The organism is Runella sp. CRIBMP (genome assembly GCF_009905605.1).
In the GTDB taxonomy this organism is placed as follows: Bacteria; Bacteroidota; Bacteroidia; order Cytophagales; family Spirosomataceae; genus Runella.
This window is the reverse complement of sequence record NZ_JAAAKZ010000002.1, coordinates 518,297-748,982: the sequence shown is the minus strand read 5'-3', so window position 1 is coordinate 748,982 and position 230,686 is coordinate 518,297. Positions and strand designations below refer to the sequence as shown.

Here is a 230,686-nt window from a genome sequence, read left to right as displayed (position 1 = left end):
GTTGACCGACACCGCCATCACCCACGACCAACCCACCAAGGAAGAAATAGAAAAAGAAAGCGAGCAGACGGGTGAGCACCTGAGCCTCAAGCTGTTTGGGCAGGGGCTTTGCCAAAAAGATACGCTCATTGATTACTTTGAAAATTTTGTGCTGTATCACAAAAACAAGGTAAAAATCATTGCCAAAAATCACCAATATCTCGGCGTAAACAATGCCATTGCGGGACTGCAAGCCAAAGACACCAACAAAGGAAAGCTGGGTGTTTTCTGGCACACACAGGGGTCGGGTAAATCGTATTCGATGATTTTTTTCTCCAAAAAGATTCATCGTAAAATCACGGGTAACTGGTCCTTTCTGATCATTACTGACCGTCGGGATCTGGACAGTCAGATTTACCGAAATTTCAACGAAACCGAAACCATTGTTGAAACCAAAGACCAAAAGGAAAACTATTTCCGTCCCGCTGATAAAGAAAAACTTCGGGAATATCTGCAATCAAATCGAGCCTACGTCTTTACACTGATTTTCAAATTCGGTATTGAAGGCGGTAAAACCTTCAAGCAGCTTACCGACCGCAACGACTGGATTGTGATGGTGGACGAAGCCCACCGCACCCAATACAAGGGACTGGCCGAAAACATGCGCATCGGCCTGCCCAACGCCCAATACATCGCCTTTACGGGTACGCCCTTGCTCCGCAGTGAGCTTACCAAGGATTGGTTTGGGCCCTACGTGTCGGAATATAATTTCGCTCAAAGCATTGAAGATGGTGCCACGGTGCCCATTTATTACAAAAAGAGTGTGCCGCGCGTAGAGCAAATCAACCCCGAATTGGTAGGGGAGGCCGCAGCGATTTTGGAAGACGAAAACCTGAGCGAAGAACAAAAGAAAAAACTGGATCGGGAATATTCGACGCTGTTGAACGTAGTCCGCCGCGACGACCGTCTGGAAGAAATCGCCAAGCACATCGTTCAGCATTTTCCTTACCGATTGGACGTAGACGATGACGAAGGAAACCGTAAGCCCATGAAGGCCATGGTCATCAGCATCGACAAGTTTACGGCCGTCAGGATGTACGACAAAGTACAATACCACCTGAAAGAAGAAATCAAACTACTGCGTAAAAAAATAGCCGTTGAAAGGGACAAAGAGCTTAAAAGCCGCTATTCTCGAGCGTTGGCCTTTATGCAGGAAACCCGAATGGCGGTGGTCATCAGTCAGGAAGGAGGCGACAAAGAAGAAGAAAAAGCATTTGCAGATGTGGGCCTAAACATTAAACCACACCGCGCATTGATAGACCATCCCGATGACGACGGCCGCAACATTGAAGATTATTTCAAAGACGAAAACAACACCTACCGAATCGTATTCGTCACTGCCATGTGGATGACGGGCTTTGATGCCCCTTCCGTTTCCACCCTTTATCTGGACAAACCCCTCCAAAATCACACCCTGATGCAGACCATAGCCCGGGCCAATCGGGTGATTGAAGGCAAGAAAAATGGCTTGGTGATTGATTACTTCGGCGTATTCAGAAACCTCAAAATAGCGTTGGCCGCCTATGCCGAAGGAACCAAAGGGAAGCTGCCGAAAACGGAGGACGATGATGAATACCCCGCCAAAGAGTTTGAGGAACTTTTGCAACTGCTGGAACAATCCATCGACGAAGCCAAAGCTTACTGCAAGAACCTGGGAGCCGATATAGACCGCATCCTGACCCTTGGAGAAAAAGGATTTAAAGAAATTGAGCTGTTTCAGGAATATGCCAACCTGATTTTAACCAAAGACGAACATCGCAAACAGTTAGGACTATATGTAAACACCATCGCGTCGTTGTACGATTCGGCTAAACCGGAAGTGTATGAATATCCTCTCATCAAAAAAGGCCGCGATGTTTTTCAATACCTCAGAGACGTTGTTGACCGCAATGTAGACCGTGACGAAGCCGTAGAACGGGCCAAAAAGAAAATTGATGAGTTGCTGGATTCCAGCGTAGTCGGCAAAGGTGATTTGGTGGCCGAAAGCAAAGCCGAATACACTATCGACGATTCCAAGCAAATTGATTTGAGCCGACTGAACTTTGAACAATTACGCCTTGAATTTCCCGAAAAGAAACACAAGAATATCCAGTTTGCCGACCTTCGGGAACTGCTGGAAATCAAGCTCAAACAGATGCTGGCTCAAAATAAAACACGCGGATCGTTTCTGGCCAATTTCCAAAAGGTCATTGACGATTACAATTCGGGCAGTCTCTCCATTGAAGAAGCCTACGAGGCCCTCATCAAACAGGCAGAAACCTTAAATGAAGAACAACAACGCGCCGCCAAAAATGAAATGACGGAAGCGGAGCAGGAGTTGTTTGATTTGTTGAAGAAAGAAAAGCTCACCAAAGAAGAGGAAAAAAGCGTCAAACTCGCCGCCAAGACCCTGCTGGAAAAACTGTTTGATGCCAAAAACAAAATCCTGATTCAGGAATGGCACAAAGAAAAAGCCACGCAGGAAAAAGTGAGATGGGAAATCCAACAAATCTTGGGGCAACACCTTCCCGAACCCGGCTACGACCGTTTGGTATTTTCGCAAAAAGTAGACGTCACCTTTCAGCACTTCTATGGACTGGCGCAGATGGGATTGGGATTTGTGGCTTAGAAAAAACTGGTAAAAATTTCCTGTAGCTGATATGAGTTTTACAAAGCGCCTTTTTTGTGCTTTTGGCATTTTTTTTGACTGAAACCTTTACGACATAATTTTTGAGTGTAGAACATGTCTGTACGTACTATGTATATACAATGCGTTGATTCATTCCTTTAGGTAACATTTACCTCCAGAATTAAGATGTAAGGAGCACGAATGACACACCATACACCGTTTGATAACTATTTCATTCATTTCCGGTGATCTGAGTAAGTTCGCACGAATGTTATTTTGTATCTTGCCCCATAAGCACCTTATGAAAAAACGCTATTATACTGGTTCCTCCTCAACTTTATGGCTAGGATTTTTAAAAACAATATATCCCTATTCTTTTTTTGTACGATTGGCTTCATAAGCTGTGTCGAAAAGTATCCTCTTTACCGAGGCGATGCGGTAGTTATCAGCCAATCTACTTCGATACGTCCAGCTATAAGTGGCTGCCAGGTAAGTTATAGCATCAATACGACAGGGGTGCAAAATGCTTCTGCCATCAATGGCTGGATACGAAGCGGCTTTAGCAGCTTTGCACAAGCGGGAACCTATTTGCAATTTATTGAGCGAACCAGCGGAAGTGTTTTGTTAAATGTGGTATTCAGAGAACAGGATGCGTTACCCTATTCAACTACTCCAGGCGTATTTGCATTCAGAAACTATACATTGGGTGTCCTAGACGGCAACACGCTTACTCTCAACCGAGATTTTGCATGGACCGAAGCTACCATCCGCAAGGCAGTTATGTATCACCTTGGTTTGTTTTTGGGAATGGCTCCCAACGATCAAGATGGCTCAAGTATTATGTCACCGATTTCAACTTCAAGTATTTCTCTCACCAATGGAGACATAACGAACCTTAAATCATTATATCCTACAACGATTCCAATTACCTTATCGGGCAGAAATGCCGTTGTTAGTCCCAGAGGGACGTTATTTTCAGCTAGTTTCCAAAATCCGAGGAGGTTTCTGGTAAAAAATTTTGGTATCACTTGGACGGATGAATTTGGAAGTGTTGGCTCAGAATATCGTTTGCTCAATAGTACTGCTGAATCTATTTCTCAAACCTATCAAGTTCTTTCATTACAGCCGAATCGTACCTATACTTGTCGCACTTATGCTCAAACAGAATGCCAAACAATTTATGGCCCCCAATTTACAATTCGAACTCCAATTGCAGGATCTTGGAATAATTTAGGAAGTCTTCCCTTTACCGAACGAAAAGAAAGTACAGTCATTACTACTTCTGAGTTATGGGGAAGTGCTTTCATCATTGGTGGAGAGTTGGCTGGTGGACAAAAAACCAATGAAATGTGGCAGTTTTCAGCACAGACAAACAGTTGGCAAATTCGCAAATCATTTCCCGGAACGATTAGAAGTGGAGCAGTAGGGTTTGCTATTGGTAATAAGCTCTATTATGGATTAGGGAATGCTTCTAATTTACTGTCATTTCAATTGCGTGATTGGTGGGAATACGATATTTCAACTGACCAATGGACGCAGAAAAATGACTATCCTGGGACTTTACGCTCTGCCTCAAGCGCATTTTCGTATCAAAACAGCGGAATCGTTTCTTTAGGGATTACTTGGACCTCAGGCGGAGGAAATAGTTTGTTTGGTTCTTATAATAAAACTACTTACAGATACACCCCAGCTAGTGATACATGGAGCTATGTGGGAGATTCCCCAATTAATTCGGCTCTTCCAATCGGCAGCTTTAGGCTGCAAGGAGGTGGGTTTTTGTTGCTGACCAACCGTGAACTTTGGCGAATAGATTTACAATCAGTCTCATGGAGCAATGTAGCAAGTTTACCAACTAACATAATTATTAACCAAAACCAGCCAATTGCAATTACAGCAGGTACTTCTGATGCCGTAGGAGCCAATAATGTTGGTTTTTTTGGATTATCGGCATTTGTAAATAATTCAAATAATCCCACCTACTCAAAGCAGTGGTGGCAATATTCTCAAATAAATAATGCTTGGACTCAATTGCCAAGTTCAACCATTGATAACCGCCATAATTGTATTTCATTCTCCTTAGGTGAAAAAATTTACATACTAGGTGGCCAACGCACCACCCAAGGCGGTGCTGTAACTAATTTGAGGGATTGGTGGGAGTATAATTTGTAGGTTAGTTATCCTATTAAACCAATTGCTTTTAATAGGACGAAAAACATTATTACAGTGATAATAGCTCCTGTGGCAATTACAGTAGTTTGAATACTTTTTATTCCAGTTTCAATGTTTTTTTCGGTTTCTTGTAAATTTCTTTGATTCTTTTGTCTCTCTTCTTCAAGTAAGCGCCTTAAATCATTTCGTGTTTCATCTATTTTTGATTTTACAATATATTCAATATCCTTTGAAAATCGCTTCATTTCATCATTTGTACTTTCAAGCAACTTACGAACATCTCTTGCTTGTTCTGTCTGATCAGAGCGTAGATTACGCAAGGTAGCTTCAATAGTATCAACCAAGGAAGATAATTGTTTCTTTATGACTTCAGGTCCGTCACCAATTTTGCTCAAGAGTATTTTATTAAAGTCTTCCTGACTCTTTTTTGTATCTTCTATTAGGCTGCGACTTGCTTCAAGTTTATCTATCGTATCTTGATACTTTTCTAAAAGCTCACCTACTTTTGATATATGTTCACCTAAGCCGGAAAGATTCTGGGCTTCTTGCTCCAGAATCATCAACGTTTCGTCAAATTTTTGTAAAGGATTCATAAATTATTTTGTTAATTGACTGTATACGTTCAATACGAATTTTTACTTCATCTTCTAGTAGGTACACTAAGTTAAAGCGATCTACTAACTCTGACTTTCTTTCTGGGAATATCTTTAGGATTGTAAAGCTGATTTGGTAAATTTGATTCGAGTTAAATAATTTCATTAAATTAAAAACCTCTGAAAAAACGTCATTAATGTAAATGCTTTCATTAGATTTAAGTTGGATAAAAGAGTCTTCTAAACGTAGTCTACCATCAGTATTTTCATAGTCGTTAAGTAATAATCTAACGATACCACTAATAAAATTAAGGCCCATGTTCTGCCGATAACTCTCTAAAAAACGACTTAATCCGTTTTTTAATTCTTCTAATTTGTGATTAGGTAAGATTTTTATTTCTGGTAAAAGGACTTCAAACCACTTTTTGTACAGTCTTGGATTCTCTCCAATATGTTGTAATGTATATGTAATCTCAGTTACTTTAAAATAATTATCAAGAACATTCTTAAAACTTCTACTATCTTTGAAATTTAAACATAATTCATATAAGTTTTTTAACGACTGGCGTCTAGCATAAGTTATATTTTCATATGTCCAAATTAATATAAACCATATGATTTTATCTTGAAAAGTATTAACAATAGCGTTGTGTTCTAGGTTTGTGATTTCTTTTTCCACATTTATGCTTGAACCATATTTTGATATGTACTTAGAAATAGCGGATAAAGCTGTTGTATCATCCCAATTTGAAAAGTTTACATTGTATTTATTTATGAAGTCTTTTGTCCAATCATTAACAAAACCTAATATAAAGAGACGATATAAAGCTTTTTCAATTTCAAAATCCCCAATATGGCTATTAATGTTGTACTTAATTTTAAAAAAATCATAACTTTTAACTGCTTCGTTTTTGTTAATTGTTACCCATTGGTTTCTTTTTCCGTATGTTTCAATAACAAATTTGGTTATAATATAATCTTCTTTAAGCTCTTTTACACCCGATGAAAAAAGAAATAATATCCTAAATAAGTCTTTGCCAGTTTTAGATACATCTGCCCTGATTTGATTAATACGTTCAATGGGTGTTTTTAAGCCAAATATTTCTGTTAATAAACTTGTTGGAATATTCTCAGGTGAAAATAATACTTTGCAATAAGCTTTTTTTTCTTGATTTTCCTTTTTTTGTTTATTCCATCGCCCAGCCCTTCCAGCTTCTTGATAAAGTGCTTCAATAGATGAAGGAATTCCATAATGAAAAGTATAACTAATGTTTTGTTTATCAATACCCATCCCAAAAGCTTTTGTAGCTACCATTATGGGGAATTTATCATCCTTGAAATTTTTCTGTACAGTAATTTTGTAGTTATCAAACTCCTTTTCACTCATTATAGGCTTCTTTCCTTTTACTTTCCCTCCTTCATAAATCTTAGTTGTGGGACACTCTCCTGAATACCATTCAACTTTACTTGAAAATAAATTTTGGATATCCCTGGAAACTTGGTAGCACCCAAAATCTCCGTTGACGTAAGGAGTAAATATCAATGCTGCTTCATTGTTATCGAAGTTTTTAATTTGAGGATTTAAATATTTATTTATAGTGTTTTTTAAAATCTCTCTCTTTTGTATGCCCTTTTTGGGGTCATCATTGTTTATCTTTATTACTTCAAAATCTAATTCATTTCTACTGTAGTCTTGAATAGTAGTTACATGTTCATCTTTAATGCCAAATGACAAACGGATATCTTTAGCAACGTTTGCAGAAGCAGTTGCAGTTAAACCAATAAATTTTGCATCAATGCAAATTTTTTTTATCGTAGATGGTAGTATCAAATATGACGTACGAAAGTCATGACCCCACTCGGATAAACAGTGAACTTCATCAATAACAGCATAAGAAATAGATTTATTGGCTTGAACTTCTTGTAATGATGCTCTAAATTTTTGTATTTGGAATCTTTCTGGAGATATAAGTATAAAGAAGTATTTCCCTATACCAAAATCATTCATTACTTGGTTTTTCTCTTCTGCATCCAAATCACTACTTATGAAGTTAATATTTGTAATGCCAACACTGTCTAAATTTTCTTTTTGGTCATACATCAATGATTTTATTGGAGAAACAACAAAACTAATTGAGGGTTGGAGTAATACTGCCAATTGGTAACAGAGTGACTTTCCTCCACCAGTTGGTAATAAGCCAACGGCGTCAACTCTTCGTAGTGCATTTGCAATAATTGGAATTTGGCCATCTCTAAAGTCTTCTTTGTTAAATATGTTTTGTATAAAATACCTCAATGAATTTAGCTGTGTTGGGTTGTCATTGTGGATTGGGTACGAGATTGGTTTAGTAGTGCTTACCCGGAAATAGTTGCATTCAGTTGCGTCAAAATAATCAGTACGTACGTAAATAGTGTCTAATTTGTATAAATGTTCATCAGTATATCGCTTTAACAAGCTAAAATCAATGGCGATTGCATTTTCTTTTTTTTGAGTATCCCAGCTATTTATATAAAATACTTCATATTTAGGTCTTATAAATGGTGTATTATTAAGTCTTAAAATATTCTCTAGCCAATCTAAAAAATCATCTATAGCTAGTTCTGCGAAGCCTTCTAGATACGGTTCATGAATTAATATATTAAATGACCATTGTTTGCCTGTAATTTGTATGTTTTTATAAATTAATAATTCAATTAGTAGTATTTGAAACCTGCAAATGGCACTTGCGTCAAGCTGAAACTTAGTTGTTGGTTCTTTATATTTGTTTTTTTTGTTTAAATAAAATTCCTTATATCCATTTAATATACTACTGCTTTTTTGTAGCACTTCCTTAATTTTGTAAATTTTATCATGGTAATTATTGTCCCTCAATTCTTTTGTGGTAATTCTTATAATATTTATGTTGTTTTTAATGAGGGCCTCATCTCTTCGGCGGTCATTATATAGTTCGCTTTCGTTAGTTTCATGAGATTGGCCGTCAATTTCGATAACTAACTTTGCTTGAGGAAGATAAAAGTCAACATTCTGATTTACAAACTGATTGTCTTCATCTTTAATTATTTTGTTAAAGGGTGTTTCTGGTAAAAATAATTGTTGAATGAATCCCCATTCTTCAAATAAATCGGGGATTTTTTCATAGAACTCTCGTGCAGGATAGTAATTATTGATAGAATCCCCCTTTATAGTGTTTCTCCATTCACTTGGCTGTGCACTGATAAAATAACATCTTTTCAGTTCCTCCTTGGGATGGACTAGCTGATTTTTTAGCCTTCTTGACATCTCTGTAGGAGCACCTCTCATAAATAAATTCTTCAAAACGTAGAAAACTGAAAGCCATTCTTCCGATACTTGGCTTTGTTGTGGTAAATTTTGAATGACAAAGTTGTGCTCAGTATTAGAGTAGTTTGCTGTATAAAATCTTGTACTTTCTACAGTGTTTCGCATTAGAAAAAGGCAATAAAAAGGGTGAAATGTATTAATTTTACCCAATATTTATTTACTTGCTCACAAATTTAAACTATAGCATGAGTAAAGTTAAAATGTCTTGGGCATCTCCTTCAAAAATAGTAATTATTGGTGGATTAGTAGTATTACTAATGGGGTTAATAATCTTTTTAATTCCTTCTAAAAAGTCTGCGCGGTCTATACATTGTCCTACTGAGCTCTATATTAGCTTATTACAGTCTGGGGATGACCTATTGAAGAAGGGTGACTACGATAGTGCTGAAATAAAATTTTGGGAAGTTCAAAAATTACTAAAAAACCACTCTTGCCTCGAAAAATTATATGTTGAAAAGCTAGTGAAAAAATATGAGAATAATGCTGTATATCTGTGTAACTTATATGTAAATCAGCCTACATTAAAGTACATACCTAATAATTACTATAAAATGGCCGCAATTCTGCAATCGCACATTCCTGATAAATGCAAATGAAAAATTACCTTTACATCCTATTTATTTTTTTTTCATATGTTGGCTATTCACAACGACTTTTTGACAACCCTGATTTGTATCAAATCTTACGAACCGGTGACCAAAAGCTACAGGAGGGCAAATTTGATGAAGCACGCGGTATTTATGCATCCTACAAAGTGCTGATGAGTGGTGCCACGAATGATTACTTTGAAAACCAGATCAAAAAATGTAATCAGCTTAAGAACCTCTATCAGCAAGCCGAAAAAAACTTTAAAGCCAAGGGCTTCCTGCAAGCCCTTTCCCAATACCGAGAATACCGAAAACTGATGCCAAACAGCGACAGAATAGCTGCTTTTGAAGACAGGATACAACTATGTCTGATTCAGATAGATAAGGGGCTTGTTGGTCAAGTTCGTGACCTTGAGCGCATCGTCACAGGTTTCGAGTGGTCTGATAAAGGGCAAAGGCAAATTATTCAGATGGATACTTCAGGTGCTCAGTTTAGTTTTCAAAAGGCGAAGAAATGGGGCAGTACATTGAATACAACGCTTCAAAAACAGTACGAAGAGGGTATTACAGCCGTGCGAGACCTAAAAGCTTGGGGAAAAAAGGTGAGAGAGGCCAAAGCCAAGGGAATAACAGAAGAAGAGGAAATCAGTTTGCTAAAGGAAGGTGAGAAAATTTCAATTTTTAAAATACAACCATTAAGGGAAAAGATTGAGTCAATGGAAGTATCAACGACTTTTCCAATAAATCAGTCTCCGTTGGTTATCATACAATCGCTGGCGAAAGCTTGTAAAATTGACCAACTTGCAAGCTATATTAAGTTAAACAAAGACAAAATTGAAAATTCTGATAAACTATTGGAAAGTATTAAGGAGTTTCAAAATACTCAGAATGAAATTAGTAAGCTCAATCCCAAATTGGACCGTAGTAAAGAAACCTTATTGATAAGTGCTTATGAAAATTTATTAAAAAATGCGGCTAATACTCCACTGGTAGGAAATACCCTTTTAGATTGCGCTAAACAGGAATATGTGTCAGCATTGGTTGAGTTGGCAGGTTTTGCCGAGAAATCATTTGACGACAGTGGAGAGAAGGGGCAGGTAGAACGTGCACTGACCTACTTAGCGAAAGCCCAAAATTTGGTAGCGCCTCAAAAGTTGAATGAAGTTGAAGAAGCTAAAAGTAGGGTAGTGGGAAAACTGGGATGTGATTCAGTCATAAGGGATTTTAGAAAATCAGTGACAGATGTCCGTAGGGCCCTCAATAATTGTCGTTTACAGGAAGCAAAAGCTAAATGGGATGAAGCTTCCATAAAACTGAATGTTTGTTCTGATGCCGCTTCAGGTATACTAAACAACTACGCATCGCTTACTGACAGTATTCTAAGTCTTACGAAAAATGACAGTTTATATTCAGAGCTACAAAGCCAAATTCGTGATTTAGTGCAGCGTGAACGCTGTGATGAAGCTCAAAATAGCTATGACCGTCTAAAGGATTTAAAAATATGTGATGATGCTAAACGCAGTAGAGATAATAAAACTCTATTGGAAAGTATACAGGCTTGTAAAAGCCGTATTTGCTATAAAGAGACGTTAGTAAGGGCTGAAAAAGCTGAAAGTACTAAGGAATGGAAAAAAGCATATCGTCTTTACGAAGAAAGCCTAAAATGTGCAGCTCCTGGTCAAATCGAAGTTGTCAATGCCAAGTTGAGTGAGCTCGAATGCGAAGCATTCCCTGAACGCTGCAAGAGTGAGACCACTTATTTTCGTCCAGAAGTAATCGGTGCCTATTCTTTAATAAAGCCTAATTATAGGGTTGGAAACAAAACGCAAGAAATGTCGATTTGGCATCTTATAAGTGGTGGGCTTCAATTAAGCCTAATCAGCCATTCTTCTCCCGTTGACTTTTCCGTTGGTGCCGAATATTTTGAAACCCAATTTCAATCTTTAGGAACAATCAAAGAGACAAAATACGTACTGGAAGATTTTGCATTAAAAGGCGTCAATGGATTTGCAACTATGAAACTTCATAAGGCAATAACCGACCCTAACAGATGGAGACCTTATGTAAAACTGGGCATAGAAGGAATGATCCCGCTTTCCTATCGTTATGTGCATTATACATCGGGGAAAATCATTGATGATAAAGAGCAATTAAACGCTCAATCTTTTTCTGGAATCGGAGGAATCGGCATCGAGCTTCAACGCAAACGCTTTGGCTGCTTTTTGGAATTGTTTGGCAGTTATAATTTTACTGGTATTTACAACGCCAATGCCACCAATCCTTCGGCTACCCTAAATAGTTCAATAAGCGCCAATATACATCGTGCAGGTGTACGGCTTGGTGTTAGAGTTTGGTGATAGAAATCCGTAGCGGAGGTAAGTATAAAATGAGTTGAATTGGGCCCTGTCTATTATGGATGGGGTTCTTTGTAATTAAGTTGATTTGTTATGAAAAACGTTCTTTCGCTGATTTTTGTATCAGTTTATTTCTTTTGTGATGCTTTTCAGCAAGTTTCTCCTAGACAACCCTCTACTCCGTATAAAAGAGTAGAGAAAACCCGAACCTGAGTTCAAGAAGCGAGAGTATACGTATGTTATAGCAAAAACGCGTATGCTTATCATGCCTATATATGTGCTGGTTTTAAAAGATGTAAGGCGAGTAGAGGAGAAGTTAGTGTCTCAGAAGCCAGAGGAATGGGATATATACCTTGCAAAATATGTTATTGAATTGAAGTGAAGCTGGTGAAAAACACAACAGAAATCAATGGAACTATAAATACACGGCCACAAAAATCAAATTTTTACCTTTCCTAAGCCACTAAAACAAATCAAAAATGTTTTAGTAATGTTTTAGTAAAAACAAAAACGACTTACAGAAGTGTCTGTAAGTCGTTGATAATCAGGGTGGAGAATATCGGATTCGAACCGATGACCTCTTGCATGCCATGCAAGCGCTCTAGCCAACTGAGCTAATCCCCCATATGTCAATATTTTGTTTTTTTGATTGTATAAAGCATTGTTGTGTGCCTTACCTCTCAAACGGGACTGCAAAGATGCAGGTCTGATATGACATTTGCAAGTTGGATTTAAAAAAAATCTTCAATAAGAAACTTGGATAGCATTGCCTTCCAATACTTGTACGATAGGCTTGGAGCGTTCGCGAAGCTGTAGGTCCTGAGCTACAGGATTTTCACGCAAATAAACTTTTTTGAGCTGACGCAGGTGGGGAATGGGGGCAGGTACCTCACTCAAATTATTATAACTCATATCAATCTCTTCAACACGTTGCAAATACGCAATTTGGTTGGGCAGGGTACTGAATTGATTGTAACCAATGTCCAAAATTTGCAGTGATTTAAGTTTTCCAATGCTCTTGGGAAGTTGGGCGAGTCGGTTATGGTGCAGATAGAGGGTTTGGAGTTTTTTTAGCTTCCCCAGATTGTTGGGAAGTTGGGTGAGTTGGTTGTGGGAAAGGGCCAGTTGCTGTAATTTCCTCATCCGACTCAGGGAAGAGGGGAGGGTAGAGAGTTGGTTGTAATAAAGATCTATTACTTCCAACCGCCGCAGTTTTACAATTCCTTTGGGGATAAATTTTAGTCCACAAGAATAGAGATTAATGTCTTGTAATCGACGCATTTTTGTAAAACTCCTTTGGTTGAGCGTTGTGAGATTGTTGTAACCCATCCACAAGCTTTTGAGTCGTCGGCAGTTTTTTACGGCGGCGGGGATGTTGGTGAATTGATTCCCCTGTATATTTAAAATCCGCAGCGTTTTGTTTTTAGTGAGTTGCAAATTGCTGTCGGTCAATTGATTGTTGTTAAGCCATATCTGTTGTAATTTTGGAAGGCGGCTTATATCAATAGAAACGTTTTTCAGTTCATTAAAACTCAGATTTAGCTCCTTCATATTGGTGAATCGATAAATAACATCAGGCACCGTCATGAGTTCCAATTGATTCAGGGCCAGAATTTTGACGGTATCGGGGCGAGTAGTTGAATGAGCGGCTTCCAAGCTACTGATGACACTGTCGCTTTTCGGAATCGTTCGAATAAGCCCCAGGTTCATGAAATGGGAAGATACGTGCGAAGAAACGATTTTTACACCAAACCGGTAATTGTCAAGTAATATCCTGAGAGAGTCAATGAGCTGTTTTTCTGATTCAGCAGAAATTCTACCACGTATTTCGTACAAAAGATATTCAAACTTACCCGTTTTGCCAGTGTAAAGGTGATATGCAATAGCGGCAGGGTCGGTCCGAATACCAAAAATTTTACGGGCAATTTGGCTTTTTCGACGCAGAAGCGCGTTTTCTTCTTTTACATATTCTTCTTGTGTGCCTTCATAAAATGTGCGTTGTCCCCGGTATAAACTATCCAACTTCCGATACGTAAAACCTTTCTTTGCCGCTTCGGCAAAGGGCATGATGTTGATTTGGGCTGAAGCTGAAATGACGCTTAAAAAAAACAGTGCTCCGTAAATGAGTTTCATGGCTAATTAGGGTTATTTACTAATTAACTACGAAATTAGTTTTAATATTATATACATCAAACCTTTTTATGGAAAAAACTTATATATAGTCAAGTTGCAGCTTTCATTTACCTCGACAACTTCCCTGACGTATCTCCCGTGGCCAATCGTTGTATCTCTTCTATGCTTACCAAATTGAAGTCGCCTTCTACGGTGTGCTTGAGTGCGGCGGAGGCGGTGGCAAAATCAAGAGTGCGTTGCACGTCTCGTTTGAAATAATCGTAACCAAACAAAAAACCAGCAATGAAGGCATCCCCGCTTCCGATTCGGTCTACAATGTGGTGCAGGTCGTGGGTGATGGTTTTGAAATAGGTGTGGCCGTCAAAAGCTTTTCCTTTCAGTTCATTGTGCGAGGCGCTGATGGATTGTCGTTTGGTATCCAATGCCAATTTTAGGTTTGGAAAACGCTCCATGACTTGTTTCATCGTTGAGACCCAGCTGTTTTTTTCGCCCGCTTTAGGATAAATATCAAACAATTCGTCTGCGTTAGAATTTCCACATACAATAAGGTCGCAATGCTCGACCAATTCGGGCATTACTTCTTTGGGCGTTTTGCCCCATTGCCAGAGCCCTTTGCGGTAGTTTACATCTGCCGACACTTTTACCCCCAACTTACGCGCGGTTTGAACGGCTTGTTGGCATGCGTGAGCCGCGCTTTTAGACAAAGCGGGCGTAATGCCCGTAAAATGAAACCAATCAGCTCCTTTAAGAATACGCTCCCAGTCAAACTCTCGCTCATCAAGCGTACAAAAAGAGTCGTTCATGCGGTCGTAGATTACCTGACTTGCCCGGGCATTGGCCCCGTTTTCGACGAAATAGACAGGCAGCCGGTCGCCTCCCAAATGAATTTCGGAAGTATTGAGTCCATATTTTCGAAGGTACATAATGGCCGCGCGCCCCATATCGTTGTCAGGAAAACGCGTTACATGCACCGCTTCCACGCCCCACTGGGCGGTTGCAATCCCTACATTGGCTTCGCCACCGGCATACGTTATATCAAACTGATGAGCTTGTACAAAGCGTGTGAATCCTGGTGGCGACAACCGCATCATGATTTGACCGAACGTAACAATTTTTTTCATAATTATTTTGATTATTCTTTGGCTTTGTCTTTTTGGGCTTTACGTTTTTTTAACGATTGATTTGCCAAATGAAAGGTGTCTTTAAAGAGGGCACTTTCCAGCGTAAATCCAAAACTATAATAGGCACCGTTATAGTTGGTGGGTAAATTCTGTTGATAAATCGCGTAGCGATACCCTCCTTGTACACTTAACCCAACCCAGCGGGTGGCTTTCCATTTGGCATAAAGGCCGATTTGGGCAGGCATAAAGAAGTCTTTTCTACGCCAGATAAACAGGTCGCTGAATAGTTTGTTGGCGGTGCTTTGGGTGGCTCCAATGCCCAGCTCTACGGGAATACTAAAACGCCATCGGTTGTTTTCAATGATATTGGGCCAATACATCAGATTAAAATAGTATAAATCTGTTTTAGTATAATATCCCAAGTTGATGAGTTGGGAGGCATTTTTTCGTAAATCAATCAATCTTAAAAAAGAATTAAATGTGAGCCAGTAATACCCAAATGTAAGCTCATTTCGATTTCTTCCAAAAGAAATCCCCGTATTTACCCCCCAAATATTGACCAGTTTTTTGTCAACAAACGAACTTCTTGCGTCCCAATTTAGCGTATATGTAAGTTTTGGCCTGTGCTTTATTGAGTCTTTTTGCACGTCAAAGATTCTAGAAAATATGCTTGAGTGCTGTTTTAATGTATCTTCTGGCACGATAAAATGATGCTCTGAACCAAACGATAAGTAGGTTTGAATGAGTGTTAAAAGGCATAAAAAAGAGCAATGTAGCCTGGTGTAATGCATTTTTCTAAAAAATATCCGTAAAACTTGTCATAAAAACGCTTTATATCTAAAGTTTAGTTTAAAAAGCTAAAACGTGGAACAAATTCGATTTACTCGTTGTATTCCTTTTGTACGGAATAAAATATGTAGATGCCTTAAAGGCTAGCCAATAGTGTGAATTAACATATTAAATCCATAGATATTAAGTAAAAATAATTGTTTAACCAAAAATCATTCAAGAATATGTCACTAAGATTAGGCGATGTAGCTCCAGATTTTGAAGCAGACACAACACAAGGTCACGTTAGTTTTCACCAATGGCTTGGTGATTCTTGGGGGCTTCTTTTTTCGCACCCAGCAGATTTTACGCCCGTTTGTACCACAGAATTAGGTAGAACGGCTCTTCTGAAAGGAGAATTCGAAAAGCGCAATGTTAAAGTTATAGCGGTAAGTGTGGATGATTTAGAATCTCACAATCGTTGGGTACCCGATATCAACGAAGTAAACTCCACCGTTGTAAACTTTCCAATCATAGCCGACAGCGACCGCAATGTGGCAACGTTGTATGATATGATTCACCCCAATGCCAGTGAAAAGGCTACTGTACGCTCAGTCTTTGTGATTGGGCCTGATAAAAAAATCAAATTGACGCTCACGTACCCTGCCTCAACGGGACGTAATTTTAATGAAATACTTCGGGTAATTGATTCGCTCCAATTAACCGCCAATTATCAGGTAGCTACGCCCGCTGACTGGAAAGATGGCGAAGATGTAATCGTTGTGCCTGCGGTTTCGACCGAAGATGCGCAAAAGAAATTTACCAAAGGGCTGAATATTGTGAAGCCCTATCTGCGTTATACGCCTCAGCCCAATAAATAAAGGTTGGTAGTATATTAGTTTATTGCCCTTTTATTGAAAGCCCCTGTCTTCTGTATGATAGGGGCTTTTTCTTATCCTTTACGTTATAATCAAATGTAGCAACATATAATTAATCCAAAGAATGACTTATCTTTACGCCTGATACAGAGTAATCAAAAGCGACCACTTTACCCTTTACCCGAAAAATGAGGAGCTTGAATGCTAGAATCCTTTTAGCAAAGGAGATGCTGAAAGATATTGATACCATTGAGGGAATGGTCAAGGAATTAGGATTCGAGGTTTTATTTACTTCTGATGTTGATTCAAAGGGTTTAGCTCAGAAACTTAATGAAGGACCTAATTTAATTGTATGCCATTACTCCCAAAAAGATTTTTTTACAGAGACAAAAGGTACACACTTACCCATTATTTTAATTGCTGATGCAAATGAAAGAATGATTCTTTCGTCCCCATCCTCATACAAAATTGCCTACTTGCATCGGCCTTTTTCGAAGGCTATTTTAAATGCTGTTATTGATTTGCTTCTCACCACTGAAGATTAAGGTGCCCTAAAAGAATCTTCTATTTGTATTTTAAATGGTTTGTGGCCATTTTTGGCTTTTATCAACTTCTACTTTTTATATTCATGTCACGTATAGCTCTTATTACGGGTGCCACCTCGGGCATCGGAAAAGCCACCGCCGTCGCTTTTGCGAATGCGGGTATTAACTTGATTTTGTGTGGTCGCCGTCAGGAACGATTAACAGAACTAGCAGATGTATTAGGTAAGCAGGTGAAAACTACCACACTCCTGTTTGATGTCCGTGATAGTGCTGAAGTAGCGAAGGCCATTGCCTCCCTTCCTACTGATTTTAAGTCTATTGATATTTTGGTCAATAATGCTGGGAATGCCCATGGGATGTCGCCGATACAAGACGGTGATCTACGTGATTGGGATGCGATGATGGATGGGAATGTAAAAGGGCTTTTGTACGTATCAAAGGCGGTGATTGCAGGAATGATTGAACGTGGCAAGGGTCACATTGTAAATATCAGCTCGGTAGCGGGTAAGCAAACCTACGCCAACGGAGCTGTCTACTGTGCTTCCAAAAAAGCAGTAGAAGCCATTAGCGAAGGTATGCGCCTTGATTTGACCCAACACGGAATTAAAATAACCAACATCGCACCTGGGGCGGTTGAAACAGAGTTTTCGCTTGTTCGTTTCAAGGGAGATGAAAGTCGGGCGGCTAAAGTCTATGAAGGATTTGAGCCTTTGCGTGCGGAAGATATTGCCGATACTATTTTGTACGCCGTCATGGCACCAGCACACGTTACCATTGCTGACATAACTATTTATGCCGCAGCCCAAGCTGCGCCCACAACCGTTTACCGAAAATAATCATTTGCCAGAATGAATCCGTAGTTAATTGAAGGTGGGCTTACTTTTTATGTTTCATAACTGCACTGAGTCTCAGTGAGATTGAAAATAAGCTTAAAAAAACTGAAAAAAATAGTTGGAATTGTGTTTTGAAGCCACCATATTTGCACTCCCAAACGCGGACAACGAGTCAAAAAGCGTTTAAAAGGGGAGTTTAGCTCAGCTGGTTCAGAGCATCTGCCTTACAAGCAGAGGGTCGGGGGTTCGAATCCCTCAACTCCCACACAAAAAATAATATTAGTAATCCTTCAATTACACGAAGGGAGTTTAGCTCAGCTGGTTCAGAGCATCTGCCTTACAAGCAGAGGGTCGGGGGTTCGAATCCCTCAACTCCCACACAGAAAAGTCAAGCCCGAAGCTTGGCTTTTTTATTTTCTGCCTTACGAGGAGAGGGTCGGGGACGGTCGGCCGCTGCCGTTCGAATCCCTCAACTCCCACACAGAAAAGTCAAGCCCGAAGCTTGGCTTTTTTTATTTTCTGCCTTACGAGGAGAGGGTCGGTGCGGCGACGCATTCCATACCACCACACTTTACCACACTTTACCACACTTTGGATATTTCAATAATAAAAAAAGGCCAAGCAATTTGCTTGGCCTTTTTTTATTATTGAAATACCTTAATAGACAATGACTTTAACAGAAAAACAGTTCTCCGCTTTCTATCAGCCCATACAAAATCATTAAGCTAAACAAAGGTCTTAATGTTTTGTGTGCCCTTCACTTACATGCGACTCAAATCTTGGTGTGTTATATTCTAAAACTGGCGTTAGGATTTTAACTCATTACACTCAATTGCAGAAGTATACCAAAGATTGCTTCAATTAATAACGATTATTGCTCCAGACCTTGCGGCACAATTAACCGATCCCCATACTTTTCCCGTTTTAGAGATAGTGACTTAGGGTCAAATGTGATGGTAAAACTTTTAACGGGGTCTTTGACCAGACAAGTGATAAACCAAGACGGATCTTGTTTGATTTCATTCACGTCCCGCTTATTGCCTTTCATCGAAGAGGAGCCGTTTCTGTTGTTTGAAGCCATAGGTGCATTTATATAATTAGTACTATATTATACCTAACACTCGTATGACAATAAACGTGCTATCTTATTGATTATCTTTAGCAAATACTTTTGAAGTAAGGTTGCAAGGTTGTACTTCAAACTGAAAAAAGTGATAAAAAGAGCCTTTATTCTCTTAAAACGGCATTTAAAAAGGTTTTTGTTTTTTTTGCATTCAATTTCTTTTTAGTAACTTTTTAACGAAACTGTTCATATTCTGCTTCGATTTATTGTTGGCCTAGGATAATAGGGGTGCGTCCATCCGTGATGATTACTTTGTTTTGGGTATTCCGAATGGCCTCAATCCATTGTTCTTGCAATACCCTTGGTTCCAGACCGCTTGCTTTTACGCGATTGGCTTCGGCCTCAATTTTGGCTTTTTCCAAGTTCATGCGCGCTACTTCCAACTCGTTTTTTACCTGCTCGGCCTGTTGTTTGGCGTTGTTTCGGCGTTCTATGGCTTCGGCCATCGAGGTTGGGGGCTTAAGACCACTGGTCAGGGAGGTCAGGGTGAAAAATTTCCCCTCAAAATCTTTTTTTAAACGTATCTCAACCGACTGTTCAAAGTGATTCAAGTTGTTCATTAAACTATCGGTGCTGAAATTGCGAGCTTCTTCGCGATAGGCATTTACCACCAGTGCATTTAGAACGGCCCCTTCGATGTTGTCCATGATGGTATTTTCATCATCAATTCCTACGTGTTTGTAGTTGAAGATAATATCGGCGCCTTTGGTACGAATCGCCTGATAGGTAAGAGAAGGGTCGACGGTGAAAACGCCCGCATCTTTGGCGGTAATGACCACTTCTGCAGGGTCTGCTTTTTGTTCAAACATAGGAACTTGATAAAGCTCTGTTCCAGGGCCCAGCAGCCCTTGGGAGCCAGTCACGACGGAGAAATCGCCCCGGCCTTCACGTCCGTAATTTTTCATAAGTACCCCTTCATAATTGGGCTGTACGCGGGTACAACCCGTCAGAACCACGATAGACAAGAATGGATAGATTAGTTGGTTTTTCATTTTTTAAAATAGTTAGCGTAAGGGAAAAGGATTAAAAAGATGATATGAAGTAGGCCTGTGGCCCAGCCTGCAAAAGGGTAAGGCCCTCTGAATATCCAAAAATGTAACCAGAAAAGCACTATATTGACCACCAGAAAAATGAATGTGCGTAATAGGATATTTTTCATAGAAAAAAGGGTTGGTAGGGGAATAGAAAAACTAAAATAGGCAAAACAAGTATCCGTTTGTAAGGGCGATTCAATTTGTTATTATTCGGTTAAATTCTTTAGACAATAGTCACTACAAGAGAAATTAGAATCTATGAGTCAATGTGTTTTTGGATACAAAAGATAATTTTTGGTGAAGGCTTCTTGGACTTAGATTTTAAAATTTGTATCAGTTGTTTTGTAAAGTATTGAAAATGAGAACTTTGTTTTTGTTTTATTTTAATTGATATGATATATCCCGTTTATTTTTGTCTATTCTTCGTTGTGTGGGCTATCTTTGCACCTCTAAAAAGTTATCCTACCTATGTGGAATAAAATTGCGGCAGGCATTATTCGTTTTCGGTTTGCGTGGATTGTATTGATCTTTGTAACAGTAGCATATATGGGTTATGAAGGAAGTAAAATCGAACTTTCTTATCAAATGGCCCGTATTTTACCCCCCAATGACCCCATCGAAAAAGAATATCAGGAGTTTAGGAAGGTGTTTGGGGAAGATGGCGCTATCATGGTGATAGGCTGGCAGGACCCCAACTTGTTTGAACTCACTAAGTTTCGGAACTGGTACGGGCTTGCAGAGCGTATCAAGGCCATGAAAGGCATCAAAAATGTGCTTTCGCTTGGTCATTTATACAAAGTAGAACGAAATGACAGCCTGAGTAAATTTGAATTTAAACCGCTTTTTACGCAACTGCCGTCTACTCAAACAGAGATGGACAGCCTGAAAAATCAGGTCCAAAAACTTCCTTTTTACGAAGGATTGGCCATCAATTCCAAAACCAATTCGACGCTTATTGTTATTACTTTTAATGACAAAGACCTAAACTCTTCGCGACGGATTACGATTGTGGAAGAAATCAAGGTCATGGCCGATGAGTTTTCGATAAAAAACAAAACCGACCTTCATTATTCAGGAATGCCGTTTATTCGGACGGTCATCATGAAAAAAATATCGGGCGAGCTTAAGCTTTTTATGGCCTTAGCGGTATTGGTGACGGCATTTATCCTTTGGCTGTTTTTTAGGTCGCTTCGGCTTACGCTCTTGTCGATTGGCGTGGTATTGATGGGAGTAATTTTCTCCGTTGGTTTGCTTCAGTTGTTTGGGTATAAAATTACGGCATTGACGGGCCTTATCCCGCCGCTCTTGATTGTGATTGGAGTACCAAACTGTGTTTTTCTGTTGAATAAATACCAGCTGGAACTCAAAACGCACGGCAACAAAGACGAAGCGATTAAGGAGATGATTTGTCAGATTGGACTTTCTATTTTTCTGGCCAATATTACGACCGCTATAGGTTTTGGGGTATTTTATTTTACCAACAGTGCCTTGCTGGTTGAGTTTGGCATTGTGGCTTCCATTTGTGTGATGGTTACGTACGTACTTTGTTTGGTGCTTTTGCCCATCACGTTGCATTATATGAATCTACCCAAAGCGCGGCATTTAAAGCATTTAGAAGGAAAATGGGCCAAAGGCTTCCTGACCAAAGTTGATTATCTAGTACACAATCACCGTCGGGCTATTTATGGCGCAATGGTGGTGGTGATTCTGGTCTCGGCGTATGGGATGACCAAAATTAAGGCCGTGGGGTACATCGTGGATGACCTTCCGCAAAATGACCCCGTTTACGTTGACCTCCGCTTTTTTGAGTCTAACTTCAACGGAGTTTTGCCTTTTGAAGTAATGATTGATACCAAACAACCCAATGGAGTGTTTGGCAATCAGGCACAGGTGTTGTACAAAATCAAGGCATTACAAAACGAAATGGCTGATTTTAAAGAGTTTTCTAAGCCTGTTTCGGTGGTTGAGGCTTCACGGTTTTTGTATCAGGCGTATCGGGGAGGCGAAGCCAAATATTACGTGTTGCCGGGGGCATTAGAGTTATCAAAATTGACTGATTATGTACAGGGAGACAACCGCGGCGTAAAACAATTAAACTCATTTATGAACGAAGACCGCAGTATTACGCGGGTGAGTTTTCAAATGGCGGATGTGGGCTCGGAGCGAATCAAAGACCTAATCAATCAAATACGCCCCAAAGTTGATTCTATCTTTAACCCGTCTCAGTATAAAGTCAGCCTGACGGGGCACAGTCTTGTGTTTTTGAAAAGCAACGATTATTTGTTGGGCAATTTGTACGAAAGTCTGTTGATTGCCATCGTTTTGATTGCCATTGTTGGGATGGTACTTTTCCGTTCGATCCCCATTATTTTGTTGTCCAAACTTCCGTGTCTTATTCCTTTGGCCTTAACGGCGGGGATTATGGGGTACTTTAATATCCATTTTAAGCCGACTACGATTCTGGTTTTCAGTATTACTTTTGGTATTGCTTCTGATGGTACGGTTTATTTCTTAACACGTTATCGTCAGGAACTCTACCAACGCGGACGCACAGCCTCGGAAGCAGTATCGCAGGCTATTTTCGGAACTGGATTGAGCATGATTTATACGGCAATCATTTTATTCTGTGGCTTTTCTATTTTTGCTGCTTCTAGTTTTGGGGGTACGGCGGCCATGGGAGTGATGGTGTCAATCACTTTACTGGTGGCCATGTGTACCAACCTGATTCTGCTGCCAGCCTTGTTGTTGTCAATTGCAAAAAGGCAGAAAGAGCGCCCGTCGTAGCATCAGAAGTACTTTTAAGCATTTATCTTCTCCGAAAGGCGTATGAAAACCCCGACAATTCAGGACAATACGGTCTGCAGAATTGTCGGGGTTTTTATTACTTCACATTCGTCAGTTTTCTTGGGATGGTAAACACTTCGGTCTGGCGTCCGTCTAGGTACCGGAAACCATCGGCGGTGTAGTAGCCGTCTTCTTCGAGCATGATTCGGATGATTTTTTTCCATTCGGCAATTTCCACCGCGGCGTTGAGTTCAATGGAATAACCCGTATTGGGAAACAAAGGATAATCGCCAGGGCCGGGAACGCCTTTCTGCTGGTCCCACATGCCAATCGTAGGCCCAGCCGCGTGGCCGTGCACGCCGATGGGGTGGGAATAGATACTGGCCGTAATTCCTTCTTTTTTTGCTTGTTCGAGCGCCCCCAAGAGCATTTGATTGCCCGTTACGCCTGCCTTAAAGCGTTCGGTCAAAAGGTCTTGCAGGCGATTTCCCTGCGCAAATGCCTTTTTGATAAATTCTGGTACTTCCGATTCACCCGGCCGCAGAATGTATGCGTGTTGTTGTTGATCGGTATTGAGTCGCAAATAGGTAATGCCAAAATCACAGTGAATCAAATCGCCGGGCATAATCACCTGCTTATCAGGGCGCTTGGAAAACGTGCGTAAATGGTCAAAATTGGCGGGATCGTGACGCTGAATGTCGACCGTAGGATGAAACCACGTTTCAAGCCCCAAATCAGTTACTTTCTGGCGCATCCACCACACCACATCGTCGGTGGTGGTAATGCCCGGATGAATGACTTTTTCGGAAAAAGCTTCCTGAATAATTTCGTGTGAAATACGGCAAATCAAGGGGTAAAGGGCGGCTTCTTTTTCGGAGCGAGTTTCGAGCCAAGCCACCGCCAAACGGTCGGCAGACACGATTTTAGCTTTTTGTTTTTCCGATAAATTCGCCATCAATTCCTTCTGTTCGGTATAAGTTAAACCGTCGGCGTGTCCGTAATCTTTGGAATAATTGAGGGCGATTTTTTTGGGATTGCGCTCTTCAATCACTTTGCCTAATGCCAACCATTGATTGGGCTGCACGTTGATGTCCCATTCGCCTTTTAGCAAGTTGCCTACGTCGTAGCGAGCAATGGCCAGTTTTTCCAGTGGTTTATCTCCCCCCGCATCAAAAAATACCATGATGGTACGGCGGCGAGCCGACAGCCACGTGCTCGGCAGCATGGTTTTCATGACGGGGTCTTCGTTGTATTCGCGTGAGATGATAACCCACATATCTATCCCTTCGCGCCGCATGAGTTTGGGTAGGAGGTTGGTAAGTCGGTCTTCCAAAATCTCATCAATCACGCGGGCGCGTTCGCGCTCAGGTAGGATTGGATATTGGGCATAAAGTGTTGTGGAAGTGAAAAGGGTTAAGAAGAGATAGTATAATGATTTTCTCATTTGTTGATTTGTTTGTTTGAATCGTGCCAAGCAAAGATAAAAGCTTTATTTGGCTTGTTGAAAGCCAATTATTACTTTTGTGAGCGAACTACAGCCCCTTTCGGGGTTATAAATTACAGGATGCCCATCACTTATACGACTGCACAATCGGACGAAGAGCTCCGCCAAATCATGGCCCTTCAGCGCCAAAATTTATATAAAAACACCCCCGCTACTTACCAGCAGGACCAAGGGTTTACGACCGTTGAGCACTCGTTGGAGGTGCTGAAGCAAATGAATGATGCGCTACCTCAAATCATTGCCAAAGACGGTGACACTTTAGTGGGTTATGCCTTGGTCATGCCGCGCACGTTGGGGCAGTTGGTGCCAGAATTGGTGCCAATGTTTGACATTGTGGCCGAGCTGCAATGGCAGGGCAAGCGCATTGGCGACTATCGTTTTTACGTTATGGGTCAGATTTGCGTTGCCGAGTCGCACCGTGGGCAGGGGATTTTTGATGGGTTATATGCTGCACATAAAGAACAGTTCTCCCCCGATTTCGAGCTCTGCGTTACGGAAGTAGCCGTACGGAACACGCGTTCACAGCGGGCGCATGAACGCGTAGGATTCCGCACGATTTATACCTACGAAGACTACACCGACGTATGGAACGTAGTGGTGTGGGATTGGAGTTAAGCTTTCATGGCCTCTCGCAACATCGCCACGCTTTTACGAACGCCCGTTTCTGGGGCTTCTTTTCCTTCAAATTCCAGCGCAATGTACCCTTTGTAGTTGGCTTGGCGTAGGATGTTGATGATGCGTTTATAATTCAAATCCAGCGAATACCACTCGCCACCGCCGTAGTAGGTCTTGGCTTGTACAAAGTTGGCCAGGGGAGCTACTTTTTCGAGTTTGGTGTAAGGGTCTTCCAGAAAATTTCCAGTATCCAATAGCACGCCCAACCATGGCGAATCAATGGCTTTGCGGATGCGCAGGAGGCCTTCGGGCGTGGAAGTAAGGCCCCAGTGATTTTCCAAGGCAAGCATTACGCCACATTCAGCGGCTTTAGCAAGGCATTTTTCGATGCTGTCGATGCACCATTTGAAGCCGTCATCTTCAGTATAGCCGGGCAGGATAGGCTCAACGCCGCGTTTGGCCATGAGTTCGTCAAATGATTTGATGGTATTCCAGCGTCCCGAGTTGAGCCGAATGCTCGGAATCCCCATTTTGTAGGCCAGCTCGATGCAGTGCAGGGTGTGGTCGATGTTTTTCTGGCGCTCGGCCGGATCAGGCGACACAAAACTTTGATGGATGGAAAGACAAATCAAATCTACCCCGTTGACAAACGCGTGTCGTTTGAGTTTTTGAAGATAGGCGTTGTCTTCATTGTCCATTTGGCGGTGCAAGATATCCACGCCTTCAATCTCCATGCGGGCGGCTTCGTCAATGACCGTTTCGATGGCAACTTTGGGTGTTTTGAAATGCCAATACGAATAGGTCGAAAGGCCGAGCTTGAACGGATTAAGGTCTTTTGGGGATGTTAAAAGCGAGCTTTCAGGAGAAGCTAAAGCCGCACTTCCGAGGGTGGCTTGTTGAAAAAAATGGCGACGGTTCATGGATAAAAAGGGGTTAAATAGTGCCTCAATATAAGGAATTATCCATAAAGTATTGGGACGTACTGTTGAATATAAAATTGAACTTTATCGGTAAATACGGCCCAAATCGTCGGTATTCTTTGTCTTTTCATCGCTTTTGCCAAAAGCATCGCTAAACTTTATGCTATTTTATCTGTCTAACGGGCAAACCCAACACAGCACACCATGCAATACATTCGCTTTACTCTCGTTTCGTTGTTTTTTTTAGTCACCGGCCAACTGCTTGCTCAGCAAGTAGAAGTGAAGGGCCGTGTGGCTGACCAAGGAGACAAATCCCCCTTGATCGGGGCCAATATTCTGCTCATAAATGCCGCTGATTCTACCCTTCGGTTTGGCGTCGTGGCCGATACGGCTGGGGCATTTACCATAAAATCGGTGCCGCTGGCAACCTACCGCTTATTCATCAGTTTTGTGGGTTATACTGCCTACGACCAACGCTTGAATCTGCGGCGTACTGCTCCCGATTTGGGAATTATTTCGTTGAAACCTGATGCCCAGCTTCTGAAAGATGTGGTGGTCAAAGGAGTAGCCGAACGGGTGGCCCAAAAAGGAGATACGACGGTCTATAACGCCAGTGCTTTCAAAACAAACCGCGACGCCACTGCGCAGGACTTGATTGAAAAAATGCCCAACATTACCATCGAAAACGGACAGGTAAAAGCACAGGGAGAAAATGTTCAGAAGGTGACGGTCGACGGGCGCGAGTTTTTTGGCGATGATGCCACGCTGGCCCTGAAAAATTTGCCAGCCGAAGTGGTTGATAAGATTCAAGTGTTTGACCGCCTCAGCGACCAGTCGCAATTCACGGGTTTTGATGATGGTCAAACCGTAAAAACAATAAATGTCGTCACTCGTTCAGATCGTAACAATGGGCAGTTTGGGAAAATATACGCTGGCTACGGCACCGACGACCGCTACATGGTGGGAGGAAGTACCAATTATTTTAAAAAAGATACCCGTATTTCTGTCATTGGAATGTCTAATAACGTCAATCAGCAGAATTTTGCCAGTGAAGATTTATTAGGTGTTTTGGGAGGTTCAGGTGGTGGCGGTGCACCAGGTGGAGGCAATCGAGGCGGCGGTGGAAATCGAGGTGGTGGCGGAAACAATGGCGGCGGTGGTAACTTTGGCGGTGGAAATTCGGCGGGCAATTTTCTGTCGGGGCAGCAGGGAGGTATCAATAAAACAAATGCCATTGGACTGAACTACTCCGACAATTGGGGTAAAAAGTGGAAAGTGTCGGGTAGTTATTTTTTCAACGATGCGAGCAATAATAACCTGAGCCAATTGGCAAGAACTTTCTTCTCGACCGAAGGGCCCGGGCAGTTGTACAACGAAGATTATTTTTCGTCTAACAATAACAAAAACCATCGTTTAAACGCCCGCTTGGAATACACCATCAATTCCAAAAACTCGCTCATCATCACGCCCCGAATCAGTTTTCAGGGCAATACCGCTTACAGCAGTCTGTTAGGAGCCAACAGCATCAACGCGCTGCGTATCAGTCAAACCCAAACCGAGAAAGAATCAAAAAACAATGGATATAATTTCGGAAATAGTATTTTGTGGCGGCACCGCTTTGGTAAAATAGGGCGTACGCTGACGGTAGGACTAACGACATCGGCCAATGACCGGAGTGGCGAATCGCTTTTGAATTCGGTAGTAAATTATTATACCCGCAAAACCTCCGATTCATTGCAGATAACCGACCAGCGCACCGATACCAAATCAGATGGCTACACGATTTCGAGCAACATTTCATTGACAGAAAACGTTGGTCGGGGCGGACAGTTGCAGCTTAATTATACACCTTCCTTCACCAAAAACTATTCAGACCGCAAAACCTATAATTATAACCAAAGCACGAGCGAATACAGTACGCCCGATTTGCGGTTGTCGAACGAATTTGACAATACCTACATCACCAATCGAATTGGAGGAAGTTACCGGTTGCGCATCAAAAAAACGATGGTTACGGCAGAAGTAAACTACCAAAATGCGCAATTGAGCGGCAAACAGAATTATCCGCTGGAATTTTCAATCAACCGATCGTTTAATAACATCTTGCCTTCGGCAATGATCAACTACCGAGGCGCAGATGGAAAGAGCTTTCGGTTCAATTACCGTACGGGCACCAATGCGCCATCCATCAGTCAATTACAAAACGTAGTGGATAACTCAAATCCGCTGTTTTTAAGAACGGGTAATCCCAACTTAAAGCAGGAATACAACCACAATACGTCGCTCCGTTATGGGGTCACCAATCCCAAAACGGCCCGCAGCTTCTTTATTAATTTGAATGGCTCATTTACGCAGAACAACATCAGTACGGCAACGTACATTGCGGCGCGTGATACGGTGGTGGGAGGATTCCCGCTCAACCGTGGCTCACAGTTTACGCAGCCGGTCAACGTAAATGGGAACTGGAACGTTCGTTCGTTTATCACGTACGGATTGCCAGTGACTTCGCTCAAAAGCAACCTGAACTTTAACATCGGAACGGGCTATACCCGCACCATTGGATTGATTAACAACATCCAAAATACATCCAATACACACTCCATCAATGGAGGTCTGGTGCTTAGTAGCAACATCAGCGAGCAGCTTGATTTTACGGTGTCGGTCAATGGAAATTACAACACCGTTAGCAATTCGCTACAGCCTTCTTTGGATGGTACGTATTATTATCAAAACAGCAATTTTAAGTTAAACTGGCTGACAAAAGCAGGATTCTTTGTCAATACCAACCTCAACCATACGTTTTATACGGGATTGGGGCAGGATTTCAACCTCAATTTTACCCTTTGGAACGCGGCCGTCGGCTATAAATTCCTGAAAAAGCAGGCGGGAGAATTGAAATTGAGCACCTTTGATGTCTTGGGTCAAAACAACAGCATCAGCCGAACCGTTACCGAAACCTACATTGAAGACCTGCAAACCCGGGTATTGCAGCGATACTACATGCTGACCTTCACGTATACACTCCGTAATTTTAGATAATTTATTGTTAACGTAACCGCCTAGGTACGCAGACCGCATAGTAATTTTTTACTAACTATGTGCGCTTGTATTCGTGCGGTTACTACTTTTACGTTTATGAAAAAAATTCTTATTACAGGTTCTAACGGACTGCTGGGCCAAAAACTGGTCGAACTTCTTTTAAAACAGCCTCACATTCAATGTATTGCCACCGCTCGGGGCGCCAACCGTTTGCCATTCACGGAAGGTTATGAGTATTATTCCATGGATATCACCAAGCGGGACGAAGTGGAAGACATCATCGGAAAGACCAAGCCTGATGTCGTAATTCACGGAGCGGCCATGACCAACGTGGATCAGTGCGAATCGGAAAAAGACAATTGTTGGGCGCAAAACGTACACGCGGTTCAGTACATTGTGGATGCCTGCCGTACCCACGACATTTTTCTCTGCCACGTTTCTACCGACTTTATTTTTGACGGTGCTGCGGGCCCCTACACGGAAGAAGGGGAGGCCAATCCGCTGAGTTTTTACGGTTGGAGTAAGTATGCTGCCGAAAAGATTGTGCAACATTCGGGTATTCGTTGGGCTATTGCCAGAACCGTTTTGGTATACGGAATTGCCTACGATATGTCGCGTTCCAACATTATTTTGTGGGTAAAAAAATCATTGGAAGAGAAGAAAAACATCAAAGTGGTCACCGACCAATGGCGCACGCCAACGTTGGCGGAAGATTTGGCCGTGGGTTGTTTTTTGATTGCCGACCAAGAAGCAGAAGGTATTTTCAATATTTCAGGAAAAGATTTCCTTACTCCCTACGAAATGGCTATCCTGACGGCCGATTATTTTGGCTTAGACAAATCATTGATTGCTCAAGCCGACTCTTCTACGTTTTCGCAACCCGCCAAACGCCCCGCCCGTACGGGTTTTGTGCTAGATAAAGCGCGTCGCGTTTTGGGATATGAGCCCCGTAGCTTTTCGGAAGGCATTGCGATACTAGCCACACAACTGTAACCTGACTGTTTTTTTTGAATCACGCAAAGACGCTAAGGAGCAGAGAATAATACGCCTCAGTGTCTTTGCCCTTCATAAATGATAGTGCTTCAATCATTAAAACTGAAAATAGATAAACTGATTGGATTCAAAAACGCCGAAGAAATAACAAAGGATGGACAACGTGATGAATATACTCCAAAATGTGACATCTCGGCGGGTTGGAATATGCAATACAAAGTGCTCTTTAATCAGTAAAATACCAATCAGTAAAACACAAAAAATCATTTCGACGGAGTTGAGTGCGGATTGGATAGGGGAGTGAATCGACAGCGTGGCAATCTTCTTCAGAATCAAGAAAGAACTCCTTACTTCTTCACCAATGGTCATTTTGGGGTTGTCGCCTACCGCAAAAAATACCCACGTAAGCATCACCAAGACAAATGTGATGAGCGTTTGTAGATAACCATACCAAGCACCAGTGGGCAATGTGATGTTCCAACGTTTCAGGTATTTGTCCCTAAGGGAGGCAAACACGAGATAAAAGCCGTGCAATCCGCCCCAAATGATGAAGTTCCAACTAGCTCCGTGCCATAGCCCGCTGACGAGAAAAACCGTGAATCGGTTGAAATAAGCGCGCCCTTCGCTGACCCGATTCCCGCCCAACGGAATGTAGAGGTAATCCCGAAACCAAGTAGAAAGGGAAATGTGCCAGCGTCCCCAAAACTCTGAGATGGATTTGGAGATATAAGGCGTTTTGAAGTTTTCCATAAGCTTAAACCCCATCACTTGCGAAGCCCCCAAAGCGATGTCAGAATATCCCGAGAAGTCGCAATAAATTCGGAACGTATAGAAAAACGTTGCAACCAAAAGCGTTAGCCCGTTGTAATGGGCAGGGTCGAGGTAAACGGGGCCTTGCATCAGGGCGAGTCGGTCGGCAATGACGACTTTTTTAAAGAAACCAAACGCCATTCGAGTCAGTCCTGCTTTTACATTTTCCCAATCGTAGGGATGGTTTTCGTGGAATTGATGCAGCACATTTTGCGGTCGCTCAATGGGCCCTGCCACCAATTGGGGATAAAACATGACATACAAGGCATAGATTCCGAAGTGTTTTTCCGCTTTTTGATTGCCGCGATACACTTCAATCGTATAACTCATGGCCTGAAACGTATGAAACGACAAACCAATGGGCAGGATTAAATCGGGATTTAGGTGTTTTAAAATGGGCATACTCCACGCAATTCCCATTTTCCAACTGAAAGAATTGAACGTTTCGGCAAAAAAATCAAAGTATTTAAAAACGGCTAGAATCCCCACGTTGGTCACAATACTCATTACCAAAAGCCATTTTCGACGTGGGCCCGCCGCCGAGGCAATCCAAATCCCCGCAAAGTAGTCGATGACAATGGTGGCAAACAGAATAAGGATATAAATCGGTTTGAACACCAGATAAAAATAACAACTCGCCAACAACAGTAAAAACCATCGCAGATTCCAGCGCAGACTGAAATAAGCAAGGGTAATAACAATGAAAAATAGCAGAAACTGGACAGAATTAAACAGCATGATTTTTTAAAACCGAAAAATGTAAAATATTAAACTGAAAAAAGTAAAAGGATAATTATACACCTTCTTAAATGTAAAATTGGCACAAACACCCCTTTTTCAGTTTTGCGGTTTTGCGGTTGTTTGGTTTTGCGGTTGTTCCACTTTTCCTTCCACAATCTTTTCTTTGATGATATACAGCGGGCGGCCTTTGGATTGGAAAAAAATGCGCAACACATACTCGCCGATGATACCCAATGAAATGAGTTGAACGCCACTGAACAGAATAATGACGAACAATAATGCCGTAAAACCCTGAATAACTCCCCCAAAAAGCAATTTTTTGATGATAACAATGATGAAATATACCAAGGCAATTCCAATGGCTGTGCCGCCCGCCCGCGTCATAAATTTGATGGGGAATTCACTGAAATTAAAAATGCCGTTGTAAGCCAAGTTGAAAAGTTGCTTAAACGAATATTTTGATTCGCCCGCGATTCGCTCGCTGCGCTCGTATTCAAATCCCGTTTGTTTGAAGCCTACCCAAGTGCGCATTCCCCGTAAAAAACGGCTCTCTTCGGGCATTTGATTCATCACGTCCACCACGCGCCTGCTAATGAGCGAAAAATCTCCGCTGTCGAGCGGGATTTCTACGTATGAAATGGATTTCAACAGGCGATAAAACAAATAATATCCCGTTCGTTTGATAAAATTCTCTTTCCGTTTGCGCCGAATGGCATACACCACATCGTAACCTTCTTGGTACAGTTTGTAAAAATCGGGTAGTAATTCGGGTGGGTCTTGAAGGTCGCCATCAATGACAAACACCGCTTCGGTCCCTCTCGCGGCGGCCAATCCCGCCGTAAGGGCCAATTGGTGTCCGTGATTGCGCGACAAAAAAACGCAGTGGTAGCGTTTATCAAGCAGCGCAAGTTGTCGCATGAGCGTCGCGGTGTTGTCGCGGCTACCGTCATCCACCAATACAACCTCGATAGAAAGCGAAAGACTATCCATCAATTTGTTGAGGCGAGCTACCAAATGTGGAAAGGATTCAGTTTCGTTGTATAACGGGGCAATTATTGAAATTTGAGGTTTTTCCAAAACGAAATGTTTTTAACAATGTGTGTTCAACAGTAATCAAAGCGGTTGTTTAGGGCCATTCAATGGGCTGATAAATCATGGCTTTGGCTTGGCCGTGCTTTACATATACAAAACCTAACGAATATTTGCCTGCTGCAATGGCCTCTTTGGGTATCAATACCAAACTACCTCCATCGCACCGACGAAACCAATTTCTCCCTTTGTAAAGATTGGGTTCTAATTTAAATAAATAGTTGTGGCTGTCGGAACGCAAAAAGGCGTACAAAGCAACGTCAAAACCAGAATCGTAAGAAAAATCGTCGGTAAATATAGACAATCCCTCCTCTTGCTTTGTAATGACTGGCTTGATTTTCAGGCTTGTATCGGCTTGGATTGCCTTTAAAGCGGGAGCCAAATCGGTTGGATAATGGTACGTCATATTGTTGACGTGGTACTTCATCAACGTGTCGACGTAAAGGGCGGCGGATGAATTGGGGGTAAGGCCCAGTCCAAATCCGTTGTATTGTTGATTATAGGCAAAAGCAAGCAAAGTCTTTCGGCGCTCAATGATGGTAGGCCAATAATGTAAAAAACTTAGCCCCCAGACCAAAATACTGAACCCAAGCGCGGCCTTTAGCCATTTTCTTTTGAGCGGAAAAAGTCCCAGATAAAACCCATAGCTGACCATCATAAACAGCGCAGGATAAATTTTGTAGTTACTGACCAGCATCACAAAATACCCAAAACGAGGCCGTAAAAAGGCAATAATGGTGGCATTGGCGAGCAAATAAGTGGATACTCCAATCAAAAAAAGCAGCAGTGTATTGGGGGCTAGAGCGTGTTTTTTATATAACCGCCACAACCTTACCAACACGATACCGAGCCAACTGGTCATTATCATACCAAAAATAGTGGGCAGAACGGAGCGCTCGAACGTGCTGCGGTCGGGAAAGAAGTCAAAAAGCCCGCCAACAAATGTAAAAAAACCAAAGAAAGTTTCGTGTGGATGTTGAAGAAAATACCCAAAACTAGACTCGTTGTTAAGGGTTTGCATTCCGTAGAAGTACAAAAAGACCGCCACAATTCCTGCCAACAACCAACTACCCAACCACCGATAATTTCCCTGTAAGAACAAAATAACAAATCCCGCTGGCCAGACAAAGATGCCGTTGCTCATCGCAAAATTGGCACAAAGTCCCGTGAGTAGGGCCCACGCAAAGCGTTTTTGAGCCAAGAGATAGGACGTTAAACAAACAAAAAAGATAACAGGTTGGTGCTGTAGACCCGTAATGGCCCACAGCGAAGTCATGTGGTATTGCAACTGAAATAACAAGAATGGGAAGGGCAATAAATAAGCCCAAGGAATATTGTCTTGCCGAATAGCTCTGATAAAAATGGCGAAGGTACCGAGCGTAAAAAATGTGCCTGCCCAATGCAAAAACGTAAAATTTAGCGTTCCAAACAACCAAAAATACCCCAAAGCCGCCAGTTTTCCGAATACCATTCGGTGCTCGTTGTTGGGCTTGAAAAGTAATTTAATATAGGAAGCAAAATCAGTGGTTTGTTGCCATTCGCGTAAAAAATCTGGGAATGGGTCAAAGTCATCAAACCATGGCACATTGAGTGAATACCGGGCTATAATCAAAAGAAATAGACCAATCGGGAAAGAAGCAATAAGCCAAAAAATAATCCGACGCATCAAGGATTTGTTTTAAGTACAACTTCTTTTTTACCAAAATAGCCACCCATGCATCTAGCCCACCAGTGTTTGGGGTCGGGGTTGGCATCGTCCAAAAACAACGACTGGGGCCGGGCTTTGAGAGGCTCCACATACACACGGTCGCCGGGTGTATTTTCGATGTATGCGTAACGTTGTTTCAATTCTGAATCATAAGCGGCTGCCCTTCCGCGTAGCCAATCACCATACACCATGCGGAAGTTTTGGCTAAAGAGCGCACTTACCACAATAAGTATGGCAAGCACCAATTTGATGGAAGGGGGTAAATACCAATTTTTTGCCCCCAAAAAGTCCTGTTGATAAAAATATCGAACCAACACGGCAAGGCAATAAAACCAGCCAATCAGGAAATAAAGATAAATAGAATTGATAACGCGGGGGGCTGGTTCAATACCAATACCATAGTAAGACGGGAAAATCTGGACGAATAAAATGCCAAAATAAGCCAACACCGCCACCCACAGCGGTACCGAAAAATAGCGCATCGTTTGCTGATTGACAAATATTTTTGGCAGTACTGCAATCCATAAAATTGTAAATACCAATAAAGGTGTTCGGGTCATCCACTCTAGGCTTAGTCGGGCCAATAATTTGATGGATTGCATGGCAGAAAAGGGGATATTTCTACCCTCTGGATTGCCGCTCATGCGGAGGAGGTTGCCGGGTGAGGTAAAGAAAATATAGCAAGAAAAAGCAGCTACTGCCACCAAAAAGACTGCAAACCAATCCCAAGTACGGTTGATAACCAATTGATAGCCCCACCATCCTGCCACCAATAGCACCATGATGGTCAGATTGGTTTCGCTGCATCCGATAACCGCAAACACCAAAAAGCCTGCTAAAACGGAGGTGAAATTTTTGAGACCACCTTTGGGCAATTGATACCAGCGCAGCATTACCACGAGCCAATAAATGGTGAGGGCATTGGGAACGGTATACGTTACGAAGGCGGCCATCCAATAAAAGGCTTCGGCAATGCTGGCAATTTTAAGAATAAATAAGAACAACAATCCACCCACCAAACCAAACGACCCAAGTCGGCTCCACTTAGGAAATACCTCTTTCGCTAAGGCGAAAAGGCTGCTCGTTAGTCCCAAAATTAAAAGGAAAGAGAGGAGTTTGAATCCACCCGGCCATTTGAAAATGAGCGGGTTGGAGTGATTCATCAGAATCCCAAAATAGCGCCCTGTCCAGCCAGTATAGTAAAAATTCATGGCTTCAAAATAACCGTATTTGAAAACGGTATCAATATAACAATAATCATCAACGGGCGAGGGATGATTGTAGCAAGCCAATGCCAACAACGGAATTAACACCAAAATCAGTAATCCGATGTTAAAAAGATTCTGAAATAAAGGCTTTTGTAATGTTTTCAGCATTGGTTAATTTGATAATATCATTTGTAAATAAACCCAAAGGGCCACAAAAAACCTCCAAAGCAATTTGTTCTTCTCACTTCTCACTTCTTACTTCTGACACTTCCACAACCTTTTCAATAATGTACCGGGGCCTTCCTTTGACTTCCTCATAAATCTTGCCAACGTATTCGCCAATCAATCCAATGGCAATCATGTTGGCACCGCTAAAAAAGGTCATGGGTAATACTATTGAGGTCCAGCCCGCCACAGTACTCCCGTACAAGTACGAAATACCGATGTATACACTGACTGCCATAGCGATAAAAAAGTTGAAAAGACCGAAATAAAGCACAAGCCGCATAGGAAACGTACTAAAAGAAGTGACCCCGTTCCAGGCAAAAAGTAACATCTTTTTGAGTGGATATTTGGTTTCTCCCGCTTCTCGTTCCAATCGTTTGTAAAAAACTTTTTCCGACCTAAAGCCAATCAGCGGAATAATGCCCCTTAAAAAAAGGTTTACTTCTTTGAAATGCGCAAATTCTTCCAGTATACGGCGGTCCATCAACCGAAAATCGGCGTGATTAAACACGACGGGCACGCCCATCCAGCGCATCATGGTATAAAATGACTCGGCAGTGGTGCGTTTAAACCAACTGTCATTGCTGCGGTCATCGCGGACTCCGTAGACCACCATCGCCCCGTCGCGATGTTGTTCGAGCATCTTGCCAATGGCGGCGATGTCGTCCTGCAAATCTGCGTCGATGGTAATAAAACAATCGTAATCGTTGGTATAGTGTGTCAAACCTGCCAAAATAGCGCTTTGGTGACCAAAATTACGGGAAAGTTTTATGCCGATACTTTTTGGATCATTCTGGCAAATAGTTTCGATGAGTTGCCATGTGCGGTCGCGACTGCCGTCGTTTACAAAACATATCTTACTTTCTGGCGCAATGAGCCGTTCTGCTTCCAGATGCGTATAATATTCTTGAAGAGTACGGTGGGTTTTCAGTAAAATTTCTTCTTCGTTGTAACAGGGAACAACAAGTAATAACTTGGTTGGAAGCATTGACCTCGGTTTTCAGTATCGGGCAAAAATACGGTACATTCCGGAACGAAGCGTCATTCTGTGAATAGATTTTATTTATTGGTAGAAAATAAGGCTATTTTTTGAGGGTAGTTGGGAAAAAGGTATGGAGTAAAATGGTAAATTATGATGACTTTGTTGTAAGATTTCAATATAGTGTGATATGATTTCTAGGAAATGTTTAACTTTCGGCTTTAAAAGTTTCGGTTTAAACCAACCACAGTATGTTTCTTCACCAAGTTGGTCACTACCTGCCCGAGCAAGTTGTTGACAACGAACATTTTACCAAGCTGAACGGCCTCTCGGACGAATGGATTGTACAGCGTACCGGAATTCAACTCCGTCGTAAAGCTGCCTCTGCCGAAAACTCTCACACCATGGGAGTAGAAGCGGTGAAGGCATTACTTGATAAAATTGAAATTCCTGCGAGTGAAATAGATTTAATTGTAGGCGCTACTTATACTTCATACGATACAATTGTAACATTAGCACACGCGGCCCAGCATTTTCTGGAAATTCCTGATATCCCCGTCGTCACGATTTCGTCGGCTTGTTCGTCGTTGCTCAATGCGATTGAAGTAGTGGAAGGGTACTTTGCCATGAACAAAGCCACCAAAGCGCTGGTCATCACGTCGGAACACAACACGGGTTATTACAACGAAACCGACACCGTTTCGGGGCATTTGTGGGGTGATGGCGCGGCGGCGTTATTAATCACCAAAGAGCGCAGCAGCGAAGAAGATTTGGAAATACGCGCCTTGCTCACCGGTGGCGCGGCTACCAGCGGAAAAGCCACCGAAGCCGTGGTGCTTCGTCCCAACGAGCGTGGGGTGATTATGCCTTTTGGGCGGGATGTGTTCATCAATGCCTGTACGTACATGCCTAAGGCAAGTTTACAGGTGTTGGAGCGGTGCGGACTTACGGTGCAGGACGTCGATTATGTATTGCCTCACCAAGCCAATTTACGTATCAGTATGAACGTCATGAATACGTTGGGCCTTTCTGAAGACAAACTTATCTCTAATATTCAGTATTTAGGAAACACGGGTTGCGCGGGTTGCGCCATCGGTCTTTCCGAAAATTGGGAACGCTTTAAAAAAGGAGAACGAATCGTCATTACCGTTTTTGGTGGAGGGTATTCTTTTGGGGCAATGCTATTGGAGAAATAAAATAAATTACGCTGATTGCAGCGTAATTTATTTTAGCCATGATTAAACACACTATTTTCAGCCTCCTTTTATTAGGTTGTTGGTTTACTTCGCAGTCTCAACAACAACTTTCAGCCATTCAGCACCGAACAGGATCCTCTTCCAACCCCCGCGCTTTTCATAGATTGGGGGATAAATTGTTGTTTATTGCCGATACAAAAGAATATGGTGCCGAGTGGTGGGTGACTGACGGAACAGATACGGGTACAAAATTACTGAAGGATATTGCTCCGGGCGTGGCAACCACGTTGGTTAGAAATCTTACTACTTCTTTGCTTGAAGTGGAGCGGAGTATAGTGGTTGCCAATGGAATTTTATATTTTCTGACAAAGAATGCCCTTAACCAGTCAGAGCTTTGGCAAACGGACGGTACTACCGACGGTACTCTAAAGATATATACTTACGAGGGCATCATAGAGCAATTCAGGCCCACACCGCAAAAGGATAAGTTTTACGTAATTGAAAACTTCGCGCTGTATTACCTTGATATTACGACTAAAACCAAAAGGAGAGTAAGCAATCCTGGTGGGTCAATCACTTTTGTACTGCCTGATTATTACTTAGATACCAATGTCCCCCCCGTATTAGACTATCAATTATACTTCACCTACAACGAGCTTGGAGAATATGAGCTATGGCGTGCTGATGGAACTACTACTGGCAATCAGCGCCTTTTTGCACAACGTATTCGCCTTGGGCAGCCACTCTATAACGTGTATAAAGGGGATGTCTACGTATACAATAGCCAAAATGATAAAGTGCTAATCAAGACCCGTGGAACCACCGCAACTACTGAAGTCTTGATTCCACCCGTGAACCTTTTTCCTGTGTCGTTACAAGAACGTTTTCGCGGAATGACTTCTCGAATCATTGACAATGAGTTTCAACTTATCGAGTTTCCCAATCCCAGTAGCTCCGTTTTAAATCAGTTTATCGTTCAGAATACCACTGACGGTCGTACGTTTCGCAGAGTATTGACAAAAACGGCTCCTTTAGGCTCTATTTCGGGTGTAGAGGTATCGGGAAATACCCTTTACTACGCGTCGCAAACATTCCTCACCGCGATGGATTTGACCTCGGGAGACACCACAAAGACCTACATTAACTGGACTTTATCGGGACTAGATGTTGCCCGTGCCAAAAAGTTGAGCAATAATTCAGTGGCTTATTTTGTCAAGTCAGCTGATTTTCGTGGTCAACTTTACCTGTTTGATGGGGCCACCCGAAAAATTACTCCGCGTAACGTTTTCGTGTCTCAAATCCTCGAATTTAACAATTCGTTGGTTCTTTCAGGAGGGACTACGGCCAAAGGGAATGTTAACTTATATGGGGCAGATTTGAACGGACTGAATTTTAAAGTGAGGGGGAATCTACAACAGGTAGAAGATAATGAAATCCCGCAGTTTATGTTGGGTACGCAATTATACTATATTGGCGATGATGCTGGGCCAGGAATTACGCTCAACAAAACCGATGGCCTGACTGCTGGTCAGACCATAAAAGTTCTAAATAACTCACCGACCCTTCTTCTCAACGCCGCCGCTTCAGGATTGATCTATTCGGATGGGCAGCGGGCGTTGTTTTCGTACGTCGACCAAAGCAATAATCGTTATATATGGGTGACCGATGGAACCGCCGCTGGTACAAATTTGCTGGGAAGTATTACCAATGCGCAAGATCGACCTTACGTTTATTCGGTTGATAATCAACTATTACTTTGGTTTGGTTCTCTGTCGTATTATAAAGTGGACTTTAGTGGATTGAGACTTATACGTTCTTCTACCATCAATACTGTATCGGGAAATAGAAAGACGTTGGCGCTCGACAATAAAGTGTTGTTGTTTGATGAAAAGTCAGTGACCGTGGTAGATGCAAATCTGTCGCTTACCACGCTTGAAAATCGTACCCTTTTCACGGTTGACTCAATGGTGGCACCCTTGGGGATGGGGGCGCGTTTTTTCTACTTACGGCTGAAAACGTCGGGAAAGCTGGGCGTCATGACTGGAGCCTCTGCGTCTGAAGCCCCGCGTGAGTTAATGGAAATTCCTTCGGCAACGGCTATGTTTAAAGTCTCCGATGGAATTTTTATCCACCGTACAGAAGTAACTTCTGGTGGAAAAATCAACAGCTTTCTGACTTTTGTGGATGCTAACGGCCAACGTGCGCAAGAAATGGGGCCGTTTGATTTTACAACGGTACGGGGCGTGCAAAAAACGGGGAATACCTACACCCTAGCTGTTGTGACGGCCCCCAATCGCCTCAATGTGGCGCTCTTGGATGTTACTGCCAAAACCATTCGTTTCCTGAAAGGCGACGCTGCCGACTCGCAAAACCCTAAGTTTGTTACCAGTGGGTCAGCGTTGTACGTTGTGGGAAGCAATGTCTGGAAAGTTCTTCCAGCCAAAGATTCACTCAGTAGGTTATTGCCAGCAAAATTTTATCAGAATGGGCGCACGTTTTTGCAGGCCCCAAAAATGTACGTTTCATTTGCCGACCCAACCCCTGAAACTTGGGAAATAGACAGTCTTAAAGCCCAACAATTAGGAAGTTTCTTTGTTACAACCCGATTCACGGACTTGATTGAAAAGAGAGGATTTCAGGGTTATACACAAAACAGCAGCGGCCGACAAAATGGAATATTTCTGGTAGAATCTCCTACGCAGACGACATTGCTGAAATCATTACCCACCAATCAGGTGGTTCCCGAACAGGCTTTTGCTGGAATGTTAATTTTTGCCGCCGAAAATGAAGCTGGAGGCAATGAACTTTGGCTCACCGAAGGAACCCCCGAAAGAACCAGACAATGGGCGGATTTAAGAACGGGGGCACTTAGTTCAAACCCTAAAGACTTGAGGGTGATGGGAAATATAGTAGTGTGTTCGGCATTCAGTGGTGACCAAGGTCGGCAACTTTGGAATGTAACCCCTCCAGTGCTGGCGATAAAAACGCCCGAACCGATATTTTCATTAAATGTATTTCCGAATCCGGTTAGTAAAATTGTATCAATTCGTATCACAGACGCTAAAAGAGCATCTATGTACCTTAAAATCTTTGATATAAATGGACGGTTGATTATGGAAAAGTCATTGCCTTCAACTGAGCAAGTGGATGGAATTGATGTTTCGCACCTGCCCACAGGAATGTACATTGTTTGGGTGACGGATGGGAAGCGGTGGGCTTCTAAAAAAATAAATAAGTATTGAGCCATGAAATACCGCTTTTTTTTGCTCTCTTTTTTATGGTTGGTTGGGGGGGCGTTATACGCTCAAAATCAATTAACTGCGGTAAAACATCTGGCCAATGCATCTTCCAATCCGCGCAAATTCGTGCGGCTCGAAAATAAGATATTTTTTATTGCCAATACAAATCAGCAGGGAGATGAATGGTGGGTGACCGACGGAACCGAAACGGGCACTCAGCTCTTAAAAGACGTGGTGCCTGGCGCTGGTTCGGGTCTTTACTATGCCAACGACCTCACCATCAATCCAACGGTGGTGGCGGATGGGAAATTTTATTTTACGTCTTTACAAGCCGATGGCCAATGTGCTGTGTGGCAAAGTGACGGAACGCCAAACGGCACCGCGCGTCTGGCGCAGTGGGGTGTTGCCATCACAGAATTGATGCCGCTTAATGGTCAACTTTACATTGCCGATCAGGCCCAAAAGATATGGGTTCTTAATCCTTCCACCTCAGGCAGTACCCAACTCGCCGACCTAGGATTGGGAAAAAGTGGGGCTGGCTTTTTTCCTCATAATGGCAAAATGTACTTCAATAACAGAGGACGCTCGGCGGTGTTCCAAACGGACGGTACGACCACAGGGACGATACGGGTGGGGTATTTTGGCAGTTTTTCCTCAGAACCGAAAATGTTTGTTTGGCGTGATTATTTGTATTATTACTGCAATGCATTCAATGATGGGCATATAGTTCGGATTAAAAATAATAACCCTGCTACTGCCGAAGTGGTCTACGCCAGGGGATTTGCCAATCCTAATACTTCTCTTAGCCTTAGCGGCGTGATAGAAATGCGGGTAAAGGAGGATAAGATTCAGATTGTAGAACACATCAACTTCGATAGCCCTTCGGTGCGGTTGTTAGAAAGTACCGATGGGTATAACTTTCGAACAATTGATAAAACCGCTCTGCCAGCTTTAGTAAGCAACTTTTTGTGGATTGATGCCAAATTCTACGGTATTTCAAAGAAGGGAGCGCTGGTCATCCGCGACTTTGAAAAAGCAGGAACTACTGAGGTGGCCGATGCTTGGAAAGTGATTCCTGATGTTATTACAACGCTCAAAAAGGTGGGGAATTCTCTTTTAGTGGGCGGAAGCACCGCCGTTGATGTTCCGAAATGGTATAATTTAAAGGATGAGAAATTGGCAGAGGTATCCGTCGCGCTGTCCTATTACGAACTACTGCCAGATGCGATCGTTCATTCAGGACGTTTGGATGTGAGTGGCGATACAGAGTTGTACAAAACCGATATTGCGACGCTCAAGTCTTACATTGTCAAAAACATCAAAACCGTCGGGAATGATAATTTTGAAATAATACGGGTAGGTAAAAAAGTTTTTTTCCTGACGCGTGATGAAGCCACCGCCACTGCATCAACGTCCCTGTGGATAACCGATGGAACCATCGGCGGAACCACCAAAGTAAAAGATATACCGAGTCTTTCAGTATCAAAAGTGCTTTCAACGTATCAAGATGGCACGTTTTTATACCTACAAACTCAGGTTGGTTCAAATGAAAGTGCCATTTGGGTAAGTGACGGAACGCCCGTGGGAACGAGGGAATTAAAACGTTTTATGGGGCCGCGAATGGAACCTATGAAAGTGATTATTCGCGAAAAACGTCGAATGTTTCTTCATCCTCACGTTTCGTTTATTTATGATAGCAACAGCAATAATGTCATTGATTTTAAGGTTGGAAGCAATGACAATTGGGGGATTGATTTCAGGCAATTATCTAACAAAGTGCTGATTAAGGTGAGCTCAACGTTGTATTGTGTTGATTTTGAGGGAAAATTAACGGTGCTGGAAGGGGGAGGGGTAATACCTCAGCAAACGTGGGCGGCCACCTCAAACAAAGTATTTTACAATCGCTTTATTCGTTTTGATTTCAGTATCGGAGAACCTACCATTGCCCTAATGGCTACCGATGGGACTTTAGATGGGACCAAAGAGGTAAGCCGCTCGTTGTTCGGTGGGTTTAGTGTACAGGCGCTCAAAACGGATGTTCTCGTTACCTATACATCCGCGGCCACTCCAACGCGGATATTAGATGCCGCCATTGTAAATGAAAATTCACTCACTTTGAGGAAGGTGATGGCGGGTGGTGCCCGGCAGATAGTGGAGATATTTATGGTAGATGAGATGGCCGCCTTTCAGTTGGACAATGGCCGTTTTTTTGCGCTTAACCCACGTGCGGCCTCGGTTACTGAATTACCGACATTGGCATATTCTGATAAGGTGATTGTACACGAAGGAGAGCTTTACATTGTAGGGCAAAATTGTAAAAGAATAAACCTTAAAACCTTAGAAACGAGTCTCTTGCTGCCGCAAGATGATCGATACACTCGGGTGTTTTCATTTTTTCAGGATGGTCGAGACCTTTATTTGTCATGGGATGGCAGAATCCCTCAGACATGGTTGATTCGTCAGACAGAAGTACGTAAACTGGGCGATTTTGTTTTAAACCAGCGCCCGTTAACCTTTAACGGGCGTAAGGCATTGATGGCTTCCAAAACTGGATATCCTCCCATCATGCTTTATACCGCCGATTCATTAGCAACCCAATTGGCCTACGTGCGAGATGTTGAAAATAACGGCGAAGAAGGTTGGGGCGTTTTTAATAACAATTTAATTGTCAGTAGCTTTGATATGCAGGGAGGCGTAGAGCCCTGGACCACCGACGGGACTCCCGAAAACAGCCGCGTACTCGACGACTTACAACCCTCAGTCGAGAGCTCTTTTCCTTCTCGTTATTTTGTCATTGACGGTAAGCGTCTTTTATGTATTGCGGAGGCAGGGAGCATGGGAAAACAACTGTGGGCGTTGCGTTCGCCCCTTTTGGCGATAGCGCCTTCGTTTGTTAACAATCAATCCTACCTCTATCCCAATCCTGCTTCAACCCATTTTACGGTCATTTCGAAAGTTCCGTTCGAACCAGCTTCTCGGTTGTTAATATACAATTCAATAGGCCAAATAATCGGACAGTATCTCTTGTCGAATAACGCATCCCAAGTGGAAATAGGCCTAGAAAACATAGTTACGGGAATGTATTTAGTGATAATAGACGCAGGTTTAGGCAAAAGGATTACCCATAAACTGGTGGTAATACGATGAAATGGAAAAAGATTTGGAGATAAAATGTGGGGGAGAATATCTCCTCACCCCAACACCTCCTCGCACAATTTTAAGTATTTTTCTAAATCAGGTTTGGGCAATCCCGTTACTTTGGCGGCCTCATCCCAGCGGCGCATTTGGATAATAAGCTCAAAATAAGGGTTTTGTTCAAAGGCTTTGGCTTCTTCGGCTTGCATGGGGCCACCCTGAAATTCGAGCGTCTTGCGGCTCGCGTCGGACAACCCCGCGAAGTATTTGGGGTTTTTGTAGGTCAAATAACGCTTGGCATTGACGTGATTGGCGACAAGAATGCATACTTTTTCGGGAAAGCCCTGGTCGCGCAGCCAATCGGCGGCCACTTCTTCATGGTCTTTGCGGCCATACATTTCCATGAGTTCTTCTTCTTTTTCGGCAGGCATCAAATGGCCAATGTCGTGCAAAAAAGCCGCTGCCTGTACTTCTTTGTCAAAGCCGCCTTTGCGGGCCAAATCAGCCCCCTGTGCGGCGTGTTCGAGTTGACTTACGTCTTCGCCATAGTATTGTTCATCGCCTTGTGACTCAAATAATTGACGAATTTCGGTGATGGATGAAGGCATATTGGTGTTTATTTAGAGAAGTAAAAGTAGTTATTTATGTCAAAATTGAGAGGCAGTGGGTGTTATTTCACCCACTGCGGCCTTAGTTATTCTGCTGCCGATAATGCTCCTTGCGCTGCTCATTGGGGTCATCCATTTTAGGGCCAGGCTTGGCGGTTTTCCAGTCGTACGTTTTTTTGTAAATCTCCATCGCTTTGTCTACATCATAAATGCGTTTGTCAGGAATCAGCATTTGATACGGCGTAAAATCGGGTTTGTCCGTAAAAAAATCCTGAAGTAAGGAGGCCGTGGCGTCGTATTGGTTGACGTAGGGCACGCCCAGTGTATTATAAACTACTTTCAAAATGGACCCAAAATTGGCGTGGGTATGCGATACGTGCCCACGCTTTACGTAGGGGCCCGCCAGCATCAATACCGAGCGGTGCGCGTCGATGTGATCAACACCTCCCTGCGGGTCGTCTTCGGTGATAACAACGAGCATATTTTTCCAATACGGCGTATGCGAAAGGAATTGTAAAATTCGGCCCAATGAAATGTCATTATCGGCCATAAAAGAATGGGGGTACGGGAAGCCTGCTTCTGGACGGACGCCCGCGCCGTGGTCATTGGGAAGTTGGAGGACAATCAGTCGGGGCAAATCTACTTTTTTGCCCTTTTGCGGACTCAGCCATTTTTCGGTAAACTCTTTCTCAAACTGGTCCATTCGGAGCCAATCTGGAATGTTCATGTCAAAACCCGCGTAGTTGCGCGAGGTATGTTCAAAAACAGCTTTTTGCAGAGGAAACACTACGGGCTGTCGTGCGCCGTATTCAAAATGGTTCCATTCTTCCGCAACGGCGGCAAACTCATTTCCTTCCCCAAAATTATAAAATGGGATTTTTTTGCGTTCTAAGGCTTCCCATAGTCCGCCAGTTTCGTTGTAGTCTTCGGGGTCAATTCCGCCCGTTGCTTTTGGAAAGCGCCGTCCGGGTGCTTTAGAGAATGCATTGAAGCTCGAAGAGTGATTGGAATTGGCTTCGACCCATTCGTTGGGGATGACGCCCATCATCCAATGGTGGCCGTGAATGGATGCATCCGAATCGCAGTAAAAATTATCAGAATACGCAAATTGTTGGGCAATACGCAGGTGATTGGGCATCACATCTACCTGACGCAAAGTGTCCGTCTTTGTCGTTACTGTCACATTTTTTCCGTAGCGAGCGAGCGTTGGGTCACCTTTGGAAAGCTGCCCCAAGACTTCATCGTACGTGCGGTTCTCTTTGGTGATGTACACAATGTATTTGATGGGACTTGTCCGTGAGCCGGGCAGAGGAGGGAGGGGGTTTTTGCCGTCGTCGGTGACTGATACGGTCTCAAAGGTATTGTCGATGGCTTGTTGTGTCCATTTTTTCAATTCGGTGGGTGCTGGGAGCGTAACTTTTTGGAATGTCCCGAGTTGAATGTCGCCGATGTAGGTTCCCCGGTCTGGTTTTACAAAGTCGCTACCACCGTTTTGACCTGCGCCCAAACCCCGGGCAGAGACCACATAAAGGTTTTTCTCATCGGGCGATAGTTTTACTTTGGTTGGTCCCCAACCCGTAGGAATCAATCCCTTTACGCGACGGGTGGTCAAATCAACCACCGCTACGGCATTGAAGCCCAAAAGGGCCACGTATAGCGTTTTTTCATCTTGGGTAAGGGCTATCCCAAAGGGCATCAATCCTCGGTACTTGTCAATGCTTGGGTGTACTTTCAGCGCGATATGTCCCGCGATTTTGCGCGTTTGGCAGTCAATAATTGAAATATTATCATTGGTGGCGTTGGAAACGTAGGCAAAGCGTTTTCCGACGGCAACGGAATTGGGGCTTGCTCCGCCCACTATTTCGGCTTCCTCAATCATTTCTCCGATCTGATGTCCAGTTTTAAATTTTCCCGTGACTTTGTTGGTGGCTAAGTTTACCATCCAAACGCTCATGGCTTCGGGTACGAGTGGGCTGCCTAAGCCTGGGATTTTCCGCCCTTCCACTTCTAGGCCCTCGATAGATTCTTTGGTGAAGGTGCCGTAAGGCGGAAACTTCAGCATCATGGTGTCTTTGTTTTTGGGCGTTACGCCCGGCACAAGTGGATATTCATATAAGCCGACGTTGGCCACAAATGCGTATTTTTTGTCGGGACTTAACGAAAGTCCAAACGGCTGCCGCCCTACGGGAATGGAAGCCGTGATTTTTTTGGTGGCCAAATCAATCCGCACCATTCTGAAATGCGCCCGGTCAAGTACCAATAGCTCATTTTTAGCGGAATTTATTACTAAGTCAGATGTAAAACTTTCTTCAAATTGCTGACCGTTAACGGGTTGGTTGAGTGAAATATCGTCAATTTTCTCCTTTTTTTCGGTGTCAAAAATGACGACATTCCCCTTGTCTCCGCCGCTCAAATACACAATTCTGGAATCGGGCGCAAAGGCAGCGCCCAAAAACGTGGCACCTTTAAAAGGGTCGGCCAACGTTTTGGCATAATCGGGAATGCGAAGGGCGTGGCGTGGGTGTTCGGCATCAATGAGTGAAACCGCGCCGCTGTGTAGTGCCACGACCCGCCGCCCATCAGGACTGACAGCCAGTCCAAAAGGGTCGTTGGTGATGCGGAGGGTAATGCCTACGGGCGTAACCCGCCGCCCACTGGGCAGTACTGAGTAGCCCCCTGTGGTGTCAATTTTGCAATACTCAGCTCGGCTCGGTACTTGAAGGGTTTTGATTGTACGGAGTTGAGCCGTTAGCAAAAGGGGGGAAAGTATAAGGGAAAAGGAAAAAAAGAAACGCATATATGGTCAGGAGTTTATTAACAAAAAAAATAAAGCAGGAGATAAACAATCTCCCACTTTATTGTGCATTCTTAACCTATTAAAAAAATTATTTCAAAAGCCAAAGCTCATCATTGATGCTCTCAGTAGCTTTGCCGAATTGAGCTTGTACCGCAGTTTTATAGTTGGCTTCGTTGTAGATACGCTCTGAGTTTGGATATAACCAACGGCGCGGAATGACGCCAGAATTGCCGGTTCCTGGCCCGCCCTTGGCAAAATTGGCTGGGAAACCAGTACGACGCCAGTTGTAGAAGGCCTCCATCCCTGAGTTCATAAAAAAGCCAAGGTATTTTTGATTGTTGATTTGTTCCAATCCTTTTGCGTTGTTGCCAGCGTATTTTACCGAAGGTTGGGCGTAAAAGTCGGCGAAATTAAATTTGATGGTATAAGATGCCAACGAAGCATTGGCTCCGTTGCGGGTTTCCAATACGACACTATTTTCCCCGTTCTTGATCTCAAAAAATCCTTGAGAAGCCTGAATTCCCTTTGTGTACCAATCTTCGGCGTTTGCCGTAACCCAGCCCCGGTTGGCGGCTTCGGCAATGTTGAAACACATTTCGATGTAGCCGATTTGGATGGTTGCTTCGGGAGAATAGTTTTTGTAATAACGGTTACGGTTGATGTACGAATACTGTCCAGCCAGTGCTTTTGTTGACATATCATCCAAGCTTTCGGCGGGATTCGCACCCACAAATGCGGCGAAGTCAGTTTGGGCGAGGCCTTTTTTCAACTGGGCTTCTGCGGGCTCAGCAATGTAGAAAAGACGCGGGTCTTGGGTCGCTTTAAGGAGGTCTATGTTGGTCGTTGACATTTGCTGGCGCGTGGCATCAAACCCGAAATTGTCGGGGTTGATGGGGTATTTGTTGTACGTAGCATTGTACTTGTAGGCCATATTGTCGGCCATTCCCGTCATGATTGGGTATTTAGCAGGATTGTTGATTACTTCGGCAAATTTACCTTTGATGTTTAGCTCTGCGTCGCTTTCTTTCTTGCTCAACGAAACCAGCACGCGTAGTTTGAAGGTATTTACCACTTTTTGCCAAGCCCGAAGATTGTTGCTCAAGTAAATATCGCCTTGCAATGAAATATCTCCTGCGGCAATCAATTTGGTCAAGTCATCGTTTGATTCATCGAGCCATTTGAGCGCTTGCGCGTAGATTTCCTTTTGCGTATTGTATTTAGGGCTGGTATTTTCGGTGCCTTTCAGTGCTTCATTCATGGGGAGGTCGCCGAGGCGTTGCGTCATCCACACGAAGAAGTAAGCCTTAAAAAATTTACCCAGTGCCGCGTACGGATTTAAGTCTTTTCCCGTCGATTTTTTGGCTTCTTCCTCCATTTTTACCACGTTTTTAAGCGCGTCAAAATAAGTGCCCGACGTAGTCCAGTCGTATTCGTTGTTGCCGTAATAGTTATAATTGATGGTATAAAACTGATTCCAACGGGTGTCTTTGCCCCAAGGACGTTCGGTCATGCTATTAAGGATACCATTGAATACCAAGTTTGCAGGTGAGCTTGCAGGAACGTTGGGGTTGGTTTCCAACTCTTGGAAGGTTTGGCAGCTACTCATGGACAGAGCGGCAATGGCAAAAATGAAATATATTTTATTGATTTTCATCGTCTTAAAGTTTTGTACGAAGGATTGGTTTTCATTTACAGTTTGCCAACAACAATCTCTTAGAAAGTGAAATTGATATTGATACCGTAACGACGCATGGTAGGTGTCTGTAACGACGACCCACGGTCTGTGTAGTTAACAAATTGCTCTACATCCAAATCTTTGGAATGGGCAAAATACAATAAGTTACGTCCAACCAGTGAAATAGTAGCCTGCTTAATATTCTTACCTAGCAGACCCGCTGGGAGTGAATAACCTACCTGTAATTCACGTAATTTTACAAACGTACGGTTTATCATGTTGCCCTCATTTGAGTTGTAGTAGCGGCTAATCCAATCTTGCAAAAACGTAGCATTCGCAGAAGACATCGGGGTAAAATTCAATTCACCATAGTTTGTTACTAAACCATCGGGATCGTATTTAATCGTACCACCCGTCAAAACTACTCCTTCTCCTACCCAAGTTTTCTGTCCTTGCGTGTCGGCCAAACGAGCAATGCCCATGGCACCCTCGACCGTAGCTTGGTGGCGACCACCGCGGAATGTTTGTTTTTGGATGTAATTCTCGATAACCCCACCTACACGTCCGTCAAATTGGAAGCTAAAGTTAAAGTTCTTGTAGCTAAATTTGTTTTGGAAACCAAACGTCCAGTCAGGGTTAGTGTAGCCTAAGAATTGATTGACGGGATTGTAAATTGGACGCCCGCTGGCATCATTGACGATTTGGCCATCTTGGGTACGAACAAAGGCGCGTCCATAATAAGCATCCATACGATCGCCGATTTTATAAAACTGATTTAGGCGGGTTTGTGAACCGTAAATCTCCTTGAGGGTTTCTTGCCAAGTGGACCAGTTGGCCAAGATGTCCCAGTTAAGGCCAGTGCTGCTTTTGAGAACATTACCACTAACCGCAATCTCTAATCCTTTACGTTGGGTTTTGATACCGTTGGTGGTGAGTGCCCCATAACCCGTTGATTCTGGTAGAGTTAATCCAAAAATTTGGGGGCCATCTAAGTAGTTGAAGTAAGTAACATCTAACCCCAAACGGTTGTTCATAAACTTCATTTCCAATCCTCCCTCATAGTTGGTACGTGTTGAAGGCTGGATGTTGGGGTCAACAAGGCGTGTTGAATAATAAGCCGCGGCTTCGTTGTTGTAAGGACGCGATATGCTGTAAGCAACGGTTGTACCATAACTTGGACCGTCGTAAGATGAAGTATAGTTGGCACCGTAAGGGACTGGCGTATTTGGCGGAACCCCAATCGTAGCTTGCGTAAAGGCCTCTTTCACCCGGGCAAACGAAGCCCGAAGTTTGAGGAATGTAATCGCATCTGGCAACTTTACGTAGTCCGAAATGACCGTTGTTAGACCCACAGAAGGATAAAAACCTACGTTACGACCCGACGGTAACGTAGAGGTTTTGTCCCAACGTCCCGTTACTGAAAGGTTAGCATATTTGCTCAAAGAAACGTCGGCGGAATAATAGCCACTCAATACTTTCATGTAAGCCGCAAAGTTGTAAGCTTGTACGGGGTTGCGTGAATTGGAGAAACTATATACGCCTGGTACGTTGAGATAGTCGGTAGAAGCAAAGTTGGAGTTGTAGCGGAACAAACGCATACTTGCACCGACTGAGGCTCTCACGGTGATGTTTTTAGCGACTTCTTTGTCAAAATTAACCAAGGCGTCAGTATTGTTTTCCCAAAGGCTACGACGGTCTTCGCGGTAGTCACCCCGGGCTTCTTCACGTCCATAAGAAGTTGCTGAGTAAGGCATTTTCTCGGTACGAAGAATGTCATAAGTGGTTACTTGCGTACGAATTTGGGCATTTAGGTAATCCGTAATTTGGTATTTACCAAGTGCATAAGCGTAGATGTCATTTTTGTAATGCCCACGCAGCCATTCTTTAACTACAAACCAAGGATTGTTGTAGCGTTGGTACTCAGCATATATTTGCTGGACACCTTCTTTGCCAGGCTGCCACAATTGTTTCATATCATCAACGTTCCAGTCAGCCCCACCCCAAATGATTGAGTTGTAAATGAGTGAGTTAGGGCCATAGTCTACGTCAGGGATATTAGGCGTATATTGACGGCTGTAGTTGATGGTACTTTCAAAACGCAATTTTTTGGAAAAACTATATCCAAACGAGGTATTGAGGTTAGTAATGTTCAGTTGCGTATTAGGAATGATACCCCGTTGGTATTGGTGCGACAACGACACCCGAAGGTCGGCTTTGTCGTTACTAGCAGAAACCGATACGTTGTTATTAGACAAAATCCCCGTACGAACAAAACGCTGTAAATTGTTGGCCCCACGCGGCAACCAAGGAGTAGGAATTCGCTTACCCGTGGCAGGGTCAATAGGGCTATCGTACTGAGTAAGCAAACGGCCATCCAATGGCGGTCCCCAAATGTCGTAGTCTCCATCGTTCACACCACCCCCACGACCGTCCACAAACGCATATTTGCCGTGGTCACCTGGACCGTATTGGTCTTGTACTCTAGGCATGGAAATAAATCCATTGTCAAACATCGTAGATGAGTTAACATCAACCGCAAAGCCTCTTTTATCTTTCGACCCTTTCTTAGTTGTAATCATAATCACCCCATTCTGAGCCCGAAAACCGTACAGAGCCGTTCCCGAAGGTCCTTTTAATACGTCCATTGACTCTATATCGTCGGGGCTGATGTTCCAAGTATCGGAGTTGATTGGAATACCATCTACTACATACAGTGGGCGACCACCACGCAACGACACCTGTGGCGCACGCAAAAGTTCGGCGCTTGCTCCCACGTTTAAGCCTGCTACTTTACCTATCAATGAGTTAATAGGGTTGGGCTCGCGGGCTTTGATAAGGTCTGAGCCTTTTACGCTTTGCGTTGCAAAAGCCAATGTCTTCTTATCTTTTTGAATCCCTAATGCCGTCACTACTACTTCTTGTAGTTGTTTAAGGTCTTGTGCCATTTTGAGGTCAAGCGTGCTACGATTGCCCACCGATATTTCTTGGGCATTGTAGCCTACAAAGGAGAATACTAACGTAGAATTGGGGGCTACACTAAGGCGATATCTACCTTCGCCGTCAGTGTTTGTTCCGCGATTTGTGCCTTTTACAACCACACTCACCCCGGGGAGAGGTGCGTTGTTTTCGGCGTCTGTGATTCTACCCTGCACCGTTATTTCTTGTGCAAGTAGACTGGAGGCTACACTGAGTGTCAGTATAAATAATGACACCCAAAAGGATTTCCCTAGATTTTGGGGTAAAAAGTACCGCATAATGTTAATTTGTTAAGTGGAAAATGAAGGAGTGTAGGACTTACTAAACCCGTTGCAAAGTAAGTTTAGTGAAATTAATAAATAGTTAACTAATAGTAAAGTAATTATTAATATATTTTTTTAATCATAACATTCGGTTGAAGTTCCATATTCCAGTATTATTTATACATATTGAGTGAAATTTGCGGTTCAATTCGTATATGTTATCTAATTATTACCAAATTATTATGGAATTAATATTAAATAAATTGTATACTTAAACTAAACTTTAATTCGAAATTTATTAACTTTGTTTACGAAGTATTACTTTTGTATTTTTCTAATGCATATAAATAAATGGAGCAACAACAGATAAAATTGGTCGTTTTGGACATGGCTGGAACCACCGTAGCCGACCAGCATGAGGTGGAGGCGTGCTTTGCAAAAGCAGCGCGTATGTCGGGACTCGAAGCTTCTGACGAAGCCATTTTGGCAGCACAGGGATTATCGAAGCGGTATGTATTTCAGTTGTTTTGGAGAGCCCAGCTCGGGGAGTCTCATCCAGATGTAGAAATCCAGGTGGATAAGTCGTACGCAATATTTAAAGATGTACTGGAAGCACACTACCAGACTCAGCCCGTTTTTCCAACCGACGGCTGTCTGAAGCTGTTTAGCTACCTTAAACAAAATAACATTAAAATTGCCTTAACGACGGGCTTTTATCGGGTCGTGACCGATATTATCTTGGGTCGTTTGGGCTGGCTCGAAGGCTTGGATGAAAATCGCCTCGGCAATGAATCCACCATAATTCAAGCTTCCATTGCCAGTGATGAAGTGGAGCATGGCCGCCCAGCGCCGTTGATGATTCAAAAAGCCATGCGCCTTTTAGGAGTCTCCGACCCTAAACAGGTGATTAATGCCGGTGATACGCCTTCTGATTTGCAATCGGGTCATGCCGCAGGCGTTTTGTTGAACTTAGGTGTAACGAACGGTACGCACACCGTCGAACAGCTCATAGGCCATCCACACGATGCCTTGATTGGCTCGATTGACGAAATTATTAATCTAATAGAAGGAATTAAAGAGGGCCGCCCAAGCGGCAAAAAAGCGGATGCGTACTCATTTTGATCTAATTGTGGTTGGGGGCGGAATCATGGGAACTTTCCATGCATATCATGCCGCCCGTCAAAATAAATCAGTATTACTCTTAGAAAAGGATAATTTTCCGGTGGGTGCAACCGTCCGAAATTTTGGACAAGCGGTTCCCTCCGGGTTGGCTGGAAGATGGTTTCATTACGGCCGACGCAGCTTGGAATTGTACCAAGAACTTCAAACTAAAACCGATTTAACCGTTCGCAAAAACGGCTCGGTCTACATCGCTTCTGATGCCGATGAGTGGCAATTGGCCAATGAATTGTACGATTATTATCAGAAAATCAACTACCCTTGCGAGCTGTTGAGCCGGGAGAGTTGCCTAGAGAAGTATCCTTACTTACAAAAGGAATATCCCGTAGGCGCTGTGTTTTTCCCAGGTGAATTAACGGTTGACTCTCCAAGACTGATGAAGCAGTTTTTGGCATATTGTTCAGAACAAGAGGGAGTTACGTACATTAACAATGCCACCGTAGTGGAGTGCCAATCCTCAAACGGAAAAGCCACCGTGCGGCTTACGAATCAAAAGACGTTTGAAGCCAGCAAAGTGCTCATCTGTAACGGACACGAGTTTCGTATGCTTTATCCCGAACTGTTTGCCCATAGTGGATTGATAGTCAGCAAATTGCAGATGCTTCAGACCATTGCTTTTCCAGAGTTGGACATGAAGGGGAATATTCTGACGGGATTGACCATTCGGCGTTATGAGTCTTTTCAGCAACTTCCTTCGTACACCAACCTCACAACGCCCGCCCATTATGAGGAACTTAAAAAGTGGGGGATTCACGTGTTGTTCAAGCAGGCGTTGGATGGCTCGGTGGTGGTGGGCGACTCACACGAATACGCAGGTGCGCAAAACGTGGATGATTTGGGCTATCATATCAACGATTACATCAATCAGTTGATTATTGATGAAGCCAAGCGCATTGTAAGTTTCCCCGTTGAAAAAATGCAAATGAGTTGGGCAGGGTTTTATAGCCAAACCTCCGACGAAATTTACGAACACGACATTGATGATCATATTCGCATCATTACGGGCATTGGCGGAAAAGGAATGACTTCCAGCGGTGGATACGCCGAGGAAAGCATTACCCGCCTGTTTTCTTAATCCTAAAATACAGAACGCTGATTGGAGGGAATTGCCCTGAAAATCAGCGTTCTAGTGTATCAAAGCTTTAGGTTTTTCAATACTTCTGGGTCAATAGTATGTTTTCCTTCAAAAGTAACCACCTCCAAATGAGGGATGCTCGCCTTTATGTCGGCTTCGTACTTGGCTAAATCAACCTGAACCAAATATTCATCTTGCGTGCCGTAGACCAACGTCGTCGGAACATTGGACAATTTAGCGGGGTCGATTACATCGGCTACGCCGTTGCCAAAGAAACCCGCCCAAATCACCACCCTGTCGTACCTAACGTGATCATTGTTGAGCCATCGAAGTAGGGTGGCATTCCCTTGCGAAAATCCTAACATATTGATTTGAATGTCATCAAGATTTCGTTCTTCGAGCAAGGTGTCGTACAATTGATTGAGATAAAAAATGTAATCGTCGATTTCGTAAGCGCGCTCTTCTTTCGTCATCCAAGTAGCGCCAACGCGCCCACTGACACCTTGTAAATAAAAACGAGAGAGTGCTTCTGGTGCAACGATGACGGTTTGGCTATCGTTTAGAACATCAAATTTTTTGATAAAGAATTGGGCTAATTGGCCATAGCCATGAAGGACAAACCAAATTTGTTTTGTGTGCGTATTGAGCGTCCCCAACGAGAAATACCGGGCAGTTCGTTTGACTTGCAGGTGGTGTTCTTGCATAATTTGAAGTATATTTGCCGCACCTAAATGGGTGCCTGCGCAAGTTATTCGTTATTTACAAATTGTTGTTTTTTATGAACCGGAATCTTTCTTTTTACCTTATTTTAATTGTTTTAGTGGTCGTTGACGCGTGGCTTTTGGCACATCCCAACCTACTGGGGAAATTGGGGGTTTTGGTTTTTAAATACGATATGATCAGAACGTTCCCCCGGGCCTTGGCAACGGTTGGAATCTCCGCTTTGATTAGCATACTCATTGTTGCGTTTATGCCTAAGGCGGGTAAACAAACGGCCCTGATTGTTTTAGGAATCCTTACGGTTGGCTCGATTGGGTTGTTAATCAATACGATAATGAAATTTTCTTCGGGCTCTTATGCCATGACGGGAGCGGGCTTTAAAACAGGAGCCATCCTGATGCCGATTATCTTACTATTGATTTTTGGAAATGGCTTATTAGAGACTCTAAAGCTTAAAAAAGCATAAGAGGGCTTGGTATCCCAAACGGTTTAGGGCTTTTCTGCTTCCATTCAGCCTGTTTTTTCTACGCCTGAGCTACGATAAATTGAGTTCCTTTTATTTTTTTCTGACTTTTGATGTGTCAAAAAGGCGGTCGGTATCGTTGTATTACCGATAACTAAGATTATAAGTCTCTATGCCTCAGAGAAGTATATCTTTACCCTTGATTACAATTTAACAGCTATGAAAAAGATAAAGTACACCTTAATTTCGTTGGCGATTGCCATTGGATTGAAAGCCTGTTGGGTTAAAAACGACAGTCAAATTGCGTTGAAAGGTACATTTTTGAACGAATCGTACCTCACCCAAGCTTCCGCTACGCTCTTGAGCGCGATTCCCTTTTATTGTACCGAATTGGTCTTCGACCGTCCTGATAGTGTTTTGGTTCGAAATGGCGTGGAAGAGTATCCGTTAAAATACGAAATCAAACAGGATACTTGCTTTGTGAAAAATGCGTATCAACACCAGGGTAAACTGCGGGATTTAGTGTTGATTTTGTCGTCAGATACTTCGTTTGTAGCTTTAGAACAGGAGTTTACGGGCCAAAGTCAACCTGCGTCTTTTCGAAAAACCTCCGTTTTTAAGGGATTTGAATATGGCTTGAATAAGGCAACCGTGGCTGGAAAGTATGCCATCGTTGATGCCGCTACCCAAAAAGAAATAGTGGTCACGTTTACCGCAGATGGTCGAATTGAAGGATTACCAGCATACCAAAAATTTTCGGTATGTTATACAGGAGATTGTGTTTCGGAGCCTTTGGAAGCATCCAACGTAATCATGCTAGAAAACGCCCAAAAGGAGGTCGAATTTGCTGTTTGGCGGTTTGATAAGTCGACGAAACGCCTGACTATTTCAAAACTGGCGGAGCCGCAGCCTGACATCAAAGGCGAAAGAGCGATTCAATCAACGCTGCTGGAAGCTGGAAAAATCAGTTAGAACTGAGGTGTTTAACCTTCTTATTTTATTATCCCATTTAGTACAGCCATGAATTTAAAAACGACCTACCTTTATTTGCCGTTGATTTTTCTGCTTTTTATTGCATTGGGGTGTAAAACCGAGGCTGAACAAACCAATAAAAAAAATGCTACGACCCCGATGATAACACAAACTTCGGCCGTAGAAAAGAGGGCGGAGGTACAACCGAGGATGAAGCCTTTCGCTTTGACTTTCAATGATTTGATTGAAAAAGGTCGGTTGAATAAATTACCAACATTGACCCAAAAAGAAACCGCTACTTATTTCGTGGAAGCCATTGATGAAAACTTTACCGAAGAGTACAAGTATCATCTTGTGGATGAAATCGTTAGGGCGACCAACGGAAAAATGTTGCTTATAGCTCGGGAATACGACAATGAAAACACCGTTTGGCTGTGTTTGTATGACAAAAATCATAAAATTCTGAATGCCAAAGAGGTGTATTACGACAACGCCGAGGGAAACTATCAGGTAGAAGCCAACCTAAAAAATGATACGCTGACGCTTTTTATGGAGGATGTCAGCGAAGGAAAATATACCGAGAAGTATACTTTCGAAAAAGATTTTAAAATCAAGCAGTTAAAAAATTAAGCAAATTTATTCACGCAAAGTCGCAGTGGTGCAAAGAGTATAAAAAGTTGATAATCAAAAACTTATCGCCTTAGCACCACAACGTGAAGTATAAATTAATTTTGCGTAACTACTTAATTAAAAATAGTAAATAGATTAGTTTTTTTTGGCCCAGTACGTCAGGGTAAAATATTAATTATGAATAGATTAGGTGGTAAGTAGGGTTGAGTGTTTGCAAAAAAAACAGGCCTCAACTAAAAGTCGAGGCCTGTCCAACCCATACAGCCATTTTAAAAATATTTTACTTAACGTAAGTTTCGGTTTCGAAATTGTGTTATAACTTCATTTGTCATAACAATTAAATAACAAAGCTTACCCTCTAAAAAGTTCCAACTTGTAATACTTTACAGAGAGAACAGGATTTTACCTATTTTGTTTAAAACTTTTGCAAGGTAGCAAAATAGTTGAATTCAACAAATGTACATTAATCGTAATTTTTTTAGCCTCTGATGCGACAAACTCGCCCAAAAAAGCGTCGAAAATTGGAATCTTAATTTCGAAAGTTAGACAGTTTATTGTCGTAAAAGTTTAACGATTTTGTTACGATTTTTTTTGGATATTTACTTTTGCCCCCCCAAACCAGAAGCGCCCCTGCGCGGGTTCGAAATAGCGTCCGTTGGCGGCATTAATTTGAACGTTTTGAAAATAAATGGTATTCAGTAAGTTGTTTACCCCTACAAAAGGCTCAATTCCTAAACGCCCAGCGCGAAAAGTACCCCCAATTCTTAGGTTCAAGTTGGTATATCCATTGGCAGTTACGGCGTTGGCGTCGTCGGCGTAGAGGTCAGAAGCATGGCGTACTTGCGCAATGGCAAACAAACCTGAGGGCCGGAAGTACCTTAATTCGGCTTGGGCGGCGTGTTTTGGAATGCCAGGTAGGATATTGCCGTCAAACTCACCCGCCGTGGTTTTATAAGTTTTGTACTTGAAATCAGAGTAGGTATAGTTTGAAAACAAAGACAATCCTTTGGTCAAAACCGTATTAAAACTAAGCTCAATTCCCTGACGGCGTGAGCTTCCCGCATTGCGATAAAAAACGCGTCCCGGCTGCCCAGTGATTTGATACGGCACCAATTCGTCTTTTACATTTATGTTAAAAAAGGCCACATCCACTCGTACGCGAGGGCTCAGAAAGGTTTTGGCGCCGATTTCATAATTGGTGGCGCGTTGGGGCGTTAATTCAGGGTTTAGACCGCCCGTTCCCGATGGATTGTTGGAGAGTTCGCTGAGCGTGGGTGTTTCAAAGCTGGTGCCCAAATTGGTGTATATATTCACCTTCGAAGACAGTTCGTACGAAACCCCTAGGGTAGGATTGAGGCGGCTGTATTGGCGTTTACCCGATTGGTCGCCATCGCTCAAGAAGGCATCTTCGGCTTTCATCCGAATGGCATCCGAGCGTAAGCCAGTGAGTAGGGTAGCTTTGCGAAAAGAAAGTTCTTGGGTTATATAGGCGGCAATGTTTTTGAAAGATTCGACCTGGTCAAACGTAAGTTTTCCGCGTGTGCCCGTTAGGTTATCAAAACGGCGGCGGGTATCGGCCTGCGTTTCAAAATCCGTTCCTAGTCGGAAACGATAGTTCAGCTCCCCAAATTGTTGGGTGTATTGGTATTGCCAGCTTGCTCCCGCAAACGTGCGATTGATGGTTCCTGCGCCTGCGGCCTGAAACGCAAGGTAGTTGGCAAAGTCACGTTTTGTGCCAAAAACACGCGCAAAAATCAAACTCTTGCCCATCCGCTTTTCGAAAATAATGCCGATACGTCCCTGGTTTACGGATTCTGACGCCAGAAAACGAAGGTTATTGGGGTGCGCTTGACGGCGATTTTCGTTTACCTGCGCTAAGGTAAGCCCGCCCGGATCGTCTGCTTCGGGGCTGGTGCCGTAGTTGGCCAATATGGAAAGGCGCGTCAGCGAATCAAAATCATAACGGAGTTTTAAGTTAAAAATACTACTCTCCATGCGACTATTACCCCGATAACCATCTGATTGGTTGTGTGTTCCGATAAAAACGTATTGGAACTTGCCTTTTTGCCCACCCGTTTTTATCCGAAAACTCCTAAAGCCGTAGGAACCCACGGTGGCTTGTCCTTCCACCAATGGCATATCGGCGGCGTTATCGGTTTGTAGGCTGATGATTCCCCCGGCCGCGTTTCCAAACAATCCCGATGAAGGTCCCCGCATTACTTCCAACCGACGCATAGCACCCATGTCCAAGTTGTCGACGTCGGCTTGCCCGTCGGGGGTGGATTCAGGAATTCCATCTACCACCAACCGAATGCCACGAATCCCAAAAGCCGCCCGGGCACCGAATCCACGAATAGAAATCCGTAAATCTTGGTTGAAATTGTCGGGATTTTGGGCAAAAAGTCCAGCCACACCGCCCAATGATTCAAATAATGAAAGTTGGGGTTGTCCAATCTGAATTCGGCTACCATCCAAAACCGTGAGGGCAGCGGGCAGGCGTTTTTCGTTGGTCTCCAAGCGCGTCGTGGTGACGGTGACGGGCGCGAGCGACAAAGTTTTTAGCGAATCTTTTTGTTGGGCAATACTGGTAAACGAAAATAAAATACAGGCTCCTGCGCTCAGCTTTGAAAAGTAAGCAGGAAATGAATACTGGCGTAAAGTATAAACCGATAGATTTAAGGACATACGAATTTGTTGTAAAAAGGTTGGTGTTGTTTATTTGTGGAAATAATTATAAAATTGTAAGGATTTGTACTATTAATCAGGCGGCGCAGTCGAAAAGCGTTTTAAATAGGATGTTTTCTTTATGAACTCTTTTAATTTATCCCATCATCTTCAGTCGCGCAAGTTAGAGCTTGTTGTTGAAAATCGCACCGCCTATACCCTCGAAAATGCCGAGTTGAACATTTATGAAACGCACCAAATTGCCAAAAATGTGGAGCTGACTTTCAGTAATCCCGTATTGGCAAGTATGATTCGGGGCAAAAAAGTGATGCACCTCGATAATTCACCCTCGTTTGATTTTTTGCCCGGCGAATCCGTCATTGTGCCCGCCGACCAAACCATGCGCATTGATTTTCCCGAAGCCCATTTTGATAATCCAACCCAGTGTTTAGCCCTGGCTATTTCTCCTTCTAAGATAAAACAAATAGTTGAGACCCTTAACGAAAAGGCTCCCTTGGTGGATAATCAACAAGGATGGCAATTTACGAACGAGAATTTTTACTTCACCAATGAGAATTCCATTCATTTGCTCATTCATCGTTTGATTTACATCTTTACAGAAAACAACGAAGCAAAGGATTTTTTTGCTAATCTGGTGCTGCAAGAGCTTATCGTGCGTTTGATGCAGACCAAAGCCCGTAATGTATTGACCAACCACTTACCGCAATTGGCCAATACAAATCGTTTGGCTTTTGCCGTCAAATATGTTCAAGACAATATTCATAAAAATCTAACCGTCCGGGAATTGGCCGACAAGGCCTGCATGAGCGAGCCTAATTTTTTCCGTTGTTTCAAACAGCAATATGGCATTACGCCCGTAGAATACATCAATCAACAGCGTATACAGCTGTCAATCAAGCTGTTAAGGAATACTCAGTACAGCATTGCCGATATTTGTTTTGCGTGTGGATACAACAACCTTAACTATTTTCTGAAAGTATTCAAAAAAGCGGTTGGAACAACTCCCGCTAACTACCGCCGCCAGTTTATTGTCTTCTGATTCTTGCTCAACGCTTCGTTAAACCCATCTCACCCTGTCTTTAGTCTTTAGTTGATAGAATAGTTCTATTTTTTAAGATGATTGTTTAAGGTCATACAAGGGGTGTTTTTTACATTTGAATATTATTTTATCAATAAATTTTATAAATTTATTGAGCAGGTTAAACAACATTACCCTAAATTTAAATCTTATATTAAATGGAATTAAACGGTAGTTATATTCTTCCTGCTTCAACGCAGAAAATCTGGGAGATGCTCATGAATCCCGATACGCTGGCAAAAGTGACGCCTGGTATATCGCGGTTAGAATTGGAAAGTGAAAATGTGTACAAGGCCATTGCCGAAGTTAAAATTGGCCCTGTTTCTGGAAAATTTGAAGGAAAGGCAGAAGTGCTTCACCCCGTGGCCGCCGAAAGCTTTACCCTAAATGTCCATCAAAACAGTAAAATTGGAAACGTATCAGCCCACATTAAAATGCACCTGAAAGCGGTTTCAGAACATGAGACCGAGCTTTCTTTTGCGGGAAAAGCACACATGTCGGGACTGTTGGCCCGCACTGGCAACCGCGTGATGAGCGGCGTGGCCAACACCCTTACAAAGCAATTCTTTCAGAATTTTGAAGATGAATTGGCGGCAAAAGCAGAAGTATAAACTGGCTTTTTCTCCTGTGTTTTTGACTTTGTTTTGTTCATAATTTTAAATCCTTATTTGATAATACCCTAAAAAACAATTGAATCTGTGCGTAAGCACCTAACTTTTACCTTACCTACATTATGCCAAAAATCACATTAACCGTAAACGGAAAAACGCACACCCACGAGGTTGAGGGGCGTTTGTTGCTGGTGCATTACCTGCGTGATACCCTCGGCTTGACGGGGACCCACGTAGGCTGTGATACAAGTAGCTGCGGCGCTTGCACCATTCATTTTGATGGCAAAGCCATCAAATCATGCTCGCTTTTGGCAGCCCAAGCCGATGGCAGTAGCATCACCACGATTGAAGGACTCGCGCCTGAGGGTGAACTTCATCCGTTGCAAGAAGGATTCAAGGAAGAGCATGGATTGCAGTGCGGCTTCTGCACCCCTGGAATGATTATGTGCGCGGCCGACTTACTCAGCCACAATCCAGACCCCTCAGAGCAAGAAATCCGCGAAGGACTAGAAGGAAATATCTGTCGTTGCACGGGTTATCACAACATCGTACGGGCCATACAGTACGCGGCGCAAAAATCGGCGGTTGCGGTTTAAAGTAACTAACTAAATCCGATTTAAAACATTTCCATCACTCTCCAGAAAAAAGAAAATGAGCAATAAATTCATTGGTAAATCCGTAAAACGCGTTGAAGACAAGCGTTTTATTACGGGAAAAGGTCGTTATACCGACGACATCGTTTTGCCAGGTATGACTTACGCGTACATTCTGCGAAGTCCTTACGCCCACGCCCGCATCAGAAGCATTGATTATTCAGCCGCCGAGGCCATGCAAGGCGTGGTGACCATCATGACGGGCGAGGAAGTAGGCCACTATGGTGTGCCTTGTGGGTGGCAGGTAAATTTCAAAAACGGCGACATTATGAAGGAGCCGCCGCATCCGTTGTTGGTAAAAGATAAAGTGCGCCACGTGGGCGATGCTGTAGCGATGGTGGTAGCCGAAACCCGCGAATTGGCGCAGGATGCGGCCGAAGCCATCATCATTGATTACGAAGTTTTGCCAGCCGTTACCGATGCTTCCAAAGCAGTACTGCCCGGGGCACCGTTGGTGCATGACGATGTTCCGAATAATATTTGTTTTGACTGGGAAATCGGAAATCCAAAAGCGGAAGTAGATGAAGCAATGGCGAGCGCGCACCACATTACATCGTTGGACTTTGTCAACCAGCGCCTTTCGCCCAATGCCATGGAGCCGCGCAGCTATATAGGTCAATACGACAACGTTTACGACAAATACACCCTTTATACCTCTACCCAAAACCCCCATTTGATTCGTCTGCTGATGTGCGCGTTTGTGCTGGGCTTGCCTGAGCATAAGGTGCGCGTGGTGGGCCCTGACGTGGGCGGTGGTTTTGGCAGTAAAATATACCATTATACCGAAGAAGCCTTGGTGACGTTGGCTTCAAAAAAAATTGGTCGCCCCGTAAAATGGACCGAAACACGCTCGGAAGCATTTCAGACCGACGCCCATGGACGCGACCACGTAACACACGCCGAAATGGGGTTTGATGCCCAAGGAAATATCGTGGGACTACGCATTAAGACGTTTGCCAACCTCGGAGCTTATCTTTCGACCTTTGGTACGGCGGTTCCTACGTATTTGCACGGAACGCTGCTGCAAGGCTTGTACACCACGCCCAAGATTCACTTGGACATGACCTGCGTTTTTACCCATACCACGGCCGTGGATGCATATAGGGGAGCGGGGCGTCCAGAAGCTACTTTCTTACTGGAGCGTTTGGTCGATTTAGCGGCGTTGGAAATGGGAGTAGACCCCGCCGAACTGCGCCTCAAAAACTTTATTCCCGCCTTTGACGGGGTAACTCAACCGGGATATCAGACTAATGTTGCGTTGCAATACGACAGTGGCAATTACCATAGTGTATTGGAAAGAGGCTTAGAAATGCTTGGTTATGAGAATTTTAGAAAGGAACAGGCCGAGGCGGCCAAGACCAATAAAATTCTGGGGGTAGGCTTCTCTACCTACATCGAGGCCTGCGGTATTGCGCCGTCGGCAGTGGTTGGGTCATTGGGAGCTCGCGCTGGTTTGTACGAAGTGGGGCAAGTAAGGGTTCAACCTACGGGAAAAATCAGCGTGTTTACGGGGGCGCATTCCCATGGACAGGGGCACGAAACTACTTTCGCGCAAGTGGTGGCCGACCGCCTGGGGATTCCGATGGAAGATGTTGATATTATCCACGGAGATTCCGATACGGTGGCTTTCGGAATGGGAACCTACGGCTCGCGCTCATTGGCCGTAGGAGGAAGCGCCATTGTAAAAAGCTTGGATAAAATCATTGAGAAAGGTGCCAAAATCGCCGCCCATAAATTGGAATGTTCGGCCGATGATATTGAGTTTAAAGATGGGAAGTTTACCGTAAAAGGAACCGATAAGTCGTTGAGTTTCGGCGATATTGCCCTGACGGCGTACGTTCCACACGTATATCCTGCCAATTTAGAACCGGGCTTGGATTTTAGCAGTTTCTACGACCCTACCAACTTTACGTATCCGTTTGGATGCCACATTGCGGTGGTTGAAATCGACAAAGAAACGGGCTTTACCAGAGTGAAACGCTTTATTGCCGTCGATGACGTAGGTAACGTAATTAACCCTATGATTGTAGACGGGCAAATTCACGGTGGATTGGCGCAGGGAATTGGTCAGGCTTTGTTTGAAGGTGTAGAGTTTGACGAAAATGGGCAAATTACCAACGGTAGCTACATGGATTATACCATGCCACGTGCCGACGACCTTCCGATGTTTGAGTTGGACCGTCAGGTGACGCCTTGCCCGCATAACCCGTTGGGAGTGAAAGGGGCGGGCGAAGCGGGCTGCATCGGGTCTACACCCGCCGTAGTGAATGCCGTGATTGACGCGTTGTGGTCTGCTGGCCATAAAGTCAAAGATGTGCGGATGCCCATGACCCCCGAGCGTGTTTGGAAAGCAATGCAACCGGCCTAATTTTTTGTTTCACTAATTCACTCTTTTAAAAATGATTCCATCATCTGTTGACTATACACGCGCCAGTTCAGTAGGGGAGGCTATTCGCCTCCTTGCTGAAAACCCTGACGCTAAGTTATTGGCAGGCGGCCACAGCCTGATTCCTGCCATGAAATTGCGCCTCAATAGCCCCGCTTTGCTCATTGACATTGCCCGCATTGCCGAGCTACGATTTATTGAAGATACAGGAAATGCCATCGTCATCGGGGCCGCAAGTACCCACGCCGACATTATCACCAACCCGCTCCTCAGGGCCTTGACGGCCATGATTGAAGCAGGAGAATTGATTGGAGATACGCAAGTTCGCAACATGGGTACGCTCGGTGGCAGCATTGCTCATGCCGACCCTTCGGCAGATTGGCCCGCTGTTTTGCTGGCTTTAGAGGCCCAAATCAAAGTGCAGGGCCCTGACGGTGAGCGTATTATTCCCGCCGTTGAGTTTTTTACTGGATTTTTTAGCACTGCACTCGATACGGGCGAGATTGTGACGGAGATTCATCTGCCGAAGCCTACGGCGGAAAGCGCTTCGGCCTATCGTAAATTTATGCAACCAGCCTCGCGGTTTGCCATTGTGGGTTGTGCTGCGTCGGTAACGGTAAAAGGGGGTGTCATTTCTGCTGCCAACGTTGCCTTTACGGGGGTTTCTGATGCGGCCTTTTTGGACGAAGGTGTTGCCTCGGCGTTGGTTGGAAAACCAGCGACGCTCGAAAACATCGAAGTGGCGGCGTCAGCCGCTGCCGAAGGAGATATGCACATCAATGAAGACCATTTTGCTTCGCAGGCCTATCGTAAACATTTGGCGAAGGTATACGCCAAACGTGCATTGGCGGGGGCGTGCGGTTTATAGTCATTCCCTGTTTGTTTTTTTATTACCTGTACAATGGGCGGCCGAAAGGCTGCCCGTTTTTTTGTAACTTTCGCAAAAAAAACAGCCTTTTCAATGCTTCCTGAATCTTACCTCGCATCAAAAGATGCCACATTGGCCACCATTATTGAATCTACACCTACGTTCAAAAAAACGGATTGGAACAACGATGTTTACCTAGCGTTGCTGGAAAGCATTGTCTCGCAACAAATTTCGGTCAAGGCCGCAGACTCTATCTTTGCCCGTTTTAGGGCGCTGTTTGAGGATTTGTATCCGCATCCCGAATTGCTACTGCAAAAATCAAACGAAGAGCTGCGCAGCGCGGGCCTTTCGTTTCAAAAAATCAACTATCTGCAAAATGTCGCAGTTTTTGCTACTGAAAAAGGTGTTGATTACCAGCATCTTAACCTCCTAAACGACGATGAAATCGTGGCTTATCTCACGCCGATTAAGGGTGTTGGGCGTTGGACAGTGGAAATGTTGTTGATGTTTGTAATGGACCGCCCCGATGTATTCCCCGTCGATGATTTGGTGATTCGGCAGAAGATGGTGCGGGCGTATAATTTGACCGAAACGGGCCGTGTATTGCATAAGCAACTTCATGCAATTGCTGAAAACTGGCGCCCATATCGAACCATGGCTTGCCGTTATTTATGGCGTTGGAAGCCCGAGGGCTAGCCCCATTTAAAAAATTGAAAACCTGTTTTTGCGTAAAAATCATTATTTTGCGGCCCAAAATTGTTTTTTTATGGATCAAAAAATCCTGACGAGTAAGCAATACTTTAAACTTTTATTGCTTGTGTATGGTGTTATGTTGGTGGCGCAGGTAGGGACAGGAACCGTTTTTTTCTTTTTACGCAGTACCCAATCGAAGTCAATGCCCAATGAAGTGACACTCGGGCAATTATTTGGTTATTTGGTGCCTTGTGCGGCGGTTATACTTCCACTGGTGGGAATATTATTGGCAAAAAAAACGATTAAAGCGTTAAGAATTAATGATTTATTGTCGGATAAGCTTCGCAAATATCAGAGTGCCCTGATTTTTAAATATGCCTTTTTTGAAGGGGCAACTTTTTTTTCATTGGTCGCTTATTTTATTACGGGAGAGCTGCTGCATTTTGGAGTTGCGGGCGCACTTGTGATGGTCTTCCTGACCCAACTTCCCACCCGAAATCGGGTTTTTAATGAAGTTCCTTTGTCAACCTTGGACGAGTCAAAACTCAATAATCCAGATGCAGAGGTAGCGGCTATTCCAGTTAAAGACTGATATTTTCTTCTAAAATTTGCCTGTGTATGGCGCGTCGAGTATCCACCCCATCTTCGCCTAAAAAACGTGCATTGCCTCCGATCGGTTGGGTGGCTATTGTGGCACTTGTGTTACTTGTAGGAGGAGGTATTTGGTACGTTAATCGTCTGAATACCAACGAATGGCGGCACGTTTCAAAAATAGGGATTCGGTTGCCGTTTAAATATTCCATCCACGGAATTGACGTTTCTAAACACAACGGACGCATCAATTGGCCAGAACTACGACAGATGCGTTTTGAAGAATTACGTCTGCAGTTTGTTTTTATAAAAGCCACGGAAGGTGCTTCGTTGACCGACAAAGACTTTAAAAATAACTGGAAGCAGGCAGACGGCGTAGGACTGTATCGTGGAGCTTACCATTTTTATATCCCTTGGCGAACGCCCGAATCGCAGTTTGAGAATTTCAAACGCTCGGTCAAACTCAAAAAAGGAGACTTGCCTCCAGTGCTGGATTTTGAGTTGGGAACTAATGCGTTATCTCGCGAACAGGTCATTGCGAATCTAAAAACTTGGCTTACTTTGGCCGAAAATTACTACGGTGTGCGGCCAATCATCTACACCAACGCCGATTTTTATCGCCGCTATATCAAAGAAAACTTTGTGGGCTATCCACTCTGGATTGCTGATTATTCGGGCTGGACCCTCAATCGTTACGACGATGCTGTCATTCACTTTTGGCAACATTCCAAAAGTGGCTACACCGACGGTATTCGTGGCCCAGTCGATTACAACGTTTTTTTGGGTGATGTTGAAGATTTGAAAGCGCTTTGTTTGAAGTAAATCAAGCCCCAAGAAAAATTTATGGCTTAGACCATTTTGTTAATTACAGGTCAATTTTTTGGCCGAAACAGTAACATAACCCGTCGGGTGCAACGACAAAAAAAACTTTGTAGCTGACCCCGTATTTCTGAACTTGAAAATCAGCCTCTTCTTTTTCATAACCGTTGGCCTTCAGCTCTTCAAAAATAGCTTCGACGTCGTCTACTTCAAAGAAACAACCGTCCTGCGTGGGGTCACCTCCATTTTCGGCAAGGCCGATTTGGATGGTATCTCTTACCAGCGTAGCACTCTTAAAGGGTTGATTTTGACGTGACACAACCTTAAATCCCATGAGGGTTTCGTAATAGGGAATCGCGGTTTCCAGATTTTCCACTGGCAGTTTCATGGCATCGTTTTGGTAAGGCCATACATTCTTGAGTACTGCTTTTGAAGTTTTCATCGGTATAAAAAGTGTATGTTTTGCTACCCGTCAGACGGTTTTGCTACTGTTTTATCCAACCTTCTGACGGGTAATTATGCCTAGTCAACCCAATCGGCAATGTACAAATTTGTATCGCGAGAGCCGGGTGTGTTATTGCGGTTAGAACTGAAAATGAGCTTTTTACCGTCGTGTGAAAACATCGGGAAAGCGTTGAAAATGCTGTTGTTGGTCACTCGTTCCAACCCTGTTCCGTCAAGATTAATGATATATAATTGAAAATCATACCCGCGCTGTGAGTGATGATTTGACGAAAATATAATTTTGTCGCCCTTAGGTGTAAAATACGGTGCCCAGTTGGCCTTGCCCAACGTAGTGATTTGGCGTAAATCGGTGCCGTCAACGTTGCAGGTATAAATTTCCATATCAGTGGGGGCAACCAAGCCCAACGAAAGCAATTTTTTATATTCGGCTACTTCTTCTTCGGTTTTTGGACGTGAGGCGCGAAATACCAATTTTTTGCCGTCGGGTGAGAAAAAAGCACCGCCATCGTAGCCCAATTGATGGGTGATGCGTTTTACATTTTTGCCATCAATGTCCATGATGTAGAGGTCAAGGTCGCCGTCGCGGGTGGATGTAAACACGATTTTGTCGCCCTTGGGTGAAATCGTGGCTTCTGCATCGTAGCCTTTTTCGGTGGTCAATTGCTTTACAATCTTGCCATTAAGGTCGGATACGAAAATGTCATAAGTGTCATAAATGGCCCACAAATACTTGTTGAGGTAGGCTTTGGCGGGAGGCGGGCAAGAATCGTTGCCGACGTGCGTACTGGCAAAAAGAATGTGTTTGTCGCCCGGCATGAAATACGAGCAAGTGGTGCGTCCCTTGCCTGTACTGATGAATGTCGGGCGCTCGTCGGGATTAGTTAAGCCTTTGTTGACGTCCAAATAAAAAATCTGGTCGCACTGTAAGCCCCACTTGGGGTTGTTGGATTGAAAGCTGACGAATTGGTCGTTGAAGCTAAAATAAGCTTCGGCGTTGTCGCCGCCAAATGTGAGTTGTTTTACGTTTTTGAGGTGTTTCTCTTCCCCCGACTGCGCGAAAGTTTGTACAGATATAAGCAAAAAAGCGATGAATAAATAGTTGATTCTCATGAGTTTTATAGGTGATTTTGCGTTTTACAAAGAACGGTAGAGATGCGCATAAAAAACAGCTTTAAGCCCATTTTTTGATGATTTTTGTCATTTTAAAAGGCATCTTTCTCGCTAATTTTGAACCAAAACTGATGTATGTGAGAAAAAAATGATAATTTTCTTGTTTGTATTTAATCTAAATAAACTACTTTTGCGTTAGTATTAGAAACATCAAAACCACAATGAACCTCTCAGAAGTATCTGCTTGCTCACTTGTTGAAACCGAAGAAAAGTTTTTTACGAAGAACTCATTCATAGGCTGTGCGTTTGCCTGCGACCTGAAAAAATGCTGCAAAGCCTACAAAAAGAAGGGTAAGCACTGCAAAAAATGCCCTAAAGTGGACTAGTAGGTATAAGTCAAATAGTTACAGTTTTTGGGCTGACTTTACTACAATGGCTGAGCCTTCGGCTAACAGCGCAGAATGGGGAGATTGATGGGACAAAAACCCAAAGTTGGGTCCGTATACTGCCTCAAAGTTCACATCTACAATATGGGTCTTGACGGGATAGACTTCCCAACGCGGATGCTCAACGCCGTACTCGTATGTGGTGAAGTTGTTATATTTTGTGTATCCCCAATAATGCTCGGTGATAAATTCTTCCAAACTTCCTGCCGCAAGCGGAATGGACGTAGCGTCGGCGAGAAGTTCCAGACGGTTCCATTGTTTTTGTTTCCATTCGTAACTTACCCTTAGTTGTTCATTGGTGGTTTGCCATTCGTGACGCATGGGCAGAGTGACATAAGGCTCGTGATAAACGGCGTTGGCTACCCAACTGACAGCGTATTTTGGAACAATTTCCTTCACAAACGTAACGCCCCGTTTCCATTGCCCCTCTTTTGTGCGGTGTTTGACGTAAAACCGCAAATTAACTTCTTCAAAGGTGGTATGAAAGGGTATAGGAACGCCCAAAAGGCTCACTTTATCGAATAAGAAGCCAATCAAACTCACAAAACATTGGCCTTCAAACAAATCAAGTTCGGTATTTTTGGGGACGAAAGGTTGCAGCAAATCGGGGGAGACGGTATAATTGACCATTGCCAATTTGCGCCATTCGGCAGTGAGGAACGAAGTGAGCATGGTTCTGACAAAATTTAGTAAAGTGAACAAGGGCGAACCCTTACCGACTTTAATTACATGTAAATGTAACTGCAAAAAGGCAGCTTTGTTACTTAGACAATGCTGATTCTAGGACTTTTATTAAGTCTTTGCCGTTGTTTTCGCTGGGTTTAGGGGGGTGAATGGCCTGAAAATTCCCGTTGCGGTCAATAATGAAAGTTGAAGGAATGCCACTGACTCCAAAGTTATTCGATACATTCTGATTATCTCTGACGTGTAGGCCCGTTATTTGATACTTTGCAATGGCTTTTTTCCAGTCGGCTTCGTTCTTATCCGTTGAAATATACAGGAATACGATTTCGTTGTGACCTTTAAAATGTTTCTTGATTTTTAAAGAAGGTTTCATCTCAGCGAGGCAAGGCCCACACCAACTGGCCCAAAAATCAAGATATACGATTTTCCCCTTAAAATCAGCCAATTGCACATTTTTCGCTGCGGTATCGGGGAGTGTAAATGCAAACGCAGGTTTTCCTGGAAGAAATGCTTCTTTTTCAATAAGACGATTTTTGATTCGGGCTAAAAAACGACTGTTGGGGTACTCCTTTTCAAATTCAATAACCTGTTTTAAGACCTCTTCTTTGCTGCCTTTGAATGCAATCTCTTCCTCTAAGAGTTCGCTGCTCAATGTTTCGGCAAAAGCGGCATGAAACTTCGATTTTGTGGCTTTAAAATAAGCGTTATGGTCTCCAAATTCAACGCCTTGGATAGGGTGATTAAGCATAAAAAGATACATTACTGTAAATGGATATCCCATCGACTTAGCTGTTATACTATCTTGTGGCGATGCCATGCTGGTCAAAGCGGCCCGAAACGCGGCTGGTATAAGTTGAGGGGTAACGTCAACTTTCCGTTTTTGGGCTTCCTGATATACCGCTCGCACTGTTTTTTTGGAAATATCTGATTTTATATCGGCTTTACAAATGGTATAAAATTGAGTTGTTACTTTTGATTTGTACTTTTCTAAGAGTTTGAGTTTTAATCTTTCTATTTCAACCAGGTATTGGTAAAAGCCAGTTTTTGATTTTGCAAGTTTTGTTTTGGCGGTAGTTTCCCAGTCTTTTTGCAGGTTTGTGGTTATCACATCTTCTTTGTAGTACTCAAACTTGGGAGCGGCATTGCCCGTATAACGCATAGTTCTCCAAAAATATTTGGCATCAAACGCCATTGAAATGGTGTCATTGGGCTCCAAAATATACCATTGTAATCGACCTCCTTGGCTAATGGGGCGGTTTTTATCAAACGTCAGCGTTACATAAGCAATGTCTGTTAATGTTGCTTTGAATTCAAATTCATTTTTTTCATTAAGAAGAAGCGTCTCCGAAATGCTTTTTTGTGCATAGGGGAAAATCATAATTTCAACGGTCTGCGAAACTGGATTCGTTATTTTGCCCCTAATGAACACGTTTTGGGCTTGAATCTTAATAGCGAATAGAATAAAGAGGAATATCAAAAATGGCTTCATAGTAGTCTGTTTTTTCAAATATATAAAAGAAAAATTTATATTTAAAATCGTTTTTTACTATAAAAAAAGCGGTTTTGCGAAACCGCCTGCACAGAAGAACTATTTTAAAAAACTGCCCTCATGGGAGAACTATTTTAACCGCCCCCACAGGCAACCTATCCTGAGAAATTGCTCTCGACAACTTGGGAAATCAACGGATTTTATTCCAAAACACACTTTATATGACCAAAATGTGCGGGAAGCCGTCGAAAATCCTACTTTTGCATATTCATAAAAAATCACCAATCAGATGTTACAAGCCATTCCTTTTGACCAAACGGCTGCTTATCGTAAGCTCAAAACTCACCACAAGAGCATCAGCAAGAAGCATTTAAAAGAACTTTTTGCCGAAGACCCCAACCGCTTTAAAAAGTTCTCTATTCGTTTGGGCGACATCGTAATTGACTATTCTAAGAACCGAATCAATGGACGGACGTTGGCCTATTTGTGCGATTTGGCGCGGGAATGCCAATTGAGCGAGGCTATTGAGAAGATGTTTACGGGCGACAAAATCAACGCGACCGAAAAGCGCTCTGTGCTGCACGTGGCCCTCCGAAATCGTTCTAATACTCCCGTATTCGTGGATGGTAAAGATGTAATGCCCGATGTGAACGAAGTGTTGGAGAAAATGAAAGGGTTTTCGGAAAAAGTACGCGGTGGCGAATGGAAAGGTTTTTCGGGTAAAAAAATCACTGATTTAGTCAATATCGGCATCGGTGGCTCTGATTTAGGCCCCGTCATGGTGACCGAAGCACTGAAATCATACGGCAAAAAAGGATTGAATGTGCATTATGTTTCTAACGTTGACGGTACGCACATTGCCGAAACACTGTCCGATTTGAATCCCGAAACAACGCTGTTTATGATTGCTTCCAAGACCTTCACCACGCAGGAAACCATGGCCAATGCGCATACAGCACGCCGCTGGTTTTTGGAAACGGCCAAGGAAAGTGCTCACATAGCTAAACACTTCGTGGCTATTTCGACCAACCGTGCAGAAGTAGAGAAATTCGGCATTGATCCCGAAAACATGTTTGGTTTTTGGGACTGGGTTGGCGGACGTTATTCGTTGTGGTCGGCCATTGGGTTGTCGATTGCTTGTTATATCGGTTTCCAAAATTTCGAACAGCTTCTGGCGGGGGCTCACGATATGGACAACCATTTTCGGTCGGCCCGTTTTGAAAAAAATATCCCAGTTGTATTGGCTTTATTAGGGATTTGGTATAATAATTTCTTTGATGCCGATACCCAAGCCATTTTGCCTTACGACCAATATCTACATCGTTTTGCGGCCTATTTCCAACAGGGAGATATGGAATCAAATGGAAAAAATGTGACGCGGGGCGGGGAGAAAGTAAATTATCAGACGGGACCCATCATTTGGGGAGAACCAGGTACCAACGGTCAACATGCTTTCTACCAGTTGATTCACCAAGGAACAAAGCTGATTCCTGCTGATTTTATTGCACCAGCGTTGAGCCACAATCCCATCGGTGAGCACCACAAAATGTTGCTTTCCAACTTCTTTGCTCAAACAGAAGCCCTGATGAACGGCAAGACCTACGAAGAAGCCGCCGAAGAACTCCGTAATGCAGGAAAATCAGAAGACGAAATTGCGTTTCTGGCTCCCTTCAAAGTCTTTGAAGGAAACCGTCCGACCAATTCAATTTTGGCCAAGAAAATCACACCGCGCGTATTGGGAAGCCTAATTGCAATATATGAGCACAAGATATTTGTGCAGGGTGTCATCTGGAATATCTTTAGTTTTGACCAATGGGGAGTAGAATTGGGCAAACAGCTTGCCAACCAAATTTATCCAGAACTCCAAAATGACTGGCCCATCGACGCCCACGATAGCAGCACCAATGGCTTAATAAACCAGTATAAACGCTGGAGATAGCGTTGATAAACCGAAAAGGTCTTTAACCGAAAAACCGAAAAATGTTGAACAGAAAAATCGCCCATGCGGTTTTTCTGTTTCTATCCCTAATACCTCTGCACTCATGCCTGTGCCTATTCGCATTGATTTTTTTGCCATTGTGATTTTATTAGGCGTTGTGCAGGGCGTCTTGCTGGGAGGACTTTTTCTGACTGGAACCCGCGCCAAGACCGTCTCAAATCGAATGATGGGCTGGACAATGTTGGCTTTTTCGGCGGCGATTCTTGAAGTGTTTTTGTGCTATTCTAATTATCAATTTCAATTTCTCTGGGCGGATAATTTTGCCGAGCCAACCAACTTCCTGCTGGCGCTTTTGCCTTACTTTTTCGGATATACCCGCCTGCACGGGCACTTGCCCAAAGGTTGGCGCTGGCACTTGATTCCCTTTGTGTTTTGGTGCGTTTATTCGGTGTTTTGGCAGTTTCAGTCGTTTGATTATAAATATAATTCTTACATCAGCGCGTGGCACCCCGAGTTGCCTTATCGCACGTTTACATTTTGGCTTCCCGAAGATCCGCTATATTTGCGCGACCACGTCAATGATTTGACATTGGTGAGTATGGCTGTTTATATGATGCTGTCGTTAAAAGAAATTTACGGGGCTTTTAAAAAAAACGACATTCCTTTTTTTACCCTTCACCGAGTCGTGCCTTTGACCCAACTACGGAACTTTAACCTGCTTATTTTCTTGTTCCCGATTGTTTTTGTGGTGGTAAAACTCAACTTTAAACAAGATTTAGGGGATTATATTCTGGGGAGTTTAACCACTTTTTACATTTACCTCACGAGTTATTTATTGATCAATCATTCGGTGCTGTTCAAGGTAGAATCTGCGGGCGCTGAAATCAAAAAAAAGTACGAAAAGTCCTCTCTTTCTGATGATTATGGGGGGGCAATTTTGCAAAAACTGCAAGCCTACCTAAAGGAAGAAAAACCCTACCTCGAAAATGACATCACCCTTCCTAAACTTGCCCAACGCCTCTCGGTTTCGCAGCATCATCTATCTCAGGTGCTCAACGACCGGCTTAATCAATCCTTTTTTGATTTGATGGCTACTTATCGTGTTGAGGAGGCCAAAATGCTATTGGCCGACAAAGCACTTTCTCACCTCAAAATCGACGAGATTGCCGAGCGCGTCGGGTACAATTCTACGTCGGCCTTTCATACGGCGTTTAAGCGCATTACGGGCAAAACACCCGCTCAGTTTCGGGCAAATAATTAATTTTTGACGGTTCCTAAAAGCATAAATCCTGCTACTTTAAAACCCGCTTTAAGCAGCGCCGCTTTTGACGCCTTGTTGGTAAGGGCGCAACGAGCCGCTGGCACTCTTCCCTGTTGATAACACTCTCTTTTCAATTCTTGAATCAGATAACTTCCTAGCCCTTTTTCTCGCTGATTTTCTGAGACTTCCATAAATACATCGGCAAAAGGAACATTATAGTGCAGCATGATTCCGCCCGTAGCTACCACTTTTTGTTCAAATTCCAACACGTATGTTCCCGAACATTCCACGTGCGGGTCGTCATCCCTGCGAAGGCGAAACTGCACTTCTGGAGGTTGGATGTCGGTCACAAAATGATCTTCAAAAAGGATGGCTTGTGCATTAATATCCCGTGCAAACTCGTATGCCATTGAGCTAAGTAGGGCATCATTGCTCTGATATTCAAGGTAGACAGCCTTGGAAATTTTTATTAATTCTTCCAAAAATGCGGCAGCGTATTTACGATAAGCGGGGATGAGGTAAAACTCAAAAATGGTGTCTCTATCTGGAATCTCTTGGCCTTTGAGCGAGCCGTAGCCAACGGTGTGCTGCCCGAGCGTAAACCGGTACGAATCCGTCCACCCCCGTTCGTGACAGGCGTTGTATCTGATTTGAAAATTGTTTTCTTGAAGAAATAAAGAACGAAAAGGCTTAATGGTAGCAAGGGTGGTTTTTTGTACTTTTAATTTCATAAAGGCGTTGAGAAATAAACCCAAATATAGGTGTTTTGTGCTTGCCGATAAGCACGAACTTCGAGTTTGTCGGCAAATAGGGCTTAATTCCCAGCAAGGTTGTTGTTTTGCATCAAATAAAACAACAACCATGATAAACACAGATACAGCCTCCTCTCCAGCGTCAACTATCTCCGCCACTCGTCGCTATGACCTCGACTGGTTGCGGGTGATTTGCATCGTTATTTTGCTCTATTATCACGTCGGAATGATTTATGTGCCTTGGGATTGGCACATCAAAAGTGCCGAAAAAAGTGAAGCCATGCGGTGGATTATGATTTGGCTGCATTATTGGCGGATGCCGCTTCTGTTTTTCATTTCTGGCGCAGGAACGTACTTTGCCCTCAAAAAACGAAGTTATAGCGGCTATGCCAGAGAGCGTATTAAGCGGTTATTTGTGCCGCTGGTTTTTGGAATGTTTGTCATCGTCCCCCCCCAGATTTATTACGAACGCCTCTTTAATGGTGTTCAATTCAACGGCTACGGTGATTTTTATCGAACGGTTTTTGATTTTATTCCTTACCCAAAAGGCAGTTTTAGCTGGCATCACCTGTGGTTTGTGGCGTATCTATTTTTGTTTTCACTGGTTAGCATTCCCATGTTTCGTTGGCTGAAAGCAGGCCGAGGTTTAAGGTTCATGGACTGGACAGAACGCTTGGTAGCCCGCAAAGGTGGAGCACTTTGGTATGCTTTGGTGATTTGTATCAGTCAAGTGATTTTGCAACATTTTTATCCCGATGAGACCCACGCGCTCATCGACGATTGGGCCTATTTTGCCTTCAACCTCCTGTTGTTTTGGGGAGGGTATATACTGGTAAGCCGTCCCGTATTTTGGCAAATGATGCTTAATCAACGCCGTATTTACGCTTGGGCTACGATGATTACTACCTTGATTATGTACGGATTATACATCGCGATTCGGTTTTATCATCCAGCGTGGGACGATGTTTGGTGGTGTGATTTGCTTTGGGATATAAATTCGTTTTGCCTGACGTGGTTTTCGGTCTTGGCTTCCATTGCATACGGGCACCACTACCTCAACCGCCCGCACCCTATTTTGCCAAAACTCAATGAAGGGGTTTATCCATTTTATATTTTGCACCAGACCGTTATCGTCGCCGTTGGCTATTACTTACTCAAACTTAACCTGGGCGTTTGGGGCGGTTTTTGGGTGATTAGCACGGTATCATTGGTGTTAAGTGTTGCCTTATATTGGTTGATTATTAAACGAGTAAAAATCCTTCGTTTGGTCTTTGGGTTAAAATAACCCTACAATAAATGGCATATAAAAAGTACGAAAATTCTGAAATATTTGATGATAAAAACACTATTGATGTGATATTTGAAGGTGAAGAAGTGCTTCTTATCAAACAAAAAAAGTGGACAACAAAAGAGCTTGAGGACCAAGTGGCCAATTTGCACTATTCTGGTGAAAACCTACCTAAAGACCCCGCGGTAGAAAAAGCCCGACTACCGCCCTTTGCTTTGTCTTTTTATAAATTCGTTTTCTTCAAATCACGTCTGCCTGATGAAACGGAGTTGTGGAATTACTACCTAAAACAACATTTTCCCCCTGTCGATGGTGACAGTGTTCGGGTGTACATCAGGGGCGTTGAAAAGACGTTTGCGGCGAGTTCAGTAAAAGCCCGAATGTTGCGGAGTTATCCATCATTGGTGCGGGATTTTCACTTTTATGTGCTTTGTCTGACTTCAGACCGATTTGAACACGTACGTTATTCGTTGCACAAAGATTATTTTGACGGCATTGATTTGTGCGTGGTGTATGCAGGTGTGGAGTTTCAGGTGTCTATTCTTCTCAACTCTCCAAGGGCGCAAATGTACAAAACTCAAAAATATAAACGCCACGGAGAACGTTCTCAAAATGAAGTGATTATGTTGTTTGATTTGACCCGTTTTTCTCACGAGAAAGGAAAAATAAAATTGTTTTCTAGTAAGCATGTGCAAGAATTGCTTGAAGAATTGAAGTTGCGAATTGCAACCTGATTATCTATGGTTGGTTCAAAATGATTCGTTCAGGTTTTAGAACCCGAACGCACATGAACGCACAAATTTTTATTCAAAAATGAGTAGAAAGCGAGGGTTTTCATCTAATTATAAAAAAAGCAGACAACCAATTTTCTGATGAATTATCACGTTTTTCCTACGTACGAAGCACTTTCTACCCACGCGTCTCAATTTATCTTGGACTATGTCCGTCAAAACCCTACTGCCACTATCTGTGTTGCTTCGGGCGAGACTCCCTTATTGACATTTCAAAAAATTGTCGACAACGCGCAGCCTGGTGATTTTGACCAAGTGACGTTTGTGGCCTTGGATGAGTGGGTAGGTATTGCCCCCGATAATGCCGGAAGCTGCCGCTCTTACATTGATGCACCGCTGATTAAACCCTTGGGAATCAGCCCCGACCGAGTTTCGTTTTTTGATGGCTTAGCGCCTGATTTAGAAGCAGAATGCCAACGAGTCAATGACTTTATTGCGAGCAAAGGAGGACTGGACATCATCATGGTCGGCATTGGTTTGAACGGACATTTGGGTTTGAACGAGCCGGGAAGCTCTTTCGAATCTTACGCGCACGTGTCGGAGTTGGAAGAGGTGACGGCTTCGGTGGGGCAAAAATACTTCCAGTCAGAAACGCCCCTTACCCAAGGCATAACGGTAGGTTTAAAGCATTTTTTGGAAGCCAAAACCGCCATTGTTTTGGCAAATGGTCCTCGCAAAAAAGATATTATTAAACGGGTGCTGGAAGAGCCCATCAGCGAAGGCCTGCCTGCAACGGCCCTGAAACTGCATTCCAACGGGCATTTGTGGGTTGATACCGCCGCCGATGCCTCTTAAATCCGTTTGCGTAAAGCGTCTGCAATGCCCTTTGTAAACGCCCAAAGCGGTACGGTTGACATAATTTTGAGGTCTTCCAGCAGGGTCGTGTCTTCGTCTAAAAAGGCAAAAAGGCGCGGCGTAGGGTTGTTTTTGTAAAGAGCTGTAAATACATCTTTTCCAGAAGTTCTGTTTTTTAGCAAAACATTCAGTAACGTACTGTCTAACAACTCTTTGAATTTTTTTATAAGAGTCTTCTTGGGGAGGGTTGGTTTGCCGACCGTTACCAAATTTTTGACCAATTCCTGCGTGTATCGTTGCGTACGCTGAAAAGCATAACCCGAAGAGGATTTTACGTAGCCTCCCGACGTGCCGATTCGCACGATGTGTTCACCAGAATGATTACTAATGGGCTCGTCGGTCATGGGTATCACGCCAAATTCTTCGTACTCAATGGTAAAATTTTCAATTTTTAAAAACTCTCTGATGTATTTATGAAGTTCAGCGTCATATTCGGCAGGGGAGAGAAGACTGTCCGAAAAAACGGTGTACTCAATCATGGCTTTCGTTGAACTTTCGGGCAATACGTACATAAATCGTACGCCAATGCCGCGTTGCTCCACCCTGTAATCCATCATCGTGGGGCATTGGGGATCAAAGACGGGTTTATCGGCTACGATTTCCCAACCTTTAAAATGCTGCAACATGTTGTGGCAATCGTCCAAGTCTAGTTTAAGCGGCTTGGTGCTGTCAAAAACGTATTCTCCCAGGTATTGATTTTGGTCGGTGATGATGAAGCCGCCGTCGGGTGTGTCTTTGAGGCGTTCGATGCGCTCGTTAACGAACTTAATGTTTGGATTGCCAGCCAAGTCTACTTTGACAAAATCATAGAAGTCAATTCCACGTAGCCATTTGTAGGAGTAATCGCCTAAGTTGAGCGATGAAGAGAAGTTAGTACCGTGAAAAAACACCTTTTGCCATTTGCGATGCACTATTTTATCAAATGGACTTTGATTGTCTTTTTCCCAAAAACACCAAGTCCGGTCATTTTTGGTCTTGGTGTCTTGGTCAATAATAAGAATGGATTTTTCGCGCAATACGGTTTGGTTCATGTAATAAGCCAAACTTAGTCCTGCCAATCCGCCGCCTGCAATGATGTAGTCGTATTTCTGCATGGAAAACTTATTCGTAATGACCTTCTAAGGCCAGTATACGGATGGGCGTTATCAGAAACCTTATGAGCAGTTTAAATGATATTAAATCGGCACATTTACGTGCCGCTCTGAGTGGTAGCTTGACCGGACCAATGGGCCTGATTCGACGTACTTGAGGCCGCGCTTCAGCCCCTCTTCGCGGTACATGGCAAAGGTTTCGGGATGAATCCACTCAATCACCTCGTGGTGCATTTTTGTGGGTTGTAGGTATTGGCCCAAGGTCAAAATATCAAGTCCGTGTGCCACCAAATCGTCCATGGCCTGAAACATTTCGTCCTGGGTTTCGCCCAAGCCGAGCATAATGCCAGATTTAGTACGTTTGCCAAAGTCTTTGGTCCGACGGATTTGCTCCAAACTGCGTTCGTATTTGGCTTGCGGTCGAACGGCGCGGTAAAGTCTAGCCACGGTTTCTACGTTGTGAGAAACCACTTCTTGACCCGCAGAAATCATTCGTTCGAGGGCTGCCCAATTGCTTTTTGTGTCAGGAATCAAGGTTTCAATCGTGGTGGAAGGGCTCAATTCTTTGGTCAAAACCACCGTTTGGTGCCAAATTTCGGCCCCTCGATCTTTGAGTTCGTCACGGTTTACGGATGTAATGACGGCGTGTTTAACCCCCATGGTTTTGATGGCTTCGGCCACGCGGCGCGGCTCATCGACGTCGTATTCGTTGGGGCGGCCAGTAGCTACGGCGCAAAAACTGCAACTGCGGGTGCAGACATTGCCCAATATCATAAATGTTGCGGTTCCTTCTCCCCAGCATTCGCCCATGTTTGGGCAGTTGCCGCTTTCACAAATCGTGTGGAGTTTGTTGGTATCTACGATGGTCCTAACTTTTTTGTATTCAGGCCCAACGGGCAATTTTACTCTTAGCCAATCTGGGCGTTTTTTGCGCTCTGAAGTTATAACGGGAAGTTCTATCATTTCTGAAGTTAATTGTTGCCAGCTAACAGTTATTTGAAAAAAATCTTTCTGCGATTACAAATAACAAACCGTTAGCGACAGTTATTTCTTATTACCGAAAAACAAAGTTACGTAACCAGAAGTGAACAAACTACGATTTTCGGCAAAAGGTATAATGACGGGAGCTTTGCTGAAGAGTTCGGTCAGGAAGCCAATCTCCAAACCAGTGAGGTTGCTCCGAAAGGCACTCAACTCAAAACTGAACGCGATTTTGGCATTGACGCCGGGCACGATTTTCGATTGTCCAATGCCTTGCATAATGTTTCCTGCGCCCAAAATATTGCCCAAATCGGTGTGTTTAACTGGGTCATAGGCTTCGGTACGAACCACGCCAGGGCGTACTTGGTACTGTATAAAATACGGTTTCAATATCCCCAAAGAAGCGCCGACGGCCAATATCCCGTTGATTGAAATCCCTTCCTCATTGTTGCGGTTGGAAAGGATAATTTCACGGCCATATTGCGGACGCAACGCAAAGAGATAATTTTGTTTGCCAGGCGTAAATCGTGCGCCCGTGTTGCTTGATTGGGCGAGTTCTTTCGGGTGACGTACGTTGACCAATTCAAGGGCTAAATAACGGTACTGGGCTCTTCCAAACAGGTCTTTGTCCATTCGGGTTGAATGTCGAACCACCAATCCACCCAAAAGACCAGAGTTGGTGTTGGTCGTAACTCCGTAGGTTGTTATGGTAGAATATTCTTCCTCCTCGTCTTCAAGGTTTGTTTTAGCACGACGCTGCTGACCCCATGCCACTTCGGAAAGGAGCAAAAAAGCCAGGATTACGGTTGAGATTGATTTCATCAGACTTAACAAAAATTTTACTTAAACATAACAAAAATACCTAATAAAGTCAAGTCACTATACGTTAAAAATCGCTTAAAGGTTGCCGATTCTTTCATCATTTTAAACTATTTTCAAGGGTGTAAGGTTCAGGATATTTTTTCAAATCTTAAATTGCTGATTGTTAGAACGAAAGAATTTTGTACTTTTTTAATTTTAGTCAGGCATACCCTATTGGCCATTCAAACTGTTTGAGATGCCGCTTAATTTTCAGTTATCTGCTTGACAGACCCCGATGATGACAAAGACCCCTGCATTTATTTTTTTACTTATTGGCTTTTTTGCAAAGTCGCTTTATGCCCAAACTGAAGCGGTGTTTGCCGAAAAAATGCGCATTCCTCCAAAAGCGACTCAGGCCAAAACCGCTTTGCACATCGCAGAAAGTTTCTTGGGAAAACCCTACGTGGCGCATACCCTTGAAAAAACACCTGAAGCCCTCGTGTGTGATTTGCAAAACTTTGATTGTTACACTTTTGTGGAGTCAGTGCTGGCTCTGACGCTGACCCAAAAAGCCTCGGGCAGGTATGATGAGTACCAAAGTTTCCTCCAAAAATTACGCTATCGAAAGGGAAAAATTACGGGATACGGCTCACGGCTGCATTATTTTCTGGAATGGAAACATCAGGCCGTAGCCCAGGGATGGCTTGTGGATGTTACGGAGTCATTGGGTGGGCTGAAAATACAGCCCACAATTCAGTTTATGACCACTCATCGAGGGTTTTATCCCGCCTTGAACGATGAAAAAACGCTGGCTGAAATTCAAAATGCCGAGAGGCAATTGTCCCAAATCCCGTGGTTTTATATTCCTAAAAACAAGGTCGCGGCGATAGAGTCAAAATTACAGGATGGAGATATTATTGGTATAACCTCAGGCATTGCTGGATTGGATTTTAACCATGAAGGTTTTGTGGTACGAAAAGGAGCGCGGGCTTACCTGCTGCACGCCTCTTCTGACCTAAAAAAAGTAACACTGTCGGCCGAGCCGCTAGCTGATTACCTCGCTAAAATCAAAAAACACAGCGGCGTGGTGGTGCTACGAATCAATGATTAGAGGATTAGTTGCGGGCCGAGAACCATCCTTTGGTGGTATTGGCACTTTCCAATTTCTTCTCCAGCGTGTCGGGTAGGCGTGGAAAAAAGTCAATACCTGTCAAGCGTTCAATTTCATCTACACTGACTACAAACGTTTTGAGGTTTTCGCTCGAAAACTCATTTTTGAGTACAAAACCAATCATCCGAGGTTGGTCGTCGGTGAGGCACAGGGCAATTTTATAGTACATTTCGGGCACGGCAATCTCATTTCTATTTCCAATGGTGGGCAGGCCTGGTTTAAGTACGGGACCCGTTACGATGTATAATTCGCCGTCGCGCTGGGCCCATTGACGAAATTTTTGTTCCAAATCGTTCCATATACCTCGGTTAAAGTCAGGAACTTGTGGGCTAATATTGCTCATGTAAAAGGTTTCCTGCTTGTCAGAGGGGTTGATGTTGAAATCACCAGCGGGGGCCAAGTGGCCGCGATCATAACCCGTACGGGTATAATCTGACGTGATGGCCGAACCCGTAGAAACAAGCGGGTCAGGAACGAATTTGTTGCCATCGCGGGAGAGGTAGGCGCTTGCTTCGTCGCCGGTCAATTTATAAGCGACCCAGTCGGCCTGTTCGTACTGCTCGCGATAACGCAGCGTAATCTTATGATGGCGAATGATTTGGTCATTGGAGCCGATGGCAGGTAAGTTGAAATCCTTCACCTTCGCGTAGTCGGCTGTGGTATTTGAAGAGGTACTTTCCTCTTCGGTTTCTTCCTCGTTGGTAGTGTTTGAAGATTTGTCAATCCCCTCTTTTTCCAACAACGTACGGTCGTCGGAAGCAACATCGTCGGCGGTGCGGTCATCGACGGCCACATCGCTCGATTCGGGGACCTTATACGGATTCTTGCCGCGTTCTGGTGGATTTTTGTCGTAAACAAATACGCTCTTTACATCATTCCAAAAGGCCACGAGCGGCTTGGTCCGACCGCGATAGTGCAGTACAAGACCGATAACAATAAAAAAGAATAGTAAGAAAAGGGTATTCCCCAAGCGTAATCCTTTGCGGTGCATTCCGATGTCAGCGTTTTTGATAATTATTGCAAAGAACGGGATAAAACCTCGCGTTTAGCATCTGGATGCACAAAGATTTTTGGACATTTGCAGCTAAATACCAAATTTTTGAACGTGCAACAACTTCAACTCATTGTCATTGGCGGCGGAGCGGCGGGTTTTATGGGCGCCATTACGGCGGCAGAAACTTTCAAAGACGCCAACGTTATTCTTCTGGAAAAAAACAGAACATTACTCAATAAGGTACGCATCTCGGGGGGCGGCCGCTGCAACGTGACCAATGCCGTAGCGACCTTGCCTGAGTTATTAAAAGGCTACCCGCGCGGGGCTAAATTTCTGCGTTCTTTGTTTGAAACTTTCAACAACCAACACACTATCAAGTGGTTTGAAGAGCGCGGCGTGCTGCTCAAAACCGAGCCAGACGGACGGATGTTTCCCGCCACGAATACCTCAGATACGATTGTGGACTGTTTGATGAAAGCGGCCCATCAGGCAGGGGTAAAAATTCGGACGGGGGCGGGGGTGATTCAGCTGAAGCCCGTTCCGACGGGCATTGAGGTGGTGCTACAATCGGGCGAGGTACTCCACGCCGACCGGGTGCTGGTTACGTCGGGTGGGCACCCGCAGTTGAGTGGCTATGATTGGCTAAGTGAGTTGGGGGTTGAAATTGTAAATCCCGTGCCTTCGTTGTTTACCTTTAATGTTCCTTCTATTCCTTTCAAAGATCTTATGGGTGTTTCGGTCGGAGGCGTGGGCGTGAAATTGGCGGGTAGCAAATTGGCAGAAACGGGGCCGTTGCTTTTTACGCACTGGGGCGTGAGCGGCCCCGCCGTGCTACGGCTGTCGGCGTGGGGGGCGCGTGAGTTGTCGGACAAAAACTATCAATTTGTGTCGTTGGTCAATTTTACCAATACAAAGCCGAACGAAATTTTGCGGCAGCTCACTGATTTTCAGCGCGATTCGGGTTGGCGGGCCAAGTTTGTGACAACCCAAGCGCCTTTTGGATTGCCCCAACGGCTTTGGAAGCAGCTGGTTGAACTGGCCAACATCCCCGATACCATGCGGTGGGCGGATTTGCCCGCCAAGAATATGAACCGATTGGTGGAACATTTAACCAATTTTCAACTGGATGTGCGCGGCAAAACTACTTTCAAAGAAGAATTTGTCACCTGCGGCGGAGTGGCGTTGTCGGACGTAAACCCCAAAACGCTCGAAAGTCGCAAGGTAAGGGGGCTGTTTTTTGCGGGAGAAATATTGGACATTGACGGTATTACGGGTGGGTATAATTTTCAGGCGGCTTGGACGACTGGGTATATTGCTGGTAAACAATTGGGGGAGTAGCCATGTAAGGCACGTAGGTGTTTACCGTTAAGTAAATCATCGTTGTGGGTGAGGAGAATAAGCGTTAAATTGGCGTAACAATGAGCGGCAGTAATTCCTTTCGTTGTGGAAAAATCTCATTTAGCTCCTCCGAATGCCCATGAAATCACTCCTTCTGTTTCTGACGCTTTTACTGCTTTCAGGAGCGTCTTTTGCTCAAAAAGTCACTTTTGATGACTATAAAAAGCGAGGAGATGCCTGTTTTGTAAAGCAGGATTATCAATGCGCAAAGGATAATTACGAGCGCGCCCTCCGGATTCGGGACAATGATGCCTACTGCAAAAGCCAACTCAAAAAGGTAAATGATGCGCTAAAAAAAGCAAGCCTGCAAACGGCCCCCAAAAAAACACCACCGAAGGTAGAAAAAGAGTCAGAAAACCTTCGAATCGCTGAATTGAATAGAAAAGAGGGCGATGATTTGTTTAAAAGAGGTGACTACGAAGCGGCCCAGAAGAAATACGAGGCCTGTCTCAACGTACCTGCTTTTGGGAGTGATGCGTACGTAAAAGAGCAAATCAAATTTAGCCGTTTGGCGGCGGCATTTTTGACCGATGCCAAAAATGCGTTGGCTCGCGGCAACGACTTGGAAGGGCTGGCGTATCTAAAAAAAATTCTGGAAATAAACAGCGGTGACCCCATTACGCGGCGACTAATCACCGAGCATCTTCAGCAACGAGGCAATCAACAATTTGCTAAAAATCAATTCATTGAGGCAAAGAAAAGCTACGAAGAGGCTCTGCCTTACGCCGATATCCAAACCAAAGCGGTGTTGGCAAATCTTATCAACACAACCGAAAAAGAACTGAAAGCCGACACTGAAAAAAAAGCAGAGGCCGCAAAAGTAGCGCAGCAGGAGCCCAAAACCGCACCTAAAGAACCAGTAGCTGAAACGAAGAAAACCACAGAAAATAAGCCAACTGAGCCAATTGCTAAGCAGGAGGTAGTTAAAAAAGAAGAAGCTAAATTGCCAAAAAGCCCGTCGAAGCCTTCGGTGGTGCCCAAGATTATTACGGCGGGGGTGGGAGTAGGAGCCCTTGCTTACGCGTTTGTTCTGAACAATCAATACCAAGCCAAGTTGGATAATTTTACAGCGCTCAGTCGCTCGGCTGAGTACCGTCAATGGCGAGTGGCGTACGATGACGTCAAGGCTGCCCGGAGCAAAAACGGATTGATGAATGTCTGCCTTGGCGTGGCGGTGGGAGCGGTGATTGTTGAAAGTGTATTATTGTTTAAAAAGCCAAAAGAAAAACGAGCTGCTTTGAAGTTAAATTCGGCCTCTCAACAGTGGGGCTTGGCTCTACAGTATCAATTCTAAGCATCATAATTGCACTTATACGCCATGAAAAAAATCAGTTTTTACCTTCTTTTGTTCTCGCTGACCAGTTGTAAGTGGGAGGAGCCTTCATTCAATACCCTTTTTGATATGGTTTTAATCGACGGAGGGAGTTTTGATATGGGACGCCGGGCCAATGATAATATTTTGGATACTCAAAAGAGAGACGATGAAGTCCCCGTTCATGCCGTAACGCTGGGCAGTTTCTACCTCAGCAAATACGAAGTGACCGTGAAGCAATACCGTGATTTTTGTGCCGTAACGGGCCGAACCGCCCCTGCCAACCAAAAAGATGAAAATCCTGTGGTAGGTGTCACATGGAATGATGCCGTGGCGTATTGTAATTGGTTAAGTCAGGAAACGGGCCAAGCGTATCGTTTGCCCACAGAAGCAGAATGGGAATTTGCCGCCCGGGGAGGAAACAAAAGTCAAGGGTTTATTTTTGCGGGAAGCAATTCCCTGGCGGAGGTGGGCTGGTACGATGCTAATAGTGGTCGCTCAACTCGTCCTGGAGGGCAAAAACAAGCAAATGAACTGGGGCTTTATGATATGAGCGGAAACGTGTGGGAATGGTGTAGTGACTGGTATGGGCCGTATTCAAAAGAGCCTGCGACCAATCCCAAAGGGCCGAGCGCACCCAGTCAGGGAGCGGTACATGTGCATCGCGGGGGCTCGTACATGTATGGCAGTAGCTATTGTAGAATAACGTACAGGGGAGGTCCCATTTTTGGCACTACGCCCAACGTCGAGACTTTTACCAACAACACGATTGGTTTTCGATTGGCCGCAGATGCAAAATAAATCGTTTAAAAAGGCCGTATTGCCTTTACAAAGCGGTTTTTGAAGTATTTTGAATAGAGATTATCTTCCCGAACGCCCTTGGATGATGAGGCGTGAATGAACAGGATTTCGTTTTTGCCCCTTACTTCCGTCACGATGCCTACGTGCGATACGTAGCCCGCTTTACCCGCATCTGGGACGTAAAAAATCCAGTCGCCTGCTTTGATGTCGTGTACTTCTTCGACTTCGGTGCCAAATTCGGCCTGCTGCCATGAGATACGCGGTACTTTAAGTCCTACTTCGCTATAAACACTAGCAACCAACCCTGAGCAGTCTATGCCACGACGGTCGTTGCCGCCGCTGCGGTAGGGCGTTCCGGTGAAGGTACGGGCCGTGTTTACTACATCGCGAACGTAATTGGCATAAGCGCCTTTGGGCTTGACCGCCAACGGACGTTTGGACGCGGGGGCTTTTGCGACGGGCCGTTTGTTGTTACTTCTCGAAGGGGCTTCCGACGTTCTGAAAACCGCACATGAAGTCATCATTAAAGCAATAAAAAGACCACCAGCATGAAGAATTAAATGTTGTTTGGGTAAAGACTGGAAAAATAGACGAAAGCGCATAGCGTTTGGGATAACCGGTCAAGGAAAACTATTTACTGCGTACCTCAAGGGCGGATTCTGCAAAAATAACGAACGAATAAGTAAATTAGCGTGGATATTTTTCAATTTTCGCGTTGTTTGCAAGGTAGAAAAGTCTCTCATCTTTTTGGGGAACTTTGAAAACCAAAAACTGTTTTAGAAAAAAGCCCAACCACCAAGAATGATTAAACTGATTACCGCTTCCCAAGCACATTTGCCCGAAATCAAGCGCATAGCTTACGAAACTTGGCCTGCTACTTTTGGGGCTATTCTTTCTGAAAAACAAATCGCTTATATGCTCGACTGGATGTACAGCATTCCGTCGCTGACGAGCCAGATTGAGAAGAAGGGGCACGTATTTATTTTGGCACAAGAAGGCAACGAATACCTAGGATATGTTTCTTATGAGCTGAATTATAATGGGTTACCTAAAACAAAGATTCATAAGATTTACTTATTGCCCGCTAGTCAGGGAAAAGGAGTGGGGGCATTGCTCATTAATCAAGTCGGAGAAATTGCCACCCAAAACGAAAATAAAGCCCTGTTGCTCAACGTAAACCGTTACAACAAAGCCGTTGGTTTTTACGAAAAAATGGGTTTTAATATCGTGGGAAATGAAAACATTGACATCGGCGACGGCTTTCTGATGGAAGATTTTATCATGGAAAAACTGTTGTAACCAACCTTTATATTTTCTGCACATTCCAAATGTATCATTTTTACTAATCCACACAATCAGCCATGCCAAATCGTCTCATAAACGAAACCTCACCGTATTTGCTTCAACACGCCCACAATCCTGTAGACTGGTATCCGTGGGGCGAAGAAGCACTGACCAAGGCCCGTACCGAAAATAAGCCCATTATTGTGAGCATTGGCTATTCGGCTTGCCATTGGTGCCATGTGATGGAGCGCGAAAGCTTTGAAAAAGAGCAGGTTGCGGGTGTGATGAACGCCGATTTTGTATGTATAAAAGTAGACCGCGAAGAACGCCCCGATGTTGATGCCATTTACATGGACGCCATTCATGCCATGGGTGCGCGGGGCGGTTGGCCACTTAATGTTTTTTTGCTGCCCGACGCCAAGCCTTTTTACGGGGTTACGTATTTGCCCGCTCAAAATTGGGTGCAATTGCTAGGAAGTGTTAAAAATGCTTTTGTGAATCATCACAAAGATTTGGTAAAATCGGCTGCTGGGTTCACAGACAATATGCTGGTCAAAGAATCTGAAAAATATAACCTCCACGTAGACAATCAGATAGGAGAAGGGCTCGCTTCGGAGCAACCTTTTTCCTCCGTCCAAATGCGGAACGACTTGGACGAGATGTTTGAGAAAATAAAGGGCCATTTTGATACCGAAAAAGGTGGCATGGACCGGGGCCCCAAATTTCCCATGCCTTCTATTTATAAATTTTTGTTGCGATACTATGCCGTTTCTCACAATCCAGAGGCGCTAAGGCATATTGAATTGTCGCTCAACCGTATTGCGTTGGGGGGGATTTATGACCACGTAGGTGGTGGATGGGCGCGTTATTCGGTGGATGATGAGTGGTTTATTCCGCACTTTGAAAAAATGCTTTACGATAATGGCCAGTTGGTGAGCATTTTTTCTGAAGCATATACCCTGACCAAGAGTGATTTGTACAAAAGTCGCGTGTACGAGACCATTGATTGGCTGGCGCGCGAAATGACTAGTATGGAGGGCGGGTTTTATTCGGCACTTGATGCTGATAGTGAAGGAATTGAGGGAAAATTTTACATCTGGACGCAGACGGAATTGAAGTCAGTATTAGGAGATGATTTTGAATGGTTTTCTAAATTATACAACATCAGAGCCTCTGGAAATTGGGAGCATGGGTATAACCATTTGCATTTAGATTTGATGAGTTTCGCGCCGGGAAAGGGATTGCCCCATTTACCTACGGAAACCAACGAAAAATCGGGATGGTGGGTAGGCCCACCTTTAAGTCATTTGATGAAGGGCCTGTTTGAAAAAGACTCAGAATACCAAAATGCCCTTCAAAAACTCTTCAAAGCGCGGGAAAGCAGAATCCGCCCTGGGTTGGATGATAAGATATTGGCTTCGTGGAATGGCTTGATGCTGAAAGGATTGACCGATGCTTATCGGGCGTTTGGCGAAGAAAAGTTTAAAGAGTTAGCCTTAAAAAATGCGCAATTTTTGAAAGGAAAAATGACCGCGCCAAACCACCAACTGTGGCATAGCTACAAAAACGGCAAAGCGAGTATCGTCGGTTTTTTGGAGGATTATGCGGCGGTCATTGATGGCTATTTGGGTCTTTATCAAGCCACTTTTGAAGAAGAATGGCTCGACGAAGCGTTGCATTTAATGGCCTACGCGGTCGAAAATCTGTACGATCCCGAAGATGAACTTTTTTATTTTACGGATGGCAATGCCGAAGAATTGATTGCGCGAAAAAAAGAGGTTTTTGACAACGTGATGCCCGCCTCCAATTCGCTCATGGCCCATAATCTGTTTGCTTTAGGAACATTGTTTGACTACGCCGACTACGTAAAGTTAGCGGATTGGATGTTGGCAAAAATGCGGAATGCACTCCTGACCGACGTGCAATGGGGCACCAATTGGGCGGCATTGTACGCATTAAGGGCGCAACCTACGGCCGAAATCGCCATCGTCGGGGAAGAAATGGAACATTTTCGTCAACAATTAGAAGAGCGTTTTGTGCCAAACAAAATACTGGTTGGTACAAAAACGGTTTCGAATTTACCTCTTTTGCAGGACCGTATTGCCAAACAGGAGCAGACAACGGTGTACGTTTGCTTTAACAAAACCTGCCAATTGCCGGTTAATACGATGGAAGACGTTTGGAAACAACTGAATTATATCAACGAATAAAACCCATATCGCATCCCGCCTACCCATGCCCACTTCTACCCCTTTTGAACAGAAAAAGCAGTTTCTGTTCCTCGCTTTGTGTGGTCTTTTTTTGACCAATGCGCTGATTGCGGAGATTATCGGCGTCAAAATATTTTCCGTTGAAGCCCTACTCGGCACCTCGCCCGCTCAGTTGCCTTTGTTTGGTACAAAGCTAGATTTTAACATGTCGGCTGGGGTGGTCAACTGGCCGATTGTGTTTATTACTTCTGACATTATCAACGAGTATTTTGGAAAAAAAGGCGTTCGTCGTATTTCGTACCTGACGGCTATTTTCATTGCTTACATGTACATCGTCATTTACGCTACCACATCACTGCCACCCGCTCAATTTTGGTTGGAGGTCAACAGTAAAGACAGCCACGGCAACGCCATGAACATCGACGGGGCCTTCAACGCGATTTTTCGGCAAGGTCTCGGTATTATGCTTGGGTCGATTGTTGCTTTTTTGATCGGGCAAGTGTTGGATGTAACCGTTTTTTCGTGGTTGCGCCGGCGTACGGGCAGCAAATACATTTGGTTGAGAGCTACGGGCTCAACGCTGTTTTCACAATTGGTAGACAGCTTCGTCGTGATTTTTATTGCCTTTTACCTTTTCGGCAACTGGTCGGTAACGCAGATTTTACAGGTGGGCAGCATCAATTACATTTACAAAGGTTGTATTGCGTTGTTGACAACGCCTGTTTTGTACGTAGCACATTATTTAATTGACAAATATTTGGGCAAAGAAAATGCCCGTAAATTGGCCGATGAAGCCGCGGGTATGAGTTTTACGGCCGTGTAGTTCTAATTACCGTTTAATAACTTCTTCTTTTTTTTCTTTGAATATCAGGGACTTTGGGTTTATTTTAATAAAATAGACCCTGCCTTGTTATGCTTCAAATTTTACCGCCACATCCAGCCCTGCGACCTTTTATAAAAGCCTATTGGTATTTGCAAGTTCGGCATAATAATCCCCGAATGAGTCTGCCAATTGCCCCAATTCCCGAAACAGCACTTTATTTTTATCCAAAAGATAAACTATACGTAAACTATCTGGATAATTCGACCCAAAAAATTCCTGACAATATTATTATAGGGCAGACTACTTCTCGTCATAACTTGTTGATTCCCAGTAACTATCTAATGTTTAAAATTCTGCTGCAACCGTCGGGCTTTTTTCGATTGTTTGGTATTCCGATGACATTATTTACGGGTAGCTATGAAGAAATCAGTCTGGTATTGGGAAACGAAATCAAGGAAATACGAGAAAGGATTGAAAACGCTGCTACGTTTGGAGAAATGGTGAGCATCACAGAAGGGTTTTTACTTCGAAAAATCGTGGAGTACAAGGTAGAAAAACATGCCATTGATGCGGTGTTGGAGCAATCCAATTTTCACCATTTTTCTTTGGATCAATTGGCGCAAGATGCTTGTTTGAGCAGTCGTCAATTTGAACGAAAATTTCTGGAGCGAACGGGCGTCTCGCCCAAATTTTATAGCCGTATTTCGCGCTTCAATCAGGCAATGAAACTGAAGCAAAAGGCTCCTCAGTTGAGTTGGATGCACATTGCGTACGACTGTGAATACTTTGATCACAATCACTTACTGCGTGATTTTAAGCAATTTACGGGTGCAGTTCCGAGTGGGTTTGATTTTGAGAAGGCCGTGATTTATTGATAGAATGTCGTTTTTTTACTAAGTCTCATCTCAAGTGTTTAGATAGATTTGCAGGAAACCATAAACTCTAGTTTTTTTATGATTACTGAAACACACATTACCCATCTTCGCCGAGCTGCTATTTGTTTTATTATCACTTGATAACCTACTTGGCTTTTAGCTTTCCTTTCTGGTTTTTAGGAGCTGTTGATGAAGGTGGAAAAGGTAAGCTCATCTTGCCTTTTCTATTTTTATTGGATGACCTGATTCCGCAAAACTTACAATCTTGGGTTGGCGTTATAGGTACTGCTTCTATGCTTATAGGGATAGTTTCTCTTTGGCAAACAGGCGAGCCGACGGGTGTAGGCAAACGGCGCAATTTCTTTTATGTGTCAATTGCTGGTGCTGTTTCCTATATTTTGGGGCAATGGATGCCGTTACCATTTGCTCCATTGGGTGCGTTCTTAACTGGGTTGGGAATGATATTGGTAGGCGTGGCGAGCATTAAAGAAAAAGTGTGGACTGATTGGAAACGTTATGTTCCTTTGGTGGTTGGCTGTTTTCCGTTCTTATGTATGTTTCCTCTACTAATCATCACTGGCCAAAGGCCTGCTGCCATCATTGGCTTTTGGGGCATTCCTTGGATTGTGTTGGGAATAGTGGCATGGCAACGGTGTTCAGAAGTGAAACATAGCTTTAGTTAAAAGTGCCATTTTCAAATACGAAGAAAAGCAACTTTCCCATGCCTGTCAACTACAATACCACTGCCACAAAATGGGCTTTGCTCATGTATAGCATTCTTACGTTGCGTCACTTCGGCATCACGATGATGTTGCAATTCATTGTAAATCCTCAATTTGGCAATGTGCATGAAAACTTTCTGCTTTATGCAAAGACGTACAACGACTTAATGATTTGGGTTGGGAACGTTCCAGCCGTTTTGATGCTGTTGTCGGCGATTTCAATGATTTGGCTAGCACCCAATTTCTTTCCCAAAAGGGCTATTTATGTCAGCGTTGTGTTAGGCATGATTTCCCTAGTAACTACTCTATGGGTGATGATGCCTATCTATAACCAATGGGCGATCACGGGCTATAATGCGGCGCAAAACCAATACCTGCTGTCCCAAACGCTTTATTTCCAAATTATCCCTTCCGCCTTACAAGTGGTTATCCTTATTTCATTCCTGCATACGTATCTCCAAGACGTTAAACCCGCAGCCAAATGGATATTCCTGCTTGTCGTCGTGTTGAACTTCTATAATATGGGTACAACGAGCATCGAAGGTAGCTTGGCTTATCCTCTATGGGAAACCGTGGGGGCAAAGGACTGGCTGACCTATCGACAAACGCCTCCCAACCTATTGTTTGGCATTATGTTCGTTTTTGCTGCTTTCTCTCCTATTTTTCTGTTGATTGCTATGTACTGGCGCAGACCGAAAGAAATTCCAAAATACTTGGTGACAGGCTATTTGTTACTTGTACTTTACCTTTTTGTGATTACGTTGCTCTACTTTGTGCCTGATTTTCAAGTCCCACTAAACAGCGCTTATTTGTTGTCATTAATTAAGAAATTGGGGACAGACGATTTGATCTACAGAGCGCCCGCGGGTCTGGCCTTACAGGTCATTGTAGCTTGGATGTTTCTGAAAATAAAGCCGTCGATTTTGAATGGTGATTAGTTTGTGTTGTTTTTTAAGCACTGTTAAATTCAAGGATTGTTTACCACCAAAACGATTACCAGCATTTGGTCAAAGATTTCAAACGTTTTGCAGGAGTCACGCCCAATAGGCTGATTCAGGAAAGCAATCTTAACCCCGAACGCCGCCTTCAACTCAATCCAGAATTTGTGGGGTTATAAAAATGGCTTCTTTTGTTTTACTGCCATCTTTCCTGCCGCCACACTTTCTGTTGATGGGTCCCGAGGAAAGTCCACGCTACCATGCGACTGACTTTTTGTCCTTGAGCCATTTCAATCGTCTGTATTTCAAAGGCTTTTGCCTTTTTTAGGGCTTTGTATAAAAAGGGCAATGTCGTTTTTTTAGAAACCAATGAAGTAAACCAAAAACATTGGTTGGCGATTTGGGTACTTTGCTCAATCATCTTGGTAACAAATGCTTTTTCGCCTCCTTCACACCATAATTCGGCGTTTTGTCCGCCAAAATTCAGGGTTTCTTTTTGGGTGGCACTTGTCCGTCCCAAGTTTTGCCATTTGCGCTGTGTCCCCGCGGTGGCTTCGGCCAATGAAGCATGAAAAGGAGGGTTACACATCGTAAAATCAAATTTTTCGTTGGCTTGCACAATGCCCTTAAAAATGGCGGTGGGAGTTGTTTGCAGACGACATTCAACGAAGGGGGTAAGCACAGGATTGGCCGTCACAATTCGTTTGGCATTCTGAATCGCTTTGGGGTCAATATCCGACCCCACAAAATGCCAACCGTAACTTTGGTGCCCAATAATGGGATAGACACAATTGGCACCCACTCCGATGTCAAGCCCCGTAATTTCCTTGCCGATTGGAATTACGTTATCATTGACCGAACCCAATAAATCGGCCAAATAATGAATATAATCGGCCCGACCGGGAATGGGAGGCCGAAGATAATTGGCGGGGATGTCCCAGTATTGAATGCCGTAAAAATGAATAAGTATGGCTTTGTTGAGCATTTTGACCGCCTCGGGATTTGCAAAATCAACCGACTCGTCTTGGTATTTGTTGCGCATAACAAAAGGAGCCAATGCGGGGCAACTTTTAATAAGTGCGGAAAAATCGTATCGGAAACGGTGGGGATTTCGGGGATGAAGGCTTTGTTTTTCGGTAGAATTCAAATCAGCTATTGACGTCATTGGGAGTTGTACATTTTTGGGAAAACGTAAGTTACCGAAAAATCATCCAATGAATCGTCGAATTAAAGAATGATTTTTTGGGTTATGTACCGCACGCTAACCGAAAAACTAGGTTGCCAATTTTAACTTCTTGAATTTTAATCCAAATTTAATTCCATTCTGAAACAAAAATTTTGGCATTGTACTAATTTTATTTTGTCGTAAGATTAGCGTGATATTCTTAATCTAAACATACATATATTCACCTGGTCAATGTTTCTGAGAAAATGGTGCAGCCATTTATTGCACAATAAACAGTTGTGGGAAAGGGCATGAAGCAAGCCACTTAAAAATGGGATAACATTTTCACAGATAACACCAAACGGAAGATATTTTCCGTGAGTGACCCAAATAGATTTAGTTTGTATTGATCGAAACTGCCATCCTCGTTTGTCGATGGCAGTTTTTATTTTAGAAGCAATACCAACTTCATAGGTTGCTGATTTCTAATAATTTCGATGTTTATTTTGCCGTGCCAATTGACTTCTTGGTAAATATCCAAAAACGCGCGGATGTTCTTGACGGCTTTACCATCAGCGGTTCGTATTACGTCTTTTTCTAATAAACCAGACTGGGTCAAAAGACTTTTTTGCCCAGTCGAGGTTACGAGAATGCCCGTTTCGTCGGGCAATCCGTAGGCCGAGCGGTCGCCTAATCCTTCAATATTTTTGAGTGTACCTCCTAAAAATGAGATGGTTGAGGTCTTGTTGTCAAGCAATTGTGCATTGATAAGCGCTGGAATGACTGGTTGTAAAGAAATTTTCTTTAACTCAGGTTTTTGTACCCCGAAATCAGCCATAGAAAAATTTTTAAAGCCGATGAGCAGGGCAGGAGAGGAGGCGCTTACCCGATAATCTCCCGCCGAAGCATTGATAAATGCGGGGTTGCCTACGGTACTTTTGGCATCCGTGTTGTTTTTACGGGCCAATGCCAGCGATGCCGAATCTGGGAATAAATTTTGGTCAATGTTTACGCCCCAGTCTTTGATTTGAATGGGGAAATATTTTTTCATGACAATGTTGTGCCTGAACTCGTCGCCGCTGTTTTTGAACCACACGTGCGGATGAAAAGAGTTATTGACCATGATATTGTTTTCTACTTTGCGGTAAAAACCCTCCCGAAGTTTGAGCCCGCCGTTAAGACAAACGTTATTGTAAATATGATAATTCGAGGAACCGTCGTCCAAATCAATGTCCCAGCCGTGGTCGCACCGAAAACGATTGTGGCGGATAATGGTCTGTTTTTGAGCATCTAACAAAATCAGTTCTGGGTGCGCCGCCACGAGGCTGTCCATGTAGCTGCGATTGGCGTACCAGAATCGGTCACGCCCCCAAGAATTAAAAGCGCCGTGGTCGCCCGTTTCCAATACAGTGTTGAATACATCGTTGTATTCCAAAATATGCCCACCCCAAGCTCCGTCGCCGATGTTGATACCCGCGCGTGGGGTGTTGTAGATGCTGTTGTGACTGACGGTAATTGTGGATGAAAGTTCAATTTGGACCCCCGTGGCCTGTTTTTCCAGTTGACCCATGTCATGAATCAGGTTATCCGTGACCGTACATTCCTGCGGAAAATTGTTGGTTTGTGGGCCGGGCGTTTTGTCTAATTTTTCGTACGGAATCGAAAGCTCGTACCTAAACGACGGCGAACGTGCCGCTTTTGGGTCGCCCACAAACGCCACCGCGCTCGCGCCGATGTGGTGAATGTGGCAGCCGCTGATGACGGCGTGTTTGTTGTAATTGCTTACCACAATGGCATTTCCGCCCAGCTCAGTGAATGTACAATCACTGATTTTACAGTTTTCGGTGCCGTCAAAAAGTACAGCGCCGCCCCGATAAAAAGTCCAATCGCTGCGCACCAGCGGCTCCTTGGTTTCCATAAAACTGCGTTCGGTATGTACAAATTGAAGGTTTTTTAGCTGCACATTACGGACCGGCTTATTGGCAGTGCCTCTCAGTTCGAGGAGATTTTTGAGCCTTGATACTACCACCAAAGCGGTGCCAAGATTGACGTTTTTGGGAGGGTAGAAATAAAGGATACGGCTTGTTTTGTCAAAAAACCATTCTCCGGGCGCATCCAGTTCTTCCCTGATATTTTCGACGAAACGGTACTGTTTGTGCATTGGAGCGGGGCGGTTGTTTTGCCAACCTCCCTCCAGTTTCAATTCTCCTTTTTCGTCTTTTCCCGTAATAATATAGTGAAACCCGCCCCATTCGCCCGAGTGCAGGGCGTGAACGTACCCACCAGTCGGATTTTTCCAAGTTTTGATGCGTTCGGGTGAAATCGCGTCGGTGGCGGTCCCGTGAAAAACCCGAGCATTGGCATCGTAGTTAGGATATCGGGCCAACGGCTGCTGCTGACCGTCGATAAAAAGTTGTTCAAATGCAATATTGGGCGCTACAACCGCCTGATAAATGCCGTTTTGGGAAGGTTTCCAAGCAAGTTGTAAGGGTTGCCCACCATCAATAAAAACGGGCTCATTTTTATAACTTGTTATCTCCAGTGATTCAAATAAGGCATGGGCGGCGTTAATTACCAGTGTTTTATCTAAATAGTAAGAGCCTTTTCTCAATTGAATAATAGCTTTCTGTCCTTTTGCTCGTTGGGCCGACAAGAGTGCTTTGGTGAGCGTTTTGAACGGTTTTTTTAACATACCGTTGTTGGCATCGCTGCCGTTGGGAGCCACATAAAAAGTGACTTGGGCGGTTGCTGATTGCGTCAAAAAGACCAAAAAAAAGAGATAAACGAAGCGTACAAACGTTGGGGTGAATACCGACATAATCAAAAACTGGGTTCTCAGAATGTGTAGTACTTAAAATAGGTGAAATACAACTTTTCTACTGTAATCAATCTTTTTTGGCGAATACTATCATGCTTTTCATTTAATATCCTTTTCTTTGAAGACAAGATTTACTCCACGCCTTAAAATTCTCTTCTGTATAAGCTAAACCTAACAACTAATCTCACAGGAACTTCATGGAAAAAATTATTACCGCTGTCAATGACATTATTTGGAGCAATGCCCTGATTTTACTTTGCCTCGGGGCGGGCATTTACTTCTCGATTGCCACCCGTTTTTTACAGGTACGTTACGTAAAAGAAATGGTGACTTTGTTGTTTGGAGGCAAAGCATCAGCCAAAGGTGTTTCGTCGTTTCAGGCGTTTGCCATTGCGATTTCGGGTAGAATCGGCACTGGAAACATCGCTGGGGTGGCTACGGCCATCGCCATGGGAGGGCCGGGGGCTGTTTTTTGGATGTGGGCCATTGCATTCTTAGGCGCATCCTCGGCTTTTATCGAAGCCACGCTCGGACAAATTTACAAGCAGGTCAAAGATGGCCAATACCGTGGAGGGCCGGCATTTTACATCGAAAAAGGATTGGGGATTCAGTGGTATGCTACCCTTTTTGCGGTGGCCACGATTCTGAGTACCGCCTTGTTTTTGCCGGGTGTACAGAGCAACAGCATTGCGTTGAGTGCCAAAATCGCTTTTGATGTTCCAGTGGAAATAACGGGTGGTATCATAACCATTTTGCTGGGACTCATCATTTTTGGCGGTGTGAAGCGCATCGGACAAGTGGCCGAAATCGTAGTGCCGTTTATGGCGGGAGGTTATATTTTGATGGCATTAATCATCATTGGGCTCAATATCACTAAAGTGCCCGCGATGTTCAGCCTGATTTTTCGCTCCGCTTTGGACATGGAGCCCGCCTTGGCGGGTATTTTTGGCATGGCTGTAGCGTGGGGGGTAAAAAGAGGGATTTATTCCAACGAGGCAGGGCAAGGTACGGCGCCTCACGCGGCGGCAGCGGCTGAAATTAGCCATCCTGCCAAGCAGGGGTTGGTGCAGGCGTTTTCGGTTTATGTGGATACGCTTTTTGTGTGTACCGCCACGGCGCTCATGATTTTGTTCACTGGCAAATACAACGTTGTAAATCCTGCGGGTGGTTTTTTGGTGGAAAATGTACCGGGCTTAGCCATTGGATCAGAATATACACAGGCAGCGGTCAATACCCATTTCCCAGCGTTGGGTGGGGGATTTGTGGCGATTTCGTTGTTGTTTTTTGCTTTTACGACCATCATGGCGTATTACTATATTGCCGAAACCAATTTGAGCTATTTGTCTTCCAAAGGGGATAATAAATGGTTGGTAAACGGGCTCCGAGTTATGATTATGGCCGCCACTTTTTATGGTTCTATCAAAACCGCCGCACTGGCCTGGACTTTGGGTGATATTGGTGTGGGAATGATGGCGTGGCTCAATATTATTGCCATTTTGTTACTCAGAAAACCTGCTTTCAAAGCCTTTAAAGATTATGAACAACAGCGAAAAGCAGGCTTAGATCCCGTATTCAGTCCCAAGAAGTTGGGGATTAAAAATACGGATGAATGGGATAAAGATTAATGAGCGTTGGTGGGAAAATGTCCGTTTTTTCCCACCAATTTCTGCGTTTGAATGGGGAGTTTTGCATCATAAACAACCTAAAATCAAACAAATATGAAACGCAGAAACTTCTTGGCCGTTGCCGTGGCTGGCGTAACAACTCCTTCTCTTTTAGCCCAGAAATCGGTCACAACAAACACACCTCCGTTTGTGGTCAAAGCAGGTGACGCCCGCTTTGGTGTTCATACACCTTACAAAGGAATTAACCCAAACGATCTTAAAATTTCGGGTAAAGATACAAATGGACAATTGGCTGTTTTTGAGTATATTGGCAACGATAAAGTGGGCCCTTCTTTGCACGTACATCACGAACAAGACGAGATTTTTTCTATTATCGAAGGAGATTTTTTGTTTCAGGTAGGCGATAAGCAGTTCACGGCGAAAGCTGGAGATACCGTTTTTGCCCCGCGCAAGGTTCCTCATACGTGGATACAACTCTCTGAAAAAAGCAAAATCATTTATTACGTTCAACCTGCTGGTCAAATGGAGGAGTTTTTTCTCACAATGAATGAGTTGAAAGCCCCACCGACGAAAGAGCAGGCGGAAGAGATTCATAAAGCACACGGAATGACTATTTTAGGCCCGGGATTAACGATAAAATAAACCCAAATTGCTCAGACGATGGTGGCCATCTACGATTACCGACTTCCAAGCCCTGCCTTGCGTGAATACGTGAGGCAGTTTCAGATTGTAGGCTGTGAATTTCCGCGCTCGATGGCGGTTTTACCCGTAAAATCGTATTGGCCTCGTGCCGAAAATTGCTTGTCTTTTTTTCCGAAAGACCCCGAAAAAGTGGAATATGGCTTTGATGGCAAATTAGTGGAAAGTACCCGGTCGCGCTTGTATGGGCAACATTCTATCGTTACAAATCGCCACGTAGGGCGGGATTTTATGGTATTTCAAGTGCAATTTCAGCCTGGAGCCTTGTTTCGTCTTACGGGCATTCCTGCCAATGAATTGACCAACACGTTTTTGGATGCAGAGCAGGTGTTTTCTACCGAAATACGCTTAGTCAATGAGCGGTTGAGTTACGCGGGTCATTACACCGAAATGATTGAAATAGTAGAATGTTTCTTATTGAATTTAATCAAAAAAGTAAAAAAGAATGAACGGCCGATTGATAAAGTGAGCCGTTATATTCTACAAAACCCTTCGACTGCTTCTTTGGATTGGCTTGCCGACCAAGCTTGCTTGTGTCAGCGGCAGTTCTATCGTCAATTTGTTCAACGTGAGGGAGTTAGTCCGAAATTGTATACCCGAATTGCCCGTTTTGAAAATGCCATGAAACTTAAAAACGCCCAACCTTCCAAAGATTGGTTGAGTGTTGCCATCGACTTAGGGTATTACGACTACCAGCATTTGGTGCGAGATTTTAAAGAATTTACCAATTTAACACCCAACGCCTTTTTTCTACAGGATGGACAATCGCCCGAACGAACCTTTGGCGTGGTGGAGACGTAATGGATTAGCTTTAAATTTTACAACAAAATCCCAAATTCAGTTGTATTTTTTCGGGCAAACTATCTTCGCCCAGCACGCTAAGGGTAGCTCCAAACGCCCGACTGGAATTGGTAATTGCCCCCAGATGATACGCGCTTCCCAGTTGCGGCCGTAGGCTTGATTGTTTTTGAAACCTACATAAAAAGCAGTGGCGGTACCGATCAATGACATGGCAAAATTGAGATGGCGCTATACGTACATGTGTGTCGGGTTTTTTAATCAAAAATAAGAAGTGATTTCAGTTTTGCAATAGCCCGTTCCGGGTTTCACCCATTGATATTTAGCGATTCAGGGGCATTTTTGAATGAAGGTCAAAAATTCCAATTCCAAACAAAATAGAGGATTTAATGTCATTATTTAAAATAATTTACTATTTATTTACTATTTATTAAAAAAAATGTAGCATTTTTGAATCAGCGTACAAACCTAGAAATAATACGTAAGGCGGATATCGTCGGTAAATCTTTGTTTTGTATATTTACTATTTTCTAAACCATTTAAACACACACTTATATGAACACCTCACGTCGCGATGTGTTAAAATTTGCAGGAGCGGCCCTTGCAAGTACCGCATTTCCATCCATTATTGTTCCAAATCGTGCTTTTGCGGGCATCAACAGTGACACCCTCAAAGTGGGTCTTATCGGTTGCGGCGGCCGTGGCTCTGGCGCCGCGATGCAAGCCCTCAAAGCAGATTCCAACGTAGTTTTACACGCCCTCGGCGATATTTTCCCTGAACGATTCGATACGTGTTTGGAAGGATTGCGCAAAGTACACGGTGATAAAGTAAAGGTGGACAACGAACGTAAATTTGTGGGGTTTGATGCTTACCAAAAAGTGATTGATTCGGGCGTTGACGTGGTTTTATTAGCCACTCCTCCGTTCTTCCGTCCGTTGCACCTTGAAGCGGCCATCAACGCGGGTAAACATATTTTTTGCGAAAAACCAGTAGCCGTTGACGCGCCCGGTATTCGTAAAGTTATTGAGTTAGCAAAGGTCGCCAAAGAGAAAAACCTCTCGCTTGTGTCGGGCTTCTGCTGGCGCTTCCACGAACCAAAACGTGCCGTATTCGGCAAAATTAATGATGGTTCGATTGGTGAAGTAATGAGCATTTACAATACCTATTATACGGGTGGTGCGTGGAATTTTCCACGTCAGACGGGTTGGTCAGACATGGAGTTTCAGTTGCGTAACTGGATGTATTATACATGGTTAGCAGGTGACCACATCGTAGAGCAGGCCGTGCACAGCATTGATATGATGTCGTGGGCCATGGGTGATGTTTTGCCCGTGAGCGCCGTCGGAACGGGTGGTCGTCAGGTGCGGGTTGACCCACTGTTCGGTCATATTTTTGACCACTTTGCCATCACTTACGATTATCCCAACGGGGCCAAAGGGTTCCACTTCTCACGTCAACAAGAAAATACGGAGCGTAGCTATTTAGTTGAGACCTTCGGAACCAAAGGCCGGGCGATGGCCAATTGCTCGCGCCCAATGCACAAAATTGAAGGACAAAATCCGTGGGAATATTCGGGCGTGCAAAATGATATGTACCAAACCGAGCACAACGAATTGTTTGCGTCTATCCGTAATAGCAAGCCCATTAACAACGGTGAGTGGATGGCCAACAGTACCATGATCGCTATCATGGGCCGCATGGCCGCCTATACAGGCAAGAAAATTACGTGGGAAGATGCTATGAAATCGACCGAAAAACTCGGTCCCGATTCGGTTAGCTTCGACACAGCCGTTCCAAAAATTGAAGTGGCTCGTCCTGGCTTTACGCCTTTCATATAAATTTAAAATGACTGTCCGTTAGTTGTTATCTGTAAAAAGTTATCCGTATTGGATGAAAGATTACTGTTAACAATTAACGGATTTTTTATTTTCGGATAAACCAAAACCTCTCTCATGCAAAGAAGAACATTTATCAAAAATACTGCTGTGGCGGCCTCGGCGGCGGTAATAGGCGTAGATACGTTTGTGCAGGCTTCTCCCGTGGCACCACCGCTGATTAAGAAGAGCTTGAAATACGGAATGGTGACCGAAAAACTTTCCGTGCTCGACAAATTTAAACTCCTGAAAGACCTTGGCTTTGACGGTGTTGAGCTGGATTCCCCGAACGATATTGACCCCAAAGAAATATTGGAAGCCCGCGACAAAACTGGTCTGGAACTGCCAGGAGTAGTCAATTCCGCGCACTGGAAATCGCCGTTGTCGAGTGCCGACCCTAAAGTGCGGGAGGTGTGCTCAAAGGCAATGGAAAAATCCCTTTATGATTGCAAAATGTACGGCGGTACTACGGTACTGTTGGTGCCTGGCGTAGTCAATGAAGGTACGAGCTACAAAGATGCCTACGAGCGTTCGCAAGCTGAGATTCGTAAATTGATTCCGATTGCCGAAAAAACGGGTATCAAAATCGCACTTGAAAACGTATGGAATAACTTCCTGATTAGTCCTGTAGAAGCTGCTCGTTACGTCGATGAAATCAATCACCCGCTGGTAGGCTGGTACTTTGACGTGGGTAATATCCTACGTTATGGCTGGCCTGAGCATTGGATTGAAGCACTCGGCAAACGCATCATGAAGATTGACATCAAGGAGTTTAGCCGTAAAAAACAACAGGACGAAGGCCTCTGGAAAGGCTTTAACGTGGAGTTGTTGGAAGGAGATTGCAATTGGCCCGTAGTCAACCAAGCCCTCGCCAAAATTGGGTACTCGGGTTGGGCATCGGCAGAAGTGCCTGGCGGCGACCGAAAGCGACTGGAAGTCATCAGTCAAAAAATGGACGGCATCTTTAAAGCAGTATAAATCAAAAAATGGCAAGTCGGAAGGCTTGCTTTTTTTTGTTCATTGGCCAGATGATGTGAGGGGATATGGGTAAAAGATGTCGTTTTTTTACTTGTCGCTTTTTGAGTCGGGAGGGTACTTTTGCCTAAAACATCCCCCTTCGAAACGATGAAAAAGCTTTTGTTTTTATTGGTACTTGCCTGTCTAAACCCTTTTTGTTTCGCGCAAAAACAGCCTTCTCAAACGTATTTGTTGGTACATGGCGCATGGCATGGCGCTTGGTGCTGGAACAAAGTAGTTCCGTTATTGATCGCCCAAGGGCACAAAGTGGTCGCGATTGACCTTCCGGGTCATGGCACCGATACCACGCCTCCCGACGATATTACGCTCGACCGCTACGTGTCTAAAGTGGTAGATGTAGCCAATCAAGGGGGAGGAAAGGTGATTTTGGTGGGTCATTCGATGGGAGGAGTGGTGATTGCGCAAGCTGCCGAACAATTGGGATTACAAAAAGTAAGTAAACTGGTATTTTTGGATGCTTTTTTACCCAAAAACGGTGATTCAGTAAGCTCATTGGCCCAGCTGATTGAAGCCAATTTGCCGAAAGATACGAGCCGAATAACCGTCGGAAAAGCGTTAATTGTGGCTCCAAATCGTAAAACAAGTACTTTCAAACCTGAGCTTGCTGATATTCTTTTTTACCATGATTGCACCAATGAAGACCGACAGTTTGCACATCAAAACCTATCTAGGCAATCTTTTGCCCCGTTGGGTACGCCCGTTAGGCTAACAGATGCGGTTTATGGAGACCTACCAAAATATTACATTCTGTGTACTGAAAGTAAAGATTTGGATAAAACACTGCTACCTACCCGGGTCAAGTGTGAGCGCGTGTATAGATTGAAGTCGAGTCATTCGCCCTTTTTCTCCATGCCCTTCGAGTTGGCGGCCCTACTGCTCCAAATCTAAGGGCGAATGGGGTATTCGCTGGAATGTAATTAATTTTGTCTTATATCGACTAAGTTTATGATATTCAGGGAGATACTGCCGAGTATCGCACTGCGGCCTTTTGTCCAAAATTATCTATTGGTCAATCTCAACTCGACCATAGGTTATCATATTAAACCTTATCCAACAAGGATTGAGCAAGCCTTGGCGTTTTTTGGGCGCGGTGGTATTTATTCACATGATTTAACGGCGGGCAACAGTTATAAAGTAGCTAGAAGTGCTGTTTTTGGGCAACAGGTAAGCCGGCTTAATTTTCAAAATTACTATGGTCCTGATTTTTTGATGCTGATGGTTATCTTTCAGCCAGGGGCCATATATCGTTTGTTGGGCATTCCCAATCACGAATTGACCGCGACTTACCATGATGCTTCGGCCCTGATTCACCCGGAATTGCTGAAGGTCAGCGATCAAATTGCTGAGGCCGATAGCTACGACGAAATGATCGAGCGAGCGGAAGAGTTTCTGATTGGTAAAATTAGAAAAGTCAAAAAGGAAAGTTCTCCGATTGACAAAATTGGGCTGCTGTTGCAGAAAAAACCCACACAGTTTTCGCTGGATTGGTTGGCAAGTCAAGCCTGCTTGAGCCCGCGACAGTTTGAACGTAAATTCAGTGAGCGTATGGGGATTGGTCCTAAGTTGTATAGCCGCATTAGCCGTTTTTATCAGGCTTTTCAGTACAAAGAAATGCATCCTCATTTGGATTGGCTAAGCGTAGCGGTTCATTTTGGGTATAGCGACTACGACCATTTAGCCAAAGACTTCAAGCAATTTGCCAACGTTACACCTAATCTCCTCCTAAAGGAAAATGCCCAACGACCCGAAATCATCGTGGATTTGTAAGTTGAATGAGAAGGGAATCCTCGACAAGCCCGATTGATATTCTCAAATCCCGTCAGAAGGCCGTACCTTTGCGGTATGAACAACAATCAATCCATTTCAACGATACTTTCCAACGTAGGTGTTGAAGCATTAAATCCGATGCAACAGGCGGCTCAAAAGGCCATTTTGAACAACAATAACACGTTATTGATATCTCCAACTGGCTCTGGCAAAACGCTGGCTTTTCTACTGCCACTGGTACAGTTACTTCAACCCGAAAAACAGACGGTACAGTGTTTGATTCTTACTCCTTCGCGTGAGTTGGCGATGCAAATTGAGCAGGTCTGGAAAAAAATGGCCACGGGTTTTAAAGTAAATGTGTGTTATGGAGGGCACGCGATGGCGACCGAAATACAGAATTTCAGTGAGCCTCCAGCGGTTTTGATTGGCACGCCAGGCCGCATTTCCGACCACCTGACACGCAACTCGTTTTCACTGGACGATATTCAGACGCTGATTTTGGATGAGTTTGATAAGTCTCTGGAAATGGGATTTCAGGAGCAAATGGCTTTTATCATGGATGGATTACGCAATCTTACCAAACGGGTGCTGGTATCGGCCACGGCGGGTATCAAAATCCCTGGGTTTGTGGGATTGGTTACGCCCAACATTGTCAATTTTACGCCCGAAGAAGAAGGCCCGCAGGCTTTGGTGATGAAGGCCGTGATTTCGGAAGATAAAGACAAGGCCGATACGTTGTTTCGGCTGATTTGTTCGCTACATTCAGAGTCGGCGTTGATTTTCTGCAATCACCGCGATGCCGTCGAACGAACCTGCGAATTGTTGAAGGAACGGGGCGTTCAGGCGGCTTTTTATCACGGTGGCATGGACCAAGATGCGCGCGAACGCGCATTGATTCAGTTCAGAAACGGTAGTGTCAATTATTTGGTTACCACCGATTTGGCGGCGCGTGGGCTGGATATTCCCGAAATGAAACACGTTATCCATTATCATTTGCCCATCCATGAGCACGAGTTTATTCACCGCAATGGCCGAACGGCCCGAATGCACGCCACGGGCAATTCTTATTTGATTTTCCAAAAGGATGAAGTGCGCCCGCAATACGTGGAAAACAATATGATTGAAATCCAGCTTTTGGACACTTACCCGTTGCCCAATCCCCCCGAATTTGTGACGATTTATGTCAGTGGAGGTAAGAAAAATAAGCTAAACAAAGTGGATATGGTGGGCTTTTTCTCCCAAAAAGGCGAACTCGAAAAAGGAGATTTGGGGCTGATTGAAGTGAAAGATTATATCTCCTTCGCCGCCGTGAAACGTACGAAATACAAAGCGCTGTTGGAGAAAATCAAGGAAGAGAAAATGAAAGGCAAAAAGTATAAGATTGAAGTAGCGCGGTAGTTTTTTGTGTCGTGGTGTGTGTCTTTTATCCGTAACTAACTGCTCGTTGGTGTGAAATTATTCCTGCAATTTTGGAATTAAATTCCAAAATTGCAGGAATAATTTTTCTTGATAGTTATGCGCAAATTCTCTCTTAACTGCATCGTATTATTATTCATTTTTTTGTCAATTTCAGTTGCTCATTCGCAGCCCAAAACCCACGTTTTGATGGCGCAATTGATGACCGAAAACCCACATGCCGTTTTTCAGGAAGTGGTCGGGCATCCCGAAAAATACCGCCTTCAGATTATCTATACGCAGATTGACCGCGACAAAAACAACAAACCATCTTTTAAAAATTTCTATTTTAACCTCGACAGTACGTTTTACTTCAATCCTGCTTCCATCGTTAAATTACCCCTTGCGTTGTTGTCTTTAGAGAAGATTAATAATTTAAAAATCAATGGATTGAGTAAGTTTACGTCGATGCAGTTTGATTCGGCGTTTAGCGGGCAAGCCAAGGAGTGGAAAGACGAAACATCGCCTAACGGGTTTTCGTCGATTGGCCATTTTATCAAAAAAGCCTTTTTAGTCAGCGATAACGACGCCTACAATCGGATGTATGAGTTTGTGGGACAGCAGGCCATCAATCAAGCATTACACGCCAAAGGCTACCCCGATACGCGCATCACGCACCGCTTTTTGCGCATGACTCCCGAAGAAAATCGCCATACCAATCCCGTAAGGTTTATCCGTGAAGATGGCTCGCTTTTGTTCTTCCAACCTGCGGCGTATAACCATGAACCGTTTGATTTTAGTCGAGTTGCAAAAGTAGGGAAGGGGTACATGAACGCAAAAGACAGTCTGATCAACGAACCGATGGATTTCACAATGAGAAATAAATTACCGCTTGAGGCTTTTCAACAAATGCTACAATCGGTGATGTTTCCGCTTTCGGTGCCTGCCAAACAGCGTTTTGATTTGACCCAAGAGGATTACAAGTTTCTGCATCAATACCTTTCTCAGTTTCCGGGCGAGACCAATTATCCCAAATATGACGGAACTCAATACTACGATAGTTACGTCAAATTCTTCTTTCAGGATAGCACCCATCACCAATTGCCGGAGGGTGTGCGGGTGTTTAACAAAGTGGGCTGGGCGTATGGCTTTCTGACGGACGCCTCGTACGTGGCAGATTTTAAAAACAAGGTGGAATACATGCTTTCGGCCACGGTGTACGTGAATAGTGATGGAATTTTGAACGACAATAAATATGAATACGAAAGCGTGGGACATCCTTTTTTGTACCAGTTGGGGCAAACGATTTACCAGTATGAGTTGGCGCGCAAAAGAGCTTATCGGCCAAATCTGAGTAAGTTCAACATCAGGTACGAGAAACGCATGAACGACAATCGGCCCGTCGTCAAAGACGTGGACAATTAAAATCTCCGTAAGCGCATACCGTTTACTAAATTGATTGCTTAAAGTGCGGTTTTTCGTTTTTTTTGGGATAAACCTCTACTTCCCTGCCCAAGTATTTACTTTTCCTCTTGGTAGGTAATATGGGTGTTTTTGGACAAGCCCCCCTCCAATTGATGGTAGTATCACTTTTTTTCCGCTCGAAATTGAATCAACGGAAGAGAAGATATGGTAAAAACGCACTTCCTGCGGGCAATCGGGTCTAATTCAAATTTAAAATGAGATTGTATTTGGTTCTGCCCCAAACAAAACTCATTTCTTTGAGGCAGAACTAAATATGCTTATTCCAATGCTTCTTTAATGCTGATGAGTTTGATGTTACGCTCCGCAATTACATTTTTGACAGCGGCGCTTGTGAACGCCCGCGTAACGCCCTCGCGGTCGTAAGCCACGTTTTCGTAGCCCGTATGGCCCACGCCTTTCATGTCGCCGTTGTCGTAGCCTGGATGCTCAACCAGAAAATGAGTACCTGGTGTAAGTGATTTCAAAATGGCAACTAAATCTTGCTCTTTTTGCTCAGGCGATTTGGACGCTCCGCCGAATCCTTTGATGGGCAGCGTACCCTGTGGCATCTGAATCGGTAATTTATACTCAGACGAAAGCCGCTCTGTGAGCGCTTTCACCTCGGCGGTGGCGTTTGTGCAACCCATGTGCGCGGAGAGGTGGCTGGCCCAGGGGAGGTATTTTTTGACCAGCTCAATTTGCGCCCGAAATTCACGCTCTACTTCATTGATGTTGATAGTTTTTTGGAGTAGGTAAGCGCTGTTTTTCAGGGTTTTGTTTTCCCAAATAAACTGGGGGAAATAACCGTCGGCATCGGTGAGGCTTGGGGCGTGGGTGAGGGGCCGCCATTTGAGGTTTTCCCATTCACTGGTGAGGCAGAGATGAACGCCCACGTCGTAGTTGGGTTGGGTTTTGAGCATTTTGACGGCTTCCATAAACCACGGTGCTGTGGCCAGAATTTCTACGGAACGGCTGATACCGTCGGTGTATACTTTCATGCAGGCTTCGTTGGCCGTGTGGCAAAAGCCAATATCGTCCGAACGGATAATGAGCCGGATTTCATTGGAGGTTTGAGCCATCGAAATCTGAATAAAAAGGCTGAAAAAAAGGAGGTATTTCATGCGGTTGACAGGGTCGATGTTTGTTCTGTACATTCAAGGAGTCCAACATTGAAATATACTGATTTCCCACATCGGGACGCTTAGTTATGGAGGATAGGTTCGCAATATTCATGGTTTTCCAGTAAATAAGTCATGGTTTACCATGAGGTGTTTTGGTTTGAAATTGTCCGTATTTTGTAGGAATGGCAAACAAAAGACTTGTATTAATAGATAGCCTATCCAAGAAAAGATAGACAGTTGGAAACGCAGTATTGACAATGCGGAATATCGAACGTGGAAGGTACTAACCGTTTGATAATTATTGCCTTTCAAAACGATATATCTAATGATTAAACGTTACATTTAGTTGCAGTTTAACCCTATTTGAAGGTAAAAAAAATGGCGGTACAACCCATTAAACTCTTACTGGTCGACGACCACCAGATTATTTTGGATGGTCTGCGTTTTTTGTTTTCTTCTCTCGAAAATGTCGAAGTCATTGCTACTTTGACGGACAGCCGACAGGTCGTGCTTTTTTTGGAAGCCCATGAGGTTGATATTCTGGTAGCCGACCTGCACATGCCACATCTGACGGGCATTGATTTAACCCTAAAAGCGCGGGAGTTGTTTCCTGATTTGAAAGTATTGCTGCTGACCATGGCCGAAGACGCGGCACACATTCGGGAAGCTATTAGGGCGGGAGTTCATGGATACGTATTGAAAAAAACCAACAAAGTTGACCTTGAAAAAGCAATCAATCACCTCATGACGGGCAAACGATACTACAGTCAAGATGTCATTGATGAATTGGCCCACGCCCGTACCGACGACCATAACAATGCCTCTCCCGCCACGATTCAGCACCTGACGGGGCGTGAGGTGGAGATTTTGAAGTTGATTTCTAACGAGAACTCCACCGCCGAAATCGCCGACCGCCTGTGTATTAGTGTGCCCACCGTCGAAACCCACCGTCGGAGTCTAATGACCAAACTCAAAGCCAAAAACGTGGCAGGATTGGTCAAATACGCAGTTAAGCATGGGTTGGTTTAGTTGACTTTTCCAACGGTAGGATAATGACGTTTTTTGTGCCGGGCAGGTCGTCGGATATTTTCTCCCATTTGCCTTTTAAAGATTCCACCCGTTCGGCAATGTTACGGAGGCCTTTGCCCGCTGTGGTTTTTTCCGAGATGCCTTTTCCATTGTCAGTGACGGTCAATTGTAACTTTTTACTTTTCACTTCCACCTTTACGCTTGCTTCAGTCGCTTGGGCGTGTTTGAGAATATTATTGATGAGTTCAAGACAGATACTGTACAACTCAAATTCCGTTTTAGCGTTTAATCGGGGTTGATTTTCAGGGATTTGAAGGGTAAACGTGACAGGCGTATTTCGGTTGAGTTTGCGTGCGAGTCCTTCAAGCGTTTTCCAAAGCCCCTCCTTTCCCAATTCTTCGGGCAGCAGGTTATGGGAAAGCAGCCGCACTTGGTCATAAGCCTGTTCCAGGCTGTTTTGGACGTGTTGATAGACCTCCTGTTCCTGCATGTTGAGTTTGTTTTTGTCAATGGCACCCATACTCCAGCGAAGCGACGAAAGCGTGCTGCCGAGGGCATCGTGGAGGTCGGCGGCTACGCGTTTTCGTTCGGTAGTTTGACCTTCGAGCAGGGCGGTCTGAAGCGCGGCATTTTGTTGGGTCAGCATTCGGTTGCGGAAAAAAATGAACAATAAAATCACAAACAGCGCAAGGACGGCCGAAATACTTATCAGTTTTCTTTGTTGCTGCGCCTTCTCTTCAGCTTCTTCTTTGGCTCTTTCCTGCCGACGCTGTTCCACTTCCAGGATTTCGATGCGTTGCGCTTTGTCTTGTTTGAACAGACTATCCTTGGTGGCAATCATAATTTCCTGGTATTTCAACGCACTGTCCAACTGGTGGTGCGTTTTATAGACTTTAGCCAGCGTTCCCCCAGCTTCCCCAAGTCCTTTCAGGTAACCGGACTCGCGGGCGTAATAAATAGCCTGCCGGGCACAGTATCCGGCAGAATCAACGTTGCCCAATTGATGGTAGAGCTTGGCAATTTCAGAATAGGCAAAGCTCAACGTTTTTCTGTTGTTTTGTTTCAGACAGGTAGCAATTCCGTATCGATACCAGTTTAAAGCCTGAGGGTAATTGTCCAATCGCTCCAACGCTTTAGCGTAGGTAACAAAGATATACCCCAATTCATGGGTTATTTGATAATGAAGGGCTTCGTGTATGGCGGCTTTGGCATAATACAGTGCCGAATCCAGTTGACTGAGCCCTTCGTAGGCATTGCTCAAATGGGCCAGTTCATAATAGGTGCCTCGATGAATGGCTTCTTTGATTTTTTTTGCTTGAAAAAGGTAGGGTTTTGCTTTTTGAAAGTCTCCCAGTGTAACGTACAAATAGCCAATGGCCCGGTGGCAGTCTTCGTCAAGGAGGTCTTTGAGTTGGTATTTGTTTTTAAGTTCCAATGATTTGAAATAGTAATCCAGCGCTTTGGCATAGTCGCCCGCATTGAGGTAACTGTTTCCGATATCCAGCGTGATTTTTGCTTCAAGACGATGCGTTTTAAACCAGGAGGTTAATGGCAATAATTTCATTCGATAATAAAGACTACTGTCAACTTGAAATCCGTCGTATAGGCCGGCCAGCCCTTGGAGAATTTTTAGCTGTAAGTTGGATTCAGTGTAAGGTTCTTTTCCGAAATACCCAAGCTGTTCACAAATCTTTAGCGCCTTTTGGTAATTGGCGACGGAGAGGTAATGATTGTTCTGAATTTTATACCCTTGCCCCAATACATACAGGGCCTCTGCTTCTCCCGTCTTTAATCGATATTTCTTAGCCAATTTCAACGCTTGTTCCGCAAATAAAAAACAGGAGTCTGCCTGCTTCTTTTGAGCAAATTTATCTGCTAAAAGACTCATTAAAAGTATTTTTTGGTCTTCTCGGTTGGTGAAAGTCAACATTTTTTTGAGACTGTCAATGTAGAATTGTTGACTCACACACACGATAACGGAAACAAAAAAAAGCAGGGTAGAGAGAAAGCAGGTTCGGGGCATGGTTCAGACCGACTTAGAGTTGTTTAAATTTCTTTTGTTTTTGTCGGATTTCAAAGGCGTACCCGAAAAATCATGGTTTACCATGAGGCGAAACCATGGTTTACCCTGAATTTTTTTCCATCCCTACCTTTGACCTTTGCATTAGTCATTCACTAAACTTTTCTGCCTCCGATGAAACCACTTTTGATTACTGCCGTTCTCCTGTTGATTAACCTTGCCGTTTTTGCTCAAAGTTTGGAGCAATCTTTTGCCAAACTGATGGACGAATACAAGAAAAGCCCCAACGAGTATTCGCAAAATTATTACTCCAATGATTACCGTTTTTTGGGTTATCGCGGTGGAAAAATTGTGGGTAAAAAAGAGATGAATTTGGCCTTAGCCAGCTTGAAAGTAACAGAGCTAAACTATTCGGATCTTAAATTTTATGAGTCAGGGAATTTTGGTATAGTAAACGGTATTATCACCATCAAATACGGCGTCAATACCTACAAAGATGCTTTTACCTACACGTTTCAGAAGCAGAAAGACCAATGGAAAAATGTAGCGGGGCATCATACGCAGGTGGAATATGACCAACCCAACAAAAACGCGGACAATCTTGCCAAATTCAAAACATATTTTGAAGAATCCAGACTGCGTTTTATCGAGAATCCCGTTAAATTTTTTAATGATGAATGTACTGCCGATTTTCAATACGTTACTTCCAAAGGCGGGGTAACCAGCTTAAAGCCTTTAAGGGAAATATTTGTCCCTAAAAAAGTACTGCAACGCGAGATGACTGATCTGGTTTTTCGTTCGTATGGCGATGAAGTAATAGTGGTAACGGGCAAAATGACGCACAAATACCAAAATATAGATACCCAGGCGCTGACGGATTATGGTACGGAGACCATCACCTATACATACGCCAAAGATAAAACTGGCTGGAAACTGGCATCGGCGCATCACAGCAAGGCAAACTAAAAAAAATGTAATTTCTAAACCAATTTCTAAGAATGGAAACTTCTTCAATTACGCCTGTTCGTGCTCTTTCTACCGAATTTTTGATGGAAATGCGATGCGAACTTACAATTCAAATTATCGGTGATACCCCTAATGGTCATCGTCGTATTTACCACATCACGGGAGGAACCGTGAAAGGACCTAAAATTCGGGGAGATGTGTTGCCAGGTGGTAGCGATTCTTTTCTTCTCCGTCTCGATGGAACGGGGTTATTGGATGTACGTGTAACGGTAAAAACCGACGATGACGCATTGATTTATGTGAACTATTGGGGTATTTTACATCATACACCGATTTTGGAAGGGCGCTTAATGGCGGGAGAGACAGTGCGTTGGGATGAATACTATTTTCGCACTGCTCCTTTTTTTGAAACCGCCTCCGAAAAATACGATTATCTCAATCACACCATGGCAATCGGTGTAGGCGAAGCTGATTTTGCCGGTGTTTCATATAGTGTTTATCGTGTATTATGATTGAGCGGATTTTATCAACTCAAAATAATTTGATTTACTGTTCCTTTTCCATTGGTTGATGTTACTTTCCAACTCTCTTTCAGGGATTTGACGCGCTCGTCAATATTGCGCATTCCCTGTCCTGAAACGGAAGGGTCTGAAATCCCTTTTCCATTATCGATCACTGTCAATTTTAGCTTTTGGTTTTCCACGTTAAACTTTATACTCGCCTCGGTCAGGCTTCGTTGGCCGTGTGGCAAAAGCCAATATCGTCAGAACGGATAATGAGCCGGATTTCATTGGAGGTTTGAGCCATCGAAATCTGAATAAAAAGGCTGAAAAAAAGGAGGTATTTCATGCGGTTGATAGAGTCGATGTTTATTCATTATGTTGAAGGATTTCAACGTAGAAATATACTGACTCTTCAAGGCGATGCGCTCAATAGGGGAGCTTATTTTCCCCTTTCTTAAATCATTGAAAGTGCTTTTGAAATGAAAAATATCGGTGAACGGGTGGAATGAATCTACAACTTACGTGTTTCGAGATTTTCCTTTTTTTGTTGCTGCGAAAGCTTATAGGTAAGGTATGTCTTTTTGGCGAAGTGGTATCCTTTGATTAGAAAATAAGGAATAAATAGGGGGGATACCACCAGCAAACAAAGACCCAAAATGATCCCGAGAATAACCCTGACTATTTTTTCAATAAGCTTCATTGTAGGGTAGAAAAGTAACAAAACGTAATTATTATGCAATATACGCTAAGATTACACTTACTGAAAAATAACTTTTGGGTATATTTAATTTTAAGTGTTAAAAATTTGAGAACGAAGGAATACGACTCTAATGATAAGGTTAAGTTTAAGCGAAATTGTTATCAAAAGGTATATTTTTTTGCTGCTCTAAAATGGTAAATTTTGAGCCAAGGATGTAGCTTTTGCCCCTAAACAATGGCTTAAACTCTTCGTAAATTATCCAGCACTACCGCTGCGGCAATGCCGACATTCAACGATTCTGCGCCGCCAAAGCGCGGAATCGTAATTTTGTGGGTAACAAACCTTTCGACCGTCGGCCCGATACCGTTAGACTCATTGCCCATCACGATGTAGCCTGTATTGCCGAACGAGGTTTGGTGGATGTTTTTCCCCTCCAAAAATGTACCGTAAATCCCTATTCCGTGTTCCATATTGCTTACCTTCTCCAAATACGCAGTTAACTCCACATAATACCCTCGCACGCGCGTAAATGAACCTTTGCTTGCGGCAATGACTTTGGGATTGTACCAGTCGGTGGTGGTTTGTGAACAGATAATTTTGGTGATGCCGTACCAATCGGCAATGCGGATGATGGTGCCCAGGTTGCCGGGGTCCCGGATGTCGTCGAGGACCAATACGTATTCTCCTTTTTCGGCATACAAAAAATCATTGTCTTTCGTTTTTACAACGGCCAAGGCCGCATCGTTGGTTTGCAGCGTACCCGCCCGGGCGAGTTCGTCGGCGGTGGCGATTTCGAGGCGAAAAGGTTGTTTCTCTAATTTTTGCGTATTTTCTTTGTAAAATTGCTCCGTAACCACAACCAATTCGGTCTGAAAATCAGCGCTTAAGAGTTCCAATACACTTTTGGCACCCTCTACCAAAAAAGCGTTGTGTTCCAGTCGGAATTTCTTTAATTGCAGTGAGTGAAGGTATTTTGTGAGATTTTTGGATAACATTTGCGTGATATATCAATTTTCAAAAGGGATTCTGAATGCGTCATAAAGCCATTTTTACAGTTCTGAAAAGATTTTACCCTTCTGCGGGACGTATGGCCGAATTTTCAAGCAGCAAAGATACGATTCAGTATCACAAACCGAGGCGAGTAGGTGGTTCGTTTCCTGTTTTTAACGGTGTTTTTTTTGTCGGTTTTTGTTTCCTTCTGGCGGCTTGCTCCAACAAAAATACCCCTAAAAAAGACGAATATTTACTAGGTAATCAACTTTTTAAAGGCAACTCGGTGGTGAAAACCGAAGCCTTGGAGCCACTTTTGCCGCAACGTCCCAACAAAAGATTTCTCGGAATCCCGGGTGCGACGGTCTCCCTTTGGATTTATCAGGCGTTGGACAAACGATACGACCGCGATACCCAACGCATTAAATTTGATACTCTGAGTCGCTACTATGAACGTCAGTTTACCCGCTACGCCGACGACTCCCGCAAACTGTCATCGCTGCGTCGAAAATACAATCGAGTGGTGAATAAATACCGCCTTCGGATTGAAGAGGGGAACTGGGGAATGCGCACCTTTGGGGAGGCTCCTGTTTATTTTTCCGAAAAAAATGCCCGCAATAATGCCGTTAAAATTAAAGGATATTTGGTCAATGAAGGCTACCGTGATGCCAACGTTGAGTTCATGACCGACACCCTTTTCGGTCGGATTCGTACTACTTACAACATTTTTGAAGGAGTGCCTCATGTGTTGAGAGATGTAGATATTTTGACGCACAAAGATTCGGAGATTGACAGTTTATTGTCGGCTACCAAAACCGCTTCTTACCTCAAATCTGGCAATAATTTTAGGTATAGCGACGTGGTAAGTGAAATCACTCGGGTGGAGCAATTGATGCGGAACAATGGTTATTTTGGATTTGACCGCAACTACCTGCGGCCCGTACAAAGTGCCACTGGCAAACGCAATGGCGGATTTTTGGTGGATACGACGGGCCATAATGCCGCCACCGACTCGCTTTTTCACATCGTAGACGTGAAGGGATTGCAGATAAATTATCCTCGTAATCACGACAAACATACGCGATACACTTTCAACCCCGTGGGATTTAGGGTGGAGAGCCTACCCGGAGAGCCGCCTTTTGTGAAGCGCGATACGGCGGTTTATCGGGGTATTCAGTATTCGTTTACGCCCAAACATTACTATTCTCCTCGGGTACTCAATGAAAAGATACTGATTCGGCCAGGCAATATTTACCGACAAAAAGATTGGGATGAAACCTCCCGTCAATTAAGTGTTTTGGATCAGTTTCTGTTTATAAATATTGATACCGATACCACCAACGGAAATATAAAAACGCTGATTCGGGTGATTCCGCATGATAAATACCAAGTAACTGGGGAAGGCGGAGTGAACGTAGTGCAGAATTTGCCGGGGCCGTTTTTGAACGGAACGTTTCGCGTACGTAACATTTTTGGACGGCTCGAAAACTTTGAAGTGTCGTTGCGGGGGGCGTTGGATGCCAATTTTGGCTTAAAAAATGCCAATTTGGTACGTACACTAGAAATGGGGGTCAATACGGCGTTGATTTTTCCCAGATTTTTATTCCCCGGCAAAATAGCCACAGGCTTTAACCGCAAAACTCCGCGTACCATCGTCAGTCTGGGATATAATTATACAAATCGCGATTTTCTCGGGTCTGATCCTGATTTTATCCGGAGCGGTTTTCAGGCGAGTTTACGGTATAACTGGAAAAAAAGCGAATTTGAATACCTGAGCCTGACGGCAGTGGATTTGAGTATTTTGCAGAGTAAGCAAAGTCAAAAATTTGGAGAATTACTTGATTCACTGTACCAATACGGCGGCAACCCGCTCAAATTTAGTTTTCAGTCGGCGGTGATTTCGAGTATCAATTTATCGTATGTTTTTAACAATAACATCATTGGGCAAAACCGCCGGGCGCATTATTTGCGTTTGTTTGCCGAGTCGGGAGGTACTGCTTTAAGTCTCTTGGAGCCGCAAAAAGTATCGTTGGGATTGGATGGATTTGAATTGTACAAGTTCTTGAAAACCAACGTAGAATACCGAAGGTATAAACCCCTAGGCCCCAAAAGTACTTTGGTGTACCGCGTCAATACAGGGCTGATTTTCAACTACAATGACCGACGGGTGGCTCCTTACGAAAAATCGTTGACGGGCGGTGGGAGCAACAGCCTGCGCGCGTGGCCTCCCCGGCGCTTGGGGCTGGGTTCGGCTTATCCAAATGTTGACTTACAAACGGGTAGCCCAATTTTTCGGAATGGAGAAACGACCACCCTTCAGTCTGGTGTGACACAGTACAGTGGCTATGAATACCGCTTTGAACAACTCGGGGACGTACTCATGGAGGCAAATGTAGAGCTGCGGGGCCACTTATTTCGGTTTGTAGGGGATGTAAACTATGCGTTGTTTTTGGATGCGGGAAATGTATGGCGTATGCGGCTCGATAAGGGCACAAGCCCCAACCAAAATACCTTGAACGGGGTGTTCCAATTCAATCGTTTTTACAAAGAGTTTGCCGTCGGAACGGGCGTTGGACTGCGGTACGACCTTTCGTATTTTATCTTTCGTCTCGACATGGGAATAAAAGTTTATGACCCCAGTCGGCGGTTTGTGGTGACCAATGCCCTTGGGCAAACTACCACTATCGACGAGCGCTACCTGCTTCCCAAATTTTCATTTCGTCGTTCTAGCCCCAACTATCCCGTATTTAACATCGGGATTGGGTATCCTTTTTAAGGGACGGATAACGGAAAAATGGATAGAAGTCCAATATTAAAAATAAAACCCCTTTTACCCTTACACTTCTCCCTTATTTATTATTCATTTCCCTTATCTCTTATTCAAATGTTCCTGCGGCAAACAACAGCGTGGCTTTGGCTTTTTCGTACTTTGCTTTCATGGATTCAAGTTTGACTTTTAGTTCGTTAAGCTTGGATTCGCGTTGGTTTACCAAAAACAACTGGCTCTCTCCAATGCTGAAGCGTTGTTCTTCGGCTCGCAGCACTTGCGCTTGTCGTTGCACCGCGATTTGTTGCTGGATAATTTGCCCTTCCAAATTCTTTACGTCATTGTAAGCGGCCTGAACTTCGTTGTTGATTTCTCGACGCAACTGCTGGATTTCCAGCGTGTTTTGGAACTGTTTTACGCGGATAGTCTCAAGTTTTCCTCGCTCTTTCCGAAATAGCAAAGGCAATGAAAAATCGACATTTATTTTATAGAAAGAAGGAAAAGCCCCCGCATCGGGAATTTTGGAACCTGTAATAAAACGGTGGGCGTAATTGAGAGAAGATAAGCCAATGTCAAAGCGGGGTTTGAGCATTTCGCGGCCGAGGCGTTCGTCAACGTTGAGTTGCTGTGCCTTTAAATCTAGTTTTTGAATTTCTGGGTGGCGAAGGCGGGCGGTTTCGAGTAGATTGGCGAGGTTTGTGGCATCAATCACTTGGCCTGCGCTTAACTGCGGTACGGCTATTTCGGGCAATTCTAGGGGGGAGCCGTTTGTGTCCCAAAGGTGGTTTGAAAGCTTGAGGCGGGCATTTTGAAGTTCAACCGTGGCTTGTTCAAACATCACACGTCGGTCGAGTAGGGTTACTTGGGCATCGGCGGTATCAATGGCTGGCAGGTCGCCTTGCATTACACGTTTGCTTACGAGCTGGTAGCGTTGTGCTGCCAGCTCATAAAACTCTTTGATTAGTAACTGGTTACGATAAGTAAAATACCATTCCCAATATTCCTTTGCCGCGGTAAGGATTAATTTGTTAATCATTTTGACGCGCTCAGCTTCGGCGATATTCTGAAAAATACGCGCATTTTGGAGCGTTGCACGACGTTCGTCAATGACAAACCGTTGCAAGATGGGTACGTTTATCCCCAAGTAACTGACCCCGTCGAGCGGGGTACGGATATCGGTTCCGAGCACATCTCCCACGTTTCGTTCAAAACCCGCCTTGACATCCATGCCGCCCCAGTAGAGGGGCACTTTTAGCTGGTTGTCCCAAAAGTTGAAATAGGCTTTATTTTCAAAATATTTACGGTCAAAATTAATGTCCAATTTAGGATCAAACCCTCCTTTTGCCATCAACAACTCGGCCTTTGCCTGCCCCGAGAGGGAGTTAGCTTGGCGCAACACAGGGTGGTTTTTTAGGACTAAATCGTAAAAATCGCGGTAGGAAAAAACCTTGGCCGTGTCGGTTTGCGCCCACACAGCGGTATTCATTACGATTAGCAGAATGATTGTTTTTTTCATAAACCTCTGTTTGTTTGTTCACTTAAGAACTAACTATTTTTTCGCTTCTTTTTCGCCTTCTTCGGGTAATATATCAGCCAGATAATCAGGCGGGAAGCCATTAAGCTGACGCCATATTTCCCACCAAATAGGCACATCTTGAAGCATGACAAAACCGTTTACGCCCGAACCGATGCGGAGTTGTTCGGGCCATTTTTCGTTTTCGTTTCCTCGCTGATTGGTTTTGATTAATAAACGGTATTGGCCGTTTTTGCTGTTTACCCGGTCAACAACCGCCACAGACCCACCAAAAGTACCGACTGAAGTGCCAGGCCAACCCGAAAATTGCAATGCCGGCCAACCGTCAAACTCTAAGCGTACGTGGCGGCCGGGGGCAATCAATGATAAATCCATAGCTTTGACGTACAGTTCTACCGCCAATTCAGGTTGCCGAGGTTGGAGAGTCACAATCGACTCGCCTTCTTTGATGGTTTCGCCGATTCCCGCTTTGAGGGTCTTGATGACGTAGCCGTCTTGGGGTGAACGAACCACGTATTGGTCGCGCCGGATGCGGATATTTTCATATTTATTTTGAAGTTTTGAAAGCTCCGACTCTCCCTCAGCCACACTCGAAAGAGCTGTACTGCGGTCAGAAAATGCCTTAGCAATGTCTTTGCGGTAATCGGCTTCTACCGAGCTCAACTCAATGCGGGCGTTGATCAACTCATTGCGGGAAATACTAAGTTTTTGGGTTTGCGCCACCACTTTGGCTTGGTCTTCCTGTAGCTTGAGGCGACGGGTTTCGAGGTCAACCAACGAAATTGTACCTTCCTTGTACATTACCTCTGCCCGGTCGAGGCGCTCTTTGGCAATTTGAAAATTGCGATTAATGGCCACCATGTCGGCGCTGTCGCTGCGAACCTTCATTTGAGATTGGATAACTTTGTTGCGGGCCTTTTCTAAACTAAACTGTAATCCTTGGCGCAGGGCAGCAATTTGATTGTCAGTGGCTTCTATTTTGGCTTTATATGCGGCTATGCCGTCGGTTTTTGCCTGAATTTGTTCTTGGGTACGTACCAGAACCTGCGGGTCAAAATAGTCATCTTTTACTTCTGTGATGACCAAAATAGTATCTCCTTTCTTGACGTAATCGCCCTCCCGAACATTCCAGCGGGCTATTTGTCCAGCTACAGCATTTTGTACATTTTGAGGTCGGTCCTGAGGGGTGAGGGCCGTTACGTAGCCTTTTCCGTTGATGTTTTGTTGCCACGGCAAAAACATTACCAACAGCAAGGCAATGACAATGCCCAAAATCCATCGGTAAACGATTCGGGCCGTTTTGGGCGAATGGAGGGTATTGAGTGAATTTACTTCTTTTTCTATGGCGGGTATATTGACCCGTTGCTTTGATAAGTTCAGCATCGTGTTCTGTTTATAAATCAAACCACTTATTTTTCCGGTAAAGAGAGGTGTTTGAGTACACTTTTGTAAGGGCCTTCGGCAATAATTTCTCCTTCGTTCATGACGATGACCCGGTCGCAAGCACCCATAAACTCAGGCTCGTTTGACAATACCAACAATGTCCAATTATTGGAGGAATCGGTCAGTAAATCAATGATACGGAGGCGTTCATTGCGCTCAATTTCCCGGAGAGCGTCGGTATAAAGCATTAGTTTTGGTTGAGTTAGCAAACAACGAGCCAAGGCAATTTTGGTGACAAAACTAAGGGAAAAGCGCCGCCCCCCCGAAATAATGGGAGTACTGAGTCCTTCTGGAAGGGATGAAATTTCATCGGTCAAATTCAATTTGTCGAGTACTTCCTGCAATTGTTCAAGCGTAATTCCTCCTCGGCCCATGGTAAGGTTTTCGAGGATGGTTCCGTCAAAAATTTCCTGATTAGGAAAGTTCATACTTACGTGGGTTCGGAGCAGATTCATGTCCAAATCACGCAAGGATATGCCATTGTACATCACACTACCTTCGTAGCTGCTTAGGATTCCAGAAAGTACTTTGAGCAGAGTATGCTTGCCAGAACCATTTTGTCCAGTGATGCAAATTCGCTCCCCGGCTTTGACATCCAGATTGATATTTTTTAGCGCTGCTTTGGCCGCACCAGCGTAGGTGTAACTCAAATTGTGGGCTTTCAGTGCCATTTCTTCCTTGGGCGTTTTGAAGGTAAGGCCGCCGTCTTTTTCGAGAGGGAGGTCGCTTACGTAGCCGAGTTTATCCACCGCTGTCAACAAATCAAAGACCACGTCAATGCTTAAAAAGAGCTTTTCGACCGCTCCCGTCAATAACACTATCACGATTTCGGAGGCAACAAACTGTCCAAGTGAAATTTGACGGTTAACCAACAGGTAGGTTCCTAACACCAACAAACCTCCGATGACCAAGACCTTGAAAATCAGCGCGTAATAATAAAAACCTTGGAGGATTTTGAAGTGTTTGGTCCGGTAAGTGAGGTAGTTGGTTACCAACCCGTCCATTCGTTGAATGGGTAGATTGGTGGCGCCTGCTGTCTTGAACGAAAACAGTGTCCCAGCCATTCCTTCCAGCCAAGCCACTACGCGGTATTTATATTTGGATTCTTTGATGCTGGTTTCCATTCCTTTACGGCCATTGAGGCGAACGATGGTAAAGAAGACGAAAATAACAAAGAAGCTGAAAGCGATAAAGAAAGGGTGATAAAATGACAGTAACAATAGTCCGAATACAATTTGAAGAACTGCACCCGTGAGGTCAATCAAAAATTTGGGCAGGGCCTTCTGAACCGTCAGTACGTCGAAAAAACGGTTCATTAATTCCGTCGGGTTATCCTGTGAGAGCCCTTCAGAATTAAGGCGAGGAACACGGTAGGTAAATTCAAAAGCCGCTTTGGCAAAGATGCGCATTTGGAGGGTTTCTACCAGCGTTACCTGAATGATTTGCATGATACCGCTGCCTATCAACCCTAACACCACCAAACCCATCAGTACATATACCGAACTAAAAATGGAGCCACTGGAAACCAGACTGAAAATGGCCTGTACGCCCAACGGCAAGATGAGGCTGATAAGCCCGACTACAACTGCGTAAAAATAAATATAGCCAATGTCTTTGCGTTCGTTTCGAAGCAGGCGCGTGAGGCGCTGGAGTGGTGATAAATCTTCCTTTTCTGCTTGTCGCAGTGAGCTGTCGTCGCTGACCAACGGCTGCATGGGAAAGGTTGTAATGTAAACTACTTGTCCATTTTTGCTAGGGTCGGGGTGATTCTTGAACAGGAGCGGGTCTTTACAGCTTATTTGTTCAGAAGGCTCGTAGGTAATCACTGGCGACCAGGCTATTTTTTGGCCTTGGAAATCGCTCCCGCCAATGATTGGGGTGAGTCCAATGTTTAGTTGTTCAAAATAGAGAACTGGATACGCCGAGCTGTTGATTAATTCGTCAAATTGGTCAACTGGGCAACTGTTGACGATGATGGTTAAATCATTTAAACGCGCCGAGTTGCTTAGTGCTTCAATAAAACGGTCAATGTCTTTGGCGGTATAGGTATTGGACTGTTCCACTAAGTCTACTTTGGCTTTTTGAGCCACCACGGGTTGGCCAGTGGCTAAAACCAATTGCTCAACTATTTGCTTAATGTATTGTGAATTCATGGTACGAGTGGGTAGTGAAAAAAATAGGCATTCGCTATAATTGATTTTAACATTTATCGATTATCCAGTATGCTGTTGAACTAAAAAGCATAAAGAGGTTATATTTGTTCCGATTTTTTTCAATTCTAATTTAATTCTAATTTTAGGCTTTTAGTTAGGCAATAATAACCCATTTTATGTATTTTTTGTCATGTTTTACATTTTATAAGTCCAATATTGTGCTACTGAAATACGCAGGTCGCTATTTTATGTTATTTGTGTTACTAGGAGGATGTATGCGGCAGAAATGTGATGACTGCCTGAATCAACCTGCGGGTTCGGCGTTTTTTCCAACTGAAGTGGGCCGTTTTGTAGAATACAACGTCAGAGAAGAAGCATATACACTCGACGGCAGCGTGGCCGTTCGGCAGTACCAATTGAAAGAAGTCGTGGCCGAACGTTATACCGACCCAACAGGGAAAGCCACTTATCGAATCGCCCGTTTTCGTCGCAGTGCCGAGGGGCAACGCTGGCAAGCTGATTCTACGATTACGTTGCGGTTGTTGACCGACCATGCCGTGCGCAACGAAAACGGCAAAGACTACGTAAAAATGTTGTTTCCCCCCGCAGAAATGAACGTATGGAACGGCAATCTTTATAACAATGCGGGGGAAGATAATTACGAACTGAAAAACGTTAATAAACCTTACACATCAGGAACAACAACGTTTGACCAGACGGCTACGGTTATCCAACAAAATGATTCGACGCTGGTAAATCAGGACAAACGCGTTGAAGTATACGCGGCCGAGGTTGGATTGGTATATCGTGAACGAATTCAACTACAATTTTGCTCATCCTCGCCAGCCTGTGTGGGAAAAGCAAAAATCGACTTTGGCACCCGGCAATATTTTCGGTTTAAAACCGCAGGCAAAGAATAAAACAAAAGAACGGTTTTGTACGTAATGATATAAAGATTTTTCATCCAAATGGTAATCAGGAACAGCTATGAATTTCAGTTTACAACGCAGCAAGGGTGGATTGGGTGAGTATGCGCCACCAAGGGCCCTTTTTTATGGGTTATTAATGGCTGCTTACCTGCTGATGTCGGGGGCGCAGGCGCAGCAGGCCAAGTACCTCGTATTATTGAAAGACAAAATAGGGACAACGTTTACGGTCACCAAACCCGAAGCGTTTTTGAGTCAACGCTCCATCGAACGGCGTCAACGGCAGAATATCCCCGTTAGCACCCGCGATTTACCCGTAAGTGCTTCTTACGTAGCTCAAATTCGGCAAACAGGTGCCAAAATATGGTATACCTCGCGTTGGTTGAATGCAGTACTGGTCGAGGCCACTGCCGCGCAGATTACAGCTATTCGTGCCTTGCCTTTTGTGAGTGGCTTGGAGTTTGGGAGGGCGCTGAAAAATGCCCGTCTGTCGGCGGAAAATCAAACCACAACCACCCATCAAAAATTTGGACAAGAAAGCCTGGATTATGGTTCTTCCCAAAATCAAATAGAAATGTTGGGCGCCCACAACATGCACGACCAAGGGTACAGTGGTGCTGGAATGTTGGTGGCAATTCTGGATGGTGGCTTTAGAAATTCAAATACCAATCCTGCTCTGAAGCCAATTTTTGACGATAAAAGGGTAGTGGCTACTTACGACTTTGTTGCCAAAGAAACGAGTGTTTACGAGGATGATTCGCACGGTAACAATGTATTTAGTATCATGGCGAGCTATTTGCCTGGGTCATTGATTGGGCCTGCTTACAGTGCGTCGTATGTGTTGCTACGCTCAGAAGATGCGGGCTCAGAATCTCATCTTGAAGAAGCTAATTGGCTTTTTGCGGCCGAATACGCCGATAGCTTAGGGGTAGATGTGATTAATACGTCGTTGGGCTATACCGAATTTGATAACCCCGCCGATAATTATACCTATGCCGATATGAATGGTCGTAATGCGCTCGTAACGAGAGCCGCCGATTGGGCCGCTGGCGCTGGCATGGTGGTAGTGGCATCGGCGGGCAATGAGGGCAGCAGCCCTTGGAAATACATAGGCGCTCCCTCCGACGGTGATTCTGTGTTGGCAATTGGGGCCGTTAACAGTTTAAAAGGCTTGGCGGCTTTTAGTTCATTGGGGCCATCGGCCGATGGACGCGTTAAGCCTGATGTCAGTGCCCGTGGACAAGCCACGACGCTCTCAAACCAGAACGGAACCGTCACAACGGGCAACGGTACTTCGTATTCTGCGCCGCTGATTGCGGGGTTAGTCACGGCTTTTTGGCAATCGCAACCGTATCTAACGGCCATGCAAGTGGTAGATTGTATTCGCCGGGCGGGAGATCGTTTCGGTGCTCCGACACCCCAATTTGGATACGGCATACCTACTTTTGAAAGCGCAGTTCGGGTAGCCAAAGAAAGATACCCTGTCACTGCTATTGCGGATTGGATAAAGCCCGTTGATGCTCATATTTATCCCAATCCGTTGGGAGCTTCGTCTGAAGTAAACATTTATTGGGGGGGGCTGTATGCGGGGAAAAACGTATCGGTTCAACTGCTAGATGCAGCGGGCCGGGTGGTGTATCAACAGTCGGTTTTGGCAAATGAGGCCACGTCCAAAATGACTTTTCCGCCGTTGGCCAATGGCGTCTATTTCCTAAAAATGAACGATAATCAACGTGAGAGGGTTTTGAAGGTAATTAAATAAACACAAAAATTGCCGAATGAAACCGCATCTTAAAATAGACATTGTATCTGATGTAGTATGTCCTTGGTGCTATATTGGAAAGCGTCGCCTCGAAAAAGCCATTGAGCAACTGAAAGACGACTATACTTTTGAACTTCGTTATTTACCCTTTCAACTTTCGCCCGATACCCCTGCCGAAGGCGAAAATACCAAAGAGCGTTTGGTTGCTAAGTTTGGTAGCGAAGACCGTTACAATCAAATTATTCAACAGGTTTCGGGCGTGGCAGCGGCTGAAGGCTTGCGTTTTGACTTGGAAAATCAAACGGTATCGCCCAACACCCAAACGTTGCACCGTTTGATTGGCTACGCCCAACAACAAGGCAAACAATTGGAAATGGTCGAGACACTTTTTAAGGCTTATTTTGAAGATAGGGTAGATTTGACCCAGACCGAAACCGTCGTACAACTTGCTACAGGGATTGGCTTGGATGCCGAAAAAGTGCGTGAGGTATTGGTAGGCAACGTTGGGGCCGAAGAACTTGATAAGCAATTGTATCAAAATCGATTGATGGGGGTAAGTGGAGTGCCGTATTACATCATCAACGATAAATATGCCGTTTCGGGGGCGCAGCCTACCGAACTGTTTTTGGAAGCCTTGCCCGAAATCGCCCTAAAAGCGCCGATTCAAGCCCCAGTTGCTGCTGGCGAAGCCTGTGATATTGAGACAGGTGTGTGCTGATTTTTCTGATTTTATGGGAAGTGCCTATTTTATTTTTTATAAAAAAACCGTACTTTTGCGCCACGTTTCATCCGAAGGACGTGATCCTTCATAAGTAAACCAATGCAAATACCATGGTAAGAATTCGTTTAGCGCGTCGTGGACGCAAAAAAGCAGCTATGTATGATATCGTTGTAGCTGATGCTAAAGCACCACGTGATGGTCGCTTTATTGAGAAATTGGGTACATACAATCCAATCTCGAATCCAACTAAGATTGTTTTGAACGTGGACAAAGCGGTAAAATGGCTCCTTAACGGTGCTCAGCCTACTGACACAACCCGTTCTATTCTGAGCCACGAAGGTGTATTGATGCGTAAACACTTGCAAGTAGGTGTAATCAAAGGCGCCATTACCCAGGAAGTAGCTGACGAACGTTTCGAAGCTTGGAAACAAGAGAAGCTTGGAAGAGTTGAAGCCAAAAAAGACGGCTTAGACAAAAAACAAGCGGTTACAAAATCAGCTCAATTGGAAGCTGAACGTAAAGTAAATGAAGCTCGCGCTGCTGCTATTGCTAAGAAAAACGTAGTGGAAGAAGCTCCTGCTGCAGAACCTGCCGCTGAAGAAGCTGCTGCCCCTGCCGAAGAAGCTGCTGAATAATTGTGAAAGCTTTCATAAATGGTATGAGCCTCTTTTGATAGGTTCATACCATTTTTTTTAATACGAAATTATGCAGTACAACGATTGTTTTCAATTAGGACACATCACCCGTACCCACGGCACGCGCGGTGAGGTCGTCATTTTTCTGGATGTTGATTTTCCAGAAGATTATGAGGAACTAGATTCGGTGTTTGTAGAAATAAAAGGGCAGCTTGTTCCTTATTTTATCAAAAATATCAACGTTCAGAAGGGCAGTAAGGCCATTGTCAAATTTGAGGATATTAACTCCATCGAAGCCGCTACGCCGTTGATTAACTGTGCGTTGTTTCTTCCCGAAGAAAACTTGGATGAGTTGGACGGAAGCCAATTCTATTACCACGAAATCATTGGATTTAAAGTAGTGGATGAAAAATTGGGCGCGCTTGGCACCGTTACGACGGTATATACGATGTCAACGCAAGATTTGATTGCGATGAGTTACAACGGAAACGAAGTACTGATTCCCGTCAATGATGACATTGTTTTGAGAGTGGATCGTGAACAAAAAATCCTGCATGTGGTGTTGCCCGAAGGATTGTTGGAAGTATACACCGAAGAAACCACCACGCCCGAAGACGGACAGGAAGACGAACAAGAATAATTATGCGCATTGATATCATCACTTGTTTGCCGCGTTTGTTGGATAGCTTTTTTGCTCATTCTATCTTAAAACGCGCCCAAGACGCCAACCACGCACAGGTACACGTACACGATCTGCGCGATTATTCCACCAACAAACAGCGTCAGGTGGATGATTATGCCTTTGGTGGGGGGGCAGGCATGGTGTTGATGATTGAACCCATTGCCAAATGTATTCGTCAATTACAGGCAGAGCGCACGTACGATGAAGTGATTTATATGACTCCCGACGGGGAACGTTATGAGCAAAAAATGGCCAATCGGCTGTCGATGACCGAGAATCTTATCATTTTATGTGGGCACTACAAAGGCGTTGATGAGCGCCTTCGTGAACACTTTATTACCAAAGAAATCAGCATTGGTGATTATGTATTGTCGGGCGGAGAGCTTGCCGCTTGCGTGGTTGCTGATTCCATCATTCGGCTTATTCCGGGGGTATTAAATGACGAAACATCGGCCTTAACGGATTCATTTCAGGATAACTTACTAGCCCCACCCGTATACACCCGCCCTGCCGAATTTGAGGGTTGGAAAGTCCCTGACATTCTTCTTTCGGGTCATGAGGCCAAAATTTCAGATTGGCGTTTTCAGCAATCTCTGGAACGCACCCGTACCCGTCGGCCTGATTTATTAGATTGAACTTTTAGCAGGGGTTGAATCTCATTTTCTTCGTTACCATCCCATCTCATTAATAATATCAGACGCAATAAGCGCTGGTTGCGTACATTTTTGGGCGGCGCGGTCGCCAGCATTACCGTGCTGAAATACGCCGAAAATAGCCGCATCGGCGGGAGGCATTCCTTGAGCGAGTAAGCCCGTAATAATTCCCGTCAAAACATCCCCGCTGCCACCCGTTGCCATGCCTGGGTTGCCCGTCGAATTAAAATGAACGCTTCCATCGGGCAATGCTATTGCAGTGTGAGCGCCTTTCAGACAGACGATGAGTTGATATTTTTGGGCAAATGCACGCAACAAGACTAGTTTTTCAAAATCATCTTTCCATTGATTATTCAATAACCTTTGAAACTCCTTGGGATGTGGGGTTAAAATGGAGTTTTTGGGTACCAATTGCAGTAAATCTGGATGTTTACTGAGCAAATTAAGGGCATCGGCATCCAAAACAATGGGTGAAGCAAGCGAGCTTAAAAGTCCCTGTAACATCAAGAGGGTTTGTGGGTCCTGACCCAACCCTGGGCCAATTCCGATGGCGGAATAGGGTTCAATGTCAGGAACGGTTGTATTGACCATCCAATGCCAGTCAGGAAGCACCATGGCTTCGGGGAAGCTTGTTTGAAGAATGTCGTAGCCACAACGCGGCGCCTGTACCGTAAGGAGTCCAGCCCCCGAGCGGAGACAGGCCTTGGCTGACAAAACAATCGAGCCCATTTTGCCGTAACTGCCGCCAATCAACAAAGCGTGTCCAAAAGAACCTTTGTGCGAATACTTTTTACGGCCTTTAATAAGGGGCGAGAGGGTGGCTGCCGTGGTGTAAAAATAAGGGGTTGGCGTTTGGGCCTCGTAACTTTCCGAAAGGCCAATCGAAACAAGATGCCATTCTCCAACGTACTCGGCGCATTGAGGCTGAAAAAAAGCCAATTTTGGGCACTGAAAAGCAATTGTGTAGGCAGGCTTGATGATGACGTCTGAGGAGTCATTGGGAGTATCGGCAAAAAGGCCACTGGCGATGTCGACCGAAATAGTCATTGCCTCCGAACCATTTACTTGCTGAATAACTTTGGCGATGAGCCCCGTGGCGGGCCGGGAGAGGCCCGAACCCAGCAGCGCATCAATGACAAAAGAGTTGGGGGAAAATGTTGGAATTTCTGCCTCTTGTTCAATCCATTGAATGGAGGTTTGTGGATGCAGTCGTTGCAGATTTTGGGCAAAATCGGGTGTGCCCTTTTCGGTATGTTTTACAATGTAGACCTTAACAGGGTAACATTTTTGAATCAATATTCGGGCGATGGCCAAACCGTCTCCTCCATTATTGCCCATTCCACAGATGATATTTACCAGGCATTGATCATCAAAGTGGGCACAAAACCACTTCACAAACGCAACGGAGGCGCGCTCCATTAAATCAATGGAATGAATGGGCTCATGGGTAATGGTAAATGCATCCCATGCACGTATTTGATTTACGGAAAAGACTTTCATTGGTTGCTGATTAACTGAGTTCTAATCCATCCAATTCTTCGTACATCGAGTTGTTGCTGATGAATTCTGGCACAATCGTTTTTAAGTGCGTAACCATCAGGGCTTTGTCGCCTTCTCTGAGCGCTTTTCGTAGGTCTTGAAGTGTGGCAGTAATTTCGGTAAAAGGGGAAGAATATACCTTTGCAATCTGAATTTTTGGGTGGTATGTGGCAACGGTGCGCTCTTTGTCGCTCAGTAGCTCTTCGTAAAGTTTCTCTCCAGGCCGTAGGCCAGTATACGTAATTTGGATGTCTTTCTCCAGACGTAAACCAGAGAGTTTAATCATTTTTTGGGCTAAATCGGCAATTCTAACGGGTTCGCCCATGTCAAATACGAAAATTTCGCCGCCCTTCCCCATGCTTCCTGCTTCCAACACCAACTGACAGGCTTCGGGGATGGTCATAAAATAGCGAATAACGTCGGGATGGGTGACGGTAATCGGCCCGCCAGCCTGAATTTGTTTCTGAAACAGCGGAACCACCGAACCGTTGGAGCCGAGTACATTTCCAAAGCGAGTGGTGATAAAACGGGTACTGGTGGGGAAACGATTGTTGAGACTTTGAACGTACAATTCGGCCAAACGTTTGGTTGCGCCCATCACATTGGTGGGGTTGACCGCTTTGTCGGTCGAAATCATAACAAATTTATTGACGCCCGTTTCGACGGCCAAATCTGCCAAAATTTTTGTTCCGAAAACGTTTACTTTAATCGCCTCGTAGGGGTGGTCTTCCATCAGCGGAACGTGCTTGTAAGCGGCCGCGTGAAAAACAAAATTAGGATGGTACTGACTGAAAATATGCCGCATCCGGATTTCATCCGTTGCATCTGCTACTTGTAAAATAACCCTTGTTCCGTCGCCTAAATATTTTTTGAATTGTTGCTTTAATTCATTATCCAAATCATAAAGCCCCGATTCGGATTGGTCGAGTAAAATGAGAGTTTTGGGCTGAAAACGAATCAGTTGACGAATGATTTCACTCCCGATAGAACCCGCCGCGCCCGTCACCAACGCCACTCTTCCGGCCAGTTGGCGGCTTATGTTTTGATTATCAATCTGAATGGGGTCACGTTCGAGCAAATCCTCGATACGGATATTACGGATTTCTTCCGTTTTTAGTTGATAGTCACCCAGTTTATCGTAAATAGAGGGGGCTACTTTGACGATGATGTCCTGCTTTAAAAAACGCTCAATGATTTGGTTTTTACGCTGTGGTTTAATGTCGTTGATGGCCAAAATTACTTCAATATCTTCTGGATTATGGCCCTCGATGAACTGATGGACAGCGTCTGATTCGGAATAAACTACTACTCCTTCAAGTGATTTAAAACTTAATGACGGATTATCATCAATAAAACCAAGGATATTATATTTTTTGTGGCGGTTGCGAAGCAGGGTGTTTTTGATTAAAATTCCTAGTTCTCCCGCACCATAAATTAGAACGTTAACTTTTTCTCCAGGAGCGTTGACAATCAGTGTTTTATAAATATTTTTTACCAATAAACGACTCGCAATCATCAAAAACAATGAGATGAAATACTCAATGCTAAGGATGGAAATTGGAATGTAAAAAAGGTTGTTGTCGGTAGTACGAGACAAGGCCACCGAGATAATCATGGTCAGCAGACTGCTTGTCGTAATGGCCTTAAAAATCAGGGAGGTATCGGCAATGCTGGTGTGGCGAACAATGCCAGTATACGACCGAAAATAGAAGAAAAAAATGATTCTGGTGGCCAGCAGAACCAACAGGTAATATTTATAGAGCGACCAGTTTACGGCCGAGATTTCGAGGTTGAATCGGAGGGTACAGGCAATAAAAAAAGCGACAATAACGACTGCTATATCAATGGCTAATATCAAATGTCGTGATACGAAGCGGGTAGAATATTTAGTCAGTAAATGCTCAATCATTGGATGTAAAACTGCAATTTTACTTGAAATAGGGTAAAATTTAATTGTCAAAGTTAAAAAAACATTTCAAAACTGTACTATGGTCCTTTGCCTTTTTAGGATTTAAGCAAGTCTTGCAGGGCCGCTGATACGGATTCAAATGAGTAGGTAAAATCGGTTGTTTTTGCAATTCTATCGTTAACTACATAATTGCTACCGAGTACTACATCTGCCATTTGGCCAAACAAAATTTTTAAAGCGAAAGAGGGAACATTTGGAAGCCATAGGGGGCGTTTCAACACTTTAGCTATTTGACTTGTAAAGTCTTGATTCGTCACAGGTGCTGGGGCGACCGCATTGTAAATACCGCTCCATTTCTCATTCTCTAGGGCTTCAATGTACATTTTACATAAATCCTCAATGTGAATCCATGAAATCCATTGTTTGCCGCTACCAAGCGGGGAGCCGACTCCCCAGCGAATGGGGGCGGCGATTTTTGGCAATGCACCTCCTTGCATACTCAATACCACACCCACCCGCAATTTAGTGGTTCTGACCCCTACATTATGGATGAGCTCAGATGCGTTTTCCCACGACCGAGTTACATGTGATAAAAAATCTGTGCCAGAGCGGGTTTCTTCCGTTAAACGAATATCGCCAGTATTTGCCCCGTAAAAACCCGTTGCCGAAGAAGATACAAAGGCTTTTAACTTATAGGGACGTCCTTGCAAGTGACGGGCTATGAGCTCAATGCTTTGGGTACGACTCGTGATGATTTCTTGTTGCCGCGCGCGCGTCCAACGTTGGTCGGCAATTCCTGCTCCCGCCAAATGAATCAAATAGTCAGCCTTGGCCAAGGCCTCTTCTTCGATGATTCCTTTGGCAACGTCCCATTTATACACCTTCACATTGGGGACTGGTTCTTTTTTTCGACTAAGGTAAGAGACTTCATAGCCTTTTTCCAATAAAAGTGTGGTAAGGCGGCTTCCAATCATTCCGGTGCCTCCCGTAATTAAAACAGTTTTGGACATCTTGTGCCTTTTTTACATGAGTTGAAAAGAGTACTAACCTATAAACTAAATATACGCCCAAAAAGTGGTACAGACCCGAAAAAAATACCGTGAAATAAGCGCGGGACTTGTATTGGAGGTTTTTATTCTCCCGCAATTGATGAAGTAAAAAGCATGCTTATTTTTGAGGTTTATGGTATTGATAGTGTATTTTTTTTGTTGTAATTGATTAATAAAGAGCGGTTTGTGGGTGAATATATTGCTTTTGTATTCTTGTAAAGCAAATTGTAGGGTATATTTTTTTTGTTTTTTATATAGTTTGGCATTATCCTTGTTTAGTTTTTTGTATAATATAATAGAGTAGGGTAATTTGGCATTAGCCTCACTTCTTTGAAGTGAGGCCATGTTTTTTTATGGGGAGGAAGTAATTGGAGCGAACTTTTAAAATAAGTTAGTTTGTTGCTAATTATGGACTTAACAGCCTTCTTATGTCATTTAGACTCATTTCTGATTATCAACCCACGGGAGACCAACCGCAGGCCATTGCCAAATTAGTTGAAGGAATACGCGAGGGAGAGCGGGCCCAAACCCTTTTGGGGGTGACGGGTTCGGGAAAAACCTTTACCGTAGCCAATGTGGTAGCGCAACTGGACCGACCGACCTTGGTTTTGAGCCACAATAAGACCCTTGCTGCTCAGCTGTACGGAGAATTCAAACAGTTTTTTCCAGATAATGCCGTCGAATACTTTATTAGTTATTACGACTACTACCAGCCAGAAGCGTACATTTCAACCACCAATACATACATTGAGAAAGACATGGCCATCAATCAAGAGATTGATAAGTTACGTCTTTCTACTGTATCGTCTCTGATGTCGGGGCGGCGCGATGTGCTCGTGGTGGCGTCGGTGTCGTGTATTTATGGCGCGGGCAATCCCGAAGAATACCGAAAAAGTATATTGCGCGTTGGGGTGGGCGAAATCATGAGTCGAAACCAGTTTTTGTTTCGATTGGTTGAAATTCTTTACAGTCGCACCGAGGCAGAGTTTGCCCGGGGAAATTTTAGGGTCAAGGGAGATACCGTCGATATTTATCCCAGCTACGCTGATTTTGCGTATCGTGTTATATTCTTTGGCGATGAAATTGAGGAAATTCAACGTATAAATCCCACCAACGGCAAGAAAATATCGTCCGAAAAAATGGTGGCTATTTTCCCCGCCAATTTATTTGTGACAGGGCGAGAGGTGCTGTTGAATGCCATTCACGAAATTCAGGATGATTTGGTGGCTCAAGTGCGCTATTTTGAGCTGGAAGGCCGACACATGGAGGCCCAGCGCATCAGGGAGCGTACGGAGTTTGATATGGAGATGATGCGCGAACTTGGGTATTGCTCGGGCATCGAAAACTATTCGCGTTACTTTGACCGTCGTAAGCCTGGCGAACGCCCTTTTTGTCTGATTGATTATTTCCCGGAGGATTTTCTGCTCGTGGTAGACGAAAGCCACGTGACCATGCCCCAAATCAGGGCCATGTGGGGAGGCGACCGCTCGCGGAAAGAGTCTTTGGTCGACTTTGGATTTCGACTGCCAAGCGCGTTGGACAACCGTCCGCTTACTTTTCAGGAATTTGAAGAATTGGCTGGACAATCGGTGTTTGTGAGTGCTACCCCCGCTGATTACGAATTGCGCCGAACGGACGGCGTAGTGGTAGAACAGATAATTCGACCAACAGGCCTGCTTGACCCTGAGATTGAAGTGCGGCCGAGTATCAACCAAATTGATGATTTATTGGAAGAAATTGATAAGCGAGTCAAACGAAACGAACGTGTATTGGTGACGACACTCACCAAACGGATGGCGGAAGAATTGAGCAAATATTTGGAACGCGTGGGAGTGAAGGGGCGCTATATTCACTCCGAGGTAAAAACCCTCGAACGGGTCGAAATCCTGCGCGATTTGCGCTTGGGGGCGTTTGATGTGTTGGTCGGCGTTAACCTTCTGCGTGAGGGGCTAGACCTGCCTGAAGTATCTTTGGTGGCTATTATGGATGCCGATAAAGAAGGTTTTCTTCGTGATATTCGTTCGTTGATTCAGACCATTGGCCGCGCGGCGCGGAACGAAAACGGAAAAGTGCTGATGTACGCCGACCGAATGACGGGCTCAATGCAAAAAGCGATTGACGAAACCAACCGCCGTCGCGCCATTCAGTTGGCTTATAATGAAGAAAACGGCATCACGCCCAAGACCATCTTCAAGAGTCGAGAAGCCATCATGGAGCAGACTTCGGTGGCGGATTCCAGAGGGTCTGGAAAACGGTTTTATGTGGAGCCAGACGAGATTCGGATTGCAGCCGACCCCGTTATTCAATATTTGGGCAAGCCCGAAATTGAAAAACTTATTGCCGAGACCCAGCGTAAGATGGAAATTGCGGCTAAAGAACTCAACTTTTTGGAGGCGGCCCGTTATCGTGATGAGATGTTGCAGCTAAAAGAAAAATTGAAGAACTAAACTTTCGAACTTACCATTCCCTGATGTCGCCTAACGCTGCTTTCGCACTAACGATGGTTGTTTCAGCCGCAGATATTGACGAACTTAATCACGTCAATAACGCCGTTTATCTGCAATACGTGCAAGAAGCAGCCATGAGCCATTGGCAGAGTGTAGCCTCGAAATCCCTTCAGGATGAGGTAGTTTGGATGGTAAGACGTCATGAAATAGATTATTTGCGACAGGCCATGCTGGGAGATACACTCCTCATCAAAACGTGGGTAGGCCAATACACCGCCGCCACTTGGGACCGGCATTATGAGATTTATCGGGTCAGTGATAATCGGTTATTGGTCAAGGCCATGAGCGTTTGGGTGCCGCTCGACCGTCAAACCCATCGCATTAAACGCCTCGAAGGGGCGCTGTTGGATTGCTTTTTGGGGTGAGTCAATAATGAAATCTGCATTGAAGAATATGGATTCGGTCATTGAGCACTTGGTAAACTAAAAGATGTTCTTCGGTTATTCGTCGAGACCAATATCCACTTAGGCTTGCCTTCAACGATTCAGGCTTTCCTTTTCCTTCAAATGGGGTCCGAAGACACTCTTTTATAAGTTCATTGATACGTTTGAGAACATTTTTATCAGTGCGTTGCCAATAGAGGTAATCCTCCCAGGCATCGCTGTCCCATGATAGATTCATTACTTAATCTCCAATTAAATCGTGGGATTCATACAGATTTTTTTTGCTTCTCTCAACTGCTTTCAGTAGTCTGTCGCGGTTATTTTCGGTACTGAGTAAATGCAGTGTCTCCAGAATGGAATTATATTCGTTAAGAGAGAGTAAAACGACATTTTTGTTCTCACTCCGGTTAATAATCACCAATTCACCGTCTTCTGTTACTTGGTCAAGGGCGGATTTGAGGTTTTTGCGGAAAGAAGAATACGTAACAACTTGCATATTTGTACATGATTTTGTACAAAATTACGTACTTTTGACGAAAACCCCCAAAAAATAACGATTATAAATGAAGCTCCTCATTGAAAGGGTGTAAGGCTTCAAAGTATGTAATAAAATTCGAATCAAATGAATCCTGAAATTCTTCATCCCGAACTCCTGTTTCAAACCGCGCGCAGCGGTGGAAAAGGCGGGCAGAATGTAAATAAAGTCGAGACAAAAGTTGAGTTGCGCTTCGACGTCGCCAATTCATTGCTTTTGTCGGAAGAGGAAAAAGCCGTACTATTGGAAAAACTCGCCAACAAATTGACCAATGAAGGTGTATTGGTGCTGTATCACCAAACCGAACGTTCGCAGTTTGGCAATAAAGAAAAAGTAGTCAAAAAGTTTGACGCCCTGATTCGCAAGAGTTTTGAAAAGCCCAAGCCGCGCAAAGCCTCAAAACCCACCGCAGCCTCCAAAGAAAAAAGATTACAGACCAAACAGCGCGACGCGGAAGTAAAAGCCTTGCGTCGGAAAATATCGGAATAAGTAATGAGTGATTTTAATTTTGAAGTACAGCCGTTAACGGATATTTTACGAATAAAACACCTTGGTTATCAGACGTATTTGCCGCATTATGCGCATTTGTGGTACAACACTGAGGGCATAGATTGGTACTTGCATAAATGTTTTAATGAAACACAACTCGCCCTTGACTTAGCCAATCCTGACGTATCTTATTTTTGTATTCGGGTCAACGGTGAAGATGCTGGTCTGCTCAAACTCGTCAAGAATAAAGCGCCGCTTGACCAAAATCCGCTGCAGTGTCTTTATCTCGAAAAAATCTATTTCCTAAAATCGTATACGGGTTTGGGGTTGGGTCAGAAAACCATGCATTGGGTATTTGAAAAAGCCCGTCAATCCGAATTTATACAAGTTTGGTTAATGGCGATGGACTCTTCGCAAAAAGCCATTGAAAGTTACAAAAAAGCGGGCTTTTCGCTGCTTGCGCCTTCCCGTCTCGACGACATTGAGTTCAGTCGTTTGAAGTCAGAACTTCGCGGAATGGTGATTCTTGCCAAAAAAATATAGCCCCCTTTTTTTTAGTAAATTTTTGTAGAATTTATTTCTCAACGCATAGGGGAATATTTTCCCCCTTTTTACTCGAAGGGAGACCGATAGCGGCTTTGACATTCATCAGATGACCGCATGGGTTTGGGGTATACTAAACAAAAACTTATCTTGCGGCATGGATATTCGTGATTACATTCGTTTAGCAATTTCAGAGGATGTGGGCGACGGCGACCACACTTCCCTTTCTACCATCCCCCGCGACGCTGAGCGCCGCGCCCGACTGTTGGTCAAAGAAGACGGCATTGTGGCGGGAGTCGAGGTGGCCAAAATCATTTTTGAAGAAGTTGACCCGTTGTTGCAGGTGGAGCTTTTGATGCACGATGGGCAGGCCATTCAAAAAGGCGATATTGTTTTGACCGTTAGCGGCGATGCACAGGCTATTTTAAAGGCGGAGCGCTTGGTACTCAATACGATGCAACGCATGAGCGGTATTGCTACTTATACGCGTTCGTTGGTAAATATGTTGGATGGATTGCCAACTAAGCTCCTTGATACCCGTAAAACCACCCCTAATTTTCGGATTTTTGAGAAAATGGCCGTGAAAATCGGCGGAGCGGTCAATCACCGGTACGCGCTTTATGACATGATCTTAATCAAAGATAATCATGTGGATTATGCGGGGGGGATTGAGGCAGCCATTACGCAAGCCAATGATTATCTGGCTCGTACGGGACGAAAATTGCACATCGAAATTGAAGTACGAAGCCTCACCGAACTGGAAGAAGCCCTGCGAGTAGGACGAATTCAGCGCATTATGCTCGATAATTTTAGCCTCGAAAACCTCCGCACTGCCGTGGAGCGAGTAGGAGGGAAGTACCCTACCGAAGCCTCGGGCGGTATCCGGGAAGATTCAATTCGAGCAGTTGCCGAAACGGGCGTAGATTACATTTCATGCGGCGCACTTACCCATCAAATCAAAAGCCTTGACTTGAGCCTGAAAGCGTATTGATTTGCATTTGTATAATCTAAAAAGGGAGGATTTTATCAAAACTTATTGATAAAAATCCTCCCTTTTTGACTTTATGTTGGAGGAAATATATTCCCCTTGAACCGAAGTGAAAAGAATGTAGTGTGCTGAAAATCAGGAAAATAGCTTGTGTTTTTGTGGCTACTGGTTGATTGGAAAGCTAAGCCCGACGTAGAGCATTTGGGAGCGTAATCGAAAACGTCTATTGTCGTCTACCAGAATATTGTTTGTTTTATATTCACTCACTGCCAGTAGGTAGCTTACCTTGACCGCAACTCGTTCTGTAATACGCAAACGTGCAAATAACTCACTGTTTAGCGTGCCTTTTACATGGTCTTGGGGGAGTTGGAGCGCGAAGCCAGAGGGGCTTGCTTCTTGGTAGGTTCGGTGCAGGTTTAAAGAATCTACTTTGTTGAAACCAGAGGAGCCCAAATAAAAGCCAGAACGGCGTGTTCCTAAGGCAAAACCTAAAATATCGGCGTTGGCTCCAAGCTCCAATCGGTTGAATAACGATAGCTGAAAACCTAGATTGAAATTAAAGGAAGTGATGGCTGTTTTGAGTTGAAGCGTATCAATATTTTGCATGACTAGGGGCGCATTGATGGCCAATCCCGACTTTCCACGGGTTAGTTCTGACGGGGCAGTTGTGTAGTCTAACGTATTGGTTATCAGATGAGAACCTCTCACTCCCCAACCTACTTGGAAAATGCCTTTTCTATCCAGTTTGAGGTATTGATTGTAAAGAAAACTGATATTTGATGACTTATCTTTCCAAGCCACTCCCACATCCATTCTGGTTTGGATGGGATTAAACAACTGGGCGTATGACGTTTTGGAAAAAAATGATAAATATATATATGCTAATAAGGATAAAAATGCTTTAAATCTCATTTTTGGGCTAATTTTGGTTAGTTTGCTAATAACTTTACGTGCAAATGAATATGTTTATTATTGAATCACAAAAGTTCGAGTGGTTATTTTTCTAAAAAACTAAAAAAGCCGGAGGCAACTGCCTCCGGCTTTTTTTCCTAACCTAACCTATGAGAAAAAATCTTGCATCATTGAGATGCTGATTCAACCAAACCCGTTACAAATGTCGTGCCTGAGGCCGAAATATTTTAGCGTAGAAATACCTGTTTTTCACAAAACGCAAATTTAGTTTCTTCAATTATCCAACGGTTTGCATATCTATAACCCCTTCCTTAGCTTGCGGCATTGTTTCACTTTTTTAATCCCTTTTACCAACATGCCAAAAATTGCAGGGCGCTTTTTTTCAAAAGCAGAAATCGACAAGTACCGTGGCGAATTCAAAAAAGCCCATCAGCCCTTAGCCCACGAGCCCCAAAATCCAGATGAAAACCGACAGGCAGAATACTTTAGCCGTGAGATATTGCAACAACTCCTCGACACCGGTTGCGACGGCTTGCGTATTTACTACGGCGTAGCGCCCGAAACCAACGGAGAAATTGACCCCGCAGGCACAGCCATGATGCGCCGCCTGTTTTTGGTGCCCGTAAAGATTGACGAAAAAGGCAACGGAAGAGATTTTCAGTTTAAAGCTATCAAAAGTGCTTCGGGTGAGAAGGATGGAACCCCAGGAGATGGCGGTGCCGGAGGGGGATTGCCTTGTCCCGGATTTTGTAATCCATAAAATTCTATGATTACTTTATTTCTTGCATATTTTGCTGATTTAAGTATTGTTATACCTACAATTATTGCAATAATTAGAAGGGGCTATTTTAATACTGACATTTACAAACTAATAGGTATCTATGGTTTTTTAACACTATTAAGAAATGCGGTGACCCTTATAATGAATCAGTTAGGAGTGTATAATATTTACATCTATAACTGGCATAATTTGTTGGAGTTTATTCTTATTGCAATCATTTACAGGATTGCTGTAAAAAACCACTATTTCAAATATTTAACAATTGGGGGCATTCTTATTGTAATATGTACCGCATTTTTGGATTACAATACACTACTTAATGCCAAAACAAAAGACTTTAATCAATTTTCCTACAATGTATCAGGCTTTATTGCAATCGTTTTTATTCTTTTTTACTTTTATCAACTTTTGAAAAGCCTTCACGTTCCTAATTTGACAAGATACCCTTTGTTTTGGTTTAGTGCAGGTGCTTTACTTTATTATGCAGGTACCATATTTTCTTATATTTTTATTGAAACTACTTTTAACAGTACTATTGAATTGAGGCAACAATATTGGATGATTGATGCAGTCCTGTCAATAGTTTTCAGCGTTTTTCTTTGTTTTTCTATCTGGTACATGAAGCCCGAGAAAACCGTTTGATAATTTTAGCTGAAACGAGTATTCATCGTCGGCGAGGTTTTGTTAATTATAATGCAACCTCGCCGACGTTTAATCTCACACCATACCGAGTCACTCGCTCGGTTTTTTTGTGCCGTTAACTAAAAAAATAAAGCGTCCCGAGTTTTTCTACGTATTTTTGAGCGGCTCATATTACAGTCATCTAGCCCGGATATGGAATCTCCCTATGTCATCATTATCGGGACGGGCATCATGCTGATTATGGCAATGTTCATTGTGCTGTTTGTGATGTATTATCAACGCAAGCAGATTGAACAACAGATGCGCGTCAAAGACATGGAAGCCGAATTTCAACGTAAGCTTCTGGAGGTTTCTATGGCCTCAACCGAAGCTGAGCGCCGGCGCATTGCTCAGGATTTGCACGATGATATTGGGGCGTTGTTGTCGGTTACAAAATTGACATTCAATGCTTTATACGGACAGCTAGGCTCCAAAGACCAAGCCGAGCGGCTCGCCAAGCAGGTACGAGAAGCCCTCGACGAAACCATCAGCCACGTGCGGCGCATCAGTCGCGAACTCGTGCCTACCACGCTGGAGCGCTTTGGGTTGCCGGCAGCGTTGCAGGAATTTGCGGCCAAAAGCATCGGTAGCCATACGGTTCGGATTACGTTTGGCTATTCGGGAGACGAAAGTATACGCATGGAGCCGAAGGTAGAACTGATGCTGTACCGGGTGGCGCAGGAACTTATCAACAACGCGCTCAAACATTCAGGCGGAACCAACGTTCACGTTCAGCTGTCGTTGCCGCCTGAAACTTTTGGCTTGGTTGTGGAAGACAACGGCCACGGGTTTAATTTGCAAGAGGCCCATACGCGTCCTTCGCCGGGGTTGGGGCTGGATAGTATTGAAGGGCGATTGCGGGTTATCAACGGAAAAATTAACTACGAAACAGGTCCCCAAAAAGGCTGTCGTGCGGTGGTGGAACTCAGGCAGTTGGTGCTGTTTGAGAAAGCAAAAAAACGAGACGTTGAAAAAGCACAATAAGACGACGGTAGCAGACAAATTCAAAGTGTAAAAATCGGATGGAAAAGATTAAACTCGTAATAGCAGATGATCATAACCTTTTCAGAAAAGGGATGACGGCTATGTTGAATCAAATCGGTGATTTTGAGTTGATTGGGGAGGCTGCCAACGGCAAAGAATTGTTGGATTTGTTGGCCCGCGTCACGCCCGACATTGCCCTGCTGGACCTTCAGATGCCCGTAATGGATGGAGTCGAAACGACCGAGCACATTCAGTCGCAGTTTCCGCACGTCAAGGTGATTATCGTTTCCATGCACGAAGAAGACCGTTTCATCATTCACCTGCTTGAAAAGGGCGTCAACGGCTATCTGCTGAAAGACTCCGAGCCGGGAGAAGTCGAAAACGCCATTCGCCGCGTCATGTCTGATGGTTTTTATTACAGCGATTTTGTATCCAAAGCCCTGCACCGCAAAGTAATCACGCGGGCTACGCCACCGGCGCCGCTGTTTAACAGCAAAGTACAAATCTCTCCGCGAGAAATGGAAGTATTACAATTGCTCTGCGAGGGCCTTTCAACGCTAGAAATCAGCGAAAAGCTGTTTGTGAGCCCCCGCACGGTGGAAGGCCACCGGCTGCGGTTGTTGGAAAAAACGGGTACCAAAAATACGGCGGGGCTAGTGGCATACGCGTTCAAAAACGATTTGCTTTAGCCCCGGCCAAGACGCTACCCGATGGCTTCGTTGAGGTCGGGAAGGCGTCCAAGTTGGTGTAGATTGGCAATGTGTGAGCGCAAAGCCACCCCAAACGACGGATTTTCTAAATAGGGAATCCCAAACTCTTCGGCGGTTTCTTTGACAATCGGAGCCAATTCTGGGTAGTGAACGTGCGCAATTTTGGGGAAAAGATGGTGCTCTACCTGAAAATTCAACCCGCCTACGTACCACGAAAGCCATTTGTTATGGCGCGAGAAATTGACGGTTGTATTCAACTGGTGAATGGCCCAATCGTTTTCGATGATGCCTTTTTCGTTAGGAAGCGGATGACTCGTTCCTTCTACCGCGTGGGCAAGTTGAAACACCGTGGTCAGAATCACGCCGCCTACAAAGTGCATCACCAAAAATCCAAGGATTACTTCGCCCAATGGCAAATGAAATACCAACGTGGGTAGGCCGATAATAATGGCAAAATAGATGACTTTTACCAGTGTGATTCTGAGCAGCGTCATGGCATTTTCGGCTTTGGTTCCCTTATTTACGCCGCTTCTGGTGAAGCCAATAAACTGAATATAGTCTTTGGCCAACACCCAATACAGCGTCAAAATTCCGTAGAAAAAAAAGGCGTAAACCCACTGAAGCTGATGGAAGGATTTGATAGGTGTGTGGGGCGAAAATTTTAGCACCAACTTATCATTGATGTCCTCGTCGACGTGCACCACGTTGGTGTACATGTGGTGTAACACATTGTGTTGCAGGTTCCAATTGAAGGTGGAGCCACCCAGCATATTGAGGTAAATATTGCCAATCCAGTAGTTTGTTTTTGTGTTTTCTGAATACGCGCCGTGATTGGCATCGTGCATTACGCTCATTCCCAGCCCCGCTAATCCCAGTCCCATAATAAACCATAGCGCAAGGCTGATGCCGAAGGGAGGTTGCAACCACAACAAAACGATAAAAGGAAGTAGATACATTGCCGTCAGAACAGCTGTTTTTATAATCAGCGTGCTGTTGGCGTTTTTTGAGAGTTGGCGGTCTTGAAAATAGGCATCGACTCTTTTCTTTAACGTAGGGAAGAATTGGTTTTTGTCTTTGTTTACGAATCTAATTTGTGTTTTTTGTTTCACTTTTCATAAGGTTAGGTGAATTGACTGGCATAAGTGGTGTAAAAATAAGGACGGTAGGCTAAAATTTCTAACGATTAATAAAATAGACCTTTACAATTCGGTGAAATGTCATTGTTATTTGTAACATTGCGGACTAAATTGTGTTCGTAATGTCAAATAATTACATTGTAAGATTGGTAATTTTAACTGGTAAAAAAATGAAAAAGATTCTGTTGATTGCTGCTTTAAGCATTTTTTGGGGGTATACTTGCGAAGCACAGACCGTTTTGCCTGATAAGCGTGAAATTGATAAATCAAATTTTGAAGGCTTATATGTAACGACAAAAATCGAAGAAAAGTATCTTGGTAAATATTGGGAAGATTACCTCAAACAGTACGGTAAGGTAAGCAGCTCACGAGGCGGGGTGTACCGGGCACCGAGTGCGAGTATACCTAGTATTTCATCCTCGCCCATCAATTTGGCAAGTCAAGTAAGCTCAAAAAAGGGGCTTTCTCAGGTGTTTATTTACCTAGATTTGGGCAACGGCTCGTACGTGACGCAGGGTACCAAAGGATACGCCGAAGCTGAAACATTTCTGAAAAAATTTGCGGAAGACGCCATCCTCTACGACGACGCCCGGGTAGCTGAAGAAGCCATGAAAGAATCAGAAAAGAACTTTAGCAAACTGACGCGAAAAGGCGAAAGTCTAAAAAAAGACATTGAAAAAACCGAAAAAGAACTTGCTAATTTGCGTAAAGACCTAGAAGTGAACGTAAAAGACGTAGCAACTTCACAGACCGATCTGGAAACCAAGAAAAAGACGTTTGAAGACGCAAAAGCCAAAGTCCCTACCAAACAATAAACCTTAGGTTATTCTTTGTAAAAAACGCGTTTGACTCGCTCACTGATGCCAGTCAAAAGTTCGTAAGAAATGGTCCCGATTTGATCTGCCAATTGTACGATTGGCAGGTCATTTCCAAATATAATGACTTCGTCACCTTCCTGAACCGTAACGCCCGTTGCGTCTACCATGGTCATGTCCATGCACACATTGCCCACTACTGGGCACAAAGCACCGTTGATAAGTACTTTGCCGACTCCCTTGCTAAAACGGCGGTCAAAGCCGTCGGCGTAGCCAATGGCAATGGTTGCGATGGAGGAGGCTTTCTCTAATATTCCGTTGCGGCTGTAGCCGATTGTCTCGCCTGCGGGGAGGTGTTTTACCTGAGAAACCACCGTTTTGAAAGTGCCGATTTGCTGCAAGGCCCGTTGTTCTAGCCGATTTACTTCTACACCATAGAGTCCTATTCCCAACCGCACCATATCCAGTTTATAATCGGGAAACCGCACGATGCCCGCCGAATTAAGAATATGGCGAAGCGGTCGATACCCCAACGCCTGTTCAAGCAGCGTGGCTCCCGAAACAAAACGCTCGTATTGTAAACGGGTAAATTCATTATGAATGGCTTCATCTGCTCCCGCCAAATGGCTGAAAACTGAAGCCACTTTTAGGGTCGGAGATTGTTGTAATTTATGAATGAGCAACGGCAAATCGACCTCCGTAAAACCCAGCCGGTGCATGCCTGTATCGAGCTTGATGTGAATCAGCACCTCTTGCGTAGCTTCTTTAACTTCCTCTTCCGTGGTTGGGCCTGAATGCTGAAAACTGAGCCATTCGTCCAAGATTTTGTGGCTGTAAATCTCAGGTTCGAGTTGATATTCAATCAGTTTTTCAAATGTAGATGGCGATGGATTCATGACCATAATGGGCAATTCAATACCATTTTGGCGTAGCTGAACCCCTTCATCGGTGTAGGCCACGGCCAAATAGTCAACCCGGTGAAACTGCAATAATTGGGCTACCTCGGCGCTGCCGCTACCGTACGCAAACGCCTTGACCATGACCATAATGCGCGTATCGTTGCCTACGCGGTTTCGGTAAAAGTTAAGGTTGTGCGTTAGGGCATCCAAGTTGATCTCCAACACTGTACCATGTACTTTTTGCTGTAAACGATGCACAATCCGCTCAAACTGAAAGGGGCGGGCTCCTTTGATAAGTACCAGCGAATCTCGGAAGGAGTGGGTAGATAATTTGGCAAGAAAGTCATTGGTAGTCGTAAAATATTGGGCTTCCACCTCAATGAATTGGGCATTTCGTTCAAAGGCATCACCGATAGCAATGAGTTTTTGAACGCCCTTTTCGTGCAGTAAAGTGTTGATTTGCGTGTACAGTTCGTCCTCTTTTTGGCCTGTTTGCAGCAAATCAGACAAAATCGCCACTTTTTGGGTACGCTGTTCTTGTTGGCTCAAAAAATTGAGCGCAATCGTCAACCCTACAAGGTCGTTGTTGTAGGTATCATCAATTAAATAGCAATTATTAATCCCTTCCTTCAGCTCAAGACGCATGGAAATAGGCCGCAAACGCCCTATTCGGTGCCTGATTTCGGCCGAAGGAATGCCCAGCGTAAGCAGTAGAATCAGGCAATGTATGGCGTTTTCGACCGATGCTTCGTCGGTAAAAGGAACGGCAAAAAGTTGGTTGTCGTAGGTTTCAATGGCTGACTTCAGCACCACGTAGGTTTGTTCAGTATCTTGGTGCCACTCGGCCTGAATCAAGCTGTTTTCGCCTGAACCCCAGCTGATTAACTCGCATTTTGGATTGACAGACTTTAAAATGAGGTTAATTTCTTCGTCAATGTCGGTGTAATCGGCGCGATAAATGAGTTGTTGGCATTGGGTAAAAAGACGTAACTTTTCGGTTACTTTTTGTTTCCGACTTCTAAAACCCTCGTCGTGAGCGGAGCCGATATTGGTAAAAATACCGATGCTGGGTTGAATGATTTCCTGAAGCGCTTTCATTTCGTGAATCTGCGAGATCCCCGCTTCAAAAATCCCCAAAGTATGGGTGTCGTTCATTTGCCATACCGAGAGCGGCACGCCGATTTGTGAGTTATAGCTTTTAGGGCTTTTGACGGTTCGATAATCGGCACTGAGGAGTTGCCCGAGCCATTCTTTGACGATGGTTTTGCCGTTGCTACCCGTGATGCCGATGACGGGGATGTCAAATTTAGCACGGTGGCGTTTTGCCACATCTTGCAACGCTTTTAAACTGCTTTCGACGCTCCAAATTCTGGCGTTTTCAAAAGACTCAATGGTGACTAAGAGCTTGTTATCAAGGCTTTTTTGTTCAATTACAAATTGGCGAACGCCTTTTTTGTACAGTTCGGCTAAGAATTGATGACCGTCGTGGCGGGCGCCTTTGATGGCAAAAAAAATCGTTTGTTGCGGGAAAACCAACTGCCGGCTGTCGGTGAGCAAATAAGTGGCGTTGGTATCAATCGGGGTATTTTGAAAAATCGTGGCGGTCATTTTAATTCTAAAATTTCCGCCAAAAATAATGTTTCTGGTCGAAGTTATTCGCTTTATTCTCAGAATGTCATGAAGAGCAACTTTGATAAATAGCCTTATTAAGCATTACTTTTACTTTCCAAAAGGTCCCATTTATTGCCGTACAAATCCTGAAATACCACCACCCATCCGTATGGCTCCGAGCGTGGTTCTTCCAAAAACACTACCCCTTGTGCCTTCATATTTTCGTAGGTTTGCCAAAAGTCATCGGTGTATAAAAAGAGGAACACCCGCCCACCGGTTTGGTTTCCAATGTGTTGTTTTTGTTCGTCCGTAGCGGCTTTGGCCAACAGTAAGCCAGCGCCTTGAGCATCAGAAGGGGCAACGATTACCCAGCGTTTTTCGGGTGTGAGCTGAATGTCTTCAAGGAGGATAAAACCTAATTTTTGGGTATAGAAGAAGATGGCTTCGTCGTAGTCGTTGACCAACAATGTAAGATGTCCTATTCTCATGGGTGCAGTGGTGGAGTTTGTTGTTTTATTACCGCAATCGTCCATGAAAAGGTTCAACGGTAAGACTGTGCGAAGCTAAAAAACTTCGCACAGTGCTCCATTTTCTAACCTTGTTTTTTAAAATCCTGACTGTCGCGGGTGTTTTTTTGTACGGCGATGGCGCCAAACATACTCAGCAAAAAAGCGAAGGCATAGAAGCCCTTTTCGCTGGGCAGCATGGTGGCATTCCAAAGCCCGACGGCCAAAAGCGTAATGGCCAAAATGGTGGAAAACCAACTGATACCGTAGTAAATATCGGTGACGGGGACGCCCTCCAAACGGTCGCGGACGCATTTTTGCACCGACACGGCGGAGAATAATCCGTACATAAGAATCGTAAAATAATACCCTTTTTCGTTAAGTAGCATTTCGGCTCTCCAAAGTCCGATGAGATACCCTAACATTCCTGCGCCCAATGCCACCCAAGAGGCACCGATAAAAGCACTTGACGGTTTTTGATACATGGCTGTTGTCATTTTGTTTTTCTTTTCGTAAAATTCGTGGGACGAAGTTTGAAGAAAAACCTAAAATGACCAACTAAACGCCTGATTTTCTGACGTTCTACTTATTTTAAGGTCTATTCTGAAAATGCTCCTGAAAATGCTGTTGCCTCAAACGCCAAGTACAAGAAGATGAGAAGTAAAGCGGGGGCTACGGATTTATTTTTTTTAACACCACCGAAAGTTCGTAACTATCTTTAATGGATTGCTTTTCTTCGGCGGTCAGAACAATGTCGCGGTTGAATTTTCGGCCTTCAAAACGCACTTTTACAGGTTTGGAAGTGGAATCAGCAATGGCTTGAATAATGCCGTTGTCGCCTGTTTCACGATAGTATACATTTTCCCAAAAGGTATCGCCTTCGTATTGCTGCTTATTGTTCTTGTTGTAGGATTCAATTTTTGGACTGCTTAAATACAAACTTCCTACTTTCACTTTAATATGGTTGTGAAAAATCCAATCGTTCCCGTAAAATTGCGACTCTAAGTAGATAAATCCGTCTTCGCGGACATGGGCTTTCAGGGTTTTGCGTCTGGCGGCTTTTTTGCCAAAATTCTTGTGTGTATACCAGCCTTTGTCCTGAAAGTCGTCTTTTGCAAAAGTGAAATTTTTGGCCATTTTGGCAAATTTTTTCTTATAAAAAGCTCTCTCAGCGGCGCGCTCTGCGGTGATATTGGGCACTTTGATGGAAGCATTGGTGTCTATTAGGGCGGCATCATTGTTGGCTGATTCTACCCTTGAAATTTCGGTAGCAGAATCAGTAGGTGAAGAAGGTGCGTAAATACTCCTAACAATCAACAGAATACATACGGCAAGTGAAATAACAATAACAGTTATGACCGACGAACTTATTAGGTTTTTAGGGCGAGGTTTTGAGTTTTTCATGTTGATTCCCTGCATATCTATGGAATGAAAACAGAGGAGCTGTCGTCACTCAATAGCGAAACTGTTTTGTGTTAGTTTCTTTACAAAAGTAAAGAAACTAAAAACACAACGGGGAGAAAGTTATCAAAATGAGAGAGAGGGGTTTTTATGCGCTACATATTGGCTTTATTTATCGTTGAAGAATGACCACACCTCGGTATTCATGAATCAGATTGTCATTGCGAATTTTGTACCGAAATACATAAGGGTAGGTGCCTTCTGGCGAAAGTGTGCCGTCTATTTGCCCATCCCATACGGGGCTTTCGTTTTCATTTCTTTTGATAAGTTGACCCCATCGATTATAGATGTCCAAACAAACGGGTTGGCCGCTAGCAACAAAAAGGCTAAAAACATCATTGATGCCGTCGCCGTTGGGAGTGAAGGCATCGGGAGCATAAACATGCGGAGGGCAATAGGCGTTGACGTTGATGGTTCGGGTAGCGGTGCAGCCGAGTGAATTGGTTATTTTTACGTTGTAAACCCCCAACGCTGAAATCGTAATCACAGGTGTAGTTTCGGCCGAGTGTTGCCAATGGTAGGTTAAATCTTTGTCGAGTCCACCCGCATCAATTTCTTTGTCCAAACATACGGTTTCATTTGCTTTTATTTGGGGTAATGGATGGATAATAACCTTGATAGAATCAACGGTTTCGCATACCGATTGCCTTGTAGTTAAGGTGTATGTGCCTGACTTAGTGGGTATAATCGTTCGAACATTTTCCCCCGATGACCAGCGGTAGGAGACGGGGTTTGGGGCATTGGTGATGCTTGGTGATAATTCGACGGGGTCTCCTTCACAGAGGGTGATGTTGCTGCCCAACGTTACTTTTTGCATCTCGACAACGTCGATGGTACGCGACGAGCTACAGCCTTGGGGAGTGGTAACCTTAACGTGGTAGCTACCCGCTTTATCAACGACCAATGATGCATTTTTGGAGGAATTTGGAGCCCAATCATACATCAGACTTTCGCCGTTGGCCCCTGCCTGAAGTTCTAATGTAGAAGCCGACATGCAAAAACTTTCATTGTTTTTCAGACTGGGTGATTGGTGAATGACCACATTGACGGTGTCGTTGGCCACACATTTCGTTTGTTTGTTTTCTACGAAAACAATGTATTGTCCGCTTTGGCGTACGGTTACTTTGTTGGCACTGACAGTTGAATTGTTGGGGAGTTTCCACCGGTACGTATCCCAATTTGGGCTGATGGGGGCATTAAGCGTCACGGTATCACAGGAGACAAGCGATTTTTTTTCAAGTTTGTAGGTTTGGATAGGTGGAAATGTGACACTAAGTTCTTTGGGAGCAAAACAAGATGTATTATCTGAATAAAACATTTTCAGCCTGTATATTTGAACACCATCGCCCGCTACGCTCAACGTATCTTGCGATTCCTGTTCTTTTGGAATTTTATTGCCTATCCACTGAAATGGTGCATTAGCATTGGCTTTTAGCAATACGTTGTTGCAATTGGCGATGGTAAATTCTGGATTTGCATTTAAAAATTCAACATCCATTTCCTCGGAGTTGAGGGTGTCGTTGTGGCAACCGCTTATTTCGTTTACAATGACCTGATAGCTACCAGATTGGGCTGGTGTGATGCTGTTTTGGGTAGCTTTATTTATGGGTTTTCCATTCAAGTACCACTGATAATGCCAATTGCCGACGTTGGGAGCAATCTCGGCTTTCAAAGTAATATCCTTGCAAGTGTTTCCTACACTTCGGGAAATAAAAACCCTTGGTTGGACATTGAAAGACGCAGAAATGAAATTAGGAAGGCCAATGCCGCTTTTTTTGCCACCTAAACTAACCCCATCCCTGACAAATCCACACTCCATGCCTTTGAGGGTTGGATTATTGATGACAGCCAGATAATTGTGTTCGTTGATGGCTACATAAATTTTATTGTCAGGCCCCAATTGTAATGCGCCAAAGTAAGAATCCGTGATTTTTCCTATTGTTATCTTGGATTGAAGTATAGCCGCTGAAGAGCCCGAAGTGATGTCAAACTGATATATTTGTTTTTCGTCCCTAAGGGTCCCCGCCATGTAGAGATAGTGGTTGTCGGCCGAAAACTCCAACCCATACGTGCGATAAAATTCAGGATGACGTATCAGTATTGGATTTGATAAGACGCCCGTATTTTGGTTAAAATCAAAGAGTTCAAATGCATTGTTGAAAAGAGCAATGGCGATTTTTTGACCATTAGGTGAAGTTTTTAAATGTCCAGCGTTGCCTTTTCGAGTGCCAATTTTACTTTCAATGAATTTATGATTAAGGCCTTCTTTTGATAGCTTAAAGGCTTTGAATGAATTGGTGCCCAGTTCATTCGCTAAAATCCAATAATCTTTAGAATTACAATGTTTTATAACAGTCAGACCTTCTGATGAGTTGGTTAAGAGGATATTGTTTTTAGAAACAAGTCCTCCTAATCCTCCATTTAATTGTATATCCACAATAGAATATTGTAATACTTTCTTGCCTCCCGAAAAATCAATCGAAAAAACATAGTAAATGTGGTCCTCTTCGGGCAGCGGTACGATAGTTGCCGATTGAGTAGTGGAGTTGTGCCCCCCCAGATCTACCGCTCCTGGCATGACCAAGTGTTTTTTGTTCCGTATTGTACTTCCATCGGTATAAAACAACAAATTTCCATTGTTGTCGCTGATACTTGCGCAACCTTCCCAAGTGTTTATTACTCCCCCTGACAATGGCTTGGGAGTGCCATCAATAAAGCTGATTCCAGCATTATACCCAAAATACCAATTAGCTGCCCATTTTTTGGGTTGGGCAATTAAGATAGAGGTACTCAGAAGAAAAAAGTAGGGGATAAAAAATATCCCTTTCAGCATATTGTGAAAGGTCTATTAGCGTAAAATGACGTTTTTGTTCTTCGAAAATGCACAGAAATTGTGCTTAACGGAAGCGGGTTCGTTAGGTTTTTCATGATAATAAATTTTCAAAATAGGGTAAAGTGATATGTAAATATACCAAAAGGTTTTACAAAAGTTTATATAAATAATCAGATATGCAATACTTTAGCTATAAAATATCGTAAGAGTATATAAATATTTTTATAATGGATATGGTTGTGTGCAAAACAGGATGGAAATGCTCCTAATGGGAGATGAGTGTAGTTTTAAAGGTATTTAAAATTATATACTTATTAGTTAAATGTTGCCTAAGCTATGGGGATGTTTATTGAAAGTAATTCTTTCTCTATAAGTTTGCAGCCAAACAAACCCATTCAAAAGGAGATGATAAATCGTTATTTTAGTCCAATTTTACTTATTTTAACAATTACTAAATTTTCATTTTCACAAATCTCTTCACCCAAAAAATCGCTAGAATTAGACACATTGTACCTCAATGAAGTCATTGTTTCAGCTTCACGTACGGCCGAGCCCATCATGGAAACGCCCGTCACGGTTGAGCGTATTTTAGGCACGCAGCTGCAAAAACAACCTTCTTCTGAGTTTATTTCATCCTTATCGCGGCTCAAAGGTGTCGATGTGAGTCAATCAAGTTGGTTGATTACCAGCTTCAGTACTCGGGGCTTCAACAGTTCAAAGGCCGAACGCGTGATTCAGCTGGCCGATTTCGTTGACGTGACTTCTCCCACGGCGTCGTTGTATTACGGAAACTGGGTCGGCATTGGTGAGCTGGACCTAGAAAGTGCAGATATTGTGTTTGGAGCCAACTCGGCGCTTTATGGCTCCAATGCCTTCAACGGTGTGTTGCTGATGCATTCCAAAGACCCTTTTAAATACCAGGGACTGTCGGCTTCACTGCGCGGCGGGAACCGTTCGATGATTGACGGGCAAATTCGCTACGCTAAAGTGTTGGGGAATAAAGTGGCCCTAAAATTCAACGCCAATTATTTTGAGGCCGACGAATTTTTGTCATCCAATAATGCTGCCATCAAGCGCGTTACTTCGGGTGGTTTGGCCGGCTCAGACCCAGTCAATAATGCAACTGGAAACCCAGCCGGATGGAATGCTGTCAATCGGTACGGTGACGTAGGGACCACGGTCAGTAGCCCTGCTTTGACTGCGCTCAACAACAATGCAGCCTACAGAATTTATACCCAGGGCTACTCCGAAGCAGCAATGGCCAATTGGCCTGAATCGTCAGGAAACCCGTTTAAATTATTCAATAATGGCAACTACAAAGCGGGAAACTATCGGATTAATCCTTCGCTCCATTGGCAAATCAACGCCAAAGTTCGGGCGGTGTATGAATATAAATTGGCGGTCAGCAATGGTATTTTTCAAAGTACAAGTCGATACGCCCAGCGCGGAATGAAGTATGATGTACATCGGATAGAGCTAAAATCAGATAAATGGTTCATAAGGGCGTATACCGTTTTTGATTACGGTGGCAAAGCCTACGATTTAAACTCCCTCGCGGGCGGTCTTCTCAACGCTCCCATGGCCTCAGGAACCCAAGCCAACGGAAGCCGCTACCCTACCTTCGCGTCTAACTACTATGCGCTTTGGAATCAGGTATTTACGGCGGCTCGTACCAACGGTCTTTCAGCGGGGGCGGTGGTTCCCAACGTATTTGCCGCCAATCCAAATGGTGGTATTCCATCGGCTTACACATTACCGCAAGCCATTGCTGGTGGGCAGAGCATCGAAGCCGCGCAGGCATTGGCGTCGCAGTTGGCGGCGGGGGTACAATTGCCAGTAGGAAGTCCTCATTTTAATCAGCTTCGGGAGCAGATTGTCAGTGGTGTAGGTTTAATTGACGTAAACGGGACCAAAACAGTACGGGGGGCGGCTTTTGCCAATACGGCCCGTTTTTGGGATATAAGCGCCCAACGCGAATGGACTATGAACAAGCTCAATTTCATTGCGGGGGCCTCTTACCGAACGCATTTGCTGCAATCGGGAGGAACACTGTTTTCTGATGGCCCTAATTCGCCCATTTCTGCCAATACCAACGATATTCAACGTCGCGAGCGCATTGTCAATTGGGATGGAGGGGCGTATGGGCAACTTCGGTATGCCGTATGGCAAAACCGCTTAAAACTGGCGGCGGCAGGCCGTTTTGACCGTTTTCGCAATTTTGGCAGTCGGTTTTCTCCCCGTATTTCAGCAGTGGTTTCGTTGGGAGAAAATCGCCAACATAATTTTCGGGTAAACTACGCGCAAGCTTACCGTCAACCCGCGCAGTTAGATCAATTTATCTACCTTGATTTTGGGACGCTGTTGGTGGCGGGAAATGTGGAAAATGGCTACCAAGGCTTAAACGCCGTTTCGGCATTGCCAAATGGACAGGCCAATCCTGATTTCTTAAAACCCGTTACCATCAAAAAAATTACTCCTGAGCAGGTCAATACGTGGGAAATTGGCTACAAAGCGCAGCTTCTTAAAGGGTTATACGTTGATTTGAGTTATTATCGGTCGTGGTACAATGATTTTATCGGTACTCTTCGGTTTTATGGTCGTGAAGACGGCTTGGTGCCCACGGGCGCACCGCTCCCAACCGCCAGCGGCGATTTTGCCAAACCTACCACCGACCGTACCCGAGGCCGCTTGATTCAAACCTGGGCCAATGCCGACCGCCAAGTGCGTACTCAGGGGCTAATTGGAAGTGTTGAATATTTTTGGAATAAAAAACTCAATCTGAACGCCAATTATACATGGTCGCATATCAATGAAGACGATGTTCCTGGTTTGATTTTGGGCTTTAATACCCCAGCGCATAAAGTAAATGTAGGACTCAATGGAGAGCCATTCAAAAATGTGACTTACGCCGTCAACTATCGCCACATAAGCGGTTATACGTATTTTATGCCCATCGATGAAGGCTACATTGATGCCTTCGGAACGGTAGATGCGCAGGTAAATTATCGTTTGCCAAAACTAAAAAGCAATTTAAAAATTGGAGGTACTAATTTGTTGAACGCCAATGCCGTACAAGTATACGGAGCGGCTTCAATTGGACGCATTGTGTATATTGGTTGGACGTTTGAAGGACTATAAGTTGGACCTCACAGTTAAAAAAATATGTTGAATTAGGGCAAGGATATTGGTTTTCTAAACGCTTACCAACCGCACAGCCTAGAGAAACGATGTCCTTGTCAAATTCACCGTGTTTTTATCCTAAAACGATGGTGTTTATGATTCAACGGTTTGGGGAAATGGAGGCTAGTTTTGTACTTTTGGTAAATTAGCATCTCCTATAACCTCATTTTCAGAATGAAATTGACCAATCTACTTTCGTTTTGGGCTTCTCGCCACCCGCATCAAGCCATTCCTCTGATTATCGTAATTGAAATTACCAATATCCTTATTGGTATCATTGTGGGCAGCGCCCTTTTTAAAGGAGGTTCGTCGGGTGTTTTTATGGGGATGATTGTGGGATTAATTCTACTTAAAGTCATCATTCGCCGTTATGCGGCACTCCGTTTGGTTGATATTACTTCGCGAACGCGGTTTATCTTTCAGAAACAAACCTTTTTTTGCCTTGTTTGCCTTAACCTCTTTACTTATACCATTGCGGGCGGGATTCTGGGACGCATGACGACCCATCCTGAAGGAACCACTGCTTTGTACAGTAGTCTCTCGTCTACCTCTGAAACCGTAAATAGCCGTACCTCAGGTGAAACCAAACTGTCTTTTCGGGAGAAAATGTACCAAAAAATGGCACGTCGTTCTGCTAGTGCGGCTGATGGTAACGCGGGTCATCGTGTGGGTTACTTCCTATTATTTTTATTGGGAGTCGGATTGGCGGTTCTTGGGGCTGCCTTATCGTGTAATATCGCCTGTTCGGGTTACGGAGTGGCGGCGGTACTGGTTTTTTTGCTCGCAATCGGGGTGCTTGCGGGCGGGTTTTACTTTTTTGGCCGGGGCATAGACCAAAATATGAAACCTTACAAAGACATGACCCGTGACGAGCGAAAACGTGAAGGACGACGCTACTTAAGAACCTTGGCGGGTACTGTTGGTGCTATGGGATTATTGATACTTATCCAAGCATTGACGAATTAATCAAATATGAAAAATCTTCTTTTACTCTTTACCTGCTCAATCATTTCACTTGTTGGTTTTGCCCAGCCTACCCAAACCATTCGTGGTAAAATTGTGGATAAAGAATCAAAGTTTCCATTGGTAGGTGTTACGGCACTTTTGATGAACAACGCCGCGCAACCTGTGGGAACTGTTACCGATTTAGATGGTACTTTTCGGGTGGTCAATGTGGCCGTTGGGCGGCAAACGCTGCGCTTCACGCTGGTTGGATACAAAGAAATTTTGCTTAATAACATCGTGGTGGAAGCGGGCCGCGAAACGGTGCTTAATCTGGAAATGGAGGAGTCAATTACTGAACTCAATACCGTGGTGGTGAGAGTCAAACGGAGCGGCGAAGCGGCCAACGAAATGGCAATGGTCAGTGCGCGTCAGTTTTCGGTGGAGGAAACAGAGCGCTACGCAGGCAGCAGGGGAGAACCTGCGCGGATGGCATCCAATTTTGCGGGGGTGCAGGGAGCCGATGATTCGCGCAACGACATTGTGATTCGCGGAAACTCACCCTCAGGCGTGCTGTGGCGACTCGAAGGCGTCAGTATTCCCAATCCCAACCACTTTGCCATTTCGGGTACGTCGGGTGGGCCAGTGAGCATTATCAACAATAAATACTTGGCCAACTCTGACTTTTTTACGGGCGCTTTCCCTGCTGAATTTGGCAACACCACTGCGGGGGTTTTTGACCTGAAATTACGAAACGGAAACAATGAAAAACACGAATTTGGTGCTCAGTTTGGCTTTTTGGGCACCGAAGCCACCGCCGAAGGGCCGCTTTCCAAAAAGTCCAAAGCTTCGTATTTGGTCACGGGGCGCTACGCCAACCTTTGGCTATTCAACAAAGCGGGTATCGACATTGGTACGCAGGCCGTGCCATCCTATGCTGACGGTTTTGCACGATTCAATTTTCCGATCAAAAACGGTGGGAATGTGGCATTGTGGGGGATTGGCGGCACGAGTACCGTTGATATTTTGGTGAGCGAACAGGAAGTAAGCGACCGTAATATTTTTGGTCAGAACGACCGCGACCAGTATTTTACGTCCAAGATGGCGCTGGGTGGAATTACGTATAACCAACCGCTCAATAAAAGCACGTTTTTTAAAGCAACGCTGGCGGTTTCCAACAATATTCAGGACGCCAATCACGATTTTTTATTCCTCCGAAAAGATGCCGTGGGCAACCCACTGGTGCAGAACCAAAAATACGTTATTGATTCGCTGCGACCGATTCTTGATTATAAATTTTCGGATACCAAGTATTCGTTGGCCACAGCCCTGAACAAGAAATGGGGGGCGAAGAGCACGCTGAAAGTGGGAGTTAATGCTGATATGATACGTTTTACGGCTTTTGATGATGTTCGAAACTTGAATGAAACAACCAATCAGCTGACACCTTGGCGCCGACGTTGGAATGCGGATGCTGAAGGTTTTATTCAGTTGCAACCTTACATTCAGTTCAAACATTACCTGACCCAAAATGTTGCGCTGAACGTCGGATTGAGCAGTTTTTACAGTTCGATCAATAAAAACAGTTATTCTCCGATTGAACCACGGGCGGGACTTTCGTGGGAATTGCCTAATCGTCAGAAGATTACGTTTGCAACGGGCCTTCACAGTCAAGGATTGCCAACCTATTTGTACTTTTACAATCCTGCAAATACTGGTACGGCCAATGCTTTCCCCGCCAAAAACGTGGGTTTGATGAAAAGCTGGCATTTTGTGGCAGGATACAGTAAAATGTTGGCAGAAAACCTGCGATTGTTGGCTGAAGTCTATTATCAGCGTTTGTATGATGTTCCCGTAGAAATTCAGAAATCGTCATTTTCTATCCTAAACAGTGGCGCGGGATTTTCGAGGTTTTTTCCAAATCCTCTTCAAAACGCAGGCAAAGGTCGCAACTACGGCGTAGAGCTGACTCTGGAGAAGTTTTTTAGCAATAACTACTATTTTCTGGTGACGGCTTCTGTTTTTGACGCTAAATATCAAGGGTCAGACGGCGTTTGGCGCAATACCGATTTCAACGGAAAATACGCTTTCAATGCGTTGTTTTCTAAAGAATTTACCTTCAAAAAACGTAAATCGCTGAACATCGGTGCCAAGTATACCGCCACTGGCGGGCGTTGGTACGGTCCGGCAGATATTACTGCGTCACGTCAAAGTCAGGAAGTGATTTATGCCGACGCTACCCGCAATTCGCTGCAATTCAGTCCTTACAATCGCTTCGACATCAAGACGGAATATAAAATAAACCGTAACCGCCTTACCCATACCATCGCCGTTGATTTGGTCAACGTGCTGGGGATTCAGAATTTGCTGAGTCTGAGCTATGTGCCGCAGGCTCCTTACGTAAAGCAGGAGTACCAACTGGGCTTTTTACCCGTATTCTTTTATCGGATTAATTTTTGAAAAATTGTAATCTGCTGGGAGATATAAAAAATCAAAGAAGGCGAATCCGAGGATTCGCCTTCTTTGATTGAATTGCAGGAAAATGGCTTGAACTATTCCTCCTGTTTACCCAATATACCTTCGCGCTCGGCTTGCGACTTATAATCGTGCAATTTGACGGGCTGTGAGTTTTTACGCATATTGATGTTGAGTACTTCGACCAAAAGAGAGAATGCAATGGCAAAATATAGGTAGCCTTTAGGGACAGAACCCACTTCTGAGTCAAAAATGGACACTTCGGCCAAGTGAGCGCCCTCGGCAATGAGCATAAATCCGATGGCAATCAAAAAAGCCAGTCCGAGCATTTGAACGGATGGGTGACGGTTGACAAAGTCGCCGACGGGGCCTGAGAAAAGCATCATGATAATGACCGATAGGACCACGGCCACAATCATAACGGGAATGTTGTTGGTGAGACCGATGGCCGTCAAAATAGAGTCAATCGAAAACACAACGTTGATGAGAGCGATTTGTAATACTACGCTGGTAAGTTTGTTGCTGGCACTTCCTTTTGGCTTTTGTACTTCCTCATTGATTCCTTCTAGTTTGTGGTGAATCTCTGACGTACTTTTATAAAGCAGGAAGAGTCCTCCAATGACCAAAATAACACTCTGCCCCGAAAAAGCCGCCTTAAACCACCCCGCGTCTACGTGGGTAAAAGGTTGAGAAAGTGAAATAATAAACGAAATTCCAAAAAGTAAACTCACCCGAAAAATCATGGCCAGAAGCAAACCTATGTTGCGGGCTTTGGGTTGGTCTTTGCGGGAAAGTTTGTTGGCCGCAATGGAAATAAAGATAATGTTGTCGATGCCTAAAACGATTTCTAAAAACGTCAGGGTTAATAAACTGATGAGTGCTTCAGCCGTAAATAATGATTCCATCGTTGAATGAATAAATGAGCGAAAAATGAAAATGTTGCTAATAAAGGCAATACGATTAACAAATAAAGCAATAGAAATGCAAAAATGGGCGATTTTTAAAAATGAATACAATATTTTTACACGAAATTACCTAACACTACACAGAAGGTCTAAAAACAGAAGGTCTAGAAATGGAGTCAAAACTTCCCAACGTCGGTACGACGATTTTTACGGTCATGTCGGCGTTGGCCACTGAGCATAAAGCCATCAATCTTTCGCAGGGTTTTCCTGATTTTGACATGCCCGAAGCACTCGTACGCCTCACAAGTGAGGCCATGCAGAAAGGGTTCAACCAGTATTCGCCCATGGCGGGCTGGATGCCGCTGCGGGAAAGTATCGCCGCCAAAATCCATGATTTGCACGGAGTTTCGGTTAATCCCGACACCGAAATTACCATCACCCCTGGCGGTACTTATGCGATTTATACCGCCTTTACGGCCGTATTACGCCCTGGTGATGAGGTCATAGTGTTTGAACCCGCTTACGATAGTTATATCCCAAATATTGAAGTAAACGGAGCCGTTGCCGTTCGAATTTCCCTCGATTTTCCGACTTACCGTATCAATTGGGACGAAGTGCGGGCGCGCATCACGCCCCGCACACGTATGATTGCGCTCAATACGCCCCATAATCCTACGGGGAGTATTCTACGCGACGATGATATAGCGCAATTACGTCAGATTGTTCAAGAATACGATTTGCTGATTATGTCGGATGAAGTCTACGAGCACTTGATTTATGACGGCGAGCCGCATCGGAGTATGTTGCGCTACGAAGATTTACGCCAACGCGCATTTGTGTGTTTTTCGTTTGGGAAAGCGTACCATTGCACGGGTTGGAAAATGGGTTATTGTGTAGCGCCGCCCGCTTTTACCGTAGAATTTCGTAAAATCCACCAATTCAATTGTTTTTCATGTTTTACGCCCGCGCAGGTAGGATTGGCGGAGCACCTAAAAGATTCGGCCGAATACCGAAGCATTGCGGGTTTTTATGAGGGCAAGCGCAATTATTTTGCCAAACTCATGGAACAAACCCGTTTTAAACCCTTGCCAAGCTACGGCAGTTATTTTCAGCTTTATTATTTTGATCATCTGTCCGAAAAATCAGACAAAGATTTTTCCATTTGGCTGACCAAAGAGCACAAAGTGGCTTGTATTCCGGTATCGGCTTTTTATCAAGAAGCGACTGACAACGGCGTTGTGCGCTTTTGTTTTGCTAAAAAAGAAGAAACGCTGGAGCGAGCCGTGGAGCGATTAGTGAAGGTATTTCCCGCCTAGTAGTTGGTTTTAACGTTGATTATTAAGAAGTTGAAAGTTAGAGTTGGATTACTACGTGGCTATTCTTTAAAATAGGTGCGGAGCTCTGGACTGATTTCTTGCTTCTTGATTTAATTGGATTCGTTGATGATGCGACGGATACCCACGTAACGTTTGCGATAATAATCGGCATTCAGAAAATCGTAGCGTACGCCGCCTTTCCAGGCCGAATGAATGAATTTGACGTAGTTGGTGCCCACTTCCACAATCATGCCGACGTGTCCTACGCGTTGGCTGCTTGAATTATGGCCTTTGAAAAAAATTAAATCTCCTGCTTTGGCTTGGTCAATGCCTACCTCGGTGCCGTGAGAAATCTGGGCGGCGCTAGAATGCGGCAAAGTAAAACCGAATTGAGAAAAACAATAGCGGACAAATCCTGAACAATCAAAACCTTTTTTGGAAGTACCTCCTGAGCGGTAGCGCAATGACAAGTGCTTTTTGGCAAAACTAAGCAAATCAGCCGACATCGAAGCTTTTTGCGTGGTGTCCTTTTTGGCCGTTTGGGCAACAATAGTTTGGCCAAAACTGGAGAACACCAGTAATAAAATTATTTTTTTTATCATAAGTTCTGAGGAACGGGTTGACTCTGTTTAATACAAAGACTATGCCAAGTAAAGTAAAAAATTTGGCAAAAACCAATTTTGTTGATATAAATCTCCAATTAATACCAAGTTCTCCAATTTTTATTTGTTTTCAATTCTTGACTTAACTCCTTGAAGATGAGTGAAAAATGAGCTTAATCTTGTTTTATAAAATATATCATCGTAATATTGCGATATAAAACATGTAGCAACTATTATGGGACTTTCCAAAAGTGAAGTATTCAGCGAGGCAGATAACCGGATGGCCGATTTAGCCAAAGCCTTTGCGCATCCCGCGCGGGTTGCTATTTTGCGGCTGTTAGCCCAAAGAAAGGCCTGTGTATGTGGAGACTTAGTAGATGAGCTTCCCCTTTCACAAGCCACTGTATCGCAGCATTTGAAAGAGCTCAAACGCATTGGTATCATTCAGGGAAGCATTGACCCACCGCGCGTTTGTTACTGTATCAACGAACAAGTGTGGGGAGAGGCCGAAGAAGCATTTGGTGGCGTATTTGCCCTTTTTTCAAAAGTAGGTTGCTGTTAAAATTTTTTACCCTTATATATCGTAATATTGCAATAGAAAATCAAATACTTATGAACACAGAACAGTCACTCAAAGAAATTGTCCGCGAAAAATACACGGAAGTCGCTAACCAATCCAAAGACCAAAATGCTGCTTCTTGCTGCGGTTGCGGCCCTACCTGCGGTACCGACGAAGATTTTATCGGTATCATGGCCGAAGATTATTCTAAGCTGGGTGGGTACGTAGCCGATGCCGACTTGGGATTAGGCTGCGGTTTGCCCACAAAATTTGCACAAATCAAACCTGGTGATACGGTCATTGACTTAGGCAGCGGAGCGGGCAATGATGCCTTTGTAGCGCGTGCCGAAACGGGCCCAGAAGGCAAAGTAATCGGGATTGATTTTACGGAAGCTATGCTCACCAAGGCCCGTGCCAATGCCGAAAAATTGGGATTCAATAACGTGGAGTTTCGTCAAGGAGATATTGAGCAAATGCCTGTCAATGATTCGGTTGCAGATGTGATTGTGAGCAATTGCGTACTAAATTTGGTGCCCAATAAAGTAAATGTGTTCAACGAAATTTACCGGGTTTTAAAACCCAACGGACATTTTAGTATTTCGGATATTGTATTGGTAGGTCAGCTGCCTGCGGGCTTGCAGCAGGCAGCCGAAATGTACGCGGGCTGCGTATCGGGGGCCATACAGAAGGAGTCCTATCTTGGCTTGATTGAGCAAGCGGGTTTTACAAACATCACGTTGCAAAAAGACCGTGAGATTTTTCTGCCAGATTCAATTCTGAGTACCTTTTTGTCGCCCGAAGAAATCGCTTCTTTCCGAACAAGTGGTACTGGAATTTACAGTATTACGGTTTATGCCGAAAAACCATTGTTGACTGCGATTTCCACGGCACCCGACGGTTCCAAATCGTCAGACGCTATCGAAATCGAAATTCGACTGGCGCAGCCCGCTGATTATGAGTCGGTTGTCGCGCTTCTGAAGTCGGTTGGATTACCTACTGAAGACCTAAATGTGAAATTGCCCGATTTTTTATTGGCTTTTGTCAACGAAAAATTGGTAGGCTCGGCTGGTGTGGAAGTCAACGGTACTATCGGATTGCTGCGCTCAGTTGCGGTACAGGAAGACTTTCGCAACTATAAAATTGCCGGCCGTTTGGTGAATGATTTAAGCAAACAAGTGAGGCTAAAAGGAGTGAAAGAATTGTATCTTATCACCACCACAGCGGATGGTTATTTTGAAAAACAAGGCTATGAGCGCGTAGAACGTGCGGCTGTTCCCACTGAAATTGCCCAATCACAGCAGTTCAGTAGTTTATGTCCAAGTTCGGCTGTTATCATGAAAAAAAGCATTGAAAAGCCTAAAATCAAGTTGTCTGACTTGGAGCAAGTTTCGGCTTGTTGCACACCCAATTCGGGTTGCTGCTAGTCTAAGGTAGAGTGGTTTTGAAAATACCTTAATAATACAAATCAGCTTCAATCGCGTTCTAATTTTTCATTGAATAGAATGCAATTGACGCTGATTTGCCTTTAACGGATTCGTTTTTTTTGTTCAGTTTTATACTGGAGCGGAGAGAGGCCCGTGTGACGTTTAAAAATTTGATGAAAGTTAGATAAATTGCGAAAGCCGCATTCCAACCCAACCTGCGCTACACTAAGATCAGAATTGCTGAGAAGCTTTCGGGCGTGACTGAGGCGAAAATTATTTAGAAATTCAACATACGTTTTCTGCGTCCTTTTTTTGAAATACCGACAAAATGCAGGAACGGTCATGTGCGCCGTTTCGGCCACGATTTCCAGCCGAATTTCTTCCTGAAAATGCCTCAAAGTAAACTCAATGATACGTTTCATCCGCTCGGTATCTGCGTCGTCGGGTGTGATTTGGTAGGCGGAACTGGCCAATGCCTCGGCAGATTTATCCTTAGTCAAAGCTAAAAGAATGCCTAAAAATGAAATAAAGCGGACACCTTCGGGCAAATACGGCAATTGGAGAATGTCTTTTTCTATTCTTTGGGTAGATTCATTACTAAACTTAATACCCCGCGCTGACCGTTTCATTAATTCCTGAATTGAAGTGAATTCGGGCACTTTTTCGATGAAATCATAAACCAGACTTTGCGGGAATTGTATCACTACCGATTCGGCCCATAGCGCGGGGTTGGATTGATAAAAGGCGTCATCATTTCGCCAAAAATGGGGGAGGTTTGACCCCAACAAGACCAAATCACCTTCGTAAAATGGCCCAATATGATCACCCACAAACCGCTGTCCGTGACTTTTTACAATATAAGTAAGTTCATATTCTGGATGATAATGCCATGGTGCGTCGAAAAACGCCATGTTGAAACCACGGGCCAAGTAAGACAAAGAACCTTCGATGCTTAATTTTTCAAGTTGTGGTTTCATGGCTTTAAGTTGTTAGGACTGCAATACCAAAAATATCAAATATTTGCCTTATTTGTTTTTATGTAGTCTATTATAAGTTAATATACCATATATTATAATCAAAAAATCGTATTTTCTCATTTTGAAAATTCTGTTATTTTGTATCAACAGTTAAGCTAACCATCTATACTTATGCTCGCAACAATTGATACCACGGTGTTGAAGGAAGAACTAAATACACCTTATTCGGTTTCGCCCGAAGCCATTGCATTTTATCAGGAATTTGGCTACATAAAACTCAAAAATGTGTTGAGTCCCGAAGTACTTTCGTATTACGGTGACATCATTACTGATTTGGTTTTTAAACTTAATAAATTGACCAAACCGATGGAAGAGCGCACCACGTATGAACGCGCCTTTTTGCAAATCATGAACCTTTGGCGGGAAGACGAAACGGCCAAGGAATTTGTGTTTTCGAAGCGCCTCGCCCAAATTGCCGCCGACTTAATGGAAGTGGACGGAGTTCGTTTATACCACGATCAAGCCCTCTATAAAGAACCGACGGGCGGTATTACGCCTTGGCACGCGGATCAGTTTTATTGGCCATTGGCTTCACCTAAGACCATAACCGTTTGGATTCCATTGCAGGCTACACCGATGGAAATGGGCCCGTTGGCGTTTGCTGAAAAAAGCCAAGCCGTTGAGATTGGGCGTGACCTCGAAATTAGTGACGAAAGCGAATCTTTGATGTCTCAAAGTCTGACGCAATTTAATCTCAACGAAGGTCCTTTTGAGTTAGGAGAAGTGAGTTATCATGCTGGTTGGCTGTTTCACCGCGCGGGACCCAATGTCTCTAAAACTGCTCGTAAAGTAATGACGATGATATACATGGACAAAGACCAACGCGTGATGCAACCCCGAAACAGCTATCAAACCGCCGATTGGGAAACATGGCTGGCGTCGGCGCCCGTTGGAAGTATACCAGATAGCCCGCTGAATCCGATTTTATTCAGTCGTTAAAAAATAGATTTGACTAATAATATACCAAAATGCCTCCAAAACTGCAATTTGCCCTTTTCTGGCGCGACGTACTTGATTTGTTTTATCCAAATCTGTGTAGCTCTTGTAAGGCGCAATTGGTAGGTAATGAGGAGTGTATCTGCACTAAATGCCGGGCAAATTTACCCCGTACGCAGTCTCATTTGATGAAGATTCCTGCACTAGCAGAAAAATTTGCGGGGAAAGTACCCGTGGAAAATGTTTACTCCTTTTTGAAGTTTGAAAAAGGAGGCGGAGTACAACGGATGCTACATCAACTCAAGTACGGCAAACGCCCCGAAGTGGGAAAGGTGCTGGGACAAATCTATGGGCATGAACTTTTGCAAGCGGGCGAGGGGCATTCTTTTGATTGGGTGCTTCCCATCCCTCTTCATCCCCGAAAATTGGCGCAGCGGGGCTATAATCAAAGCGACCAATTTGCGGCGGGCCTTTCGGCAAGTTTAGGAATTCCGTGGTCGGGTGAAATTTTGAAACGGGGCAAATTCACGGAGACTCAAACGCATAAAACCCGCTTCGAACGATTTGAGAATGTGTCGGGCATTTTTGAAATCACACAGCCCGAAAAAATCCATACCCGACGCATTGCCTTGGTAGACGATATCGTTACGACGGGTTCAACGTTGGAGTCGGCAATCATTGAATTGCGCAAAAACGGCGCGAAGGAAGTATCGGTCATAACAATCGCGGCGGCGTATTAGGAGGAATTATCTCAAAAAAAGGAGGGGCGACTGCATTTGCAATCGCCCCTCTTTCTATTTCAAAAAATGGAATGTCTATTTATTTCTTCCCGTTGAAATCATTGCGCAACGGAAACCGATGGTTGCGGTAGATGAATCCTGCGATAAGAAACGACGCGTACCTGGTGAAAGCCAATAGGCTACGTCATTCCAAGAGCCGCCTTTATAAACCCGCAACTTATCATTTACGACTGAGTTGCTGTTTTTGGCGTCGTAGCGTTTTTCGTCATCCAAAAAACCATCCCGACGTAGTGGGTTCAAATCTTTGAAGTCCATGTATGAAAGTGGACGATATACGTCATACACCCACTCATTTACGTTTCCAGCCATATTGTACAAACCGAAATCATTTGGCGGATACTTGTAAATTTCTTCAGTAATGATGGCGCCATCGTTTGATTTACCAGCAATACCCGCATAGTCACCGCGCGCCCGTTTGAAGTTGGCCAACATTTGACCTTTGTTTTTGCCGCGAGGATTGCGCATCGATGAACCGTCCCAAGGATAAATTCGCTGATTGGATTGGTTTTCGTCGGCATACTGCGTACCAATCATGGCTTTGGAGGCATATTCCCACTCGGCTTCTGTAGGTAGGCGATAATCAGGTAATACATAGCCACTTTCTACCGCTGGGCGTGCCGAAGGCGAACTGGCCATCAAAGCCTCTGACTCGGCCGCAGCTTGTCCTTTTTTCTTGCTACGCTTCATAGGAGAGCCTTTTTTGCTTTTGCCATTAGCTTGTTTAGCCAAGTTGCTGTTCACAAAATTGGTCCGCCATGTAGAATAATCGTTGGCCTGAACCCATGAAATACCTACAACAGGGTACATACGGAAACCTGGGTGACGGAAATAATAGGTTACATATGAATCATTGAAAGACAATGGATCGTACCACACTGTGGTATCAGGCAACGCTTTTGCATATACTTCTGCCGACGAGTCGCGTTGGGTATAGTGCAAATACTCCAAATAGTGCAAATTGGCAATTTCTGTTTCGTCCATGTAAAATGACTGCACACTCACAGTACGCTCGCGGTTGTCGTGCGTACTCATCACATCTTCTTCCAACGCCCCCATCGTAAAACGACCGCCTTCAATAAAGACAAGGTTGGGTCCTACAACTTGTGACTTGTAAGGTAATACCACAAAACCGTCTGATTCCTGCGAATCTGCCGCACCTTTCTTCTTTTTACTTTTCTTTCCATTCTTAGAGGCAAAGTCGGAGTTTGTAGCCGTACTTTTTTTGCCTGGATTAAGGCTGGAAGGGTGTTTTGACTTACAAGCACTAAACAGCACCGTGGCTGCCAGTACCCAAATCGCCGCTTTCATACTGAATTTGACCATTTAGATTAAATAGTTAATCGTTATTTTGATATTCGTTGCTCGTTATTGTGCTACAAGTGATACTCTTTCTTGGTAAAGAATCGGGCAAAAATACGATTATTGCCTAAAATACAACTAAAATTCTATTGATTTGTTCTGTATCAATAACTTTGCCAAACTTAAATAACCCCGATTTTTTGATTATACCTAGGGATTAATCCGTTTAATTTACCGGTCTAATAACGAACATAAAATTGGGTCTATTGTCCGTTCTAATGAGATTTTCTATAAATATTATCAAAGGGTGTTTTGAACAGCTGCACAAATTGGAGCGCCTGAACCTAAGCTCTTTTCTCCTTACGCAATGGGTTAGGAGATGGGTTTGCTTGTTTTGGCTACTTTTTACGTCTTTACAAACAATAGCCCAGTCGAAAATTTCATTTGATACGCTTCAAAATGATTTGAAAGGTGCGCTTCAATTTTTAGCGGATACACAGTGTAAGGAAACCATTGAGGGAAAAACGTACATTGGAGAATGGCCTGCTTACATGCAAATGTATAAACGTTTTGTCTTGCTGGGTACGCGACAAAAATACCGTGATTCCAATAGCTTTACAACGTCAGGTATTTATAACTTATTGTCGGAGATGTACTTAACCGATACGTCTTTGACGCAAATCCTGCCGATGTTGCGTGCTTCGTTTCCTGAGATTCAAAGCTATGCCACCGAGCAACGGTACAATTTTTGGAAGCTACTACCACCCAATCGGGATTTGCAGAAAGGTCCCCAACCTAGTTATGTGCCGTGGGTGCGGCGACCTACGCACTACAAACTTAGGTCGCGCTACATAAACAATGCGGCCAATGTCGAAAATGATGCCGACGATACTGCATCTGGCAATTTGGCGAGATTATATCATCGTCAAATTTTCGAAAAAAAAACAACCTTGCCAGTTGTCAATGACTCGCTATCGGATTTTAGTGATGCTTCGGAACGTCGATTGGCACCCTTTCAATTATTTGATACCTATCTTGACACGCTCCGAAAAAATCGGCATTGGTATAATTATTTGTTTAATGGTTGTGCACATTCGGGAGCGTATATGACTTGGCTAGGGCAGGAGGCAGCTTTTAAAAAATGGAGCATTGTCAAAACCTTCGGCCACAATCAGATATTTTATTTGAAACAAAGTATTTGTTATCCAAAGCCGTATCGCCCTTATATCCCCTACGGAACCAATGACGTTGACGCCGTCGTAAATGCTAATGTGCTGACTTATTTGGCCCAAAATGGTGAGTTAGTTTTGAGCAAAGGCACAAGCGGTGCTCATCGTTTTATTTATCATCAGGCCCTAAGAAAACGCTGGAGCCGGGCGGGGCATTATTATCCCAATCGATATCATTTTCATTATGCAGTTTCGCGGGCTTTGGCGGCGGGAGATACCGCCTTGCTCCCCACTGCGCGCTTGATGCTTCAGCATTTGATGGAGTCGCAACGGCAGGCAGGAAGCTATCGGAGTCGCCGTCGGGTAAATCATGGTGACGAGTTACAGTCGACGACTTATGCGTTGTTGGCCTTGCTGAATTTTAAAAAGATAGGGCTAAACGTCCCCCATTCTACATTTAATCGGGCCGTAAATTTTTTGCGTAGTCAACGGCAATGTGTTGATAGTAAGGTGTTTTGGAAAGGAGGTGTTTACTTTTCTGGTGGAACGGTGGTGCGAAATGTGCTCTATTTTACATCAGATGCTTACACAACGGCGCTGGTGGCGCAAGCATTGCAAAAATACATCATGCAGGAAAATCTCAGTCAATCAATCACTGGGCGTGACTAGCCGTCATATCAGAATCAACTACGGTGATGTGTAGCAGCGTTTGCGCACTCCCGATGGCCAAAGCTGTGTGGTCGGAAGTGAAAATAGCTTCATATATACTAAATTGGTCGTTGAGCTTTACGCCAAATCGCTTATAATTCCCCGTTTTATTATCCAACACGATTTGTCCGTCGCAGGCGGTATACAGGTCATATTTGTGGTTAGAAACCCGCCCCCAAATCAAGCCGGCATTGTTAATTACCTTTTTTTGAGCGTTACGATAAATGCGTCCCTTCTTGCCAATCCAGCCTCCCGTGGCTACAAAATCAGTGGCGTTTTCAAACTGTATTTCGTGAAATATACTGTTCCCTACTTTTTGTTTTCTTTGCCAGCGGTCATTTTCGAGTGCGTACAGGTGGGTGCGGTTGGGGGTGTACATAAGCGCATAAACCTGCTGATTATGAGGGTTGTATTTGACGCACCAAACCATTTTGAATGCATTGCTGTACACTTTTCGCCACGTGCGACCACGGTCGGTAGACTTTAGAATAAAACCCAAAGGGATGGTTTTTTGAGAATGGGCAATGGCGGTATTACCCCCACACACAAACGCCGTGGAATCATTTACCACCGCCATGTTGTAAAAACAGGCTTTTTCGTACCCTTTTACCTTGATAACCTCCCAGGTCTTGGCCAAAAGATTGTGCTTATAAATAACGCCTTGGTCGGCACAGGCAATCAAATTTTGAGCATCAAAACGATCAATTTTATAAATATCAACGTGAAGGTTTGGGTAGGAAACATCCGTTAGATTTCCGAGAGAATCACTAGATTTTAAGGTGCCATACTTGCCCCCAATCCAGAAGCGATTGCCTACAGGAACTATATCATAAAAAGAAGAGTCTTTAAACGTTTTGCCTTGTTGTAACACCTGAATACGTACTTCCTGCGCTTGGGCGCTGCAAAAAGCAATAAAAAGGGCATAGACGAGCGTTATTTTGGCTGTAAAGTTCAACAATGACGAGATTTTCTAAGGGTTCGAGTTTATAGACTTATTTGCAAAAATAGTCAAGAGACCTTTCTTTACAAACTTACAAGAAGACAACTTAGCGGGGTTTTACCACTATTTATTAAAAGGAAATGAGGCAAAAAACCTCATTTCCTGATTCAACTATTTGATTCGGTTGGGATTTTCGCTGACAAATGCCGACCAGCCCCCTTTTTTTGCTCCTTTCTTTTTGGAGGCTGCCGAGGGAAGCGCGTTGGCGTGGTAGTGGTGACAGATGGCAATGGCCACAGCGTCGGTAGCATCTAGGTATTGGGCTTCCAATTTTTGTTTAAGAATGCTTTCCAACATGTAGGCGACCTGCTCTTTGGAGGCACTTCCGCTACCCGTGACCGACATTTTTACGGTTTTGGGTGAATATTCCACAATCGGAATGCTGCGATTGAGGGCGGCGGCCATCGCAACCCCCTGAGCGCGACCGAGTTTAAGCATGGATTGGGGGTTTTTTCCATAAAACGGGTCTTCAATGGCCATTTCATCGGGCAAAAACTCTTCGATTAACTGCGTGATGCGTTCAAAGATTTTCTTCAGTTTCAGTTCGTGGCTGTTATATTTGTCAAGTTTTAACACGCCGTATTGTAACAATTCAATGCGATGTTCGATGATACGGATGATTGCGTAGCCCGCAATGCGGGTGCCGGGGTCGACGCCTAAAATGATTTTTTCAGTTGGCTGATTTGATAGGTTTTGTTGCATGATGCAAAGTAACACCCCTTCGTGGTTTTCTCGGCGGTATTCTCTCAAAAAAATCGGATGGGTTTTCAAATGGCTGCTATTGGTCGCCATGCTTTCTTACCTCTACGTGACAATTCAAGAAAAAGGCCAAAGTTTACAGGATGTTTTTCAATTGCTGCGGGAACGGCTCACCACCAATCACTTTGCAGAATTGGCATTAGTGATTTTGTTGACCCCGCTCAATTGGGCCTGCGAAAGCAGAAAGTGGCAATTGTTGGCCCAAAAGATTGAGAACATCAGTTTTCTGCAATCGCTGAAAGGGGTTCTGTCAGGATTGGCATTAGGGTTTATTATGCCCAACAACGTAGGTGATGCCGCAGGACGGGTGCTGTCGCTTCAAAGCCATCAGCGCCTGACTGGAGTAGGAGCGGCGCTGCTTTCCAATGGCCTACAATTTTATGTATCATTATTTTTTGGAACACTTGGCTGGGGATTTTTCATTGGCCAGCATCCTACGCTGCAAAGCTGGCCTCAGCTAACGCTTCTAGGGACATTAACGGCTACCTTGGTTTTTGGTATTTGGTTGATTATCACCCGTAAAAGTGCGGAGCTTTACTTGGAGCGATTCAAATGGTTTAGGTGGATTGAACCCTACGTAGACGTTATTGCTCAATACGATTTGGTTGAAATTCGTCGGGCTTTTCGTTGGGCGGTACTACGTTACGGTGTATTTACGCTTCAGTTTGGTCTGTTGCTTTTGATTTTTGACGTTTCATTGCCCATCTTGACGGCCCTTGCCTGCATTTTTCTGGTATTCTTTGCCAAAACCCTCATTCCCGCCCTCAACTTCTTGGGCGATTTGGGCATTCGAGAAGCGTCCTCATTGTACTTTTTTAGCTTTTATGACATCGCTCCTGCCCGGGTGGTGGCTGTAACCCTGACGCTGTGGTGCATCAATATTTTGCTCCCAGTACTGGTTGGGGCGTTTTGGATGTTGAAGATGAAGTGGTGGCGGGAGTGATTAATAAGTTAAGACTTGGAATGACCAGTTTTTTGTAATTTCGCCGCATGATGTATGCCGTCTTTTTTATTTTTTTTCTGTATGCGGTGGCTTGCCTGTGGCTCTGTCTACAGTGGATACGTATTCCTCAACGACATTCTGAAACAATTTCCGTCCCAAACGATTTTAAATTGTCGGTGATTATTCCTGTTCGCAACGAAGAACAGAACATTGGCGTATTGTTGAATGACTTACATCAACAGACGTTGGATGAGCGGCATATTGAAGTAATCGTCGTGAATGATGCTTCCACCGACGCCACTGAAGCGATTGTTCGGGCGTTTGTAGAAGACCAATTCTATGATTTGAAGCTTATTTCTTTAAATGATGTTGCCGTCAAGTCACCAAAAAAACGGGCGATAACTGCGGCATTGAAAGTAGCCTCTGGCCAATTGATTGTCGCTACCGATGGCGACTGTCGGGTGGGAGAGAAGTGGTTGGAGACGATTGTGCAGACTTATCTCCAAACCAACGCCAAGTTTATCAGTGGCCCTGTAACGTTTTTGGATGAAAAAAATACTTTTGATATTTTTCAGACCATTGAATTTGCCAGCTTGATAGGTACGGGTGCCTGCTTGCTAGAAGCGGGGCACCCCACGATGTGTAACGGCGCTAATCTTGCGTATCAACGGGCGGCATTTGACGAAGTGGAGGGGTATAAAGGGGTAGACCAGATAGCGTCGGGAGATGATGAGTTTTTACTCCAAAAAATCCATCAGCGGTATCCGGGAAGTGTGTATTTTTTGAAAAATGAAGCGGCCATTGTTCGTACTCAACCGCAGGAAAATTGGCGGGTGTTTTATCGGCAACGGATTCGCTGGGCGGGAAAATGGGCTGTAAATCGTAGGCTAGCAACGATGATTGTGGCCGTTTTTGTGTTTATTGTCAATGCTTTGACGATTGTGTTAGTGGCCAAAGCATTGGAAGAAGAAATGAGAGATTTTGGAATAAATACAATTTTAATTCTTAAATTTCTTCCTGAATTTCTATTTTTGGGTTTGATTATCAGTTTCTTGAAGAAACGTATCTTGGTTTGGTATATTCCTTTAGTGCAACTTTTTTATCCTTTTTATGTGTTGTTTTTTGGACTGGCGGCCCAACAGAAAGAGTATGAGTGGAAGGGGAGGAGATTGCGTTAGAAAGTACAGTTGACGGACAAAACTCACTATTTACAGCGAATGATTCCATTGTTTGTTCACAAATCACCCCGCCTGCTCAAGGCTTTCTACACACCTTTCGTGTGGAATATTTCGACCGACGAAAATATCATTTACCTTACCTTCGATGACGGCCCCATTCCTGACGTGACAGAGTGGGTATTGGAACAATTGGACTACTTTGATGCCAAAGCTACCTTTTTTTGTATTGGCGATAATGTGTTGAAATACCCCGATATTTTTTCGCAATTAGTTGTCAATGGACATAGCATTGGCAATCATACGCACAATCACCTCAACGGTTGGAAAACCGACGACTCAACCTATTGGCAAAACGTGGCCCAATGTCAAGAGATCTTGCCCGTAAAAACAAACCTGTTTCGACCTCCATACGGCCGCATTAAACTGAGTCAGGCCAAGCCGCTCCTCAATGATTACCACATTGTGATGTGGGAAGTACTAACGGGTGACTTCGAAAAATATCTTTCTCCCGAGCATTGCCTCGAAAAAACGCTGAAACACACGCAGGCGGGTTCTATCGTGGTCATGCACGACAGCCTCAAAGCATGGCGTAATATGAGTTATGTACTGCCCCGGTTTCTTGAACATTTTTCAGCTTTGGGCTACCGTTTTGAAGCATTACCCCAACAGGTTTCGGTAGAATTCAAATTGGGCGAGGCCATGAAAGTCTACTGAGACAACCAAACCTTCCGAAGGTTATGTTTGAGATATTTTAGTCGTCAGAGGGTTTTCTTGATTTTTCGCGAAAAAAGTACGAATAATTCTTCTCCTCTATATCGTCGTAAGTGTACATCCGAGAGGTGCGGTTTTTGTAAAAATAACGAATCAGGATAAAATCGCCCATGCAAGCGAAAGTATGCAGGAATAGGGCGCTTCCCCAAAAAAACTGCCATTGCGGAAAAATAAACCATAAAACAGTGAGCGAAATTGTAATGACCACAAAAGGCATGGCGGCCACCAATGCATTTTCGCGGAGGGTCATGACAAATTTTTGAGCGTAGGCGTACACAATCAGGCTTTTCATTGACCACCCAAAACCTACTTTTTGGGCACCAATCAGCTTAAAGAATAACCCGTGAATGGCTTCGTGGATGGGGAGTAAAACAATGAAAAAACATAGAAACGCGAGACCGAATTGGGTGGCAAAGGTATCTAATCCACCTTCTGATTTTGGAATGAATTTTCCGATTGACCAGCCCACAACGCCCCCAATGCCGGCAAACACTGCGAAAAAAAGCAGCGATTTGGCGTTTAATTTGGGTTTTGTGGGTTGATTATCAGGTTGTTTTATTCCTAATTCCTGCATCAGAAATTTTCCCATTTCATCCACGTGAAAAGAGTCAATTAATTCATAAGAGTTAGTGTCGTGCAGTTGTTCTACGGTGAGTTTCATACGTTGTTTTTCATAAAAACCACGAAGGAAATAAAAAGTTTATAGATTCATTTTTTTCATTTCTTTGACGGCATGGTCAGCGGCCCGTGCCGTGAGGGCCATGTAAGTCAGCGAGGGATTTTGGCAGGCCGATGAAGCCATGCTTGCCCCATCAGTGACAAACACATTCTTGCAGGCGTGTACCTGATTAAAGCCGTTAAGAACCGATGTTTTTGGGTCACGGCCCATGCGGGCGGTGCCCATTTCGTGGATGGCAAGGCCCGGGGCTTGGTGGTTATCAAACGCCGCCGTAACCTTAATGCCCGCATTGTGCATCATTTCCTGCGCTTGATTGAGTGCATCCAACACCATTTTATCTTCATTTTCGTGCCATTGGCAATCAATTTTCAGCGTTGGCATTCCCCATTTATCCTTTTTGTCTGGGTCAAGTTCAATTTTGTTGTCCACGTGCGGAAGCATTTCTCCCATGCCCGTCATGCTGAATGTCCAAGGGCCCGGTTTGGTCATGCTTTCTTTAAAATCTGCCCCAAAACTGTCGGTTCCGTTGCCGCGTTCCCAACCTTGACGCCCCGCTCCGCAGGCATAGGCATAGCCGCGTACGAAGTCTTTTTGTCGGTCGTTGCCGAGATTTCTGAAACGTGGTACGTACGAGCCTGCGGGACGCCGACCAAAATAATAGCTATCATTAAACTCTGCTCCTTCGTATATGCCACTTACCCGAATTCGGTAGTTATGGTCCATCAAATAACGGCCCAGTGCGCCGCTGTCGTTGCCCAAACCGTTGGGAAAACGACCCGAAGTGGAATTCATTAAAATGGCGGTACTATTGATGGTAGCGGCATTGACAAATATAATGCGGGCATAAAACTCCGTCATTTCCAAGGTATTGGTGTCAATGACGCGTACTCCCGTGGCCTTTCCCTTTTTTTCGTCATAAATAATCGAATGAACAATTGAAAACGGGCGTAATGTCAGCTTACCTGTTCTGACAGCGGCCGGAAGGGTGGAGGATTGGGTACTGAAATAGGCCCCATATGGACAACCTCTACTGCACCAATTGCGTGACTGACAAGCCGAGCGACCCAAGGCCGTATGAATTGCCGAAGGCTTGCTTAGATTGGCGGTGCGACTGATGATAAAATGCCGGTCGTTGTATTTATTGGCAACGGTTTTTTGGAAATGTTTTTCAAGGCAATTTAGCTCAAAAGGAGGCAAAAACTCGCCGTCGGGCAAGGATTTAATGCCGTCTTTATTGCCTGAAACCCCAATAAAACGCTCAACGTAACTGTACCACGGCGCTAGGTCTTTGTAACGAATGGGCCAATCAACCCCGATACCTTCGCGGGCATTTTCTTCAAAATTATCCTCGTTCCAGCGCTGTACCCACCGCGCCCACATCAGCGACTTGCCGCCTACCTGATAGCCGCGTGTCCAGTCGAAAGGCTTGATTTGGGTATAGGGATGCTCGTCGTCTTTGACAAAAAAATGATTGCCGTACTCGTTGGCAGCCGGGCCCGTTTTGCGCTGAATCGGCACGCGGTCTGAGAGTTCGAGCGGGAGGCGTCCCCGGTGGGCCATCTCCCACGGAGCCGACATAGTGGTGGGATAATCTACAACGTGTTTTACGTCGCGACCGCGTTCGAGCATCAGCGTGCGTAATCCTTTCTCGGTCAATTCTTTGGCGGCCCAGCCACCGCTGATGCCAGAACCAATGACGATGGCGTCATACGTGTTATTTTTCTGAACTTCGGTATTGAGGTACATTTGATAAAGTTTTACTTTAACTTATTATAATAAGTCTAGCTGCGTTTTTTTATACTCTTAATCCCATTGTTTTTAAGCCGACTAAATGAAGTAATGAGACGATAAAAAAAGTGTAATTTGCGGCAGGAAAAAGAAGCGAATGCAAAGACATGGTTCAGCAGATAACAATTGAAAATTTCAAATCTATTCAGTCGCTTACATTGGAGTTAGGGCGAGTGAATGTCTTTATTGGTGAAAATGGCAGCGGGAAAAGCAATATTTTAGAGGCTATTGCGATGGGTTCTGCAGCTGGAGAGAATAAATTGGATAATGAATTTTTGAGTTCAAGGGGAATTAGGCGAAGTGAGCCCCAGTCAATGAGAAGTGGATTTGAGAAGAAAAATCTAAAAAAAGACATTAAGATAAATATAACAAGAATTGCCCCATATCATCAATTAAGTTTTAAACTTAGAAATACTAATGAAATTTATTCCAAATGGGAACGAGAAATAGACTCAATTGAAGGTTTTGCAACTGCGTTCGCCCAAATAGATGAGAAAGAATTGAGTGATCCATCAATTATTAAATTTAAAAACGACACATATATAACTAATCAGATACTTTGGGAGAAGTTCTGGAATGATTTTCATGATTTTCTCATTTATTCCCCCGAAAACTATTTCCTCCGTCGTTTTGAAGATGAATCACAAATAACTCCGCTAGGCATCAGAGGGGAAGGTTTATTCAAATTGCTATCTGTAATTTATGAAGAAAAACCTGAGAAATTCCAAAAAATAAGGGATAACTTGGCCTTGATAGATTGGTTTGAGGGTTTTGATATTCCCAATGATTTGCGCTTTACCGAACGGCGGATTCGTATCAAAGACCGCTTTTTGGAAGAAGGATTGGCGTATTTTGACCAACACAGCTCCAACGAAGGTTTTTTGTATCTGCTGTTTTACTTCTCACTGTTTATCAGCGATTATACGCCCAAATTTTTTGCCATTGACAATATCGATAACGCCATGAATCCCAAACTGGCGAGCCGATTGGTGCAGCAATTAACGCAACTTGCCAAAGAACATGATAAACAGGTAATCATGACTACCCACAACCCTGCGGTGTTGGATGGGCTTGATTTGAAAGATGACGAACAGCGTCTTTTTGTTATTTCGCGCAACAAGCTTGGGCACACCAAAGCCTTACGCATTGCCCATAAATCTGCTCCCGAAGGTCAGGAACCCGTGCGACTGTCGGAGCAGTTTTTGAGAGGATACATTGGCGGGCTACCTAAAAACTTTTAATGTATGCCTACTTTTGGACTTATTGCGGAAGGCGTCACTGACCATGTGGTTTTGGAAAATATTTTGGTGGGCTACTTCAATGACCCTGACCTTGATGTTCGTCCGCTAACACCTTTGCGGGATGCTACTGATGCTTTGCAGGGGTTTGGTGGTTGGTACAATGTCTTTGAATATTGTAAATCCTCGTTTTTCAAAGACGCGTTTATTCAAATAGATTACATTATTATTCAGATTGATACTGACTGCTCCCATGAGAAAAATTATGATGTACCTCCGATTCATGGTGAGTCGACAGAAGAATTTATTGAACGAGTAATTGCCAAATTTGTGGGACTGTTTCAAAATGGCTTTGGAGAGAAATTTTATGAATCGTATCAACGTAGAATTCTTTTCGCAGTATCGGTCAATGAAATTGAGTGTTGGCTGTTGCCACTTTATTCAACTGACAAAAATACGCAAGCATCATCCAATAATTGCATCCATAAACTCAATCAATTGTTGACTAAAAGCAAAAAAGACATTATAAATCCTACTCGGAAAGATGCTAAAATCTATCAGAAACTGTCCCGAGAATTCTGTAAAACAAAGATTCTGAAAAACGCATATCCACAAAATCCAAGTTTCAACTATTTTGTGGAGCAGTATCTTGTAAAGATTGAAACAGCAAACCTAAGTTAGAAATCGAAAGAAAGTAATTGGTTGATATTTAGATGGTTAATGCAATCGAAAATCGTCAATCGAAAACCCCAATTTTTATACTAATGAATCTCCCCTTTGAAGGAACCGATAAATACGTAGCAACGCGAGAATTGTCGGTCGCGGTCAATGCCGCAGTTAGCTTACAAAAGCCGCTTTTGCTGAAAGGTGAACCGGGTACGGGCAAGACCATGCTGGCCTACGAAGTGGCCAAAGCACTAGGTAAACGGCTCATAACGTGGCATATAAAATCAACCACCAATGCGCATCAGGGGCTTTATGAGTATGACGCTGTATCGCGTTTGCGGGATTCGCAATTGGGCGATAAGCGCGTTTACAGCGTAGAAAACTACATCAAAAAGGGGAAATTATGGGAGGCGTTTGAGTCGGAAGAACAAGTGGTGTTGCTGATTGATGAAATTGACAAAGCCGATATTGAGTTTCCCAATGACTTGTTGCAGGAACTTGACCGCATGGAGTTTTACTGTTATGAACTCGACCGCACCATCGCGGCCAAACAGCGCCCGATTGTCATCATTACTTCAAACAACGAAAAAGAATTGCCAGATGCGTTTTTAAGGCGCTGCTTTTTCCACTTTATCCGTTTTCCCGACCGTGATACCATGCAACAAATTGTACATGTGCATTATCCCGAACTGGACAAAGAGCTGCTAGAACGCGCCATGAAAGCATTTTTTGCCGTGCGCGACGTAAAAGCCCTGAAAAAGAAACCTTCTACGAGCGAACTACTGGATTGGATAAAATTGCTTTTGTGGGCAAAGGTCTCCGCCGACGACCTCAAAGACCTCGAATCTCTGCCCGAAGTGCCACCGTTTTTGGGTGCTTTGCTCAAAAATGAACAGGACAATGATTTGTACGCGGCCCTCCGGGCAAAGGGTTTTAAACCGTATTAATGACTCGATTTTGATAGGATGATTCTCTGATTTAATGGTTGCGAATATGTTTTTAGACTTCTTTTTACTGCTAAAAAAACACGCCTTGCCCGTTTCTATCGGGGAGTACTTGAACCTGTTGGAAGGGCTCAAACGACAGGTGATTGACATGAGTGCGGAGGAGTTCTATTATTTCAGTCGCACGGCGCTCATCAAAAACGAGATGCACTATGATTTGTTTGATCGCCTTTTTGCCGAGTATTTCCAAAATGCCCAAACTGTCGAAGCAAAAATAATGGAGACCCATTTGCCGCCCGAATGGTTTAAAGATGCGCTGTCGCGCGAGTTGACCGACGAAGAAAAAGAGATGATAGAACGGATGGGCGGCTTAGAAAAGCTTTTTGAGCGGTTTCAGCAATTGCTTCAAGAACAAAATGAACGTCACGACGGAGGCAATACTTGGATTGGTATGGGGGGGACTTCACCTTTTGGCAACAATGGCTATAACCCAGAGGGTTTTCGGGTAAAAGGGCCTTCTGCGGGCAACCGTACGGCCACCAAAGTTTGGGAAAATCGGGAGTATAAAAATTACGATGAAGACCTCGAACTCAACACCCGCAACATGAAAATGGCCCTGAGGCGGTTGCGAATTTTGACCCGCGAAGGTATAGACGAAGAGCTTGATATGAATGCCACCATCGAAGGCACCAGCCGTAACGCTGGCATTCTGGACATTCACATGCATCCGTCGCGCAAAAACAACGTTAAAGTGTTACTGTTGTTGGACGTAGGCGGTTCGATGGATGAGCACATCGAGCAATGCTCACAATTGTTTTCGGCGGCCAAGTACCAGTTCAAACACATCGAATATTTTTATTTTCATAACTGCGTTTACGAAACCCTTTGGCGCGACAATACCCGCCGAAGTTCACGCGTACCTACGTTGGAGGTATTGCATAAATACAACAAAGAATACAAAGTGATTTTTGTGGGCGACGCCTCCATGGCTTCGTACGAAATTACGCATCCAAGAGGCAGCGTAGAGCATTATAATGAAGAGTCGGGGCTGGTTTGGCTCAATCGTTTTAAAGAACAATATCCTCATTTTGTGTGGCTTAATCCCGTTACGGTGGCAGATTACTGGAAATACACCCACAGCATCAGTATCATTCGGGAATGGGCCGACAATCGAATGTTTCCGCTCACACTCAGCGGACTGACCCAAGCAATGAAATGTTTAAAAAATCCTAAAGTTAAATTTGAAAGTTAGGAGTTAGTGAATTCTGTATTAGTATGATGCCTTTTCGAGATATAACAATTTATTACTCTGACAGAGAAACATCTGACTTTGATTCACTCAATAATCCAAATCATTTTCGTCAGACCGTTAATTTTATTTGCGATTTTTACCACCAATTGTTGAATGGATACAAACCCTTAAAAACGAGTCGACTTGGTATTCATTTTACACATCGTTTTTCAGATATTTTGGGGAAACCTTCTTATTTTGGTTCAATATGTAGCGTCTGGTGTTACTTTGAAGAGGATAAATACCTTGCTTTTTCAGGGAATGTCAGAATAAGATATTTACTTGATTTGTTACATTCCTCAGTAATAGTAACTGCCAGCACTTTGGGTTGGGATAAAGAGGTCTTTCAAAATGCTTATAAAAAAATAATAGATGCTGATTTTCGGTTCGTAAAAGAATATCCTAAAAAATTGAATAGGGTCCAATCTCATACGGGGCAAGTTATTTTGGAAAAAGATATTTTCACTTCTAAAATCTATTTTGTTGTTTCAGATGGTGCATCAACTACTAAACACGAAGCATTAATCAGAGATAATGGTGGTTATTTGGATTCTTCATACTTTACGTCTAAAAGGGCTAAATGGTTGAATAATAACGACTATGGAGTGGAGATGAAAGGACAAAACCAAAAAGTTTATTATTCTACTATTCAAAATAAAATGTGTTTTGAGGGCTTTTAGGGATAACTTTAAACGCACTTCTTTTTCTTGACTTCTGACTTGTTAACCATGCACCTCTTTTACCAACCCAATTTCTCCGAACTTTCCGCTTTAATCGACGACGAAGCTTTTCATGCCGCCAAAGTACTGCGTTTGCGTGAAGGGGAAGCGGTGCGGGTCACGGACGGGCAGGGGAGCTGGTATGATGCCGTTGTGCAAAGCAGTACGCCCAAACGTTGTGATTTAAAAGTGGTTCAACAAACCGTACAGACCCCGCGAAACTATCGGATTGAAGTTGCGTTGGCCCCCACCAAAAACATGGACCGAATTGAGTGGTTTGTGGAAAAAGCGACCGAAATCGGGATTGATACCATTTCCTTTTTTTATACCAAGCATTCTGAACGACGCAACATGAAGTTGGAACGCCTCCATAAAATCGCCGTTTCGGCCATGAAACAGTCGTTGCAGGCTTTTTTGCCCCAAATCAGGGAAGTGGGTGATTTTGGAAAATATATCCCTATGGTCAATACAACCCAAAGGTTCATTGCACATTTACCCGAAGATAAAATCCCCGCACATTTATTAAAAAAAGCGGGTCCTGCCCAAAATTATACCGTAGTGATTGGCCCCGAAGGAGATTTTACGGAGGCCGAAATACAGTTAACCCAAGCACACGGATTTGAGATGGTAACGCTCGGTAATACTCGTTTACGTACCGAAACGGCCGCTTTGGTAGCTTGTCAAACGCTTCATTTGGTTAATATTATATCCCAACCCTAACGCTTCGCTAGGGAATTCTCCACGGTTCACTTGGCTATTGGTACGATTCACTGTTTCTTATTTGAATTAGGGCCGCATCAAACCCCACCTTTGGGGCATTGAAAAACCCTAAATCAATTTTAGCCATGTCGCAGCCACAACTCTTTTCGCTACCTCAACTTGAAGAAACCCCCATTCACCGCCTTTGCATTCACATCGGTGGATTGGTCAGAACGATTGATATTCAAAGCATCATGTACCTCCAATCAGAAGTAAATTATACCCGTTTTTTTGCCAAAGACGGAAAGACCTACTTGGAGGCTAAGACATTAAAGCATTTTGATAAAGTACTGGAAGATACGGAGTTTATTAGAATTCATAAGTCTTATTTGGTCAATCGAAATTGCATTGTGTCGATGACTTCCGATTTTGTTTTACTCAAAAATGGGGTTCAACTGCCCGTTTCACGCCGCAAAGGGCGGGCCCTCAAACGCAATCGGAACGTGGTTTCGCTCTTTAGCAAACTGCGCGAGCGCCGAACTTGGTATTGATTTTGCTGGAGATGGATAAAATCGGTATATATGTTTGCGTAAACCGTTCGTTTACGTTAAGTTCGTAAAACCATAAATTATCCATTTCAGACAAGGCAACTATGACACTTATTCGCCTTTTTTTTGTATCCACTCTGCTGACGGTTTTCTGTTTCTTGCCCTCCGCCCATGCGCAGTACGCGTATAAAATTGCAAAGCTTAAATACGGTGGTGGCGGTGACTGGTACGCCAATAAAACATCATTGCCCAACTTAATTAAATTCTGTAATCAAAACCTGCGCATGAATGTCTTCCCGGACGAAGACATTGTGGAACCGGGAAGTCCCGACTTATTTTCCTACCCATTTGTGCATTTAACGGGCCACGGCAACGTCCTGTTTTCGGATTCGGAAGCTCGAAATCTGCGCCGTTACATGATTTCGGGGGGCTTTTTACACTTAGACGATAACTATGGCCTTGATAAATTTATTCGGCGGGAGATGAAAAAAGTCTTTCCCGAATTAGAGTTTGTTGAAGTGCCTTATACGCATCCTGTCTATCACCAAAAATTCAATTTTCCCAACGGCCTGCCCAAAGTACACGAGCATGATGCTAAATCTCCGCAAGGATTTGGGCTTTTTTGGGAGGGCCGTTTGGTATGTTTTTATAGTTACGAGTGCGACTTAGGAAATGGTTGGGAGGACCAAAGTGTTTATAACGACCCTGAAGAACTGAGACAGCAGGCGTTGCGCATGGGAGCCAACTTGGTACAATACGCGCTTACGGTAAACCAATAACGGCGAAAATTCGCTTTTTTCTGTTGGTTTTGCCGAAAGTATTTCTTAGATTTGTACAAGTTTTCACATTAAAATAACCCGTTAATTTTCATGTACGCAGTATTGGCCGCTTTTTTTGGACACTGGTATCTTTCCTTGTTTTGTCAAACATTTTTTTTGCATCGTTATTCTGCCCATAAAATGTTCACTATGAACAAATTCTGGGAAAAGTTTTTCTATGCTTTAACCTACATTTCACAGGGTTCATCGTATTTAAGCCCACGCGCTTATGCCATTTTGCACCGTATGCACCACGCATTCAGTGATACCGACAAAGATCCGCACTCTCCGCACCATACTGAGAACGTATTTACGATGATGTGGAAAACCAAAGATATATATAATGCGGTTTTGAGCCGTAAAATGAAAGTTGAGGCTCGTTTTGAGCGTGATTATCCTTATTGGGAAAAACTCGAAAAACTGGGTGATTCGTGGATGTCGCGTCTTGGTTGGGGGCTTTTGTATTCGGCTTTTTACATCTTCGCGTTTATCTATTTGGATATGCACTGGGCGTTTTTCCTATTGTTGCCAATCCATTATTTGATGGGGCCCGTACACGGTGCCATTGTCAACTGGAGCGGACATAAATACGGTTACCAAAATTTTGACAACAAAGATGAGTCTAAAAACTCACTTATTTTTGATATTTTGATGATGGGAGAGTTGTTTCAGAATAATCACCACAAATTGCCCAACCGGGTTAATTTTGGAGCAAAATGGTTTGAATTTGACCCAACTTACCCCGTAATTAAACTCCTGAGCTGGACCAAAATCATTAAAATGAAAGAGTCAAAAGTAGGAGTAGAAGTGCCTAAGCAAAAGGCTGAAATGATGCATTAATTCACTTTTGTGTTTTATATAATAAACGAAAAAGGGACGAAATATTCGTCCCTTTTTCGTTTTAGAGCAAGCGTGATGCAATTTCGTCCCAGCCCATGACTCGGTCAAATTCGGTATCTTCTAAATTATGAGGTGCGTTAAACAATAACCCTTTCCCTTTGAACGTCTTTAGGTTACGGGGAAGGTCGTCAACCAAATAATCGCCACTGAGCACACTTTTGTCGCCGCAGAAAATAATATTTGACCAAGGGATAAAATCGAAATATTTTTTTAACCAATCGTATTTTTCACGAAACGAATTTGGGAATTCCATCGCCGCCGTTGCCACAAAAATTTCATATTTTTTACTAAGGGCAAGAACAGTTTCCTGTGCATTGGGCACCAATGGAATATCGCTGAAAAAGCCTGGCTCATGAATGAGTCCATAGAGGCGTTGATGATGGTCGGAAGATAGAATTTTGTGTAAAGACATCTTGTCGAATTCTTCGCGGGCAAGGCCCGTTCCGAAGTCACGCACGATAATATCAGCGAGTTTGCCGTGGGTATCGGCCAGTACGTCATCTTGGTCTAAAATAAGGCGAGGTTTTGTCATTATTATTGAAACGTTAGTTATAAAGACAACCGTCTCAATTTTTGAAAAATTCACCATTTCCTAAAAATTTGCGTTTTAAAAATAGTACAATCTGCAAAAACCTTCTTTTGGAAATGGAGTTAAGTCATTGATACATTGTTATTTTTAAGCTATGCCGAAGCGTTACATTATTTTTTTTCTTTGGTGGTTGGCGCTGCAAGGAAGAGCCCAAAGAAATGACTGTAATTTGTCAATCAACAAGCCGATTGTTAGCGTATCAAAAGCAGGAAGACCCGCGGTAGCCGCCCTAACGACCGTTTGTCAGGATAGTTTAGTCCAACTTAATCTAAAGAATTACGAAAAAGGGACGGTGGTGCAGTGGAGGTTGAATAATACTGATATTCCAAACGCAAAGGATACCATTTTGGTAATCAGAAACAATCAGGCAGGAGTTTACACTTGTACTGTTAAAAACAATGTGTTGTGTACAAATCCAGTCGTATCTGACCCCGTTGCTATTTCATTGATTCCAAAACCGATTGTAGGGCCATTGATGCGAGGCGGCTTTGTGGGTACGCCCTGCGTGGATGGCTACGAAAAACTGACCGTAACCGCCACGGGAAACAGTTCGTTAAGTTATCAATGGTTGAGTGAAAACAGGCCGATAGAGCGGGCAAATTCAACCTCATTTGACGTTATTGAAACAGGGGTTTATTCCGTAAGGGTCACGGACTCTGACGGATGTGCCACCGTATCTGGTAATTTAACAGTTATACCAGCTACACCGCCCAAAGCCGAAATTAGTGCTTCAAAAGGAGGGTTTTGTGCGGGAGAAAACGTAACGCTTTTTTCGACCAGAGGCCGAACCAACGTATATCAGTGGATGCGAGACGGACAGCCGATTGGGGGAATAAAAGACACGATTATTATTGCACAGGCAGGGGTGTACAGCGTAAAAGTGACCGCGCCTAATTCGTGCTCCACTACGTCGTTGCCCATCACCGTGATACGTCATCCCGAACCCGTTGTTTCCATCGAAAGTCCTGGAAATGAATTTTGTCCAGGGGCGGCGCTGCCTTTAACGGCCACAGGAACTGATTTGAAAAAGTTTGAATGGTTTATGAATGGGCAACCGATTAAGGGTGCCTCCAAAAATAAGTTTGAGGTAAATGTGGAAGGGAGCTACTCCGTAAGTATCATTGATACGAATGGTTGTAAGGCGGTAGCAAAAGCCGTTGAAGTAAAAAAAGTGGACAAAATTACGGTACGAATCGACTCACTCCCCGATTTTTGTGGGCCATTTGGCAACCCGATTCCGCTTAAAGGTATACCTTCGGGTGGTTTTTTTTCGGGAACGGGCGTTGTTAATGGAGCCTTTGATTCAAAACTGGCGGGCGTTGGTGAGCATGTTGTTACTTATGTTGTACAAGGAGCCTTGGATTGTTTGAACGGGGAAGCCCAGAAAAAAGTCATTATTTCCCGACCTCCAACGCTCAATTTGGGAGAAGATCGCATTATTTTTCAGGGAAGTTCCTTATCGCTTGACGCTGAATTGGGCATTGGTTATACATACCAATGGACACCCACGGCGGGCGTTGATAATCCCGTTTCGCCCAAGGCGTTGTTTAGGCCCGAACAAACCACGACTTATCATATCGTAGCAATGGGACCGATGGGGTGCATGGCCGAAGACAGCATTATCATTACTGTATTTTCAGGCGTGTATGTTCCGGATGTTTTTACGCCCAACGGGGATGGTCAAAACGATACATGGGAACTGAAAGGCTTAGAGCAGTATCCCCAAGCCCAAATTACCATTTTCAATCGTTGGGGACAGGCCGTTTTTTATGAAACAGGTGAAGCACCCAAACCGTTTGATGGTACGTTTAATGGAAATGTATTGCCCGTTGGCGAATATGCCTACGTTATCCTTACTGAACCAAACGGGCACGTATTGCGGGGGAAAGTGTTGCTTCTGCGGTAAATAAAACAGGCAGCCTGCCGAAGCAAACTGCCTATTTTTAGGTATTTATAATTGATAAATCTCTGGCTTATAATCCAAGTGACTTCAGTACTTCGGTTACTTTGGCCGCCGCCTCTTTGAATTCAATGGCTGAATATACTTTCAGGCCAGACTCATTGATGATGCGCGCACCTTCTTCAGCGTTGGTTCCTTGAAGACGTACAATGATGGGCACTGGAATGTTGCCGATGGCCTTGTAGGCTTCCACCACCCCCGTTGCTACGCGGTCGCAACGTACAATACCTCCGAAGATATTGATAAGAATCGCTTTCACGTTAGGGTCTTTCAAGATAATACGGAAACCCGCTTCTACTGTTTTGGCATTGGCACCACCCCCTACGTCGAGGAAGTTGGCAGGCTCACCGCCCGAAAGTTTAATTAAATCCATTGTACCCATGGCCAAACCAGCACCGTTTACCATACAACCTACGTTTCCGTCAAGTTTTACGTAGTTGAGGTTGCTTTCGCCCGCTTCAACTTCCAACGGATCTTCTTCGTTGGTATCGCGCATGAGGGCGAGTTCAGGGTGGCGAATCAGGGCGTTGTCGTCCAAGTTTACCTTGGCATCAATGGCCATGATTTTATCGTCTGATGTTTTCAACACAGGGTTGATTTCAAACATAGAAGCGTCAGACTCCCAATAGGCAGTATAGAGGGAAGTGATAAACTTCACCATTTCTTTGAAAGCATTGCCTGAAAGGCCGAAAGCAAAGGCAATTTTACGGGCTTGGAATCCTTGCAAACCTACGCGTGGATCTACCCATTCTTTGATGATTTTTTCGGGAGTATGCTCTGCTACTTCCTCAATATCCATCCCACCTTCAGTACTTGCCATAATGACTGGACAGCCTTTGGCACGGTCGAGCAAAATTGAAATGTAGTATTCTTTGGGCTCAGATGCACCAGGATAGTAGGCATCTTCGGCCAAAAAGATTTTGTTTACTTTTTTGCCTTCAGGCCCTGTTTGGTGAGTGACCAAAACGTTACCCAAAAGATTAGTAGCGATTTCGCGCACTTGGTCGGGCGATTTCGCCACTTGCACGCCGCGTTGCTCCAAACCTTGAATTTGACCCTTACCGCGTCCGCCCGCGTGGATTTGAGATTTTACGACGACAAATTTTGAACCCGTACGCTCGGCAATCGAACGGTAGGCTTCTACGGCGCGCTCTGGGGTATCAACGACGATACCGTCTTGAATGCGAACACCGTATTTCTTGAGTATTTCTTTTCCTTGGTACTCGTGAATGTTCATATTATATATTCCGGTGAGTGTTTGTAATTTTTTGTTTTACCGTGCCAAATTACGGAAAATAACTGAATGAGAAACAGGATTTCTCTGGTTTTAGCCGAATGGGGCTGGATAATGTGCAGAATGTTGGTGAATAGGCACCCTTCAGGCAATTTTTCATTCTTATACGATTACTGCCTAACTGGAATAAATTGTAATAAGCATAGATAAAATAGAAATAAGTAACCATTTAATGCCGAAATCTAAAACTTTTCAGTAAATTCATAAACGGTGACCGGGATTTAGACGTTCTTTAGGAAACAAATCATCGTAAATCTTGCTCAAAAGTTTATTCAATAGGTTTTGGAAGTATCGCTTCTACGTGTCAGATCCTCCTATCATTACGATGGAAGGGTTGTACCCACTTTTGCTTCTTTTGCTGCTAAGTATGGTGGCGCTTACCTATCACATGATACGTATTCAATTTAAAGAAGCGGTAGATTTTTCGATGGATTGGAATTTATTCTTAAGTTGGATTCCTTTGTTAGTTGCTTTTTTGGTGGATGTAACCGTAAAACGATTCGGAAAATTGCCCAAATGGGTAGGGTTTTGGAGCCTCATCTGGTTATTGTTTTTTCCCAATGCTCCTTACATGATTACCGATTTACTGCACATATCGGTCAATATGGGCAGCGATTTGACTTGGCATGATATCATCATGCTTTTTTATTACGCCGAAGTCAGTCTTTTCAACGGGCTTGTTTCTTTGTATTGGATGCACCGTTGTTGGCAAAAAACCTTCACAAATACCACTGGCAACGTCTTGTTGGCCATCAGCTTGCCGATGGCGGGCTTTGGTATTTATCTAGGCCGGATTCGCCGCTGGAACAGTTGGGACATTATTCATAACCCCAAAGAACTTTTAAGTGCGGTCTGGCAAAGCCTCACCGACCGCACTGCGTTGGTTCTTAGCCTAGAATTTGGCCTACTTTTGAGTATGCTTTATCTGGTTTTATGGGTGTTGTTGCGCTTTCGCGTCCGACATATCAATGAATAATTTACTTTTTTGAATCCCATTTTTCGCCAGCATTCAAAACATTTTCTTGGTCACCAAAATCAGGGTTTTGATAAATCGCAACACCATTATGATATTCGGTGACTGGCGTTTGGCCAAACCGATGACGGTGAAAAGGAAGAGCTTCTTCGGTAGAATAGTGGCATACGTATGATTTGCGGGTTTGGTCTGGATTCGTAATCAGACCACCGCCGTGGGCCAAGGCTGCGTGCCAGATTAAGACATCGCCGCGTTTGATAAGAAGGGTATCTTTGGGAAGCTTTAATTCTGCACATTTTGTGTCAAGATAATCCGCAAATTCGAGGGCTGTTTTGGTCGAGCGGTTATTGTACAGAATTCCGTTGCCAAAATTGAACTTAGGCATTTTATGAGAGCCGATATAATAATACAACGGACCAGAATCAATTTTGATGTCTTCCAACGGAATCCATGCGGCGGCCAAATGACTAGGAATTTTGGCCGTTACCCACGGATAATCCTGGTGGGTAGGCTGCTGACTGCCATACATAAACGTTAGGCTTTGCATTACCACCGTATTTTGTTGGAAAATCGCATCCAAAAAGTTAACAATGGCGGGGTGAGTCATGAGTTTTTTGCCCGCCACCGATAGGTTATGAAAGTCATTTAACTTCACGTATTTTCCCTGGAGATCTTCTTTTGGGAAATCTTTGATGTGGCGTTCGCGGACAGGGTCAAACTTTGGAAGGTCGATGCGCGCCCACATTTTGTATTTTTCGGGGTGCTCTACCAATTCTTCAACGTCTGACCAAAACAAATCCAATAATTCAGACTGAATCGATTGTTCTAAAATAACGTACCCATTTTTTTGCCAAAACTTCAGCTTTTCGGCCAGATTGTAGGATACGTCAAATTTGGGTTGATATTTTTTTACAAATTCATCGACGTCTGCATCAGGCCGATCAATCCATGGAAGGGTTGCTTCATCGAATTCTGTTTGCGGAAATAATTGTTCTTTGGTAGCAATTACCTTTTGTTTTAGCGTAGTTAATAATCCCATGGCAAAGAGGAAAGTTAAATGATTGTTTCCCAAATATATCAGGATTCAAAGGGATTATCAAAATCTTCCTTTCAACAAATAAGTATCCGTACATGCATATAAAGAGGAATAGATGGTAAAATGGGGGCGGTTGGTCTCGATGCATTTTTCGAGACGAAGCACAGGGGTATGCTCGGCCACGCGCATTATATCCGTTAAGGGCGCGTGGGCAGCGGTAGCCCACACTTTTTCTTCTCCGCCTTTTACGATAATATTGTACCGACTCCGAAAAACGCCAAAAAGGGAGCGATTTTCTAATTTTTGTTTATGAAAATCGGGAACATCCGCCGCTGGAAAAGCCAACCTTTCAAAAAAAATCACTTCTTTGTTGACCAATCGTAAGCGTTCAAAGTAATAAAAAGGCTCATTTGGATGGGTGGGCGCAAACAGAAAATCGCTAGGAAAAGGCATCAACTGAGGTTTTTTCAGAATTTCGGTTCTGATGTCTTCCTCTTTGAGTTCTTCACGTAACGGGTTTGGATAATGCGCCTGTATCGAAAGCATCCCCAAACCCACGGGAAGCGGTTGAACGATGCTTCCTTTTCCTTGGTATTTCTTGATAAATCCTTCTTCGGCCAACATCGAAAGCGCCTGACGGATAGTGGGTTGGGTAAGGTTATAGGTTTGTTGTAGTTCTTTTTCAGAAGGCAACAAACTCCCGATTTCATAGACGCCTTTAATGAGCTGTTGGCGTAAGGTTTCGTACAAATGTTGATAATGGGGAAGGCGGGCAGGTACTTCAGACATTGATGGATGGTTTTTTAATAAGGCAAAAATAGCGCCTCTTTTTTGAATATTTTTCTTAACATTGCATCATGCAACCAATTGTTCCGATACACTATTTTCTTATCGTTGCGGCGGCATTGTTCAGCATTGGACTTGCGGTCATGATTACCAAACGTAATGCCATTGCGGTGTTGATTGGCGTTGAATTAATTTTAAATGCGGTTAATCTCAATTTAGTGGCTTTTTCGCAATATGACCCTTTACGGCTTGAAGGCCAACTCTTTGCCTTGTTTGTAATGGTCGTTGCCGCCGCCGAATCGGCCGTTGCTTTGGCTATTATTCTGAAAGTGTACCGACATTATCAAACTACTGATTTAGATAAAATCAGTTCGATGAAAAAATAAACGGATTGTACGCTATTACGTGGATTTTTACGTTTTTAGGTAAGTAAACCTATACCGCTTCTTTATCAATTCAAGTGGTTTAACACACTAACAGGATGAATCGCATTGGCCTGATTTTATTTTTTTTAATTGCTGTCGGCACTTTTAGTGAGGCACAGCAAACTTCTAAAACCAAAAAACGCAAAGGAGATGCTCAAACGACGGCCGCCGCTAGTGGGGTAGACGACGTGACCATCTTAGGGATTAAAAGTAAATTTTTGAGCAGGGATACCAACTCGGTCGCTATTTTTATGCGGGTTGATTTGAGCAAACCCAATAATATCCCCGTGCGTTGGAAAGATTTTACGGATAAATTTACCCTCAACTACGTGGTCTATCCTGATTTTGCCTCTCGCGAGCGACTAGGTTACGGCAATATCCCTCTCAATGAGCAGAATGTGGTGCAGCTCAGTGCGACCAAATTTATGATTCGGTTTGACGTAAAAAGGCCAGTAAATCACGCTACGGCCGTTATGTTGGCCGAAATATCGGAGATTGGAACGACCAAAAAAGTGCTCAACGATTTGGCGGTTCGGTTCAACGCCCCAAAACTCAGTGACCGCTTTGCGTTATTTGAGCGAACAGGACAAGTCGTGATGCTCCAAAATTATGTCAACGTAAACGACACCTTGCTCATCAAAGACATCAAAAAGACCGTGAAGCCGCTGTACGTCATGCGCTACAAGCATGATTTCGAGGCGGCCTCGTCGCCGATGAATACTACGCCGCGCAACGCACCTCGTACATTGGGGGTTGATACAACTTTCATGATTAATACCAGTACGCCGCTTACTTTTAAAGAGGAAGGCTTGTATTATATGACCGAAGACACCACCGACGCCACGGGTATCGGATTGGTGGTAAGCAACAAACGTTTTCCTAAAATGACCCGCCCTGCTGAGTTGGTTCGGCCTGTGATGTATATGAGTCAGAATCAGGAAATAAACGAACTCCTAGGGACAAAAGACGCTAAAAAATCACTAGATCGGTATTGGCTTTCGTTGATGAATGGCAACACCGATTTGGCTAAGCGTACCATAAGCGTATTTTATAACCGCGTGGAAGAAGCCAATCGACTTTTTACTACGTACAAAGAGGGTTGGAAAACGGATAAAGGAATGATTTTTATTGTGATGGGACCGCCCGACCGCGTGCAGCGTAGCAAAGACCGCGAGGTGTGGGTGTATTCGCAGCGGGCCAATTTTTCTGAAATTAACTTCACTTTCAATCGTAGGGCCAACCAATTTGTTGAAGACCACTATGAGCTTCAACGCTATGTAGAATACCAGCCCATTTGGTATCCAATGGTGGAAGCATGGCGCACAGGCGCGATAAGGGATTGATTATCTGTTACTTATTTTTGATTAATATTTAACGAAATAAGATAACAATACAACAAAAATCCCCGTCAGGAGCCTGACGGGGATTTTTGTATTTGAAGAGAGTACGAATTAGAAGAACAAGCCAATGGTACTCACAACATTGATGCTGCTGACGTTCAACTGCGCCGAAAAGTAGTTGTTTGGGTCGTTGAGTTGATAAGGGGCAAAAGCATCCTTCGTGATTAGATACGTGCCCGCCAAATCAATGTAAAAACGCTCGTTGCGATACCCTAAACCGCCCGAAAATGAAAGCTTTGCGCGGTCGAGTTTTCCCTCTACGTTGTAGTTTTGGCTATAAATATTGGGCATATAACCGACTCCCGCCCGTACCCTGAAGGTATTGAGACGGGCTTCGCCACCAGCACGAAGATTAACGACATTGTTAAAAGTAGATTGAATTAAACGGCGATTGTTGCTACGAAACTGGTTGTCGTCTGGGGTACTGATGCCCATGCTTTTGTAACCCACGTATTCGGCACTGGCGGTGAGGAAGCCTTTTTTGCCAAAGAAAAAAGTTGCGCCACCCGTGGCCCGTAGAGGAGTACGCATACTGTACTCAAAATCATAAGGTTCAATCGTTACCCGATTGGTGGGCAGTTGGTCAAAAGCCTGTTGCCCTTGCCCATTCGTAACGGGGTTACCATTAGAGTCATAAATTGGAACTCGGTTGTTTAAGACGTCTACCCCTACTTCCTCTTCGTACGTCATTTGCATATTACTCCACGTGGGGCTGTGCAGTGAGGCCCCTAACTGTAAAAATTCGGTGGCTTTGTAAATAACCCCCGCTGATAGAAATATACCCGTTCCGTTGATATTTATATCCTCACGATAATCTAATCCACGAAATGCTCCACCGTTGACGAAACGTTCGGCATAGTTTTGTTGGCGAATATAGGTGTGTCGCGCAAATCCTCCCGACACCCCAATGTAAAGCTTGTCGGCGTAATTTCCCGCATACGCAAAAGTCCATTGCGATGAGCCACCAGAAAGCTCGATACTACCAGTTTGCTCAAAAGATGAACGTGATAAAGGAATGGGGCGGCGATAGGGGCCGTTGGCCGAAAGGGCATCTATTTGATAAAGATTATAAAAAGCCGATTCAATTGAGTAAGGGCGGCCATTGTTGTAGTCATTTTCGAGGGTTGTAACTGGAACTCCGTTGGCTAGTTCTGCGATGTCGTCAATCATTGAACTGCGGTTGTTGGTGCCACCGTAAGAAAACTGGGTGCCCGCGTTCACCTGCCGAGAATAACTGATTCCGAAGGAAGTACGACGCCATTCGCGGTTATAACTTTGGGGATTTCCTGCCAAAATCAACGAAAATTGCGATAGGTTCGGATTGACCTTTTGGTCGGTAGTGGTGTTGCCAATATAGTCGGCCTTGTTGTTGATGGAGTAAAAAGTCGGGCTAAGGCTTATCTCTGAGCGATTGAAAAAAGCAATGCCTGCGGGGTTTCCAAAAATGTTGCTGGCATCACCCCCAAGTGCCGCATGATTGCCACCAACACCCTGAAAACGAGCGGTTCCGTTTTGGGTAATCTGGGATAATTGAGAAGCCGCATTGGAATAAAGACGGCTTTGGGAAAAAACGTGAGTTGTGGTCATTCCGACGACAATTCCCACTAAAATGTGACGTGTTCTCATGGCAGAGTTAAAACGATTTCCCTGTTAAAATAATATGTGGAGCCTTATTTATTGTTAAAAGTACATTTATAAGCAAGAAAAAACCTCGCCATTCAAAAATAGCGAGGTTTTTTATGAAAGCGAATTTTGTCATTTATTTTTTAAACGGTAAGTCTTTCTTGGAAAAGTCTTTGTTTACTTTTCCGTTATTCTAACCATTTAGCGTGGTCCGCGTGAGGAGCCGCTGCTGCTTGAGCTCGAACCACTACTGCTTGAACTTGGGCTGCTATAGCTGGGACTTGGGCTGCTGTAGCTGCTTCTGCCACTGCTGTTGCTGCTATTGTTGTTCCAACTGCTAGAGTTGGAAGAATTGTTGTTGCTGTAAGAGCTGCTACGCTGGTTGCTGTACGTGCTACTTTCACCATAAGAGCGGGTTGCTCCACCGCGAGTACCCGAAGAGTACCCCGAACTTTGGGTAGAAGGAGCGCTGTAGGTGCTGGTGCTGCCAGTACGGCTGCCTGAATTGGACGAATAGCCATTGTATGAACGGTCGGCACCACCACGAGGACGTGAGTAGTAGGTATCACTGCTTGTGGCGGTGGAGCTACTGTTAGCCCTGGAAGATGGGTCATAACTTTGACGGCGGCCATCGTTGGTATAACGAGGACTGTTGTCATTGTTACGGTTATACGAATTGGCAGAACGATCTACGCGGTTGTAATAATCAGAGCCTGGACGGCGGCGCGCGTCAACAATCTGAATGTTGTTGTTGGGGCCGTTATACCAAAAGTTATTATTCCCATAAAAGTTATTGCCATAGAAACCGCTTCCATAAAAACTGTATGGAGAGTAGAACGAATTAAAGCCCCACGGATTTCCCCAACCAAAGCTTGAATAACCACCCCAAGCAGAATAAGGTGAATAATATGAATACGGTGAAAAGAATGGGTCACCGTAGCCATAAGCGAAGGCCGAATTCCAGCCGAAAGGACTGCCAAAACGATAAGGATTTCCAAAGGCAGAACCATAGCCATATCCAAGGCCAAACATCATGGCCGAACTGCCGAAGCTGTTCCATCCAAACGAGTTGTAACGATAAGGGTTGTTCCAATAACTTCCCCAATTATTATTCATAGCAGTTTGATAGCCATCAGAAAAACCTGAATTATAGCCAGCATTAGGGCCAACATTCCGCTGAATACCCCGCGAACTCAAATAAGATTCGTCGTAGTAGTCATAGTCTTCTGAGGTGGTATTGGGCTGTTGTTGGCCCGTACGGTAGTCAGGGTTGTAGTTACGAAGGCTTCTCTTTTCCTCATCCTGATTTCCCGACTTTGCTGCTACTGCTACACTGGATGAGTTACCATATAGGTCGTCGTATTCGGCGTCGTTTGCGGTTGTGTACTGGTTAGAGTTACACCCCCATAAACCAACCAAGCCTACTGCCGACCAAAGGGTGAGTGAACGAAAGGTTTTCATGGTTATTTAAAAGTTTTTGTTCCTACGATTTAAAAAGAAAATCAGGGTCATTATTTACTATAAACGTCAATTTGGCTGATATTGATTCAGTTTCGTCACAAATTTAAGATAAAAAAGTATCTTTGCAAGAGTTTTTTCTAAAAAACAAGGAGGAGATTTACGATAAAAGCTCCTGATAATCAAATAATTATAAATGTCGATGCTACACTAAATCCTGCAAAGTGCTGATTGCGAACGACTAGTATAGTTTAAGTGTAGATTTTACGCCTTTTTTATGTTAGTAATTATTTTTAGTGAGATTTAAGGGGTTATTAATTAAGGTGTTAGCGAAAGTACCTGCTCTAAATGTAGACGCAATCGAAGAAAGAATAGTTTAAAAATTTAAAACAAAAATTTACCTAAATAAAAGCAATGGCAAACGCGATACCTAGCCGTAGTGAAAATTACTCTGAGTGGTACAATGAATTAGTGAAAAGGGCTGATCTGGCCGAAAATTCAGCCGTGAGAGGATGTATGGTCATCAAACCGTACGGCTTTTCAATTTGGGAAAAAATGCAGCGGGCATTGGATGATATGTTTAAGGAAACAGGTCACATGAACGCTTATTTCCCTTTATTTATTCCCAAATCATTTTTGAGCAAAGAAGCGAGCCACGTGGAAGGCTTTGCTAAGGAGTGTGCGGTAGTTACGCACTATCGACTCAAAAACGCGCCCGATGGAAGCGGAGTAATCGTAGATCCCGATGCCAAACTGGAGGAAGAATTGATTGTTCGTCCCACTTCAGAAACTGTTATTTGGAGTACTTATAAAAACTGGATTCAATCGTACCGCGATTTGCCTTTGTTGATAAACCAATGGGCCAACGTTGTGCGCTGGGAAATGCGCACCCGCTTGTTTCTACGCACCACTGAATTTTTGTGGCAGGAAGGCCACACAGCCCACTCTACGTCTGACGAAGCCATGGCCGAAACGCGTCAGATGCTCGAAGTGTATGCGCGTTTTGCGGAAGAATGGGCCGCTATTCCCGTCATTAAAGGCTATAAAACGGCCAATGAGCGTTTTGCGGGGGCTGAAGAAACACTTTGTATTGAGGCCATGATGCAGGATGGCAAAGCATTGCAGGCTGGAACTTCTCACTATCTAGGTCAGAACTTTGCCAAAGCATTTGACGTTAAATTTCAGAGCAAGGCAGGTACACTTGAGTACGTTTGGGGAACTTCTTGGGGCGTAAGTACGCGCCTCATGGGCGCACTCGTGATGGCACATTCTGATGATTCTGGGTTGGTGTTGCCGCCTAAATTGGCCCCAATTCAGGTGGTGATTGTGCCTATTTATCGCAGTGAAGAACAACTTGCTCAGATTACCGAAAAAGTAAAAGAAATCTCGGCGGGTCTTCGTAAAAAGGGCATCAGTGTAAAATTTGATGACTCTGACGCCAATAAGCCTGGCTGGAAGTTTGCCGAGTACGAGTTAAGAGGCGTGCCAGTACGATTGGCAATGGGTGCACGTGATCTTGAAAATGGTACAGTAGAGGTGGCCCGACGCGATACGAAAGAAAAAATGACGGTTCAACTGGAAGGAATTGTGGACAGAATCGAGACCTTGTTGGAAGAAATTCAACAAAATATTTACGATAAAGCACTGGCATTTAGAACCGCCAATACGCACCAGGTAGATGATTATGCCGAGTTTAAACAAGTCTTGGACGAAAAAGGAGGATTTATTTTGGCGCACTGGGATGGCACACCCGAAACCGAAGAGCGCATCAAAGAAGAAACAAAAGCAACGATTCGTTGTATACCATACAATGCTCCCGAAGAAGAAGGCAAGTGTATTCTGACGGGGCGTCCATCAAGTCGGCGGGTATTATTTGCGCGGGCTTATTAGTAAAACTTTTTTAGGTTGGGTTGAAGTTGATTTTAGGATTTGATTTCAGCGAGTGCAACTTAAATTAGATCAGTCAATAAAATCAATTCATTCAAAACAACAACAAAATGAGTGTAGCAAAATCAGGAGATACCGTAAAGGTACATTACAAAGGGACCTTGACCGACGGTACTGTTTTTGATTCGTCGGAAGGACGTGAGCCATTGGAGTTTGAACTCGGCTCAGGAATGGTGATTCCAGGTTTCGACAACGGAATTCAGGGAATGGCCATTGGAGATAAAAAAAAGATTGATATTCCTGTAGAAGAGGCCTATGGTCCATCGCAGGCGGAGTTGGTTTTTCCATTTAACCGTTCTGAACTGCCCGACGATATTCCGTTTGAGGTAGGAATGCAATTGAATATGCACCAAGACGGAAACCCGCAACCTGTACCTGTAACGGTTGTTGAAGTAACAGATGCGCAGATTCTGGTAGATGCCAACCACCCACTGGCGGGACAGGCGTTGATTTTTGAAGTAGAATTAGTAGGCGTAAAATAGCTAATGCTCCTTTGAGCGTAAGCCTTTATTTAAAATAGACGTTGGGGTGATTAATTCATCTTAACGTCTATTTTTCATTTACAGGAGGTCGTCCGTACTTTTCGTTGACTTTATGGTAGAGATTGGCGGGGACTTTCGTTTCTATTATTGGCACTTTGGGTTGTGGCCGTACCCAGTCCAGATATCCTTTTGCCCAGGCATAAGCGAGCCCAAGAACGAGAATTCCTACAAAAATCAGCATTTCGATTAGTGAGAACCATCCCCACAACCCATCGGTTTGTTGGATGAGCGTAGCTTGACCAAACACAACGGCCCAAGGAAAGAGGAAAACCAGCTCTACTTCAAACAAAAGGAAAACCAGCGCCACCACGTAAAAACGCACGTTGAATTGAACGTTGGCGTTGCCAATGGGGTCTTCCCCCGACTCATAAGTGGTGAGTTTTTCTACGTTAGGTTTATGAGGCCTCAGCAACTTGGCCAACATCAGCATAGAAACGATGAGGACGATAGCCGTAACGATGAATAAGAAAATAGTGCCGAATTCGGAAACCATATTTGTCTTGAAAATGCGCTGAACTAAAAAGATTAGCGCGCAAAAATAGCTAATCATTTTATTAACCCTTCTAAAAAAAACCGCTTCATCGGCGGCTTTTTTTAGAAATAAGTCAAGAAATGAGTTTATTTTACGAACAACATTTCACGATATTTGACCAAAGGCCAATCTTCATCGTCAATCAAGAGCTCAAGTTTGTCCACTTCATAGCGGATTTTTTCAAAGTAATCTTTCACTTCTGAACCGTATAACTCGGCCCTGGTGGGAATATCATCCGTATTATTGGCTTTTTTACGGGCTTCAGTCATCGCTTCTACCGCCTGTTTAATAATATATACCCGCTGCGAGATTTCTTTGATGAGTTCTTTGAGGGGTTGTGCTTCTTCCACCAATTCAAGTTCCATCAACGATTTGGCGGTTTGAGCCAACTGATGCTGGTACTTAACGGCCGTCGAAACTACGTGATTCAAGGCCAAATCGCCAATAACCCTCGATTCAATCTGCACTTTCTTGATGTAATTTTCGAGTTCGATTTCGTAACGGGCATGAACCTCACGCTCATTCAGAACGCCCATTTTTTCGAGTACCTGAACGGCCGAAGGTTCAATGTATTTGCCCAATGCCAGCGGTGTAGAGGCAATGTTGGTAAGGCCGCGATTGGCTGCTTCCTGCACCCAGTCGTCCGAATAGCCATTGCCCTGAAACAAAATACGCTTGGACTCGCGGTAGTAGTCTTTTAGAATATCAACGATTGCCAATTCTTTCTTTTCGCCCAATTCAAGCCTTGCTTCGAGTTCTTTTCTGAATTCCTGAAGCTGGTTGGCCACAATGGTATTGAGGATAATCATTGGCGAGGCGCTGTTGGCACTTCCGCCCACGGCGCGGTACTCAAATTTATTGCCTGTAAACGCAAAGGGTGATGTGCGATTCCGGTCGGTATTATCGCGCATTAAAGGTGGAGTACGCGTAATCCCTAATTTATAAAAGACGTTGTCTCCTTTTTCGAGCTGGACTTCGCCGCGATTTTCGAGGGTTTCCAACAGTCGAATGAGTTCATCCCCAAGAAAAATAGAAACAATGGCTGGCGGCGCTTCATTGGCGCCCAAACGGTACTCATTGCCCGCCGAAGCAATAGACGCCCGTAGCAAATCTGCGTGGTCATGTACGGCTTTGACGACGTTCATCAAAAAAGTTAAGAACCGCAATGTTTCTTTGGGTTTGGTACTTGGGGCCAAAAGGTTGACGCCCGTATCGGTCATCATGGACCAGTTGTTGTGCTTGCCGCTTCCATTGATGCCCGCAAAAGGTTTTTCGTGAAAAAGAACCTTGTAATTGTGACGTTCGGCGACTTTATTCATCAAATCCATCAACAACGCGTTGTGGTCAATGGCGAGATTGAGTTCTTCGAAAGTAGGAGCGCATTCAAATTGACCGGGCGCCACTTCGTTGTGACGCGTCCGAACGGGAATACCGAGTTTCCAAGCTTCATATTCAAAATCAACCATAAAGGCATTGACGCGCGGAGGAATCGACCCGAAATAATGGTCTTCCAACTGTTGCCCTTTGGCGGGAGAGTGCCCAAATACCGTCCGACCCGCCATCACTAAGTCAGGCCGAGCGTAAAAAAGGGCTTTATCGACCAAAAAATACTCCTGCTCAGCCCCCAACGTAGCCGTTACTTTTTCGACATTGCGGTCAAAATAATACATTACAGCAGTGGCGGCTTTGTCGAGTACGTGTAGGGCGCGCAAAATCGGGGTTTTGTAGTCGAGCGCTTCGCCAGTGTAAGAAATAAAAACAGAAGGGATACAAAGCGTTTTGCCGCCTGCCCCATTGTCCATTAAGAATGCGGGCGAGCTGGGATCCCAGCCTGTATAACCCCGTGCCTCAAACGTAGCACGCAGGCCGCCGCTTGGAAAAGAGGATGCGTCGGGTTCTTGCTGTACTAGTGCGCTTCCTTTAAACTTCTCGATGGCTTTGCCCGACGGAGTAACGTCAAAAAAGGCATCGTGCTTTTCGGCTGTGCCACCCGTAAGGGGCTGAAACCAATGTGTATAATGGGTGGCCCCTTTGGAAGTGGCCCAGGCTTTCATGGCGGCGGCTACCTCGTCGGCAATCTCGCGGTCAATTCGGGAGCCCGATTTAATGGCGTTGGATACTTTAAGATAGGCTTCTGGTGTCAACAACGTTTTCATTACGTCGTCATTGAATGTGTAAGAACCGTAGTAATCGGCTACTTTTTCGCTGGGAGCGGGTACGCTGATTGTAGAACGGTTGTAGGCCGTTTCGATGGCCTTAAATCGCATATTTGCCATGCTATATGATTAGATTTTGGAATAATTTAACTGTTTTGGGAATACACATCAAACATATATTTTTTTTGTTTGACTGACAAAAGTAATGAAAGCAATTTGAAGAAATGAACTAGCTTCTTTTTGTTTATGGCCTAAATTAGGCCTATTTATTGAAAATACTAAAAACTTCAATCGCTCATTTTCTCAATCAGCCTGATTATCACTAATTTTGCAGGATGAAAAAAGTAGCATTTTATACATTAGGCTGTAAACTCAATTATTCAGAAACATCAGGTATATCACGGATGTTTGAGCAACGGGGGTATAAGAAAGTGGCGTTTAATGACCAACCCGATATATTTATCGTAAATACGTGTTCAGTTACCGAAAATGCCGATAAGAAATGCCGCAAGATTGTACGCGAAGCCCAAGCGATTAATCCAAACGGTTATGTGGCTATCATCGGTTGCTACGCTCAACTCAAACCCCAAGAAATTTCGGAAATTCCCGGCGTAGATGCTGTTTTGGGGGCGGCTGAAAAATTTCGACTCATTGATTTATTAGATGGATTTGTCAAAGAGCCTTCGCAGCAGCAGGGCAAAGTTTTTGCTTCGCCGATTGAAGACGCGGTAGATTATCACGTAGCATACTCACTCAATGACCGCACCCGAACGTTTCTTAAAGTGCAAGATGGCTGTGATTATCCTTGCGCTTATTGTACTATTCCGTTGGCAAGGGGGAAAAGCCGGTCTGATACCATTGAAAATGTGGTTAAATCGGCCCGCGAAATTGCGGCTCGGGGTGTCAAAGAAATCGTACTGACGGGCGTAAATATTGGTGACTTTGGCCTACAAAATGGTCAACGTGTGGAGACGTTTTTGGGTTTGGTGAAAGCCTTGGATGAGGTTGAAGGCATAGAGCGATTTCGGATTTCGTCGATTGAACCCAATTTGTTGACGGATGAAATTATTGCTTTTGTGGCTCAATCAAAACGCTTTGTGCCGCATTTTCATATTCCGTTGCAGTCGGGCTCAAATAAAATATTGGGGTTGATGCGCCGACGTTATCGCCGCGAATTATATGTTGATAGAGTAACCAAAATCAAGGAGTTAATGCCTCATTGTTGTATTGGGGTGGATGTTATTGTAGGGCACCCGGGTGAGACCAACGATGATTTTCTGGAAACCTACCAATTCCTGAACGAGTTGGATATTTCGTATTTACACGTATTTACGTATTCAGAACGCCCGAATACCTTAGCAGTTGACATCAAGCCCGTTGTGCCTCAGTCGCAGCGGGCGGAGCGTTCTAAGATGTTGCACATCCTTTCTGATAAAAAACGCCGGGCATTCTATGAAAGTCAATTAGGCTTGGAGCGAACGGTTTTGTTTGAAGAGGATGTAGTCAATGGGTATATGCAAGGCTTTACCGAAAATTACGTGCGGGTAAGCGTACAATATGACCCTTTGCTGATGAATGAAATGAAAACCGTACGCCTGACAAATATCAATGCCGAGGGTAACGTAGAGGCCGAAGAGTCGGAAAGTATACCCATGTTCGTTCACAATTAAAGAAGGGGGTATTCCCCTTCTTTAATAATTTTTAGTAACTGTTTATCGAAAGCAGTACCAATGTGCAGGCTTCTTCCGCAACGATTCCGTTTTGGGTTAATAATTGTTCAAATTCAGGGTTTTCTGTACCAGGATTGAAAATCACTCGTTTTGGATGAAGTGCAATAATATAATCATACCATTCGGCTTGGTGCTGCGGCCCAATGTAGAGTGTTACGGTATCAATGTCTTTTAGGTCGGGTTTGCTGGTTAAAATGTCATTGCCAGCTATCTGTCCTGCTTTCAATCCAAGCAACACGACCGGATGCCCATGATTCACCAATCGATTGGCGGCTAGAAATGAATAACGAGCTGGATTGGTGGAAGCGCCAATAATGAGTGTTTTTTTCATTTTTTTAATAATTACTTCTTTTTTCTAAACAAATGTTTTTGAAACTTGTTCTACTCACATCCTGTAAAATGTACTTTTTTATTTTGTAAACTAAATTTTCAATCAATAAATAGGGGCCATGAGCGACAAAAAAGTGCTTAGTTATTGGAACGAAAAGTGGGTGCCTGTCGAGTTTGAGGGAGTGGAAAACCCACCTCGGTATGATGTCTCTAACTATGGACGCCTGAGAAGTTTTCAAAACGAGGAGAAAAAAGCGGTTATTATTAAAGGATCGGTGATTCAGGGGTATCGTTCGCTCAATATTCGTATCACAGGTGGAAAAACCATCAATAGATATGTTCATAAATTGGTGGCTGAATTGTTCCTAAAACGCGAAAGTGAATTGCATAAATACGTCATTCACCTTGATTTTGATAAACAAAACAACCGTGCCGACAATCTGAAATGGGTAACCAAGACAGAAATGGTGGAACATAACCGTGAAAACCCAGCCGTTATAAATCGTAAGCTTCCTGCTCGTACCCGCAACTACAAGCTGACCGAAATCAAAGTCAGAATGATCAAAAAAATGCTCAAAAGTGACAAGAGCAGATTGAAGATGATTGCCAAACAGTTTGGGATAACGCACACACAACTCAACCGTATCCGTTCTGGCGAAAACTGGAAACATGTAAAAGTGGATGATGAATAATAGTCTTTTATCCCCCGATTGTTGACATAGACTCGGATACTGAACCTACCGTGCGTCGGGCTTCTGCTTCAAACCCATCTTTGGCCCGGTGCTGAAGTGCTTCAAATATACGTTGTGTTATATTGGCATCATCCAATCCTTGTCGAAGTAAATCTTTGATATTGAACACTCCGTCGTCATACAGGCAGGTTTTGAATTGACCTTGAGGCGTGATTCTCAATCTATTACATGTGCCGCAGAAGGTTCGGCTAAACGCCGCGATGATTCCAATGGTGCCTTTGTGGCCCGGAATCTGATAATTATACGAAGTCGAGGCGGGTGGGTCAGGCAGTTTATAAATCCCAGGATATGTTTTTCTTAGTTCTTCCAAAATCTTGCGGTAGTTCCAAAACTCTTGGTATTCGTGGGCGCCGTCGCCGTTGAAAGGCATTTCTTCAATGAAACGAACACTGACATTGTGCGTACGCGTCAGGTCGGCCATGGGAATAATATCGTCCGTATTTTTTCCTGACATGACGACCGAATTCAATTTTGTAGGGATATTGTATTCCTGCAATGCTTCAAATGTTTGCCATACATTTTGAAATTCATCGCGACGGGTAATGTCAAAAAAGCGTTGACGGTCAAGGGTATCTAAGCTGAGATTGACCGATTTAATGCCCAATCGCTGAAATTCAGGTATTAGCGGAGCCGTCAATACGCCGTTTGTTGTGATGTTGATTTGACGAAGACCGTCGATTTTATTCAATTCTTCCAGAAAATCCATGATTCCGCGCCGAACAAACGGCTCGCCTCCCGTAAGACGCACCTTGTCGACGCCCATATTGACCAATATCCTAATGGTACGCTCCATTTCTTCCCACGTCAACAAGTGTGGTTTGGGTACGTATTTGATACCTTCTTCGGGCATGCAATAAAAGCAGCGAAGATTGCAACGGTCCGTGACGGCAAGCCGCAGGTAGCTGATAGGACGTCCGTGGTTGTCTATTACGCGGTTCAAGGGATTGGATGATTAGTTACAGTTGACCAAAAAAGGAGCAGTTTGCACAAAACCGTTCTTTTTCAAAGTAAATAACGAAAATGTTATCAAACAAGTTTAGAGGAAGGAAAGAGATATGCACTTCACTCAAAAATAACGGTGAGTGAGGAGGAATTGGGGTGTAAAAGTGGATAAAAGGGTTAGGGCAAGAAGATTATAATTGGAAAATACTTGTAAAAAATTGAGGTATGCTTTGTACTATTTATAACGAACTCCCATTTATTCCGTACTTTTGCGGCACTTTTTAAAGAAATTAAGAAATAGACTTTTGTATGCTTAGAACGCACACTTGCGGAGAACTCCGTATTTCAGATGTCAGTAAAGAAGTAATCCTCAGCGGTTGGGTACAACGTACACGTGATAAAGGCGGTATGATTTGGATTGACCTGCGCGACCGCTACGGTATCACCCAGCTAATGCTTGAAGAAGGTAAAACCGCCCCAGAAATCATCGCCCAGGCCCGGAATTTAGGCCGTGAGTTTGTGGTTCAAGCTACGGGGGTGGTTACTGAGCGCTTTGCCAAAAATGATAAAATGGCAACGGGTGAAATTGAAATTAAATTGACGGGGCTGACGGTCCTGAACTCGGCCAAGCTGCCGCCTTTTCAGATTGAAGATAAAACCGACGGGGGAGATGAGCTCCGCCTGAAATACCGCTACCTAGACTTGCGTCGTGACATAGTGCGCAAAAACTTAGAACTGCGCCATAAAGTAGCCCAGCAAACGCGTCTTTTTATGGACGCCCAGAATTTTATTGAGGTTGAAACGCCCGTTTTAATCAAATCAACGCCAGAAGGAGCTCGCGACTTTGTGGTACCTAGCCGCATGAATCCGGGGGAGTTTTATGCGTTGCCGCAGTCACCGCAGACGTTTAAACAATTGTTGATGGTGTCGGGATTTGACCGTTATTATCAGATTGTAAAGTGTTTCCGCGACGAAGATCTACGCGCCGACCGTCAGCCTGAGTTTACGCAGATTGACTGTGAAATGTCGTTTGTAACGCAGGAAGACATTCTGCAAATGTTTGAAGGTCTGATTCGTCATTTATTTAAAGCCGTAAAAGGACTGGATTTGCCTGAAGTACCACGCATGACCTACGCTACGGCCATGAAAAAATACGGCTCCGACAAACCCGACATTCGTTTTGGGATGGAATTTGTGGAGTTGAAAGGCGATAATGACTTCGTTTCAGGTAAAAATTTCGGTTTATTTGACTCTGCCGAATTAGTGGTGGGGGTTTGTGCCAAAGGCTGTACAGAATACACGCGCAAGCAAATGGACGAATTGACGGAATGGGTAAAACGCCCCCAAATTGGCGCAAAAGGGTTGATTTATGCGCGTTACAATGCCGACGGAACCATCAAATCGTCGGTTGATAAGTTTTACAGTGAAGAAGATTTGAAGCAATGGGCGGATGCATTCGGCGCACAGCCCGGTGACTTAATGCTTATCATGGCGGGAGAAGCCAACAAAACCCGTAAGCAACTCAATGAACTCCGCCTAGAAATGGGCAGCCGTTTAGGATTACGCAATCCCGACGATTATAAAGTGCTGTGGGTGGTTGATTTTCCGTTGTTGGAATATGGCGAAGAAGAAAACCGTTGGTTTGCCATGCACCATCCGTTTACCAGTCCTAAGCCCGAAGATATTCCTTTATTGACGACGGATTTGGGCGCTGTTCGGGCCAATGCCTATGATATGGTCATCAACGGAACCGAAGTAGGAGGAGGCTCCGTACGGATTTTCCAACGGCCGTTGCAGATGCAGATGTTTGAGATTTTGGGCTTTACCCCCGAAGAAGCCAAAGCGCAATTCGGGTTCTTAATGGAAGCGTTTGAATTTGGAGCGCCGCCACACGCTGGAATCGCCTTTGGATTTGACCGCCTATGTTCTATTTTTGGTGGGGTGGATTCCATTCGAGATTTCATTGCGTTCCCCAAAAACAATTCAGGCCGTGATGTAATGATTGATTCTCCGTCGACCATTGACCAAAAACAACTGGATGAATTGAAAATTGCGACGAAAGCATAATTTTTTGAGTTTTATAAGATTGTAGAAAAAACTCCACATTTTTGGTGTGGAGTTTTTTTATTTAAAGATTAAAAATGATACTCTGCGTCATAAATTGCACCTTTCGTCCCATTTTTGGGGAGAAGTACAATAATTTTGTTGAACTTCAAGTTTATAAAACGTTCGTTTTAACAGCCCAAATGCACCTACTATGAGCCTCTTTGATCGAATCAAAGCCTATTTTAGCCCCGATAACTTCAGCAAAGACCCCGAATTGGTGTCTTTTGCGGAGTTAGACCCACCACAAGTCGAAACCAAGAAGGTAACGGCCGATGTTTCTGTGCCTGCCTTGCCTGGAATCGTTCCACAAACGCGGGTCATGACCGAAGAGACTCCCGCCTCTACCCATACGTGGGATTTAACACCGCCTCAACCCACACAAACTTCAATTCCCATTGAGTTGCCATCGTGGTTGGAAGATGAAACTTTGCTACGGGATGAAGGAGTTATTTTTGGACTTTCAGAGTCAAAGCCTGAAGAGAAAGTAGCCATCATTCGCAGTTATTTCGTGCATCAAACCGCTGATTTAGAGTTAGATGTGGAGCGTTATGGTGAAAAAATTCAGGAATTAAATTTGTTTATTGGGCAAAAAGAAACCAGAATCAACGAATTTAAAGATAAAGCTGCCGAGCTGGATGCCCGCCAAAATGAAGGAGAACATCAGTTGCCGCGAACTATCGTAGGCTTGGTGTTTTCGATGGCGATGTGCATAGGAAATTTCTTTTTGATTGATGATACTTTGCGCCCTTTATATCCTAATAGTCAGTGGATAGCCGTTGGGGTGTTTTTGGCAGGGATGTTTAATTTGTTCGGTCGGGTTTCACTTTTTCACGATACCGACAGCAGTGTGTCATGGCGCAGGTTGTTAGAGGAGGTTGGTATGCCTTTTGCAGCAGCCATGTTTGTGTTTGTACAAGCATTGCAAAATCAGACCGTTTGGCGGGCGGTGGCGTTGTTTGTCTTTGTGTTTTTTCTGTTTCTTTTTGCGGGCAAATTGCTGTTGAGCAATATCACCGTACTTCGCAATGATTTACGGATTTGGCTGACGGGTGCTAACATGAAAAAAGAAAAAACGAGCAAAACAGAGACTTGGGACGAGGAAACCAACCGCTTGAACGCCGAAATTGATGAATTACGCATTCAAAAATGGCAGATTGTGCCGCAATTGAATCGGGTAGAGGCCGAACTTGCGCGCGTGAATGCCCGACGTGATGCCCTCATCAAACTGTTTGAAAGTGAATTTTACCTGGCCCGCCAACTGCGCGACCGTTTGACAGACCGACAAATGAGGGCGATTCAATCAACCGCCCAAAATCAGCAGTAAGCACTTGGTAAAAAATAAGTAGCACGATTTTAAAAAAAGAAAGCCATGCAGGAACCAACAAAAGACCATACAGACGAACCCGATTTTCAACACGGCTACCACAGCGGTATTGAAGGCTCGGAAAATCGTAATCCATATGAAAGTTATCTTTCAAGCCAGATACATTATAATTGGTTGGCCCAACGGATTGAGGACCGTCGAAATGAAATCCAACGGGTTGATAAAGAGATTGAAGAAACGGCCGTAAAGCGTAAAACTGCTTACGACCGTTTGCAAGAGTTTGTGCAACGGGTAATCAAAGCCACCAAGCGTGTAACAGAACTGACGGCGCAGCGGGATGCCGTTGATGCCGAAACCGAAGCCCTGCGGGCACGGCGTAAACAAACACAATCGGAGTATTCGCTCTTGGCAGGCTTCTTTTTCTTTTTTGCGGGGGCGGCATTTGTGTTTGGTGACCTTATTATATCGCACGAAATTGTTGCCTACGCCCTCAACATTCGCAACAACAATGAGGCGTGGGCGTTTGCCATTGGTTTGGCCATGATTTCTATTTTGCTCAAACCCGCCTACGACCGCCTGATTGAGAAGCCGTATGTGGATGAGCATACCCAAAAAGCACGTACGCGTTATGCTTGGTTTAAAGTGGGCTTGGCGGGTTTTGCCATTATCACGTTGGGGATTTTGGGATGGTTTCGATACGAGGCCTACCGTACCGATAAAATGAAAGAAGCCATCAATAAATCGGTCAAAAATCTTCAATTGGGCGCTACGCCGCTCGACCCCAACAGTACGATTACGCCACAAGAACAACAGGTTTTATTGCAAAAAATTGAACAACAGCTTTTGCGTTCTGATGAACTCAATCTGGGCCTTGTCAACAGCCCTTGGGCGTTGGCGTCGTTTGTGTTGAGTGGTATTTTGTTTGCTTTGGCGGGGGCGGTTTCGCTCGGAATGGCGCTGCCTGTGTTGCAGAATTTTTGGTACCGGTGGCTGCAAATCGACCCACGACTGTGGCGTTTGAGCCGTCGTCGTCGTAAATTAAACAAACAGTTGGAGGAAGCCGACAGAGAGTTGGCCGAGCAAACCACACAAAAAGATATTTTGGAGCATGAGCTTCAACAGTTTCAGACCTTGGATGATTTGCGCGCTGAGCGTACCAAAATGCGCAATGATTTGGATCAGCTCATCGAATCTACGCGTTTGGCGCAGACCGACAGCCGCATCGCGTCTTTCAACGATGGCTACGCCAAAGGAGAAATAGCCCGCGAAATGATGAACGAGGAGGAGTTTACCCAATTTCGCAACTCAATGCTCAATACCCATAATTTGGCCGTAAAAGCCTCTTCTTCCGCCGACCGGAGCATGAATTACGGCAATGGAAACGGCACAAAACGCACCAACGGCCTGCGCCCGCACCAGATGATTCGGAAGATGATTACGGATGGCTTGGATGGGGAGAAGGAGTAGTTTTGAATAGAAATAGAATAAAATCAAAACCCCGAAAGTTCGACGCTTTCGGGGTTTTATGTTTGGATTAAAACTTTGTTTCTGTAAGGGTCTGTATTCATTTATGTATCACTCTTTTATTTTGAATAATGTGTCTAACCGATTGTACCCGCCAAAAATCCCTATTCCCCCTTCTATATTGTCAAATACGGGCTGGGGTTCGCGCAGGTTGGGAATTAAGCGATCACTGTTGTTTTGCCAATTGCTGAAATCTTGGTAGGTTTTGAGATACTTGTACGTATTTTCATCTACTGCCTGATAAAAAACTGCAAGCGAAACTCTATCTGCTTTGAACGCATTGAAGACTCTGATTTCCAATTCATTGGCATCTTTATCTTGACGGTCAAACAGAGTGTTTGTTGGAGTACGTACATAGGGTCCTGTAGGATTGCCGATGTGAGACCTGAAAAGGATATCTCTAAGTGAATAATTGAAAATATAATACTGGTTTTTTTCGCTGCTCGGCCAGTTGAACAGGGCAATAAAATCATCGTTTACTTTCGATTTATTGACAATCGGGGCAACCGGGTTGGGAGGAATTCGGCAGGAAGCATTACAAACAACATCACCCACTTTGACTTGTAGCCTGTATTCTTTTTCTGGTTGTATATTCGCGATTTGATTGGATACCGTATAGCACTGCCTTGAAGTATTGTAAGTAAGCGCAGTCATGCGTAGGCCATCTGATATAGTGACTTGAGCCTCACGGATTACTGCCGAATCAGGCCGTAAAATGCTGCCCATTTCCTGACCTCTGTAAACATGAACGCATAAAACGGAGTCTTGTGGCGAAATAAAAGAGCTGATCGCGATAAGCTTATTCAATGTGATTCTTTCAATTTCTACCCCGCTTTCACAAGAACTTAATACCCCGGCCAGTAATGTTATGAATATGATACAGCGCATAGTTTCAAAACTTAAAATTGTACGTAACGGATGGTATGACAGGAAACAGCGCCCTTTTTTGCAATGTAATCCTTTGGCCTTTTTCTAAAGGGTCATTCTCGGATTTTAAATAATAGTACAATGGGTTCTTTCGATTGTAGGCATTATATAGCCCAACTTCCCATGTACGCTCTCCCCATCGTTTTTGCTTGTGAAACTGAATCGCAATATCCAGTCGGTGAAAAGATTCAGCTCGGAAACTGTTGCGAGAACCCAAATAGTCTACATTATTGATGAACTGATTATCAATTTCCGTAGCAACAAAATAATACCCTTGCGAAACCGTAAGGGCATTGCCCGTAGCATGGACCCAATTGGCCGAGAGGGTTACTTTAGGGGTTAGTTTGTAGGTGGTCACCACCGACGCATCGTGTCGGCGGTCATTACGGGGATAAAAAGGTTTCCCGTTGTTCAAATCAGCAAACTGATGAATGGTCCAGGAAAGGGTATAGCCCACCCAACCAGTGAAACGTCCTTTGTTTTTTTGCAATAAAACCTCTGTTCCATACGATAAGCCGTTGCCAAACGCCACGTTGTCTTCCCAATTGAGGGCCTTGGCCCCGTCATTCAAAACCAAAAAAGTGGCTCCTTCGCGGTAAGCGGCACTATTTCGCATCCATTTTCGATAGCTTTCTAAGGTAAGATTCAGCCCAAGAATGGGGAATGTTTTGACAAATCCAAAGGCAATTTGATCGGCTTGTTGGGGTGGGACACGCTCTGTAACAGGCACCCATAAGTCGGTGGAAAGACCCGTGCCTGTATTGGAAAGAAGGTGTACAAACTGATTGTTGCGAGCGTAAGATGCTTTTAGTTCAAGCGTATTGTTCAGTTTGTATCCGGCAGACAGGCGTGGTTCGGCAAAAAGATAAGTACGCTCCGGAACACGAAGGCCGTTGAGTCGCAAGCCTATATTGGCCGATAGCCGCCCTTTGGTATAAGTATCCTCTATGTAGACGGCAAACTCCTGATTGTCAAATTTTTGTGTTTCCTGTTCTGTTTGGCTTTTTATGCGATCTTCGTCGATAAAAGCGCGTGGACGAAAACGGTGAAAAGTCACCAGACCACCAAATTTTATAACATGAGCGTTAATGGGAAAATAATCGAAGTCTGCTTTCAGCGTATAATCTCTTACGCCAGAACTGTACTCGGTGTAGGTGCCGGTATTATTGCCGTTATTGCGGATTTGTTCAAAATCATCTGAAAGGCGAAACTTAAAATCGGTCATCAGCAGCGTTGTATTCAAAAATAATTTCTGACTGAACAGATGATTCCAACGCAGGGTAGCAGTGGCATTGCCCCAACCCATGCGGGTTTGGGAAGTAATGGTAGAAGTGCTTCGTTCCACCTGCTCGCTAAGACGCAGGCGGTCATTGCCGAAATAACCACTCAAATACAATTTATCTTTGGCTGATAAATCAAAATGAAGTTTGGCGTTGAGGTCGTAGAAACGATACCCAAACTTTTGGTCGGCAGGTAAAAAAGGCTCGGTCAATACATCTATGTAGCTTCGGCGACCTGACAACAGAAACGATGATTTGCCCTTTTGGATAGGGCCGTCCAATGATAAACGGCTGGAAAGCAGCCCGATCCCCCCTTCGCCGCGCAATTTATCTTTGCCGCCGTCTTTCATCTGCAAATCTACCACCGACGACAGCCGCCCGCCATACCTCGCCGGAAAGCCCCCTTTCCAAAAACTTACATTCTTGATGGCATCGCCATTGAACACTGAGAAAAACCCAAACAGGTGGTTGGCGTTATACACTTGGGCTTCGTCGAGCAAGATGAGGTTTTGGTCGGGACCACCACCGCGCACATACAGCGCGGTGCTCCCTTCGGTGCTTTTTTGTACGCCCGGCAGCAATTGTAGGGCTTTAATGACATCTTTCTCTCCAAGTAAGGTCGGGATTTGTTTGATTTGAGCTATGGGTAGCCTCACTACACTCATTTCGGCAGGGGCTGCCTGTTGCGCTTTGTCTGAGATTGTTACCTCTTGTAATTGCAGCGTTTCGGGTTGAAGAAAAACTTGGAGTGGCGTTTGTTGGGACGCGGTTAGCGGTTGCTCGAATTTTTGATAACCCAAAGAACTGAACAGCAGTTTTATAGGCTGCCCCGAGGGAATTTTGATGGAGAAGAATCCGTAAGCGTTGGTCGCAGTGCCTATTTGAGATCCTAAGATGGTTACCGAAACGCCTGCGAGTGTTTCTTTTGTATTAACTTCATATACATAGCCGTTGCATATTTCTTGCCCTTGCAATTTTCCCATGATAAAAACCAACAAGACAATTTTCAGGAAATGAAACATCTAAAAAACAGGATTAACTTATAACTCTTTGGTGTAGGTGATAGAATAGTAAGGATATGAATTGGCTTGCTCTACGACCATTTGATCAAGCTTAGTGCGGTTTAACCACCATGATTTTGATAAAAGCAGGCTGTCTTCTTTGCTCAGTTGAATAGTTGAAGGATATATAAACGTCAAGGCTTTTGCCTGACTTGAAATATAGTACTGAACCTTAAACAGAGGCCTATCCTGTAATTTTATACTGCCAAAGCACTTGTTGCCGGATTTAATATAGTCGCAGGCTTCAAACGTTACGGTTTGTATTGAAGGGAATTTTGGTGGGATACCATTCGGCGGAGAGTTTGGAAACTTAAGCTCTTTAAATTCAGTAGCTTTCCAAGTGCCTTTCATATCTCCCAAGGCATTATTGACAAATTTTGCATCTTCACTCAAACAGGAAGTCAAGAAAATACAAACTGCGGATAAATAGGCTATTGTTCTCATTGTGAAAGAAATAAGTTGATTTGTTTTCACGGGACCAGTTGTACTTACTTAACTGATGGTCAGTAAGCAAAGAATAATTGTTTAAAATATTGATAATCAATTTTGTACAGTTTTTTAATTTTTGGGAAAAGGATATGGGGTTTTGATAAATGCATCAAAAAGAAGAATTTTTAGTGCACATATCAAAACCTCAAATGCTTTCGGGTTATAAATTAGAGCATGTCTCTTTATTAGTAATTTCCTCTATCAAAACTATAATTTCCCCAATTATTTGATACATAGCATCCTAAACGTCTTGCATCTGGATTATAAATACTGAATTCAGTGCCAGCGTATAGATTAACTGTGAATCCGTTTGACCAAGAACATAAAGCACAATTTAGATGTCTCCATTCAACAAATATGCCCTGATTGGAATTCCCGGATTCTCTCCAAGTTACAGAAGCCCAATCATCGAATCTCTCTGATTCATGCCATGTCCTGTCTTCCCATGCTATTCTTGCCTGTTTAGCCATTAGAGGGTTGGTAGTGTAGGAAAGTGTATAACTTTTAACTTTGTCTTCTAAGTTTTTGGAAACGACGTATTCATATAAAGCAGACTCGTCAGGAGATGTTTCGGTTGCGTCTGTCGTTTTGCTTTGAAAACCGGTAAATGTACTTTTTTCTTTTATCGCAGTTGTAACATTCAAGGTGATTTTGGTATTTTCTAAATAGAACTTTAGATACTCATCGTCTGTACAGGCTTATAAAAGTGTAACACTATTCTTTCCACTAAAATCTGTTACTGTTATCGTCTTTTTAAATAATTTTAACCCATTTGCTTCAAGTTCTTCTATCCTCGAATTAAACTCTTGTTTTGGTGCTTCATTTGGGTGAAACTCCTCTCTATCGGTACACCCAAAGATAAAAGCCGTACAGAATAATGCAATTGCAGCAATTTTTTTCATAATTTTGTGCTTAGTTTTAAATGATTGAAAAATTGTTTGAACTATCAGAAGAAGTCCCGCTCGGTCGCCAAACAGACGCGGGGCTTTTTCTTTTACAAAGGTGATAAAAAATAAGGAGGCGAGAATTGCGTTCAAACACAAAAATCATTGCTTTAGCGCAATTTGTGTATCGTGCCAAAGCAATGATTAAAAATTCATCATCAGTCGTTTACGAACACGGCTTAGTTCAGATTGGCTGATGTTGAGGTATTGGGCTATGTGTTTTACCTGTAGGCGAGGGGTAATGTGGGCATATATTTCACAAAACGTTTGGTAGCGTTTTACCAAATCGCGTTCAAAAATTAGATCCATCCGCTTTTCGTAAACAACCATGTATCGCTCATAGAGTAGCCTGAATGGGTGATTAAGTTCGGGATATTCTATAAACATTTGTTGTAGGTCATTGTAAGAGATAACACATACCCGGCTATCTTCCAGTAGTTCAATGTGTTCATTAGTGGGCTGCTGAAGCAAAAAACTCTTTACTGAAGACACAAATTCCCCTTCCCCCCTAAACCAAGCCGTGATTTCTCGGCTTTCTTCAATATCGTAGAAAATTCTGGCAAGGCCCGATTCAAGATAGTAAAGTTTATTGTTGATTTGACCTGACATGAGCAGGAATCTTCCTGCTTTATGATTCTCGATGTGAGAACTGTGGCATAAAGCCGCTTGACATTTTTCAGACAGAGGACTGATTTGAGAGAGCGCGTTGTAAAGTATCATGGCTATGCTGGTAATATACTAACTGATTAGGCTGCTTGAAAGCGTGTTATAGTTCGTTATTGGTGATTAACGACAACTTTGCCAGTCATTTGATTTTATAAAGAAAAGGTCTTGGTCTTAGAGCAGGATTAGGCTAAGATTAGAATAGCATTAGAAGTAGTACTGGAGTTCAGTCTAAACACATGTGGCTGCTATCCCTCAACTTTTTTGAAAGCAAACTCAATTTAAGCATACATTCTCCAAATGGATTGGTTGTAAACCTAAAAGGTTATTCTTCCTAAAATTGAGGGGCTCCAGTAGGGTGTGGTATTTGAGCGCAAATGGTACTAAGGCCCCTTGGCCCGTTTGGTTGAGTGTTTCACCAATACGGGTTTGGCAGGTTTCTACACTTTTGATGTAGCTTTTGGGTAGTACTTCGTTAGAAGGGGCATCAATGTGTGGTGTGTGTAACTCAAACTCAGTAAGCGTAGTGAGCAAACGAACCTCTTCGTCTTTTGAAAATAAACTTTTTTGAATAGTTAGCTTAGGCATAGTGCATGATTGTAAACTCAAAAATGAATTTTGTGAGTACCTTAACGAAAAGCAACTATCAAAGTAGGGGAAAAACCAGGTATTAGCACTGAGTAAGTTTAAAATACAAATAAAACATAGAATGGGGGTATTTAAAAGGGAAATATATAAAAAAATACTACGAAGCGCCCCGCTTTCCCAACTCAATGGCCTCTAATTGAGGGATTTTTCCGTCATCAAGCGTAAATCGAAGCATGGTTCGAATCTTATGGAATCCTTCATTGCCTGCCGCTCCGGGGTTGATGTAGAGCATATTTTGAAGTTTAGGGTCGCGTAGTACGCGCAGGATGTGTGAGTGGCCGCAGATGAAAATATCGGGTGTGTTATTTTTTAATTCGGGCCTGACTTGGGGGTTATAATTGGGTGGTGCGCCGCCGATGTGGGTCATCCAGATGCGGAAGCCTTCGAGTTCAAAGCGTTGATGCTCGGGGGCTTTCCACTGAATCTCTTTGGCGTCGATGTTGCCATACACGGCACGTAAGGGCTTAAATTTTTCTAGTTTTTCCAAAATATCAACCCTGCCTACGTCGCCAGCATGCCAAATTTCGTCGCAGTCTTTGAAGTAGTCAAAAATGGTTTCATCTAGGTAAGAATGAGTGTCAGATAAGAGGCCGATGCGGGTCATGTTTTAGGGCAGATTTCCGAATGTTGGTTTGATAAAATTACTTTGTAAGGGTATAAAAAGCCATCCCGCTCATCATCAATACCACGAGCCAACCCGCCATTTGTAGCCAAATAGGGTGTTGATAGGCGCCAACCAATCGTTTATTGCGCGCGGCAATAAGCATCACCGCCAAGGCTATGGGTAAGATAAAACCATTCAACGTACCCACAAACACCAAAATCTGTACAGGTTTGCCAATCCACAAAAACAAAATCGTTGAAATGGAGATAAAACCAATCGTGAGATAGCGATGATTTTTTTCTAAGCTCGAATGGAAAGTTCGCAAGAACGACACCGAAGTATAGGCCGAGCCGATGACAGATGTAATGGCCGCACTCCACATCAAAACCCCAAACAGCCGGTAGCCAGTCTCGCCAGCAGCCAATTGAAATACCGAAGCGGGAGGATTGTCTTTGTTTAACGTAAGTCCCGCCGCGACAACGCCCAACGTGGCCAAAAACAAAAAATACCGAATAAATGACGTGACTAAGATACCCGTCGTAGCGCTGCGATTGACCAAGGGAAGTGCATCCGCGCCTTTAATTCCTGCTTCCAAAAGTCGATGTCCGCCCGCAAAAGTAATGTAGCCTCCCACCGTGCCGCCTACGAGGGTAATGGTGGCAATGGGGTCAAATTGCTGTGGCAAAACCGTTCGGACGAGGGCTTCGCCAACGGGAGGGTTGGCCGAAATAACTACGTAAGCAATCAACAAAAGCATCAGGAGTCCCAGCCATTTGGCAAAATTGTCCATGGCTTTTCCCGCTTCGGGCAATAAGAAAAGCCCGATGGCAATCAATGCGCTAAGTGCGGCCCCGATTTTGACGTCTATGCCGCTCATGACTTCGATACCGAGCCCTGCCCCAGCCACGTTGCCAATGTTGAAAGCAAATCCTCCGATGACAATTAGGGCCGAAAGAACATAGCCCAACCCAAAAAACAAATCGTTGGCAATGTCTTGGGCGCGTTTTTCGGTAACGGCAATGATGCGCCAGATGTTCAGTTGAGCGCCCAAATCTAAAAGAATTGATAACAAAATGACAAAGCCGAAATTGGCCAGTAGTTGCTGCGTAAAAACGGTGGTCTGCGTCAAAAAGCCTGGCCCAACGGCGGAGGTAGCCATCAAAAAAGCGGCACCGAGAAGGGTATTGGTGGTGGTTTGGTTATTATTTCTTGGGGAGGGCATTTTGTAAAGCGTTAAAAACGGATTACAATAATGGCGATTTTTTGGTAAATAAGCGCGTGTTGCCACACCGACAAGTCTCTTTTATACCCTTTAAAAAAAGTTTTAGATACCTTCGGTATGACAAAACGGCTTTTGGGCAATCTTACATTATCTATACTCATTACCCCAAAATCATCTCCTTCATCTCCGAGCGAATCCGTTTTTTATCAATCTTTCCTACGGACGTTTTGGGGATTTCGGATACAAATTTGATTTGGTCGGGCACGTACCAACGGTTTATTTCGCCGCAGTCTACTTTGGCTTGTAAGGTCGATTTGATGCTTTCGGGCGTTAGTTTTTCATGATAATCGGGTTTGATGACCAGAATGGCGTGTGGGCGTTCGCCCCATTTGGTATCGGGAAAGCCCACCACGGCCGATTCGGCAATGCCTTCTATCTGAGAGAGCAGATTCTCAATGTCTAACGAAGAAACCCACTCGCCACCTGTCTTAATGACATCTTTGACGCGGTCGGCAATGGTGACGTAATAATCGGGGCCGATGGTAGCCACGTCGCCGGTATGGAGCCATCCGCCCGCCCACAGTTTTTCGGAAGCCTCCTTTTCTTTGTAATATCCCTGCGTCATCCACGGGCCGCGAGCCACCAATTCGCCAACGGTTTCGCCGTCGTGGGGCAGAAAGTTGCCCTCTTCGTCCATGAGTTTCAATTCTACAAACGGAGCAATTTTGCCCGCTTTGGTTCTAAACTCAAGTTGCTCTTCGATAGGGAGTTTTTCCTGTTCTTCATTTAAGTGAACAACCGACATGATGGGCGCCGTTTCTGACATTCCATAGCCTTGGGTTACGTTGATACCAAGCTCTAAAGCAGCCTTGGCCAAGCCGCGCGTCAAGGCCGAGCCACCTATCAGTACGTTCCATTTACTTAGATCCACCTGCTTTGCTACGGGGCTGTTGACCAGCATGTTGAGGATGGTTGGTACGCAATGTGAGAAGGTTACTTTTTCTTTTAACAAGAGTTTTAGCAACATTTCTGGCTCATAGCGACCAGGGTATACCTGCTTGAAATTGAGCATAGTAGCCAACAGCGGAAAGCCCCAACCGTGAACGTGAAACAACGGAGTGATGGGCATGTACACGTCACGATTGTCCAATGGAAGGGCGCGGTAGCCTGGAAAATAGGCCAGCAAACAAAAGGTGTGCATCACCAATTGACGGTGCGAGAAGTATACGCCTTTGGGGTTGCCCGTGGTACCAGTCGTATAAAAAGTTGTGGCAATGGAGTCTTCCTCAAAATCAGAAAATTCAAATTGGTCGTTGGCGTCGTTGACCAACCGCTCGTATTCACCCTCTAAAGCAAATGTGGTGGACATGATTTCAGCTTCAGGGTTTGTGTACACCTTGTCGCTAATGATGATGTATTTTTCAACGGTGGTGAGTTGCCCTTTGATGGCTTCCAGAATCGGTACAAAATCTTCATGAACAATCACTACTTTATCTTCGGCGTGGTTCATGGTGTACAGAATCTGCGCTGGCGAAAGACGTACATTGATGGTATGCAAGATAGCTCCTAGACAGGGAATGCAGAAAAAACATTCCAAATACCGATGGCTATCCCAGTCCATCACGGCTACGGTATCGCCCGCCTCCACGCCTGCGTTGGTGAGGACATTGGCAAGCTGGCGCACGCGTTTGTCGAAGGTGGTATAATTCATTCTGAACAAATCCCTGTATACAATTTCGCGTTGGGGATTGTAACGAACGGCTTGGGCAAAGAGGGTTTTGATTAACAAAGGAGGGTCGTAGGCCGATGGCGTACGGGGAATCAACTTGGTTTTAGCCATGATTTTTGCAAAGGTTTTTAGAAAAGTAAAGTTATGTTTTTTCTTCAAATACTCACAAAAAAGCCAATCTTACCATTGTATATAGGCGATATTGAGAAATTGGTTTTCGTAGACCTTGAAAATCGCAGTTGTTTTGATTTTAAGTAATTAAGCAAATTTATTCACGCAAAGTCGCAGTGGAGCAAAGAGTATAAAAGGTTGATTGTCTAAAACTTAGCGCCTCTGCGTGAAGTGTAAATTAATTTTGCATATTTACTTATCTCATTTTAGGTGGATGTTCGGCAATCCAGTGATACGAAATTTCCATTTAAAAATACAACCAGTGCCCTTTCCAGCCCTGTTTTCGGTTAAATTCTAAGGCAGGGGCGGGAACTTTGAGAGTGTTGAGCAGGAAAAAAAGCGTTTTGAGGCCCTTATGTCGGGTAGGAATACGACGAAAATCAATGTCTAATGAGAGATAATACTGCCGATACGGGTCATAACCTAATGATTGACTCTTCTCTACCTCGGCCCCGACCATGTTGTGAATCCCGTATCCGAGCGACACGCTGAGCCATTTTGGAATTTTTGAATGTGGGGCAAAAGAGGCTACATTGACTGAAAACCAATAGGTTTGCCCATTGTAATCTTTGAGCCACTGTTCACTGAAATTGCGCCCTAAAAGTTCTGGACGAACTTTGGCGAGGGGGGTAGGAGAGAAAGAAAATTTTGGGGTAATGCGTTCTTCGCCCCAGAGGGCGTACTGTCCCAAATACAAAGACGGGCCCATAACATTGGCCACCATATCGCTAGGCGAAAATCCGTAAGTGGGGTATTGAAAACCATCTAAAAGCTCGATGGGGGTCAGGAATAAAAAGCCCGAAAGCGCCCCGTACAATGCCGCTTGGCGGTTGGTAATTCCCGTTTTTTTGTAAACTGCTGCTGTATGACGGCAAATCTGGTAGGCCGTAAAAAAGTGCCCTACTTTATCAAATTGTTTCCACTCATGAAAGTCGTCTTTAACGCTAAAATTCGTAAAGGGCGTTTTGTACCACGCTTTACTCAATCCATAAATAGACGCCGAATAGGCCACCGATTCGCCCGCCAGAAGCCACCGCAACGCCCGATAGTTTGGACGGAGGGTGTCTGTTTGGGCATGGCAAGTGACGAATGACGAATGCTGAATGATGAATGCTAAATAAAAAAAAAGAGCTTTTGTCGTGCAGAAAGCACCAACACGACTGTGCGAAGTTGGTGAATTGGCCCTTTCAGGGTGGCACAAATCACTTAATAACTTCCCTGATATTTCCGTGTTCCCCATTCCAACGTCGCCAAAAATAATAACAAGAAAAACAACCACTTATTTTGAATCAATTCCGACAAATCTTCGGTACTGTCGAGGCGGTCAACGGCTTTATTTTTGAGCAGGTAGTCTTTCAATTGCTCAATCTGGTTTGCTTTCACAAATTGGCCCCCCGACTGTTGGGCAAGCGCGCGCAGCATTCCGTAATCAGCGGTGTTGGTTAATGACTCCAACGCCAAATCACGCACGATAAACTGGCCCGTTACGCTTTCGATTTTGTTGTTTAGACTCGTAGTTGCCTTGAATTGATGCACTCCTTGCCGAAGGCCGCTTAACTCAAAACGCGAATTTCCTTCCCCGTTGGTGTAGGTGTAAGGCTGCACTTTGCCTTTTTCGTCCGTGATTTCAAGGCGGATGCTTTGACCGTAGATTTTTTCGTAAATATCGTTGTAGACTTCCGTCTCAAAAGTCACTTTATCGCCCACGTTGTATTCATTGGCCAGCGGATAAACCCTGAACTTGCGTTTGTCTTCCTTGACCGAAATCAATTGAATCACTTTTTGCAGCAGTTCATCCACGGCCTCCTGCTTGTCGGTAAGGGCGTATTCTTCGAGGCGCCATTGCCAGATTCCTTCGCCCGCCAATACGGCCGATTTACGAGCGCCCCCAGTGTTCAGAATCAACAAAGGTTTGTTGGTGCGCAGATTGCCAACGTTTTGAAACAGAATCGTTTCGCTGCCGGGCATCAGGCGGTATTCTCCAAAAGGGACCGTCAAAGGTGGCATTTTCTCTAAAATACTGAGTTTGTCGGCATCTAAGTTCAGCAGTTTAAAATTGGGGTTAAAACGGCCAGATACTTTGTCAATCTGCCCTGGGTTGGAGACAACCGTAACGGCAGAATTGAGTTGACTCACTTTCGACGTGTTGGATTGCGAGCCTAAAATGAAGAAAACGGGGGTGTTGTCACGTTGCAGATAACGTTGTACAATGTCGCCGCCAATGTTAAACAAATCAGGCAATTGATGAAGGATAATCAAATCATATTTCTTTTCGGGAAAGGTTTCAGCCGCAGGATTCACCCCAAAAATTTTGACATCGACTTCGTAATTTAAGTTTTTTTCAAGAATTGTACGGATAGCTTTGATGTCTGGGTGAGTGGCCAAGGCAAGCATCAATACTTTTTCTTTGCCGTCGATGATGTCAATATAAACATCTCGGTGATTGTTTCGGGTCGTAAATTCGCCCTTAAGTGGTTCTATATCAAGGGTATAGTGCTGTACCCCTTTTTGGGTAGAAGAGGTTTGAAACGTAACCTGTTTGAAATCTTCTTTTTGGCCAAATGCAATGCGTTGGGTGCTAATGGTACTGCCGTTTTGACGCAAGGAGACGGTCGCCGTTTGTCCCTGAAACCCACTCGCCACGATGTCTGCCTGAATCGGGAATTGGTTGCCCAAATACGCAATTTTATTGGCCGAAACGGCTTTGATGCTTACATCTCGCTTGGGGAGGGTGTCACCCACGCCAATGCTGTGAATCCGAAACGGAAAGTTACCATAGGTGGGTGCAAGTCCCTGATTACTAATGCCGTCGGTCAGCAATACCACGTCGGTCAGATTGCGGCCTTCGTAGTTGGTTTTGGCATTGTTTAATAAATCAGAGAGATTGGTGGTAGTTCGGTCAAATTTCAGTTTGGGAAGTTCATCCTGATAATTTTCACTGTTGAGGGTTTGAACGGCGACTTCCAGCCCCTCATCTGCCAACGCTTCTCGCAGCGTGGCCAAGGCCGATAGCGTTTTGGGGCCGTCGTTTGCCATTGATTCTGAGTTATCAATTGCAATCACCACTTTGGGCTTGTCTACGAGCGTTTGGATGCTGCGCAGGAGTGGATTCAACAATAAAAAGGCAATGATACTGACAAGTGCTCCCCGCAAAATGGCCAATCCAGTGTTGAGTAGTTTACTCCATACAGGCTTGGGTTGGTAAAGAAAAAACGCATAGGCTGCGCCCAACAACAAGCAAAATCCAATGTACCACGGGGAAGTTTGAAAGATAATCTCGGTTAAAAGCATTTGTATGGTGTTTGTCTGGTGGGGTCGTCAGTCAAAAGTCTTGGGCCATCGGTAATTGGCCGTAATTTATATTAAAGCTTAATTTACAGTGTTTTACATTGACAGTCGACGATTGACTAACGACGCCAACTTACATGACCATACCGCCGTCAACTTGCAATACTTGTCCAGTAATGTATTTAGACAAATCTGATGCCAAAAATACGACACAGTCGGCTACTTCTTCGGGTTGACCGCCACGTTTGAGCGGAATATTTTGTTTCCATTCCTCAATCGCTTTTTCGTTCAACTCTCCCGTCATTTCAGTTTCGATGAAACCTGGGGCAATGGCGTTAGAACGAATATTTCGGGAACCAAGTTCTTTGGCTACTGATTTTGTAAATCCAATGATACCAGCTTTTGACGCGGCGTAATTGGCCTGCCCAGCGTTTCCTGTCAAACCAACCACCGACGTAAGATTAATGATAGAACCGCTGCGCGCTTTCATCATGACGCGGGTTACGGCTTTGGTCAAATTAAAAACTGACTTTAAGTTAACGCGAATTACTTCATCCCATTGTTCTTCGGTCATGCGCATTAATAAACCGTCGCGCGTGATGCCCGCGTTATTTACCACAATGTCAACCGTTCCGAAGTCGGCTACTACCTGCGTAATGAGGTCTTCGGCCGATTTGAAATCAGACGCATCGGAGCGGTAGCCTTTGATCTTGGTGCCGAATTGTTGGAGTTCTTCCTCCAACGCTTGACCTTTTTCAACGCTCGATAAGTACGTAAATGCTACCTGCGCACCCTCCTGGGCAAAACGAGTGGCAATTGCTTTGCCGATTCCACGGGATGCGCCCGTTACGATAGCTACTTTGTTTTGTAAAAGTGACATTTATAAATTGGTGATTTGTGATTAGTGGTTGGCGATTTGTGATCAGTGGGCAGTGGTTGGTAAAACGAATCACTGTACACCACTCACAAACCTCTATTTTGGAAATACATTGGCTTCTACAATCTCACACATAATGTGGCCGAGCAAGATATGACATTCCTGAATACGCGGTGTATCTTTGGAAGGAATATTCACCAAAAAAGTACTTACTTCTTTCATTTTTCCGCCGCTTTCGCCCGTCATCCCTACCGTTATCATGCCGAGTTTATTGGCTGTTTCAAGGGCTTTTACGACGTTGGTTGAATTGCCAGAAGTTGAAATTCCGACCAGAACGTCGCCTTCTTTCCCCATTGCTTCGATCATTCTTGAATAAATCACATCATAGCTATAATCATTGCCGACGGCCGTTACGTACGAAGAGTTGACGTGGAGCGCTTCCGAATACAACGGTGGACGGTCATAATAAAAACGCCCGCTAAACTCAGCGGCTAAGTGTTGGGCGTCGGCCGCACTGCCGCCGTTGCCGCAAAAAAGCACTTTTTTGCCATTTTTAAAGGCCGTTGTCATGGCTTCGGCAACAGAGCCAACGGTATCAAGGAGGGTTTGGTCGGCAAGGACACGGTTTTTGGTATCAATAGAGGCTTGTACGATGGATTGAATGTTAATCATTAAAATGGTTGTTTAATCATGGGGACAAAAATAGTAAAAAAGGTTGTTGTATGGTGGATTCGGGTAATTTCAAGGGGATTTTGAACTTAGCTAGGGTTGGCCAGACGGCTGATTCGGACCGACGGCTCCTTTAATTTTTCAATTTCCCTGATTACTTCCACAATTCCCCTTAGGGGTATCTTAACCCACGAGGGGCGATAACTGATTTCATATCCTAATTCATAAACGGCTTTTTCCAACAAAAAAAACAGCAGTAAAAAGTTTATTTCATGCTGACTGTTAAAAAGTGGATGCGGCCAACCAAATGCTTCCAAGTAGGCTTCAAAATAGGTTTCGCGCATGAGTTTGTACCAACGGTCGGATACAATTTGGAGCTTTTCGGACGAAATGTCTCTGGTTTCGTGGCTCTCAAACAACTTTGCGCTGACCGCATAATGGTAACTGCGTATCATACCCGCAACATCCTTAAATGGACTATGCTTTATTTTACGCTCGGCAATGGTGGCTTCGGGTTCTCCTTCAAAATCGATGATGATAAAGTCGCCGTCTTGGGTAAGAACCTGTCCCAAATGGTAATCACCGTGAATCCGAATACGCAGCGAGTCCAACGGACGGGTGAGCATTTCTTTGGCAAAATCATCAATTAATTCACGGGCTTCCATAAAAATCCACGCCAAGCGCTGCGTAGGCTCGTCGAGTTTTTGATAATTGTCAATCAGCAACGCGTAGCGGCGGTCGAGTAAGTCGGTAAGGCGGTGCAGTAAAAATGCGCGGTAGGTATCGTCAAAGACTTCAGGTGCAAATGCATCGTCAGCTCCAGGCGCAAACAGCCCCAGGTGCATTTCGCCGGTACGTTTTCCGAGTAGGGTTACTTGCTCAAATACCCATTCTTTGATGCCAAACATGCCATTTGGAACACCGTACATAAAATCATTAAGAAAATCGCCCGTCAACATCCAATTGTCTTTGTCGGCGCGGATGGCTTGTTGCATCATTCCCAAGGTGATGTCGGGCTGCCCAGTCCGTTGCCAAGTAAGGCTACCTGCGTAGGCTGGAATATTTTTAAAATCAGAATGTTGGGTCAAAAAACTCACCATTTCCACTTCGGGGTTGGTTTGGTCGAAGAGTTTTCGGTAGAGTTTTAAAAAATATTTGCCGCCAAACAACATGGCAGAATTGCTCGAATCGACGGGCAAAACGTGGCTTTCAATGTTTTCTGGCGTGTCGGAATCTGATAGCCCTTTGCCTTTTATGGATGCAAGAAACGAAGATGGGTCGGAGGCGGAGGAAAGGGTGGTGGCATTGAAAATGTTGGCAAACAGCTCTTTCCTAAATTGAACGTCATAAATGGCGTCTATCCATTGAGACGTCTCGGTTTTTTCGAGGACTCCTTTTTCGGGAATATCCATGTCGAGTGAAACCTCGGTGAACGGCAATTGATACAACTCTGAAGGCCCGTCATGGTACGAAACTTCTACAATCAAAATCAAAAATTCGCCAAAAGTCAGCGTATGTTGAACACGGAAATCTTTTTGTGAGCGAGCTTTCCCCGCAAACCAGCGACTAGTATTGAAATATCTAGGGAAAACGTTGGTTTCTAGGTGATTAATGAGAGAATTGTTTACGTTGGTCATAGCGGGTTTAGCAGTTTATCATAATAGGTTGTTGGTTCAAACAGGCACTTAATAGAAGCGTAATTTTCCTAATTGTGTCTTTAAATATATCATTAGAAATTATCACTTTGTGGTCAATCTACTCAAAAATTGCACATTTTGGTGTATTTGTAGGAACAAAAACCGACAATTATACCTGTTATTTTTCTTTTGTACATTTTAACCCAAAAAAACACGAGACAATGTCCCGTGTTAGGCATCAACGATAACTACTTCACCGTTCCGACGTGTAAGTGTGAATCGTGCTGGGTGCTGTGATAAATGCGAATCGTTGCTTTCTGAAAGTCTTTCTCGTCTGCTTCGGGAATAGCCATGAATTTCTGGGGGTTACGGTCAACCAACGGAAACCATGAACTCTGAATTTGAACCATGATTTTGTGCCCTTTTTTGAAAGTATGCAGCACATCGGGCATCCGCACTTTCACATCGGTAACTTGGTTGGGCACAAACGGTTCTGGTTTTTCAAAGCTGTTACGGAATTTGCCGCGCAGTACTTCCGCTCGGACTAAGCGCTGATAGCCCGCCATGGTTAGGTTTTTGGGGTTGGGCGATGGATTTGGGGCATCTTCTGGTAATACATCAATGAGTTTGACGATAAAATCGGCATCTGTGCCCGTGGTAGAAGCAAAAAAATGGGCTGTCATCGGACCAGCCAGGGTTACATCTTCCGTAAGTGCATCTGTTTCATAAGTAAGAACATCAGGGCGACGCGATGCAAAGCGCTGATCTTCAATCATATATTGATTATTGCGTCGGGCAAAAATACCGTCAGTGTACGGCACTGGTTTGGCCGGGTCGCTTACGTATTCGTCAAAACCGTCTTTTTCGGTGGTTTCATTCCATGATAATTTTCCGTTGGCCTGAAAATGTAACTCTTTTTTCTCGCTGTCTTTTGGGGGCCAAGTTTCAAAGGTTTTCCATTCATTGGTTGCGGTGTTAAACATAGTAGCTTCGGCGGCGTTCCATTGGCCCTTGTCTTTAAGGTAAAAATTGAAAAATTTAAGTTCCAATTCTTCCTGAAAGAACTTGGCCGTGTTGGTGCCAAAATTCAGCGTTCCAAACTCGTTCCATTCTGGTCGAGACCAAGCACCGTGCGTCCACGGGCCCATCACCAGTTTATTTTTGTTGTTGGGGGTTTGTTTTTCAATGGCTTCGTAGGTGCGTAATGCGCCAAATAAATCTTCGGCATCAAACCAGCCGCCCACCACCAGTGTAGCAGGTTTGATGTTTTTGAGGGCTGGGCGAATGTTGCGCGATTTCCAGTAGTCGTCGTAGGTTTCGTGTTGGAGGTATTCGTTCCAGATTCGGCCTTTGTTGTTGAAGTATTTTTCACCGTTGGCATTTTTGAGTGGCCCCAATTTCAGGAAAAAATCGTAGGCGTCCTTGCTGCGGTTGCTGAAAATGCCGTTGTACGTCGGAACGGGTTTGTTGGGTTGAGCGTCAAAATAACTCAAAAAGTTAAAATTATCGAGCAAGAAAAAAGCGCCGTTGTGGCGGGCATCGTCGCCCACAAATTCGTCCGTAACGGGGGCCTGCGGAGAAACGGCCTTGATGGCGGGGTGAGCGTCGGGTAGAGCCGCCGAAGCATAAAATCCTGGATATGAGATGCCTGTAATGCCGACGCGACCGTTGTTTTGCGGAATGTTTTTTAGTAACCATTCTACGGTGTCGTAGGTATCGGTGCTTTCGTCGGTATCCTGTGGCGCTTTTTTGGTAAATTTGTGCGGGGTCATTTCTTCAAATTTCCCTTCGCTCATGTAGCGTCCGCGTACGTCTTGGGTGACAAAGATGTACTTTTCTTCCGATAACAGTTTGCTCGGTCCGGGGCCGTTTCCAGTATAATTACCCTCGCCGTATGGCCCTGCCGAGTAGGGGGTACGTTCCATCAGAATCGGATAGTTTTGGCTCTTGTCTTTTGGAATGTAAATGACGGTGTAAAGCTTAATGCCATCGCGCATGGTGATTTGGCGATCCCATTTCTCATAATTGTCTTTGACAAAATTGGGGGCTTGGGCGTGGCTTTGAAACGAACAAAAGAGGAGAACTAGAAGGGGTAGGAGTGCTTTCATAGAGTATTTTCGATGACTATTAATGTTTTGACAAAAGTAGAATAAAATTAAAAGGTTCGAACAGGAATTTAATCTTAAAACCATGAACGCACAGTCACGCCGCCGAACATTCCTAAAAGCACTGGCCGGTGCTTCAATCGCGTCTATTCCAAACACGGGTGAAGCCGCGCTTTTGGCACCCATAAGCAAGCGACTCAAAACCAGCCTGAATGCCTACTCATTCAATGCTCCGCTGATGAATAAAACGATGAGTTTGGAGGAGCTGATTGACTTTTGCGCTCGCATTGGCTTTGATGGGCTGGATATAACAGGTTACTATTTTGATGGTTATCCCACTGTTCCATCCAATGAAACCATTTATCACGTAAAACGCCAAGCTTTTCGCAAAGGCTTGGAAATCAGCGGCACCGGCGTAAGAAATGACTTTACGATTGCCGACAAAGACAAACGTAAAAAAGAAGTACAACTGGTAAAAAATTGGGTGGAAGTAGCTGCCAAATTGGGTGCTCCAGTGCTGCGGATTTTTGCAGGAACGCAAAAAAACGAAGGAATTCCACGTGAGCAAATAACTGATTGGATGTTGAAAGACATTGAAGCCTGTGTTGAGTACGGCAAACAAAATGGTGTAATCATTGGCTTACAAAACCATTTTGATTTCGTTCAGACGGCCGACCAAGTAATCCCTTTTTTTGAAACGATTAAATCCGAGTGGTTTGGGCTGATTCTGGATACGGGCAGTTATCGCATTGGCGACCCTTATAAGGAAATCGAACGAACCATCAAATACGCCGTTAACTGGCAGTTGAAAGAGAAGATATTTGTGGAAGGAAAAGAAATAGATACGGATTTGGAACGGGTCATTAATCTCATCAAACTGTCCGATTATCAGGGCTATGTACCCATTGAAACCCTCGGAGCGGGCGACCCAAAAGTGAAGGTAGAGGCATTGTTGGCGAAAGTAAAAAAGTACCTTTAATGTTACTTTGGCTTTCTAACCCAAAACAAAGGAGAAAATAATTGTATTAATTTAATAAAAAACTGCCATATTTCATTAATATTGGCATATAGTATTGGATTCATCTGTGTTTTGTCATAAAATAATGGTACCTTTGCGGGTCTTTTAGAAGACAAGCTGATTGTGAATAGTTTTTCGTTAGTAACAACACTTTCAACCTATTCGATTAGCTATCAACAGTTAACAAACAACTCAAATGCAAAGCATCCGCAACATTGCCATCATTGCGCACGTTGACCACGGTAAAACCACATTGGTGGACAAGTTCATCCACTATTCAAAACTGTTTAGAGAGAATCAACAGTTTGACGATCTCATTTTGGACAACAATGACCTCGAACGTGAACGAGGAATTACAATTGTCTCTAAAAACGTATCAGTACGCTACAAAGACGTAAAAATCAACATTATTGATACCCCAGGCCACTCCGACTTTGGAGGAGAGGTAGAGCGCGTACTTAAAATGGCTGACGGTGTCGTCATTCTGGTAGATGCTTTTGAAGGGCCCATGCCGCAAACCCGTTTCGTGTTAGGTAAAGCCTTACAATTGGGATTGAAAGTAGTTTTGGTGGTCAATAA

The 230,686-nt window shown here is 44.0% G+C and carries 192 protein-coding genes and 3 tRNA genes (2 of these 195 cut by a window edge); 107 read left to right on the top strand and 88 right to left on the bottom strand.

Translation table 11 applies throughout. The features are described from left to right. Together GVN20_RS08205 and GVN20_RS08200 are read left to right on the top strand one after the other, a co-directional pair. Positions 1 to 2,647, top strand: partial view of a type I restriction endonuclease subunit R gene (locus tag GVN20_RS08205; RefSeq protein ID WP_166557842.1) — the 3' portion only. The gene continues 650 nt to the left of window position 1, outside the view; 2,647 of the gene's 3,297 nt are visible here — the last part of the coding sequence; the start codon falls outside the window, past its left edge; the stop codon is at positions 2,645 to 2,647. Positions 2,648 to 2,986: 339 nt separating this feature from the next. Next, positions 2,987 to 4,816: a hypothetical protein gene (locus tag GVN20_RS08200; protein ID WP_166557841.1), complete on the top strand. Its 1,830-nt coding sequence runs from the start codon at positions 2,987 to 2,989 to the stop codon at positions 4,814 to 4,816. 5 nt (positions 4,817 to 4,821) lie between these two features. On the opposite strand, the gene GVN20_RS08195 is transcribed toward GVN20_RS08200, so the two are convergent. Next, positions 4,822 to 5,409 (bottom strand): hypothetical protein, encoded by a 588-nt coding sequence (locus GVN20_RS08195; protein WP_166557840.1) that lies wholly within the window; start codon positions 5,407 to 5,409, stop codon positions 4,822 to 4,824. Continuing rightward, positions 5,387 to 8,854 (bottom strand): DEAD/DEAH box helicase, encoded by a 3,468-nt coding sequence (locus GVN20_RS08190; RefSeq protein ID WP_166557839.1) that lies wholly within the window; start codon positions 8,852 to 8,854, stop codon positions 5,387 to 5,389. Before GVN20_RS08190 ends, GVN20_RS08195 begins: the two co-directional genes overlap by 23 nt. A gap of 80 nt (positions 8,855 to 8,934) precedes the next feature. On the opposite strand from GVN20_RS08190, the gene GVN20_RS08185 reads away from it, so the two are divergent. Both GVN20_RS08185 and GVN20_RS08180 read left to right on the top strand, forming a co-directional pair. Beyond that, positions 8,935 to 9,345: a hypothetical protein gene (locus tag GVN20_RS08185; protein ID WP_166557838.1), complete on the top strand. Its 411-nt coding sequence runs from the start codon at positions 8,935 to 8,937 to the stop codon at positions 9,343 to 9,345. After that, the gene (locus GVN20_RS08180; RefSeq protein ID WP_166557837.1) at positions 9,342 to 11,693 is read left to right on the top strand and encodes a hypothetical protein; all 2,352 of its coding nucleotides are present in this window, start codon (positions 9,342 to 9,344) and stop codon (positions 11,691 to 11,693) included. The genes GVN20_RS08185 and GVN20_RS08180 overlap by 4 nt, the downstream gene beginning before the upstream one ends. Before the next feature lie 547 nt (positions 11,694 to 12,240). Here the strand turns inward: GVN20_RS08180 and GVN20_RS08175 are convergent. The 4 genes from GVN20_RS08175 to GVN20_RS29560 all read right to left on the bottom strand — a co-directional run bounded on the left by GVN20_RS08175 (position 12,241) and on the right by GVN20_RS29560 (position 15,405). Further along, positions 12,241 to 12,314: transfer RNA gene (locus tag GVN20_RS08175), tRNA-Ala, on the bottom strand. 120 nt (positions 12,315 to 12,434) lie between these two features. After that, the gene (locus GVN20_RS08170) at positions 12,435 to 13,823 is read right to left on the bottom strand and encodes a leucine-rich repeat domain-containing protein (RefSeq protein WP_166557836.1); all 1,389 of its coding nucleotides are present in this window, start codon (positions 13,821 to 13,823) and stop codon (positions 12,435 to 12,437) included. A 107-nt stretch (positions 13,824 to 13,930) separates the two neighbouring features. Then, positions 13,931 to 14,944, bottom strand: coding sequence for a sugar kinase (locus GVN20_RS08165; RefSeq protein WP_166557835.1), 1,014 nt, complete (start codon positions 14,942 to 14,944; stop codon positions 13,931 to 13,933). Between the two features lie 11 nt (positions 14,945 to 14,955). Continuing rightward, complete coding sequence (locus GVN20_RS29560; protein WP_206023223.1) at positions 14,956 to 15,405, bottom strand: hypothetical protein; 450 nt, start codon at positions 15,403 to 15,405, stop codon at positions 14,956 to 14,958. Between the two features lie 552 nt (positions 15,406 to 15,957). Between GVN20_RS29560 and GVN20_RS08155 the strand changes: the two genes are divergently transcribed. From GVN20_RS08155 to GVN20_RS08135, 5 genes are all read left to right on the top strand, one after another. Beyond that, positions 15,958 to 16,593, top strand: a complete 636-nt coding sequence (locus GVN20_RS08155; RefSeq protein ID WP_114070055.1) for a peroxiredoxin — start codon at positions 15,958 to 15,960, stop codon at positions 16,591 to 16,593. A gap of 194 nt (positions 16,594 to 16,787) precedes the next feature. Beyond that, positions 16,788 to 17,135 (top strand): hypothetical protein, encoded by a 348-nt coding sequence (locus GVN20_RS08150; protein WP_166557834.1) that lies wholly within the window; start codon positions 16,788 to 16,790, stop codon positions 17,133 to 17,135. A gap of 83 nt (positions 17,136 to 17,218) precedes the next feature. Continuing rightward, positions 17,219 to 17,971 carry an SDR family NAD(P)-dependent oxidoreductase gene (locus tag GVN20_RS08145; RefSeq protein WP_166557833.1) on the top strand — a complete coding sequence of 251 codons (753 nt, stop codon included), beginning with the start codon at positions 17,219 to 17,221 and terminating at the stop codon, positions 17,969 to 17,971. 187 nt (positions 17,972 to 18,158) lie between these two features. Then, positions 18,159 to 18,233: transfer RNA gene (locus GVN20_RS08140), tRNA-Val, on the top strand. Positions 18,234 to 18,271: 38 nt separating this feature from the next. Then, positions 18,272 to 18,346: transfer RNA gene (locus GVN20_RS08135), tRNA-Val, on the top strand. A 493-nt stretch (positions 18,347 to 18,839) separates the two neighbouring features. Here GVN20_RS08135 and GVN20_RS08130 read toward each other — a convergent pair. Both GVN20_RS08130 and GVN20_RS08125 read right to left on the bottom strand, forming a co-directional pair. Then, positions 18,840 to 19,049 carry a hypothetical protein gene (locus GVN20_RS08130; protein WP_114065239.1) on the bottom strand — a complete coding sequence of 70 codons (210 nt, stop codon included), beginning with the start codon at positions 19,047 to 19,049 and terminating at the stop codon, positions 18,840 to 18,842. A gap of 245 nt (positions 19,050 to 19,294) precedes the next feature. Further along, positions 19,295 to 20,083, bottom strand: a complete 789-nt coding sequence (locus GVN20_RS08125; RefSeq protein WP_166557832.1) for an SPFH domain-containing protein — start codon at positions 20,081 to 20,083, stop codon at positions 19,295 to 19,297. Positions 20,084 to 20,593: 510 nt separating this feature from the next. On the opposite strand from GVN20_RS08125, the gene GVN20_RS08120 reads away from it, so the two are divergent. Next, positions 20,594 to 22,909, top strand: a complete 2,316-nt coding sequence (locus tag GVN20_RS08120; protein WP_166557831.1) for an RND family transporter — start codon at positions 20,594 to 20,596, stop codon at positions 22,907 to 22,909. A 97-nt stretch (positions 22,910 to 23,006) separates the two neighbouring features. Here the strand turns inward: GVN20_RS08120 and GVN20_RS08115 are convergent, their stop codons facing one another. Next, positions 23,007 to 24,353 carry a M24 family metallopeptidase gene (locus tag GVN20_RS08115; RefSeq protein ID WP_166557830.1) on the bottom strand — a complete coding sequence of 449 codons (1,347 nt, stop codon included), beginning with the start codon at positions 24,351 to 24,353 and terminating at the stop codon, positions 23,007 to 23,009. A gap of 120 nt (positions 24,354 to 24,473) precedes the next feature. Here GVN20_RS08115 and GVN20_RS08110 point away from each other — a divergent pair, with 120 nt between their 5' ends. Beyond that, on the top strand, positions 24,474 to 25,028 hold the full coding sequence (locus GVN20_RS08110) for a GNAT family N-acetyltransferase (RefSeq protein WP_166557829.1): 555 nt from the start codon (positions 24,474 to 24,476) through the stop codon (positions 25,026 to 25,028). Here the strand turns inward: GVN20_RS08110 and GVN20_RS08105 are convergent. Beyond that, positions 25,025 to 25,948, bottom strand: a complete 924-nt coding sequence (locus GVN20_RS08105) for a sugar phosphate isomerase/epimerase (RefSeq protein ID WP_166557828.1) — start codon at positions 25,946 to 25,948, stop codon at positions 25,025 to 25,027. The two genes, GVN20_RS08110 and GVN20_RS08105, sit on opposite strands and share 4 nt — an antisense overlap. Positions 25,949 to 26,152: 204 nt before the next feature. Between GVN20_RS08105 and GVN20_RS08100 the strand changes: the two genes are divergently transcribed. Both GVN20_RS08100 and GVN20_RS08095 read left to right on the top strand, forming a co-directional pair. Then, a complete protein-coding gene (locus tag GVN20_RS08100) occupies positions 26,153 to 28,987 on the top strand; it encodes a TonB-dependent receptor (RefSeq protein WP_166557827.1) in 2,835 nt (944 codons plus the stop codon). A gap of 96 nt (positions 28,988 to 29,083) precedes the next feature. After that, positions 29,084 to 29,980 (top strand): SDR family oxidoreductase, encoded by an 897-nt coding sequence (locus GVN20_RS08095; protein WP_166557826.1) that lies wholly within the window; start codon positions 29,084 to 29,086, stop codon positions 29,978 to 29,980. Positions 29,981 to 30,076: 96 nt separating this feature from the next. On the opposite strand, the gene GVN20_RS08090 is transcribed toward GVN20_RS08095, so the two are convergent. The 5 genes from GVN20_RS08090 to GVN20_RS08070 all read right to left on the bottom strand — a co-directional run bounded on the left by GVN20_RS08090 (position 30,077) and on the right by GVN20_RS08070 (position 36,749). Then, on the bottom strand, positions 30,077 to 31,528 hold the full coding sequence (locus GVN20_RS08090) for an MBOAT family protein (RefSeq protein WP_166557825.1): 1,452 nt from the start codon (positions 31,526 to 31,528) through the stop codon (positions 30,077 to 30,079). A 99-nt stretch (positions 31,529 to 31,627) separates the two neighbouring features. Beyond that, a complete protein-coding gene (locus GVN20_RS08085; RefSeq protein WP_166557824.1) occupies positions 31,628 to 32,608 on the bottom strand; it encodes a glycosyltransferase family 2 protein in 981 nt (326 codons plus the stop codon). Between the two features lie 49 nt (positions 32,609 to 32,657). Then, positions 32,658 to 34,286, bottom strand: coding sequence for a hypothetical protein (locus tag GVN20_RS08080; RefSeq protein WP_166557823.1), 1,629 nt, complete (start codon positions 34,284 to 34,286; stop codon positions 32,658 to 32,660). After that, positions 34,286 to 35,704, bottom strand: coding sequence for a DUF6056 family protein (locus GVN20_RS08075; protein ID WP_166557822.1), 1,419 nt, complete (start codon positions 35,702 to 35,704; stop codon positions 34,286 to 34,288). The genes GVN20_RS08080 and GVN20_RS08075 overlap by 1 nt, the downstream gene beginning before the upstream one ends. Before the next feature lie 73 nt (positions 35,705 to 35,777). Beyond that, entirely contained in the window at positions 35,778 to 36,749 is a 972-nt protein-coding gene (locus GVN20_RS08070; RefSeq protein WP_166557821.1) for a glycosyltransferase family 2 protein, read from the bottom strand. A gap of 242 nt (positions 36,750 to 36,991) precedes the next feature. Between GVN20_RS08070 and GVN20_RS08065 the strand changes: the two genes are divergently transcribed. The 3 genes from GVN20_RS08065 to GVN20_RS08055 are packed head-to-tail and all read left to right on the top strand — an operon-like array spanning position 36,992 to position 44,322. Further along, a complete protein-coding gene (locus GVN20_RS08065; protein WP_166557820.1) occupies positions 36,992 to 37,936 on the top strand; it encodes a 3-oxoacyl-ACP synthase III family protein in 945 nt (314 codons plus the stop codon). Positions 37,937 to 37,974: 38 nt separating this feature from the next. Continuing rightward, positions 37,975 to 41,178 (top strand): T9SS type A sorting domain-containing protein, encoded by a 3,204-nt coding sequence (locus GVN20_RS08060; RefSeq protein WP_166557819.1) that lies wholly within the window; start codon positions 37,975 to 37,977, stop codon positions 41,176 to 41,178. Positions 41,179 to 41,181: 3 nt separating this feature from the next. Then, positions 41,182 to 44,322, top strand: coding sequence for a T9SS type A sorting domain-containing protein (locus GVN20_RS08055; RefSeq protein WP_166557818.1), 3,141 nt, complete (start codon positions 41,182 to 41,184; stop codon positions 44,320 to 44,322). Positions 44,323 to 44,366: 44 nt separating this feature from the next. Here GVN20_RS08055 and GVN20_RS08050 read toward each other — a convergent pair whose 3' ends face one another. From GVN20_RS08050 to GVN20_RS08035, 4 genes are all read right to left on the bottom strand, one after another. Further along, positions 44,367 to 44,918 carry a phosphonate degradation HD-domain oxygenase gene (locus tag GVN20_RS08050; protein ID WP_166557817.1) on the bottom strand — a complete coding sequence of 184 codons (552 nt, stop codon included), beginning with the start codon at positions 44,916 to 44,918 and terminating at the stop codon, positions 44,367 to 44,369. An 82-nt stretch (positions 44,919 to 45,000) separates the two neighbouring features. Beyond that, the gene (locus tag GVN20_RS08045) at positions 45,001 to 47,715 is read right to left on the bottom strand and encodes a YncE family protein (RefSeq protein WP_166557816.1); all 2,715 of its coding nucleotides are present in this window, start codon (positions 47,713 to 47,715) and stop codon (positions 45,001 to 45,003) included. An 88-nt stretch (positions 47,716 to 47,803) separates the two neighbouring features. Beyond that, positions 47,804 to 49,369 carry a SusD/RagB family nutrient-binding outer membrane lipoprotein gene (locus tag GVN20_RS08040; RefSeq protein WP_166557815.1) on the bottom strand — a complete coding sequence of 522 codons (1,566 nt, stop codon included), beginning with the start codon at positions 49,367 to 49,369 and terminating at the stop codon, positions 47,804 to 47,806. A gap of 59 nt (positions 49,370 to 49,428) precedes the next feature. Further along, positions 49,429 to 52,644: a SusC/RagA family TonB-linked outer membrane protein gene (locus GVN20_RS08035; protein WP_166557814.1), complete on the bottom strand. Its 3,216-nt coding sequence runs from the start codon at positions 52,642 to 52,644 to the stop codon at positions 49,429 to 49,431. Between the two features lie 336 nt (positions 52,645 to 52,980). Between GVN20_RS08035 and GVN20_RS08030 the strand changes: the two genes are divergently transcribed. Together GVN20_RS08030 and GVN20_RS08025 are read left to right on the top strand one after the other, a co-directional pair. After that, positions 52,981 to 53,751: an HAD family hydrolase gene (locus GVN20_RS08030; RefSeq protein ID WP_166557813.1), complete on the top strand. Its 771-nt coding sequence runs from the start codon at positions 52,981 to 52,983 to the stop codon at positions 53,749 to 53,751. Further along, positions 53,735 to 54,883: a TIGR03364 family FAD-dependent oxidoreductase gene (locus GVN20_RS08025; RefSeq protein ID WP_166557812.1), complete on the top strand. Its 1,149-nt coding sequence runs from the start codon at positions 53,735 to 53,737 to the stop codon at positions 54,881 to 54,883. The genes GVN20_RS08030 and GVN20_RS08025 overlap by 17 nt, the downstream gene beginning before the upstream one ends. A 59-nt stretch (positions 54,884 to 54,942) precedes the next feature. On the opposite strand, the gene GVN20_RS08020 is transcribed toward GVN20_RS08025, so the two are convergent. After that, positions 54,943 to 55,587 carry an alpha/beta hydrolase gene (locus tag GVN20_RS08020; protein WP_166557811.1) on the bottom strand — a complete coding sequence of 215 codons (645 nt, stop codon included), beginning with the start codon at positions 55,585 to 55,587 and terminating at the stop codon, positions 54,943 to 54,945. Positions 55,588 to 55,661: 74 nt separating this feature from the next. On the opposite strand from GVN20_RS08020, the gene GVN20_RS08015 reads away from it, so the two are divergent. The 3 genes from GVN20_RS08015 to GVN20_RS08005 all read left to right on the top strand — a co-directional run bounded on the left by GVN20_RS08015 (position 55,662) and on the right by GVN20_RS08005 (position 57,668). Next, positions 55,662 to 56,069, top strand: coding sequence for a hypothetical protein (locus tag GVN20_RS08015; protein WP_166557810.1), 408 nt, complete (start codon positions 55,662 to 55,664; stop codon positions 56,067 to 56,069). Between the two features lie 216 nt (positions 56,070 to 56,285). Then, a complete protein-coding gene (locus tag GVN20_RS08010) occupies positions 56,286 to 57,038 on the top strand; it encodes a hypothetical protein (protein ID WP_166557809.1) in 753 nt (250 codons plus the stop codon). A 48-nt stretch (positions 57,039 to 57,086) separates the two neighbouring features. Then, positions 57,087 to 57,668, top strand: coding sequence for a hypothetical protein (locus tag GVN20_RS08005; RefSeq protein WP_166557808.1), 582 nt, complete (start codon positions 57,087 to 57,089; stop codon positions 57,666 to 57,668). Between the two features lie 579 nt (positions 57,669 to 58,247). On the opposite strand, the gene GVN20_RS08000 is transcribed toward GVN20_RS08005, so the two are convergent. Next, a complete protein-coding gene (locus GVN20_RS08000) occupies positions 58,248 to 60,353 on the bottom strand; it encodes a TonB-dependent receptor (protein ID WP_166557807.1) in 2,106 nt (701 codons plus the stop codon). Between the two features lie 121 nt (positions 60,354 to 60,474). On the opposite strand from GVN20_RS08000, the gene GVN20_RS07995 reads away from it, so the two are divergent. From GVN20_RS07995 to GVN20_RS07960, 8 genes are all read left to right on the top strand, one after another. After that, positions 60,475 to 61,392, top strand: a complete 918-nt coding sequence (locus tag GVN20_RS07995) for an AraC family transcriptional regulator (RefSeq protein ID WP_114461215.1) — start codon at positions 60,475 to 60,477, stop codon at positions 61,390 to 61,392. 197 nt (positions 61,393 to 61,589) lie between these two features. Beyond that, positions 61,590 to 62,042 (top strand): CoxG family protein, encoded by a 453-nt coding sequence (locus GVN20_RS07990; RefSeq protein WP_114461214.1) that lies wholly within the window; start codon positions 61,590 to 61,592, stop codon positions 62,040 to 62,042. A 122-nt stretch (positions 62,043 to 62,164) separates the two neighbouring features. Continuing rightward, positions 62,165 to 62,638, top strand: a complete 474-nt coding sequence (locus tag GVN20_RS07985) for a (2Fe-2S)-binding protein (RefSeq protein ID WP_166557806.1) — start codon at positions 62,165 to 62,167, stop codon at positions 62,636 to 62,638. Positions 62,639 to 62,693: 55 nt separating this feature from the next. Then, positions 62,694 to 65,063 (top strand): xanthine dehydrogenase family protein molybdopterin-binding subunit, encoded by a 2,370-nt coding sequence (locus GVN20_RS07980; protein WP_166557805.1) that lies wholly within the window; start codon positions 62,694 to 62,696, stop codon positions 65,061 to 65,063. 31 nt (positions 65,064 to 65,094) lie between these two features. Next, positions 65,095 to 65,949, top strand: a complete 855-nt coding sequence (locus tag GVN20_RS07975) for a xanthine dehydrogenase family protein subunit M (RefSeq protein ID WP_166557804.1) — start codon at positions 65,095 to 65,097, stop codon at positions 65,947 to 65,949. A gap of 93 nt (positions 65,950 to 66,042) precedes the next feature. Further along, a complete protein-coding gene (locus GVN20_RS07970) occupies positions 66,043 to 66,645 on the top strand; it encodes a DNA-3-methyladenine glycosylase (protein WP_166557803.1) in 603 nt (200 codons plus the stop codon). A gap of 70 nt (positions 66,646 to 66,715) precedes the next feature. Beyond that, positions 66,716 to 67,234 (top strand): hypothetical protein, encoded by a 519-nt coding sequence (locus tag GVN20_RS07965; RefSeq protein WP_166557802.1) that lies wholly within the window; start codon positions 66,716 to 66,718, stop codon positions 67,232 to 67,234. Between the two features lie 26 nt (positions 67,235 to 67,260). Beyond that, a complete protein-coding gene (locus tag GVN20_RS07960) occupies positions 67,261 to 68,055 on the top strand; it encodes a glycoside hydrolase family 25 protein (RefSeq protein WP_166557801.1) in 795 nt (264 codons plus the stop codon). Between the two features lie 43 nt (positions 68,056 to 68,098). Here the strand turns inward: GVN20_RS07960 and GVN20_RS07955 are convergent, their stop codons facing one another. From GVN20_RS07955 to GVN20_RS07940, 4 genes are all read right to left on the bottom strand, one after another. Then, positions 68,099 to 68,494 carry a VOC family protein gene (locus tag GVN20_RS07955; protein ID WP_166557800.1) on the bottom strand — a complete coding sequence of 132 codons (396 nt, stop codon included), beginning with the start codon at positions 68,492 to 68,494 and terminating at the stop codon, positions 68,099 to 68,101. Between the two features lie 80 nt (positions 68,495 to 68,574). After that, entirely contained in the window at positions 68,575 to 69,627 is a 1,053-nt protein-coding gene (locus GVN20_RS07950) for a DPP IV N-terminal domain-containing protein (protein WP_166557799.1), read from the bottom strand. A gap of 404 nt (positions 69,628 to 70,031) precedes the next feature. Next, positions 70,032 to 70,745, bottom strand: coding sequence for a YqjF family protein (locus tag GVN20_RS07945; RefSeq protein ID WP_166557798.1), 714 nt, complete (start codon positions 70,743 to 70,745; stop codon positions 70,032 to 70,034). An 88-nt stretch (positions 70,746 to 70,833) separates the two neighbouring features. Beyond that, positions 70,834 to 72,135: a TlpA disulfide reductase family protein gene (locus GVN20_RS07940; RefSeq protein ID WP_166557797.1), complete on the bottom strand. Its 1,302-nt coding sequence runs from the start codon at positions 72,133 to 72,135 to the stop codon at positions 70,834 to 70,836. 400 nt (positions 72,136 to 72,535) lie between these two features. Between GVN20_RS07940 and pgi the strand changes: the two genes are divergently transcribed. After that, on the top strand, positions 72,536 to 74,185 hold the full coding sequence (gene pgi, locus GVN20_RS07935; protein WP_166557796.1) for a glucose-6-phosphate isomerase: 1,650 nt from the start codon (positions 72,536 to 72,538) through the stop codon (positions 74,183 to 74,185). Positions 74,186 to 74,288: 103 nt separating this feature from the next. Beyond that, on the top strand, positions 74,289 to 75,446 hold the full coding sequence (locus GVN20_RS07930) for a helix-turn-helix transcriptional regulator (protein WP_166557795.1): 1,158 nt from the start codon (positions 74,289 to 74,291) through the stop codon (positions 75,444 to 75,446). On the opposite strand, the gene GVN20_RS07925 is transcribed toward GVN20_RS07930, so the two are convergent. Then, complete coding sequence (locus tag GVN20_RS07925) at positions 75,443 to 76,177, bottom strand: GNAT family N-acetyltransferase (protein WP_166557794.1); 735 nt, start codon at positions 76,175 to 76,177, stop codon at positions 75,443 to 75,445. The two genes, GVN20_RS07930 and GVN20_RS07925, sit on opposite strands and share 4 nt — an antisense overlap. A gap of 130 nt (positions 76,178 to 76,307) precedes the next feature. On the opposite strand from GVN20_RS07925, the gene GVN20_RS07920 reads away from it, so the two are divergent. The 3 genes from GVN20_RS07920 (at position 76,308) to GVN20_RS07910 (ending at position 79,072) form a co-directional block, all read left to right on the top strand. Then, entirely contained in the window at positions 76,308 to 77,483 is a 1,176-nt protein-coding gene (locus GVN20_RS07920; protein WP_166557793.1) for an acyltransferase family protein, read from the top strand. A gap of 11 nt (positions 77,484 to 77,494) precedes the next feature. Next, positions 77,495 to 78,220, top strand: coding sequence for a hypothetical protein (locus tag GVN20_RS07915; RefSeq protein ID WP_166557792.1), 726 nt, complete (start codon positions 77,495 to 77,497; stop codon positions 78,218 to 78,220). Positions 78,221 to 78,358: 138 nt separating this feature from the next. Then, on the top strand, positions 78,359 to 79,072 hold the full coding sequence (locus tag GVN20_RS07910; protein ID WP_166557791.1) for a glucosamine-6-phosphate deaminase: 714 nt from the start codon (positions 78,359 to 78,361) through the stop codon (positions 79,070 to 79,072). Here the strand turns inward: GVN20_RS07910 and GVN20_RS07905 are convergent. The 3 genes from GVN20_RS07905 to GVN20_RS07895 all read right to left on the bottom strand — a co-directional run bounded on the left by GVN20_RS07905 (position 79,069) and on the right by GVN20_RS07895 (position 82,026). Beyond that, on the bottom strand, positions 79,069 to 80,226 hold the full coding sequence (locus GVN20_RS07905) for a lycopene cyclase family protein (RefSeq protein WP_166557790.1): 1,158 nt from the start codon (positions 80,224 to 80,226) through the stop codon (positions 79,069 to 79,071). The genes GVN20_RS07910 and GVN20_RS07905 overlap by 4 nt on opposite strands. An 81-nt stretch (positions 80,227 to 80,307) precedes the next feature. Further along, positions 80,308 to 81,186, bottom strand: coding sequence for a lipoyl synthase (gene lipA / locus GVN20_RS07900; RefSeq protein WP_166557789.1), 879 nt, complete (start codon positions 81,184 to 81,186; stop codon positions 80,308 to 80,310). A gap of 81 nt (positions 81,187 to 81,267) precedes the next feature. After that, positions 81,268 to 82,026: a hypothetical protein gene (locus tag GVN20_RS07895; RefSeq protein WP_166557788.1), complete on the bottom strand. Its 759-nt coding sequence runs from the start codon at positions 82,024 to 82,026 to the stop codon at positions 81,268 to 81,270. 274 nt (positions 82,027 to 82,300) lie between these two features. On the opposite strand from GVN20_RS07895, the gene GVN20_RS07890 reads away from it, so the two are divergent. Continuing rightward, entirely contained in the window at positions 82,301 to 83,116 is an 816-nt protein-coding gene (locus tag GVN20_RS07890; RefSeq protein ID WP_229599003.1) for an N-acetylmuramoyl-L-alanine amidase-like domain-containing protein, read from the top strand. A 4-nt stretch (positions 83,117 to 83,120) separates the two neighbouring features. Here the strand turns inward: GVN20_RS07890 and GVN20_RS07885 are convergent, their stop codons facing one another. Beyond that, positions 83,121 to 84,167, bottom strand: coding sequence for a DNA/RNA non-specific endonuclease (locus tag GVN20_RS07885; protein ID WP_166557787.1), 1,047 nt, complete (start codon positions 84,165 to 84,167; stop codon positions 83,121 to 83,123). A 114-nt stretch (positions 84,168 to 84,281) separates the two neighbouring features. Between GVN20_RS07885 and GVN20_RS07880 the strand changes: the two genes are divergently transcribed. From GVN20_RS07880 to GVN20_RS07870, 3 genes are all read left to right on the top strand, one after another. Then, positions 84,282 to 85,508, top strand: coding sequence for an NAD(P)/FAD-dependent oxidoreductase (locus tag GVN20_RS07880; RefSeq protein ID WP_166557786.1), 1,227 nt, complete (start codon positions 84,282 to 84,284; stop codon positions 85,506 to 85,508). Between the two features lie 139 nt (positions 85,509 to 85,647). Next, positions 85,648 to 86,862, top strand: a complete 1,215-nt coding sequence (locus GVN20_RS07875; RefSeq protein ID WP_166557785.1) for a hypothetical protein — start codon at positions 85,648 to 85,650, stop codon at positions 86,860 to 86,862. A gap of 24 nt (positions 86,863 to 86,886) precedes the next feature. Next, positions 86,887 to 87,681: a formylglycine-generating enzyme family protein gene (locus GVN20_RS07870; protein WP_166557784.1), complete on the top strand. Its 795-nt coding sequence runs from the start codon at positions 86,887 to 86,889 to the stop codon at positions 87,679 to 87,681. A gap of 5 nt (positions 87,682 to 87,686) precedes the next feature. Here the strand turns inward: GVN20_RS07870 and GVN20_RS07865 are convergent, their stop codons facing one another. Further along, positions 87,687 to 88,283 (bottom strand): C40 family peptidase, encoded by a 597-nt coding sequence (locus GVN20_RS07865; RefSeq protein ID WP_229599002.1) that lies wholly within the window; start codon positions 88,281 to 88,283, stop codon positions 87,687 to 87,689. A gap of 199 nt (positions 88,284 to 88,482) precedes the next feature. Here GVN20_RS07865 and GVN20_RS07860 point away from each other — a divergent pair, with 199 nt between their 5' ends. From GVN20_RS07860 to GVN20_RS07835, 6 genes are all read left to right on the top strand, one after another. Next, the gene (locus tag GVN20_RS07860; protein ID WP_206023222.1) at positions 88,483 to 88,980 is read left to right on the top strand and encodes a GNAT family N-acetyltransferase; all 498 of its coding nucleotides are present in this window, start codon (positions 88,483 to 88,485) and stop codon (positions 88,978 to 88,980) included. Positions 88,981 to 89,042: 62 nt separating this feature from the next. Next, on the top strand, positions 89,043 to 91,175 hold the full coding sequence (locus tag GVN20_RS07855; RefSeq protein WP_166557783.1) for a thioredoxin domain-containing protein: 2,133 nt from the start codon (positions 89,043 to 89,045) through the stop codon (positions 91,173 to 91,175). A 25-nt stretch (positions 91,176 to 91,200) separates the two neighbouring features. Next, positions 91,201 to 91,998, top strand: coding sequence for a queuosine precursor transporter (locus tag GVN20_RS07850; protein WP_166557782.1), 798 nt, complete (start codon positions 91,201 to 91,203; stop codon positions 91,996 to 91,998). 89 nt (positions 91,999 to 92,087) lie between these two features. Continuing rightward, positions 92,088 to 92,873 carry an AraC family transcriptional regulator gene (locus tag GVN20_RS07845; protein WP_166557781.1) on the top strand — a complete coding sequence of 262 codons (786 nt, stop codon included), beginning with the start codon at positions 92,088 to 92,090 and terminating at the stop codon, positions 92,871 to 92,873. A 137-nt stretch (positions 92,874 to 93,010) separates the two neighbouring features. Next, positions 93,011 to 93,556, top strand: a complete 546-nt coding sequence (locus GVN20_RS07840; RefSeq protein WP_229599001.1) for a hypothetical protein — start codon at positions 93,011 to 93,013, stop codon at positions 93,554 to 93,556. Between the two features lie 38 nt (positions 93,557 to 93,594). Then, positions 93,595 to 94,533: a hypothetical protein gene (locus GVN20_RS07835; RefSeq protein WP_166557780.1), complete on the top strand. Its 939-nt coding sequence runs from the start codon at positions 93,595 to 93,597 to the stop codon at positions 94,531 to 94,533. A 196-nt stretch (positions 94,534 to 94,729) separates the two neighbouring features. On the opposite strand, the gene rlmF is transcribed toward GVN20_RS07835, so the two are convergent. Next, entirely contained in the window at positions 94,730 to 95,698 is a 969-nt protein-coding gene (gene rlmF / locus GVN20_RS07830) for a 23S rRNA (adenine(1618)-N(6))-methyltransferase RlmF (protein ID WP_166557779.1), read from the bottom strand. Between the two features lie 445 nt (positions 95,699 to 96,143). Beyond that, positions 96,144 to 98,516, bottom strand: a complete 2,373-nt coding sequence (locus GVN20_RS07825; protein WP_166557778.1) for a PDZ domain-containing protein — start codon at positions 98,514 to 98,516, stop codon at positions 96,144 to 96,146. A gap of 197 nt (positions 98,517 to 98,713) precedes the next feature. On the opposite strand from GVN20_RS07825, the gene GVN20_RS07820 reads away from it, so the two are divergent. The 3 genes from GVN20_RS07820 (at position 98,714) to GVN20_RS07810 (ending at position 101,641) form a co-directional block, all read left to right on the top strand. After that, positions 98,714 to 100,141 (top strand): sodium:alanine symporter family protein, encoded by a 1,428-nt coding sequence (locus GVN20_RS07820; RefSeq protein ID WP_166557777.1) that lies wholly within the window; start codon positions 98,714 to 98,716, stop codon positions 100,139 to 100,141. A gap of 93 nt (positions 100,142 to 100,234) precedes the next feature. Then, on the top strand, positions 100,235 to 100,783 hold the full coding sequence (locus tag GVN20_RS07815; RefSeq protein WP_166557776.1) for a cupin domain-containing protein: 549 nt from the start codon (positions 100,235 to 100,237) through the stop codon (positions 100,781 to 100,783). 18 nt (positions 100,784 to 100,801) lie between these two features. Continuing rightward, complete coding sequence (locus GVN20_RS07810) at positions 100,802 to 101,641, top strand: helix-turn-helix domain-containing protein (RefSeq protein ID WP_166557775.1); 840 nt, start codon at positions 100,802 to 100,804, stop codon at positions 101,639 to 101,641. Between the two features lie 36 nt (positions 101,642 to 101,677). Here the strand turns inward: GVN20_RS07810 and GVN20_RS07805 are convergent, their stop codons facing one another. Further along, complete coding sequence (locus tag GVN20_RS07805; protein WP_166557295.1) at positions 101,678 to 101,851, bottom strand: hypothetical protein; 174 nt, start codon at positions 101,849 to 101,851, stop codon at positions 101,678 to 101,680. Positions 101,852 to 102,193: 342 nt separating this feature from the next. Between GVN20_RS07805 and GVN20_RS07800 the strand changes: the two genes are divergently transcribed. From GVN20_RS07800 to GVN20_RS07775, 6 genes are all read left to right on the top strand, one after another. Beyond that, positions 102,194 to 103,477 carry a Gfo/Idh/MocA family protein gene (locus GVN20_RS07800; RefSeq protein ID WP_166557774.1) on the top strand — a complete coding sequence of 428 codons (1,284 nt, stop codon included), beginning with the start codon at positions 102,194 to 102,196 and terminating at the stop codon, positions 103,475 to 103,477. 114 nt (positions 103,478 to 103,591) lie between these two features. Then, a complete protein-coding gene (locus GVN20_RS07795; RefSeq protein ID WP_166557773.1) occupies positions 103,592 to 104,491 on the top strand; it encodes a sugar phosphate isomerase/epimerase in 900 nt (299 codons plus the stop codon). A 147-nt stretch (positions 104,492 to 104,638) separates the two neighbouring features. Continuing rightward, complete coding sequence (locus tag GVN20_RS07790) at positions 104,639 to 105,439, top strand: alpha/beta fold hydrolase (RefSeq protein WP_166557772.1); 801 nt, start codon at positions 104,639 to 104,641, stop codon at positions 105,437 to 105,439. A 57-nt stretch (positions 105,440 to 105,496) separates the two neighbouring features. Then, positions 105,497 to 106,318, top strand: coding sequence for an AraC family transcriptional regulator (locus GVN20_RS07785; RefSeq protein WP_166557771.1), 822 nt, complete (start codon positions 105,497 to 105,499; stop codon positions 106,316 to 106,318). Between the two features lie 75 nt (positions 106,319 to 106,393). Beyond that, positions 106,394 to 107,716, top strand: coding sequence for a DEAD/DEAH box helicase (locus GVN20_RS07780; protein WP_166557770.1), 1,323 nt, complete (start codon positions 106,394 to 106,396; stop codon positions 107,714 to 107,716). A gap of 207 nt (positions 107,717 to 107,923) precedes the next feature. Then, a complete protein-coding gene (locus GVN20_RS07775; protein WP_229599018.1) occupies positions 107,924 to 109,138 on the top strand; it encodes a serine hydrolase in 1,215 nt (404 codons plus the stop codon). 317 nt (positions 109,139 to 109,455) lie between these two features. Here GVN20_RS07775 and GVN20_RS07770 read toward each other — a convergent pair whose 3' ends face one another. Then, the gene (locus GVN20_RS07770) at positions 109,456 to 110,298 is read right to left on the bottom strand and encodes a ChbG/HpnK family deacetylase (RefSeq protein ID WP_166558176.1); all 843 of its coding nucleotides are present in this window, start codon (positions 110,296 to 110,298) and stop codon (positions 109,456 to 109,458) included. Between the two features lie 378 nt (positions 110,299 to 110,676). On the opposite strand from GVN20_RS07770, the gene GVN20_RS07765 reads away from it, so the two are divergent. Then, the gene (locus GVN20_RS07765) at positions 110,677 to 111,327 is read left to right on the top strand and encodes a response regulator transcription factor (RefSeq protein WP_166558175.1); all 651 of its coding nucleotides are present in this window, start codon (positions 110,677 to 110,679) and stop codon (positions 111,325 to 111,327) included. Here the strand turns inward: GVN20_RS07765 and GVN20_RS07760 are convergent. After that, the gene (locus GVN20_RS07760; protein ID WP_166557768.1) at positions 111,308 to 113,350 is read right to left on the bottom strand and encodes a sensor histidine kinase; all 2,043 of its coding nucleotides are present in this window, start codon (positions 113,348 to 113,350) and stop codon (positions 111,308 to 111,310) included. The two genes, GVN20_RS07765 and GVN20_RS07760, sit on opposite strands and share 20 nt — an antisense overlap. Before the next feature lie 171 nt (positions 113,351 to 113,521). On the opposite strand from GVN20_RS07760, the gene GVN20_RS07755 reads away from it, so the two are divergent. Together GVN20_RS07755 and GVN20_RS07750 are read left to right on the top strand one after the other, a co-directional pair. Next, on the top strand, positions 113,522 to 114,313 hold the full coding sequence (locus GVN20_RS07755; protein WP_166557767.1) for a nuclear transport factor 2 family protein: 792 nt from the start codon (positions 113,522 to 113,524) through the stop codon (positions 114,311 to 114,313). Positions 114,314 to 114,345: 32 nt separating this feature from the next. Then, positions 114,346 to 114,825 (top strand): DUF3237 domain-containing protein, encoded by a 480-nt coding sequence (locus tag GVN20_RS07750; RefSeq protein ID WP_166557766.1) that lies wholly within the window; start codon positions 114,346 to 114,348, stop codon positions 114,823 to 114,825. A gap of 14 nt (positions 114,826 to 114,839) precedes the next feature. Here the strand turns inward: GVN20_RS07750 and GVN20_RS07745 are convergent, their stop codons facing one another. The 3 genes from GVN20_RS07745 to GVN20_RS07740 all read right to left on the bottom strand — a co-directional run bounded on the left by GVN20_RS07745 (position 114,840) and on the right by GVN20_RS07740 (position 116,511). Beyond that, positions 114,840 to 114,995 carry a hypothetical protein gene (locus GVN20_RS07745; RefSeq protein ID WP_166557765.1) on the bottom strand — a complete coding sequence of 52 codons (156 nt, stop codon included), beginning with the start codon at positions 114,993 to 114,995 and terminating at the stop codon, positions 114,840 to 114,842. Between the two features lie 44 nt (positions 114,996 to 115,039). After that, entirely contained in the window at positions 115,040 to 115,162 is a 123-nt protein-coding gene (locus GVN20_RS29915) for a hypothetical protein (RefSeq protein ID WP_255455427.1), read from the bottom strand. A gap of 593 nt (positions 115,163 to 115,755) precedes the next feature. Then, entirely contained in the window at positions 115,756 to 116,511 is a 756-nt protein-coding gene (locus GVN20_RS07740) for an RNA methyltransferase (protein ID WP_166557764.1), read from the bottom strand. A gap of 92 nt (positions 116,512 to 116,603) precedes the next feature. Here GVN20_RS07740 and GVN20_RS07735 point away from each other — a divergent pair, with 92 nt between their 5' ends. Next, positions 116,604 to 119,282: an outer membrane protein assembly factor gene (locus tag GVN20_RS07735; RefSeq protein ID WP_166557763.1), complete on the top strand. Its 2,679-nt coding sequence runs from the start codon at positions 116,604 to 116,606 to the stop codon at positions 119,280 to 119,282. A gap of 100 nt (positions 119,283 to 119,382) precedes the next feature. Here the strand turns inward: GVN20_RS07735 and GVN20_RS07730 are convergent, their stop codons facing one another. The 3 genes from GVN20_RS07730 to GVN20_RS07720 are packed head-to-tail and all read right to left on the bottom strand — an operon-like array spanning position 119,383 to position 124,403. Further along, positions 119,383 to 120,789 carry a TolC family protein gene (locus tag GVN20_RS07730; RefSeq protein ID WP_166557762.1) on the bottom strand — a complete coding sequence of 469 codons (1,407 nt, stop codon included), beginning with the start codon at positions 120,787 to 120,789 and terminating at the stop codon, positions 119,383 to 119,385. Positions 120,790 to 120,822: 33 nt separating this feature from the next. After that, entirely contained in the window at positions 120,823 to 122,190 is a 1,368-nt protein-coding gene (locus tag GVN20_RS07725) for an HlyD family secretion protein (RefSeq protein ID WP_166557761.1), read from the bottom strand. Between the two features lie 26 nt (positions 122,191 to 122,216). Beyond that, complete coding sequence (locus GVN20_RS07720) at positions 122,217 to 124,403, bottom strand: peptidase domain-containing ABC transporter (protein ID WP_166557760.1); 2,187 nt, start codon at positions 124,401 to 124,403, stop codon at positions 122,217 to 122,219. Between the two features lie 176 nt (positions 124,404 to 124,579). Between GVN20_RS07720 and GVN20_RS07715 the strand changes: the two genes are divergently transcribed. The 6 genes from GVN20_RS07715 (at position 124,580) to trmD (ending at position 129,764) form a co-directional block, all read left to right on the top strand. Beyond that, on the top strand, positions 124,580 to 125,323 hold the full coding sequence (locus GVN20_RS07715) for a hypothetical protein (protein ID WP_166557759.1): 744 nt from the start codon (positions 124,580 to 124,582) through the stop codon (positions 125,321 to 125,323). A gap of 67 nt (positions 125,324 to 125,390) precedes the next feature. Next, entirely contained in the window at positions 125,391 to 127,091 is a 1,701-nt protein-coding gene (locus GVN20_RS07710) for a S8 family serine peptidase (protein WP_166557758.1), read from the top strand. Between the two features lie 16 nt (positions 127,092 to 127,107). Continuing rightward, positions 127,108 to 127,809: a DsbA family oxidoreductase gene (locus GVN20_RS07705; RefSeq protein WP_166557757.1), complete on the top strand. Its 702-nt coding sequence runs from the start codon at positions 127,108 to 127,110 to the stop codon at positions 127,807 to 127,809. Positions 127,810 to 127,922: 113 nt separating this feature from the next. After that, on the top strand, positions 127,923 to 128,447 hold the full coding sequence (locus tag GVN20_RS07700) for a 30S ribosomal protein S16 (protein ID WP_114461141.1): 525 nt from the start codon (positions 127,923 to 127,925) through the stop codon (positions 128,445 to 128,447). Between the two features lie 70 nt (positions 128,448 to 128,517). Continuing rightward, complete coding sequence (gene rimM, locus GVN20_RS07695; RefSeq protein WP_166557756.1) at positions 128,518 to 129,087, top strand: ribosome maturation factor RimM; 570 nt, start codon at positions 128,518 to 128,520, stop codon at positions 129,085 to 129,087. A gap of 2 nt (positions 129,088 to 129,089) precedes the next feature. Beyond that, entirely contained in the window at positions 129,090 to 129,764 is a 675-nt protein-coding gene (trmD, locus tag GVN20_RS07690) for a tRNA (guanosine(37)-N1)-methyltransferase TrmD (RefSeq protein ID WP_114065334.1), read from the top strand. A 33-nt stretch (positions 129,765 to 129,797) separates the two neighbouring features. Here trmD and GVN20_RS07685 read toward each other — a convergent pair whose 3' ends face one another. The 3 genes from GVN20_RS07685 to GVN20_RS07675 all read right to left on the bottom strand — a co-directional run bounded on the left by GVN20_RS07685 (position 129,798) and on the right by GVN20_RS07675 (position 134,240). Continuing rightward, entirely contained in the window at positions 129,798 to 131,282 is a 1,485-nt protein-coding gene (locus tag GVN20_RS07685) for an NAD(P)H-hydrate dehydratase (protein ID WP_166557755.1), read from the bottom strand. Between the two features lie 10 nt (positions 131,283 to 131,292). Then, complete coding sequence (locus GVN20_RS07680; RefSeq protein ID WP_166557754.1) at positions 131,293 to 133,230, bottom strand: nucleoside-diphosphate sugar epimerase/dehydratase; 1,938 nt, start codon at positions 133,228 to 133,230, stop codon at positions 131,293 to 131,295. A 95-nt stretch (positions 133,231 to 133,325) separates the two neighbouring features. Beyond that, complete coding sequence (locus tag GVN20_RS07675; protein ID WP_166557753.1) at positions 133,326 to 134,240, bottom strand: TIGR01777 family oxidoreductase; 915 nt, start codon at positions 134,238 to 134,240, stop codon at positions 133,326 to 133,328. 467 nt (positions 134,241 to 134,707) lie between these two features. Here GVN20_RS07675 and uvrB point away from each other — a divergent pair, with 467 nt between their 5' ends. Beyond that, positions 134,708 to 136,726: an excinuclease ABC subunit UvrB gene (gene uvrB / locus GVN20_RS07670; protein WP_166557752.1), complete on the top strand. Its 2,019-nt coding sequence runs from the start codon at positions 134,708 to 134,710 to the stop codon at positions 136,724 to 136,726. Between the two features lie 23 nt (positions 136,727 to 136,749). Further along, positions 136,750 to 137,151 carry a thioesterase family protein gene (locus GVN20_RS07665; protein ID WP_166557751.1) on the top strand — a complete coding sequence of 134 codons (402 nt, stop codon included), beginning with the start codon at positions 136,750 to 136,752 and terminating at the stop codon, positions 137,149 to 137,151. A 1-nt stretch (position 137,152) separates the two neighbouring features. On the opposite strand, the gene GVN20_RS07660 is transcribed toward GVN20_RS07665, so the two are convergent. Continuing rightward, a complete protein-coding gene (locus tag GVN20_RS07660; RefSeq protein ID WP_166557750.1) occupies positions 137,153 to 137,407 on the bottom strand; it encodes a Txe/YoeB family addiction module toxin in 255 nt (84 codons plus the stop codon). A 3-nt stretch (positions 137,408 to 137,410) separates the two neighbouring features. Then, positions 137,411 to 137,665 (bottom strand): type II toxin-antitoxin system Phd/YefM family antitoxin, encoded by a 255-nt coding sequence (locus GVN20_RS07655; RefSeq protein ID WP_166557749.1) that lies wholly within the window; start codon positions 137,663 to 137,665, stop codon positions 137,411 to 137,413. A gap of 126 nt (positions 137,666 to 137,791) precedes the next feature. Here GVN20_RS07655 and arfB point away from each other — a divergent pair, with 126 nt between their 5' ends. From arfB to nadC, 3 genes are all read left to right on the top strand, one after another. Beyond that, positions 137,792 to 138,193, top strand: coding sequence for an alternative ribosome rescue aminoacyl-tRNA hydrolase ArfB (gene arfB / locus GVN20_RS07650; protein ID WP_166557748.1), 402 nt, complete (start codon positions 137,792 to 137,794; stop codon positions 138,191 to 138,193). Positions 138,194 to 138,196: 3 nt separating this feature from the next. Next, positions 138,197 to 138,736, top strand: coding sequence for a GNAT family N-acetyltransferase (locus GVN20_RS07645; protein ID WP_166557747.1), 540 nt, complete (start codon positions 138,197 to 138,199; stop codon positions 138,734 to 138,736). 157 nt (positions 138,737 to 138,893) lie between these two features. Continuing rightward, on the top strand, positions 138,894 to 139,727 hold the full coding sequence (gene nadC, locus GVN20_RS07640; protein WP_166557746.1) for a carboxylating nicotinate-nucleotide diphosphorylase: 834 nt from the start codon (positions 138,894 to 138,896) through the stop codon (positions 139,725 to 139,727). Between the two features lie 159 nt (positions 139,728 to 139,886). Here the strand turns inward: nadC and GVN20_RS07635 are convergent, their stop codons facing one another. Then, a complete protein-coding gene (locus tag GVN20_RS07635) occupies positions 139,887 to 140,561 on the bottom strand; it encodes a hypothetical protein (protein WP_166557745.1) in 675 nt (224 codons plus the stop codon). A gap of 430 nt (positions 140,562 to 140,991) precedes the next feature. Here GVN20_RS07635 and GVN20_RS07630 point away from each other — a divergent pair, with 430 nt between their 5' ends. From GVN20_RS07630 to GVN20_RS07615, 4 genes are all read left to right on the top strand, one after another. Further along, on the top strand, positions 140,992 to 141,396 hold the full coding sequence (locus tag GVN20_RS07630) for a hypothetical protein (RefSeq protein ID WP_166557744.1): 405 nt from the start codon (positions 140,992 to 140,994) through the stop codon (positions 141,394 to 141,396). 6 nt (positions 141,397 to 141,402) lie between these two features. Further along, entirely contained in the window at positions 141,403 to 142,059 is a 657-nt protein-coding gene (locus GVN20_RS07625) for a hypothetical protein (RefSeq protein WP_166557743.1), read from the top strand. Between the two features lie 192 nt (positions 142,060 to 142,251). Further along, a complete protein-coding gene (locus tag GVN20_RS07620; RefSeq protein ID WP_166557742.1) occupies positions 142,252 to 143,082 on the top strand; it encodes a sensor histidine kinase in 831 nt (276 codons plus the stop codon). 38 nt (positions 143,083 to 143,120) lie between these two features. After that, positions 143,121 to 143,771: a response regulator transcription factor gene (locus GVN20_RS07615; RefSeq protein WP_114065349.1), complete on the top strand. Its 651-nt coding sequence runs from the start codon at positions 143,121 to 143,123 to the stop codon at positions 143,769 to 143,771. A 14-nt stretch (positions 143,772 to 143,785) separates the two neighbouring features. On the opposite strand, the gene GVN20_RS07610 is transcribed toward GVN20_RS07615, so the two are convergent. Further along, positions 143,786 to 144,901 carry an acyl-CoA desaturase gene (locus GVN20_RS07610; protein ID WP_166557741.1) on the bottom strand — a complete coding sequence of 372 codons (1,116 nt, stop codon included), beginning with the start codon at positions 144,899 to 144,901 and terminating at the stop codon, positions 143,786 to 143,788. A 197-nt stretch (positions 144,902 to 145,098) separates the two neighbouring features. Between GVN20_RS07610 and GVN20_RS07605 the strand changes: the two genes are divergently transcribed. Continuing rightward, on the top strand, positions 145,099 to 145,743 hold the full coding sequence (locus tag GVN20_RS07605) for a hypothetical protein (RefSeq protein ID WP_166557740.1): 645 nt from the start codon (positions 145,099 to 145,101) through the stop codon (positions 145,741 to 145,743). 8 nt (positions 145,744 to 145,751) lie between these two features. Here GVN20_RS07605 and GVN20_RS07600 read toward each other — a convergent pair whose 3' ends face one another. From GVN20_RS07600 to GVN20_RS07580, 5 genes are all read right to left on the bottom strand, one after another. Further along, entirely contained in the window at positions 145,752 to 148,250 is a 2,499-nt protein-coding gene (locus GVN20_RS07600) for a bifunctional UDP-N-acetylmuramoyl-tripeptide:D-alanyl-D-alanine ligase/alanine racemase (RefSeq protein WP_166557739.1), read from the bottom strand. A 98-nt stretch (positions 148,251 to 148,348) separates the two neighbouring features. After that, the gene (locus tag GVN20_RS07595; RefSeq protein WP_166557738.1) at positions 148,349 to 148,741 is read right to left on the bottom strand and encodes a VOC family protein; all 393 of its coding nucleotides are present in this window, start codon (positions 148,739 to 148,741) and stop codon (positions 148,349 to 148,351) included. A gap of 104 nt (positions 148,742 to 148,845) precedes the next feature. After that, a complete protein-coding gene (yiaA, locus tag GVN20_RS07590) occupies positions 148,846 to 149,244 on the bottom strand; it encodes an inner membrane protein YiaA (RefSeq protein WP_166557737.1) in 399 nt (132 codons plus the stop codon). A gap of 187 nt (positions 149,245 to 149,431) precedes the next feature. After that, entirely contained in the window at positions 149,432 to 150,163 is a 732-nt protein-coding gene (locus tag GVN20_RS07585) for a hypothetical protein (protein ID WP_166557736.1), read from the bottom strand. A gap of 169 nt (positions 150,164 to 150,332) precedes the next feature. Then, positions 150,333 to 153,053, bottom strand: coding sequence for a gliding motility-associated C-terminal domain-containing protein (locus GVN20_RS07580; RefSeq protein WP_166557735.1), 2,721 nt, complete (start codon positions 153,051 to 153,053; stop codon positions 150,333 to 150,335). Positions 153,054 to 153,458: 405 nt separating this feature from the next. Here GVN20_RS07580 and GVN20_RS07575 point away from each other — a divergent pair, with 405 nt between their 5' ends. From GVN20_RS07575 to GVN20_RS07565, 3 genes are all read left to right on the top strand, one after another. Further along, positions 153,459 to 156,191 carry a TonB-dependent receptor gene (locus tag GVN20_RS07575; RefSeq protein WP_229598999.1) on the top strand — a complete coding sequence of 911 codons (2,733 nt, stop codon included), beginning with the start codon at positions 153,459 to 153,461 and terminating at the stop codon, positions 156,189 to 156,191. Positions 156,192 to 156,407: 216 nt separating this feature from the next. Then, positions 156,408 to 157,199 (top strand): hypothetical protein, encoded by a 792-nt coding sequence (locus tag GVN20_RS07570; protein ID WP_166557734.1) that lies wholly within the window; start codon positions 156,408 to 156,410, stop codon positions 157,197 to 157,199. A 6-nt stretch (positions 157,200 to 157,205) separates the two neighbouring features. After that, positions 157,206 to 159,635 (top strand): TonB-dependent receptor, encoded by a 2,430-nt coding sequence (locus tag GVN20_RS07565; RefSeq protein WP_166557733.1) that lies wholly within the window; start codon positions 157,206 to 157,208, stop codon positions 159,633 to 159,635. Positions 159,636 to 159,727: 92 nt separating this feature from the next. Here the strand turns inward: GVN20_RS07565 and GVN20_RS07560 are convergent, their stop codons facing one another. Then, positions 159,728 to 160,555 (bottom strand): TerC family protein, encoded by an 828-nt coding sequence (locus GVN20_RS07560; RefSeq protein WP_166557732.1) that lies wholly within the window; start codon positions 160,553 to 160,555, stop codon positions 159,728 to 159,730. A gap of 170 nt (positions 160,556 to 160,725) precedes the next feature. Here GVN20_RS07560 and GVN20_RS07555 point away from each other — a divergent pair, with 170 nt between their 5' ends. After that, a complete protein-coding gene (locus tag GVN20_RS07555) occupies positions 160,726 to 161,871 on the top strand; it encodes a methionine aminotransferase (protein WP_166557731.1) in 1,146 nt (381 codons plus the stop codon). A 110-nt stretch (positions 161,872 to 161,981) separates the two neighbouring features. Here the strand turns inward: GVN20_RS07555 and GVN20_RS07550 are convergent, their stop codons facing one another. Next, positions 161,982 to 162,473 (bottom strand): C40 family peptidase, encoded by a 492-nt coding sequence (locus GVN20_RS07550; RefSeq protein WP_166557730.1) that lies wholly within the window; start codon positions 162,471 to 162,473, stop codon positions 161,982 to 161,984. A 235-nt stretch (positions 162,474 to 162,708) separates the two neighbouring features. Between GVN20_RS07550 and GVN20_RS07545 the strand changes: the two genes are divergently transcribed. After that, complete coding sequence (locus GVN20_RS07545; RefSeq protein ID WP_166557729.1) at positions 162,709 to 163,035, top strand: helix-turn-helix transcriptional regulator; 327 nt, start codon at positions 162,709 to 162,711, stop codon at positions 163,033 to 163,035. A gap of 50 nt (positions 163,036 to 163,085) precedes the next feature. After that, on the top strand, positions 163,086 to 164,456 hold the full coding sequence (arsN2, locus tag GVN20_RS30105; RefSeq protein ID WP_206023221.1) for an arsenic resistance N-acetyltransferase ArsN2: 1,371 nt from the start codon (positions 163,086 to 163,088) through the stop codon (positions 164,454 to 164,456). A gap of 101 nt (positions 164,457 to 164,557) precedes the next feature. Here arsN2 and GVN20_RS07530 read toward each other — a convergent pair whose 3' ends face one another. Continuing rightward, positions 164,558 to 165,433 (bottom strand): AraC family transcriptional regulator, encoded by an 876-nt coding sequence (locus GVN20_RS07530; RefSeq protein ID WP_166557728.1) that lies wholly within the window; start codon positions 165,431 to 165,433, stop codon positions 164,558 to 164,560. 171 nt (positions 165,434 to 165,604) lie between these two features. Here GVN20_RS07530 and GVN20_RS07525 point away from each other — a divergent pair, with 171 nt between their 5' ends. Further along, positions 165,605 to 166,432, top strand: coding sequence for a phytanoyl-CoA dioxygenase family protein (locus GVN20_RS07525; RefSeq protein WP_166557727.1), 828 nt, complete (start codon positions 165,605 to 165,607; stop codon positions 166,430 to 166,432). A 29-nt stretch (positions 166,433 to 166,461) separates the two neighbouring features. After that, entirely contained in the window at positions 166,462 to 167,169 is a 708-nt protein-coding gene (locus GVN20_RS07520) for a ComF family protein (protein ID WP_114065369.1), read from the top strand. Positions 167,170 to 167,244: 75 nt separating this feature from the next. Here the strand turns inward: GVN20_RS07520 and GVN20_RS07515 are convergent, their stop codons facing one another. After that, positions 167,245 to 168,552, bottom strand: coding sequence for an SUMF1/EgtB/PvdO family nonheme iron enzyme (locus tag GVN20_RS07515; protein ID WP_166557726.1), 1,308 nt, complete (start codon positions 168,550 to 168,552; stop codon positions 167,245 to 167,247). Positions 168,553 to 168,806: 254 nt separating this feature from the next. Between GVN20_RS07515 and GVN20_RS07510 the strand changes: the two genes are divergently transcribed. Next, positions 168,807 to 170,366, top strand: coding sequence for a hypothetical protein (locus GVN20_RS07510; protein ID WP_166557725.1), 1,560 nt, complete (start codon positions 168,807 to 168,809; stop codon positions 170,364 to 170,366). Here the strand turns inward: GVN20_RS07510 and GVN20_RS07505 are convergent. Together GVN20_RS07505 and ruvC are read right to left on the bottom strand one after the other, a co-directional pair. Beyond that, positions 170,350 to 171,360 (bottom strand): hypothetical protein, encoded by a 1,011-nt coding sequence (locus GVN20_RS07505; RefSeq protein ID WP_206023220.1) that lies wholly within the window; start codon positions 171,358 to 171,360, stop codon positions 170,350 to 170,352. The two genes, GVN20_RS07510 and GVN20_RS07505, sit on opposite strands and share 17 nt — an antisense overlap. 156 nt (positions 171,361 to 171,516) lie before the next feature. Then, positions 171,517 to 172,107: a crossover junction endodeoxyribonuclease RuvC gene (gene ruvC, locus GVN20_RS07500; RefSeq protein WP_114065373.1), complete on the bottom strand. Its 591-nt coding sequence runs from the start codon at positions 172,105 to 172,107 to the stop codon at positions 171,517 to 171,519. Between ruvC and GVN20_RS07495 the strand changes: the two genes are divergently transcribed. From GVN20_RS07495 to GVN20_RS07485, 3 genes are read left to right on the top strand one after another with little or no spacing between them, the layout of a single operon-like run. Continuing rightward, a complete protein-coding gene (locus GVN20_RS07495) occupies positions 172,106 to 173,107 on the top strand; it encodes a lysylphosphatidylglycerol synthase domain-containing protein (protein ID WP_166557723.1) in 1,002 nt (333 codons plus the stop codon). The two genes, ruvC and GVN20_RS07495, sit on opposite strands and share 2 nt — an antisense overlap. A 47-nt stretch (positions 173,108 to 173,154) precedes the next feature. Continuing rightward, on the top strand, positions 173,155 to 174,285 hold the full coding sequence (locus GVN20_RS07490; RefSeq protein WP_166557722.1) for a glycosyltransferase: 1,131 nt from the start codon (positions 173,155 to 173,157) through the stop codon (positions 174,283 to 174,285). Between the two features lie 39 nt (positions 174,286 to 174,324). Next, on the top strand, positions 174,325 to 174,999 hold the full coding sequence (locus GVN20_RS07485) for a polysaccharide deacetylase family protein (RefSeq protein WP_166557721.1): 675 nt from the start codon (positions 174,325 to 174,327) through the stop codon (positions 174,997 to 174,999). 37 nt (positions 175,000 to 175,036) lie between these two features. On the opposite strand, the gene GVN20_RS07480 is transcribed toward GVN20_RS07485, so the two are convergent. Together GVN20_RS07480 and GVN20_RS07475 are read right to left on the bottom strand one after the other, a co-directional pair. Continuing rightward, positions 175,037 to 175,717 carry a DUF3267 domain-containing protein gene (locus GVN20_RS07480; protein WP_166557720.1) on the bottom strand — a complete coding sequence of 227 codons (681 nt, stop codon included), beginning with the start codon at positions 175,715 to 175,717 and terminating at the stop codon, positions 175,037 to 175,039. 39 nt (positions 175,718 to 175,756) lie between these two features. Beyond that, entirely contained in the window at positions 175,757 to 177,481 is a 1,725-nt protein-coding gene (locus GVN20_RS07475; protein WP_166557719.1) for a GMC oxidoreductase, read from the bottom strand. A gap of 149 nt (positions 177,482 to 177,630) precedes the next feature. On the opposite strand from GVN20_RS07475, the gene GVN20_RS07470 reads away from it, so the two are divergent. From GVN20_RS07470 to GVN20_RS07430, 9 genes are all read left to right on the top strand, one after another. Next, the gene (locus GVN20_RS07470) at positions 177,631 to 178,764 is read left to right on the top strand and encodes an AAA family ATPase (RefSeq protein ID WP_166557718.1); all 1,134 of its coding nucleotides are present in this window, start codon (positions 177,631 to 177,633) and stop codon (positions 178,762 to 178,764) included. Between the two features lie 3 nt (positions 178,765 to 178,767). Then, a complete protein-coding gene (locus GVN20_RS07465; RefSeq protein ID WP_206023219.1) occupies positions 178,768 to 179,442 on the top strand; it encodes a hypothetical protein in 675 nt (224 codons plus the stop codon). An 83-nt stretch (positions 179,443 to 179,525) separates the two neighbouring features. Further along, a complete protein-coding gene (locus GVN20_RS07460) occupies positions 179,526 to 180,374 on the top strand; it encodes a MoxR family ATPase (RefSeq protein WP_114065379.1) in 849 nt (282 codons plus the stop codon). Positions 180,375 to 180,420: 46 nt separating this feature from the next. Then, entirely contained in the window at positions 180,421 to 181,623 is a 1,203-nt protein-coding gene (locus GVN20_RS07455) for a VWA domain-containing protein (protein WP_166557717.1), read from the top strand. Positions 181,624 to 181,646: 23 nt separating this feature from the next. Further along, positions 181,647 to 182,342: a hypothetical protein gene (locus GVN20_RS07450; protein ID WP_166557716.1), complete on the top strand. Its 696-nt coding sequence runs from the start codon at positions 181,647 to 181,649 to the stop codon at positions 182,340 to 182,342. 48 nt (positions 182,343 to 182,390) lie between these two features. Beyond that, complete coding sequence (locus GVN20_RS07445) at positions 182,391 to 183,101, top strand: 16S rRNA (uracil(1498)-N(3))-methyltransferase (protein ID WP_166557715.1); 711 nt, start codon at positions 182,391 to 182,393, stop codon at positions 183,099 to 183,101. Between the two features lie 125 nt (positions 183,102 to 183,226). After that, a complete protein-coding gene (locus GVN20_RS07440; RefSeq protein ID WP_114065381.1) occupies positions 183,227 to 183,631 on the top strand; it encodes a LytTR family DNA-binding domain-containing protein in 405 nt (134 codons plus the stop codon). 101 nt (positions 183,632 to 183,732) lie between these two features. Further along, entirely contained in the window at positions 183,733 to 184,407 is a 675-nt protein-coding gene (locus GVN20_RS07435; protein WP_229598998.1) for a DUF4159 domain-containing protein, read from the top strand. Between the two features lie 90 nt (positions 184,408 to 184,497). Further along, entirely contained in the window at positions 184,498 to 185,286 is a 789-nt protein-coding gene (locus GVN20_RS07430) for an acyl-CoA desaturase (RefSeq protein ID WP_114065382.1), read from the top strand. 61 nt (positions 185,287 to 185,347) lie between these two features. Here the strand turns inward: GVN20_RS07430 and GVN20_RS07425 are convergent, their stop codons facing one another. Beyond that, a complete protein-coding gene (locus GVN20_RS07425; protein WP_114070116.1) occupies positions 185,348 to 185,878 on the bottom strand; it encodes a 5' nucleotidase, NT5C type in 531 nt (176 codons plus the stop codon). 151 nt (positions 185,879 to 186,029) lie between these two features. On the opposite strand from GVN20_RS07425, the gene GVN20_RS07420 reads away from it, so the two are divergent. Beyond that, positions 186,030 to 187,841 carry a gliding motility-associated C-terminal domain-containing protein gene (locus tag GVN20_RS07420; RefSeq protein ID WP_166557714.1) on the top strand — a complete coding sequence of 604 codons (1,812 nt, stop codon included), beginning with the start codon at positions 186,030 to 186,032 and terminating at the stop codon, positions 187,839 to 187,841. A 67-nt stretch (positions 187,842 to 187,908) separates the two neighbouring features. On the opposite strand, the gene sucC is transcribed toward GVN20_RS07420, so the two are convergent. Beyond that, positions 187,909 to 189,132, bottom strand: coding sequence for an ADP-forming succinate--CoA ligase subunit beta (gene sucC / locus GVN20_RS07415; protein WP_166557713.1), 1,224 nt, complete (start codon positions 189,130 to 189,132; stop codon positions 187,909 to 187,911). A 313-nt stretch (positions 189,133 to 189,445) separates the two neighbouring features. On the opposite strand from sucC, the gene GVN20_RS07410 reads away from it, so the two are divergent. Further along, the gene (locus tag GVN20_RS07410) at positions 189,446 to 190,165 is read left to right on the top strand and encodes a DUF1361 domain-containing protein (RefSeq protein ID WP_166557712.1); all 720 of its coding nucleotides are present in this window, start codon (positions 189,446 to 189,448) and stop codon (positions 190,163 to 190,165) included. A 1-nt stretch (position 190,166) separates the two neighbouring features. Here the strand turns inward: GVN20_RS07410 and GVN20_RS07405 are convergent, their stop codons facing one another. Then, positions 190,167 to 191,201, bottom strand: a complete 1,035-nt coding sequence (locus GVN20_RS07405) for a phytanoyl-CoA dioxygenase family protein (protein WP_166557711.1) — start codon at positions 191,199 to 191,201, stop codon at positions 190,167 to 190,169. Between the two features lie 57 nt (positions 191,202 to 191,258). Next, a complete protein-coding gene (locus tag GVN20_RS07400) occupies positions 191,259 to 191,987 on the bottom strand; it encodes a GntR family transcriptional regulator (RefSeq protein ID WP_166557710.1) in 729 nt (242 codons plus the stop codon). Between the two features lie 68 nt (positions 191,988 to 192,055). Here GVN20_RS07400 and nuoK point away from each other — a divergent pair, with 68 nt between their 5' ends. Next, positions 192,056 to 192,370, top strand: a complete 315-nt coding sequence (nuoK, locus tag GVN20_RS07395; protein WP_114065388.1) for an NADH-quinone oxidoreductase subunit NuoK — start codon at positions 192,056 to 192,058, stop codon at positions 192,368 to 192,370. A 95-nt stretch (positions 192,371 to 192,465) separates the two neighbouring features. Next, positions 192,466 to 193,752 carry a GWxTD domain-containing protein gene (locus tag GVN20_RS07390; RefSeq protein WP_166557709.1) on the top strand — a complete coding sequence of 429 codons (1,287 nt, stop codon included), beginning with the start codon at positions 192,466 to 192,468 and terminating at the stop codon, positions 193,750 to 193,752. Positions 193,753 to 193,860: 108 nt separating this feature from the next. On the opposite strand, the gene GVN20_RS07385 is transcribed toward GVN20_RS07390, so the two are convergent. Together GVN20_RS07385 and GVN20_RS07380 are read right to left on the bottom strand one after the other, a co-directional pair. Continuing rightward, positions 193,861 to 195,435, bottom strand: coding sequence for an OmpP1/FadL family transporter (locus GVN20_RS07385; protein ID WP_166557708.1), 1,575 nt, complete (start codon positions 195,433 to 195,435; stop codon positions 193,861 to 193,863). Positions 195,436 to 195,633: 198 nt separating this feature from the next. After that, the gene (locus tag GVN20_RS07380) at positions 195,634 to 196,893 is read right to left on the bottom strand and encodes a hypothetical protein (RefSeq protein WP_166557707.1); all 1,260 of its coding nucleotides are present in this window, start codon (positions 196,891 to 196,893) and stop codon (positions 195,634 to 195,636) included. A 411-nt stretch (positions 196,894 to 197,304) separates the two neighbouring features. On the opposite strand from GVN20_RS07380, the gene proS reads away from it, so the two are divergent. Further along, positions 197,305 to 198,780 carry a proline--tRNA ligase gene (proS, locus tag GVN20_RS07375; protein ID WP_166557706.1) on the top strand — a complete coding sequence of 492 codons (1,476 nt, stop codon included), beginning with the start codon at positions 197,305 to 197,307 and terminating at the stop codon, positions 198,778 to 198,780. A gap of 107 nt (positions 198,781 to 198,887) precedes the next feature. After that, a complete protein-coding gene (locus GVN20_RS07370) occupies positions 198,888 to 199,319 on the top strand; it encodes a peptidylprolyl isomerase (RefSeq protein WP_166557705.1) in 432 nt (143 codons plus the stop codon). Between the two features lie 67 nt (positions 199,320 to 199,386). Here the strand turns inward: GVN20_RS07370 and GVN20_RS07365 are convergent, their stop codons facing one another. Next, on the bottom strand, positions 199,387 to 199,872 hold the full coding sequence (locus GVN20_RS07365; RefSeq protein ID WP_166557704.1) for an NADH-quinone oxidoreductase subunit A: 486 nt from the start codon (positions 199,870 to 199,872) through the stop codon (positions 199,387 to 199,389). A 125-nt stretch (positions 199,873 to 199,997) separates the two neighbouring features. Then, a complete protein-coding gene (locus GVN20_RS07360) occupies positions 199,998 to 202,187 on the bottom strand; it encodes a glutamine synthetase III (RefSeq protein ID WP_166557703.1) in 2,190 nt (729 codons plus the stop codon). Between the two features lie 215 nt (positions 202,188 to 202,402). Between GVN20_RS07360 and mtaB the strand changes: the two genes are divergently transcribed. Further along, the gene (gene mtaB, locus GVN20_RS07355) at positions 202,403 to 203,737 is read left to right on the top strand and encodes a tRNA (N(6)-L-threonylcarbamoyladenosine(37)-C(2))-methylthiotransferase MtaB (protein WP_166557702.1); all 1,335 of its coding nucleotides are present in this window, start codon (positions 202,403 to 202,405) and stop codon (positions 203,735 to 203,737) included. A gap of 31 nt (positions 203,738 to 203,768) precedes the next feature. Here the strand turns inward: mtaB and GVN20_RS07350 are convergent, their stop codons facing one another. Continuing rightward, entirely contained in the window at positions 203,769 to 204,128 is a 360-nt protein-coding gene (locus GVN20_RS07350) for a CoA-binding protein (RefSeq protein ID WP_166557701.1), read from the bottom strand. A gap of 118 nt (positions 204,129 to 204,246) precedes the next feature. Between GVN20_RS07350 and GVN20_RS07345 the strand changes: the two genes are divergently transcribed. Further along, on the top strand, positions 204,247 to 204,819 hold the full coding sequence (locus tag GVN20_RS07345) for an HNH endonuclease (protein WP_114065403.1): 573 nt from the start codon (positions 204,247 to 204,249) through the stop codon (positions 204,817 to 204,819). Between the two features lie 7 nt (positions 204,820 to 204,826). Here GVN20_RS07345 and moaA read toward each other — a convergent pair whose 3' ends face one another. Continuing rightward, positions 204,827 to 205,819 (bottom strand): GTP 3',8-cyclase MoaA, encoded by a 993-nt coding sequence (gene moaA, locus GVN20_RS07340; protein WP_206023218.1) that lies wholly within the window; start codon positions 205,817 to 205,819, stop codon positions 204,827 to 204,829. A 311-nt stretch (positions 205,820 to 206,130) separates the two neighbouring features. Between moaA and aspS the strand changes: the two genes are divergently transcribed. From aspS to GVN20_RS07325, 3 genes are all read left to right on the top strand, one after another. Then, on the top strand, positions 206,131 to 207,888 hold the full coding sequence (aspS, locus tag GVN20_RS07335; protein ID WP_166557700.1) for an aspartate--tRNA ligase: 1,758 nt from the start codon (positions 206,131 to 206,133) through the stop codon (positions 207,886 to 207,888). Between the two features lie 190 nt (positions 207,889 to 208,078). Further along, positions 208,079 to 209,251 (top strand): hypothetical protein, encoded by a 1,173-nt coding sequence (locus GVN20_RS07330; RefSeq protein ID WP_166557699.1) that lies wholly within the window; start codon positions 208,079 to 208,081, stop codon positions 209,249 to 209,251. 45 nt (positions 209,252 to 209,296) lie between these two features. Beyond that, a complete protein-coding gene (locus tag GVN20_RS07325; RefSeq protein WP_166557698.1) occupies positions 209,297 to 210,718 on the top strand; it encodes a hypothetical protein in 1,422 nt (473 codons plus the stop codon). Positions 210,719 to 210,826: 108 nt separating this feature from the next. On the opposite strand, the gene GVN20_RS07320 is transcribed toward GVN20_RS07325, so the two are convergent. From GVN20_RS07320 to GVN20_RS07245, 16 genes are all read right to left on the bottom strand, one after another. Next, the gene (locus GVN20_RS07320; protein WP_166557697.1) at positions 210,827 to 211,663 is read right to left on the bottom strand and encodes a DUF4249 family protein; all 837 of its coding nucleotides are present in this window, start codon (positions 211,661 to 211,663) and stop codon (positions 210,827 to 210,829) included. A gap of 4 nt (positions 211,664 to 211,667) precedes the next feature. Next, on the bottom strand, positions 211,668 to 214,004 hold the full coding sequence (locus tag GVN20_RS07315) for a TonB-dependent receptor (protein WP_166557696.1): 2,337 nt from the start codon (positions 214,002 to 214,004) through the stop codon (positions 211,668 to 211,670). Between the two features lie 18 nt (positions 214,005 to 214,022). Further along, complete coding sequence (locus GVN20_RS07310) at positions 214,023 to 214,487, bottom strand: hypothetical protein (RefSeq protein WP_166557695.1); 465 nt, start codon at positions 214,485 to 214,487, stop codon at positions 214,023 to 214,025. A gap of 230 nt (positions 214,488 to 214,717) precedes the next feature. After that, positions 214,718 to 215,176, bottom strand: coding sequence for a hypothetical protein (locus tag GVN20_RS07305; RefSeq protein WP_166557694.1), 459 nt, complete (start codon positions 215,174 to 215,176; stop codon positions 214,718 to 214,720). A gap of 54 nt (positions 215,177 to 215,230) precedes the next feature. Further along, positions 215,231 to 215,569, bottom strand: a complete 339-nt coding sequence (locus tag GVN20_RS07300) for a hypothetical protein (RefSeq protein WP_166557693.1) — start codon at positions 215,567 to 215,569, stop codon at positions 215,231 to 215,233. A 51-nt stretch (positions 215,570 to 215,620) separates the two neighbouring features. Further along, a complete protein-coding gene (locus tag GVN20_RS07295; RefSeq protein ID WP_166557692.1) occupies positions 215,621 to 216,196 on the bottom strand; it encodes a Crp/Fnr family transcriptional regulator in 576 nt (191 codons plus the stop codon). Positions 216,197 to 216,415: 219 nt separating this feature from the next. Then, the gene (locus tag GVN20_RS07290) at positions 216,416 to 216,727 is read right to left on the bottom strand and encodes a hypothetical protein (protein WP_166557691.1); all 312 of its coding nucleotides are present in this window, start codon (positions 216,725 to 216,727) and stop codon (positions 216,416 to 216,418) included. A gap of 157 nt (positions 216,728 to 216,884) precedes the next feature. Continuing rightward, positions 216,885 to 217,391 (bottom strand): metallophosphoesterase, encoded by a 507-nt coding sequence (locus GVN20_RS07285; RefSeq protein WP_166557690.1) that lies wholly within the window; start codon positions 217,389 to 217,391, stop codon positions 216,885 to 216,887. 37 nt (positions 217,392 to 217,428) lie between these two features. Further along, complete coding sequence (locus tag GVN20_RS07280; protein ID WP_166557689.1) at positions 217,429 to 218,613, bottom strand: NRAMP family divalent metal transporter; 1,185 nt, start codon at positions 218,611 to 218,613, stop codon at positions 217,429 to 217,431. A 160-nt stretch (positions 218,614 to 218,773) separates the two neighbouring features. Beyond that, positions 218,774 to 220,453: a fatty acid--CoA ligase gene (locus GVN20_RS07275; protein WP_166557688.1), complete on the bottom strand. Its 1,680-nt coding sequence runs from the start codon at positions 220,451 to 220,453 to the stop codon at positions 218,774 to 218,776. A 307-nt stretch (positions 220,454 to 220,760) separates the two neighbouring features. Beyond that, on the bottom strand, positions 220,761 to 221,753 hold the full coding sequence (locus tag GVN20_RS07270; protein WP_166557687.1) for a DUF2279 domain-containing protein: 993 nt from the start codon (positions 221,751 to 221,753) through the stop codon (positions 220,761 to 220,763). Continuing rightward, positions 221,720 to 223,804 carry a VWA domain-containing protein gene (locus GVN20_RS07265; RefSeq protein ID WP_166557686.1) on the bottom strand — a complete coding sequence of 695 codons (2,085 nt, stop codon included), beginning with the start codon at positions 223,802 to 223,804 and terminating at the stop codon, positions 221,720 to 221,722. Before GVN20_RS07265 ends, GVN20_RS07270 begins: the two co-directional genes overlap by 34 nt. 130 nt (positions 223,805 to 223,934) lie before the next feature. Continuing rightward, on the bottom strand, positions 223,935 to 224,681 hold the full coding sequence (gene fabG, locus GVN20_RS07260; RefSeq protein ID WP_114065422.1) for a 3-oxoacyl-[acyl-carrier-protein] reductase: 747 nt from the start codon (positions 224,679 to 224,681) through the stop codon (positions 223,935 to 223,937). A 93-nt stretch (positions 224,682 to 224,774) separates the two neighbouring features. After that, on the bottom strand, positions 224,775 to 225,350 hold the full coding sequence (locus tag GVN20_RS07255; protein WP_166557685.1) for an SIS domain-containing protein: 576 nt from the start codon (positions 225,348 to 225,350) through the stop codon (positions 224,775 to 224,777). Positions 225,351 to 225,436: 86 nt separating this feature from the next. Continuing rightward, positions 225,437 to 226,984, bottom strand: coding sequence for a maltokinase N-terminal cap-like domain-containing protein (locus GVN20_RS07250; RefSeq protein WP_166557684.1), 1,548 nt, complete (start codon positions 226,982 to 226,984; stop codon positions 225,437 to 225,439). Between the two features lie 248 nt (positions 226,985 to 227,232). Beyond that, positions 227,233 to 229,092, bottom strand: a complete 1,860-nt coding sequence (locus tag GVN20_RS07245; RefSeq protein ID WP_166557683.1) for a CocE/NonD family hydrolase — start codon at positions 229,090 to 229,092, stop codon at positions 227,233 to 227,235. An 82-nt stretch (positions 229,093 to 229,174) separates the two neighbouring features. Between GVN20_RS07245 and GVN20_RS07240 the strand changes: the two genes are divergently transcribed. Together GVN20_RS07240 and typA are read left to right on the top strand one after the other, a co-directional pair. Then, positions 229,175 to 230,068 (top strand): sugar phosphate isomerase/epimerase, encoded by an 894-nt coding sequence (locus tag GVN20_RS07240; RefSeq protein ID WP_166557682.1) that lies wholly within the window; start codon positions 229,175 to 229,177, stop codon positions 230,066 to 230,068. A 235-nt stretch (positions 230,069 to 230,303) separates the two neighbouring features. Further along, positions 230,304 to 230,686, top strand: partial view of a translational GTPase TypA gene (gene typA / locus GVN20_RS07235; protein ID WP_114065427.1) — the 5' end (the start) only. 1,432 nt of this gene lie beyond the right edge of the window; the window shows 383 of its 1,815 coding nt (coding positions 1-383); its start codon is at positions 230,304 to 230,306; its stop codon lies off the right edge, out of view.

What these genes read in the sequence shown, in the direction of transcription:
- GVN20_RS08200 (WP_166557841.1), top strand. Translation starts at nt 2,987, where the DNA reads ATGGCTAGGATTTTTAAAAACAATATATCCCTATTCTTTTTTTGTACG.
- GVN20_RS08195 (WP_166557840.1), bottom strand. Translation starts at nt 5,409, where the DNA reads ATGAATCCTTTACAAAAATTTGACGAAACGTTGATGATTCTGGAGCAA.
- GVN20_RS08190 (WP_166557839.1), bottom strand. Translation starts at nt 8,854, where the DNA reads ATGCGAAACACTGTAGAAAGTACAAGATTTTATACAGCAAACTACTCT.
- GVN20_RS08185 (WP_166557838.1), top strand. Translation starts at nt 8,935, where the DNA reads ATGAGTAAAGTTAAAATGTCTTGGGCATCTCCTTCAAAAATAGTAATT.
- GVN20_RS08180 (WP_166557837.1), top strand. Translation starts at nt 9,342, where the DNA reads ATGAAAAATTACCTTTACATCCTATTTATTTTTTTTTCATATGTTGGC.
- GVN20_RS08170 (WP_166557836.1), bottom strand. Translation starts at nt 13,823, where the DNA reads ATGAAACTCATTTACGGAGCACTGTTTTTTTTAAGCGTCATTTCAGCT.
- GVN20_RS08165 (WP_166557835.1), bottom strand. Translation starts at nt 14,944, where the DNA reads ATGAAAAAAATTGTTACGTTCGGTCAAATCATGATGCGGTTGTCGCCA.
- GVN20_RS08155 (WP_114070055.1), top strand. Translation starts at nt 15,958, where the DNA reads ATGTCACTAAGATTAGGCGATGTAGCTCCAGATTTTGAAGCAGACACA.
- GVN20_RS08145 (WP_166557833.1), top strand. Translation starts at nt 17,219, where the DNA reads ATGTCACGTATAGCTCTTATTACGGGTGCCACCTCGGGCATCGGAAAA.
- GVN20_RS08130 (WP_114065239.1), bottom strand. Translation starts at nt 19,049, where the DNA reads ATGGCTTCAAACAACAGAAACGGCTCCTCTTCGATGAAAGGCAATAAG.
- GVN20_RS08125 (WP_166557832.1), bottom strand. Translation starts at nt 20,083, where the DNA reads ATGAAAAACCAACTAATCTATCCATTCTTGTCTATCGTGGTTCTGACG.
- GVN20_RS08120 (WP_166557831.1), top strand. Translation starts at nt 20,594, where the DNA reads ATGTGGAATAAAATTGCGGCAGGCATTATTCGTTTTCGGTTTGCGTGG.
- GVN20_RS08115 (WP_166557830.1), bottom strand. Translation starts at nt 24,353, where the DNA reads ATGAGAAAATCATTATACTATCTCTTCTTAACCCTTTTCACTTCCACA.
- GVN20_RS08110 (WP_166557829.1), top strand. Translation starts at nt 24,474, where the DNA reads ATGCCCATCACTTATACGACTGCACAATCGGACGAAGAGCTCCGCCAA.
- GVN20_RS08105 (WP_166557828.1), bottom strand. Translation starts at nt 25,948, where the DNA reads ATGAACCGTCGCCATTTTTTTCAACAAGCCACCCTCGGAAGTGCGGCT.
- GVN20_RS08100 (WP_166557827.1), top strand. Translation starts at nt 26,153, where the DNA reads ATGCAATACATTCGCTTTACTCTCGTTTCGTTGTTTTTTTTAGTCACC.
- GVN20_RS08095 (WP_166557826.1), top strand. Translation starts at nt 29,084, where the DNA reads ATGAAAAAAATTCTTATTACAGGTTCTAACGGACTGCTGGGCCAAAAA.
- GVN20_RS08090 (WP_166557825.1), bottom strand. Translation starts at nt 31,528, where the DNA reads ATGCTGTTTAATTCTGTCCAGTTTCTGCTATTTTTCATTGTTATTACC.
- GVN20_RS08080 (WP_166557823.1), bottom strand. Translation starts at nt 34,286, where the DNA reads ATGCGTCGGATTATTTTTTGGCTTATTGCTTCTTTCCCGATTGGTCTA.
- GVN20_RS08075 (WP_166557822.1), bottom strand. Translation starts at nt 35,704, where the DNA reads ATGCTGAAAACATTACAAAAGCCTTTATTTCAGAATCTTTTTAACATC.
- GVN20_RS08070 (WP_166557821.1), bottom strand. Translation starts at nt 36,749, where the DNA reads ATGCTTCCAACCAAGTTATTACTTGTTGTTCCCTGTTACAACGAAGAA.
- GVN20_RS08065 (WP_166557820.1), top strand. Translation starts at nt 36,992, where the DNA reads ATGTTTCTTCACCAAGTTGGTCACTACCTGCCCGAGCAAGTTGTTGAC.
- GVN20_RS08060 (WP_166557819.1), top strand. Translation starts at nt 37,975, where the DNA reads ATGATTAAACACACTATTTTCAGCCTCCTTTTATTAGGTTGTTGGTTT.
- GVN20_RS08055 (WP_166557818.1), top strand. Translation starts at nt 41,182, where the DNA reads ATGAAATACCGCTTTTTTTTGCTCTCTTTTTTATGGTTGGTTGGGGGG.
- GVN20_RS08050 (WP_166557817.1), bottom strand. Translation starts at nt 44,918, where the DNA reads ATGCCTTCATCCATCACCGAAATTCGTCAATTATTTGAGTCACAAGGC.
- GVN20_RS08045 (WP_166557816.1), bottom strand. Translation starts at nt 47,715, where the DNA reads ATGCGTTTCTTTTTTTCCTTTTCCCTTATACTTTCCCCCCTTTTGCTA.
- GVN20_RS08040 (WP_166557815.1), bottom strand. Translation starts at nt 49,369, where the DNA reads ATGAAAATCAATAAAATATATTTCATTTTTGCCATTGCCGCTCTGTCC.
- GVN20_RS08035 (WP_166557814.1), bottom strand. Translation starts at nt 52,644, where the DNA reads ATGCGGTACTTTTTACCCCAAAATCTAGGGAAATCCTTTTGGGTGTCA.
- GVN20_RS08030 (WP_166557813.1), top strand. Translation starts at nt 52,981, where the DNA reads ATGGAGCAACAACAGATAAAATTGGTCGTTTTGGACATGGCTGGAACC.
- GVN20_RS08025 (WP_166557812.1), top strand. Translation starts at nt 53,735, where the DNA reads ATGCGTACTCATTTTGATCTAATTGTGGTTGGGGGCGGAATCATGGGA.
- GVN20_RS08020 (WP_166557811.1), bottom strand. Translation starts at nt 55,587, where the DNA reads ATGCAAGAACACCACCTGCAAGTCAAACGAACTGCCCGGTATTTCTCG.
- GVN20_RS08015 (WP_166557810.1), top strand. Translation starts at nt 55,662, where the DNA reads ATGAACCGGAATCTTTCTTTTTACCTTATTTTAATTGTTTTAGTGGTC.
- GVN20_RS08010 (WP_166557809.1), top strand. Translation starts at nt 56,286, where the DNA reads ATGAAAAAGATAAAGTACACCTTAATTTCGTTGGCGATTGCCATTGGA.
- GVN20_RS08005 (WP_166557808.1), top strand. Translation starts at nt 57,087, where the DNA reads ATGAATTTAAAAACGACCTACCTTTATTTGCCGTTGATTTTTCTGCTT.
- GVN20_RS08000 (WP_166557807.1), bottom strand. Translation starts at nt 60,353, where the DNA reads ATGTCCTTAAATCTATCGGTTTATACTTTACGCCAGTATTCATTTCCT.
- GVN20_RS07995 (WP_114461215.1), top strand. Translation starts at nt 60,475, where the DNA reads ATGAACTCTTTTAATTTATCCCATCATCTTCAGTCGCGCAAGTTAGAG.
- GVN20_RS07990 (WP_114461214.1), top strand. Translation starts at nt 61,590, where the DNA reads ATGGAATTAAACGGTAGTTATATTCTTCCTGCTTCAACGCAGAAAATC.
- GVN20_RS07985 (WP_166557806.1), top strand. Translation starts at nt 62,165, where the DNA reads ATGCCAAAAATCACATTAACCGTAAACGGAAAAACGCACACCCACGAG.
- GVN20_RS07980 (WP_166557805.1), top strand. Translation starts at nt 62,694, where the DNA reads ATGAGCAATAAATTCATTGGTAAATCCGTAAAACGCGTTGAAGACAAG.
- GVN20_RS07975 (WP_166557804.1), top strand. Translation starts at nt 65,095, where the DNA reads ATGATTCCATCATCTGTTGACTATACACGCGCCAGTTCAGTAGGGGAG.
- GVN20_RS07970 (WP_166557803.1), top strand. Translation starts at nt 66,043, where the DNA reads ATGCTTCCTGAATCTTACCTCGCATCAAAAGATGCCACATTGGCCACC.
- GVN20_RS07965 (WP_166557802.1), top strand. Translation starts at nt 66,716, where the DNA reads ATGGATCAAAAAATCCTGACGAGTAAGCAATACTTTAAACTTTTATTG.
- GVN20_RS07960 (WP_166557801.1), top strand. Translation starts at nt 67,261, where the DNA reads ATGGCGCGTCGAGTATCCACCCCATCTTCGCCTAAAAAACGTGCATTG.
- GVN20_RS07955 (WP_166557800.1), bottom strand. Translation starts at nt 68,494, where the DNA reads ATGAAAACTTCAAAAGCAGTACTCAAGAATGTATGGCCTTACCAAAAC.
- GVN20_RS07950 (WP_166557799.1), bottom strand. Translation starts at nt 69,627, where the DNA reads ATGAGAATCAACTATTTATTCATCGCTTTTTTGCTTATATCTGTACAA.
- GVN20_RS07945 (WP_166557798.1), bottom strand. Translation starts at nt 70,745, where the DNA reads ATGCTCACTTCGTTCCTCACTGCCGAATGGCGCAAATTGGCAATGGTC.
- GVN20_RS07940 (WP_166557797.1), bottom strand. Translation starts at nt 72,135, where the DNA reads ATGATTTTCCCCTATGCACAAAAAAGCATTTCGGAGACGCTTCTTCTT.
- pgi (WP_166557796.1), top strand. Translation starts at nt 72,536, where the DNA reads ATGTTACAAGCCATTCCTTTTGACCAAACGGCTGCTTATCGTAAGCTC.
- GVN20_RS07930 (WP_166557795.1), top strand. Translation starts at nt 74,289, where the DNA reads ATGCCTGTGCCTATTCGCATTGATTTTTTTGCCATTGTGATTTTATTA.
- GVN20_RS07925 (WP_166557794.1), bottom strand. Translation starts at nt 76,177, where the DNA reads ATGAAATTAAAAGTACAAAAAACCACCCTTGCTACCATTAAGCCTTTT.
- GVN20_RS07920 (WP_166557793.1), top strand. Translation starts at nt 76,308, where the DNA reads ATGATAAACACAGATACAGCCTCCTCTCCAGCGTCAACTATCTCCGCC.
- GVN20_RS07915 (WP_166557792.1), top strand. Translation starts at nt 77,495, where the DNA reads ATGGCATATAAAAAGTACGAAAATTCTGAAATATTTGATGATAAAAAC.
- GVN20_RS07910 (WP_166557791.1), top strand. Translation starts at nt 78,359, where the DNA reads ATGAATTATCACGTTTTTCCTACGTACGAAGCACTTTCTACCCACGCG.
- GVN20_RS07905 (WP_166557790.1), bottom strand. Translation starts at nt 80,226, where the DNA reads ATGCAGAAATACGACTACATCATTGCAGGCGGCGGATTGGCAGGACTA.
- lipA (WP_166557789.1), bottom strand. Translation starts at nt 81,186, where the DNA reads ATGATAGAACTTCCCGTTATAACTTCAGAGCGCAAAAAACGCCCAGAT.
- GVN20_RS07895 (WP_166557788.1), bottom strand. Translation starts at nt 82,026, where the DNA reads ATGAAATCAATCTCAACCGTAATCCTGGCTTTTTTGCTCCTTTCCGAA.
- GVN20_RS07890 (WP_229599003.1), top strand. Translation starts at nt 82,301, where the DNA reads ATGATGACAAAGACCCCTGCATTTATTTTTTTACTTATTGGCTTTTTT.
- GVN20_RS07885 (WP_166557787.1), bottom strand. Translation starts at nt 84,167, where the DNA reads ATGCACCGCAAAGGATTACGCTTGGGGAATACCCTTTTCTTACTATTC.
- GVN20_RS07875 (WP_166557785.1), top strand. Translation starts at nt 85,648, where the DNA reads ATGAAATCACTCCTTCTGTTTCTGACGCTTTTACTGCTTTCAGGAGCG.
- GVN20_RS07870 (WP_166557784.1), top strand. Translation starts at nt 86,887, where the DNA reads ATGAAAAAAATCAGTTTTTACCTTCTTTTGTTCTCGCTGACCAGTTGT.
- GVN20_RS07865 (WP_229599002.1), bottom strand. Translation starts at nt 88,283, where the DNA reads ATGCGCTTTCGTCTATTTTTCCAGTCTTTACCCAAACAACATTTAATT.
- GVN20_RS07860 (WP_206023222.1), top strand. Translation starts at nt 88,483, where the DNA reads ATGATTAAACTGATTACCGCTTCCCAAGCACATTTGCCCGAAATCAAG.
- GVN20_RS07855 (WP_166557783.1), top strand. Translation starts at nt 89,043, where the DNA reads ATGCCAAATCGTCTCATAAACGAAACCTCACCGTATTTGCTTCAACAC.
- GVN20_RS07850 (WP_166557782.1), top strand. Translation starts at nt 91,201, where the DNA reads ATGCCCACTTCTACCCCTTTTGAACAGAAAAAGCAGTTTCTGTTCCTC.
- GVN20_RS07845 (WP_166557781.1), top strand. Translation starts at nt 92,088, where the DNA reads ATGCTTCAAATTTTACCGCCACATCCAGCCCTGCGACCTTTTATAAAA.
- GVN20_RS07835 (WP_166557780.1), top strand. Translation starts at nt 93,595, where the DNA reads ATGCCTGTCAACTACAATACCACTGCCACAAAATGGGCTTTGCTCATG.
- rlmF (WP_166557779.1), bottom strand. Translation starts at nt 95,698, where the DNA reads ATGACGTCAATAGCTGATTTGAATTCTACCGAAAAACAAAGCCTTCAT.
- GVN20_RS07825 (WP_166557778.1), bottom strand. Translation starts at nt 98,516, where the DNA reads ATGTCGGTATTCACCCCAACGTTTGTACGCTTCGTTTATCTCTTTTTT.
- GVN20_RS07820 (WP_166557777.1), top strand. Translation starts at nt 98,714, where the DNA reads ATGGAAAAAATTATTACCGCTGTCAATGACATTATTTGGAGCAATGCC.
- GVN20_RS07815 (WP_166557776.1), top strand. Translation starts at nt 100,235, where the DNA reads ATGAAACGCAGAAACTTCTTGGCCGTTGCCGTGGCTGGCGTAACAACT.
- GVN20_RS07810 (WP_166557775.1), top strand. Translation starts at nt 100,802, where the DNA reads ATGGTGGCCATCTACGATTACCGACTTCCAAGCCCTGCCTTGCGTGAA.
- GVN20_RS07805 (WP_166557295.1), bottom strand. Translation starts at nt 101,851, where the DNA reads ATGTCATTGATCGGTACCGCCACTGCTTTTTATGTAGGTTTCAAAAAC.
- GVN20_RS07800 (WP_166557774.1), top strand. Translation starts at nt 102,194, where the DNA reads ATGAACACCTCACGTCGCGATGTGTTAAAATTTGCAGGAGCGGCCCTT.
- GVN20_RS07795 (WP_166557773.1), top strand. Translation starts at nt 103,592, where the DNA reads ATGCAAAGAAGAACATTTATCAAAAATACTGCTGTGGCGGCCTCGGCG.
- GVN20_RS07790 (WP_166557772.1), top strand. Translation starts at nt 104,639, where the DNA reads ATGAAAAAGCTTTTGTTTTTATTGGTACTTGCCTGTCTAAACCCTTTT.
- GVN20_RS07785 (WP_166557771.1), top strand. Translation starts at nt 105,497, where the DNA reads ATGATATTCAGGGAGATACTGCCGAGTATCGCACTGCGGCCTTTTGTC.
- GVN20_RS07780 (WP_166557770.1), top strand. Translation starts at nt 106,394, where the DNA reads ATGAACAACAATCAATCCATTTCAACGATACTTTCCAACGTAGGTGTT.
- GVN20_RS07775 (WP_229599018.1), top strand. Translation starts at nt 107,924, where the DNA reads ATGGCGCAATTGATGACCGAAAACCCACATGCCGTTTTTCAGGAAGTG.
- GVN20_RS07770 (WP_166558176.1), bottom strand. Translation starts at nt 110,298, where the DNA reads ATGAAATACCTCCTTTTTTTCAGCCTTTTTATTCAGATTTCGATGGCT.
- GVN20_RS07765 (WP_166558175.1), top strand. Translation starts at nt 110,677, where the DNA reads ATGGCGGTACAACCCATTAAACTCTTACTGGTCGACGACCACCAGATT.
- GVN20_RS07760 (WP_166557768.1), bottom strand. Translation starts at nt 113,350, where the DNA reads ATGCCCCGAACCTGCTTTCTCTCTACCCTGCTTTTTTTTGTTTCCGTT.
- GVN20_RS07755 (WP_166557767.1), top strand. Translation starts at nt 113,522, where the DNA reads ATGAAACCACTTTTGATTACTGCCGTTCTCCTGTTGATTAACCTTGCC.
- GVN20_RS07750 (WP_166557766.1), top strand. Translation starts at nt 114,346, where the DNA reads ATGGAAACTTCTTCAATTACGCCTGTTCGTGCTCTTTCTACCGAATTT.
- GVN20_RS29915 (WP_255455427.1), bottom strand. Translation starts at nt 115,162, where the DNA reads ATGAAATACCTCCTTTTTTTCAGCCTTTTTATTCAGATTTCGATGGCT.
- GVN20_RS07740 (WP_166557764.1), bottom strand. Translation starts at nt 116,511, where the DNA reads ATGTTATCCAAAAATCTCACAAAATACCTTCACTCACTGCAATTAAAG.
- GVN20_RS07735 (WP_166557763.1), top strand. Translation starts at nt 116,604, where the DNA reads ATGGCCGAATTTTCAAGCAGCAAAGATACGATTCAGTATCACAAACCG.
- GVN20_RS07730 (WP_166557762.1), bottom strand. Translation starts at nt 120,789, where the DNA reads ATGAAAAAAACAATCATTCTGCTAATCGTAATGAATACCGCTGTGTGG.
- GVN20_RS07725 (WP_166557761.1), bottom strand. Translation starts at nt 122,190, where the DNA reads ATGCTGAACTTATCAAAGCAACGGGTCAATATACCCGCCATAGAAAAA.
- GVN20_RS07720 (WP_166557760.1), bottom strand. Translation starts at nt 124,403, where the DNA reads ATGAATTCACAATACATTAAGCAAATAGTTGAGCAATTGGTTTTAGCC.
- GVN20_RS07715 (WP_166557759.1), top strand. Translation starts at nt 124,580, where the DNA reads ATGTATTTTTTGTCATGTTTTACATTTTATAAGTCCAATATTGTGCTA.
- GVN20_RS07710 (WP_166557758.1), top strand. Translation starts at nt 125,391, where the DNA reads ATGAATTTCAGTTTACAACGCAGCAAGGGTGGATTGGGTGAGTATGCG.
- GVN20_RS07705 (WP_166557757.1), top strand. Translation starts at nt 127,108, where the DNA reads ATGAAACCGCATCTTAAAATAGACATTGTATCTGATGTAGTATGTCCT.
- GVN20_RS07700 (WP_114461141.1), top strand. Translation starts at nt 127,923, where the DNA reads ATGGTAAGAATTCGTTTAGCGCGTCGTGGACGCAAAAAAGCAGCTATG.
- rimM (WP_166557756.1), top strand. Translation starts at nt 128,518, where the DNA reads ATGCAGTACAACGATTGTTTTCAATTAGGACACATCACCCGTACCCAC.
- trmD (WP_114065334.1), top strand. Translation starts at nt 129,090, where the DNA reads ATGCGCATTGATATCATCACTTGTTTGCCGCGTTTGTTGGATAGCTTT.
- GVN20_RS07685 (WP_166557755.1), bottom strand. Translation starts at nt 131,282, where the DNA reads ATGAAAGTCTTTTCCGTAAATCAAATACGTGCATGGGATGCATTTACC.
- GVN20_RS07680 (WP_166557754.1), bottom strand. Translation starts at nt 133,230, where the DNA reads ATGATTGAGCATTTACTGACTAAATATTCTACCCGCTTCGTATCACGA.
- GVN20_RS07675 (WP_166557753.1), bottom strand. Translation starts at nt 134,240, where the DNA reads ATGTCCAAAACTGTTTTAATTACGGGAGGCACCGGAATGATTGGAAGC.
- uvrB (WP_166557752.1), top strand. Translation starts at nt 134,708, where the DNA reads ATGTCATTTAGACTCATTTCTGATTATCAACCCACGGGAGACCAACCG.
- GVN20_RS07665 (WP_166557751.1), top strand. Translation starts at nt 136,750, where the DNA reads ATGTCGCCTAACGCTGCTTTCGCACTAACGATGGTTGTTTCAGCCGCA.
- GVN20_RS07660 (WP_166557750.1), bottom strand. Translation starts at nt 137,407, where the DNA reads ATGAATCTATCATGGGACAGCGATGCCTGGGAGGATTACCTCTATTGG.
- GVN20_RS07655 (WP_166557749.1), bottom strand. Translation starts at nt 137,665, where the DNA reads ATGCAAGTTGTTACGTATTCTTCTTTCCGCAAAAACCTCAAATCCGCC.
- arfB (WP_166557748.1), top strand. Translation starts at nt 137,792, where the DNA reads ATGAATCCTGAAATTCTTCATCCCGAACTCCTGTTTCAAACCGCGCGC.
- GVN20_RS07645 (WP_166557747.1), top strand. Translation starts at nt 138,197, where the DNA reads ATGAGTGATTTTAATTTTGAAGTACAGCCGTTAACGGATATTTTACGA.
- nadC (WP_166557746.1), top strand. Translation starts at nt 138,894, where the DNA reads ATGGATATTCGTGATTACATTCGTTTAGCAATTTCAGAGGATGTGGGC.
- GVN20_RS07630 (WP_166557744.1), top strand. Translation starts at nt 140,992, where the DNA reads ATGCCAAAAATTGCAGGGCGCTTTTTTTCAAAAGCAGAAATCGACAAG.
- GVN20_RS07625 (WP_166557743.1), top strand. Translation starts at nt 141,403, where the DNA reads ATGATTACTTTATTTCTTGCATATTTTGCTGATTTAAGTATTGTTATA.
- GVN20_RS07620 (WP_166557742.1), top strand. Translation starts at nt 142,252, where the DNA reads ATGGAATCTCCCTATGTCATCATTATCGGGACGGGCATCATGCTGATT.
- GVN20_RS07615 (WP_114065349.1), top strand. Translation starts at nt 143,121, where the DNA reads ATGGAAAAGATTAAACTCGTAATAGCAGATGATCATAACCTTTTCAGA.
- GVN20_RS07605 (WP_166557740.1), top strand. Translation starts at nt 145,099, where the DNA reads ATGAAAAAGATTCTGTTGATTGCTGCTTTAAGCATTTTTTGGGGGTAT.
- GVN20_RS07600 (WP_166557739.1), bottom strand. Translation starts at nt 148,250, where the DNA reads ATGACCGCCACGATTTTTCAAAATACCCCGATTGATACCAACGCCACT.
- GVN20_RS07595 (WP_166557738.1), bottom strand. Translation starts at nt 148,741, where the DNA reads ATGAGAATAGGACATCTTACATTGTTGGTCAACGACTACGACGAAGCC.
- yiaA (WP_166557737.1), bottom strand. Translation starts at nt 149,244, where the DNA reads ATGTATCAAAAACCGTCAAGTGCTTTTATCGGTGCCTCTTGGGTGGCA.
- GVN20_RS07585 (WP_166557736.1), bottom strand. Translation starts at nt 150,163, where the DNA reads ATGAAAAACTCAAAACCTCGCCCTAAAAACCTAATAAGTTCGTCGGTC.
- GVN20_RS07580 (WP_166557735.1), bottom strand. Translation starts at nt 153,053, where the DNA reads ATGCTGAAAGGGATATTTTTTATCCCCTACTTTTTTCTTCTGAGTACC.
- GVN20_RS07575 (WP_229598999.1), top strand. Translation starts at nt 153,459, where the DNA reads ATGATAAATCGTTATTTTAGTCCAATTTTACTTATTTTAACAATTACT.
- GVN20_RS07570 (WP_166557734.1), top strand. Translation starts at nt 156,408, where the DNA reads ATGAAATTGACCAATCTACTTTCGTTTTGGGCTTCTCGCCACCCGCAT.
- GVN20_RS07565 (WP_166557733.1), top strand. Translation starts at nt 157,206, where the DNA reads ATGAAAAATCTTCTTTTACTCTTTACCTGCTCAATCATTTCACTTGTT.
- GVN20_RS07560 (WP_166557732.1), bottom strand. Translation starts at nt 160,555, where the DNA reads ATGGAATCATTATTTACGGCTGAAGCACTCATCAGTTTATTAACCCTG.
- GVN20_RS07555 (WP_166557731.1), top strand. Translation starts at nt 160,726, where the DNA reads ATGGAGTCAAAACTTCCCAACGTCGGTACGACGATTTTTACGGTCATG.
- GVN20_RS07550 (WP_166557730.1), bottom strand. Translation starts at nt 162,473, where the DNA reads ATGATAAAAAAAATAATTTTATTACTGGTGTTCTCCAGTTTTGGCCAA.
- GVN20_RS07545 (WP_166557729.1), top strand. Translation starts at nt 162,709, where the DNA reads ATGGGACTTTCCAAAAGTGAAGTATTCAGCGAGGCAGATAACCGGATG.
- arsN2 (WP_206023221.1), top strand. Translation starts at nt 163,086, where the DNA reads ATGAACACAGAACAGTCACTCAAAGAAATTGTCCGCGAAAAATACACG.
- GVN20_RS07530 (WP_166557728.1), bottom strand. Translation starts at nt 165,433, where the DNA reads ATGAAACCACAACTTGAAAAATTAAGCATCGAAGGTTCTTTGTCTTAC.
- GVN20_RS07525 (WP_166557727.1), top strand. Translation starts at nt 165,605, where the DNA reads ATGCTCGCAACAATTGATACCACGGTGTTGAAGGAAGAACTAAATACA.
- GVN20_RS07520 (WP_114065369.1), top strand. Translation starts at nt 166,462, where the DNA reads ATGCCTCCAAAACTGCAATTTGCCCTTTTCTGGCGCGACGTACTTGAT.
- GVN20_RS07515 (WP_166557726.1), bottom strand. Translation starts at nt 168,552, where the DNA reads ATGGTCAAATTCAGTATGAAAGCGGCGATTTGGGTACTGGCAGCCACG.
- GVN20_RS07510 (WP_166557725.1), top strand. Translation starts at nt 168,807, where the DNA reads ATGAGATTTTCTATAAATATTATCAAAGGGTGTTTTGAACAGCTGCAC.
- GVN20_RS07495 (WP_166557723.1), top strand. Translation starts at nt 172,106, where the DNA reads ATGATGCAAAGTAACACCCCTTCGTGGTTTTCTCGGCGGTATTCTCTC.
- ruvC (WP_114065373.1), bottom strand. Translation starts at nt 172,107, where the DNA reads ATGCAACAAAACCTATCAAATCAGCCAACTGAAAAAATCATTTTAGGC.
- GVN20_RS07490 (WP_166557722.1), top strand. Translation starts at nt 173,155, where the DNA reads ATGATGTATGCCGTCTTTTTTATTTTTTTTCTGTATGCGGTGGCTTGC.
- GVN20_RS07485 (WP_166557721.1), top strand. Translation starts at nt 174,325, where the DNA reads ATGATTCCATTGTTTGTTCACAAATCACCCCGCCTGCTCAAGGCTTTC.
- GVN20_RS07480 (WP_166557720.1), bottom strand. Translation starts at nt 175,717, where the DNA reads ATGAAACTCACCGTAGAACAACTGCACGACACTAACTCTTATGAATTA.
- GVN20_RS07475 (WP_166557719.1), bottom strand. Translation starts at nt 177,481, where the DNA reads ATGTACCTCAATACCGAAGTTCAGAAAAATAACACGTATGACGCCATC.
- GVN20_RS07470 (WP_166557718.1), top strand. Translation starts at nt 177,631, where the DNA reads ATGGTTCAGCAGATAACAATTGAAAATTTCAAATCTATTCAGTCGCTT.
- GVN20_RS07465 (WP_206023219.1), top strand. Translation starts at nt 178,768, where the DNA reads ATGCCTACTTTTGGACTTATTGCGGAAGGCGTCACTGACCATGTGGTT.
- GVN20_RS07460 (WP_114065379.1), top strand. Translation starts at nt 179,526, where the DNA reads ATGAATCTCCCCTTTGAAGGAACCGATAAATACGTAGCAACGCGAGAA.
- GVN20_RS07455 (WP_166557717.1), top strand. Translation starts at nt 180,421, where the DNA reads ATGTTTTTAGACTTCTTTTTACTGCTAAAAAAACACGCCTTGCCCGTT.
- GVN20_RS07450 (WP_166557716.1), top strand. Translation starts at nt 181,647, where the DNA reads ATGATGCCTTTTCGAGATATAACAATTTATTACTCTGACAGAGAAACA.
- GVN20_RS07445 (WP_166557715.1), top strand. Translation starts at nt 182,391, where the DNA reads ATGCACCTCTTTTACCAACCCAATTTCTCCGAACTTTCCGCTTTAATC.
- GVN20_RS07440 (WP_114065381.1), top strand. Translation starts at nt 183,227, where the DNA reads ATGTCGCAGCCACAACTCTTTTCGCTACCTCAACTTGAAGAAACCCCC.
- GVN20_RS07435 (WP_229598998.1), top strand. Translation starts at nt 183,733, where the DNA reads ATGACACTTATTCGCCTTTTTTTTGTATCCACTCTGCTGACGGTTTTC.
- GVN20_RS07430 (WP_114065382.1), top strand. Translation starts at nt 184,498, where the DNA reads ATGTACGCAGTATTGGCCGCTTTTTTTGGACACTGGTATCTTTCCTTG.
- GVN20_RS07425 (WP_114070116.1), bottom strand. Translation starts at nt 185,878, where the DNA reads ATGACAAAACCTCGCCTTATTTTAGACCAAGATGACGTACTGGCCGAT.
- GVN20_RS07420 (WP_166557714.1), top strand. Translation starts at nt 186,030, where the DNA reads ATGCCGAAGCGTTACATTATTTTTTTTCTTTGGTGGTTGGCGCTGCAA.
- sucC (WP_166557713.1), bottom strand. Translation starts at nt 189,132, where the DNA reads ATGAACATTCACGAGTACCAAGGAAAAGAAATACTCAAGAAATACGGT.
- GVN20_RS07405 (WP_166557711.1), bottom strand. Translation starts at nt 191,201, where the DNA reads ATGGGATTATTAACTACGCTAAAACAAAAGGTAATTGCTACCAAAGAA.
- GVN20_RS07400 (WP_166557710.1), bottom strand. Translation starts at nt 191,987, where the DNA reads ATGTCTGAAGTACCTGCCCGCCTTCCCCATTATCAACATTTGTACGAA.
- nuoK (WP_114065388.1), top strand. Translation starts at nt 192,056, where the DNA reads ATGCAACCAATTGTTCCGATACACTATTTTCTTATCGTTGCGGCGGCA.
- GVN20_RS07390 (WP_166557709.1), top strand. Translation starts at nt 192,466, where the DNA reads ATGAATCGCATTGGCCTGATTTTATTTTTTTTAATTGCTGTCGGCACT.
- GVN20_RS07385 (WP_166557708.1), bottom strand. Translation starts at nt 195,435, where the DNA reads ATGAGAACACGTCACATTTTAGTGGGAATTGTCGTCGGAATGACCACA.
- GVN20_RS07380 (WP_166557707.1), bottom strand. Translation starts at nt 196,893, where the DNA reads ATGAAAACCTTTCGTTCACTCACCCTTTGGTCGGCAGTAGGCTTGGTT.
- proS (WP_166557706.1), top strand. Translation starts at nt 197,305, where the DNA reads ATGGCAAACGCGATACCTAGCCGTAGTGAAAATTACTCTGAGTGGTAC.
- GVN20_RS07370 (WP_166557705.1), top strand. Translation starts at nt 198,888, where the DNA reads ATGAGTGTAGCAAAATCAGGAGATACCGTAAAGGTACATTACAAAGGG.
- GVN20_RS07365 (WP_166557704.1), bottom strand. Translation starts at nt 199,872, where the DNA reads ATGGTTTCCGAATTCGGCACTATTTTCTTATTCATCGTTACGGCTATC.
- GVN20_RS07360 (WP_166557703.1), bottom strand. Translation starts at nt 202,187, where the DNA reads ATGGCAAATATGCGATTTAAGGCCATCGAAACGGCCTACAACCGTTCT.
- mtaB (WP_166557702.1), top strand. Translation starts at nt 202,403, where the DNA reads ATGAAAAAAGTAGCATTTTATACATTAGGCTGTAAACTCAATTATTCA.
- GVN20_RS07350 (WP_166557701.1), bottom strand. Translation starts at nt 204,128, where the DNA reads ATGAAAAAAACACTCATTATTGGCGCTTCCACCAATCCAGCTCGTTAT.
- GVN20_RS07345 (WP_114065403.1), top strand. Translation starts at nt 204,247, where the DNA reads ATGAGCGACAAAAAAGTGCTTAGTTATTGGAACGAAAAGTGGGTGCCT.
- aspS (WP_166557700.1), top strand. Translation starts at nt 206,131, where the DNA reads ATGCTTAGAACGCACACTTGCGGAGAACTCCGTATTTCAGATGTCAGT.
- GVN20_RS07330 (WP_166557699.1), top strand. Translation starts at nt 208,079, where the DNA reads ATGAGCCTCTTTGATCGAATCAAAGCCTATTTTAGCCCCGATAACTTC.
- GVN20_RS07325 (WP_166557698.1), top strand. Translation starts at nt 209,297, where the DNA reads ATGCAGGAACCAACAAAAGACCATACAGACGAACCCGATTTTCAACAC.
- GVN20_RS07320 (WP_166557697.1), bottom strand. Translation starts at nt 211,663, where the DNA reads ATGCGCTGTATCATATTCATAACATTACTGGCCGGGGTATTAAGTTCT.
- GVN20_RS07315 (WP_166557696.1), bottom strand. Translation starts at nt 214,004, where the DNA reads ATGTTTCATTTCCTGAAAATTGTCTTGTTGGTTTTTATCATGGGAAAA.
- GVN20_RS07310 (WP_166557695.1), bottom strand. Translation starts at nt 214,487, where the DNA reads ATGAGAACAATAGCCTATTTATCCGCAGTTTGTATTTTCTTGACTTCC.
- GVN20_RS07295 (WP_166557692.1), bottom strand. Translation starts at nt 216,196, where the DNA reads ATGATACTTTACAACGCGCTCTCTCAAATCAGTCCTCTGTCTGAAAAA.
- GVN20_RS07290 (WP_166557691.1), bottom strand. Translation starts at nt 216,727, where the DNA reads ATGCCTAAGCTAACTATTCAAAAAAGTTTATTTTCAAAAGACGAAGAG.
- GVN20_RS07285 (WP_166557690.1), bottom strand. Translation starts at nt 217,391, where the DNA reads ATGACCCGCATCGGCCTCTTATCTGACACTCATTCTTACCTAGATGAA.
- GVN20_RS07280 (WP_166557689.1), bottom strand. Translation starts at nt 218,613, where the DNA reads ATGCCCTCCCCAAGAAATAATAACCAAACCACCACCAATACCCTTCTC.
- GVN20_RS07275 (WP_166557688.1), bottom strand. Translation starts at nt 220,453, where the DNA reads ATGGCTAAAACCAAGTTGATTCCCCGTACGCCATCGGCCTACGACCCT.
- GVN20_RS07270 (WP_166557687.1), bottom strand. Translation starts at nt 221,753, where the DNA reads ATGGGGAACACGGAAATATCAGGGAAGTTATTAAGTGATTTGTGCCAC.
- GVN20_RS07265 (WP_166557686.1), bottom strand. Translation starts at nt 223,804, where the DNA reads ATGCTTTTAACCGAGATTATCTTTCAAACTTCCCCGTGGTACATTGGA.
- fabG (WP_114065422.1), bottom strand. Translation starts at nt 224,681, where the DNA reads ATGTCACTTTTACAAAACAAAGTAGCTATCGTAACGGGCGCATCCCGT.
- GVN20_RS07255 (WP_166557685.1), bottom strand. Translation starts at nt 225,350, where the DNA reads ATGATTAACATTCAATCCATCGTACAAGCCTCTATTGATACCAAAAAC.
- GVN20_RS07250 (WP_166557684.1), bottom strand. Translation starts at nt 226,984, where the DNA reads ATGACCAACGTAAACAATTCTCTCATTAATCACCTAGAAACCAACGTT.
- GVN20_RS07245 (WP_166557683.1), bottom strand. Translation starts at nt 229,092, where the DNA reads ATGAAAGCACTCCTACCCCTTCTAGTTCTCCTCTTTTGTTCGTTTCAA.
- GVN20_RS07240 (WP_166557682.1), top strand. Translation starts at nt 229,175, where the DNA reads ATGAACGCACAGTCACGCCGCCGAACATTCCTAAAAGCACTGGCCGGT.